This window comes from Micromonospora sp. NPDC050495, assembly GCF_040655175.1.
GTDB lineage: Bacteria > Actinomycetota > Actinomycetes > Mycobacteriales > Micromonosporaceae > Micromonospora.
Window position 1 is genome coordinate 1 of the sequence record NZ_JBFAJK010000001.1, and the last position, 200,474, is coordinate 200,474.

Genomic DNA, 200,474 nt, shown 5'->3' on the forward strand with positions numbered 1-200,474 from the left:
AGGGATTTTCGCAGTTTCCACCAGACTGCAACGCCTTGACCTGCACCTTCACACCGCGACGCCGACTATATCGACGCTGAGCTGCGGAACACAGGGGACCAGCACCCGCCCGGCGCGTCGTCACGAGGCAAACGTTCCCTGATGCGGCACTAGTTGTACAGCCAGAAGGTGGCACAGCCGAAGCACAAAGCCAGTAGAACGGCCGAGGCGAGCAGCAGCACGAGCAGCGTGAGCAGCTCGTTGCGCGCCGTCCGCGCCGATTCCAGCGCCGGACCGCCGTCGGCGGGCTCAGGGTCGAGCACGTCGTGATCATGCCAGGCCCAACCTGTACAGCCAAGCCGGCAGACCGAGCCGGTCATACATCGGCGCGAGCCGAGGGATGAGCAGCTCAGCCGCTTTAGCCGACGTCGCCCGACAGGCGTCTTGGTCTTTGCATAGCAGGGGTTAGGGGTTCGAGTCCTCTGGGCTCCACCAGCACTTTCCTCGGGCCTGCAGGTGTCGGCCGTCATCCGGATCGTGGCGCGCCCGAGCAGCTTCACTACCGTGCGCAGTTCCTCGCCCTGGTCGAGCAGGAACGGGGCGAACGCATGCCGCAGGTCGTGCAGGTGCAGCCAGTCCAAGCCGGGATCGGCCGGCCCGGCCGGCCGCACTCGCCGACTGCAAGACCTTGAAGACCTCGGGGCTCCGCCCCGAACCCCGGCCCTCCTTAGAGATCAGCCAGGGGGCGGATCACCCCGTCGGGCAGCACGAGGCTGGACGGTCTGACGACTGCCCGACGAGGAGATCCGCACTACGCCTGACAGGTGTCAGCCGCGTGATACTTCAGCCCCGTGCTGATGAGCTCTGCCACTGCGAGCGAAGCTCAGCCAGCCAGGGGCCTGTGGCGTACTGTGCGGTGACGGTGATCGTGACGTTGTCACCGTCCGTCACGGACCGTAGCTCGGGCACGCAGGATCCCTGATCGTTCCGCTTGACTTGGCAGCTGGCGTTCGGACCATTACCGGAGTAGTCATAGACCTCCCCGGCGAGCACGCTCACACCGTTGACGGAGATGCGGTAGATGCCAGGCGTCTGCGGGACCACGGTGAAGTCGTAACCGCGATGCCAGACGATCGTCGTGCTGACCGCCCTGTTGGGATCTGCCGGATCGCTGTGGAGGACCTTGGTGCCGGGCTCGCTGGCCATGCCGTCCGGCTTTGGCGGCTTCGGGTTGGCCGGTGGGGCTGGCAGGGGATACCGAGTGAACGGCACCTTTTCGGCCACGGCGAAGTGCAGGGTGCCCTGGGTGGGGATCGTCGAACTCCGGCGCCCAGCGCTCTGGGCACCGGTGACCGTGTAGGTCACCGATACCGTGTCGCCGACGCTTGCTCCCACCTCACGGGACTCCGATCCCGTCGGGTCCTGGTGCAGCTCCGAATCGCAGTTCATCGAGAGGGCGGTGGGTTCGCCATCGACCGCAATCTCGGCGTCAAGTGTGCGCTTGTCCGGTAGGCCCGGGCAGTAGCTGAAGAACTGGACGTCCGTCGAGTTGACCGTCCAGCTGAGCTGCACCTTCTTTGAACTCACTGGCGCCGAGCCGACGGCAACTACCCGGTAACCGCGGGCGTACTCGGCGAAGGGCCCGATCTTGCGGCCCGCCACTGGTTTCGGAAGAGCCGATGCGCTGGCCGGCCCCGCTGACGGGGCCGTCGATCCAGCGGTGAAAGCCGGTGGTTGAGCCGGCTCCCCGCCGAGCACGACAGTGGAAGATCCCACCGCCGCCACCGCTGCCGCTGCTGCCACCGCTCCGGCCACGACGCGCCTACGCCGCCGTACGCTGATCTTGCGCTGCACCTCGATCAACCGTCCGGGCGACGGCATACCGTGAGCGGAGCGCTCATCCATGAGGTCCTTGAGGTCGGTCACTGGTGCAACGCCTCCAACGTCAGCGACTTGTCCAGTCGCAGCTTCCCCAGTGCCTTGTTGGCCTGGCTTTTGACGGTGCCCACCGAGATGCTCATCGCGTCCGCGATCTGCGCCTCGGTCATGTCTTCGAAGTAGCGCAGCACCAACACCGCCCGCTGTCGGCGGGGCAACCTCCCGAGCGCCTGCCACACCTCGTCCCGCTTGTCCACCCGCGAGAAAGGGTCGGCCGCCGCCTGCTCGGGCAGCTGCGACGTCGGCTGCTCGACCTGGCGCCATCTTCGCCGCCACCACGAGGCGTAGACGTTCACGAGAATTTTCCGCACATACGGCTCTGGGTCTCCGTCGATCCGCCCCCACGCGCTCCACGCGCGCACCAGGGCCGTTTGCAGCAGATCCTCTGCCTGCGCCCAGTCATGGGTGAGTAGATACGCGGTGCGTTGAAGACGGGGTGATCGTGCCGTCACGAACTCAGCGAACGTGTCGCTCAACGCCACAGGCTCTCCTTCGAATGGGGGTCACCGGCGACTACCCGACCGGCGCTTCTGAAGGTTGCTTCCACGTTCAAACTTTTCGGCGGACGCATCGCCCAGCTGGACCGCCAGGGATGTTGGTCGAGGTCGGGACGGGGCCAAGGCCGTACGCGGGGAAGGGAGCGGTCCAGCCTGGCGGGGAAGGGACATGCCCGCCTGGGACGATGGGCGGGCGCAGATCACCCGACTCATCACCGCGGCGGATGCGCCGGCCCCTGGCCGAGTTGCTCCGCGTCGACCGTGAGTTTCTCGGTGGGATGGCGAGCAAGGTGACCGGGGTGACGATCTCAGTAGGATGCGGAGATGTCTCGTCCAGTGATCTTCGACCTCTTCCACACCCTGGTCCAGGGGGCCGACGAGGAGCGTGATCGGGTGGTCGGCGAGATGGCGCTCATGGTCGGTGTGGCTCCGGCCGAGCTGGTCGCCGCGTACCACGCCACCTGGCGGGACCGGCTGGTCCGGTGGGACGTTGAGGAGACCATTCGCCTCCTCGCCGGACGTCTCGGCGGCACACCGACCGACGAACAGGTGACCCGGGCCGGTGAGCATCGGCGAGTCCTCGCGCGCCGGGTGCTCGGCAGCGTCTCGGCCGCCACCCTGGACGTGCTCGACGCGCTACGCGCCGACGGGCATCCGCTGGCCCTCATCAGCAACGCCACCTCCGACACCGCCGAGGCATGGCCGCGCGGTCCGCTCGCCGAACGGTTCGACGTCGCGGTCCTCTCCTGCGATGTCGGGCTGGCCAAGCCCGACCCGGCGATCTATCACCTTGCCGCGGAGCGTCTGGGTGTCCGGCCGGCGGAGTGCGTCTTCGTGGGCGACGGCGCAGACGGTGAGCTGGCCGGGGCGGCCGCGGTCGGTATGACCGTCTTCCGGACCACGGAGCACAACGACACCGACCCGGGCTGGGGCGGGCCGGCGTTCGCCACCCTGGGCGATCTGCCCGCCGTACTTCGGCAGCCGGTCAAGGTCATGGAGCCGGCCGAGTAGCGCGGTCGACACCTCCATTCGTACCGCCGATCCCGCCGACGGACATTCGCCGGGTCGACGGTGGGTGACCCGGCGAGCAGGTCAGCGACAGTGACCGGCGCTGGGCGACAGCAGTCCTGATCTTTCCAGGGCAGCGATGTCCGCCACTGCACAGCACGGGTGCTTGGCGCCTGCCGGACTACCCTCGTTGGCGTGTCCTCTGCGGATCTTCCGCTGCCTCCCGCGTGCGAAGCGGTCACGGCCCGGGCGGGCGCTGGGCGGGTGGTGCGTGCCAGCGAGCTGGACGTGGCGACGTGGCGGCTTCCCGAGCCGCAGAGGGCCGCACTGGTCTCCGCTGGCGTACCACTGGTCGATGATCTGGTGAGTGCGGTGGCTTTCCACGCCGAGCCGACGAGGTACCGGTTGGCGAGCTCCGACGACCTGGACTGGGTGTACGGCGCCGCGCCGGGGACCGGTGAGGTGCGGGCATGGTCGTCGGACGGCAGCTCCGGTGCTCGACCGGTGGCTCCACTGACCGCTGCCCGCGGCACCGCGCCGATCCACGGGGCAGCAGGGCTCGTCGTGGTGCCGTGACAGGCGAGCCGGGTAGCGGGACGAGCCGCTCGAACGGGATGGGCCCGGCGATCTCGCCGGGCCCATCCGTCTGTTCGCCGGTCAACCGGTCAGTCGAGGTACGTCCCGTTGACGACCGTCGAGCTGCCCATCGGGCCGCTGATCCAGCGGCCCAGCTCGTCCGCCTGCGGGTCGCTGACCACCGCCGCGGAGCCGAAGACGGCGGCGGTGTCGACCGAGCCGCTGAGCAGGTCGGCGTACCACTTCGCCTTCGGGTGCAGGGTGTCCCGGGTGCCGACGGTCAGCATGAGCGGGCCGTTCAGCGTCGCCATCAGGGCACCGCCGGCCAGCGCGTCCGGCCAGTTCATCCCGGTGGCCAGGCCGACCGTGCCGCCCCGGCCGAAGAAGTGGACGTTGACCGCGTTGGCGGTCTCGAACCGGTCGTCGCCCACCAGGTTGATGGTCAGGTACGGGTCGATGGCGGCGGCCGCCTGCTTGCCGACCGCGATGAGTTCGCTGCCGCCCCGCTGGCGGGCGTCGAGGTAGCTCTTGATCGAGGCGGGCAGCTTGCCGTCGTTGGTCAGCACCACCACGGCCGAGACGTCGGTGCCGGGCCGGTTGCGGGAGCCGGCCGCGGCGCCGGCGGCCAGCGCGTCGGGGAAGTTCATCCCGGTGGCGACGAGCACCTGGTTCGGCGCCGGGTTGATCGCGTTGGCGATGGCGATGGAGGTGCCGAAGCGGTCGGCGCCGGCCAGCCGGACGACCGCGAAGCCGAGCTTCTCGACCTCGCCGCGCACGGTGGCCGAGAGAGCGCCCTCGCTGCCGAGCAGGTAGACGGTCCCACCCGGGGCGAGCACCCGGCGGATCTCGTCGGCGGTCTGCGGTTGCAGCCTGGCCGGCGGGGTCAGCAGCAGCGGGCCCTTCTTCGCCGCGGCGAGCGCGGAGCCGCCGAGCGCGTCGGCGTACGTGTCGGAGCGGGACAGCACGACGGCGCCGGCACGCGGCCGGACGTCGGCGGGGTCGGCGTACGTGCCCCAGTGCGCCTGGGAGGCGGCCACGGCGGTGCCGAACCGGTCCTGCCCGGTGACCCGTACCGTCCGTTCCTGAAGTTGTGGCTGGTAGGCCGGCACACCGCGGAGGCCGTCCAGCACCGTGAAGCGGTCGGGCCAGCTGCCGCTGGCGTCGATCCGGACCACCTCGGTGGTGTCCGATCCGGCGGCGGTCCGGTTCGCCACGAGCGAGAACCCGTCCGGTGAGTACTCGGGGTTGTCGTGGACGCCGCCATTGTCGGTGAGCCGGGTCAGCGCGCCACTGTAGAGGTAGACCTTCCAGAGGTCGCCGGCCCGGACGAACGCCACCCAGCGCCCGTCCGGAGAGATGGTCGGGTTCTGGGCGTCGGTGACGATCTCCTCGAAGTGGTGGTAGTCGTCGAGCAGGCCGATCGACGGCACCCCACCCGGGTTGCCGGCGCCGTCGCTGGGCTGGCGCTGGACGACGATGCGTCCGGCGTTGTCGCTGTCCGGAGCGAGGTAGTTGGCGTCGTCCCAGGGGCTCAGGGCGTCGGTCTCCACGCCGTTGAGGTTGCGGGTGGACTCGATCCGCCAGGGTCGGCCCAGCGGCTTGGCCGCCCACATGACCTGGTCGGTGCGGCCGATCCACTTCGGATCGCGGCGTTCGGTGTCGGTCTCCGGCCAGACCACCTTGTGCAGGTCGTCCGCGTCGTCGTGGCGCAGGGTGACGATCGCGCCGTCCTGGTCGACGAAGGCGGCCCGGCTGCCGTCGGGTGCCCAGGAGGCGTAGCGGAGCTTCGCGCCGGTCGAGTTGGTGAGGGTCCGGCCGTCGGCGAAGCGGATCGTGTCGCTGCCGTTGCTGGCCGTCACCCCGAAGGGGTTGGCCGGCACGCCGGTGGTGGCCAGGGCCGGCGCCGGGGCGATGGCGTACGCCACGGCGCCGGCGGCCAGGACCGACGCCAGGGTGGCGGCGAGCGGTCGTCGGGGGTGCTGTCTCGGCAAGGAGGATCTCCTCGGGGAGCGGTGGGTCAGTAGGTGGCCGGGGGTCGGGCGAGGGATCGCGTTCGCGGCGCGCGCCGGCAGCAGCACGATACGGGTACTTGATCAGTTGCCGGAAGGCCTGTCCGGCCGGATCGTCCCGCCGGTCTCCGCGATGCTTGCCGGGTGGTCGGTTCGGGGCCGCTAGCCGAGCCGGTCGAGGAGGTCCCGCGAGCGGCGCACCACCAGCGCTGCGGCGTCGGCGTCGTACGACGGCAGCGAACTGTCGGTGAACAGGTGCCAGTCGCCCGGGTAGACGAAGAGCTCGGCCCGGTCCGGCCCGACGATGGTGACGAGTTCGCGGGCGGCGTCGACGTCGCCCTCCAGGCCGAAGAACGGGTCCTGCTCCATGCCGTGGATCTGCACGGGCACCCCGTCCGGCCACGGCCCGAAGGCCCACTCGCCGGTGACCGGGATGCAGGCCTCGTAGAGCAGGGCGCCGCGCGCGCCGGGCCGGGTCTGGGCGAGCCGCTGCGCGATGGCGGCGCCCCAGGAGAAGCCGGCGTAGACCAGGGCCTCGGGCAGGTCGGCGACGAACGCGTCGGCCCGCCGGTCGAGTTCCTCGCCGCCGATCCGCTTGGTCAGCGCGGCCCCGTCCTCCAGGGTTGCCGGCCGCTCGCCGTCGAAGAGGTCGGGGGTGTGCACGGTGTGCCCGCCGGCGGCCAGTTGCTCGCCGAAGGCGCGTACGCCGTCGGTGAGTCCCTGGAGGTGGTGGAAGAGGACGACCTCGGACATCTCTAGACTCCTGTCATCGGACGAGAACGATCGAATGATCGAGAATACTAGAACGGTCGAGAAATGTCGGTCAATGAGCAGATGCCGATCCCGGACTACGACCTCGACGAACTGCTGGTGGTGACCGCACCCGAGCAGCTCCGGGCCCTCGCCGACCCGCTGCGCGGCACCCTGCTGGAGCTGCTCCTCGAACGGGCGGCCACGGTCAACGAGCTGGCGCGGGCCGTGGACCGGCCCAAGAGCAGCGTCGCGTACCACGTGAACCTGCTGGTCAACGCCGGTTTGCTCCAGGTGGTGCGGACCCGCCGGGTGCGGGCGATCGAGGAGCGGTACTACGGCCGGGTGGCCCGGACCTTCTACGTCGGCGTGCTCAACCGCCCCGAGGACAAGCAGGTGGTGGCCGCCATCAACGGGCTGGCCGAGGCGGCCGCCGAGTCCGCCGCGGCCCACGCCGCCGACGAGCTGCGCTGCACCCTGGTGCACGCGCGCATCCCCCTCGAGGAGGTGCGGACCTTCTGGGCGGAGGTCCAGGCGCTCGCCCGCCGCTTCGCCCAGATCCCCCGCGCCGGCGACCAGGTGTACGGCTTCGTCGCCGGCCTCTACCCCACCGACGCGCCCACCCTCCCCGATATCGAGCCGGCCGGCCCCGACGAGCGGCGCCGGTAGCCGGGGCCACCCCGCGACCCCGCCGAGGGCCCGCCGGTCAGCCGGCGGCGTCGGCGAGGACCTCGCGCAGCGCGTGCGAGGTCTGCCGGACGATGCCCGGGTTGGTGTCCCAGTAGTACGGCAGGGCGAGCACCGCCTGGAGCAGCGCCCAGCCCCGACCACGCAGCCAGGCGGCGTCGTCGACGGCCAGTTCGGCGCGGAACCGGGCCCGGCTGGCGCCGGTGAACACGTTCCACGCCGGTTGCAGGTCGCAGGCCGGGTCACCGACGTTGAGCCCGCCGAAGTCGATGACCGCCGCGAGCCGGCCGTCGACCACCAGCAGGTTGCCGGGCAGCAGGTCACCGTGCACCCAGACCCCCGGCCCGTCGTACGCCGGCGCGTCCAGCGACTCCTGCCAGGCGCGCAGCACCGCGCCGCCGTCCACCCGGTCGCCGAGGCGGCGCACCGCGTCGCGTACCCCCTCGTCCAGCTCGACGAGATCGGCGCCCCGGCTGCCCCGGCCCCGCGGGTACGCGCCCGCCTGGTCCACCCGGCGCAGCGCCGCGACGAACCCGGCCAGGTCCACCGCCGCCCGGTCCAGGTCGTGCAGCGTGCCGTTGGCGTTCTCCCCGGGCAGCCACTCGTACACCGACCAGTCGAAGGGGTAACCCTCGGCCGGCCGACCCATCGCCAGCGGTACCGGCACGGCGAGCGGCAGGTGCGGGGCCAGCCGGGGCAGCCACTCGGCCTCCCGCGCGGCCTGATTCGTGGCCCAGCCGATCCGGGGCAACCGCACCGCCAGGTCCGCGCCGAGCCGGTAGATGTCGTGGTCGGTGCCGTACGAGGGAACCAGCCGCAGCGGCCGGCTGGCCCAGTGCGGGAACTGGCCGGCGAGCAGCCGGCGGACGAGCTCGACGTCGGTCTGCACCTCGTCGGCGTGCATCTTGATCCGGGTCACGCCGGGCATCCTCCGACGTTGGCGCGCCGGCGGGCAACCGGGTTCAGCCCGTGCTACGGCGGCGCCAGGTCAACGTCATGACCAGGATCACCAGGCCGGCCGGCAGGGCCGCCACCAGCAGCCCTCGCGACCGCGCCAGCCGGAGCCGGAGGAGCAACCGCCGGTCCGGCTCCCGGGTCACCGCGTACTGCTGGCCGGGCAGACCGGGGTCGAGCCGGCAGGTGAGCCGGTAGCTGCCGGGAGCCGCGGCGGTGAAGGTCGACGCCCAGGCCCAGAGGGTGTCGTCGGTGGCCCGCTCGACCCAGTCGACCCGGTGGCCCGGCTCGCGCACCGGCACCGGCCGCCCGTCCGGGCCGGTCACCCGGCACCGGTCGCGGTCCGGCCCCCGGGTCGGCCGGGTGGCCCAGATGGCGTACCGGCCGGGGGCCAGCTCGACGTTGATCTGGTCGTACCAGGGGCCGGGGACCCGCAGCGGCAGGGGCACCGGCTCGGCCCGCGGCGACACGGCCCGCTGGACGGCGGGCACGCTCGCCAGCAGGCCGAGGCAGCCGACCAGCGCCAGCACCCCGGCCAGCACCAGCGCCACCCCCCTGCCCATGCCGGCAGGGTAGTGCCGGGCCGGTGCCGGCGGGGACCCGCGGCAGGCTAGCGTCGGGGCGTGAGCACCGGATCCCCACGCGTCCTGCCGGCCGACCTCGGCATCGCCGAGGCGGCCTCCGTCCTGCGTGCCGGCGGGCTGGTCGCCTTCCCCACCGAGACGGTCTACGGGCTGGGGGCGAACGCGCTCGACGCGGAGGCGGCGGCCCGGATCTTCGCGGCCAAGGCCCGCCCCAGCTTCGACCCGCTGATCAGCCACCTGGCCGACGCCGCCGACCTGCCCGGCCTCGTCGGCCCGGTGCCACCGGCGGTCGCCGCCCTGGCCGAACGCTTCTGGCCGGGCCCGCTCACCCTGATCGTGGACCGGCCGGCGGTGATCCCGCCGATCGTCACCTCCGGACTGGACACCATGGCGGTACGCGTGCCGGACGAACCCTCCGCCCGGGCGTTGATCGCCGCCGCCGGGGTGCCGGTGGCCGCGCCCAGCGCCAACCGGTTCGGGCAGCTCAGCCCGACCCGCGCCGAGCACGTGGTGGCCGGGCTGGGCGACGCGGTGGACGTGGTGCTCGACGGCGGGCCCACCCGGTGCGGGATCGAGTCGACCATCGTGGACGCCCGGGGCGCTCAGCCCGTCGTGCTCCGGCTCGGCGCGCTGCCGGTGGAGGCGCTGATCGAGGCGGTCGGGCCGGTCGAGGTGCGGTCGGGCAGTTCCGGGCAGCCGGTGGCGCCCGGGACGCTGGCCGCGCACTACGCCCCGCGTACCCCGTTGCGGTTGGGGGCGGCCGACGGCGACGGCGGCCGGCGCGGCCTGCTGGCCTTCCGGGCCCGGCCGGCGACGGGTGACTGGGCCGCCGTGGAGGTGCTCTCGCCCGAGGGCGACCCGACCGTGGCGGCCGCGCGGCTCTTCGACGCCCTGCACCGGCTGGACGCGGCCGGGGTGACCGAGATCGTGGCCGAGCCGGTGCCCGAGGTCGGGCTGGGCCGGGCGATCAACGACCGGCTGCGGCGGGCCGCCGCCACCTGGCGCTGACCGTCGCGGCCACCAGCACCGGCCGCCGCCACCTGGCGCTGACCGTCGCGGCCACCAGCACCGGCCGCCGTTTCCGCACCCTCCCGGACGCGGTGACGGCACGGCGGCACCTGGGCCGCCGTGCCGTCACCGAGCGCCGCGTCACATCTGCTGTTGCGTCACGTCCAGGTTGACGTACCGGGGTTCGCCGGTGGCGAGTTCACGGATGCGCTCGGCGTACGCGCCGGTCTGCGGGCGGCCGCTGTGCGCCATGGCCTGCTCGTAGCTGTCGAACTCGGCGACGATGACGAAGTGGCCGGGCTGCTCCCGGTCCTCCGCGAAGGTCACCCGGGCAGGCCCGGGCGACGGGTGGTCGCGGGTCCACTCCTCGCCGAGCCGGCGCACCTCGTCGGGGCGGTCCGTCTGGTACTCCACCATCTGCACGAACGCCATCTCGATCACCTCCAACCGGGGTGTTCCCGCCGGCCGGCCATCCATGTCGTCGGCATGGCCGCGGGCGCCGGGGGTAGGAGAAAGGACAACAACCCCCGAAAGTGAGGTGTCACACCAATGCCGACCGCACGCGACATCATGACCAGCGACGTGAGCTGCGTCCGCGAGCAGGACGACCTGCGTACCGCCGCCCGGCGGATGGCCGACCTGGGGGTGGGTTCGCTGCCGATCTGCGGCGACGACAACCGCCTCAAGGGCATGCTGACCGACCGGGACATCGTGGTGAAGGTGCTCGCCGAAGGGCGCGACCCGGGCAGCGTGACCGCCGGGGAACTGGCCCAGGGCGAGGCGGTGACCGTCGGCGCCGACGACGACGCAGCCGAGATCCTGCGGACCATGGGCAAGCACCAGGTACGCCGGCTGCCGGTGATCGACGGGCACGACCTCGTCGGCATCGTGGCCGTCGCCGACGTGGCCCGGTCGCTGCCCGAGCGGCCGGTGGGCGACCTCATCGAGGCCATCTCCGAGCGCGGCTGACCCCGGCCGACCGATCGTCGTCCCCGCCGGCCGCGCGCCGGGGCGGGACGGCGATCCCGGTCAGGCCGGCGGGGACAACGGGACCGCGTCGTGGCCGTACCGGCGAAGGTCACCTCAGGCGTCATGGGCTTCGCCGTACCCGTCATCCGGTTCGTCACGCGGGCGGACGCCGCGTTGCGGGAGGCGGTCGACCAGGCGGGTCAGCGCGCCGTTGGCGAAGGTGGCGCCGAGCGCCGAGCCGGTGGCGATACCCCAGCCCACCGGGCCGAGCGGGGTGCAGCCGAAGAACTGGCTGACCCCCGGGGTCTGCACCACCGCGACCAGGACGCCCACCGACGCGGCCGTGGAGGCCAGCACCATCGGGCTGGTCCCGCCGGCCAGCACGGTCTGGCCGAGCTGGGTGCCGACCAGCGAGGCGAGCGCGACCGTGCCCGCCCGCCGCCGCCGACCGCTGTACCGGGCCAACGTCCAACCGGCGGTCGCGCCCAGCGTGGTGGCCCCGGCCCGGAGCGCGATCTCCCGGGTCATCGTGCCACCCAGGGAGGTGTCCGGGCCCTCCAGCAGCAGGTGGTCGGCCCGGTCGGAGGCGGGCGGGCGGACCGCGATGGCCAGCGCCGGCACCAGGTCGGTGAGCAGGTTGACCAGGAGCAGTTGCCGGCCGGTCAGCGCGGAACGACCGGTCGCCGCGGCGGTCAGCACGCTGAACGCGATCTCGCCGAGGTTGCCGCCGACCAGGATGCTCAGCGCGTGGCGGACCGACGACCACATGGCCCGCCCCTCCACCAGGGTGGCGATGATCGTCTCCAGCCGGTCGTCGGTGACCACCAGATCGGCGGCGGCCCGGGCCGCCGGGGTGCCCCGCTGACCGAGCGCGATGCCCACGTCGGCCAGCCGGATCGCCGGGGCGTCGTTGGCCCCGTCACCGGTCATCGCCACGGTCCGGCCGCGCCGCTGGAGCGCCTGGATGATCCGGACCTTGTGCGCCGGGGTGCACCGGGCCACCACGTCGGTGGCCATCAGCCGCTCCGCGAGCGCCTCGTCGTCGAGCCGGTCCAGGTCGGTGGCGGTCACCACCCGCTGTTCACCGTCGTCCGGGCTGATCGTGGCGGCGATCGCCTCGGCTGTCGCCGGATGATCACCGGTGATCATGATGGTGTGCACGCCGGCCTGCCGGATCCGGTGCACCGCGGGCGCGGCGCTGTCCCGGATCCCGTCGGCGAGGGCCAGGAAGCCGACGAAGACCAGCCCGTCGACCTGCTCGTCGGTGACCGTCTCCGCGCCGGTGCGGCACTCGGCGACGGCCAGGATCCGGTGCCCGGCCCGGGCCCGTTCGGCCAGCCGCCCGTGCAGCGCGTCCCGGCCGGCCGCGTCCAGCGGTACGTCACCCCCGGTGGTCCGCCGCGCGGCGCAGCGCGGCAGCACCGACTCCGGCGCGCCCTTGACGCTGAGCAGCAGGCCGTCGGCGTCCCGCCCGACTGTGGCGTGGTAGCCGCGGGACGGCTCGAACGGCAACCCGCCGACCGCGTGCCAGCCCGCCGCCCCGGTCTGCTCCACCACGCCGGCCATGCCGGCGCCCCGGCGTACCGCCCGGTCGGTCTGCTGCGGCAACTCGTCCGGGTCGGCCGCGGCCGGGGTGGCCCGCAGCGCGGCGGCCAGGGTCGGCCGCAGCGCCTCGTCCAGCCGCTCCGGCGGGGCGTACCGGTCCTCGCCGGTGCCCACCCCGGCCAGCAGCAGCTTGCCCTCGGTCAGCGTGCCGGTCTTGTCGAAGCAGAGCACGTCGACCCGGCCCAGCGCCTCGATGGTCCGCGGGTTGCGGACCAGCGCGCCGTGCTCGGCGAGCCGCCGCGCCGCCGCCAACTGGGCGGCGCTGACCAGAAAGGGCAGCCCTTCCGGCACCGACGCGACGGCCAGGTTCGCGGCGGTCGCCGCCGTCTCCGCCAGGGGTACGCCCCGGAGCAGCCCCGCCCCGGCCACCGCGATCGCCGAACCGGCCGCCAGCGGCACGGCGGTGCTGGTCAACTTGCCGAGCCGCACCTCCACGCCGCTGGCCGGCGGGGCCTCGCGGGCCAGGGCGAGGCTGCGTCCCGCCTCGGTCTCCTCGCCGGTCGCCACCACGATCGCGGTGCCGTGACCGGCCGCGACGGTGGTGCCCTCGTAGAGCATGGAGTACCGGTCGGCGACGGCCGCCGCCACCACCGGCTCGGGAGACTTCGCCACCGGCAGCGACTCGCCGGTCAGCGACGACTCGTCCGTCTCCAGCCCGTCCGAGCGGAGCACCCGGCAGTCGGCGGGGATCGCGTCGCCCGGACCGACCGCCACCACGTCCCCGGCCACCAGGTCCTCGGCCGGCACCACCTGCTCGACCCCGTCACGCAGCACCCGGGCGGTCACCGCCGAGCGGGACAGCAGCTCCGCGAGGGCCCGCTCGGTGTTGTGCTGGTGCACCGCGCCGACCACCGCCGAACCGCCCACCACGCTGCCGACCAGCGCCGCGTCGACCAGCGAACCGAACGCGGCGGAGAGCACCGCCCCGGCGGCCAGCACCGGGGTGAGCGGGTTGGACAGTTCCGCCACGAAGGCCCGCAGCAGACCGGTCGGTCCGCCGCCGTCCCCGGTCACCGCCTGTCGGCGGTGGGCCGCCTCGGCGGCGGTCAACCCGTCCTCGCCGGTGTCGAGCTGGTCGAGGACCGTCCGCACCGGCATCAGGTGCCAGGCGGTCGCCGCCGGGACCGGGGTACGGGAGCGGTCCGGCAGCCGGTGTGCCCGCCACATGCCGTGCGCGAAGGCGAGCGCGGCGGCTCCGTTGACCGCCGCGAGGGCCCGGCCGGGAAGCAACTCGCGGGCGGCCGTGAACGCGGCCAGCGCGCCCAGCCCGCTGCCGGCCATCGCCAGCCGGATGTTCTGCCCGGTCATCCGGCGGGCTACCCCCGCGGCGTCGATCAGCAGGGCGGGGATCCGCAGGTCGTCGCCGACCAGCAGGTGCGCGCCCCAGGGCGGCAGGTCGTCGGGGCCGGAGACCCCCACTCCGCAGTCCGCGGCGGCCAACCCGGCCCGGTCGCCGGAGACCAGCAGGACCACCGCGCCGTCGCGTTGCAGGGCGCGGACCGAACCGGCCAGGTCGGCGCCGCCGGGCACCAGCGCGTCGGCGAAGCCGTACCGGGCGTCGTCCTCACCGGCCACCACCAGCCGCAGGCCGGCCTGGCGGGCGGCGGTGGGCAGGGCGTCCACGCCCGGCGCCGGTTCCGGATCCACCCGGAGCACGGCGGCGAGGGTGTGCCCGCCGGCCAGGCCGAGCAGCTGACCACCCGACTCGTGGAGCCGCCGGCTGTCCGGCGTGTCACCGGGGTTGTCCGCGTCGATCCGATCCAGTGGGGCGAGCCGCCAGCCGTCGGCTTCGCGTACCCCGTCCGGCTCCGCCGGGTCGAAGAGGGCGAACGCCCGGGCGGAGACCGCCGCGGTGTCCGCGCCGGGCAGCGGCGCGAGGTCGGCCAGCACCCCCCGGCCGGAGCCGAGCACCCGGCTGTCCAGCACCACCGTGTCGATCCGGTCCAGTTCGCGCAGCACGGTGCGGTCCATCGCGATGGCCCCGCGCCGGGCCAGGATCGAGCCGAGCTGGGTGGCGTACCCCTCGCGACCGCTGCCGGGAGCCTTGGGCAGCGCGGCGAGTGCCAGCGCGGCGGCCCGCTTCACCCCGGCCACCGGCACCGCCACGGCGCCGGCCGCCGCCCCCGCGGCGAGTGCCCGTTCGACGTACCGCTCGGCGGGGCCGTCGGGGACCGGGCCGGGGCGCTCCCCGTCCGGAACCCGGGCCACCGCCCGTTCCGGGCTGCCGGTCAGCCGCGGCTCGGCCCGGGACCAGGCGGCGAGATGGGCGCGGGCCTCGCCCCACTGCACGATTCGCTGCGCGCCGTCCAGCACGATGCCGGTCCAACCACCGGCGAGGCCCAGCACGACCGCCTCGGCCATCGGAAAGATCACGTCGGCGCGGGGGTCGGCGCGCAGTCCCCGGTCGGCCAGCGCGTGCAGCCGGGGGTGCAGGTCGACGGCGGTGAGGAAGCCGGCCACCTCACCGGGGACGGGAGTGAACGGCACGATCCGGGTCGCGGCCGCGATGGTGAGGCCGAGCGCGTCGGACACCAGCGCGCCCAGCGTGCGGGGGGTACGCGGGCCCTCCTCGGGCGGGTGCGGCGGCGGGACCTCCGGGTCGGGCTCGTGCGGGCACACCTTCTCGGTGCGGGCCACCGTGGCGATCAGGTCCCGCAGCTTCGGCTTCGGCTCCGCGACAGCGACGACCACCCGCCCGGACGGCGCGTTCACCCGGGCCCAGGCCACCCCGGGTAGCTGTTCGAGGGCGGTCTCGACCTGCCGGGCCAGCCGGTCCCCGCCGTCCTGGCAGACGCCGTGCACCTCGATGTGGTATCGGCCGTCCCGGGACCAGACCCGGCGGCGGGACAGCCCGGCCATCCGGGCGACCTTGGTGGCCGCCGCGCCGACGCTCTCCGCCGCCTCGCCGACCGAGCCCGGGGTGGCGTCGGCCGCCGCGCCGGCGACGCCACGGGCCGCGTCGGGCACGGCGGTGGCGACGGTACGGGCGATCCGGGCCACGGCGTCGGACAGGGTGGCCGGGGACAGCAGGAAGCCGGCGTACCGGCCCAGCGACGTCATCGAGTCGTACGGCCGAGTCGTCGGCCGCGCACCACGGTGCTCCTCTCGCCACGCGACGGCTCCACCTCGCGGCGCCGCGTGCGACGCGTCGAGCCGAAGTCGTCGTAGCCGTCCGCCATTTCGCCTCCCGCGCCTCGTTCCGGCGGGTCGGACTTCCCGGCCCGGCGTCCGTTATGCCCTTCCAGCAGGGCAAGTTTCCCCGCTGCCCGGGGCATGGACCGGCCGGGCATCTCCTCGCCGACCAGCACCTCTCGGGCCTGGCGAGGGGCGGCCCTTCAGTCGGCCTGACGAGACCGGCGTCACGGTTGACCTCAACCCGGGTTGAGGGCGGAGGCTCACCCGTATGCCGACCGTCACCGCCGAACCGGCGGCCCCGCCCGCCCGCCTGTACTCGCCGCGGCTGCGCGCGATGACCGTGGGCAGCGTCGCCCTGGTGTCGCTGCTGGCGTTCGAGGCGCTGGCGGTGGGCACCGCGATGCCGACCGTGGCACGCAGCCTCGACGGGCTGGGCCTGTACGCGCTCGCCTTCGGCGGCCCGTTCGCCTCCGGCGTGATCGCCATGGTGGTTTCCGGTATCTGGTGCGACGCGCGGGGACCGCGGGCGCCGATGTGGCACGGCGTGGCGTGGTTCGTGGCCGGGCTGGCCGTCGCCGGGGCCGCGCCGACGATGGGAGTGCTGGTCGCCGGCCGGGTGGTGCAGGGCTTCGGGTCGGGTCTGCTCTCGGTGGCGCTCTACGTGATCGTCGGGCAGGCGTACCCGGAGGAGTTGCGTCGCCGGGTGTTCGCCGCGTTCGCGGCGGCCTGGGTGGTGCCGTCGCTGGTCGGGCCGGTGCTGGCCGGGCTGATCGTCGAGCACCTGGGCTGGCGGTGGGTCTTCCTGGCGGTGCCGGCGGTCGCCGTGCCGGCGGTGCTGCTGATCCAGCCGGGGCTGCGCGCGCTGGGCGGGGCGCCCCGGGGCCGGGCGCCGGACGGGGCGCTGGCCCGGATCGGCTGGGCCTGCGGGGCGGGGGCGAGCGCCGCACTGCTGCACCACGGGGGGCAGCAGCGCGGCGTGCTCGCCGCCGGCCTGATGGGCGCGGCGCTGGTCGGGCTGCTGCTGTGCGTCCCGCGGCTGCTGCCGGACGGCTTCCTCCGGGCCGCGCGCGGCCTGCCCACGGTGATCGGGCTGCGGGGCTTCGCCTCGGCGGCGTTCGCCGGGGCCGAGGTGGTGATCCCGCTGATGCTGTCCCGGGAGCGCCAGTTCTCGCCGACCGCGGCCGGCCTGGTGCTGACCGTGGGCGCGCTCTCCTGGTCGGTGGGCTCGTGGTTGCAGGGCCGGCTCCGCCCGCCGCGCTCGGCCGCCACGCTGCCCCGGGCCGGGCTGGCCTGCGTCGCCCTCGGCACGGCCGGTGTCGCGCTGGCCCTGCTGCCCGGCGTGCCGGTGGCTTCGGCGGTGCTGGCCTGGGCCGTCGCGGGCCTCGGCATGGGCCTGCTGTACCCGTCCCTGTCGGTGCTCACCCTGGCGCTCTCCGCCCCCGAGGAGCAGGGCCGCAACAGCTCCGCCCTGCAACTGGGCGACTCGCTGGCGGCGGCCACCGTGCTGGCGCTGACCGGCGCGGTGCTGGCCACCGGGGCCGCCCCGGGCCCGGCGCACTACGCGGTCACCCTCGCCGTGGCGGCCGGCTGCGCGCTGGTCGGCGCGCTGCTCGCCGGCCGGGTGGTGGTACGCCCGGCGGTGGCGGGCTGACCGCGACTGAGTCGGATACGACATCAGCTCGACAGCCTGTCGGAGGCCTCCGGGTCGCTCGGCGCGTCGACCGCCACCGGCGCCCGACCAACCTCCGGTACCGGGCCGACCACCTGGCGAACACGTAAGGGGGACGGGACCGGAGATGAAACCTTCTGCGGATCCGGGCCGCCCTACCGTGGCCGCATGCTGGTTTTCGTCACCACCGTGATCCTGTACGTGTTCGGTTTCGTCTTCCTCTACGGGGTGATCCGGCTGGGTGTCCGGCACGGCATCGAGGACGTGGAGACGCAACGGGCCCAGCTGCGCCGGGCCGAGGAACTCGCCGCCCACCAGGACCGCACGTTCGCCCGCGAGAACGCCTTCCTCACCGGCAGCTGACCCCGCCGGACCCGCCTCGGGCGAGCGGGAGCGGACCCCGCCGGCGGCCGCGGCGTCGGCACGTTCGATGGGCTCACCGGCGGGCGGCGGGATCTCGCGACGCGCGGGGGGCCGGTTCGGTGGTACCGGTGGGCGGAGCGGGCCGGCGGATGCGAGGATCGCAGCCGTGATGGGGACGCTGAAGACCGAGCCCGCCCGTACCCGACCGGATCTGTTGGCGCCGCCGGTGGCCGCCGCCATCGAGCGATGGCCGGCGGACGCGCCGGTCGCCGTCGACGACGTGCTGGTCGCCCCGATCGACGCCGACCTGGCCGACACGGCGGCGTTCTGCGCGGCGTACGAGGTGGGGCTCGAGGAGTCGGCCAACTGCGTGGTGGTCGCCGGCAAGCGGGGCGGGGAGATCCGGTACGCGGCCTGCATGGTGCTCGCCACCACCCGGGCCGACGTCAACGGGATGGTCCGCCGGCTGCTGGACGTGCGGAAGGCGAGCTTCGCGCCGATGGCCGAGGCGGTCGAGCTGACCGGGATGGAGTACGGCGGGATCACCCCGATCGGCCTGCCGGCGGAGTGGCCGATCCTGGTCGACTCGCGGGTGGTCGCCACGCCGCACGTGATCATCGGCTCCGGCGTACGGCACAGCAAGATCGCGTTGCCCGGGCCGGCGCTCGGCGCGCTGCCCGGGGCAACGGTGGTGGAGGATCTGGCGCGACCGGTCTAGCCCCGCCATCTCCATCGATCTTGTTCCACGTGAAACATCGCGGGGGTCGATGTCAGGCTGCGGCCTCCCGCTCCGCGACCTCGCGGAGGGCGGCGAGCAGGGTCTCCGGCTCCTGAGCGCCGGTGACCGCGTACTTCCCGGCGAACACGAAGGTCGGCACGCTGGAGACGCCGAGCTGATGGGCGGCGGTCAGGTCGGCGGCCACCTCCCGCCGGCCCAGGTTCGACTCCAGGTGCTCCCGGGCCTCGGCCTCGTCCAGGCCGACCTCGGCGGCGAGCGTGACCAGCGCGTCCGTCGAGCCGATGTCGATCCCGTCGGCGAAGTGCGCCCGGTAGAGCCGTTCCACCAGCTCGGCGGAGCGGCCCCGCTCGGCGGCGAACCGGATCAGCCGGTGCGCCTCGAAGGTGTTCGCGGCGATCGCCCGGTCGAAGTGCATGTCGATTCCCGCGCCCCGGGCGACCTGGGTGACGTGGGTGGCCATGCCCTCGGCCTTGTCCCGACCGCCGAACTTCGCGCCCAGCGCCTCGATCAGCGGCTTCGGCTCGGTCACCGGCGTCGGGTCGAGCTGGAACGGCCGGAAGGTGACGGTCACCTCGCCGTCGTACGACGCCAGGGCCTGTTCGAGCCGGCGCTTGCCGATCCAGCACCAGGGGCAGACGACGTCGGCGTAGATCTCGATCTCCATGACCAGCGACAACCCGTCGATCAGGAAATCTGTTCCCGGACCTGGCGCTTGAGGCGGGCCAGGATCGCGGTGCCGCCACGGACCCGCAGCGGGCTGATCGCCTGGGCGAGCCCCATCCGCTGGTAGAGGTCGTCCGGCACGGCGAGCACCTGCTCGGCGCTCGCCCCGGCCAGGCCCTCGGCGAGGATGCCGGCGAAGGCCCGGGTGGTGGGTGCCTCCGGCGGACAGTCGAAGACGGTGGTCACCGTCCTGTCCGGGTTGACCTCGGCCCGCAGGAAGAACGCGGTCTGGCACTCCGGGACCTGCTCCAGCTCGGCCCGGTCGATTCCCTCGGGCAGGGGCGGGATCACGTCGGAGAACTCCAGCAGCATCTCCAGCACCACGTCGCGGGGCGCGGCGGCGAACTCGTCGACGATCTCGGCCAGCTTGCTCGGCATCTCGGACATTCCTTGAGGCTATCCGGCCGGCTCCGGACCGAGTCTGGCCGCCGCCATCCGCCCGCCGCCCCCGCCGCGCCGCTGACCGTGCCCCCGGCCGGGCCGCCGACCGCGCCCCGCGCCGGGCCCTCCGGCACCCGCACCGGGCCGCCGACCGCGTCTCGCCGCCGCCAGCCGGCCGGCGTGCCGCCCGCACCTCACCCGCGCCGCCGGGCCGGGGACGGATGGCACGGCGGGGCCGTCCACCACCGGATGTGGGGCGGAGGACCCCGCCGGTCACATGTTCGGCGCGGCCTCGCTGATGTCGCTGAGCGCCGATTCGGGATCGAGCTGCATGGCCAGGTCGCCCAGCGACACGATGCCGACCAGCTTCCGCTCGTTGTCGCAGACCAGCACCCGCCGGATGTTGCGCTCGCGCATCAGCGCGGCCGCCTCGTTCGCGGTGCAGTGCTGCTCGATCATCACCACCTCGCGGGTGACGATCGAACCGATCGTGGTGGTGGCCGGGTCGGCCCGTTCGGCCACCGCCCGTACCACGATGTCGCGGTCGGTCAGCATGCCGGCGAGGGTCGCCCCGTCGGTGACCACCACGTCGCCGATGTCCGAGTCCTTCATCACCCTGGCCGCCTCGTCCAGCGGGGTCTCCGCGGGCAGGTAGACCACCTGCTTGGTCATCACGTCACTGACCCGGTACATGAGAGCCTCCGAAACACCTCGATCGATCCGTTTGCGGTACCCCGTGGCGCGTCCGCTACACCCGGCCCGGGCGCGCCCCGGTCACCTCGTCGAGCAGGCGCTCGACCAGTCCGTCCACCGGCAGTTCCACCCGCTCGCCGGAGGCCCGGTCGCGCAGCTCGACGTACCCGTCGGCGAGCCGGCGGCCGACCACGACGGCGCGCGGGATGCCGATCAGCTCGGCGTCGGTGAACTTCACCCCGGCCGAGACGTGGCTGCGGTCGTCGACCAGCACCCGCAGGCCGGCCGCGGCGAGGCGTCCGCCGAGGTCGACCGCCGCGTCGAGCTGCGGCCCCTTCCCGGCGGCGATCAGGTGTACGTCGCACGGCGCGACCGCCGCCGGCCACACCAGACCCCGGTCGTCGTGGTGCTGCTCGGCGATGGACGCGACGAGCCGGGACACCCCGATGCCGTAGCAGCCCATGGTGGGGCGCACCGGTTTGCCCGCCGGGCCGAGCACGTCGACCGCGAACGCGTCGGTGTACCGGCGGCCGAGCTGGAAGATGTGCCCCACCTCGATGCCCCGCCGGATGGTCAGCTCGCCGTCGCCGCAGGCCGGGCAGGGGTCGCCGGCACGCACCTCGGCCGCCTCGATCGTCCCGTCCGGGGTGAAGTCCCGCCCGCACACCACGTCGGTGGCGTGCCGGCCGGGCTCGTTCGCCCCGGTGAGCCAGCTGGTGCCGGGCATCACCCGGGGGTCGACCAGGTAGCGGACCGCGTGCTTGGCGAGGATCTGCGGCCCCAGGTAACCGCGCACCAGTTCCGGGTGGGCCGGCCAGTCGTCGAAGACCGCCACGGTGGCCGGGGCGAGCGCCGCCTCGACCCGCTTGAGGTCCACCTCGCGGTCGCCGGGCAGGCCGATTACCAGCAGCTCCGCCTGGTCGGCACCGGGCCGGCGCACGGTGAGCACCACGTTCTTCAGGGTGTCCGCGGCGGTCCAGTCGGTGCGGCCGCCGAGCGTCCGCTCGTTCGCCAGCGCCACCAGGGCGGTGATCGTCGGCGTCTCCGGGGTGTCGTGCACCGCCGGCGCCGGGTGGGCGTGCGGGTCACCGGCGGCCGGCGCGCGGGTCACCACCGCCTCGGTGTTGGCCGCGTAGTCGCAGGCCGTGCAGCCGACGTAGGTGTCCTCGCCGACTGCGGCGGCGGCCAGGAACTCCTCCGACGCCGAGCCGCCCATCGCCCCGGACATCGCCCGGACGACGGTGACGTCCAGGCCGAGCCGGGCGAAGACGGCCTGGTAGGCGGCCCGGTGCCGGTCGTAGGCCCGCTGGAGCCCGGCCTCGTCCAGGTCGAAGGAGTACGCGTCCTTCATCAGGAACTCGCGCCCGCGCAGCAGGCCGGCCCGGGGCCGGGCCTCGTCGCGGAACTTCGTCTGCACCTGGAACAGCGTCACCGGGAAGTCCCGGTACGAGGTGAAGAGGTCCTTCACCAGCAGCGCGGCCATCTCCTCGTGGGTCGGGGCGAGTAGGTGCTCGGCGCCCCTGCGGTCGGCGAGGGTGAAGATGTCGTCGCCGTACTCGGTCCACCGGCCGCTGGTCCGGTAGGGCTCGGCCGGCAGCAGCGCCGGGAAGTGCACCTCCTGGTCGCCGATCGCCACCATCTCCGCGCGGACGATCTCTGTGACCCGGTCCAGCACCAGCTTGCCCAGCGGCAGCCAGGTGTAGCCGCCCGGGGCGGCCCGGCGGACGTACCCGGCGCGGAGCAGGAGCCGGTGGCTCGGCACCTCCGCGTCCGCCGGGTCCTCGCGCAGGGTCCGGAGCAGCAGGGTCGACGTACGCAGCAGCATTGCCGCAGCGTACGGCGCGGCCGTCGAGCGGGCGATCCGATTCGGACGGCCGAGTATTTGACGACACCTAATAGCGCCGGTAGTGTGCGTCGCATGATAGTGGCAGACGCGGACGCGTCGAGCGGCGGCGATCGGCGGACCCAGCTGCTGCGCGGCGCGCTGGACATGTGCCTGCTCGCCCTGCTCGACAAGGAGCCCGCGCACGGCTACGAGCTGGTCCGTCGACTGGAGGCCACCGGCTTCGACGGGGTCGGCTACGGCACCATCTACCCGCTGCTGACCCGGATGCGTCGGCTCGGCCTGGTCGCCGACGAGCTGCAGGCCAGCCCGTCCGGGCCGCCCCGCAAGGTCTACGCGCCCACCGCCGCCGGCCGGGAGCGCCTGCACGCGTGGCGGGAGCAGTGGACGCGGTTCGTCGACACCGTGAACAGCGCGCTCACCGACCCCGATCCCGACAGTCCGAGGAGCTGACCGTGAACGCCATCGACGAGGCACTGTCGACCATGGAGCGGGAATGGCGCGCGTACGGTGTGCGCCGCGAGGACCGGGCGGCGCTCGCCGCCGATCTCACGGTCGAGTTGCGGTCGGCCGCGGCCGACGGCGTCACCCCGGACCAGCTCCTCGGCGCGGACCTGCGCGGCTTCGCCCGGCGGTTGGCCGACGAGGCCGGCGTGTCGCGCGTCCCGCCGGAGTACGGCCGGGTGGTCCGCACCGCCCTGGCCGGCACGGTGCTCGGCGCCTGCGTCGGCCTGGTCGGCTACCTCCTGGTCTACCCGCTCGTGGTCGCCGCGTTCGACCTGCCCCGCAGTTTCCGGGTGCCGATCCTGCTGGCCGTCCTGGTCTACTACGGCACTGTCGCCGCGCTGGCGGCCGGGGGCGCATCCGTCGCGGTACGGACCCGCCTGGGCGACCTGCCCCGGATCCGGCGGACGGCGAACGCGATGCTCGTGCTGCTGCCGCTCGCCGGCGCCGCGGTCACCCCGCTCACCATGGGTTTCGCCCGGGCGTTCGGCTACTCGACCCACCCGCTCATGGTGGCCGCCGAGGTCGGCCTCGTCGTGGCTGCCGTCGTCGGCGCCATCCTGCTGGCCCGCTGGCGGTCCCTGCGCGACAGCGGTGGGATGGGCTTCCGTCGGCAGCCGCGCCGACTCGTCACGGACGCCTGACCTACTCGTAACAGTCCTGGTGGGCGAGTTGCAGGGTGACGGACCGTACCGTGCCGTCCTGGACGTCGATCCGGTAGACCGCGTCCGGGTTCCCGGACACCGGCACGCGGCCGTGACCGGTGTCGTTCGGGGGCGTCCCGTCGGTTCCCCGCCAGGTCGGGTACGCCCGGCCGACGCTGTCCCGGGTGGAGCCCACGCCGATACCCTCGGCCGTCCTGATGCCCTCGGCCGTCTCGATCGCGGCGACACCCAGGCGGGTCGACCACCAGACGAGGCCCTTGCCGCCCTTCAGCTTTGCCCGGGCCGGGCAGTCGGACGCCGTGCCGGGGTCGGGGTTCGCGAACGCGGTGATCAGGCCGGTGGCCTCCGCCGCCTTCTTCGACATGCCCAGCTTGAGGGCACCGAGACCGTCGGGGCCGAGCACCGTCGAGGGTGCTGCGGCGTCGGACGGCGCCGGCGCCGGAGCGCCGCTCGTGGTCGCGGCGGCCGCGGGAGTCGCCGGCTCGCTGGGCACCGGCGTACCGCCGTCGCAGCCGACCAGGCCGGTCACCGCCAGCGCGGCCAGCGGCAGGGCGAGCGCCTGCCCGAGGGCACGGCGGCGGGCGGTACGGCTGACGGAGCGAGCGGCGAGAGCAAGCATGGGTTCCGGCCTTTCAGGTCGGTTGATGATGCGTTGATGCCCTCCAAGAGGTGCGTTCCGCGGTAGAGGGTTGCCGCCCCGGCACAGAATTCTTCCGCCGGCCCGAACGGTGCCGGGCCACCCCGGCCCGCCGGACCGGCACCGGAGCGGATCACCGCAAGTGGTGATAGGAAATCGGCATGGGAGACACGCCTCGGCTGAAGCTGACCGCCACCGTGCTGGACGCGCCCGACGCCCGGGAGCTCGCGGGGTTCTACGAACGACTGCTCGGCTGGGCCCGGGAGGACGACGAGCCGGAATGGGTCACCCTGGTCCCGCCGGCGGGCGGCGCCGGCCTCGCGTTCCAGAACGAGCCGAACTACGTACGTCCGATCTGGCCGGCCGGGCCCGGCGACCCGGCGATGATGGTGCACCTCGACATCAAGGTCGACGACCTCAACGCCGCGTCCGCGCACGCGGTCGCGGCCGGCGCCACGGTGGCCGAGTTCCAACCCCAGGACGACGTACTGGTCCACCTGGACCCGGTCGGCCACCCGTTCTGCCTGTACCTCTGATGCTCCGGCGGTCAGCGGCATCAGGTGCTGGCCGCCGGATCATCTCCACCGCCCGGGTGGCGGTCAGCGGTGCTTGATCTCGTCGACGAAGGCGCGCCACGTCGTGGCGGTGAAGGTGAGGGCCGGACCGTCCGGGTCCTTGCTGTCCCGTACGCCGACCACACCGGGCAGGTTGTCCGCCACCTCGACGCATTCGCCCTGGGTGCCGCTGCGACGGGACTTCCGCCAGACTGCGCCGATCAGCTCCATGACGACATCACTTCCTTCATAAGCTCGACCGACTGGCGGTGCGGGAGCGCCTCACTACGGACGCTCTCCCACCTCGACAGCAGGATAGCCAGATCCTCATCTCTGTCGACCACCACGCCGCCGAGCTGGGTCTCCAGATGGCCGACCCAGCCGCCGTCATCGCCACGAGCGAGGACGAAGGGTCCGACCAGCCCCACGTGGACGCTGATGTGGACGGGGATCACGTGCACGCTGATGTGCGGCTGTTCCGCGCATTCAATGAGGTGGTCGATCTGCTGGACCATCAATCCTCGAAAGGCCTCGTCCGCTCGGCGGAGAACCGATTCCTCGATCACCGCCACGAACTTGGGCGGGTTCGGCTGCTGGAAGATGCTTTTCCGGTCCATTCGGACGGCCAGTCGCCGATCCACTTCATCGTTGCTGACTGCGTCGTCGCAGCGGATCAACGCTCGGGCGTAGTTCTCGGTCTGGAGCAGGCCGGGCACCAGGTTCGGCTGGTAGCAGCGCAACTGCTGTGCCTGCCGCTCGGCTTCCAGCCAGGGCCGGAACCAGCTCGGTTGGCCGTCCCGCTCGGCCAACTTGAGTAGCGACATCAGCAGCCCACCCGTGGCCAGCACCTCGTCGGCGCGGCTGAGGAAGAACCGGTCGAGCGGCCGCTGACCCAGCTCGACGGCGGACACCTGCGAGCCGGAGAAGTGGACCAGCTTTCCGAACTCCTCCTGGCTCAGTTCGGCCTTCAGCCGCAGCCGCCGGAGTTGGGCCCGGATCAACGCCGCGGTCGGCTCATGTTCCATGGTTCCTCCACGATTCCCCGCACGTCTCCACGGCGTCGCCGCCCGTCCCTAACGGCTGACCGGGCGTTGCCCGGACCGGCCTCGACGACTTCCGAGGGTAGTTCCGTCCTCAGCAGACTGTCACGCAGCGGGTCGCTTTCCGTCACGGCCCGCGGCGGGGTCGCCCCGGGTTCCCCCCCGGTGCCGGGGCGGCTCCACCTCCGCCAGAGCCGCCGAGAGGAAGCCGACATGAACTGGTTCCGGTGCCGCAGCACGCGAGCAGCCGGGGAGCGCTGGTGAGCGGGAGCCGAGAGCGGGCGATGCTTCCCGTACCCCGGCTCGGGCCGCACCCCGATCGGCCCCGCGCCTACCCGTCGGACCATCCGCCGCACCTGCCGCTGCGCCCGCTCTGGCTGTGCCGGGCCTGCGGGTCGCCGTGGCCGTGCGCCCCGGCACGGCTGCTGCTCAAGGTCGAGTACGCGGACCAGCCCGTCGACCTGGCCATCTACCTGTCGGGGCTGTACCACGAGGCGACCCACGACCTGTTCCGGCTGAACCCGCACGACGGACCGACGCCGCGCGCGTTGTTCGAGCGGTTCGTGGGCTGGGGGCCGTACCGGCGGAGCATCGCGGAAAATCGGTGACCCGGGCGGCAACCCTGGCATGCACGGCCGGCGTCTGGGGAGGCGTCACGATGAGTGCATCACCTCACCCCAAGGATCGGCTCGTGTGGACGCTCCCCTGAACGAGTTCGACTCGTTCGTCCGAACCCGTACCCCCGCCTTACTGCGGTCGGCCTATCTGCTGACCGGTGACCAGCACCTGGCCGAGGATCTCGTCCAGTCCGCCCTGGCCCGCACCCACCGCTCGTGGAACCGGCTGCACCACAGCGGCAACGCCGAGGCGTACACCCGCAAGACCATGTACCACCTGCAAGTCTCCTGGTGGCGGCGGCGCCGGGTGGCCGAGTCGATGCCGGGCGAGATGCCCGAGCCACGCGGAGGCGACTCGGCCGCCGACCACGCCCACCAGACCACGCTGCGGCTCACCCTGCGGGCCGCGCTCGCGAAGCTCTCCCCGAAGCAGCGGGCCGTGCTGGTGCTGCGGTTCTTCGAGGACCGCAGCGAGGTCGAGGCCGCCGACCTGCTCGGCGTCACCGTCGGCACCGTCAAGAGCCAGACCTCGAAGGCGCTGGCCAAGTTGCGCACCGTCGCCCCTGAGCTCGCCGAGCTGTACGTCATGGAAGGAAGCGCCCGATGAACGAGGACCGCCTCCGGCTCGACCTGGCCGGGCTGGCCGACGAGGTCACCCCGGTGGACCTGCGGGACCGCGCCCTGCGTACCTCCCGCCGGCTCGGCATCCAGCGCGCCGTCGCCACCTCGGCCGCCGCGCTGGTGATGATCGGCGCCGCCACCGGCACCGCCCTGGCCATCCGCCCCGACGGGCAGGCACCCGTGCCGCCACAGCCCGCCGGCCCGTCGACCACCGTCACGCCAACTCCCGACCCCTCGACCCCGGACCCCTCCACCAGCGCCGAACCGACCGGCTCCGCGGTGCAGCCCGGCTCGGCTCTTCCCGGCACCCGGTACTACCTGGAGAGCACCTCCACCAAGTCCCGGATTCACGCCGTCCACGGCGGTATCGACCGGGTGGTCCACCAGGTCGGCTACGCCGCCGACGCCGAGTGCGAGAGGAACACCATCACCATCTCACCGGACGGCAAGCAGGTGGCCTGGGTGCAGGGCACCGGCGACGGTTGGCAGTCGGGTGAGCTCCTCGCCTCGGTGATCGGCGAGCCGGGAGCGATGAGGCTGCTGGAGGACGTCAACTGCCTCGGCCCCCGGGCGCTGGTCTGGCAGGGCAGTGACCTGCTGATGGTGAAGAAGAAGAGCGGGCAGTCGGTGCTGTACGACCTGAAGGCCAACAAGCGGGTCCAAGGGGACCCGGGCCAGGAAACCGACCGGTGCTGGTCCGCTGACGGCAGATGGCTGGCCGCCATGGACGAAGAGCAGAAGCCGTACGTGACGGACGGAACACGGTCGCGGCAGTACCGCTACACGCCGCCGGCAGCGGAGGCCACGCACTGGGATGGCTGGCAGGCGCGGAGCGTGTCGTCGGACGGCCGGTACGTGTCGGTCGGTTGGGTGGGCACCGATCCGTCCCGCCGGGACGACAGCTTCGCGGTGGTCGACACCACCACCAGCAGGGTGGTCGACCTGCCGGTCCGGGGTGAGATCCGCAGCATCATGTTCACCGTCGACGACAAGGTGGTCGTGACGCGGAGGAGCGGCAGCATCACTGTCCTGGACGCCACCTTCACGTCGCTGGGCACGGTCACCGAAAGCGCCTCCGTCCGCACCATGTGGCTGCTCGCATACGTGCCCTGAGCCGACGGCCGGCACCTGACCTGGCCCTCGGCATCCGGTGCGGAGGGCCGGTCGTCAGGCCTGGACACCCCTGAGCAATCGCCGGAAATCTCTTCGCCGGGACGGCAACCCTTTTTGATCAACTCGACGTCTGGGAATGCGTCGACCCGTCGCGCCACCGAATCCGAGGACTCCGAACCGTGAACGTTTCCGCTTCCTCCCCCACCGTCGGCACCGCCCGTCTCCGGAGCCTCCGGCGCGTCGTCGCGTCTGCGGTCGCCGCCGTCGCCGGGGTCGGCCTGAGCGCCTGCGCCGAGGGACACCCCGAACCGACCGGCTCCGACGCGCCGGCCGCTGTCACCACCGCGGCTCCGGTCGGCACACCGGACGCCCCCGCCCCCGCCACCGTGCTGACCGGCACCCGCTACTACCTGGACACGACCGGCACGGCTGCGGAGATCCACGCGGTCCGGGGTGACGTCGATCGGGTGACCGCGCGGGTTCCCCTCGGCGCGGGATCGTGCATCCGCAACACGATCACCATCTCCCCGTACGGGGAGCGGCTCGCCTGGGTGGAGGGCGGCGTCGGCCAGGATGCCGGCACCCTGGTCACCTCGATGATCGACGGATCTCGGAAGCGGGTCGTCGAGCGACAAGCGCCCTTCGGCGGGAAGGCCCTCTGCCTCGGTAGCAACCCGCTGGTCTGGAACACCAACGACCTGCTGATGGTGGAGCAGGCCAGAATGGTGCCCACGCTCATCGACGTGGCGGAGAACAAGCCGGCCGACGGCGACGCGGGCAACGAGACGCTCAAGTGGTGGTCGGCCGACGGGCGAAGCTGGGCCGCGGTCTCCGAGGGCAAGCCGTACGCCACGGGTGGGCGCGGCGCGCACTTCTACCACTACACCCCGCCGAAGGCCGAGGCCGCGCGGTACGACGGGTGGCGGGTCCGCAGCGTGTCGATGGACGGCCGGTACGTCGCGGTCGGCTGGATGAACACCGACCCGTCCCGCGAGGACGGCAGCTTCGCGGTGGTCGACACCACCACCAGCAAGGTGGTCGAGTTGCCGGGCACGGGCCAGGTCCGGAGCATCCTGTTCGCCTCCGACGACAAGGTGATCGTCCGTCGGGCGACCGGCATCACGGTCCTCGACAAGAGCTTCCGGCCGCTCGGCGCGGTCGAGGAGCCGGCCGCCGTGCGCGACATGGCGCTGCTGGCGTACGTGCCCTGACCCGTTGACCGGAGCGGCAGGGGCGGACCACCGGTCGGTGGTCCGCCCCTGTTCCGCATTGTTGGTGGTCAGCGCAGCACGGTGATCGATCCCTTCACCGCCACGTTCTTCCAGGGCACGATCACCACGACCCCGTCCCGCTCCATGACCCGGGCCTCCTCGCCCTCGAAGCCGGCCGCGAGCGGCCCCTCCGCGATCACGCCGACCTTGCCGGTGGCCGGGTCGATCCGGACCAGGCGCGGCGGCTGCTTCGTCCGGTCACCGGACTCCCAGGCCAGCACGCCCTGCTCGTCCCGGCGGATCAGCTGCACCTTGCTGGCGCTGTGACCGGAGGACACCCAGCGCTTGCGGCCGGTGGCCAGGTCGATCGCGACGATCTGGTCGGCGGAACGCGCGGTCCCCTTCACCGGCTCGGGGAAGGTCGGCAGGTAGAGGTTCTCCTGGTCGACCAGGCACTCGTAGACGGCCGGACCGTCGATCATGTTGGACCGGTTCGGCGGGACGTCCCACAGCCGGATGCCGTCGAGCGGATCGGTGAAGGAGCCGACCTCCTTGCCGGTCCGCGGGTCCCGGATGGAGTACGCCTCGCGACCCAGGCCCGGCAGGCCGACCGGCGGTTGCGCGCTCAGCATGCCGTCGACGAGCTGCGACTCGGACAGCCGCTGCCGCCAGCGGACCTTGCCGGTGGCCGGGTCGAGGCCGTCCACCTCGCCGCCGAGCGAGCAGCCGTAGGTGACGACCACCAGGTCGTCGGCGGCCCGCATGTCCTTGAACCCGCAGCTCCGCCCGGGCAACAACTTCTTGCCGGTGGTGCGCCACAGCTGCCGGCCGTCGGTGAGGGAGAGCCCGATCAGAGTGTCCTCGGAGCGGACGATGACCTGCTGGCCGGCGACCGCCAGGTCCGGCGCGGTGAGCGGGTCGCGTCCCTCCCGCACCGGCGCCGGGAACTTCGCCCGCCAGGTGAGCTTGCCGCTGTTCAGATCGACCCCGGCGACGGTGTTGCAGGAGTTGTCCGAGCCGGCGGCGACCGCCGTCCGGCCCTCGGTGGCCGCCTGCGCCGCCACACAGAGCGAGGTGCCGTCCGGCGCGGGCACCCCCCACGCCTGGCCGCCGTCGGAGAGCCGGTAGGCGAGCACCCCGTCGGCCTGCGCCCGGACCACGTTCTCGCCGACCAGCCAGGTGCCGAACATGTCGTGCTGGTCGAAGGTGGTGAGGCCGCTCTCCTGCCGCTCCGGGAAGGGCAGCTGCCAGGCGATCTTCAGGTCACCCCCGCCGGAGCCGCCGCCGACCAGGCGGGACACCCCGTAGGCGGTGCCGGCGCCGACGGCCAGCACGGCCACCAGGCCCCCGGCCAGCAGCAGCGCCACGCGTCCGCGCCGCCGGGGCGCCGCCGGCGGGGCCACCGCCGGCCCGGGCCAGCCGTGCGGCGGGTACGCGCCGGGCGAGTACCCGCCCGGCCGGGCCGGTGGGTATGCGCCCGCCCCGGCCGGTGGGTATGCGCCCGCCCCGGCCGGTGGGTATGCGCCCGGCCCGGCCGGTGGGTAGCCGGCCGCCCCGGCCGGTGGGTAGCCGGCCGGCGGCGCGACGGGTGCTCCGGGCTGCACTGACGGTGGGGCCGGGAGCGGCGTCCCGGACTGCGGCATCGGCTGCGCGCCGGACGGTGGCGCCGGCGTGCCCGGCGCCGCGGGCTGCACCGGCATGCCCGGCTGCGCCGGAGGGGCGGGCTGCACCGGCATGCCCGGCTGCGCGGGAGGGGCGGGCTGCGCCGGGGCGGCGGGCCAGCCGTTGGGCGCCGAGGGCTGCCCCGGCTGGGGGGACTGCGGATTCGTCATCGTCGTTCTCCGTTCCGGCTCAGCGCGCCTGCGCCCGGACGTACGCGGACCAGCCGCTCTGGAATCGGTCGAGCGGCACGCCGAGCACCCGCTGGCACGCCTGCGCCGCGGTGGCGCCCTGGTAACGGGCCACCACGAACGCGAAGAGCTTCCGCTCGCCGTACGTGTCGGCCAGGTAGGTCATCGCCGCGTGGCCCAGCCAGTAGTGGAAGCTGACGTGGTTCTCCGGGATGTCCCAGTCGAGGTTGCCGGGGAGCTTGCCGTCCCAGTCGCCGGACCGGACGATGGCCCGCGCCTGCGGGAAGCGGCCGCTGGCCCGCAACGACTCGCCGCGATGCGCCAGGTACTCGGCGAAGCCCTCGACGATCCAGTTCTCGATGCCGGTGAAGAAGTCCTGCTTGTCGGCGTCCTCCAGGCTGGCCACCAGCGAGTGGCCCACCTCGTGCCGGAAGATGTCCTGCGGACCGCGCCGGTTGCCGGAGCCGAAGAACGACCGGTCGGACACGTCGATCACGATCCGGGTGCCGCCGATGTCGACGCCGCCGCGGCTGGCCGCGATCATGCCGATCGAGACGCCGGACTCGGTGGTCTTCTCCTTGTTGATCCGGTAGAGCGAGCCGAGGTCGTTCTTCCCCTTGACCAGGGCGATGACGAAGCCCTTCGGGATGTCGCCGGCCGCCCCGCCGGCCCGCCAGGCGGCCAGGTCGTCCCGGACGGCGGCCTCCGCGACCGGGGCGTACCGGGTGGCCGCCGAGGCCATCGCGGCGTCGGTGATCATCAGCGTGTGCGCGGTCCGCTCGACGTGGATGTCGCGCCACTTGTCCCACGGGCCCGGGTAGTAGACGGTCTTCGAGCTGCCGTTCGCGGCCGGCGCGCCGGTGACCGCGGTGACCTTCAGCGGGGCGTCCCGGTTCTCCTTGACGACGGTCCAGCGGTACCACTCGGCGACCGGGGTGAGGTCGTACCCGTCGAACTGGTGCACGAAGGAGACGTCGAGCTGGAAGGTGACCCCCCGGCCGAAGCTGTCACTGGTCCGGCCCTGCTGGGCGACCGTGCCGTACCGGGCGACCGACAGCGGCAGCTTGCCCAGGTTCTTGAAGAGCGCGGTCTGGCCGGCGACGAGATCCTTGCGGGCCGGGTCGAACGGGGCCAGGTAGCCCTTCAGGTCCTTGTCGGCGAGCGCCTTGCTGTGCCGGTTGAGCAGCTCGTTCAGCTCCTGCTGGGTGACGGTGACGCCGTTCGCCCCGGCGGCGGCCTTCGTCGGCTCCTCGTCGCCCCGGGTGAGCCCGACGCCCACCCCGACCGCGGTGCCGGCGCAGAGGGTCAGCGCCAGCACCCCGACGCCGACCCCGATCCACAGCCCGCGCCGGGACTTCGGCGCCGTCGGTGGCTGCGGCGGGTACGGCGGCGGGAAGCCCGGCTGCCCCGGCGCGCCCGGGTAGGGGGCGGGCTGACCGGCGCCGGGCATGCCGGGGTACGGACCGGCCGGCAGCGGCGGGCCGGGGTGCCCCGCCGGCGGCCCATAGCCGGGGACGGGCGGCTGGCCGGGGGGCGGGGCTGGGGCGGGGTGTCCCTGGGTCATGGTTCCTCGTCTGCGCCGACTCGATGACCAGCCCGCCGCGGCGGGCGTCCCCGCCGCCGGACCGGATGACCGGCAACATCATTCACGGTCGGTCGGCACGATTCAGCCCCGTACCGATCGGTCGGGCCTTTTGTCCCAAAGACCGGGTGTCGTCTCCGTCACCGTTTCCCCCGATGACCTCCGCCACGTCGGGTGCAGGGGGTGCAGCGCGGTCACCGGGCGCGGTGACAAACTGAACGACGCAGCTCTGCCGGGTCGGTCTGAGGGAGGCGCAGTGCGCTGGCGCAGCTTCGTGGCGGTGGGGGACAGCTTCACCGAGGGGATGGACGACGCCTATCCGGACGGCACCTACCGGGGCTGGGCCGACCTGGTGGCCACCCGGCTCGCCGCCGAGGCGGGCCCCGACTTCGGGTACGCCAACCTGGCCATCCGGGGCCGGCTCTTCCCCAACATCGTGGCCGAGCAGGTGCCGGCCGCCGTGGCCATGAAGCCCGACCTGATCAGCTTCGCGGCCGGCGGCAACGACGTGCTCCGGCGCACCTTCGACGCGGACTCGTTCGTGCCCCGCTTCGACTCGGTGATCGCCCAGTTGCGGTCCGGCGGGGCCGACGTGGTCCTCTTCCGGTTCGCCGACGTGATGGCCCGGCTGCCCGGGCAGCGGCTGGTCGCCCCCCGGGTGGGCCTGCTCAACCGGGTGGTCGGTGAGGTCGCCGAGCGGCACGGCGCGATCCTGGTCGACCTGTACGCCGACGACACCTACCTCAACCCGATGCTGTGGAGCACCGACCGGCTGCACCTGTCGGCGGCCGGGCACCGGCGGGTCGCCGGGCAGGTGCTCGCCGCGCTCGGGGTGGGCTGCGACGAGGAGTGGTTGATGGTGCCCCCGCACCCGGCGCCGACCCCGTGGCTGGCCGCCCGGAGGGCCGACCTGCGCTGGGCCGGGCAGCACCTGGCTCCCTGGATCAAGCGTCGGCTCACCGGCCGCTCCTCCGGCGACCTCGTCACCGCCAAGCGGCCGGTGCTCGGGCCGGTCAGTTCCGACTGACCGGTGCGTACCCTCCACGTCGCGGACCTGCTGCGGCGCACGCCCGCCGACGAGCCGCGCCCCGGCCTCGCGGTGCTGGTGACCGGCGACCGGATCGAGGCCGTGGCGTCGCCGGACGCGCTGACGGCGGCGTACCCCGGGGTGCGGGTGCGGCGGTGGGCCGGCACGCTCGGGCCGGCGCTGGTGCACGACGGGCCGCTGCCGCCCGCACCGAGCCCGCGCGAGCGGGTGCACGCGCTGTTCCGGCTCGGGGTCGCCGCGGTGCCCGGCACCCACCTGGCCGACCCCGCGCTGCGGGCCGCCGCCGCGCGCACCGGGCTGGCGGTGCTCGACCCGGCGGCGCCGCCGGAGCTGGCCGCCGGCCGGCGGGCCGACCTGGCCGTCTTCGCCGCGGACGGGACCTGCCTGGCCACCGTGGTCGCCGGCCGGCTGGTGCACCGCCGGGCCTGACCGTCGCGGTGTCGGCACCGGACGACCCGGAGGCCTCGGCGTCGCCGTACCCGCCGACCGGTCCGTTGCCGTACGGTCATGAGGTTCCTCTGTGGTCGGCGGGTTCCGGGACTGTCACGTGCGGCGCGCCACATTCGCTGCACCCGATTTCGAGCAGTCCGGTTCGCCGGCCACGATCGGGCGTACCTTGGGGATCATGCCTGTCCCGAGCGATCCCAATCCCCGCTTCCAGTCGTACGCCGATCCGCAGCGCCTGGTCACCACGGAGTGGCTGGCCGAGCACCTGGGCGACGAGGGCCTCGTGGTGGTCGAGTCCGACGAGGACGTGCTCCTCTACGACACCGGCCACCTCCCGGGCGCCGTCAAGGTCGACTGGCACACCGAGCTGAACGACCAGGTCACTCGGGACTACCTGGACGCCCGGAGCTTTGCCGAACTCTGCGCCGCGAAGGGCATCGGCCGCGACGACACGGTGGTCTTCTACGGCGACAACTTCAACTGGTGGGCCGCGTACGCCCTCTGGGTCTTCACCCTCTTCGGCCACGCCGACGTGCGGCTGCTCGACGGCGGCCGGCAGAAGTGGATCGCCGAGGGGCGCGAGCTGACCAAGGAGAAGCCGGACCGGCCGCGCGCCGACTACCCGGTGCCGGAGCGGGACGACGCGCCGATCCGGGCGTACCGCGAGCAGGTGATGGCGCACGTGGCGGCCGGGCGGCCGCTGGTGGACGTCCGCTCGCCGGGTGAGTACACCGGCGAGATGCTGCACATGCCGGCGTACCCGCAGGAGGGCGCGCTGCGCGGCGGGCACATCCCCGGCGCGGTGAACAAGCCGTGGAAGGCGGCCGCGAACGACGACGGCACCTTCAAGTCCGCCGAGGAGCTGCGGGCCATCTACACCGACCAGCTCGGGCTGAGCCCGTCGGACGACGTGGTGGCCTACTGCCGGATCGGCGAGCGGTCCAGCCACACCTGGTTCGTGCTGCACCACCTGCTGGGCTACCCGCAGGTGCGCAACTACGACGGTTCGTGGACCGAGTGGGGCAACCTGGTCCGGGCTCCCGTCGCCAAGGGTGAGCAGCCGGGCGGCCTGACCGGCTGATCCGGCGGCGGCTGGGCGCGGTTCGCGGCAGGTCGCGGTGTTCCTGAGCTGGGACACCGCGACCTGCCGCGTTTCGGGCCCGCCCGCGGACCCGGCCGGCCTGGCCCCTGAGCGGTGGCCGCCGGTCAGGCCGGGACGGGCCCGGTGAGATAGCGCTGGAGGGTCGGCGCGACCCAGCCCACCAGCTCGTCGGCGGCCATCTCGACCACCGGCGGCAGACCGACGATGTAGCGGGCGAAGGCGAGGCCGAGGATCTGGCTGGCCACCAGCCCGGCCCGGCGGGCGGTGGTCGTCGGGTCGGTGCCGAACCGGGCCACCTCGGCGGCGAGCTGCTCGGCGAAGACCGCGCGCATGCGTTCGGCCGCGCCCGGGTTGGTGCTGGCGGCGCGGAGCAGGGCGGCGAGCGTCTCGTCGCCCTCCCAGCGGCGGAGGAAGTGCCGGGCGAGCGTCTCGCCGAGCCGGTCGGGCGGCACCGCGCCCAGGTCGGGCAGGCGCAGGTCGAACTCGGCGGCCGCCGCGAAGAGGCCCTCCTTGCTGCCGTAGTAGCGCATCACCATGGACGGGTCGATCCGGGCGTCGGCGGCGATGGCGCGGATGGTGGCCCGGTCGTAGCCGTCGGCGGCGAAGCGTTCCCGGGCGGCGCGCAGGATGGCGGCCCGGGTGGCGTCGGAGCGGCGGGCGCGAGGAGCCGTGTCGGTCATGCCCACAACTGTAGGCCAACAAGCGTTGACATCGAAGTCGACACGTGGCTACCGTTGTCAACGAGTGTTGGCAAACAGTCGTTGGCAAATCGGAGGTGGGCCATGTTGCCCGAGCGCACCGACGTCCTCGTGGTGGGAGCCGGCCCGACCGGCCTGGCCGTGGCCGTGGCCCTGGCCGAGCGCGGGGTGAGCGCCACCGTGGTCGACCGGCTCACCGCCCCGCCGGTCACCTCCCGGGCCGCCGTCGTCCACGCCGGCACCCTGGAGGTGCTCGACCGGATCGGGGCCGCCGCCCCGCTCGTCAGCCGCGGCCTGCCGGCCACCCGGTTCACCGTCCGGGACCGCGACCGGGTGCTGCTCAACATCCCCTTCGACCGGCTGCCGTCCCGCTACCCGTACGCGCTGATGGTGTCCCAGGCCGAGACCGAGGCGGTGCTCGCGGACCGGCTGGCCGCGCTCGGCGGCCGGGTGCTCCGGCCGTACACGCTGACCGGGCTGGCCCTCGACGGCGCCGGCGCCACCGCCCGCTTCGCCGACGGTGCGCAGGTCCGGGCCCGCTGGGTGGTCGGCGCGGACGGCATGCACAGCAGCGTCCGCGAGCTGGCCGGCATCGATTTCGGCGGGGCCGCCGACCCGGGCGAGTCGTTCCTGCTCGCCGACGCCCGAGTGGAGAGCGCGCTGCCCCGCGACCAGACCGCCCTCTTCCTGGCGCGGCAGGGGCCGCTGGTCTGGGCGCCACTGCCGGACGGGGTGGTCCGGCTGGTCGCCGCGGTGCCCGACGCGCCGCGCGAACCGGACCGCGCCCGGTTCCAGGCGCTGCTCGACGAGCGGGGCCCGGCCCGCCGGCCGGACCGGATCACCGAGCTGCTCTGGGCCTCCCGGTTCCGGGTGCACCACCGGATCGCCGGGGCGTACCGGTCCGGGCCGGTGCTGCTCGCCGGCGACGCCGCCCACGTGCACAGCCCGGCCGGCGGGCAGGGCATGAACCTCGGCCTCCGCGACGCGGTGACCCTCGGCGACACGCTCGCCGCGGTGCTCGCCGGGCAGCCGGCGACCCTGCTCGACGGGTACGCCACCGCCCGCCGGCCGCTCGCCGAGGAGGTGCTCGGCTTCGCCGACGGGCTCACCCGGCTCGCCACCGTGCCGGCCGCCGCACGCCCGCTGCGCAACCTGCTGCTCCGGGCTACCTCGCTGCTGCCGCCGGCCCGGCAGCGGCTCGCCGTCCGGCTGGCCGGTTTCGAGCCGGACCGGCCGGCGGCCGCCCCGACCCGCCCAGCGTCCGCCACGTCCCGGCGGTGACCAGGAGGAAGACGCCGGCCGCCGCCCAACCCACCGGGGCCACCCCGTACGCCTGGCCGGCGAGCCCGGCGAGCGCCGCGCCCACCGGCGCGCTGGCCACGCCGACCACCCGCTGGGCCGCACCCACCCGGCCGAGCAGTTCCGGCGGCACGTGCCGCTGCCCGTAGGCGGCCCAGAGGCTGTTCCACACCGTGGTGCCGGCGGCGAAGCAGGCCAGCGCGGCGCCCCCGGCCAGCGGGTGCCGGGCCGCCGCGAACCCGGTCAGCGCCACGGTCTGCGCCAGCAGCACCCCGCGCAGCGCCGGCCGGGTGCCGAACCGGGCCGCCAGCCGGCCGGCGACCAGCGCACCGACCAGCCCGCCGAGCACCACGCCGGCCATAAACAGCCCGTACCCGGCCGGCGGCACCCGCAGCACCTCGAGCGCGTAGAGCACCAGCACCGCCATCAGCCCACTGATCGCCAGATTCGACCCCGCGGTCGCCACCGTCACCGTCCACAACACCCGGTCCCCCCGCACCCACCGCACCCCCTCCCACGCCTCCCCCCACACCGACCCCCGCCCCCGCGCGCCGCCGCCCCTGCCTGCGTCGATCTTGGGGTTGTGGTTGGCCGTACACCCCTTTTCGCCGCTTTCGTCACCGCCACAACTGCAAGATCGACGGACCGGGGTGGGGGGAGGGGGTGGGGGTGGGGTGGGGGTGAGGGCGAGGGTGAGGAGGGCGGCCAGGGCGAAGGTTAGGGCGTCGACCGTGAAGGGGAGGGCCGCCGCCAGGGCGAAGAGCAGGCCGGCGAGGGGGGCGCCCAGGAAACCGCCGGCCACCGCCGTACCGGCCTGGAGGCGGCCGTTGGCGGTGGGCAGGGCGGCGGGCGGCACCAGCGACGGCAACATCGCGAACGAGGCGGCGTCGAAGAGCGTGCCGAGCGTGGCCAGCAGGAAGGCGACCGCCGCCAGCACGGCGATCCCGGCCCGCCCGGTGCCGACCAGCACCGCCAGGGCGGCCACCAGCACCGCCCGGGCACCGTCCACCACCGCCATCGTCCGGCGGCGGTCCCAGCGGTCCGCGTACGCGCCACCGAGCAGCCCGAACAGCAGCGGCGGGAGCTGACCGGCCACCGTCACCGCGGCGATCGCCCGGGGATCGCGGGTCAGCGCCACGGCCAGCAGGGCCAGGGCCGGCGTACGCAGGGCGTCGCCGAACCGGGAGGCGACGGCGGCGGACCAGAGCAGCCGATAGTTCCGGCCGAGCACGGAGGTGGTCATGCCGACCGACCCTGGAGCCTGCACCAGGTCGAGGGTCAACCTGGCCTCGACGGGGACGGACGCCGTCGGCCGTGGCCGGTACGGTGAGAGCTCCCCGCCGACGGCTCCGCTGACGCCCGCACTCCGCCCACCGGTTCGCGCAGCCCCGGCACCGCACGACTCCGAGGCACACCCAGGTAACCCGAGCGGGAGCACGATTGGACCGGACCTTCCAGGTCGACCTCCGGGGTGTGGTCGACCTGCTCAGTCACCACCTCTACGGCAGCCCCCGGGTGTACGTCCGGGAACTGCTGCAGAACGCCGTCGACGCAATCACCGCGCGCCGCACCACCGAGCCGGACGCCCCGGCCCGGGTCCGGATCGAGCCACCCGAGCTGACCGGCGACGGCACGCTGCGGGTGCACGACACCGGCGTCGGCCTCACCGAGGCCCAGGTGCACGAGCTGCTGGCCACCATCGGCCGCAGCTCCAAACGCGACGAGCTGGGCTTCTCCCGCCACGAGTTCCTCGGCCAGTTCGGCATCGGGCTGCTCTCCTGCTTCCTGGTGGCCGACGAGATCCGGGTGCTCACCCGGCACGCCGACCAGCCCACCGTGCGCTGGACCGGCTGGTCCGACGGGCGGTACGCGGTCGAGGTCGCCAGTCCCGACCAGGCCCGCGACGAGCCCGGCACCACGGTGACCCTGGTGCCCCGGCGCGACGCCGACCAGTGGTTCGGGACGCCCACGGTGACCGAGCTGGCCCGCCTCTACGGCAGCCTGCTGCCGGTCGACGTCCGGGTCGGCGACACCCCCACCACCACCGGCCCACCGCCCTGGCCGGCCGCCCCCGGCCGGCCCGTCGACCGGCCCGCCCTGCTCCGGTACGCGCGGGACGTCCTCGGTTTCGTCCCGTTCGACGTGGTGCCGCTGGCGGTGCCCGAGGCGGGGCTGACCGGGGTGGCGTTCATCCTGCCCACCGCGGTGAACCCGGCCGCCCGGGCCGGGCACCGGGTCTACCTCAAGCGGATGCTGCTCACCGAGCACGCCGACGCGCTCCTGCCCGACTGGGCGTTCTTCGCCCACTGCGTGGTCGACGCCAGCGAGCTGCGCCCCACCGCCAGCCGCGAGGCGCTCTACGAGGACAGCCTGCTCATCGCCACCCGGGACGCCCTCGGCGACCAGATCCGCGGCTGGCTGGTCCGGCTGGCCACGCACGACCCGCGCCGGCTCGCCGAGTTCCTCCAGGTGCACCACCTGGGCGTCAAGGCGCTCGCCCTGCACGACGACGAGATGCTCCGCCTGGTCGACCAGTGGTGGCCGATGGAGACCAACGTCGGCACCCTCACGCTGGCCGAGTTCCGCCAGCGGCACGGTCTGCTCCGCTACGCCGCCAGCCTCGACGAGTTCCGCCAGCTCGCCGCCGTGGCGGCGGCGCAGGACCTGGCCGTGGTCAACGGTGGCTACACGTACGACACCGAGCTGATCGAGCGGCTGCCCACGGTGGACCGGTCGGTGCTCATCGAACGGCTGGAGCCGAGCGACCTCACCACCCGCTTCGACACCCTCGACCCGGCCACCGAGCTGGCCCTGCGGCCGTTCCTCGCCGGGGCGCAGCGGGCCCTGGAGCGGCTCGGCTGCGAGGTGGTGGTCCGGGCGTACGACCCGGTCTCGCTGCCCGCGCTCTACCTGGTCTCCCGCTCGGCCGCCTTCCACGACCAGCTCGCCGCCAGCCGCGACAAGGCCGACGAGCTGTGGGGCGGGGTGCTCGACGCGCTGGCCGCCACCACCCCGCCGGACCGGCCCCAACTGGTGCTCAACCACCGCAATCCGCTGGTCCGCCGGGTCACCACGCTGACCGACCCGGAGCTGGTCGGGCTCGCCGTCGAGGCGCTCTACGGGCAGGCCCTGCTGCTCGGCCACCACCCGATCCGCGCGGCCGACGCCGCCCTGCTGAACAGTTCCTTCCTCGGCCTGCTCGGCCGGGCCGTACCGGGACAGGAGTGACCGTGACCGACGACGACCTCTGGCGGGTGCTCTACGACATCGACAAGATGCCGTACGGGCCGGGGCAGATCGCCGCGCTGGAGCAACTGCTCCGCCGGGCCGACGCCGGCGACGACCGGCATCTGGCCTTCGCCGCCCGGATCATCGGCACCACCGCGTACGTCTACGGCGGCGAGCCGGCCAAATCCTTCGTCACCTTCTCCTGGTGCCTGGGCGAGTACGACCGCGACCCGCAGCCCTACCACGAGCGCTACACCCACCAGCTCTTCTGGTTCTTCAAGTACATGGTCACCGCCATGCTGAAGTTCCCCGAACTGCCACTCGACCGCACCTACGCGGTGCTCGACGACATGGAGCGGCGCTACCGGGAGTCCGGGCACAGCCTCCAGGCCGTACACAAGCACCGCTACCTGGTCGCCGCGCACCTCGGCGCCGAGGAGGAGGCGGCCGAGTGGTACCGGCGCTGGCTGACCACGCCCCGGGACGCGCTCTCCGACTGCGCCGGCTGCGACCCCACCACCCAGGTGGCGCACCTGGCCCGGGTGGGCCGGCACGAGGAGGCGGTGGCGCTGGCCGAGCCGGTGCTCGCCGGCCGGCTGAGCTGCACCGAACAGCCGCAGGCGATCCTCACCGCGCTGCTCACGCCCTACCGGGAGACCGGCCGGCTCGACGCCGCGCGGGACGCCCACCGGGAGGCGTACCGGCGGCTGCGCGGACGCCTCTCCGACCTGTGGGACATCGCCGACCACGTCGAGTTCTGCACCGTCACCGGCAACGAGACGCGCGCCCTGGAGCTGGTCGAACGGCACCTCGACTGGCTGGACCGGGCACCCACCCCGGCCGCCGGCATGCACTTCGCGGCCGCCGCCGCGGCGGCGCTGCGCCAGGTGCCCGGCGAGCTGACCGTGCACCGCCGGGCCGCCGGGGAACGGCCCGCCGCGGACGTACCGGTGGCCACGCTCGCCGGGGAACTGGCCGGCGTCGCCACCACGCTGGCCGAGCGCTTCGACGCCCGCAACGGCACCCGGCACCAGTCGGAGCTGATCGCCCGGCGGCTCGCCGCCGCGCCGGCCGGCCCGCACGTGCCGCTCTCGGCCAGCCTGCGCCGGCCGGTCCCCGCGCCGCGTACCGGCGGGTCGGCCCCGGCCACGCCAACCCCGGTCAGCGTGCCGGCGCAGGCCGGCCCGGACGAACTGCTGGCCCTGGCCGACGACTACTGGCGGCGGCACCGGCGCGACGGGCTGGTCGCCGCGCTGCGCGCCTACGACGAGCGGTACGCCGACGCCGACCTGCCCCCGGCCACCCGGGCCTGGCGGCTGGAGCTGCGCGCCGGCGAGCTGAACGAGGGCGGCGATGACGAGATCACCGCGGCCATCGAGGCGAACCGGGCCGCCCTGGCCGCCTGGCGGGCGGTCCCGGACCCGGTTCGGGCGCAGGTGGTGGCGGGCCGGCTGGGCGCCCTGCTCTGCACCACCGACGAGGGCGCGGCCGAAGGGCTGGCCCTGACGCGGGAGTCGGCCGAGCAGCTCGCCGTGCATGGTGACCAGCGGGAACGCGCCGCCGCCCAGGACCGGTTGGCGCTGGCGTACGTGCACCGGGGTCAGTGGGCGGAGGCGCTCGACGCGCTCGACCGGGCCGCCACCGAGGCCGACGTCGACCCGTGGCTGGCCGGCCGGGTCGCGCTGCACCGCACCCACGTGCTGGAGCAGCTGGCCCGGGCCGACGAGTTCCGGGCCGCCGCGGCGCAGGCCCGGGAACTCGTCCGCAAGCTGGGCGACGGCGAACTGCTGGCCGCCGCCTGCCTGGCGTACGCCCGATCGGTGGACGACCCGGCCGAGGCCGTCACGGCCTGCGACGAGGCGCTGGCGTCCGCCCCGCCCGGCGTACGGCTGCCGGTCCGGGTGACCCGGGGCCGGGCACTGCTCGCCGCCGACCGCGCCGGCGAGGCGGTCGACGACCTCGCCGAGGCGGTCACCCTCTGCGTCGAGCAGGGACTGCCGGGGGACGCGCTGCTGCGCTGGGAGCTGGCGGACGCCTACCGCGCGGCCGGGCGGCTGGGCGAGGCCGCCGAGGTGGCCGAGGAGGCGGTGCTCGGGCTGGACCGGGATGGCGCGCAGGCCGAGGCCGACCGGTGCCGGCACCTGCTGGCCGGCATCTACCAGGCGCTCGGCGAGATCGACGCCGCGCTCGCCCTGCTCGCCCAGCTCGCGGAGAACCTGGACGGACCGGACAACCTCCCGCACCGTGCCCAGGTGCTGGAGGAGGCCGGCGGGATCCTCTACGACGCCGACCGGGACGCCGTGGCCGCGCAGCGGTTCGCGGCGGCGGCGTCCGCGTACCGGCTGGCCGGGCACCCCGTGGACGAACTGCGGGCCCGGCGGCGGGAACTCCTGGCCCTGCACTGGTCCGGTGACCTGCCGGCGGCAGCCGCCGCGATCGAGGTCGTCGACGCGGCCGCGGCGGCGCTCGACGCCCGGCCCGACGGTGGTGGCCAGGCCGACCGCGACGGCCACGGCGCCGCCGGGTCCGACGAGCCGCCCGTGGTGACGTACGAGCGGGCGATGGCCGCTGACGCGGTGGCCCGGGTGCTGGCCGCCGAGGACCGGTTGACCGCCGCGCTCGATCGGGTCGCCGGCTTGCCGGACCGGCTCCGCTCGATCGAGGCGTTCGGCGAGGCGGCGCAGGTGGAGGTCTTCACCGGTGAGTTGCTGCTCCGGGACGAGCGGCCCGCCGACGCGGAGCGGCTGCTGCGCCAGGTGCTGGGCGGGCTGCCCGCCGGCTCCCGCCCGGCCACCCAGGCCGCGTGGCTGCTGGCCCGGGCCCTGGACGACCTCGGCCGCCCCGCCGACGCGGCGAAGATCCGCGCCGAACACGGCATCGAGGAAAACTAACCAGCGCCTCAACCACCCCCACCCGCCCCCAACCCACCCGCCCCCAACCCACCCACCCCCAACCCACCCGCCCTAACCCACCCGCCCTAACCCACCCGCCCTAACCCACCCAGCCCTAACCCACCCGCCCTCCGGTCCAACCCACCTCCACCCCACTCCGCCCCCTGCCCGCCGCAATCCCCGTCCCCGCCGCGGACCACCACATCCCGCAATCCGGGCTAGCGGGTCGCGGCGGTGGCCACGGGATGCCGCAATTCGGCCCCTCCTGTCGGTCGGTGGCCACGGGATGCCGCAATTCGGCCCCTCGTGCTGAGCGGTGGGGGATGCCGCGCTTCGGCCCATCGTGTCGGTCGGTGGCCACGGGATGCCGCGCTTCGGCCCCTCCTGTCGGGCGGAAGCCACGGGATGCCGCGATCCGGCCCTTCGTGTCGGTTGGTGGCCACGGGATGCTGCAATTTGGGCGCTCTCGTGCGGGGCGGTGGCCACGAGATGCCGCACCTTGGCCGCTCGTGTCGGTCGCCGGCCACGAGATGCGGCACTTCGGGCGCTCTCGTGCGGGGGGCGGTGGCCACGAGATGCGGCACTCCGGGCGCTCTCGTGCGGGGCGGTGGCCACGAGATGCCGTACTTCGGCCCTTCGCGTTGGTCGGTGGCCACGGGATGCCGCAATTTGGGGCTCTCGTGCGGGGCGGTGGCCACGGGATGCCGCGCTTCGGCCCTTCGCGTCGGGCGGTGGCCACGGGATGCCGCAGTTCGGGGTCGCGGGCTGGGCGGGATGCCGCGGTCTGGGCTCGCAAGCCCCGAAGTGGCCACGGGATGCCGCAAACCGGGCTACGGGCCAGGGGCGGTGAACGGCGGTGGGGGGCGGAAGGTGCGTCCGGGTCGGCGTGGCGGGTGGTGATGTGAGGCGACCGACGGGTAACCAAGGCTCCACCATGCCGTGGGTGAGGTCTAGGCTGGCCCGGTGGCGGTGGAACAGCAGGCGCGAGGCGCGGCGAACGGCGCGACAGGTGCGAGCCGGCGCCGGTCCCGGCGCGACGAGATCCTGGAGATCGCGGTCGGGCTCTTCGCGGCCCGCGGCTACCACGGCGTGTCGATGGACGACATCGGCGCGGCCGCCGGGGTGACCGGGCCGGCGCTCTACCACCACTTTGCCGGCAAGGAGGCGATGCTGGTCGCCGCGCTGATCCCGGTCAGCGAAGGGCTGCTCGCCGGCGGCAAGGAACGGGCCGCGAATCAACCGGACGACCCGCGCGGCACGCTGGAGTCGCTGATCGACTTCCATGTCGACTTCGCGCTGGCCAATCCCGCCGTGATCGCCCTGCACCTGCACGAGCTGGACCGCCTCCCGGACGAGCCGCGCCGCCGGATCCGCCGGCTCCAGCGGATGTACGTCGAGGAGTGGGTGACCGTGCTGACCGCGCTGCACCCGGGGCTGCCGGACGGCGAGGCGCGGGTGCTCGCGCACGCGGCGTTCGGCCTGATGAACTCCACCCCGTTCCTCGGTGGCGAGGTGGATCGCCGACGCCGGGCCGAGCTGCTGCGGGGGGCGGCCCTGGCCGCGCTGCTCGCGCCGACCGACCCCGCCTGACCGAGACGCCTTAACGCCCGTTAAGCACGCGCGCCGTCCGCGTGCTAAGAAGAGGCCCCTGCTATGCAAGAAGCGTGAGAGGGGACCCTTCCTTGTTCGAGTCGCTGTTGGTGGCCAACCGGGGCGAGATCGCGCGCCGGATCATCCGTACCGCGAAGAGGCTCGGGATCCGGGCGATCGCGGTGCATTCGGAGGCCGACGCCGGCCTGCCCTTCGTGACCGAGGCCGACCAGGCGGTCTGCGTCGGCCCGGCCAACCCGGCGCTCAGCTACCGCAACGTCGAGGCGATCCTCGCCGCCGCGACGTCGACGGGTGCCCAGGCGATCCACCCCGGCTACGGCTTCCTGTCGGAGAACGCGGAGTTCGCCCGTACCGTCGAGGCCAGTGGGTTGATCTGGGTCGGGCCCGGCGCGGACGCGATCAGCGCGATGGGCGACAAGATCAACGCGCGGAACCTGATGGCCGCGGCCGGGGTGCCGGTCGCGCCCGGCAGCACCGAGCCGGCGGCGGACCTGGCCGCGGCGGTCGCCGCCGCCGCGGAGATCGGCTACCCGGTGATGGTCAAGGCCGCCGCCGGCGGTGGCGGCATGGGCATGGGCGTGGCGACCGACGAGGCCGGGCTGCGCACCGAGTACGACAAGGTCCGCTCGTTCGCCGAGCGGATGTTCGGCGACGGCTCGGTGCTGATCGAGCGCTACTTCCCCCGAGTACGCCACGTCGAGGTGCAGATCCTCGGCCTGGCCGACGGCCGGGTGGTGGCCCTCGGCGAGCGCGAGTGCTCGGTGCAGCGCCGCAACCAGAAGCTGGTCGAGGAGTCCCCGTCCCCGGCGGTCTCCCCGGAGCTGCGCGAGCGTTTCCTCGCCGCGGCGGTCCGGGCCGGCGAGGCGGTCGGCTACCGCAACGCCGGCACGGTGGAGTGCCTGCTCGACCCCACCCCCGGTGATGGTCCCGGCGCCGAGGAGTTCTTCTTCCTGGAGATGAACACCCGGCTCCAGGTCGAGCACCCGGTCACCGAGTACGTCTACGGCGTCGACCTGGTCGAGGAGCAGTTCCGGGTGGCCGCCGGCCTGGCGCCCAGCTTCGACCCGGACGCGCTCGCCCCGCACGGGCACGCCATCGAGCTGCGGATCAACGCGGAGGACCCGAAGCGGTTCCTGCCCGGTCCGGGCGCGATCACCACCTGGCACGAGCCGTCCGGTACGGGCGTCCGGGTCGACTCCGGCTACGTCGCGGGCAACACCGTCACCCCGTTCTACGACAGCCTGATGGCCAAGCTGATCGTGAGCGGGGCCACCCGCGAGGAGGCGGTGGAGCGGGCCAGGGGCGCGGTGGCGCAGTTCGAGATCGCCGGCCCGAAGAACAACCTCCCCTTCTTCGCCGAACTGCTGGAGAACCCGGAGTTCCTCTCCGGCGACTACGACACCGGCATCGTCGGTCGGATGCGCTGACCGGGACGCCGCCCCCGAAACCGCCGGGTGGTCCCAGCCCGGTTGCCCGCCGGGCTGGGACCTGACCGTCGGTCACAGCCCGGCGAGCGCGGTGGTCGGCGCCAGCCGGCTCGCCCGGATCGCCGGGTAGAGCCCGGCGACCGCGCCGATCAGCAGGGTCGCCGCCACGCCGCCGGCCATCCCCCAGGCGGGCACCACCGTGGGCCAGCCCTGGCTGTACGCGTACAGCGCGGTGATGCCGATGCCGAGCAGCGTGCCACCGGTCCCGCCGAGCGCGGAGAGCAGCAACGACTCGGCGAGGAACTGGATCCGGATCTGCCGCCGGGTCGCGCCGAGCGCCCGACGCAGCCCGACCTCGGCGCGACGCTGCAACACCGAGATCACCATGGTGTTGGCGACGCCGACCCCACCGACCAGGAGCGCGACGGCGCCCAGCCCCAGCAGCAACCCGTTGAGTGCGGTGCTGGTGGCCTGCCGGGCGGCCAGCGCGTCGGAGGGGCGGGACACCGCCACCTCGTTCGGTGCCGGTGGGTTGGCGGTGCGACCCAGCACCGAGCGCACCGCCGCGACCTGGCTCTGCACCGCCCGGACGTAGATCCGGGTCGGACGGCCGTCGAAGTCCAGGTACCGCTGGGCCGCCGGCCAGCCCACCAACGCCGCCGAGTCCAACTCCTCGGCCAGCGGTACGGGCGCCAGGATGCCGACCACGACGAACCACTCACCGCCGAGCCACACCCGGTATCCCACCCCCGGCACGTCCAGCCGGCGGGCTGCGGTGGTGCCCAGCACGACCGTGGGGAAGGCCGCGGTCGCGGCCGTGAACCAGGAACCGGCGTGTACCGTCCCGCCGACGGTGTCGAGCAGGTCCGACCGGGCGGCGAACACCGCGATGCTGCCCGTCTGGCCGGCCGGCACGTGATCGTTGCGGTAGACGGACCGGTCGATCGCGGCGATCGCGCTGACCGACTCCGCCGGCCGGATCCGGGCGACCATCGCCACCGACTCCGCGGGCAGGACGGCCTGCTGCCCGGTCCGGGTCTCGCCGGGAGCCGCGGTGAGCAGGTTGGTGCCGAGCCGGTCCAGCGTCCGGTCCAGTTCGGCGCGACTGGAGGTGGAGATGCCCACCACCGACAGCATCGCCGCGATGCCGATGGCGATGCCCAACGCGGAGAGGAACACCCGCAGCGGATGGGTCCGCAGGCCGGTCGCGCCGAGCCGGGCCACGTCCGTGGGGCTCAACCGGCCGGGTCTGAGCCTCCCCGTCACGACCGCACCGCCGGCAGCGGGCCGGAATCGTGCACCACCCGGCCGTCGCGCAGCATGACCTGCCGGGGCAGGTCGGCCGCGAGCTGCCGATCGTGGGTGATGACCAGGACAGTGGTGCCGAGGGCGTGCAGGTCGCGCAGCAGCGCCAGCACCGACGCCCCGGAGGCGGAGTCGAGGTTGCCGGTGGGCTCGTCGGCGAGCAGGAGCGCGGGTTCGCCGACGACCGCCCGGGCGATCGCGACCCGCTGCCGTTCGCCTCCGGACAGCTCGTGCGGCCGGTGCCCGAGCCGGTGGCCGAGACCGACCCGGACCAGCGCGGACTCGGCGCGCCGCCGCCGCTGCCGGCGGGGTACGCCGGCGTAGAGCAGCCCGTCGGCCACGTTGTCCAGCACCGGTACGCCGGCGGCCAGGTGGAACTGCTGGAACACGAAGCCGATCCGGCGGCTGCGCAGGGCGGACAGCTCCCGGTCGGTGAGCGACGAGACGTCGTGCCCGTCGATCCGGACCGTGCCCGACGACGGGCGGTCGAGCGTGCCGATCAGGTGCAGCATCGTGGACTTGCCGGACCCGGAGGGGCCGACGACGGCGACGAGTTCGCCGTGGTCGATGCGCAGGTCGACGGTACGCAGGGCGGTCACCCCGCCCGGGTAGCTGCGCGACACACCGGACAGTTCGACGACCGGTCCGCTCATCCGGGCACTCCCACCGACAGTCCCTCGGTCAGGCCGGTGCCCTGCACCTCGACCCGCCCGTCGGCGAAGAGCCCCACCTGCACCGCCACGATCCGGGTGCCGCCCGGGTCGGTCACCTCCACGCCGTAGCCGCCCTCGGCGAGGGCCAGCAGCGAGGTGACGGGAACGGTGAGCACCTTCCTGCGCTCCTGCGCCACGTACCGGACGTCGACCCCGGCACCGGCCAGCCCACCCAGCGCCTTCTGGTCGGTGACGGCGATGGTGACCTGGACGGCCGCCCCGCCGGTGCCGGGATGCTCCGGGTCGGGTGCCGCCCGGCCCCCCGGCGCGGCCGGTGCGGGCGGTCCGACCGCGCTGACCTGCCCGGCCACCGCGGTGCCGGTGGGCAGGGTCACCGTGACCCGGGTGCCCTTCGTCGCCCACCCGGCCTCCGCGGCCTGCGCGGACACCGTCACCATCCGGGTGTTGCCGGTGTACGACAGCACGTCGCCGGTCGCGCTCGCGCCCACCCGGGTGAGCCGCTGCGCGATGCGGACGGGACCCGGGGTGTAGAGCACCCGGCTCCGCTCGACCGTGCCGGTCTCCGGAAGCTCAAGATCCTTCTGCCAGCGCTTCACGGCGCCGGCGGTGCTGGCGGAGAACTCCTCGTCCACCGTGAAGCCGCGATAGCCGAGGGCGGCCAGGTTCCGTTCGAACTGCCGCACGTCCGAGCCCCGCACGCCCGTGCTCAGCGGCCGGTACATGGGCAGGAAGCCGTAGAGCAGCACCACCGGCAGCTCGTCGGCGCGCAGCAGGGCCTCGCCACGCCGGACGGTGGTGCCGACCTCGGGCAACCAGGTCACCGTGCCGGCGGCGGCCGAGGTGAGCGGTGCGGCTGGCCCGTACCCCAGCTCGCCGGCCAGCGTCACGGTCTTGACCAGCGTCTGCCGGGTCACCGTGGCGGTCGCGGCCGGTCCGGTGCGGCGCGGGACCGGCTGGTCCGCGCCGCGCCCGCCGAGGCCGAGGGTCGCGGCACCGGTTACCGCCAGGGTCGCGAGCACCAGCCCGGCCCCCGCCACGACCCGCAGTCGCCGCCGTGCCGGGCCGCCGCGGGACGGTTCGGTCGAGTCCATCGGTCCGCTCATCCCTTGGCGGTGGCGTTCGGATCGGGGGTGGTCGAGGGTTTGCCGTCGAGGACCGGATTGCAGATCTGGCCGGCCCGGAAGTTGGCCGCCGCCTGCTGGTCACTGATCGGTCCGCTGCCGGTCTCCCGCGGCCAGTTGCCGTCGGGGCCCGGGTCGGGGAAGTCCGGCACGCCGTTGTCCCGCATGCACCCGGCGTAGGCGCGGCGGTGCCGGATCTCCTCGGCCGTCCAGGCCACCTTCTCCTCCAGGTCCGCCGGAACCTCCATGGCGTACTTCGCGCACGTCAGCTGGGCGGCGGTCCATTTCGGGTCGGCCTTCTTCGGCGCTCCGGCACGCAGGTCGACGAAGCCCTTGGCGTCCGGGTCCGGCAGGTCGAAGCCCTGTTCCCGCAGACATCCGACCCACTGGCGTTGCGCCTCGACGTACCGGGCGACGGCCCCGCCGCCCGGGCTGGCCGACTGCGCGGGCCGGGCGCCGGGGGCGCCGGCGGTGGCCACCTGCGGCGCCTCGCCGTCTCCGCCGCACCCGGCGAGTGCCAGGATCAGCGCGGCGGTGCCGAGACCGCCGGCGAACGGCCGGTGCCGGCGGAGCCGATCGTGATAGATCATTTGTTTCCCTCTCATATCGGGTGCGAGGAGGACGCGCGTCATGGCGGCGCGTCGACGTTCGGGGTGGAAGGTCGTCAGCGCCCGGTGATCGGCGACCAGTGCCAGCCGTCGGTGGACCCGTACAACACGTTGGCGGGGCCGTCGATCGCGTAGAACCGGCCGTCCGGAGTACGCCGGATCGGGCCGGCCGTGGCCGGCAGGCCGGCCAGCTCGACCGTCCGGTACGCGCCGTCGCCGCGAGCCGCCCAGTAGCGATAGCCGAAGGTGTGCCGGTCGTCCGGCTGGAAGAGCACGTGGCTGCCGTCGTCGGCGACGAACGACCCGTACCCGTTCGTCCCGGGCGGGATCTCATCGGTGTTGGTGAGCCGCTGCCAGCCGTCGCCGGTGGTACCGCCGGTGAGGCGATAGACCGCCAGGGCACGCTCGCCGGCGGCCACGGCATACACCCGCTTTCCGCCGCCGTCCAGGGCGAGCGACAGCGGCTGGCAGCCGGCGTCCGGGCAGGCCGGCGCGTCCCGGAAGACGTGGCTGGCCCAGGTGCGGCCGGCATCCGTGCTCACCGCGACCGCGGGTCGGCCGGTCGCCGGCTCGCGTCCCGGTATCCAGAGCCGGTCGGCCCGCCCGTCGATCCGCAGACCGTCCGGCTGCAACAGCAGGGCTGGTTGCTGGGACAGGGGTGCGACCCGGTACGACGCCGGTTCCACCACCTGCACCGTGCAGGACGCTCCGGCCGTCTCCGGCCAGCAGATGGCCGTACCACCGTCCGGCACCGCGCCCACCGGGGGCGACTCCTGCGCCCTGCGCCAGTGCCGACCGCCGTCCGTGCTGATCATCAGGCTGGTGCCGGTCGCTCCCGGCTGATCGGGCTGTGCGGCCGTGACCAGGACGTCGGGGCCGAGCACCGCCATCGGGCCGAGCCCGGTCGGCGTGCCCCGGTCGGTCCAGCTGCGGCCGCCGTCATCGGACCCGCTCAGGTGGGCGAGGGACTTGTCGCAGGTGCCCGGCGTGGTGCAGGTCGACAGCAGGTAGAGGTGCCGCGCGTCGGCGGTGTCGACCCACTGCAACCGCTGCCCGGGGCGCTCGCCGGCGCTCGCCGGCGCGCCGGCCCCGCCCGCCACCGGCGGTTCGTCGCCGGCGGGCCGGGGCGTGGCCAGCAGCGACGCGGCCAGTACGACGGTCGCCGCGGCCGCCGGGAGAGCGGCCACCGCCAGTCGCCGGCGGCGCCACCGGCGGCGACCCGCGGTGTACACCTCGTCCGCCAGCAGCCGGCTCGGCGGTGCCGAGCCGGCCGCCTCCTCGAACAACTCACGCAGTCCGGTCATGGCGTTCCCTCCGTAGCGCCGGCGAGGGCGGGCACGGCGTCGCCCAGGATCTGGCGCAGCGCGGCGAGACCGCGTGCCGTCTGGCTCTTGACCGTGCCCTCCGAGCAGCCCAGCGCCGCGGCTGTCTCGGCCACGTCCAGGCCCTGGTAGAACCGACAGATCAGGGTCACCCGTTGGCGGGGTGGCACGTGGCGCAGCGCCTGGGCGAAGACCATCCGGCGGGTGGCCGCCTCCGCGTCGTCGTCGGGGCCGGCCAGGTCCGGCGTCTCCGCGACGCTGCGCTCGCGGCGTCGCCACACCCGCCGGGTCTCGGACAGGTAGGTCCGCACCAGGCAGGTCCGGACGAACGCGTCGAGGGCCGCCGGGTCGCGGATCCGGTGCCAGCTCGCGGCGACCCGGATGAAGGCGGCCTGGGCGAGGTCGTCCGCCCAGTGCCAGTCCCCGCACATCAGGTAGGCGGTACGCCGGACCACCTCGCGCCGGGCAGCGAAGTAATCGCTGAACTGGCGCCGGCCCTCGTCGTCGTCGCTTCGCATCCCGCTCCCTTCACGGATAGGTGCACACGCGAAGCCCGATCGGTTGCACGGGTGGACGGGATTGTTGTGCCGAATGTCGCCCGTACCGCCGACGAGGAGATTGGCATCCACCGCCGCTGCTCTGCTTACCTGTAGAGCACAGGGCGGAGCATGCCGGACCGACGTCACAGTGAGGTGACCCGATGAGCCAGCTACCGGAGTTCGTGTCGATCCGCGAGGTCGGCCCGCGTGACGGGTTGCAGAACGAGGACCCGGTCCCGACCGACGCGAAGGTGCGGCTGCTCGACGCGCTGTCCCGTACCGGCGTCGGGCGGATCGAGGCGGTCTCGTTCGTGCACCCGAAGGCGATCCCGCAGATGGCCGACGCCGACGAGGTGTGGCAGCGGGCCACGAAGGTCGACGGGGTGCGCTACTCGGCCCTGGTCCCGAACACCCGGGGCGCGCAGCGGGCCCTGGCGGCCGGGTTCACCGAGATCGAGGTGGTGGTCTCGGCCAGCGACACGCACAACCGGCGCAACGTCAACCGCTCGACGGAGGAGTCGCTGGACGACATCGCCGAACTGATCGACCTGCTGCACGGTGCCGGAGCGCGGGCCGAGGTGATCGTGGCGACCAGCTTCGGCTGCCCGTACGAGGGGGACATCGACCCGCGGCGGGTGGCGGGCATCGTCGACCGGGTCGCCCGCGACGGCGCGGACCGCGTCGCCTTCGGCGACACCACGGGCATGGGTACGCCCCGGCGCGTCCGCGAACTGGTCACCGCGGTCCGGGACCGGAACGCCCAGTTGCCGGTGCTGCTGCACTTCCACAACACCCGGGGCACCGCCCTGGCGAACATGCTCACCGCGATGGAGCTGGGCATCACCGAGTTCGACGCCAGCGTCGGTGGCCTCGGCGGCTGCCCGTACGCCCCGGGCGCCAGCGGCAACCTGGCCACCGAGGAGGCGGTGCACATGCTGCACGACATGGGCATCGACACCGGCATCGACCTGGACGCCCTGATCGAGGCCGCCGAGCTGGCCGAGAACCTGGTCGGCAAGAAGCTCCCCTCCGGCGTCCTCCGCGCCGGCCCCCGCACCCGCCTGACCCCCCTCCCTGCCTAGCGTTGCGTTGATCAAGGGGTTTGCGTCTGATCCGGGCTCGGCGAGACGCAAACCCCTTGGTCGACAACGCCGATGCTGGTCAGCGGGTCAGGGCGCCGGTCTCGGTGGGCAGGTCGGCGGCGACCCAGTCCTCGATGCCGGCGGCGTACTTGCGCACGTCGGTGTAGCCGAGGGCGCTGAGCTGGTCGGCGACCCGGCCGCTGTTCGGGCAGGCCGGGTTCGAGCAGTACGTGACGATGGCGGCGTCCCGGTCCGGCAGCAGCTCGCCGGCCCGCTCGGCCACCTCGGCCTCGACCAGCGGGAGCGCGCCGGGCAGGTGCTGACGGGCGTAGTACTCGCCGCCGAGCGTGTCGATGACGGTCACCGTGCCGGCGTCGATCGCGGCGCGCAACTCGTCCCGGGTGATGAGAGCGGTCATGGCGTCCTCCCAGAGAAGTGGACTACAGTCCGGTTATGCCTCAGCACGATAGCGGACCGCAGTCCGCTTTTGCCACCCCGACGCCGGAACTACTGAAGTTGCGGAGCCAACCCCCCAGGGAGCGGGCCGACGCGGCGCGCAATCGGGCGGCCGTGCTGGACGCGGCGGCGGTCCTGTTCCGCGAGCGGGGAGTGGAGGCGGTGTCGATGGACGCCGTGGCCGCCGCGGCCGGGGTCGGGAAGGGGACGCTGTTCCGCCGCTTCGGGGACAAGGCCGGTCTCGCCGTGGCGCTCCTCGACGAGCAGGAGCGGGGACTCCAGGAAGCGGTCCTCTTCGGCCCGCCCCCGCTCGGGCCCGGCCCGGCCGGTGCGCCGCCGCCCGTGCGTGACCGGCTCCGGGCTTTCGTCTCCGCCTACCTCGACTATCTGTTCGCCCACCTCGACCTGGTGCGGCTGTCGGAGACCGCCGCGCCGGGCGCCCGGTACCGGATCGGCGCCTACCGGTTCTGGCACCGGCACGTTGCGCTGCTGCTGGCCGGACGGGCGGACCCGGCGGCCGACGCCCACACCCTGCTCGCCGCCCTCGCCGCCGAGCACGTCTGCGGGGTGCGCGAGGAGTTGGGCGACGAGCGGCTGCGGGCTGCCGTGCTGGCCCTCGCCGACGTCCTCACCGGCTGACCCTCCCGGGCCGACCGCCTCCCGCCCGCGCCGTCGTCGCCGTGCCGGGCGGCTTCCGCTCCGCTCGCCGTGCCGGGCGGCTTCCGCTCCGCTCGCCGTGCCGGGCGGCTTCCGCTCCGCTCGCCGTGCCGGGCGGCTTCCGCTTCGCTCGCCGTGCCGGGCGGCTTCCGCTTCGCTCGCCGTGCCGGGCGGCTTCCGCTTCGCTCGCCGCGCCGGGTCGCCGGAGGAGGCGCCGATGCGTTAGCCTAACGATCGTTCAGGTCGGTTGGTGCGCTCACGAGGCGGCCGGTGGCGAGGGAGACGGCGTGACGCTTGACGGTGAGGCTCTGGAGCAGCTGCGCAAGCGCGCCAAGGCCGGCGGCGCGGACAAGTACCACGCGGCCAACGCCGCGAAGGGCAAGCTGTTCGCCCGCGAGCGGGTGGCGTACCTGGTCGACGAGGGCTCCTTCGTCGAGGACGGCCTCTACGCCAACGCGCTGGCCGACGGGCTGCCCGCCGACGGCGTGGTCACCGGCACGGCGACCATCGACGGCCGCCCGGTCTGCCTGATGGCCAACGACTCCACGGTCAAGGCCGGCAGCTGGGGCGCGCGGACCGTCGAGAAGATCATCCGGATCATCGAGCGGGCCTACTCCACCGGCGTGCCGATGGTCTACCTGGTCGACTCGGCCGGCGCCCGGATCACCGACCAGGTCGACCTGTTCCCCGGGCGGCGCGGCGCCGGGAAGATCTTCTGGAACCAGGTCCGCGCCTCCGGCTCGATCCCGCAGGTCTGCGCCCTGTTCGGGCCGAGCGCGGCGGGCGGGGCGTACATCCCGGCGTTCTGCGACGTGGTGGCCATGGTGGACGGCAACGCCAGCATGTACCTCGGCTCGGACCGGATGGTCGAGATGGTCACCGGCGAGAAGACCACGCTGGAGGCGATGGGCGGCGCGAAGGTGCACTGCGCCGAGTCCGGCGTCGGGCACTTCCTCTGCAAGACCGAGCACGACGCGCTCGACGTGGTGCGGACCTACCTGTCCTACCTGCCGTCGAACTGGCAACAGGAGCCGCCGGCCGCCGAGGCCGTGGCCGCGCCGGAGAAGGCCGACCTGGCCGCGCTGGTCCCGGCCAGCGAGCGGCAGGCCTTCGACATGCGCCGGTATGTCAAGGGTCTGCTCGACGAGGGCAGCTTCTTCGAGATCCAGGCGCTCTGGGCCAAGGAGCTGACCATCGGCTTCGGCCGCCTGGGCGGCGAGGTCGTCGGCGTGGTCGGCAACAACTCGATGTTCAAGGGCGGGGTGCTCTTCGTCGACTCGGCCGACAAGGCGACCCGGTTCGTCCAGCTCTGCGACGCGTTCAACGTGCCGCTGCTCTTCCTGTCCGACGTGCCCGGCTTCATGGTCGGCAGCGCGGTGGAGAAGCAGGGCATCATCCGGCACGGCGCCAAGATGATCACGGCGATCTCCGAGGCGACCGTACCCAAGATCTGTGTGGTGGTCCGCAAGGCGTACGGCGCCGGCCTCTACGCGATGGCCGGCCCCGGCTTCGAGCCGGACGCCACGATCGCGCTGCCCACCGCGAAGATCGCGGTGATGGGCGCGGAGGCGGCCGTCAACGCCGTCTACGCCAACAAGATCGCCGCGATCGAGGACGAGGCCGAGCGGGCCGCGTTCGTGGCCGCGAAGCGCGAGGAGTACGAGCGGGACATCGACATCGTCCGGCTCGCCAGCGAGCTGGTGGTCGACGCGATCGTCGAGCCGCACGAGCTGCGCGCAGAACTGGTCCGCCGGTTCGCCGCGGCCCGCGGCAAGGAGCGGCACTTCTCCCGGCGCCGGCACGGCGTCACCCCGGTCTGACCGACCCCGCAGCACGATCCGGCCGGGCGTCACGAGCGCCGGGCGGACCAGTCACCCAGGAGGATCAGATGGACTTCCGGCTCAGCGAGGAACAAGAGGCGCTGCGGGAGACCGTGCGGGAATTCGCCCGCGAGGTGGTCGCACCGGCCATCGCCGAGCACTACGAGCAGCACACCTTCCCGTACGAGATCATCCGCCAGATGGGAAAGATGGGCCTGTTCGGGCTCCCCTTCCCGGAGCAGCACGGCGGCATGGGCGGCGACTACTTCGCGCTCTGCCTGGCCCTGGAGGAGCTGGCCCGGGTCGACTCCAGCGTGGCGATCACCCTGGAGGCGGCGGTCTCCCTCGGCGCGATGCCGATCTACCGGTTCGGCACGGACGAGCAGCAGGCCCAGTGGCTGCCGAAGCTGCTCAGCGGCGAGGCGCTCGCGAGCTTCGGGCTGACCGAGCCGGGCACCGGCTCGGACGCCGGTGGCACCCAGACCCGGGCGGTGCTGGACGAGGCGACGGACGAGTGGGTGATCAACGGTTCGAAGGCATTCATCACCAACTCCGGCACCGACATCACGGCGCTGGTCACCGTCACCGCCGTCACCGGGACGAAGCCGGACGGCAGCAAGGAGCTGTCCACCATCATCGTCCCGTCCGGCACGCCGGGCTTCACGGTGGCGCCCGGCTACTCCAAGGTCGGCTGGACCGCCTCGGACACCCACGAGCTGACCTTCGACGACTGCCGGGTGCCGGCGCGGAACCTGCTCGGCCAGCGCGGCCGGGGCTTCGCCCAGTTCCTGCGCATCCTCGACGAGGGGCGGATCGCCATCGCCGCGCTCGCCGTGGGCCTCGCCCAGGGCTGCGTCGACGAGTCGATCAAGTACGCCAAGGAGCGCGAGGCGTTCGGCCAGCCGATCGGCAACTACCAGGCGATCCAGTTCAAGATCGCCGACATGGAGCTGAAGGCGCACACCGCCCGGCTGGCGTACTACGACGCGGCCGCCCGGATGCTGGCCGGCGAGCCGTTCAAGCGGCAGGCGGCGATCGCCAAGCTGCACGCCAGCACCATCGCGGTGGACAACGCCCGCGAGGCCACCCAGATCCACGGCGGCTACGGCTTCATGAACGAGTACCCGGTGGCCCGCTTCTGGCGGGACTCGAAGATCCTGGAGATCGGCGAGGGCACCAGCGAGGTGCAGCGCATGATCATCGCCCGCGACCTGGGCATCTGAGGAGGCCGGCCAGGCCCGGGACGGGTCCGGCCGTGCCGTCCGCCTGTCGGATATCGGCGGCCGAACGTCGGCTGGCCGACGATGGGCTGTGGGCGGTCGCACCCGATCCGTACTCTTCGTGACCATGACGCCCGGTCATGATCGTTCGCGCCCGGATGGTCGCCTGCGGCTGTCCGAACTGCTGCGTGGGCACCGGCTGGCCGCCGGCCTCACCCAGGCGGAGCTGGCCGCCCGGGCGGGCATCGGGGTGCGTACCGTCCGCGATCTGGAGCGCGGCCGCTCGGCCCGGCCCCAGCGCACCACCATCGATCTGCTCGCCGACGCGCTCGGCCTGACCGGCGACGCCCGGCGGGCCGTCCTGGCCGCGGCCCGGCCGGCGCGGCCCGGCGGGCCCGACCCGGCCGGCGCCCCCGATGCCCCCGCCGCGTCACTCCCGGCCGCCCGGCAGCTCGCCGTCACCGGCGCCACGACCACCGGCACCGGTACGCCGATCGCGCTGCCCCAGCCGGTCACCCTGATCGGCCGGGACCGGGACGTCGCCGAGGTGGCCGCCCTGCTCGCCGCGGACCGTGCCGTGGTGAGCCTGGTGGGGCTGGCCGGGGTCGGCAAGAGCGCGCTCGCGCTCACCGTCGCGTACGCGGTGGCCGCCGACCATCCGGGCGGCGTCGCCGGGGTGCTGGTCGGCGAGGGATCCGAGGCGGGCGACGTGCTCGCCGCCGCGCTCGCGGTGCTCGGCGTCAACCGGCCGGCCGACCTCGCCTGCCGGCTCGCCGATCGACCGGCGTTGCTGCTGGTGGACGCGGTGGAACGGGCACCCGAGGCGGTCGCCGAGGCGCTGCGCGTGCTGCTCGCCGCCGCGCCGACGCTGCGGGTGCTGATCACCGGTCGGCGTCCGGCCGGCCTCCCCGGCGAGCTGGTCCGCCCCGTCGCGCCGCTGGACGTACCCCCGGCCGGGGTGACCCCCGCCGACCCGGCCGAGCTGGCCCGGTGGCCGGCCACGGCGCTTTTCGCCGCCCGGCTGGCCCAGGCTCGGCCCGAGCCGCCGACCCCGGCCGAGCTGCCGGCGCTCGCCGCGCTGGTCCGCCGGCTCGGTGGCCTGCCGCTGGCCATCGAGCTGATGGCCGCCCGGGGCCGGATCCTCGACGTCACCGAGCTGCTCGACCGGTACGGCGACCGCGTCCTCGACCTGGCCACCGGCGGCCGCCCCGGCTGGGAGCCCGCCGCCCGGGCGGCCGCACCGGTCACCCTGCGCGAGGCGGTGGCGACCAGCTACCGGCTGCTCGCGCCGGCGGAGCGCGCGGCGCTGCGCCGGCTCGCCGCGTTCCGCAACCGGTGGTCGGTGGAACTGGGCGAGGAGCTGCTGGCCGACGGCGGCCCGCGGCAGGACGCCCTGCCGCTCCTCGAGCGGCTGCGCGAACTCGGCCTGCTCAGCATCCGGGGCACCGGGCCGCTCCGGTTCCGCCTGCTCGACGCGGTCCGTGACTTCGCCACCGAGCAGGCGGCCGGCGAGGGCGAGCTGGCCGCGATCCGGCACCGGCACGCGCTGGTGATCACCGGGCTGGCGCTGCGGACCGCGCCGGAGCTGGTCGGCGCGGACCTCACCGGCACGGTCCGCCGGCTCGACGAGGTGACCAGCGACATCATCGCCGCGCTCGGGCACGCCGCCGAGCACGATCCGCTGACCGCGCTGCGGCTGGCGGCGGCGTTGCCGCGCTGGTGGCGACTGCGCGGGCGGGACATCTCCGGCCGCCGCTGGCTGCGCCGGCTGCTGGCCGACCCGCGGACCGCCGACGCCCGCCCGCTGCTGCGCGCCTGGGCGATGACCGGGGCGGCGCGGCTGGCCGCCGAGCACGCCGCCGAGCTGGAGGAGCTGCCCGCGGCGCGCGCGGCGCTGGCCATCTTCCAGGCGGAGGGCGAGGTGACCGGCGAGCTGTCCGCCCGTTCGGTGCTCTGCACGCTGCTGCCCGCCGCCGGGGCGCACGACGAGGCCCGGGCACAGGGTGAGGCCGTGCTCGACCTGGCCGCCCGGCACGGCCGGGTACGTGAGATGGCGGTCGCCCACCACCACCTGACCTGGCACGACCTCCGGGTGGGGGACCTGGCCGGGGCGCGGCGCCGGCTGGCCGCGGTGGACCGGCTGGCCGCCGAGTGCGGTGAGCAGCGGCTCCGGGTGCTGGTCCGGGCCGACCTCGCCGAGGTGACCCGGCTGGAGGGCCGGTACGTCGACGCCGTGGCGCAGGGGCGCCGGGCGGCGGCGGCGCTGGCGGAGCTGGGCGATCCGGGGCACCGGCGGCGGGTGCTCGGCACGGTGGGGCTGGCCCTGGCCGAGGCGGGACGCGCCGACGAGGCGCTGGCGGTGGTGGCCGAACTGCGCCCGTTCCGGGTGGCACCGGGGCAGCGCGGACCGGTCGGCGACCTGGCCGCTGCCGGGGCGGGCCGCTCCCGGCGCCCGGAGGACGCGGTCTGTGCGTTGATCGAGGGGCACCTGGCGCTGCGCCGGGGTGATCGGGAAGCGGCCGCCGAGTGGTTCGCCGCGGCCGCGCACGCGGCTGCCGGGGCGCGGGACCGGCGCGACGCGATCGAGGCGCTGGTGGGTCTTGCGGCGACCACGGCCGACGTGGCGGTGCTGGAGCGGCTGGACCGGGCCCGCCGGTCGACCGGGGTCAGTCTGGTCACCCGCGAGGAGGAGCTGCTCTACGCCCTGGTGGCCGCCCGGCCACGCGCCTGACGTCGGCTGGGCCATCGGGCGGCCCGGGACGGGTTGCGGTGCAGGACGGTGGGCGGGAGCTGCCCGGGCGGGAGGGCCATCACGCGAGAGAGCGGGGGTGGCGCGAGCGAAGTAGCCCCCTGATGTTGCCCCTCGCTCATCGCTCGCGCCAGCACCCCCCGGTGCGCCCCCGCTCGTGGGAAGCGTAGCCAGAACGTCGACGTCTTTTGGGGGGTTTTCGCGGCCTTTGCGGCGGAGCTGTGTCGGTTCTGCCGGTGGTTCTGCCGGTGACCGGCGGGTACGCCGCTCGCCCTCGGAGCGCCGCCCGGGCCCGAACTGACCGGGCTGCCGGTCGGCCGCCGGCGGCGCCGGTACAGGTGATGCCGGCGCCACCGGGGTGGCGCATCTGGGTGGAGGTGCGGCGTCAGCAGTCTCCGGCGCCGGCCGGGAGAGGGTCGGTGCTGCCCGCGGTGGCGCCGGGGTGCACCGCGTCGCGGACCCGCCGCAGCCCGTCGAGCAGGGCGTCCAGGGCGGCCGGGTCGAGCTGGCCGGTGAACCACTGCTCGATGATCTGCACGTGCCCCGGCAGGGTCTGGTCCAGCCGGGCCAGGCCTGCGGCGGTGACCACCGCGTACGAGCTGCGCCGGTCGGACGGGCAGGCCCGGCGGCGGAGCAGCCCGTCGCGCTCCATCCGGTCCACCACCCGCGTCACCCCGCTGGTGGAGAGGGAGGTCTGTGCCGCCAGGTCGGTCATCCGGAGCTGGTGACCCGGTGAGCGGGTGAGCCGCATCAGCACCTCGAACTCGACCGCCGAGAGGCCGTGCTCCTCGAACTGGGCGCTGAACCGGGCCGACAGCCCGGCGGTCGCCTCGAAGAGCAGGCCGATGGCGGTGATCCGCGGGTCGTCGAAGACGTTCTGGTCCACGAAGCCATCCTAGCAGTACTTGACACATGGAATATTGCTATGCTTATAGTTGCTGAGTCAGTCGTTGGCCTACTAAACCATCTCCCCTGGAGGACCGCACCATGACCAGCAGCACCGAAGCCGTTACCCGCGACTGGGAGGGCCTCACCATCCCCGCCGCCGGCACCTACCTGCTGGACGTCGCCCACAAGCGCGTCGGGTTCGTCGCGCGGCACATGATGGTCAGCAAGGTACGCGGTGAGTTCGCCGACGCCACCGCCACCATCACCGTCGCCGAGGACCCCATGCAGTCCTCGGTGACCGCCACCATCCAGGCCGCCAGCATCAACACCGCCCAGGCGGACCGGGACGCGCACCTGCGCAGCCCCGAGTTCCTCGACGTCGAGCAGTTCCCGACCCTGGAGTTCCGCAGCACCGGCGTGAAGTCCCGGGACGGCAACGAGTTCGTCCTCGCCGGTGAGCTGACCATCCGTGGCGTCACCCGCCCGGTCGACCTCGAGGTCGAGTTCGAGGGCGTCGGCCGCAGCCCCTTCGGGCAGGACATCTTCGGCTTCTCCGCGTCCACCGAGATCGACCGCGAGGAGTTCGGCCTCACCTGGAACGTCGCGCTGGAGACCGGCGGCGTCCTGGTCGGCAAGAAGATCAAGATCGAGATCGAGGGCGAGGCCGTCCGCCAGGCCTGACCTTCCGTACGCCCGAACGGGCCCGTGCCGTCACCCGACGGCGCGGGCCCGTTCGTCTTCAGGTGCGAATTGTCACGTGTTGTTCGTCGGTTGCCAGGTGGTGCGGCGGGTGGCGGCTGGGTAGGAGTCCAGACCTGCGCCCACCGGTGTTCGACCGTCCGGGCGCACTTACGGACTCAACGTGAATGGTTCACAATGCGTTGCGGAACGGTACGGTTCCGTCGCACCGGCGCCGGGAGGACATATGGGCAGAGACGTCGAGCAGGGCGCCTTCTCCCGGGAGGACCGGGTCCGCTACCGGCAGAAGGTCCGGCGGTGCCTGGACGTCTTCGCGCTGATGCTGGACGACTTCGGCTTCGACGCCGACCGCCCGATGACCGGGCTGGAGATCGAGCTGAACCTGGTCGACTCCGCGGCCGAACCGGCCATGCGTAACGACCAGATCCTCGCCGACATCGCCGACCCGCTCTTCCAGACCGAGCTGGGCCAGTTCAACCTCGAGCTGAACGCCTCACCCCGACTGATCGAGGCCAGCGGCTTCGCCGACTACGAGCAGGACCTGCGCAGCAGCCTCAGCCGCGCCGACGAACGGGCCGCCAAGTCCGATGCCAAGATCGTGATGGTCGGCATCCTGCCCACCCTCACCGAGCGCCACCTGGTCGCCGACAACCTCTCCACGAACGAGCGCTACCGGGTGCTCAACGACCAGATCGTCGGCGCCCGGGGCGAGGACATCGAGCTGGACATCCGGGGCGTGGAACGGCTCCGGACGCACACCGACTCGATCGCCCCCGAGGCCGCCTGCACCAGCCTCCAGTTCCACCTCCAGGTCGCGCCGGACAGCTTCGCCGACTACTGGAACGCCTCCCAGGCCATCGCCGGGGTGCAGGTGGCGGTCGGCGCGAACTCGCCCTTCCTCTACGGCCGCCAGCTCTGGGCGGAGACCAGGATCGCCCTCTTCGAGCAGGCCACCGACACCCGCCCGGACGAGCTCAAGGCCCAGGGCGTACGGCCCCGGGTGTGGTTCGGCGAGCGGTGGATCACCTCGATCTTCGACCTCTTCGAGGAGAACGTCCGCTACTTCCCGCCGCTGCTGCCGATCGTCGAGGACGAAGACCCGGTGGAGGTGCTGCATGCCGGAGGCGTACCGGAGCTGGCCGAGTTGCGGCTGCACAACGGCACCGTCTACCGCTGGAACCGCCCGGTCTACGACATCATGAACGGCCGGCCGCACCTGCGGGTGGAGAACCGGGTGCTGCCCGCCGGGCCGACCGTGGTGGACATGCTGGCCAACGCGGCCTTCTACTTCGGGCTGGCCCGTGGTCTCGCCGAGGCGGACCGGCCCATCTGGAGCCAGCTCACCTTCTCCTCGGCCGAGGAGAACTTCCACGCCGCCGCGCGGCGCGGCATGGACGCCGTGCTGCACTGGCCGCGCCTCGGCGAGGTGCCGGTGACCAAGCTGGTGCTCGACGTGCTGCTGCCCACGGCCGCGGCCGGCCTGGACCGGTTCGGCGTCGCGCCGGCCGAGCGGGACCGCCTGCTCGACGTCATCGAGCAGCGCTGCCGTACCGGCCGCAACGGGGCGGTCTGGCAGACCGAGGCGGTCTGGGCGGCCGAGCGGCACCGGGGCATGGACCGGGACGCCGCGCTGCACCACATGCTGACCCGGTACGCCGAACTCCAGCGCAGCAACGAGCCGGTGCACACCTGGCCGGTGGACTGACCGCCCGGCCGGGCCCGCGCGCCGGTCATCGAGCTTGATCGAGCGGATCTGGTCAAGGGCGGTGCGGTCGGCACGCCGCCGGTCGGGGCGAGCACGGGACGTTCGGCCGGGGATGTGGTGCCCGGCCAGGAAGAGCCTGGCCGCGCGGGTCGGGGCGTCGGCGCAGCCCTTTTACGTGAGTGCTCAGCGACTGCGGCGGCGGGCCTTGCCGCCGGTCGCCGGGCCGGTGCCGTCCTGCTCCGACCCGCTGGCGGTGCCGGTCCCGTCCGCCGGTCCGTCCGGGTCCGGTGTGCCGCCGTCCCCGCCGTCGAGCGCTGCGTCCATCGGCCGCCGCTGAGGCGGGATGGCCCGGCCCCGGTCACCGACGGGCCGCGCCGTCGTGGCGCTCCCCGCCGTCGTGGCGCTCTCCGCTGGCGCGGCGCTCCCCGTCGCCTTCGCGGCGTCCGGGCCGGCGGTGGCCGGTCGGGCGCTGGACGCACCCGCACCCGCCCGGGCGCTGGACGCACCCGCACCCGCCCGGGCGCTGGACGCACCCGCACCCGCCCGGGCCGACCCCTTGGAGCTGCCCGATCGCGGGCCCGACGCGGCCCGGCTCGGGCCGGACGCACTCCGGCCGGACGTACCGGAGCCGGACGCACCAGAGCCGGCCTCCGGCGTGGCCGTTCCGCCGGGTGCCCCGGCGGGCGGCTCGGCGGCGTCGGCGGGGGCGGGGGCGGGGGCGTCGGCCGGCGTGCCGGTCCCGGCGGACCGGCGTCCGAAGAGGCGCCGGCGCGGCGGTGACGGCTCCACCGGTGCCGCGTCGGCGCGGACCTCGGCGGCCGTCCCGCCGGACCCGTGCCCGGTGTGGTCGTCACGCACCTCGGCGGCCGTCCCGTCGGACCCGTGCCCGGTGTACTCGTCCGGCTCGCCGGTGCGCTGCCGGGGCAGCGTCACACCGGCCCGCGTCGCGGCCCGCAGTTCGGCCCGCTGGGCCAGGGCGGCGACCAGCACCGAGCCGGCGATCCCGGCGATCACCGCGTACGGGGCGATCAGGTGGGCCGACACCTGCTCGGGGGAGATCCCCGCGAGCCTCGGCACGGCCAGCAGGTAGGCCAGCGCGACGAGAATCGGTCCGGCCGCACCGGAGGCCGCCGCGCCGACCCGCCGCTCCGCCAGCCGGGCCGTACGCCGGGCGGCGAGCGCGCCGATCACCACCGCCGAGCCCATCGCGAGCAGGGCCCCCGGCCAGTAGAAGTAGTCCCGGATCCAGTACCGGTCGCTGTCCGCGCTGATCTGCCAGATGCCGAGTTGGGCGGTGCCCAGGCCGCGCCCGGAGAGCACCCCGTCGACGACGGAGACCACGGCGAGCAGCCAGAGCCAGCCGGTGGTGGCGACCAGGTTGGTCGCGGCGGCCCGGGAGTGCAGCGCCCAGACCGCGAGCAGCAGCCCGATGAGCAGGCCGAGCGCGGCGTACCCGGCGGCGACGGTCTGCGGGGCGAAGGTGTCCGGCACCTGGGCGGCGCGGGCCGGTACGGCGACCAGCAGCACGGTGACCAGGGCGCCGATCCCGGCGGCGACGGCCAGGGTGAGCCGCCGCAGCGTACGGCCGGATTCCGGGTCATCTCCCGGCAACCGGTCGGCGCAGACCGCGCCGGCCACCACCGAGGTGGCGGAGATCCAGGTGGCCCAGGCCAGGCTCGCCACCCAGGCCGCCTCGACCGGCGCATCCCCCGGCGCCCAGTTGAGGATGCCGAGGCCGTAGCCGAAGCCCAGCTGTGCCGCACCGGCGCCGGCGGCGACGCCGAGCGCGGTGGCGATCGATGCTCCCCAGCCCCGTCTGGCCATGCGGGGGAGCGTAGCGTCCCAGCGTCGGCGCGGCGAGTGGAGGCGCTAGTCTCCTCCGCGCCGTGACGGCTTGGTGGCGGCCGGTACGGTCGCCGGTGACTGAGGCGGTGGACGCGATGACGGACGACGGGCACCCGGACGGGACGCACGACCCGGGGTCGGACCGGATGAGGCTGGTCCTCGGCGGCGGCCTCGTGGTGGTCCTGCTCGCGATGGTCGGCGCGAGCGGCGGCTGGCTGCTCGCCGGCAAGCCGGACCGGGTCGCCGCACCGGTCACCACCGGCGGACCGTCGAGCGGGCCGAGCAGCGTCGCCCCGACCGGAGCGCCGCAGACCTCCCCGGCGGAGCGCCCCACCACCCCGCGGACCACCGCTCCGGTCGGGCTCACCGTGCCCGAGGTGGTGGGCACCGACTTCGAGGCGGCCCGACGGCAGTTGCGGGACCGGAAGCTCGGCTGGCAGCTCGTCTTCGGCACCGGCGCCGGCCGGTCCGTGCAGCGCGCCTCGCCCGCGCCGGGTACGCCGGTGCGCCGTGGCGTCACCGTCACCCTCTGGGTCAGCGGGCCGGCCCCGGCGGTCGCGGTGCGCGACGTGGTCGGTGAGGACTGCGACGACGCCGCGGACGACCTGGTCGAGGCGGGCCTCTACCCGCGCTACCGGACCGGCCGCCGCGGCCCGGTCACCGCCCAGGAACCGGCCGGCGGCGCGGCGGCGCACTGGAACGACCCGGTGGGCCTGAGCTGTGGTGGCGCGCCGGCCGACACCCCGGCGACCACCCTGTCCCCGACACCGTGACGGCCGGCTCGCCGCGCTGATCCCGGCCGGTGGTTGCCCGGCCCGATACCGTGCACGGGTAGGGCCAGCGGGCCCGGCGGGGAAAGGACGTGCCATGAGCGACGACCGTCAGGAGCCCCCCGCCGGGGACGCCGACGCCACCCGGGCGATGCCGCCGGCCGCAGACCCGGACGCGACCCGCCCCGCGACCCCCGTCGACCCCGACGCGACGCAGCTGATGGCCGCTGGCGACGCCGAGCCGAGTCGGCCCGTGCCCGCCGGTGACCCGGACGCGACCCGGCCCGTGCCCGCCGGTGGTGACCCGGACGCGACGCAGATGATGGCCGCTGGCGATGCCGAGCCGAGTCGGCCCGCGCCCGCCGGTGACCCGGACGCGACGCGGCCCGTGTCCGGTGGTGGCAGCGATGCCGAGGCGACCCGGGCCATGCCGAGGGCCGGAGCGGCGGGCGGGCCAGGGCCGGACGCGACCCGGCCGCTGCCCCGCGCGGGCTCCACCGCGCAGCAGCCACCGGTGGGTGGGGCCGCACCGGTCCCGCCGGCCTGGTCCGGGCGGGCCGGGGTGCCGACGCGTCCGGCCGGCTATCAGGAGGCCGGCGCCGAGTGGTACGCCGAGGAGCAGGCCGGCCGTCGCTGGTGGATGCCGATCCTGCTGGGCATCCTCGCCCTGGTGCTGATCGCACTGATCGGGTTGGGGGTCTGGTGGGCCCTGCGGGCGGCCGAGCGGGACCCGGCTCCCGGGCCGCTGCCGTCGGCCGCGCCGACCACCGCCCCCCGGACGAGCGCCGCGCCGACCACGGCGGCGCCGAGCACCGCCGCGCCCACCACGGCCAGCCCCACGAGCGCGGAGGTGCCGATGCCGCCGCTGGTCGGGTTGCCGGAGGCGGCCGCCCGGGCGGCCCTGGACCGGCTGGACGTGGACTACCGGGTGCGGACGCGGGAGTCGGACCAGCCGGCCGGCACGGTGATCGAGACCGATCCGGTGGCGGGCGAGCCGCTCTCCCCGGGCGACCGGGTCACCATCGTGGTGGCCGAGCCGGCCGCCGCGCCGACGACGGCTGCCGGCACGCCGACCTCCGGTCCGACGGCGACCGCTACTCCCTGAGCGTCACCACTGCCGGCGTCTGGTGCCCACCAGACCCAGCCCGGCCAGCGAGATGGCGAGGCCGAGCAGCCCGGAGTAGAAGAGCGAGCGGCTGACGTCCGCGGTGCTCGGCAGGCCCGCCGGTTCGGCCAGCGCGCCCGCGCCGGCCCCGCCGCCCGACACGTTCGGGCTGGGCGCCACCCCGAACGCCTCGGCGTCGGCCCAGCCGGCCTCGTCCTCCGGGTCGGTGGCCGGCGCGCTGCCCTCGCCGGCCACGGTGATCTCCGGAGCCGGTACGGGTTCGTTCAACTGCTCGGTGGCAGAGAAGGCGGGGTGGCGGACCACGAGTGCGAGTACGGTCGCGGCTCCGAGGACCGCCAGGAGCCCGAAGGCGTAGCTGATACGGGACCGGTGGTGCCGCCGCGCGGCGGGCAGATTGACCATGACCATCCCAGGTTCAGGGTCCGGGACGCGCGGGGTGGATACGTTCGCCGGGGTGGCGTACCGATTCTATGGCGGCGGTACGCCCCCCGACCGGGCAATCGTCGGGTCAGACCCGGACCGGGGTCCGGATCACCGGGCGTCGGGTCCGTACGGTGTGCTGGCGCGGCACCGGCGCGGCGTGCAGCTGCTCCAGCCCCGACTGCTGTACGAAGATCGACCGTCGGTTGATCGCGTCCCCCGCCGCGTTCAACTCGTAGCCGTCGAGCCAGAGCCAACCGTCGTAGGTCGGCCAGTCGAGCACCCGGATCACCCGGAAGGTGATCGGTCGAAAGAACTGGACACTCGCCGCGCGAGTCACGTGCAGTACGTCACCGGAGCGGGGAAGCACATGGGCTCCTGGGGAGTTCGGCCGGCCGGCGGGCCGGCGGAGGGCTGATCGGGGGTCATCTGCGCCCGGCGCCGGGGTCGTGCCCTGGGGGACCGGCTGTTCAGGTACGTCGGTGCTGGTCGGGGTGCCCGCGGTGGCGGGCCACCCCCCGACCATCACCCGGCTGCTCCCGGTTACCGCTCCCGCCGCCGCAGCCACGCTGGCGTGCAGCGGCGGGGCATCACCCCGGGGCAGGTCGCACGGCGCGGGACGGCTCCCCTCCTGCCGTCCCACGGTCCATGGGATCACCACGCCGGGAGATCATGCGGAGACGGTGAGTAACCCGTGCCATACCGACAGAGTGCACCAGCGACGTGCTTCATGCAAGTTGCACGTCGGCTTTTGCCGATACGCGAGCACGACACGTGAACGGGACGCTTGATGCCTCAGGTGCCGGGACGGCACACTGGACGCCGGTTTCGCCCGACGCGGCCGGTCGACGACCGGCACCATCCCTGCCGCGAACGATCCCGCCGTCACGTCGGCCGCGCCCCCGGCGGGTGTCGCACCGGGCGCGACGACCGGAGGTGTCCGGGTGAGCGCGAGGAGTCAACGTTCCCGTCCAGCGGGCCGGAGGGCCGCGTCGTGACCGAGCGGCGCAGCCCCACCATCCGGCGTCGCCGCCTGGGGGCGGAACTCCGCCGGCAACGGGAGGCCGCCGGCATCACCATCGAGGTGGTCGCCGAGCAGCTGGAGTGCTCCGCTTCCAAGATCTCCCGGATCGAGACCGGCCACACCTCGGCCACCCCGCGCGACGTGCGGGACATGCTCCGGATCTACGGGGTGGTCGGCGCGGAGAGCGACGAGCTGGTGCAGATCGCCCGCGAGGCCCGGCAGAAGGGCTGGTGGCACCCGTACAGCACGGTCCTGGTCGGGGCGTACGTGGGGCTGGAGGCGGCGGCCAGCTCGATCCGGGCGTACGAGCAGCAGGTCGTGCCGGGCCTGCTGGAGACCGAGGAGTATGCGGGCGCGATGATCCGGGCCGCCCGGCCCGACTTCACCGTCGAGCAGGTTCAACAGCGGGTGCGTGTCCGTCTGGGCCGCCAGTCGTTGTTGACGCAGGACGATCCGGTCGATCTGTGGGTGGTGCTCGATGAGGCGGTGCTGAGCCGGCCGGTTGGCGGCGACGAGGTGATGCGTGGCCAGCTCAGCCGGTTGGTGGAGGTAGCCCAACTGCCGAACGTGACGTTGCAGGTCCTGCCCTTCGAGGTGGGAGCGCACGCCGGCATGGACGGCACCTTCACGATCCTCAGCTTCCCCGAACCGAGTGATCCCGATGTCGTGTACGCGGAGAACGCCACGGGTGGGCTCTTCCTCGAGAAGAGCGACGAACTGCAGAAGTACAGCTTCATCTTCGATCACATTCGAGCAGCGGCCATACGCCCGGAGGAATCCATCGCACACATTGCAAAACTGGCAGAGGAGCCGCTGTGGAAATGGCGACCAAGGAGTTCCCCGTGGACCTGACGCAGGCGACGTGGTTCAAGAGTTCGAAGAGCGGGCCGAACTGTGACAACTGCGTGGAGGTCGCATACGTGCCCGGGGCGGTCGGCGTCCGGGACTCGAAGGACAAGACCGGGCCGGCCCTGGTCTTCGCCCCGGGTGACTGGCACGCCTTCGTCGCCGGCGCGCGGAGCGGCGGGTTGGTCCGGGGCTGATCGACCCCGGCCCTGATCCGGCCCCGCGCCGCCCGGCGGCGCGCCGGACCGGATGACGGCCCCCGGACCAGAAGCGTGGTCCCGCCCGGCAGCGTGGCCGGGCGGGACCATTTCGTCCGCCTCGACCGGTGGCGCTCCCGGCCACCCGTCGCCAGTTCCGTCCCGCCTCGTTGAACCGCACGGATCGGCAACCGAACGAGGCAGGCGAGACGGATGACGACGATCGGCTCAGAGAACCTCACCAACGGTCCGGGAAAGCCGGAGCGGTTCGGCGGCAAGTACCGCGGGGCGCGCCGGGACACCGTGCTCACCGAGGTCTCCTCCACCGACAGCGAGATCGGCGGCCGGGACACCGCCGGGCCCGAGCAGGCCACCCCGCCGCTCACCCTGCCCTCGCTGGACCCGAACCCGCTCACCGAGCCGTCCTTCCCGCCCAGCGGCTGGCCGGTCGAGCAGCCCGAGTCGCTGGTCGACCACCCGTTGCTGCGCGGCCTGCTGATGGAGCTGCCCCCCAAGGGCAGCGTCCCGCCGCCGGGCTGGCTGGACCGCTGGTTCGAGGCGACCCGGGCGATCCTGGAGCTGCTATACGTGCAGGGCACCGGCCGCTCGCGGTGACCCGGCGGTCGCCGGCGGTGGCGCCGCCCGCTCGGCGAACCGGTTGTGTCGCAGCGCGTGGCGTACCCCGATCGTCGTGACGGCCAGCCAACCCACGGTGATCGCCGGGCCGGTCACGGCGGGCGCGGCGAGCAGGTCCAGGCCGGCGGCCGAGACCACCGCGGGCAGCACCGCGATCGCGGTGACCTGGATCGGGAGCCCGACCAGCGGGTGGGCCGCGGCCGCACGCAGGCCGTGCGGGGCCGGGGTGTCCGGCGCGGCGGCGAAGGCGCCCGCGCCGGCCCGCAGCCGGCGGATCCGCCGGATCGAGCAGGCCGCCACGACCAGCGCGGGCGCGGCGGCGAGCAGGAGCCCGCGGCCGGCCCGGTCGATCGGCGTGGCGCCCGCGCTCAGCAGACCCGCGACCAGGACGGCCGCGGTCAGCGCCAGGCCGGTCAGGGTGAGGGCGGACAACCAGCGGGTACGCCGGCGCAGCGCGCGGGCCCGGTCCAGGTTCGGCAGGCCGTCCGCGACGAGGGCGGCGGCCACCCAGACGGCGGCGGCGGGCAGCAGCACGGTGAGCTGGTCGTCCATGGGTCCAGCCTGGTCCAGGCCGGCGGCCGGGGGATCCGGGAGCGCACCCCGGTTCGTCCCGTACCTCGTCCCGTAGGGGGTCATCCCATCGGTGTTATTGGCGCTTCGGCATGTACCCGACGGCGGGACGGCACCCTAGGCTCGGGCTGACACCGCACCGAGCGGAACCGAGACCAACCTTCCCACCGGCGTCCGGCGGTCACCCACCCGGGTGGCCGCCGCGCGTCGTCGTCGGGCGCGGCGGCTCAGACGTCGAAGGTGGCCGGTCGGTCGCTGGCCGGGGGCGGCGGGGTGGCCTTCCACAGGCCGGTCTTCTGCGCCGCCAGGCGGGCCAGGTAGGCCGGGTTGAGGATGACGTAGCGGCGCCAGAGCCGCTTCGGCTCCAGGCCGAGCCGCCAGAACCACTCCAGCCCGGCACGCTGCATCCACGGTGGCGGGTTGCGCAGCAGTCCGGCGTGGTAGTCGAAGGCCGCGCCGACCGCCATCAACGGCATGTCCAGCAGCGGCCGCATGGCGTACGTGAAGACCTCCTGGCGGGGGCAGCCCAGCCCGACCAGGACGAGCCGCGCCCCGCTGGCCTTGATCCGGTCGGCGATCTCGACGTCCTCGCCCGGCTGCACCGAGCGGAACTTGGACGCCTCGACGCCGGCGATCTTCAGCGCGGGGAACTTCCGCTCCAGGGCCGGGACCAGGCGGGACAGCGTCTCCTCGGTGGAGCCGTAGAGGTAGACCGGCAGCCCTTCCGCGGCGAAGCGGGACAGCACCCGCAGGGTGAGCTCGGGGCCGTAGACCCGGTCGGTGAGGCCGGCGCCGTGCAGCAGGTTCAGCGCCCAGCGGACCGGCTGACCGTCCGGGGTGACCACGTCGAAGGAGTTCAGCAGGGCGTTGTGCGCCGGGTCGAGCACCCCGGTCATCACGCCGTGCACGGCCAGCGCGGTGAGGGCCAGCGGGCGGCGGTCGTGCGCCGCCGCGACGACCGCCTCGGTCGCCCGGGCGTAGTCGGTGGCGTCGACGAGCACGCCGAGCACGTTCCGCTTGGTCCCGGTGGTCATGCCTTCGGCACCCACTTGTCGACGTTGGCCTCGTAGATCTCCCGGAGGATCATCGGCACGTCGTAGGTGATCTTCCAGCTCGGGTAGTGCTCCTCGAACCGGGCCATGCTGCTGACGTACCACTGGTGGTCGCCGGTGCGCGCCTGCTCGACGTAATTGATCTGCGCCTCGCGGCCGGCGATCTGCTCGGCGATCCGGAACGCCTCGATGTGCGAGGTGTTGGAGTGCCGGCCGCCGCCCAGGTTGTAGACCTGCGCCGAGCGCGGCTCGCGGAAGAACGCCTCGAAGGCGGTGAGCACGTCCCGGGAGTGGATCGCGTCCCGGACCATCTTCCCCTTGTAGCCGAAGAGGTTGTACGTCCGGCCCTCCATGACGCAGCGCATCAGGTACGCCAGGAAGCCGTGCAGCTCGGCGGCGGAGTGCGCCGGCCCGGTCAGCGTGCCGCCCCGGAAGCAGGCCGTCCGCATGTCGAAGTAGCGGCCGTACTCCTGGACCATCACGTCGGCGGCCACCTTCGACGCGCCGAAGACCGAGTGCAGCGACTCGTCGATCGACATGTCCTCCGGGATGCCCGCGAAGTACGGGTGGTCCTCGGGCAGCTCGTACCGGGTCTCCAGCTCGACCAGCGGCAGGCTGTTCGGGCGGTCGCCGTACACCTTGTTGGTCGAGCAGTGGATGAAGGGCGCCTCGATCGCGTGCCGGCGGGTGTTCTCCAGCACGTTGAGGGTGCCGCCCGCGTTCACGTCGAAGTCGGTGTACGGCTCCTTGGCGGCCCAGTCGTGGCTCGGCTGCGCGGCGCTGTGGATCACCACCGAGATGTCCGAGCTGTACTTCTTGAAGACCCGCTCCAGGCCGTCCCGGTCCCGGATGTCGACGGCCTCGTGGGTGTAGGAGGTCCCCAGGTCGGCGGCGAGCCGGTCCAGGCTCCAGGCCGTCGAGCCGTCCTCGCCGAAGAAGTACCGGCGCATGTCGTTGTCGATGCCGACCACGTGGAGCCCGAGGCCGGCGAAGTGCCGGGCCGCCTCGGATCCGATGAGACCGCCCGAGCCGGTCACCAACGCGACACTCACACGCCACTCCTGCTCGTAGGGGGCTGGAAAACGAACCGGAGCATAGCGTGACATCCGGCACGCCCCGAAACGGCGCGAGGGCCCCGCTGTCCGCGGAGCCCTCGTCGTGGTGGGGAAGGGGGGAGTTGAACCCCCACGCCCTTTCGGGCACACGGACCTGAACCGTGCGCGTCTGCCATTCCGCCACTTCCCCGTGGCCAGACCCGGAACACCATATCCCATCCCGCGCCCGCCTTCTGCGGCGGGTGCCCGGACATATTACGCTGTTCCCGGTCATCGCCACGAGCGATCACCGTTCGTGGCGGACGAAACTTTAGCACGACCCCGGGCCTGGTCACGAACGGGCCGCCGGCAGCCCGCCGAGCGGCATGTGAGCTGCGGAGGCGGTGTCCGGATACCATCATGGCCTCGGGACCCGAGGAGGAGCCGGTGAGCGTGCTGCAACGCTTCGAGAAGCGTCTGGAAGGCCTGGTCGAGGGGGCCTTCGCCAAGGTCTTCAAAGGGGTGGTCCACCCCGTGGAGATCCTCAACGCCATGCAGCGGGAGGCCGAGGCGCACAAGGCGATCCTGGCCGGCGGGCGCACGTTGGTGCCCAACCGCTACGTGATCGATCTCTCGCCGTACGACCACAGTCGGCTGGCGCCGTACGCCGCCGCGCTGGCCCAGGAGCTGGCCCAGTCGCAGGCGGAGTTCATCGGCGAGCAGGCGTGGACGGTCTACGGCGACGTGATCGTCGAGATCGAGCGCGGCGAGGGGCTGGACACCGGCATGTTCCGGGTCACCGCCGAGGTCTACACCGGTGGCGACGTCGCCCCGGTCTCCGCGCCGGGCGGCTACGACGCCGCCCCGGCCTACCCCGCGTACGACCAGGGCGGTGGCTACGGCCCGCCGCCCGGGCACGGCGGTGGCCGCAACGTGCGGCTGGTCTCCGGCGACGGGCGCACCTACCCGCTCCAGATGGGCTCGACCGTGATCGGTCGGGGCGACCAGGCCAACCTGCGCCTGCCCGACGTCGGGATCTCCCGGCGCCACGCCCGGCTGGACTTCGACGGCGGCCAGGTGGTGCTGACCGACCTCGGCTCCACCAACGGCACGATGGTCAACGGCCAGCGCGTCTCCGCTGTCGCGCTCAACCCCGGCGACATGATCCAGCTCGGCACGACCACCCTGACCTTCCGCGTGGACGGCTGACCCGCGTTGCCGGAACTCGTCATCACGGTCGCCCGGTTCGGGTTCCTCATCCTGCTGTGGATCTTCGTGTTCACGGTGGTCGGGGTGATCCGCCGGGACCTCTTCGCGGGGGCCCGGTCGGGCCGGCTGGTGGCCGCGCCGCGGGCGGTCGGGGCCAGCACGGGGCCGCCGGCGAAGCCGGCGAAGGTGAAGCGGGGCAGGGCCGCGCACCAGCTGGTGGTGACCGCCGGCCAACTGGCCGGTACCCGGATCACCCTGGGCGAGGCGCAGATCACCATCGGTCGCGCCGAGGACTCCACGTTGGTGATCACCGACGACTACGCCTCGGCGCGACACGCCCGGCTCGTACCGCGTGACGGGCAGTGGTTCGTGGAGGACCTCGGTTCGACTAACGGCACCTACCTGGATCGCGCTAAGGTCACCGGACCAACCCCCGTCCCCCTCGGCGTGCCGATCCGGATCGGCCGCACTTCCCTCGAATTACGGCCATGACTCTGACCCTGCGCTACGCGGCCCACAGCGACCGCGGTCTGATCCGAGACGGTAACCAGGATTCCGTCTACGCCGGGCCGCGGCTGCTCGCCGTCGCCGACGGCATGGGCGGTATGGCCGCCGGTGACGTCGCGAGCAACATCGTCATCGGTGCCATGGCGCCCCTCGACGAGGACGTCCCTGGGGACGCCCTCGTGGACGCGCTGCGTTCGGCCGTCGGCACCGCCAACCAGCAGCTCCGCGACACCGTGGACGCCAACCCGCAGCTGGAGGGGATGGGCACCACGCTCACCGCGACCCTCTTCTCCGGCAGCAAGCTCGGGATGGTCCACATCGGTGACTCGCGGGCCTACCTCCTGCGCAACGGTGAGTTCGCGCAGATCACCAAGGACGACACGTACGTCCAGATGCTCGTCGACGAGGGCCGGATCAGCGCCGAGGAGGCGAGCAGCCACCCCCAGCGCTCGCTGCTCACCCGCGCGCTGGACGGCCGCGACATCGACCCCGAGTACAGCGTCCGCCAGGTGCTGCCCGGTGACCGCTACCTGATCTGCTCGGACGGCCTCTCCGGCGTGGTCAGCGCGGACACCATCGCGGAGACCATGCGCGACTACCCCGACCCGCAGCAGTGCGTCGAGCGGCTGGTGCAGCTCGCCCTGCGCGGCGGCGGGCCGGACAACATCACCGTGATCGTCGCCGACGCCACCGACCAGGACATCGTCGAGGCGTCCCCGATCGTCGGCGGCGCCGCCGCTCGGGACCGCGGCATGGCCACCTCGGCCGACGTCTCCACCCCGGCCGCCCGGGCCTCGGCGCTCTCCGCCCCACGGCCCCCCGCGCCCGAGGAACCGGCGGACCCGCGCGACGAGGAAGCGGAGCGGCGCCGGCACCACCCGCTGCGGACGGCGGCCATGCTGCTGGCCCTGGTGGTCATCCTCGGCGGCGGCCTCTTCGCCGGGTGGAGCTACACCCAGCGGCAGTACTACGTCGGCGCCACCGAGGAGGGCCAGCTCGCCGTCTTCCGCGGCGTGCCGGGCCAGATCGCCGGCCTGGACCTCTCCAACGTGCACGCGACCAGCGAGGCCCGGCTGGACGACCTCACCCTGGCCGCCCAGGAGCAGGTCAAGCAGGGCATCCAGGCCAAGAGCGAGCCGGACGCCGAGCGCCGGCTGGCCGAGCTGACCAGCGAAGACCCGGCCAACCCCAACCTGAAGCCGCTCTGCCCGCCCAGCCCGACGGCCCCGACGACCAGTCCCAACCCGGTCGTCACCGCCTCGCCGACCGCCCCGGCCGTCGGCGCCAGCGGCAGCGCCCTGCCCACGCCGTCGCCGACCGCCACGCCCGACGCCGTCCCCTCCGACACGGTGCCGCCGGTCGACCCGGCTGGTTGCCGGTCGCCGGAGTGAGCGCCGGCTCGACCCCGAGGACGTCTTCGTGACCGCAGCCGCCGTACCGGCAGCCTCGCCCGCCACGACGGGTGCGGCTGCCGGCGCGCGCCTGGCCCGGTCCCGGCGCAACGCCGAGCTGTCCCTGCTCCTGCTTGCCATGGTGCTGGTGGCGGCGTACGGGGCGACGGTCGAGGCGAACGTGCTGGACACCGTCACCCCGGATTTCTGGATCCCGGCGGCCGTGCTGGGGCTGGTCTTCCTCGGCCTGCACCTGGTGATCCGCTGGCTGGCGCCGTTCGCCGACCCGGCGCTGCTGCCGGCGGTGGCCCTGCTCAACGGGCTCGGCGTCGGCTTCCTGCGCCGCTACGACCTGGCCAAGGCCGCCCCGACCGATCGGGAGAGCCTGGCCGTCTTCGCCGGCAGCGGCGGGCGGCAGCTGGCCTGGACGCTCGGCGCGGTGGTGCTCGCCGCCGGGCTGCTGGCGATCATGCGCGACCACCGGTCGCTGTCCCGCTACGCGTACACCCTGGGCCTGGCCGGCATCGTGCTGGTGATGATCCCGGCGGTGCTGCCGGGCCGGTTCTCCGAGGTCAACGGGGCGAAGCTCTGGATCCGGTTCGGCGGCTTCCAGATCCAGCCCGGTGAGTTCGCCAAGCTCGCCCTGCTCACCTTCTTCGCGTACTACCTGGTGCGTAAACGGGAGGTGCTGTCGCTGGCCAGCCGGCGGGTGCTCGGCATCGACTTCCCGCGCGGCCGCGACCTCGGCCCGGTCCTCGTGGTCTGGCTGATCAGCATCCTGGTCCTGGTCTTCGAGAAGGACCTGGGCACCTCGCTGCTCTACTTCGGCATGTTCGTGGTGACCCTGTACATCGCCACCGAACGGGTCAGCTGGCTGCTCATCGGCCTGATCCTCTTCTTCGGCGGCGCCTACCTGGCCTACGTACTGGGCAGCACCGTCGGCGGGCCGTTCGCGAACTTCTACGACCGGGCGCAAATCTGGCTCGACCCGTTCGCCGAGCCCTACGACCGGGGCTACCAACTGGTCCAGGGTCTGCTCACGCTCGGCAGCGGCGGCCTCTTCGGGGCCGGCCCGGGTGGCGGTCAGCCGACCCTGCTGCCGGAGGTGCGGACCGACTTCATCTTCGCCGGCATCGGTGAGGAGATCGGCCTGTTCGGTCTCTCCGCGCTGCTCGTGGTCTACCTGCTGATCGTGGAGCGCGGGCTGCGCGCCGCGCTGGCGGTGCGGGACTCGTTCGGCAAGCTGCTCGCCGGTGGCCTCGCCTTCACCCTGGGCCTGCAGGTGTTCGTCATCGTCGGCGGGATCAGCAAGCTCATCCCGCTGACCGGTCAGACCACCCCGTTCCTCTCCGCCGGCGGCTCCTCGTTGATGGCCAACTGGCTGCTCATCGCGGCGCTGCTCCGGGTCTCCGACGGCGCCCGCCGCCCGGTGACCGGGGGCGGCCCGGCTGCCCGGCCCGCAGGGACCCCGCCGGAACAGCTGCACGGCGCCCCGACGGAGGTGATCCGGCCGTGAACGCACCGCTGCGCCGCGTCGGCGTGGTCGTGATGATCCTCTTCGGGCTGCTCTTCGCCAACCTGAACTGGATCCAGGCCTACAAGGCGGACGAGTACCGCAACAGCGACTACAACGGCCGGGTCCAGGTCGCCGAGTACGAGCGCAAGCGCGGCAACATCGAGGTCGGTGGCACCGCGTACGCGATCAGCAAGGAGACCGGCGGCAAGCTGCGGTTCCTGCGCACCTATCCCAAGGGCGAGGTGTACGCGCACGTGCTCGGCTACAAGCCGGTCAACCTCGGGGAGACCGGCATCGAGCGGACCGAGAACGAGTTCCTCGCCGGCACCAGCGACCAGCTCATCGCCAACCGGGTGAAGGACATGTTCACCGGCGAGGAGACCGGCGGCGGCAACGTGCTGCTGACCCTCTCCAAGCGGGCCCAGGAGACGGCGTACAGCCAGCTCACCAACAACCAGGTGGGCGCGACCAGGGGCGCGGCGATCGCGATCGACCCGCGTACCGGCGCCGTGCAGGCGCTGGTCTCCATGCCGAGCTTCGACCCGAACCCGCTGGCCAGCCACGACACCACGGCGGCCGCGGCGGCGTACAACAGGCTGGACAAGGACCCCAACCGGCCGCTGGCCAACCGGGCCCTGGCCGAGACGCTGCCGCCGGGATCGACCTTCAAGATCGTGGTCGCCGCGGCCGCCCTGGAGAACGGCGTCGGGCAGCAGACGTCCATCCCGGCCGGGTCGAGCTACACCGCGCCCGGCGCCGGCAAGCCGATCAAGAACGCCGCGCCGTCGATCTGCCCGGAGTCGCAGGTGACCCTGCGGGAGGCCGTGACCGAGTCCTGCAACACCGGCTTCGCGCAGCTCGGCGTGCGGCTCGGCGCGGACACGATCAAGGAGAAGGCCCGGCAGTTCGGCTTCGAGCAGGAGGACCTCACCGTAGGCCAGCTCGGCGAGGGCGGCCTGCCGGTGGCGGCCAGCCGCACCGGCGACATGCAGAACCCGAACGGCAGCACCGACCAGGCGGCGCTCGCCCAGTCGTCGATCGGCCAGAACAACGTCCGGATGACCCCGTTGCAGGGCGCGCTGATCGCGGCCTCGGTCGCCAACGGGGGCAGCCAGATGCGGCCCTACCTGGTCCGCCAGCTGCTCGCGCCGGACCGCACCACCAGCTACTACACCGCCAAGCCGCGCGAGCTGCGCCGCCCGGTCAGCGGCCAGGTCGCCGGCGACCTGCGGGACATGATGCTGAACGTGGTCAAGGAGGGCACCGGCCGGAAGGCCGCCATCGACGGCTACACCGTCGGCGGCAAGACCGGCACCGCCCAGTCCGGCCCGGACACCCCCGACCACGGCTGGTTCATCGGCTTCGCGCTGGACCGCAACGGCACGCCGGTCTCGGCGGTCTGCGTCGAGCTGGAGCGGGCCGGCTCCGGCGGCAGCGCCGAGGCGGCCCGGATCGGCGGCCGGATCATGGCGGCGGCCATCGCCGACGCCGGGGGCCGCTGACATGCTCAGCCCGGGGGTGCAGCTCGGCAACCGCTACCGTCTCGACGAGCGGATCGCCAGCGGCGGCATGGGCGACGTGTGGCGCGGCACCGACCAGGTGCTGGGCCGGACGGTCGCGGTGAAGAGCCTGCTCCCCGCGCTGCTCGACGAGCCGGGCTTCGCCGAGCGGTTCCGCGGCGAGGCGCGCACCATGGCCACCATCAACCACCCGGGCGTGGTCGACGTCTACGACTTCGGCAGCGACCAGCAGATCGCCTTCCTGGTCATGGAGTACGTGGAGGGGGACGCGCTCTCCGCGACGCTCAGCCGGGTCGGCCGGCTCACCCCGGCCCGCACGATGGCCCTGCTGGCGCAGGCCGCCGACGCGCTGCACGCCGCCCACGAGAAGGGGATCGTGCACCGCGACGTGAAGCCGGGCAACCTGCTGGTCCGGCCGAACGGCACGCTGGTGCTCACCGACTTCGGCATCGCCCGCTCCGACCTGGTGGGCCAGCTCACCGCCGCCGGCTCGGTGCTCGGCACCGCCTCGTACATCTCGCCTGAGCAGGCCACCGGCGCGGTGGCCACGCCGGCCTCCGACGTGTACGCGCTCGGCGTGGTCGCCTACCAGTGCCTCGCCGGCCGGCGCCCGTTCGAGGGGGACAACCCGCTCGAGATCGCCATGAAGCACGTACGGGAGGCGCCCCGGCCGTTGCCCGCCGACATCCCGCCCCAGGTCCGGGTGATCGTCGAGCGGGCCCTGGCGAAGGATCCGGCGGCCCGCTGGCCGAGCGCCGCCGCGCTGGCCAGCGTCGCCCGGCAGACCAAGATGGCGCTGTCCCAGCAGACGCGGGGCGGGCGGCCGATCTCCGGCGTACCCGCGTCGCCGGCCGCGCCCACGGCCCGCGCCCAGGTGCCGGCCGCGCCCCGGCCGCAGCAGCAGCCCCGCCCGCCGGTGGCCGCCCGGCCGCCGGTCGCGGCGCGACCGACCGTGGTGTCGCCGGCCGGGCCGCCCCGGCCGCCGGTGGCGCCGCGCGGCGCGGCGGCCGTGCCGCAGCCGCGGCAGCAGCCCAACCCGCTGGCGTACGCGCGACCGCCGGCCCCGCCCCCGGCGGCCCGCCGGTCGTACGCGAGGCGGTGGGTGGTCGCCATTGTGGTGGCCGTACTGGTCCTGCTCTGCTCCGGCGTGATCTCGTACAACTACCGGAAGCACGCGCTCGCCGGCGATCCGACCGCGCTGGCTCCGGTGAGCGTGGCCTCCGGCGCGGTACGGTCCCACGGAGCCGACGATCTGGTCGGGACGTCGTACCGTCGTGAGGTACGGCTCCAGCCGGCTGGCGGCGAGACGACGACGAGCGAAGGACGAGAGACGCGATGACAGCGCAGGCCCGCCTGCTCGGTGGCAGGTACCAGGTCGGCGAGCTGCTCGGCTACGGCGGCATGGCGGAGGTGCACCGTGGTCGCGATCTCCGGCTCGGTCGGGATGTCGCGATCAAGATGCTCCGGGCGGATCTGGCCCGGGACGCCACCTTCCAGATGCGGTTCCGCCGCGAGGCGCAGAACGCCGCTTCGCTGAACCACCCGGCCATCGTCGCGGTGTACGACACCGGCGAGGAGACCGCCCCGACCGGCGAGACACTGCCGTTCATCGTGATGGAGTTCGTCAACGGACGGACCCTCAAGGAGGTGCTGGGCGTCGAGGGCCGGCTCCAGCCGCGCCGGGCGCTGGAGATCTGCGCCGACATGTGCGCGGCACTGGAGTTCAGCCACCGGCACGGCATCATCCACCGGGACATCAAGCCGGGCAACGTGATGCTCACCCAGACCGGCCAGGTCAAGGTGATGGACTTCGGCATCGCCCGGGCCCTGGCCAGCGGCGCCACCACCATGACGCAGACCAGCGCCGTCATCGGCACCGCGCAGTACCTCTCCCCGGAGCAGGCGCGCGGCGAGGCGGTCGACGCCCGGTCGGACGTGTACGCGGCCGGCTGCGTGCTCTTCGAGCTGCTCTGCGGGCACCCGCCGTTCGTCGGCGACAGCCCGGTCAGCGTCGCCTACCAGCACGTGCGGGAGCAGCCGCCGACGCCGAGCACCATCAACCCGGACGTCAACCCGGCGGTGGACGCCATCGTCCTCAAGGCGCTCTCCAAGAACCCGCTCAACCGCTACCAGAGCGCCGGGGAGATGCGCGCGGACCTGCTGCGCGCCGCCGCGGGCCGGCCGGTGCTGGCCACTCCGGTGATGCCGGCCGAGGAGACCATGCCGATGGCGCCGGCCGGGGCCGGCGGTTACCAGCAGACCCAGGTGCTCGGCCCGCAGACCCGCCAGCAGATGCCGGCCCGGGTCGGTGACCCGCGCAAGCGGAAGAGCTCCTCCTGGGTGATCGCCACGTTCGCCGCCCTCGGTGTGCTCGCGGTGATCGCCCTGGCTACCGCGCTCTGGCTGAACCAGAAGGGCGCGAGCGAGGTCCGGGTGCCCACGATCGAGGGCAAGTCCCGCGCTGTGGCCGAGCAGGAGGTGCGGGCCGCCGGGCTGATTCCGGTGATCGGTGACCCGGTGCTGAACAAGACCTGCCAGAAGGACACCGTGGCGGGGCAGGACCCGCCGGCCAACACCACCCTGGAAAAGGGCCGCAACGTCACCCTCAACATCTGCAACGGCCCGAAGATGGTCCAGGTCCCGAACGTGGTGGGCAACCCGTTCGAGAACGCCAAGGCCCAGCTGGAGAGCGACGGCTTCAACGTCGACAAGGTGGACGTCGACGATGCGCGGGAAAGGGGCACGGTGGTGGCGACCGACCCCAAGGCGGGCGCCAACGTCGAGGACGGTGCCACGGTGAAGGTGTCGGTCTCCCGCGGGAACATCAAGGAGGTACCGGAGGTCGTGGGCCTCCCGGAGGCACAGGCTCGCCAGGAGCTGGTGAAGGCCGGGTACCGGGTGAAGACGCGGAAGGGCGACGAGGCGGCCACGCCGGACGGTGTCGGCAAGGTCAGCTCGCAGGACCCCGAGCCCGGCGCCAAGCTGGAGAAGGGCAAGACGGTCACCATCGACGTCGACTTCGCCCCGCCGGAGCCGAGCATCACGCCGAGCGGGCCCACCCCGGACCCGAGCACCACGCCCACCACCCCGGGTGGCGGCGGCGGGTTCCCCTTCCCCACCCAGCCACCGACCCGGCTCGAAGGCGAGTGACACAGCGAGGCCCCGACCACCGGTCGGGGCCTCGGCCGTTCCGGCCGCGGCCGCCCGCCGCCGCTCAGGCGGTGGCGAAGGCGGCCCGGCGCCGGGCGTCCACCTCGGCGGCCAGCTCGGGGGCGCGTTCCCGCGCCGCCGGGTAGCCGCAGACCGCCAGCCAGTTCGCCAGCATCAGGTGCCCGCCCTCGGTCAGCACCGACTCGGGATGGAACTGCACGCCCTCGACCGGCAGGGTGCGGTGCCGCATCGCCATCACCACGCCGGAGCCGGTCCAGCCGGTCACCTCCAGCTCGTCCGGCAGCGTCTCGGGTAGGACCGCCAGCGAGTGGTACCGGGTGGCGGTGAAGGGGTCGGGCAGCCCGGCGAGCACCCCGGTGCCGTGATGGCTCACCTCGGAGGTCTTGCCGTGCAGCAGCTCCGGCGCCCGGGTGACGGTCGCCCCGAACGCCTCGCCGATGGCCTGGTGGCCGAGGCAGACGCCGAAGAGCGGCAGCTTGCCGGCGTACTCCCGGATGACGTCGAGGCAGATCCCGGCGCGGTCCGGGCTGCCCGGCCCGGGCGAGAGCAGTACGCCGGCCGCGCCGACCCGGCCGACCTCGGCCACGTCGATCTCGTCGTTGCGCCGGACCTCGCACTCCACCCCGAGCTGGCCGAGGTACTGCACGAGGTTGAAGACGAACGAGTCGTAGTTGTCGATCACCAGGACGCGCATCGGGTCACCTGTCCGGAGTGGGTGGGGCGTTGTTCGTTTCGGTGCTGTACGGCAGCTCCTCCGCGGTCGGGCTCCCGCTGGGGTCGGTGAGTCCGCCGCCGGAGTCGTCGTCCGGCACGCCCGAGTCCTGGGTCACCTGGACGTCGTCGAAGGGAAGCAGCGGCTCGGCCCACGGGAAGACCACGAACCAGAGCAGGGCGACCGTCGCCGCGGCGATCAGCACCGAGCCGACCAGCTTCCCGGCCAGCCCGAACGGCAGCTTGCGCCAGATCCACCCGTACATCGTCAGCCTTCCAGCTCCGGCGGCCGGCCCACCGACTTGGCCTGCACATGGTCCAGCCGGGCGTGGATGATCAACCGCTGGTAGTTGTCGAACTTGGGGTTGCAGGTGGTCAGGGTGAGCAGCTTCTCGGTCGGTTTGGCGGTCGGCTCGCCGGGCACCGGCGCCACCACCTCGACCTGGTCCGGCTTCACGATCCGCTGCTGGTAGACCTTGTAGATGAACCACTCGCCCTGCGACTCGACCACGATGTCGTCGCCGGGGTCCAGCTCGTCCAGCCGCCAGAAGGTGGCCCGGATCCGGTGCCCCGCCACGGCGAAGTTGCCCACCTCGCCCGGCATCGCGCTCTTCGGGTAGTGGCCCGGGGCGTACCGGATGTCGTTCGGGCTGACCCCCTGGACCACCACCCAGTGCTTGTCGAGCTTGGGGATGTAGAGCCCGGCGACCGGCTTGCCCTCGGCCGGGGGCTTGGCCTTCGGCGTCGGGCCGGTCGGCGCGACCGTCGGATCGCCGCTGCCGCCCCACTCCTGGGCGAGCTGGGTGTTCAGGTCGTTCTGGTGGGCGTCGACGATCACCGTCTTGCCCCAGATCTCGTACCCGGCGAAGAGCAGCACCACCAGGCCCAGGGTGATCAGCGCCTCGCCGGTGACCCGGACCCCGGTGCGGATCCGGGAGCCGAGGGTGGGCCGGGTCAGCTCGGAGTAGACGCTCTTGTAGCCCTCACCGGTCTGCTCGGGACGCAGCCGCACCACCCGTTCGCCCCGCCGGGGGGCGGGTGGCTCGGCCGGGCTGTCGACCGGGTCGTCGCCGGTGCCGCCCTCGGGCAGCGGCGGGACGGCGCCCATCAGGGCGGTCGAGTCGAGGGCGGGGGGCCGCGGCGGGCGCCCGCCGACCGCCGGCAGCAGGGCGGTCGCCGCCGGGTCCGCGGCCGGAGCAGCCGCGCCGGGTCGCCCGGCGCCACCGCTCCCCGGCCGCGCCGATCCGCTCGCCTCCGCCGTCCCGGACCCTCCCGCCCGGGGTACGCGGGCGGCCGGCTCCCCGGCGAGGGGCACTCCGGCGGGCCGCTGCCCGGCGGGCTGATCGGCCACGCGGGCCGCCGCCTCGCCGGCACCGACCGGGTCGTCGGGGCGGCCGGTCAGCCGGGGCAGGAACGCCGTGGGCGCGTCCCCGGGGGCGGCGGGCCGTACCGGGGGCGCCGGAGCGGCCGGTGCCGGCGGTTCGGCGCGTCCCGGGTCCGGCTGACCGGGGGTGCCGGCCAACTGCCGGGCGGGCACGCTTCCGCCGGGTCCGACCACCGGTCCGGGGCCGGCCGGTCCGGCCGTGGACATGGTCCGGCCGGGTCCGGCCAGTGGCCCGGGTCCGGCCGGTCCTGCTGTGGGCGTGGTGCCGCCGGCTCCGGCGACCGGTCCGGTGCCGGCCGGCGCGGTCGTGGGCATGGTGCCGCCGGCTCGGGCCACCGGTCCGGGGCCGGCCGGCCCGGTCGCGCCGGGGCCGCTGCCGGCCAGTGCCGCGCCGAGCCCGGCCGTCCGGGACGCCAGGTCCTCCGGCCCGGGAATGCTCGGCCCCACGGGCACCGGGCCGCTGGTGCCGGCGCTGGTCGCGCCCGGGCCGCTGGTGCTGGCCCCGGGCTGGCCGCCGGTGCCGACCCGGCCGGCCGCCGGGCCGCTCGGGGCGGTGCCGGCCAGGCCCGGGCCGCCGGGGACCGGATCCGGTACCGGACGGGCGCCGACGCCGGGTCCGGCCGCTGTGGGGCCGCTGACGCGGGTTCCGGCATCAGTGGGGCCGCTGCTCGCTGCTGCGGGCCGGCGGGGGGCGGCGGCGGGTCCCGGCCCGGCGGCGGCGCCAGCCCCCGGTACGGCGGTGTGGGGTGCGGTTACGGCGGCGTCAGCCCTCGGCGCCGAGATGCCGGGTCCGGTTACGGCGGGGCCGGGTCCAGCGGGGCTGGGACCGGCGGGGCCAGGTCCGGCGGGACCGGCACCGGCAGCGGTGCCGGACCCCGGGACGGCAGCTCCGGGACCGGCGGGCGCGGGACCGGGACCGGCAGTGGTGCCGGACCCCGGGACGGCGGCTCTGGGATCGGCGGGTGCGGGTGCGGGTGCGGCGGTGCCGGTGCCCGGCCAGCGTGGCGGTGGCTCCGCCGGGAGGCGGCGTGGTTGTTCGGCGGGACGTCCGCCCGGCCATTCCTGGCCCGGTGCCCGGCCGTCCCCCGCGGGCCGGTGCCGGTCGGGTTCGGCCGGCGGCGGGATCCGGTGTGGCGGCTCGGCGGCGACCGGTGCCACCGCCGGCGAGCGTCCGGGCGGACCGGCCGGCTGGCGTACCTGCTGGTCGCTGGGGGGTGGGTGCGCTCCGGCGGATGCCGGGGGGTGCGGCTCGGCGCCGGTGGGTCGGTGCGGTGCCCCGGGCGCCGGCGGGCGCGGGCCGGGGGTGGCGGGGGCGGCCGGGTACCGGCCGTCGCGCGGTCCGGCCGGCTCCGGCCAGGGCAGGTTGAGCGCGGGCCGGGGCGGGGTCGCCAGCTGCGGGCGGTCGACCCGGGGCGGGCCCGCCGGCTCGGGGCGCTCGCTTCGGGGCGGGCCCGCCGGCTCGGGGCGCTCGCTTCGGGGCGGAGTCGCCGGGTCCGGGCGCTCGCTTCGGGGCGGGCCTGCCGGCTCGGGGCGCCCGCTTCGGGGCGGAGTCGCCGGCTGCGGGCGGTCGACCCGGGGGATGAACGCGGTCGGGTCGTCGCTGCGGTCGCGGTGGCGGCCGTCGCGTTCCCGGGCGTCCTCCGAGGTCACCGGGGGACCGTCGCCGAACGGAGGGCGGTGGAGTCCTCAAACGCCGGCACGGTGACCGTGGAGGCGGACTCGGAGTAACCCAGCTGGTAGTGGTCGACCACGTCCATGAACCACTGCACTCCCTCAGAGGCGGCGAGCGCCCGCCGGAGGGCAGCGGGATCGCCGATTGCCACGATCTTGAACGGAGGGGAGTACACCCGACCATGCAGCAGCAGGGTGTTACCGACGCAGCGTACCGCGCTGGTGCTGAGCACGCGGACGTTCATGATTGACATTGCCTCGGCGCCGCCGGACCAGAGCGCGTTGACGATCGCCTGCACGTCGCCCTGGTGAATCACCAGGTCGTCGTTGCTGGCCCCCTTGGGCAGCACCTGGGGATGCGGTGCGTCGTTCAGCTCGATGGTCAGGCCCGGCCCGGTCAGCGCGGTGAACCCGGCGGCCTGCCGGCTGGCGGCGGCCCGGTCCCGTTGGGCCTTGATCGGGCCGTCGGTGTCGGCCAGCGTGGCGGTCTGGTCCTCGACCTCGGCGCGCAGCCGGGCGGCCTTCTCCTCGCTCTCGGCCACCTGCTCGCGCCGGTCCTCGATCAACTGGGTGAGCTGCGGCCGGCGATCCTCCCGCAGCGAGGTGCCGCCCGCGGTGGTCGCGGTGGTGGTGAAGAGCAGGCCCGCCGCGGCGGCGATCACGGGAACGCCGATCGACCACCCCGGGCGGCGCTGCCGCGGCCGCCGGGGCAGCAGGCCGGCGACCGCCCGCCGGAGGACCTTCTGCCAGGAGGCTGCGCCGGACGTGTACTCCACCGGGCGTTCCCTTTCCCGTCGTTTCTTCCGACCCGCGACGACGCGGACCGGCCTGTTCGACCCGAAAAGTCCCCCTCTTTTCGGTCACTCCGTGCACCGGCCTGACCCCATTCGTGGCCTGGAGAGCCCGTCCGGACTACGCTAGCTGTCGAACATTATTGGCCATGGACCGTCGCCCCCGCGCCCGGTTGTCAGGCCGGACGAGGTCGTACCCCCCTCTGGAGAGCGTCGTGCCCAAGTCTCAGGTCCGCAAGAAGAAGGTGTACACCCCGCCGACGGACGTGCGTCCGACGGCGACGGCGGCGACGCGCAAGCCTAGCCCGATCTGGCTGCCGATCACCGCCGTCGCGCTGATCGTCGCGGGCATCGGCTGGCTGGTCGTGTACTACCTCTCCGAGCAGGCGTACCCCGTCGCGACCTGGGGTTACTGGAACCTCGCGGTCGGCTTCGGCGCCATGGTCGCCTCGCTGGTGCTGCTCTCCCGCTGGCGCTGACCCGGCCGATCCGGCCCGGCTCCCCGGCTCGGCGGTCACCGCCCGGCGTGCGCTGACGGCGCGCGACGGCCGGAGGCCGCACCGGGGGTCGGCCGCTGCCCTTCGCCGCGCCGGCCGCTCCCCGTGGACCGGTTCGGCGGCGTCCGGGGGCCCGGCGTACGTCACGCCGGGCCGCCCCTGACCGGCGCGGCCCGCCCGCTGCCCCTAAGGTGTCGACAGGGCGGCGTGGCCGGTGCGAGATGACTCACGTTACTGCTGGGTAACCTTGCGCGTAGGCTGCACTGCATGACCGAGCGGAGCGAGGTCATCGGCCGGTCGGGCCAGGGCGGTAGCGGCGGGACGCCGGACGCGCCGTGAACCGTCCCGGTCGCCGAGCCGCTCGACCAGGCAGCAGACCGGGAGGCCAACTCGATGGGCAGCGTCCAGATCGTCACCACGATCCTCGCGGCCGCCATCACCGCCGTGGCGGTGTGGCTCGCGGTGCGCGCGGTCATGAAGATGACCGCCGTCATCCGGCTCGGGCAGCCCGCGCCGGAACGCTTCGGCGACAAGGGCGCGCGTACGAAGAAGATGCTGGTGGAGACCGCCGGCCACACCCGCATGCTGAAGTGGAGCGTGGTCGGGGCCGCCCACTGGTTCGTGATGGTCGGCTTCATCGTGCTGTCGCTGCTGGTGCTCGAGGCGTACTTCGAGGTGGTCACCCCGGGCGGCGGTCTGCCGATCATCGGCCACTGGACGATCTTCGGGCTGGCCACCGAGTGGATCGGCATCCTGGGCCTGGCCGGCATCCTGGTGCTGATGGCGATCCGGCTGCGCAACCGGCCGACCCGCCCCGGCGGCCGCTCCCGGTTCACCGGCTCGACCATGTGGCAGGGCTACTTCGTCGAGTGGGTCGTCCTGCTGGTGCTGATCTTCGGCTTCATCATCCGCGGCTTCAAGGTCGCCACCGACCACTTCGAGTACCCGGTCTGGGCCACCCCGCTCAGCCACGCGGTCGGCGCGGCGCTCCCGGCCTGGACGGCCGGGGTCAGCGTGGCCGCCGTCATCAAGATCGCCATCTCGATGACCTGGCTCATCGTGATCTCGCTGAACGTCACCATGGGTGTCGCCTGGCACCGCTTCCTGGCGTTCCCCAACATCTTCTTCAAGCGCGACCCGGAGAAGCCGGCCGGCTCCGGCCTGGGCCCGCTGCGCCCGATGACGAGCGGGGGCAAGCCGCTCGACTTCGAGGAGGCCGACCCGGAGAAGGACCAGTTCGGCGTCGCCCAGGTCGAGCAGTTCAGCTGGAAGGGCCTGCTGGACTTCAGCACCTGCACCGAGTGCGGCCGCTGCCAGTCGCAGTGCCCGGCCTGGAACACCGGCAAGCCGCTGTCGCCGAAGCTGCTCGTGCTGAGCCTGCGCGACCACGCGTACGCCAAGGCGCCCTACCTGCTGGCCGGCGGAGGCAAGGACCTGACCGGCGAGGAGAAGGCGACGCAGGAGCAACTCGCCGGGGTCGACGTGCTGGCCATGGCCGAGGCCGACCGGCCGCTGATCGGCACCGCCGAGGAGGGCGGCGTCATCGACCCGGACGTGCTCTGGTCCTGCACCACCTGCGGCGCCTGCGTCGAGCAGTGCCCGGTGGACATCGAGCACGTCGACCACATCGTCGACATGCGCCGCTACCAGGTGCTGATCGAGTCGAGCTTCCCGTCCGAGGCCGGCGTCATGCTCCGCAACCTGGAGAACAAGGGCAACCCGTGGGGCGCCCCGCAGAACACCCGCGAGGACTGGACCAAGGGCCTCGGCTTCGAGGTGCCGCGGGTCGGCGAGGTCGACGACTTCGAGTACCTGTTCTGGGTCGGCTGCGCCGGCGCGTTCGAGGACCGGGCCAAGAAGACCACCCGCGCGGTGGCCACGCTGCTCAACGAGGCCGGCGTCTCCTTCGCCATCCTCGGCGAGGGCGAGACCTGCTCCGGTGACCCGGCGCGCCGGATCGGCAACGAGTTCGTCTTCCAGATGCTGGCCCAGCAGAACGTCGAGACGCTGAACGAGGCGTTCGACGGCCGGGAGAAGAGCAAGCGCAAGATCGTCGCTACCTGCCCGCACTGCTTCAACACCCTGGGCAACGAGTACGGCCAGCTCGGCGGCGAGTTCGAGGTGGTGCACCACACCCAGCTGCTGGCCCACCTGGTCAGCGCCGGCAAGCTCACCCCGGTGCAGCCGGTGGCCGGCGGCGTGACCTACCACGACCCGTGCTACCTGGGCCGGCACAACCGGATCTTCGCCGCCCCGCGTGAGGTGCTCGGCGACTCCATCCAGGGCGAGCTGACCGAGATGCCGCGCAACAGCGAGCGCTCCTTCTGCTGCGGCGCCGGCGGTGCCCGGATGTGGATGGAGGAGAAGATCGGCAAGCGGATCAACGTGGACCGGGTCGAGGAGGCCATGTCCACCGGGGCGAAGACGATCGCGGTCGGCTGCCCGTTCTGCTCGACGATGCTGAACGACGGCGTGAACGGCAAGGGCGCGGGCGAGCAGGTCGAGGTGATCGACGTGGCGAGCGTGCTGCTGCGCTCGGTCAAGCCGGAGGCCCCGGCCGGTGAGCCGGAGGTCGCGCCGGCCGCGAGCTGAGGCGTACCCCGGCAGGAGCCGGACCACGACGGCGGCGGCACCCGTGCGGTGCCGCCGCCGTCGCGTTCAGCTGACCGCGGTGGTGATGATGGCGGCGGTCCCGGCCGTGGTGGCCACCACCAGCGCGGCCTGCGTCTCCTCGATGGCCTTCTTGGCGGCGGCCGACGCCCAGTCGCCCGCCGCGATCTCGTCGATCCGCGCCTTGACCCGTTCCTTCGGCAGCTCGCGGAAGATCTTGCGGTCCAGGCCGACCGCGCGGGTCAGCGTCAGCAGCGCGGCGGTCCGGGCGTCGACCGGGCCGTCGCCGGTGAGCGCCGCCGCCATCCGCTCCCGGGCCGCCGTCTCCACCGCCGGCTCCGCGCCGGTCGGCGAGGGATAGCGGGTACGCGGGAAGACCAGCAGCACCCGGTCGGACTGCCGGCGCAGCACCCCGGCGTCCACCAGCCCGTCGAGCACCCGGTCCAGCAGGCCCTTGGCGAGCCTGCCGATCCAGTCCTGCGGCTTACGGGCCCGCCCGGACCCGACCGCCGCCAGCGCCTCGTCCAGCAGCGGTACGCCGGTCGGGGCGGGATCGGTCACCACGACCCGCTTGTCCGCCACCTCCACGCGGCCGGCGAGCGCCAGCTCCAGCAGCACCGCACCGGCGAGGCCGTAGTCGAGGTGCGGACGGCCGAGCCGGTTGACGCCGTTGTCGTCGTACGCGAGCAGGACCAGTTCATCGGTGAGCAGCAGACCGTCCATGAACACCACGCTACGGGGGACGCACCATCGGCGCTCCCGTGCCACAATCACGCCCATCAACGGCCCGCTGGTAACCACGCTGCTGCCGCTGGTCGGCTTCGTCCTGCTGACCGCCGGCAACGCGTTCTTCGTGGCAGCCGAATTCGCCCTGGTCACCGTCGACCGGGCGGAGATCGACCGGCGGGTCGGCGAGGGCGACGCCCGGGCCGCCACGGTCCGCCAAGCGCTGCGCGAGCTCTCCTTCCAGCTCTCCGGCGCGCAGCTCGGCATCACCATCACGGCGCTGCTCACCGGCTACCTGGCCGAGCCGGCGCTGGCCCGGCTCTTCGCCCCGCTGCTGGGCACCTCCGGCGGGGCGGAGCGGTTCCGCGGGCTGCTGGCCCTGGCGCTGGCCACCCTGATCTCGATGCTCTTCGGCGAGCTGGTGCCGAAGAACCTGGCGCTGGCCCGGCCGATGCCCACGGCGCTCTCCACGGCCGGCCCGATGCGTACCTTCTCCCGCGCCTGCGGCTGGCTGATCCGGCTGCTGAACAACTCGGCGAACCGGCTGGTCCGCCGGCTCGGCGTGGAGCCGCAGGAGGAGCTGGCCAGCGCCCGGTCCCCGGAGGAGCTGGGGCTGTTGGCCGCCATTTCGGCGCGGGCCGGTGCGCTGCCGCCGGACACCGCCATGCTGCTGCGGCGCACCATCCGCTTCGGCGACAAGCGGGCCGCCGAGGCGATGACCCCCCGGGTGGACGTGATCGCGCTGCGGGCCACCGCCACCGTGGCCGAGCTGCTGGAGGAGTCCCGGCAGACCGGCCGGACCCGGTTCCCGGTCTACGAGGAGACGCTGGACCTGGTCACCGGGGTCGCCGGGGTGCCGGACGCGCTCGGTGTGCCGCTGGATCGGCGGGCCGCCACCTCGGTCGCCGCGGTGGCCCGGGAGCCGGTGTACGTGCCGGAGAGCCTGGACCTGGACGGGGTGCTGGCCGCGCTCAAGGACGCCGGCGCGGACCTGGCCATCGTGGTGGACGAGTACGGCGGCACGGACGGCGTGGTGACGGTGGAGGACCTGGTCGAGGAGCTGGTCGGCGAGATCGCCGACGAGTTCGACCCGGACGCGGTGGACGACCTGGGGCCGGGCGAGCTGACCGTGCCCGGCGGCGAGCGGACCGTGCTGGTGGACGGGGTGCTCCGCTCGGACGAGCTGGTCGAGCAGACCGGCTTCCGGCTGCCCGAGGGGCCGTACGCGACGCTCGCCGGGTTCCTGCTGGCCCGGCTGGGACACATTCCGGTGCCGGGCGAGACGGTCGAGGAGAGCGGCTACGAGTTCACCGTGGTCGAGGTCGACCGGCACCGGATCGAGCAGGTCCGGGTGGTCCGCCCCGAGGAGCCCGACGACGGTGCGTGACCTGCTGATCGCCGTCCTGCTGCTGCTCGGCAACGCCTTCTTCGTCGGCAGCGAGTTCGCCCTGATCGCGTCCCGCCGTACGGTGATCGAACCGCTCGCGGCGGGGTCGAAGCGGGCGCGCTGGGCGCTCGCCGCGATGAACCAGATCCCGCTGATGATCGCCGGCGCGCAGCTCGGCATCACGGTCTGCTCGCTCGGTCTCGGCGCGATCGCCGAGCCGGCCCTGGCCCACCTGGTGGAGACGCCGTTCGAGGCGCTCGGCCTGCCCGCCTCGGCGGTGCACCCGGTGGCGTTCGTGCTCGCCCTCGGCCTGGTGGTCTTCCTGCACACCGTGGTCGGCGAGATGGTGCCGAAGAACATCACCCTGGCCGGCCCGGAGCCGTCGGCGCTCTGGCTCGGGCCGGCCATGCTCGCTTTCTGCCTGGCCACCAAGCCGCTGCTGCTGGCGATGAAGTGGTCGGCCCGGCAGGTGCTGTGGCTGTGGCGGGTCGAGGCGACCGACGCGGTGAAGACCGTGTTCACCGCGGAGGAGCTGGCCGGCCTGGTGTCCCAGGCGCGGACCGAGGGGCTGCTGGACGCCGAGGAGCACGCCCGGATCACCGGGGCACTGGCCCTGCACAGCCGGACCGCGGCCGACGCGCTGCAACCCTGGTCGACGGTGACCACGGTGGCCGAGGACGTCTCACCGGCCTCGCTGGAGGTGCTGGCGACGCGTACCGGCCGGTCCCGGTTCCCGGTGGTGCAGCGGGCGACCCGCCGGGTGCTCGGCTTCGTGCACGTCAAGGACGTGCTCGGGTACGCGGGGGCGAGCCGCCGGGCGCCCGTGCCGGCCGAGGTCTACCGGCCGCTGGCGGTGGTGCCGCCGGACCGTACGCTCGCGGATCTGCTGCTCTCCATGCGCCGGGAGCGCCGGCACATGGTGCTGGTGAGCGACGGCCGCCGGCCCCTGGGGGTCGTGACGCTCGACGATGTATTGACGGCGATCGTTGGCAAGTGAACGAATACCCTTGGTGTGCAAGCGGTTGCGCAGACGTGATTGAACGAAGCTCCGCCTTGATTCCACCCCGGCACGTTCCCTATCGTGGGGCACCGACCGCTGTGGGTCGTCTGCCCCCGACCTTCCCTCTCACGGGGCGCCCGGCGGTCGGTTGCAAAGGAGTCCGTGCCGGTGGCAACCATGCCCCCTTATCGTCACGCCCCGAGCCAGCCAACCGGCCGACCGGTCGGCACCCGCCGGGTCGTACGCCGTCTCCTCACCCTGGTCGCCGCGGTCGCGGTCGGCGCCGGGCTGCTGGCGGCTCCGGCGCACGCGGCGCCCTCGGTGGACGAGATCGACGCGCAGATCGACAAGCAGTGGGAGAAGCTCGAACCCACCATCGAGCAGTTCAACAAGGTCCGGTCCCAGCTCAAGGCCAACCAGAAGAAGTCGGCCGACCTGCAGAAGAAGATGGTGCCGCTGGAGCTGGAGTCGGCGCTGGCGATGAACAAGGTCGGCGACATCGCCTCGCGCTACTACATGCAGGGCCCGTCGCAGGAGATGGGCGCGCTGCTGGTGAGCACCAAGCCCGGTACCCTCGCCGAGCAACTGGTCATCCTCGACCGGCTCGCCCAGGAGCAGCACCGCCAGATCGCCGGCGTGCTCGCCGTGCGCGACAAGTACAACGCGCAGAAGCAGAAGCTGGATCAGCTGATCGCCACCGAGAAGAAGCAGCAGGCCGACCTGTCCGCGAAGCGGAAGCAGATCGACGCCGAGATCAAGCGGCTGACGAAGATGCTGCCGGTGACCTCGATCCGGCCGGCGGGCTGCCCGAAGATCGACGGGGTGGTCAGCAGCGCCGCGCGTACCGCGATCAAGACCGCCTGCGCCCAGGTCGGTGACCCGTACGTCTGGGGTGCCACCGGCCCGAACTCGTTCGACTGCTCCGGTCTCACCCAGTACGCGTACAAGGCGGCGGGCATCTCGCTCACCCACTTCACCGGCGCGCAGTGGAACGAGGGCCGCCACGTGTCCCGCTCCGACGCCAGGCCCGGTGACCTCGTCTTCTTCGGCAGCGACCTGCACCACGTCGGGCTCTATCTCGGCAACGGGGTGATGGTGCACGCCCCACGGACGGGCAAACCGGTCCAGGTGTCGAGCATCAGCACGATGCCGATCGCCGGCTTCGTCCGGGTGTACTGACCCGAGTTCTTCCGGCCACGCGAAGGCCCCCGGTCCAGGCGGACCGGGGGCCTTCGTTCGTATCGGCGGGAGTTACATCGGCGCGCCGACCGCGCCCGGCAGGATCAGCACGTCGTCGAGGTTGACGAACATGATCCGGTGGCCGAACTGGACCTGCACGTACTTGTTCTCGCCCCGGACGACCGTCCAGTCACCCGGCGCGGAGCCGTCGAAGGTGACGGCCCGGTAGTACTCGCCCGGCAGCACGCCACCGACCGCGTACCGCTGGCCCGCCGCGAAGGTGTACTGCAGCGGCGCGATGGTCTGGTACGGCACGCCGGCCGGGTACGCCGCCTGCTCCGGGTAGGCCCGCCCGTAGACCGGGATGGTGGCCTTGCCCGGCTTCGGGGCCACCACGAAGCCGTTCGCCCACTTGGCGGTCGGTGCGGAGGCCGGGTTCCAGAACCAGGCCTTCTGGCCGAGGTACCAGATCGCCGTCCAGTCGCCCTGGATGCCGGCGAGGGCGTACGTCTGACCGGCGGACGCGCGGGCGCCGTGGTCGGAGATGTACATGGTGTCCGGGGTGCCGTTCGGGCGCAGCCCGAGGTCGTTCACCAGCGGCGCGTCCGGGCTGGGCGCGGTGCGCAGGATGACCGAGGACGAGCCGCGCAGCGGGCAGGGCACGGCCGGCGGGGTCGGCTTCGGCACCCCGGGCGGCTGCTGGTTGCAACCGGTGAACGCCGGCTGGTTGGTGGCGTAGTCCGGGTCGATGGTGACCAGGCCGGTGTGCGGCGTGCCGGTGCCCCGGAACGGCGCCTTCATCAGGTCGAAGTAGTGCGACCAGTCCCAGTACGGACCCGGGTCCCAGTGCATCCCGGCGACGTTGCCGGGCAGGATGCCGGGCACGTTGTCGTGCCCGATGATGTGCTGCCGGTCCAGCGGGATCTGGAAGCGCAGGGCCAGGTGGCGGACCAGCTTGGCCGAGGCCCGGTACATCGCCTCGGTGTACCAGGTGCCGTGACCGGCGAAGCCCTCGTGCTCGATGCCGATGGACTTGGCGTTGACGTACCAGTTGCCGGCGTGCCAGCCGACGTTCTTGGCCTTGATGTGCTGGGCCACGTAGCCGTCCACCGAGCGCAGCGTGTAGTGCCAGCCGAGGTAGGTCGGGTCCTGCACCAGCTTCACGCTCGGGCCGAAGTAGCCCTCGGTGTCGTGGATGACGATGTATTCGATCTTCTGCTGGGCCGGCCGGTTGGCGAGGTCGTAGTTGCCGTAGTCGCCGGCGCCCGGGCCGTACTGCTCGTAGGGGGCTGGGATCCACTCGCAGGCGAGCCGGACCGGGCACTCCAGCCCGTCCGGCCGCTCGGCGCGGCGCAGCCCCAGCTTGTGCAGGCTGGACTCGTCGGGTGTCAGCGCGGTGGCGGCGAGGGTCACCCGCTGGCCGTCGTCGGTGGTCCGGCTGGCGCCCTGGCCGAGTTGGTCGTAGACCTCGTCGGCGAAGGCCGCCGCGGCGTCCTCGGTGTCCGCGCCGGAGTAGCGGGCCACCGCGCCGTACCAGGCCGCCGGGTCGCTGCCGGCGCCGACCGGCCCACCAAGTGCCTTCTGGTACGAGGCCAGCAGCGCCGCCCCGCCCCGGATGTTGGCGGCGGCGTCGGTGCGCAGCGTCTCCTCGGCGAGGCCGGTGAGCGCCGCGGCGGTGTCGAGCGTCTGCAGGGATGCCCGGGGCAGCACGTCGCCGGTGGGCGCGGCGGCGGTGGCCGGGTCGAGGGTGAGCGGGCGGGAGTCGTCGCCGCGCGGGTCCTCGTTCTCGTCCACGTGCGCGCTGGACGGGGTGGAGGCGACCTGCTCGGCGTCGGTCAGGTGCATCGGCCCGTAGCCGCCGCTGGTGCTGGGCTGGCCCGGGTGGGTGTCCCAGCGGGACTCCAGATATGAGACGCCGAGCAGGACGCTCTGCGGCACGCCGTACGTGTCGGCCGCGGCGGCGTACTGCTGCTGCCGGTCGCTGGTGTCGGTGTCGGCCGGCGCGGCGGAGACCGGGCCGGTGGTGGCGAGGGCGGTGGCTGCCGCGACGGCCGCGGCCAGCAGTATCCGTCTGCCCGACGGTGGGGGTGAGAGGTGCATCGAACCTCCAGACAGGGATGGGGGTCACTGCGTCCTCACCCTCACTCCGGACCCGGTCCGTGGTCAATACCTTTCCCTCAGGTAATCCACACTGAAAAAATTCTTCGGGTGACCGGCCAATTACGTACGGAGTGTCACGGCGTCTCGGGTTGCGGATTGATAACGGCGATCTCTACTCTGGTCAATCGTCGGCCGCGAGTCTCATCGCCCAACCCGGACGGTGACGGTCGGACACCGCCGAGTCGCCTCCGGGCGAGCCGGGGAACCAGGTAACCGGGGTGAATCCGCAGCCACGCTGCGGTAGGGCGGCTCCCTTCCCGCCCGAACCCGTCAGCTAACCCGGTAGGCGGTCGGACAGAAGGAGTACGGAGCCCGGTGGCACACCATGCCCCGCGGCCACCGTCGATCCGGTCGGACGACCGGTCGACGGCTGCGCCGCGTTCACGCTGGTCCCGCTGCACCACCGCCCTCGCCGCCCTGGCCGGCACCGCCGTCATCCTGACCGGCGGCGCCACGGCGGCCCATGCCGACCCCTCGGTCGCCGAGATCGAAGCCCAGATCGACCGGGACTGGAACAAGCTCGAACCGATCATCGAACAGGTCAACGCCACCCGCGAGGACCTCGCCGCCAAGCGCGCGCAGGCCGCCGCGCTGGCCAAGCAGATCGCCCCGTTGCAGGCCCAGGTCGACCGTGCCCTCGGGCAGGTCGGTGGGCTGGCCGCCAACGCGTACAAGGGCGACACCATCTCCACCGTGAACGCGCTGCTGGGCAGCCGCTCGCCGGGTGAGGTGGTCGACAGCCTGGAAATGCTCGACCGCTTCGCGCACCGCCAGCAGCAGCAGGTGCAGGCCGTCGCCGACCTGCGCGACCAGTTGGCCGCCAAGAAGCGGCCGCTGGACGAGATGATCACCAAGCTGGCCCGCACCGAGGCCCAGCTTGCCGCGAAGAAGAAGCAGATCGACGCCGAGATCGTCCGGCTGCAGAAGCTGCGGCTGAAGGTCTACGGCAACGGCGGCGGCGGTCCGCTGCGCCCGGCGCCCTGCCCCGCCGGCTACCCGGGTGGCCCCGCCGGGGTGGCGGTCAAGTTCGCCTGCGCCCAGATCGGCAAGATCTACGTCTGGGGTACCGCCGGCCCGGACCACTACGACTGCTCCGGCCTCACCATGGCGGCCTGGGCCAAGGCCGGCGTCTCGCTGCCGCACAACGCCCGCCAGCAGCACGACGTCACCGCCCGGGTGAGCCGCAGCCAGCTGCGCGCCGGCGACCTGGTCTTCTACTACAGCGACCTGCACCACGTCGGGATGTACGTGGGCAACGGCTGGGTGGTGCACGCCTCCCAGTCCGGCAAGCCCATCACCATGAAACGCGTCGACGACGGCCAGATCAACAGCTACGGCCGCCCCGGCTGAGGGGTGCGGCGGGGCCCCTTCCTGACGCCTTCGGCGCGGGTGGGGGCCCGGCCGGCGCCGGCGGTGCGGTCAGCGGGTCGGCCAGACCCGCCAGTTCTGCCAGGATCGGCTCGGGGTCGGCCCGCGCTGCCCCTGGTAGCGCGATCCGTACACCGCCGAGCCGTACGGGTGCTCGGCCGGCGAGGAGAGCCGGAAGATGCAGAGCTGGCCGATCTTCATGCCGGGCCAGAGGGTGATCGGCAGGTTCGCCACGTTGGAGAGCTCCAGCGTGACGTGTCCGGAGAAGCCCGGGTCGATGAAGCCCGCCGTCGAGTGGGTGAGCAGCCCGAGCCGGCCCAGGCTGGACTTCCCCTCCAGTCGGCCGGCGAGCTGGTCGCCGAGCGAGATGACCTCGAGCGTCGAGGCGAGCACGAACTCGCCCGGATGCAGCACGAACGGCTCACCCTCGGGCACCTCCACCATCGACGTCAGGTCGTCCTGCTGGATCGACGGGTCGATGTGCGTGTAGAGGTGGTTGTTGAACACCCGGAAGAGCCGGTCCAGGCGTACGTCGATGCTGGACGGTTGCACCAGCGTGGGCTCGAACGGCTCCAACGCCAGCGTGCCTGCCTTGATCTCGGAGACCAGATCCCGGTCGGAGAGCAGCATCGGAACACCTTAGCGACCCGTACGGGTGACCTGCGTGTCGGACTACATCTTCGTACACCTGTTCGATAGAATGTCCGCATGGCTTCCTGGTCCGAATTCGCCGCCGACGAGCCCCGCCTCGCCGACGAGATCCGCCTTCTCCTGCAGCAGTACGGGCCGGGTTTCGGCTACCTCGCCACCGTCCGCGCCGACGGTGGGCCGCGGGTCCACCCGGTCTCCCCGGTGATCACCGACGACGGGCTCTACTGCTTCGTCATCGACTCGCCCAAGCGCCGCGACCTCGAACGCGACGGTCGCTACGCGCTGCACTCCTTCCCGCCGGAGGAGAGCGACGACGAGGCGTACGTGGCCGGCCGGGCCCGCGTGGTGGACGACCCGGCGACCGTGGCCCGGCTGGCCGCCCTCGGCCGGGCCGCCCCGCAGGTCGACTGGCGGCTCTTCGAGTTCAGCGTCGACGTGGCGATGCTGACCCGGCGCGACCAGGCGAGCCCGCCGAGCGCCGGCCGGCCGCAGGTGCGGGTCTGGCTCGACCCGACGGCCGCGCGCCCGGCCCGCCGTACCGTCGTCGCGGCCGAGGGTCGGCGCGGCCGGCACGGCTTCGACACCCGCCGCTCGGCCGCCTGACCCCCGACACGCCGGTGCCGGCCCCGTCCGAGGACGGAGCCGGCATCGGCGTGTGGTGTGGGAGTGGTCAGGCCGCGCGGTAGGCGTTCCACGCGGTCAGCATCCGGCTCGCCTGGCCAGCGGTGAACTGGTACATGCACGAGTCGTAGGTGTAGTCCATAAAGTTGGTGATCGGGTCCTTGCCGGTGGCGGTGCAGGTGTCCCGGCCGGTCGGGCACTCGAAGGCCGGCGAGGCCTCGACCGGGGTGTCGGAGACGCTGTCACCCGAGCCCGAGCAGCCGCCCTGGAAGGTGTGGTAGAGGTTCAGCCAGTGGCCCACCTCGTGGGTGCCGGTGTCGCCCTGGTTGTAGTTGGTGGCGGTGCCGCCCGGCAGCGACTCGCTCAGCGCGACCACGCCGTCCATGCTGTTCAGCTTCCGCTGCGGGAAGGTGGCCCAGCCGAGCAGGTCGTCGCTCAGCTCGCCCAGGTAGAGGTTGAGCGTGTTCTTGCCGCCCTCGCGCAGCGAGGTCTTCATCTGCCGCTCCGCCGAGGAGCCCTCGACGATCGGGTACCACGCGGCGTTGGTGACGTGGTGCACCTTGGTGAGCTGGAAGCTGAAGGCGGTCGCGGCGCCGCCGGTGCCCCCGCTGTACGCCGTGTTCAGCACGGAGATCTGCTGGGTCACCATCGAGTCCGGGATGTTGCCTCCGGCCCGGGTGCTGTCCCGCTGGATGACGTGCACGACGACCGGGATGGTCACGGTGGCCAGCGGGGTGGCCGCGGCGCCGGTCCGGAAGTTGGCCCGCTCGCGCAGCGCGGCGGCGAGGTCGGCCTCGCGGTCACGGACCTGCTTGGCGGTCAGCTCGTTCGGGTCCAGTTTGGCGTGCCCACCCTTGGCGACGCGGGCGTTCGAGTGCGAGTCGGCCGGCTCGGCGCAGGAGCCGGACGGGGCGGCCGAGAAGGCCGAAGCTGCGGGGACGACGCCGACCGCGGCGGTGCTGAGCAGCAGCGCGAGGGTCGTCGACGCGACGCCGGCGGTACGCCGGGTCAGCAGGTTGGGACGAAGGCCCATGAGCCCACCTCTTTCTGGCGGCATGACAGGGGGTATGTCACGCCGTGTCGGAGAACGTGGAGGAGACGTTACAACCGATCGACGGATTTGAGAATGACCATATGTTGCCGTGGGGCAACTTCTTGCTGCGCCGCACCTGGCCGGGCGTTGCGGGACGATGTCGGGACGGTTGCCGGACCGGCGTGCCGCCGCCACCGGGGTACCTGGGTGCACGGGGGAGGTGACCTCAGGTACAGTGGTGCCGCCTGCGGGTGTAGTTCAATGGCAGAACATCAGCTTCCCAAGCTGACAGTGCGGGTTCGATTCCCGTCACCCGCTCCACGCGAAAGGCCCTGGTCAGGACGTCGGTCCTGGCCAGGGCCTTCGACGTTGCTGGGGCCGGCAGCGCCCGGCGCTCACCGCCTGGGCGACGGCCCGATCCGCCGCGCCGGAGACTGGATCGACTTTGGCCACGACGATGCGGGCGATCCCAAATGGTCGGATCAAGCTACGGCCTTCTACGTCGCGATTGCGCCGTTCGTTCGCTCGGGAGTCGTCCATATCGAGGGCGAAGACGGTGCCCGCTGGTCCTATTCCTATGCTGAGGGGCAGGTCGCTCAACAGGGTTGGAACGGTTGGGATGGATCCATCGAGCCGTTTGGCGAGTATGTGGAGCACCTGTTGCCCGACCAACTGTAGGCGTCAGCGGCGGCCCCTTCGGGGTCGAGAGTCATGAGCTGGTTGCGACGATCCCGCAGTGCCTACGCGGTCGACGGTGTCGAGCCGTGGCGCAGCAGCGGCGGCTGGGACATCTTCGACGGCGACGCTCTGGCCTGGCTGCCCACGGTTGCCGAGGCCGCCGCGCGCCTGCCACAGGACCCCGCACTGAAGGACCTGCCCGACTACCTGGCGGTCGGCACGAAGAACGGCCGGGAGTGGACCCTCAGCTTCGAGGACGGCATGCTCATCGCCTTCGACCTCTCACATCCCGGCACTGACGTCTTCGAGCGGATGCTGTCGGCCGCGTCGTTTACCGGGTCGGTCGAACGCGTCGACCGCGAGGTTTTCCTGTTCACCACGACCGAGGTGCTCACTGCCGACGTTGTGCTGGCGCACTGCGTCGACGTCTGCGGTGAGGTCTTCCGCAGGCTCGGCGCTCCACCGCCGGCTTAGGGCGTGAATCACCGTATTGCTGGCGCCGATCTTCTGGTCCGTACGCACCGCGTCGGGCGATGGCACGGTGACCCACAGGACCCGGTTACGTCGAGGCCGGGTTTAGGAGATTGCACTCGGGCCGGTCGTGCCCGTCACCCGCCACCCGGTACCGGGTCCGTTCTGCACCACGTAGGTCAGCCAGGTGGCGCCGAGGCAGGCGACAAAGCCGCTGAGCGGGACCTGCGCCTTCTGGCCGTCGCCGGTCACCGTGCCCAGCGTGATCAGGATGCCGCCGTCCTTGACCTGTGAGCAGCCGTCCTTCGTCTCGGTCACTGCGTTCCTGTCGTCGATGAAAGTCACCTGTGCCACCGCCGCCAGGGAGGCCGTTACCTGCTGCTGGATGCTCGGGGCGATGAGAGTGCCCCGCTCGTGCTTCCCGCGAGGATCTCCCGCGTCCGGATGGGCCTGATCGAGCACGTAGACGGTCTTGAAGGTCTGCGCGGGGAAGGAGTTCTCCGCAGGCGTGCCGAGATACCTGCGCAACACCTCTGCGTAGACCTCGGCCTCCTTGGCACCGGCCGGCCGGTCGCCAACCGGAGCCACGCTGACCGGCGAGCTGGTCACCGCCGTACCGGCGGACGTGTCGCGGGCGCAGCCCGCAGCGCTGCCCGCGATACCGGTGAGCATTCCGGCGACAACCACGACGACCACCTTGCGATGCATCCAGCGCCCTCCCGACCGTGAAACCGTCGGCTCTCTGACGGGGATCGTCACGTCGCGGTTCCCGCTGTGCCGCCAACCGCACTGATCTTTCGCGCTGCCGTTACGGGGAGCGGTCCGCGTCCAGTCCGCGAGAGGCCCACGGACGGTGCGGGCGGCGGTGGGGCGCTTCGCCGGCCGGTGCGGAGGCCGCGTAGGAGGCGAGCAGGGCGAGCTTGTCGGCGCTGTCCGTGCCCGGGTCGGGGTGGAAGACGGCAAGGGCGAGGGTCTGCGCGGTGTCGCCGACGATGAGCTTCGTGCGGTTGAGGGTGAGCGGCCCGACGAGGGGATGATCGATGGCAACCGGCCAGTTCTGCTGGGCCTGGACGTCGTGCCGTGCCCACAGGGTCCGGAACCGTTCGCTGGCCCGGGAGAGCTCCCCGACGAGTTCGACGAACCTGGGGTCGTTGGTGTCGGTCCCGACGGAGCGGCGGAAGCCGGCGACGAGCCGGGCGGTCGTGTCGTCCCAGTCCGGGTAGAGAGCCTGCTCGGCCGGATCGAGGAAGACCGCGCGAAGACGGTTCTCCCCTGGGGCGAGCCGGGGCGAGAGCGCGGTGGCGAGCGGGTTGGCGTCCAGGACGTCGAGGTAGCGGCCCTCGACGAAAGCGGGCAGGTGCAGGGATACCAGGAGCTTCCGGATGCCTTCCGGAACGGTTTCGCGCGGCTGCCGGCGGGCCCGCGCCGGGGACTGTTCGGTGAGGGAGAGCAGGTACGCGGTTCCGGTCGGGTCGAGCCCGAAGACGCGAGCGAGGGCTTCCAGCACCTGCGGCGAGGGATGCCGGTCGCGGCCCTGCTCGAGCCGGAGGTAGTAGTCGGGGCTGATCCCCGCGAGGAGGGCCACTTCCGCCCGGCGCAGGCCCGGCACCCGGCGGTTACCCGTGTCGGGCAGGCCGACCTGATCGGGACGTACCCGGGCGCGGTGGGCGCGCAGGTAGTCGCCGAGCAGGTTCCTGCCGGAGGCCATGTCCTGAGCGTAGATCGCCGGAGCGGGGCTGGTCGTAGCCCTGCGGGGACCACTATGTCGGGGGCATACCCACGGTGACAGCGGTGGGACCACCATTGGTGACAGGCATGCGCTACCGGCTTCCCCACCAGGGGTGCGGGCGCTCTCCACGCCGCGGTGCGGCGGTGAAGGAAGGGAACAACTGTGACTGGGCTGGCAGTGGTGACTGGTGCGTCCTCCGGGATCGGCCGCGAGTACGCGCGCCGGCTGGCGGCGCAGGGTGTGTCACTGATCGCGGTCGGACGCCGGCGGGAGCGACTCGACGAACTGGCGGCCGAGTTCCCCGACGTCACCGTGCAGGCGGTGGTCGCGGACCTGGCGACGCCGGACGGCATCGAGCAGGTGATCGCCGCGGTCGCCGACCAGCCGGTGACGATGCTGGTCAACAACGCCGGTGTGGCGCACTACAAGGCGTTCGTCGAGCTCCCGCCGGAGCAGGCCGCGGAACTGGTCGGGGTGAAGGTGCTCGCGCCGACCCTGCTGACCCGGGCGATCGCCCCCGGCATGGTCGCCCGGGGCACCGGGCGGATCGTCAACGTGTCCGGGATGATCGCGTTCAGCGGCCCGGCGAACCTGGCGCAGGTCCCGCTGCGCCGTGCGGTGTACGCGGCCAGCCTCGCGCACAGCGTCGCCCTGTCGCAGACGCTGCATGCCGAGCTGTCGCCGCACGGGATCCACGTCCAGGCGCTCTGTCCGGGCGTCGTCGCGACCGAGTTCCACGAACGGCAGGGCATGGACCTCAGCGCGGCACCGCGGATGAGCGCGGCCGACGTCGTCACCGCGAGTCTTCGCGGTTTCGAGCTCGGCGAGACCGTCACCGCGCCGGGCGTCGAGCAGAACGACCTCCTGCAGCGGGTGTTCGACGCCGACCTCGCCGCGTTCGGCGGCCAGTCCCCGCAACTGGCAACCCGCTACCGCTCCTGAACGATCGAGCGGCACGGCCCGGCGGACCATCCACGAGGCACCGGGGTGGTGCCGGGCTAGGAAGCGTCAGCCTCGCGGGAGCTGCGCAATGCGCCGACGGCCACCAGTCCCGCGCCGGCGAGCGCGATTGCCCGCTCCACGGCCCACGACACCTGAAGGGAGCCTTCCGGTGACGTGCTGACCGCCACCCCCACCTCCAGGAAGGCCCCACCGGGGGGATGGGCCAGGGACCACCAGCCCGACCACGCCCCGGCGAGGTCCGAGTACGTGCGAGTTGCGTCAAGTGCCAGCAGGAACAACCCCACCGGGAGCAGCCAGCGCCGGTCGGCCCGCCGCCCGGACAGCGCGAGTGCCCCCATGCTCAGGAGGGCAGCGAGCAGCGCCGGCCACACCGTTCCGAGCAGCTCCGGCAGTGGATGACGGCCCAGGTCCCGGGCGGCGCCCAGCCCGAACCAGGCGAAGAGCAGCAGGGTGAGGACTGTCGTTGCCGCCCCCCGCCGTCCGCCCCGCGACGGCAGCGCCAGCACACCGGCCGCGAGACCGAGAACGCCGAGCGCCAGACCCAGCGCGGCCAGCCTTTCCCGGTCGAGCTGCTCCCGCCAGCGCGCCACCATGGACGTCTTCGCCAGCCCTTGGCCGTAGCTCAGCCAGCCTGCGGCATCAACCTGTTCCTGGTACCAGAACAGCCGAAGCGCCGCCACCACGGCAAACAGCCCGACACCGGCGGCGACGGTCCACCTCACCCGGCGCGCGGCTCGGCTCACCAGCACGTAGCCGAGCAGCGCGGCCAGCATGACCAGGCCGAACTGCAGCGAAGCGGCGGTCATGGCGAGCAGCGCCGCCGCAGCCGAGAGCAGACCGGCCACGCCGGACGCGACGAGCAGACCGGACGAAAGACGCATGGCGAGGATCCTGACACTGATCCGGCCCTTCGGGTGGCCCGCCGTCGGCCAGGCTCACGTGGTCAGGCGCGCGGCTCGGCGAGAACCTGGCGGAACATGGCGAGGTAGCGGTGCTGAGCCAGGGACAGTTCGCCAAGCGCATCCTCCGGTCACGAGGCGCGCGGCAGCGTGAGCCACTCCTGCCAGCTGATGTCGCGGCCCAGGTAACGGGGCTGCTGGAAGGGCCAGTCGGCGGTGATCCACCGCGGCACGAACGCGTCGAGGGCGCGCTCCACCTCGCTGCCCGCCAGGTCGTCCACCACCCACCAGGAGATCTCTCCGTCGGCGCCGGTGCGCTCGGGCGGGTCGACGTAGACGCAGCCGAGGATGGCTGTCTCCGCCTCGTCCAGCAGCGCGTAGTTGAACGACTGGTGTGCGGCTATCTCCTGCTCGTGCCGCAGCAGGTCGACGCGGTCCTGCTCATAGGTCATCGTCTCCTCGGGCCAACCCCAGGCTGGGCCGAAGATCTCCCACAGCCGCGCTCGGGAGCCCATCACGGCGGGGTAGTCGATCGCCGTGTCCGCCTCCCGGATCGGCCGCAGGTGCAGCGCGGTGTCGGGCACGGGCACGTGGATGGGGTGGACGAAGTCATCAGGCAGCCAGCTCATCGGGCCGAGGCTACCGGTGGCGGGCGACTAGCTCGGCCAGCCGATCCCGTCGAGGAACTCTTCCACGGCGACCACGACCCGGCCCAGCACGGCGATCGACTCGGTCAGCGGGCCGGGCACGTACATGCCGTGGTCGGCGCCCGCCACCTCCAGCACGTGGGGCGACAGCCGCCGGGCGAGGTCACCGTCCCAGACCTCGTCGGCGGTGCCGCCCACGAGGAGGAACGGCGCGGTCGCCCGACCCGGCGCGTCGGCCACCCGGGGCAGGGTCAGCAGGGGCGTGAGCCACACGGCGGGCAGGGAATCTGTCGGCGGCCATCGCCGCCGCGTTCGTGCCGAGCGGCTTGCCGATCAGCAGGGGGCGCGCCGGGAATGACGACAGCGTCAGCCACGCGGGCGATCCTATCGAGACGTCGACGAGGACAGATCGCGCGCGACCGCGGCGGCCGGGTCGCCGGCGGACGCGAGCCGACGGGACCGACCGGCGTCGCGTCGTACGCCGGCTCGACGGGGTGCGGATAGGGTCCTGCCATGACGACCGTCCCCACCCAGGTCCAGATCAACATGTTCTGCCGCGACGTGGACGCCTGTCTCACCTTCTACACCCGCCTCGGGCTGGTCGAAGCGTTCCGGGCACCGCGTACCGGCCCCGTCGAACACGTCGAGGTCGAGGCTGCCGGGGTGCGGATCGGGCTGACCTCGGCGCGGGTCGCCAACGCTCTCGTGGGTCTCGGGGTGGAGCCGGGCGGCAGCCCGTCGACCGAACTCGTGCTCTGGTGCGAGGACACCGACGCGTACTACGACCGGGCCATGGCGGCGGGTGCCACGAGCGTCGTACCCCCGATGGACTCGCCGGACGGACGGCTGCACTACGCGTGGGTCCGCGACCCCGACGGCCACCAGGTCAAGTTCGTGCAGAAGCGCTGACCGCCCGTAGGGCGCCGGCACCCGCCGGCGGCGAACGCGGCGGCGGGTCGGCCGGCCCCCGCCGCGTACTCCGGCCTGGCCGGCGGGGCGCGGCCGCGCCCCCGCGTGGCAGGATCTGCCGGGTGCGGATCAGGATGCTCGGACCTTTCGAGGTCCGCTCGGACGGCGACGTCCTGGTCGACGTACCGGGGGCCCGGCTGCGCGGTCTGTTGATCGCCCTCGCGCTCGATCCCGGCCGGGTGGTCCCGAAGGCGACGCTCGTCGACTGGATCTGGGGCGAGCACCCGCCGGCCGACGCGACCAACGCCCTGCAACGGCTGGTTTCCCGGCTGCGGAAGGCGCTGCCGGCAGGATCGGTGGAGGGGCAGGCGGACGGCTACCGGTTGGCGGTGGAGCCCGACGCCGTCGACGCCGTGCGGTTCGAACGCCTGATCGGCCGCGCCCGCGCCGACCGGGAGCCGCAACGGGTGCGGCTGCTGCGCGAGGCCGTCGCGTTGTGGCGCGGCACGGCGATGCAGGACGTCGGCCTGCCGGACAGCGCGGCGTTCGACGCGGCGGTCGCCCGGCTCGAAGGGCTGCGCCTGTCGGCCCTGGAGGACCGGTACGACGCGGAGGTCGGCCTCGGTCACGGTGCCGGACTGGTCGCCGAGCTGACCGATCTGGTGGCCGCGCACCCGGTGCGGGAACGGCTGGTCGGGGCGCTGATGCGGGCCCTCGCGGCGGCCGGCCGCGACACCGAGGCGCTGCTGGTGTACCAGCGCGCCCGGGAGGCGCTGGCCGACGCGCTGGGCGTCGACCCCTCCGCGGAGCTGTCGGCCCTGCACGTGGCGCTGCTGCGGGGCGGGTCGGCGCGGGGCCGGGAGGAGGACCGGAAGACGAACCTGCGGGCCGAGCTGACCAGCTTCGTCGGCCGGGATGCCGATCTCGCCGCGGTCCGCGAACTCGTCGCCGAACACCGGCTCACCACCCTGATCGGCCCGGGCGGGTCGGGGAAGACCCGGCTCGCCACGGAGACCGCGCGTACCCTGCTGGACGACCTGCCGGACGGGGTCTGGCTGGTGGAACTGGCGGCGATCGGCGCGGACGGTGACGTGGCGCAGGCGACGCTCGCCGCGCTCGGCCTGCGGGACGCGCTGCTGGGCGACGCGCCGGGGGCGGAGCCGACCGACCGGTTGATCGCCGCGGTCAACGAGCGGGCGATGGTGCTCATCCTCGACAACTGCGAGCACGTGATCGAGTCGGCGGCGGCGTTCGCCCACCGGGTGCTCGGGGAGTGCCGGCGGCTGCGGATCCTGGCGACGAGCCGGGAACCGCTCGGCATCACCGGTGAGGCGCTGTGGCTGGTCGAGCCGCTGGCCCTGCCGGCGGGGGACGCCGGCCCCGGCGAGGTCGAGGTATCTCCCGCGGTCCGGCTGCTGCGGGACCGGGCCGGCGCGGTGCGCAAGGACCTCGCGGTCGACCCGCGGACCCTGCCGACGATGGCCCGCGTCTGCCGGGTGCTGGACGGGATGCCGCTGGCGATCGAACTGGCCGCCGCCCGGCTGCGCACCATGTCCCTCGATCAGCTCGCCCACCGGCTCGACGACCGGTTCCGGCTGCTGACCGGCGGCAGCCGTACCGCGTTGCCCCGGCACCGGACGCTGCGCGCCGTGGTCGACTGGAGCTGGGAGCTGCTGACCGACGCTGAACGGGTGGTCCTGCGCCGGCTCTCGGTGTTCTCCGGCGGGGCCAGCCTGGACGCGGCCGAGCGGGTCTGCGCCGGCGACGGGGTCGAGCCGGAGCAGGTGCTCGAACTGCTCACCGCGCTCGCCGAGAAGTCGCTGCTGGTCGCCGAGCGCGCCAGCGCACCACGCTTCCGGATGCTCGGCACCATCAAGGAGTACGCCGGGCAGCGGCTCGCGGCGGCGGGCGAATCGGACCTGGCCCGCCGGGCGCACCTCGCCTACTTCACCGAACTCGCCGAGACCGCCGAGCCGCATCTCCGCCGCGCCGAGCAGCTCGCCTGGCTCGCCACGCTCGGCGCCGAGCACGACAACATCAGTGCCGCGATGCGCGGTGCGCTCGCCGCCGGCGAGGCGCAGGCGGCGATGCGGCTCGGGGCCGGCGCCGGCTGGTACTGGTGGCTCAGCGGGCACAAGGCCGAAGGCATCGAGCTGATCATCGCGGCCACCGAGACGCCCGGTGCGGTGACCGACGAGGTCCGGGCCATCGTGTACGCGCTCATGGTGCTCTTCGCGAGCGCCGGGCGGGGGGACGAACACCACGCGGCGGAGTGGATCCACCAGGCGTACCGGTACAGCCGGCGCAGCGGGTCCGGCAACCCGCTGCTGGGGCTGGTCGTCCCGCTGGAACGCATGTTGCAGGAGCCGGACGCGTTCCTGCCCGCGTGGGAGCCCCTGCTCGACGACGAGGACCCCTGGGTACGCGCGCTGGCCCGGTTCCACCTCGGCAAGATGCGGATCATGCTGGGCCAGGGCGGCCGGGAGGTCGACGGGTATCTCGAGACGGCACTCGCCGAGTTCCGCGCGCTCGGCGAACGGTACGGGATCTCGATCGCCCTCTCCGAGTTGGCCGAGCGGGTCGCCGTACGCGGCGAGTTCGCCGCCGCCGGCGAACACTACGAGCAGGCGATCGCGGTGGTCACCGAGGTCGGCGCCATCGAGGATGTCATCCGGATGCGGTCGCGGCAGGCTCAGCTGCACTGGCTGCGGGGCGACCGGGACGCCAGCGCGGCCGCGCTGGCCGAGGCGCAGCGGTGCGCGGAGCGGGTCACCTGGCCCGACGCGCTGGCTGAGCTGGCCCTGTCGAAGGCGGAACTGGCCCGCTGGGGCGGCGACGCCGGGGAGGCGTACCGGCAACTCGACGTCGCCGTTCGGCTGCTCGGCGACGATGCCGAGCAGCCGAACGTCCGCGCGTTCACCCACCACCTGCGCGGGCACCTCGCCGACGACCTCGGCGCGGCCCGCGACCACCTGGCGGCGGCCTTCCAGGCGGCCACCGAGGCGGGACACGCCCCGCTGATCGCGCAGGTGATCGTCGGGGTCGCGGACCTGGCCCTGCGCCGCGAGGAGTACGCGCAGGCCGCGCGCCTGCTCGCGGCGAGCGCCGAGGTGCGCGGCCTGCCGGACCGGAGCCAACCGGATGTGGCCCGGATCGAGCAGGCCGCCCGGAGCCGCCTCGGCGCGGCGGGGTTCGCCGAGGCGGTCCGGGACGGCACCCGCACGAAGTGGTCCGACCTGATCGCGGTCACGCTCGCCGGCTGAGCGGACCGCCGGCGCGCACCGGGGCGCGCGCCGGACGGGTCCGCCGAGGCCGGTCAGGCCCGCTTCTCGAAGGTCGACCGGGCCCACAGGTAGCCGACGAGCGCGATGCCGACGCACCAGGCGATGGCGGTGATCGCGTCGCCGGCGGACGGTGCGCCGTTGAGCAGTCCGCGCAGCGTTTCGATGATCGGGGTGAAGGGCTGGTACTCGGCGAACTGCCGCAGGCCCGGCCCCATCTTCTCGGCGGGGACGATCGCGCTGCTGAAGAAGGGCAGCATGATCAGCGGCACGGCGGCCAGGCCCGCCGTCTCCGGGGACTTCGCTGCCAGCCCCAGGGCGACGGTGAGCCAGCCGGCCGCCAGCGCGAGCAGCACCACGATGCCGGCCACGCCCAGCCAGTCGAGGGCACTCGCCGCCGGGTCGAAGCCGAGCAGGAAGGCCACCCCGACGAGCGCCCCGATGGCGATCAGGTTGGTCAGCAGACCGGCGATGACGTGACCGCTCAGCACCGCGCCACGGGGAACGTCCATCACTTTGAACCGGTTGATGACGCCCTTCGTCATGTCGGAGTTCACCGAGGTGGCGGTGGCCCCCAGCCCGTAGCAGACGGCCAGCAGCATCAGCCCCGGCGTGGCGTAGTCGATGTAGTCGACACCGACGTCGAACGCGTCGCCGAACATGTAGACGAACATCAGCATGATCACGATCGGCATGAGGACCGCGTTGAACACCGAGGTCGGGTTCCGCACGGTGTGCGTGACGTTGCGACGCAGCATGACGATCGAATGGGGCTGGGCGCTCACTTCGCCACCTCCGTGGTGCGGCCCGTCAGGGCGAGGAAAACGTCATCGAGGTCGGGGGTGTGGACGGAGAACTCGTCGGCGCTGATCGCGTGCTCGTCGAGCCGGTCGAGGAGGGCCCGTAGCGACTTCGTACCGCCGTCGCCGGGGACCCGCAGGGCCAGCGCGTCGTCGTCGCGGGCGGCCTCGGTGAGGACCCGGGCCGCCGCGTCGAGTTGGGCGGCGTCGGCGAACCGGAGCCGGACGTGGCTGCCGGGGACCTGTCGTTTGAGGTCGTCGGGGGTGCCCTGGGCGACCAGGCGGCCCTGGTCGAGCACCGCCACCCGGTCGGCGAGCTGATCGGCTTCCTCGAGGTACTGGGTGGTAAGGAAGATGGTCACCCCGTCGGCCACCAACTCCCGCACGAGCTGCCACATCGTGCGGCGGCTGCGCGGGTCCAGTCCCGTCGTCGGCTCGTCCAGGAAGATGATCCGGGGCTTGCCGACCAGCGTCATCGCCAGATCCAGCTTCCGGCGCATCCCGCCGGAATAGCTCGACACCGGCTTCTGCGCCGACCCGACCAGGTCGAACCGCTCCAGCAACTCGCCGATCACGCGCCGGCCGGCACCGGCGTCCAGCCGCTTCAGATCCGCCATCAGCCGCAGGTTCTCCTGCCCGGTCAGCAGCTCGTCCACGGCGGCGAACTGGCCGGTCACCCCGATCGCCGCCCGTATCGCCCGGGTCTCGGTCGCCACGTCGTGCCCGGCCACCCGCACCGTCCCGCCGTCCGGCTTGAGCAACGTGGTCAGCACGTTCACCGTGGTCGTCTTGCCGGCCCCGTTCGGGCCGAGCAGGGAGAAGACCGTCCCCTGGTGGACCTCCAGATCGATGCCGTCGAGCACGACCCTGTCCCCGTATGCCTTGCGCAGCCCTGAGACCGCGATCGCTGAACTTGTCATGCGCCCACTGTCGGCGGCCGGCCTGTCACGGCCCTGACACCGCCCTGACACGACCACTGACACGGTGCGCCGCCGCGCGAGCGCGGCCTGTCACCGGGTCAGCGACGGTGGACGGCGGCCCCTAGTCTCGCGCCCATGGGAGCTGTCAAACCGTGGCATCTGGCGATCCTGGCGATCTGCTGCCTGTTGTCGGTCGCCGCGGCGACCGTCGGGGGCGTCTGGGCCGTCCGGTCGCGGAACCGCCGCTGACCGGGGAGGCGGGCCGGCTCAGCCCGTGAGGTCCAGGACGTGCCGCAGGGCGGGCTGGCCGCCGAGCAGGATCTCCTCGACGGGGACGAACCCGGTCCGCCGCAGCACCGCCAGCGACGCCGGGTTGGCCAGCGCCGCGGACGCGACCAGCCGGCGCAGCCCGTACTGGTCGCGGGCCAGCTCACCGAGGCGGCGTACGCCCTGCTGGGCCAGGCCGCGCCCGGCGGCCCGCTCGGCCACCCGGTAGCCCAGTTCGGCGCTGCCGTCGGCCACGTCGACCAGGTTGAACCGGCCCAGCACCGTGCCGTCGTCGTCGACCAGCAGGTGGAAGTGGCCCGCACCGGTGGCCTGCTCGGCCAACAGGGCCGCGTGCCGGGCGTCGAACTCGGCGAAGTAGTCGTCCCCCCGGTCGGGCACGGACCGGGCGAACCAGGCCCGGTTCTCCCGCTCGAAGCGGAGCAGCGCGGGGGCGTGCCGGGCGGCGAGCCGCTGGAGTTCGGGCATCGGAGAACGCTAGCAACAGCCGTCCCGGGGTCGGAACGCAGCGGGGCCCGGCCGCACCGGCCGGGCCCCGCTGCCGTGCGATCCGTGGCTAGCCGGTGATCCGCAGGCCGCTGGGGTCCGCGGCGGCCGGCGTCCCGGTTGCGGCGGCCGGTGCGACGCCGTCGGTGACGGTGCCGTTGGTGGTCACGTCGTAGCGGAGCGGTCCGCTCAGCGCACCGCCGAGCTGGGCCGCCTCCGCGTCACCGACGACGGCCGAGGAGCCGAAGACCAGGGCGGTGTGCACCGACCCGCCGTAGTAGCTGCCGTACAGCCAGGCGTCCGGGTGGAGGCTGCCGTTGGCGCCGGCGGTGAGCAGCAGCGGACCCTTGAGCTGCGCCATGAGCGCACCGCCGGCCAGCGCGTCCGGCCAGTTCATCGCGGTCACCAGGCCGACGTGGTGGCCCCGGCCGAAGAAGGTCCAGTTGACCTTGGCCGCCGTGCCGAACCGGTCGTCGCCCCACAGGTCGGTCGCCTGGTACGGCGCGGTGGCGGCCACCGCCTGCCGGCCGATGCTGTACAGCGTGCCGGAGCCGGCGTGTGCGTCCAGGTAGGCCTTGGTGGCCGGCGGCAGCCTGTCGTCGTTGGTGAGGACGACCACGGCCGACGTGCCGCCGCCGTAGCGGGAGCCGGCGGCCGCCCCGGCGGTGAGCGCGTCCGGGAAGTCCATGCCGGTCGCGGCGAGGATCAGGTCGGGGGTCGGATCGATCAGGTTGGCGATGGCGGTCGCGGTGGCGAACCGGTCCGCTCCGGCGAGCCGGATGGGCCGGTAGCCGAGGGCGGCGATCTGGTCCTGGACGCTCTGCGCGAGCGCGCCGGTGCTGCCGAGGAGAAAGACCGTGCCGCCGGCCGGCAGCACCCGCCTGATCTCCGCGGCCGCCGCCGCGTTGAGCCGGTCCGGCGGCGTCATCAGCAGCGGGCCGCGCTTCGCCGCGGCCAGCGCCGATCCGCCCAGCGCGTCGGCGAAGGTGTCCGACCGGGTCAGGACGGCCGAGCCGGCGGGCGGCCGCTTGTCGGCCGCGTCACCGGCGGTGCCCCAGTACGACCGGGAGGCCGCCACCGCCGTGCCGAAGCGGTCCGTACCGGCGAGCCGCACCACGTGGTCCCGCCGCCGGGGCTGGTACGCGGGAACGCCGTTGAGCCCCGCCACGACGTGCGGCGCGGCGGCCTGGCTGCCGTCGGCCGGCGCGGTCGCGACGGTCGAGGTCCCGGTGCCCTGGTTGAACGCGATGGTGGTGTCGTCCGGCGACCAGTCCGGGTTGTCGTGGGCGACGGCGTTCGACGTCACCTGGACCAGCTTGCCGCCGGAGGTGTCGGCGGCCCAGATCTGGCCGCCGCGGACGAACGCCACCCGGTTGCCGTCCGGGGAAAGCGCCGGGTTGGCGGCGTCGCCGGCGATGAGGGTGAAGCTGTTCCCGCTGACGAAGCCGATCTCGGGGGTGCCGGTCGGGTTGCCGGCGCCGTCGTCGGCCTGCCGTTGGGCCACCACCTGCTGGCTGTCGGCGGTGTCCGGGTTCAGGTAGTGCCGGCCGTCGGGGGGTGAGACCTGGATGGGGTCGTTGTCGCAGCACTCGGGGGTGTTCAGCTCCAGCCGCCAGCGGTCGCCGAACGGCTTCGCCGACCAGACGATGCTGGTGCTGTCGCCGATCCAGTGCGGGTCGCGGCGTTCGGTCTGGTAGCCGGGCGAGGCGATGGAGAAACCGACGTCGGCGTCGTCGTGACGGAGGGTGCGGATGTCGCCGAACTGGGTGACGAAGGCGGCCAGGCTGCCGTCGGGGGACCACGAGGCGTACCCGATCTTCACGAACGACGTGCTGCGCACGGCGGTGCCGTCGGCGAAGGTGATGGCGGAGCCGCCGTCGCTCGCGGAGAGCACCGCCCCGGTGCCGCTGTGTCCGGCGGTGGCCGGGGCCGCGCCCGCGGTGACCGCCGCGGTGCCGGCGACGAGGAGCGAGACGGCGGCCAGGGCCACCGGCCGGCGGGTCAGGTGTGGAGGCAAGACGGAGTCCTCTCGCACGGGAGGAGTCGGAAAGTGGGCGCCCGAACGGCGCGCGCCTCGGACTTTAGGGGACGTGGATGCGCTTCGCTGGCCCTGCTCGGGCACGAAATGGGGGCGGCACGGGCGGAACAGGTTCTCTACAGTGGTGACCCGTACGCGTCGTCCCCACCGCCGCGACAGCGGGCGATACCGCGGGGCCGCGACCGTTTCTTCCACGGGGAGTTCTTCTTTGTCTCGAAACCAACTGCGGCGGCGCGGCGGGTTCGCCGCGGCCCTCGCGATCGCGTCGGGCGCCCTGGTCGCCGCGGCGCCACCCGCCTCCGCCAGCCTGCCCGGCGGCGGCAACGTGCTGACCATCGGCAACAGCAGCAGCACGGTGCGGATCGTCGGTGACCCGTCCCGGTCCACCCTGACCAGCCCGGTCGGCGAGGCGATGCGGGACGTGTCGTGGTCGCCGGACGGCAGCCGCATGATCTACCTGAGCCCGGACCAGCGCATCCGGTCGGTGCGCTGGACGGGAGCGGCGAGCGTGGCGGACGTCGCCATCGCGCCGATCCCGGGCAACCAGCGGGCGGGCACCTCCTGGGTGGGCGACGGCAGCAGCATCGTCTGGGCCGAGAAGTGGGACTTCGATCAGCGGTGGACCATCCGGATCGGCCCGAGCACCTGGAGCGTCGCCTCGGAGCAGATCTCGCCGTACGGCACCGGCAAGCACTACCGGAACCCGGACGGCGGCCCGAACGGGCTGGTGGTGTTCCAGCGCGAGGACGACGACGGCGCCGGGAACCCGACGGGCCGCCCGGCGGTCATGCTCTACGACCCACGCAAGCCCGACGGCAACCGGGTGACGGTGGTCAGCTCCAACGGTGCGAACCCGGCGCTGTCGCCCGACGGCACCCGGGTCGCCTTCGTCCGGGACGGCCAGATCGTGGTGTCCGACCTGACCGGAGGCAGCGAGTGGGTGGTGGCCGGTAGCCCGCCGTTCCGCGACAACCCGACCTGGTCCCCGGACGGCTGGACGATCGCGTACAGCCAGGAGGGCAAGGTCGGCACCGTCGGCATCGTGGCCGGCGACCAGCCGAAGATCGTCTCGGACACCGCCGGGGTGCCCGCCTACCAGCCGCGCAACGTGGACCGGGTGGCCCGGCTCTCCGGCAGCAACCGGTTCACCACCGGCACGGCGATCTCGCGGTCGCACTGGGCGAGCGCCGCCGACCAGGCCGACCCGCGCGAGCGGGCCCGGACCGTGGTGCTGTCCCGCTCGGACACCTTCGCCGACGCGCTCGGCGGCTCCGCGCTGGCCGCGGCCAAGCACGGGCCGCTGCTGCTGACGCCGCCGACCGCGCTCCAGGCGGACACCGCCGCCGAGCTGACCCGGGTACTGGCCCCGGGCGGCACCGTCTACCTGCTGGGCAGCCCGGGTGCGCTCTCCACCCAGGTGGCGGACCAGGTCACCGCGCTGGGCTACCAGGTGCGCCGGCTGGCCGGGCCGGACCGGTTCGCCACCGCCGTGGCCATCGCCCGGGAGATGCGGCCCGAGCCCGACAACCTCGCGATGATCTTCGTGGCCACCGGGATGGACTTCCCGGACGCCCTGGCCGCCGGCGCGGCGGCCCGGAACTACGACTTCGCCGACATCCCGCGCGCCGTGGTGGTGCTGACCAACGACGGCGTGATGCCGCAGGCCAGCCGCGACTACCTCGACTCGCTCGGCCCCGACCTGACCATCTTCGGCATCGGCCGGTCCGGGGCGCAGGCGGCGAAGTCGTACGACACCGACGCCCTCGAGGTGCTCGGTGACAATCGGTTCGACACGGCCTCGCAGGTCGCGAAGATCTTCTTCGAGGGCCAGCGGTACGCCGGCGTCGCCACCGGCCTGGACTGGCCGGACGCCCTCGCCGGTGGGGCGTTGATGGGCACGCTCGACGGCCCGCTGCTGCTCACCCCCGGCACGGCCACCGATCTCGGCGTGGCGTGCCGAGCCACCCTGGACGAGACCAGCGGCGCGGTGCGTACCGGCGTGGTCTTCGGTTCGGCGGGCGCGGTCACCGACCGTCAGCTCGGGCAGGTCGGGACCTGGCTCGGCGGCCCGGCGGGCGCCCGCGCGGTGGTCAACCCGACGGATCTGACCGGATTCCGCACCGCGCCGGCCCTGACCGCTCGCGCGGACCGGACCGGGAGCGTGGCGGACGAGAAGGCCGAGGCGGCGCGCCGGGCGCGGCTGGCCGGCTGAGCCGTATCGCGGCACGAGGGGCGCGGCCGGGTGCGGCCGGGCCCCTCGTCATTCCGGGTACCAGCGCAGCTCGACGGTGTTGCCGTCCGGGTCGCGTACGTAGATCGAGGTGGCGGTGCCCCGGGCGCCGAACCGGGACACCGGCCCGGTCAGCACCGTGAACATCCCCGAGTCGATCACCGACTGCCAGTCGAGCGGCTCGACGACCAGGCAGAAGTGGTCGACGTTCGACCCGCTCGGCTCGCCCTCCACCAGGTCGATGATGGTGTCGGCGTTCACCCGTACCGAGGGGAAGGGCGCCTCCCCGGCCCGCCAGCGGTCGACCCGGACCGGCTCCAGGCCGAGGGTGCCGCAGTAGAAGGCCAGGGCCGGCTCGATGGCGGCGACGGTGAGCACCAGATGGTCGAAGCCGGTGACCTTCACGCCGCTCATCGCTCGGCCAGCCCGTACGCCTGGCGCAGCCAACTGGTGAACAGCTCCGGGTCGATGTCGTCGACGGCGCGGAGCTTGACCGACGCCATCCGCCGCGCGCCGGGCGCCAGCCGGCTGGTGTCGTCCACCACGTCCTGCCCGTGCCACAGCCCGAAGGTGAGATAGCTCGCGTACGCCTTCACCAGGCAGATCGGTGTCTGACCCGGCCGGTCGCCGAGCCCCCACACCGGGTGGCCGTGCCACATCGCGGCGGTGGCCGCCGGCAACGCGACGTCGATGACGGTCCGCAGCTTCTCGCCGGCCTCCCGCAGTGGCGTTTCCAGGCCGGCCAGGTAGGTGGTGACGGGGTCCATGGGGTTCCTCTCCTCGAAGCGGTCACCCTCCACCCTGGTCCGGACGTCGGGGCCGACCAAGACACGATCGGGCTACGATCGTTGACCAGGATTCAACGGTGAGGACGGAATGCTGGAGCGGTACGAGATCGAGACGTTCCTGACCCTGGCCGAGGAGCTGCACTTCGGTCGGACCGCCGAGCGGCTGCGGGTGACCACCGGGCGGATCAGTCACGTGGTGCGCAAGCTGGAACGCCGGATCGGGGCGCCGCTCTTCGAGCGCACCAGCCGGGTCGTCCGGCTCACCCCGATCGGCACCCAGCTCGCCGCGGACCTGCGCCCGCTGGTAGCCGGGATGGCCGCCGCCGTGGAGCGGGCCGTGGCGGCCGGCCGGGGGATCACCGGCGAGCTGCGGGTGGCGTACGTCGGTGAGTCGGCCGCGCCGGTGCTGCTCCGGGCGGTCAGCCTCTTCGCCAGGCGGCACCCGGACTGCGTGGTGCACGTCCAGGAGGCGTCGCTGGCCACCACCCGGTCGAGCCTGCGGGACGGCACGCTCGACGTGCTCATCGCCTCGTACCCCTTCGGCGGGATGGCCAACGGCCCCGCGCTGCTCCGCGAGGAGCGGGTCCTCGCGGTGGCCGCGGACCACCCGCTGGCCGGCGCCGAGTCGGTGTCGCTGGAGGTGCTCGGTGACTATCCGGTCGTGCAGTACCCGGCGGTGACCTCGGTCGAGTTCAAGCGCGACCGCACCCCGGACCGGACGCCCGCGGGCCGGCCGGTGCCCAAGGGGCCGGTCGGCAACACCTTCTCGGAGCTGCTGGCCCTGGTCGCGATGGGGCGGGGCGTGCTGCCGGTCGGCGAGCAGGCGCGGCAGTACTACGCCCGGCCGGACGTCGTGTACGTGCCGATCCGGGACGCGCCACCGATCCTGCGCGGCCCCGTCTGGCTGGCCAGCAACACCACCGCCAGGGTACGCGAGTTCGTCCGGGCGGCGGTCGACGCCAACCCGCTCGCACCGGTCTCGCCTCCCCCGAACGGTCCAGTGATCAATATGACGGCGAGTGGGGCAGCGAAATCCTCCGCCACCTCCTATGGTGACTGAAACAACGCGCCGCCCCGCGCCGGATCGGCCGGCGGACGGGTGAATTGCTACGGCGCGCTTCTAGCAGGGAGTTCCCTTGCGTTCACGTTCTCTTCGTAGGGCCACCGCGCTTGCGTCCGCCCTCGCGGTGGGTTCGACCGCATTCGCGGCCACCGGCCCGGCCCAGGCCAGCCTGCCCGGCACGGGCAGCGTCCTGACCACGTCCAACGGCAGCAATGTCCTGAAGTTCTACGGCGCCTCCCCATCTTTGTTGACCAACCCGGTCGACTCGCAGATGATCGGCGCTTCCTGGTCACCGGACGGCAGCCGAGCCGCCTACATCGACCAGGACGGCGGGATCTCCTCGATCCGTTTCAACGGCGCGGGCGACATCCTCTACATCCTTCCTCCGGAGGACAGCGTCGTCCGGAGCAGCGTGTCCTGGCGCGGCAACGGCAGCAGCGTCGTCTGGGCCGAGCGGGACTGGTCCGCCGACGGCACCAACCGCTGGGCCATCCGGGTGGCCCCCAGTTCCTCCCTCTTCTCGGGTGGACAGCTCACCCCTGACGACGGCCAGGACTACCTGAACCCGGACGGCGGCGTCGAGGGTCTGGTGGTGTTCCAGCGCCAGGCCGACAACGGCTCCGGCACGCCGACCGGCCAGGCGGCGGTCATGCTCTACAACCCGAACTCCGGTGTCGAGGTCGTCGACGACAACGGGTCCAACCCGGCCATCTCGCCGGACGGCAAGCGGGTGGCGTTCGTCCGCGCCGGCCAGATCGTCACCTCCGACCTGGCCGGCGAGGACGAGATCGTGGTGGCGACCGGCACGAACGACAACCCCACCTGGTCGCCGGACGGCAAGACGCTGGCCTTCACCCGGGGCAGCGGGGTGTCCACCGCCCTGGCGGACGGTTCGCAGTCCGGCGCGCCGGTCACGGTGAGCGGCGCCAGCGGCGTGCCCGCCTACCAGCCGCGTAACAAGGACCGGGCGATCCGGCTCGCCGGCTCGAACCGGTTCACCACCGCGACCGCCTCGTCGCAGTCGCACTGGGCCACCTACGGCGCCTCGGCCGACGAGCGCGAGCAGGCGCAGGTCGCGGTGCTGTCCCGGTCGGACACCTTCGCCGACGCGTTGGCCGGCTCGGCGCTGGCCGCTGCCAAGGGCGGCCCGCTGCTGATGACCCCGACCGCCTCGCTCAACGTGGACACCGCGAACGAGCTGAAGCGGACGCTGGCCCCGGGCGCCACGGTCTACGTGCTCGGCAGCGAGGGCGCGCTCTCCGCGACGGTCTTCAACGCGGTGACGAGCCTCGGCTTCCACCCGGTCCGGCTCGCCGGCAGCAACCGGTTCAGCACCTCGGTGGCGATCGCCAAGGAGATCAACCCGAACCCGGAGCTGGTGCTGCTCGCCACGGGGATGAACTTCCCCGACGCGCTCGCGGCGGGCGCCGCGGCCGGCTCCTACCGCGGTGACGCCGTGGTGGTGCTGACCCAGGACGCCAAGATGCCGACGGACACCAAGGCATTCCTCGACACGCTGCCGGCCGACTCGCGTTACCTGTTCGGCATCGGCAAGTCCGCCTACCAGGCGGGCGCCGCGTACGACGGGGACACCTACCCGGTGGCCGGCGACAACCGGTTCGAGACGGCGTACCTGACCGCGTTCACCTTCTTCGCCGGGGAGAACCACGTCGGTCTCGCCACCGGCATGGACTGGCCGGACGCGCTCTCCGGTGGCGCGCTGATGGGTCGCCTCAACGGCCCGCTGCTGCTCTCGCTGGGCACGTCCAGCAGCCTGAGCGTGGAGGCCGCCTGGCGGCTGGACGAGTCGAGCGGCTCGATCAACACCGGCCTGGTCTTCGGCTCCGCCGCGGTGGTCAGCGCCGGCCAGCACAGCCAGCTCGGCACCTGGATCGGCGGCCCGCTCGGGTCGTCGCAGCTGAACAACGCCACCGACGTTGGTGTGTTGATGGCTCCGGTGAAGAACGGGGTCAGCGCCCTGCGCTCGGCCGACGTCACCGCCGCCGAGGCCGACACCGCCAGCATGCGTTCGCCGGAGGAGGCGGCCGCCGTGGCTCGCGAGGTCCGCAAGCACTGACCGCACGATGCGACGAGGGGCCCGGTCGAACTGACCGGGCCCCTCGCCCGTTTCCGGGCCCGGTTCGCCGGCGGCCCGACCGGCCGGCGGACAGCCCGCGAGCGGGGTCGCCCGTTACCGTCAATCCCCCCACCCGGCACAGCTGGCCGGTGGATCCGTCGGTCGTGCCCCCCGGAACGGACTGATTGCTCAGTCAGGCACTGGCGCGGGGCGACGAACTCCCGTATATCGGCGTAGGTTGCGCGGCAATCGGACGCCGAAACGGGGGAAAGTCATGGGGGACAGGGCGAACGCGGGTGGCGTGCCACGCCGACGGGTGCTGCGCGACGGGGCGGTCATCGCCGCCGCCGTACCCGCCGTCACGCTGGCCCTGCCGGAGGGTGCGTCGGCCGCGGTGCCCGCCTTCGACCCGCAGCAGCGGTTCACCCGCCTGATCGGTGGCGGCAACGGCGTCATCTACGCCATCCAGCCGGACGGCGTGCTGCTCTGGTACCGGCACACCGGCTGGCAGACCGGCGCGGCCACCTGGGCGAGCGGATCCGGCCGGCGGATCGGCACCGGGTGGAACCAGTTCCGGACCGTGCTCGGCAGCGTCGACGGCTCGCTGTACGGCGTCCGCGGCGACGGCACGGTCCAGTACTACCGCTACCACCTGGCCGACGCGACGACCGGCGCCGGCACCTGGACCAGCGGCGGCCAGATCGGCGAGGGCTTCGACCGGTACCCCCGGCTGGCCGGCTTCGACGGCGCGTTCTACGGCCAGAACCGCGACGGCGAGTTGTTCCTGCACCAGTACGACCCGCAGCTCGAGGGCTGGCCGGTCGAGGCGCGCCGGATCGGCAACACCTTCGCCGACTGCCTGGTGCAGGCGGACACCGACGGGGTGATCTACGCGTACCGCTACGGCACCATCCTCTGGTACCGCTACACCGCCGACGGCGGCTGGGCGTCCGGGGCGCGGTTCCAGCTCAAGACCGGGTTCCGCGACTGCGGCCTGAACGAGGGCGTGTGGCTCACCGGCCAGGGGTCGCTCTACACCATCTCGCCCGACCCGGCCGCGAACAAGCAGACCGGCATCCTGATGCACTACCGGCTGTCGAACTACAAGACGGCGGGCACCGACGCCAAGGCGACCTGGATCAACAGCGGCGCCGCGCGCAAGGTCGGCAGCGGGTGGACGATCCAGACCCAGGCGGCCATGCAGGGGTACGCCAACACGCCGAGCGTGACCCAGGGCGGCACCGCCCGAGTGGCGGTCTCGACCGGCTTCCCGTCGATCACCGCGTCGCTGGTCCGGCTGGCGCCCAATCCGGGCGCGCCGGAGGTGGTGTCCGCACCGGTCAAGGTGACCGGCGGGGTGCAGGCGCTGCCGACCGGCTTCCTGGTCTCCGGCTGCCGGTGGGCCGACCGGGTGCAGTTCCCGATCCCGGCCGACTGCCAGCCCGGGCTCTACGCGGCCCGGCTGGAGGGTCCGCACCAGCTCAACCGGTACGTCCCGTTCGTGGTGAAGCCGACCTCTCCCAGCAACCGGGTCGCGGTGCTGTTGCCCACCTTCACCTACAACGCCTACAACGGGTGGGGCGGGCACAACCAGTACTGCACCGACTCGACCGGGCTCCGCCCGCTCACCCTGCGCCGGCCCTCCACCGAACTCAACGTGGACGACCCGGGGTTCCCCGACCACACCCTCCACTCCGACCTGCTGCTGATGCGCTGGATGTCCCGGCAGGGGTTCCTCTTCGACTGCTACGACGACGCCGACCTGCACGCCTCCGGCAGTTGGCTCACCTCGTACCGGGTGCTGGTGCTCGGCAGCCACCCCGAGTACTGGTCCGAGGCGATGCGCCAGCACCTGATCAACTACCAGGCGGGCGGCGGTCACATCGTCTACGCCGGCGGCAACGGGCTCTACGAGCGGGTCCGGGTGGACAGCTCCCGGACCCAGGTCACCTACCGCCGGTCGGACGGGCGGCGCGACGTCTACACCGAGTTGGGGCTGCCCGCCTCGCAGGTGCTGGGCACCAACTACTACAACTCCGGGAACTACGCGCCGTACCGGGTCGTCAACGACCATCCGTTGCTCGCCGGCACCGGCCTCATCGTGGGCAGCCGGTTCGGCGCCACCGGCTACAACGGTGCGGCCAGCGGCTGGGAGGTGGACGGCATGCGCGGACTGGCCGGTGAGGCCGCCGAGCACCAGGTCATCGCCCGGGGCGAGAACGAGAAGGGCGGTGCCGCGATGGTCTTCATCGAGAAGCCGAACGGCGCCATGGTGTTCAGCGCCTCCTCGATCTCCTTCGCCGGCGGGCTCGACCGTGATCCGGCGATGTCGACGCTGTTCCAGAACGCGTTCCGCCGGATGCTGAAGTCGACCCGCCCGGTCAGGTCGGTCTGGACGCCGATGGAGCGGACCACCCCGGCACCGGCGATCAAGGAGCCGTCGCCCAGCGAGTGACGCTCATGGACGAGACTGGGCGGGTGCGAGTGCAGTCCGAGATCCGCCGCCTGGTCCAGTCCATGAACCCGCTCGACGACGTCGAGGCACGCCATCGTGCGGCGTGCCTCGACTGGTTGCGCGGCACCGACGACATCTTCCGTCGGGAGAAGCCGCGAACCCCCTCGCCGCACCTGGTCGCGTACTTCCTGTTGCGGGACTCCACGGACGGCGCGGTGCTGCTGGTGGACCACCGCAAGGCGGGGATGTGGCTGCCGACCGGCGGTCACGTCGAGCCGGGCGAGCACCCGGCGGAGACCGTACGCCGGGAGGTGCTGGAGGAGTTGGGCGTACGGGCCGTCTTCTCCCCGCCGTTCGGCGAGCGTCCGGTCTTCCTCACCGTCACGGAGACCGTCGGCACCCCGGCGGACCGGCACACCGATGTGAGTCTCTGGTACGTGCTCAGCGGCCGCCGCGACCAGCGGCTCGCCCCGGATCCCGACGAGTTCCGCAGCGTGCGCTGGTGGAGCCCCGCCGAGGTGGCCGCGGCCGAGCCGGGAACGGTGGAGCCGCACCTCGACCGGATGCTGACCAGACTGAGCGGGGCCGGGGGTGGACGAGCGGGGGCCGTCGGTATCGGCGGGTGAGGGGAGCGCCGGTCGGCGGCATGCGCGTCCTTCAGGCGGCGGCGGGTCGGGGCAGCGGCTCGGGCTGCGGGCCGGGCCGGGCGGCCCGGGTCAGTGCCGCCGACGCGGCGATCAGGCCGAGCAGGAAGAGGGGCGAGGCGGTGGGCAGGCCGAGCCACTCCCAGAGCGGGTGCCACTGCGGGTGCGGCAGGCGCACCTGGTGCAGGAGGAGGACCGGCGCGGCGGCCAGCGCCGGCCCCGCCCAGAGCCACATGGTGATCCAGTAGAGGAGGGTCACCTCCCGGCGGGACTGGCCGCGCCGGCTCGCCCAGCCGAAGACGAACCAGCCGGTCAGGGCGCCCGCGAGGCCGGCGACCACGGCGGCCGGCAGGACCGCCGGCGGGGTCGTCCGGCGCAGCTCGAGGGTGAGGAACGAGCCGGCGGCGCCGGTCGGCAGCACCAGCCGGAGGGCGGTGTCGCCCCGGGTGGCGGTCAGCTCGACGTCGGGTCCGCCGCGGGCGCCGATGCCGCCCGTACGGTGGGCCGTCGGTGAGACCTGCCAGCCGGCGTCGACCAGCCGCTGCCGGGCCGTGTCGAGAACCTGCGCCGGGGTGGTCAGCGGCCGGTTGGTGGCGGACACCACCGTGCTGCCCTCCTGGTAGGCGCGTCCGCGCACCAGCAGCCAGGGCAGGCCCCGCACGCCGACGGGTTCGCCGCCGACCTCGAAGAGGGCGGTAGCGCTGTCGATCCGGGTGGCCCGGTGGCCGGGTAGCGTGGTGGCGAGCGCCGCGGCGGCCTCCGCCCGGTCGGGCTGGGGCCGGGAGGTCTCCCAGGCGGCGCGGGCGGCCAGTGCGGCGGTGAACAGCCCGCAGATCAGCGCGGTGAGGGCGGCCCAGGCGACCACGGTACGGCTGGCGGGCCGGCCGAGGCGGCAGCGGAGGCCGTTGCGGAGCAGGTTGAGCGCGGCGGCGACGGTGGGTCGGGTCCGTCCCGGTGGGTTGGTGTCCAGCAGCAGGCCGAGCAGTTCCTCGCCGCGTTCCCGCCGGTAGGGCCGGGGGTAGGCGAGCAGGAGCCGGCGGTAGTGGTGGGCGAGCGACACGGGTCTCCCCTTCGTCACGGGCGGGGGCGGGCGGTGACCGGATCAGGTGGTGCGGGGGCGCAGGGCGCGCAGCCGGGTCTCGGCGGCGGTGGCGAGCTGGCGCAGCCGGGCGGTCTCGGCCCGGAGGGCGTCGAGGCCCGGTGGGGTGAGCCGGTAGTAGCGGCGGAGCCGGCCGTCCACCACCTCTTCCCGGTCGGGCTCCACGAGGCCCTGGGCGGTGAGCCGGTCGAGCGCGGTGTAGAGCGTGCCGGGCAGCAGGGTGACGCGCTGCGCGGAGAGCGCGGTCACCTCCTGGATGATCCCGTAGCCGTGCCGGGGACCGGCGGCGAGCGCGGTGAGGATCAGGAACGTCGGCTCACGCATCTGGGTCACTCAGGCAATATATATAAGTGATCGATACATCGTCAATCCCTTGACCCTGCCCCTGCGGCAAGCCCCAGCGTGGGTCGTGCCGGTCACCGGACCGGCACGAGGAGGATGGGGCGGTGCGGTTGCTGACCATCGGTGCGTTCGCGCGGGCGGCCCGGCTGACGGCCAAGGCGCTGCGGCTCTACGACGAGTTGGGGCTGCTGCCCCCGGCCGCGGTCGACCCGCACTCGGGCTACCGCTACTACGCGCCGGCGCAACTCGACCGGGCCCGGCTGATCGCCGCCCTGCGGCGGGCCGGCATGCCACTGGCCGAGATCCGGACCGTCTGCGGCTTGGACCCCGAGGCCGCGGCCGAGGCGGTCGACGGCTGGTGGCGCCGGGTCAGCGCCGACACGGCCGCCCGCGGCCGCGCCGTCGCGCTCCTCGTCGACCAGCTCACCGAGAGGAGCACCACCATGTCCGAGACCACCTTCCGGTACGCCGTCCGCTGCGAGACCGGCTCGGTCCGCGACTCCAACGAGGACACCGCGTACGCCAGCGACACCCTGCTCGCCGTGGCGGACGGGATGCGCGGCCCGGGCGGCGCCGCGGCCAGCACCGCCGCCGTGGACGCGCTCCGGCCGCTGGAACTGGCCGACGCGCCGGCCGCCGAGCTGCTCGGCACGCTGGCCGACGCGGTGGCCGCCGCCGAGCGGACCGTACGCGCACACGCCGCCGGCGAGCACCGCCCGGTCACCACCCTCACCGCAGTCCTGCGGCGCGGCACCCAGCTGGCGCTGGTGCACGTCGGGGACACCCGGGCGTACCTGCTGCGCGGGGGCGAGCTGTCCCGGCTGACCCAGGACCACACCTACGTGCAGTCGCAGGTCGACCAGGGACACCTGACCCCGGCCGAGGCCGCGGCCCACCCGCAGCGGGCGCTGCTGTCCCGGGCGCTCGGGGCCGGCGCACCGGTCGAGGCCGACCTGGCGCTGCGGACCGCGCTGGCCGGGGACCGCTATCTGCTCTGCTCCGACGGGCTCTCCGCGGTGGTGGCCCCGGAGGCGCTGCGCGCCACGCTGGCCGACGCCGAGGATCCGGAGACCGCCGCCGGGCGCCTGGTCGAGCTGGCGTACGCCGGAGGCGCCCCGGACAACATCGCCTGCGTGGTGGCCGACGTGGTCGCCGGATAGTGTCCGGCCCGGGACGTACCCTGGCGATCATGCGGATTGGCATCGTGATCCTGCCGGACCAGCGCTGGGCGGACTCGCAGCGGCGCTGGCGGCAGGCCGACGAGTGGGGCTTCGACCACGCCTGGACCTACGACCACCTGGGCTGGCGGGACCTGGTCGACGGTCCCTGGTTCGACTCGATGACCACGTTGACCGCCGCCGCCACGGTCACCTCCCGGGTCCGGCTCGGCACCCTGGTCGCGTCGCCCAACTTCCGGCACCCGGCGGCCTTCGCCCGCCAGGTGACCGCGCTGGACGACGTCTCGGGCGGCCGGCTGCTGCTGGGGCTCGGCGCGGGCGGCATCGGCTTCGACGCCACCGTGCTCGGCGGGGAGACCCTGCCGCCCCGGCAGCGGGTCGACCGGTTCGCCGAGTTCACCGAGCTGCTGGACCTGGTCCTCCGGGAGGACGGCACCACCTGGCGGGGCGAGTGGTTCGCCGCGGTCGACGCCCGGAGCAACCCCGGCTGCGTCCAGCGGCCCCGGGTGCCGTTCGTGGTCGCCGCGAACGGGCCCCGCTCGATGCGCCTGGTCGCCCGGTACGGCCAGGGCTGGGTGACCACCGGCCTCGACGGCGACGACCTGGAGGGCTGGTGGTCCACGGTGGCCGACCTGGCCGGCCGGATGGACGAGACGCTGGCGAAGGCGGGGCGGGACCCGGCCACCCTGGACCGTTACCTCTCGCTCGACTCGGCGCCGGTCTTCTCGCTCAGCAACGTGGACTTCTTCGCCGAGCAGGTCGCCCGCGCGGCCCGGCTGGGCTTCACCGACGTGGTGACGCACTGGCCCCGGGCCAGCAGCTGGTACGCGGGCGACGAGGCGGTGCTGGTGGCGGCGGCGGACCTGCTGCCCGAGCTGCGCCGGCTCTGACCGTCGGTCGGGGTCAGCCGGAGCGGCGCCGGCGCTGCTGGTCGGTCGGGGTCAGCCGCAGCGCCGCCGGCGCTGCGGGTCAGTCGGGGTCAGTCGGGGCTGCGCCGACGCTGACCGCCGGGGTCAGGTGCCCAGGTCGCCGGTGGCGATGCCGCCGTCACCGGCGGAGACCAGCCGGAACCGGATGCACACCACCTGGCTGTCGTCGTCGACCGGGCAGCCCACCCCGGTCCAGTAGCGGCGGTGGCCCTCCCGCCACTCCTCGATCGACCGGTCACCCTCGCCCTCGGCGCGGGCGAACTCCCAGGGCACGTCGGCGAAGCGGACCACCTCGACCCCGGTGACCTCGACGACGCCGATCAGCGCGTCGTGGTCGTCGACCAAGGCCAGCCGCTCGCCGACGTGCTCCAGTTCCTCGTTCTCCGTCGCGTACTCGTCCGTCAGCAGGCCGGCGGTGGCGGTCTTCACGCCGGCCAGCACGAGGGTGTTCAGGTTGGCGCGCATCTCGCCGGGGTTGCCGAGGGCGAGGGTGCGCAGTCCACCGATCCGGGGCCACATCCTGCCGAGGCTAGTGGTCGCCCACCCGCCCGTCGCGCGATTTCCGGCCACCCCCGGGTCGTCGCGAGGCGGGGTGAGCGGTCAGCGGGGCGGGTGAGCGGTCAGCGGGGCAGCGACTCCCCGGTGAGCAGCGCGCGCAGCCCGAGCCGGGCGGCGACCTCCGGCGGGCAGGTCGCCACGAGGGCGGCGGCGCCGACCACCCGCGCCCCGGCGGCCGCGACCAGCCGGCCCAGCGCCTCGATCTGGGCGCCGCTGTCCACCCAGTCGTCGACCAGCAGCACCCGGTCGCCGGGGTCCAGCCGGTCGCCGTCGACGCCGAGGCGCAGCCGCCGGCCCCGGTGGTCCGGTGGCGTCTCGGCCCAGCGCGTCGCGCCCAGCCGCCGCCGCTCGCCCCCGTCCTTGTACGCGGGCAGGAAGCCGGCCCCGGTGGCCACCGCGACCAGCGGTCCGAGCAGCAGCCCGGTCACCTCGGGGGCGATCACCACGGTCGGGCGGGCGGCCGGGAAGAGACCGGCCAGGGCGGGCCCGACGGCGGCCAGCACGTTCGGATCCCGCCACCAGGCGGAGATGTCGCTGACCAGGTGGCTGCTGTCCGGGCCGGGGTCGACCCAGCGGAACAGCTCGATCAGGCGTCGGCGTAGCACGTCATCCATCCTCGGGCACCGCCGCCAGGCGAGGTGACGCGGCTCGGACCAGCGCTCCTTGGGCCGAACGGCTGAGTGGTACCGGCTCGATCGGCTACACGTATCCGGGGAAATATGGGCATACCACCATGATCACGTTGACGTCGGAAGTGCTTCTCTCGTTACGGTCCCACCCGGTTTGTTCCGCTGACGAAAGGACCGGGCGGTGGCTGCTAGGCACCTTCGTACCCGCAAGTTCTCCTCGCCCGCCGGCATCGCCGCGACCGCGGCCGTCGGCGTGGTGCTCGCCGTCGGCGGCACCGTCGGCGCGGTGCGGCTCACTGCGGCCGAGCCGGCCGCCGAGCCGGCCGTCGTCGAGGCCCTGCCCAGCACCCTCGCGCCCAGCCCCACCTCGCTCTCGCCGAGCCCGTCGGCAACGCCGAGCCTCAGCCCTTCTCCGACGGCCACCCCGAGCCCGACGGCGACCCGGACCCAGGCGGCGTCCCGGAGCAAGGCGCGGACCGCCAGCCCGAAGCCCACGGTGAAGAAGACCACCCCCGCCCCGAAGGTCGTCGACAGCGGCAGCTGCGGCGCGTCCTTCTACGACGAGGGGCAGATGACCGCGAACGGCGAGACGTTCAACCCGGACGCGCTGACCGCCGCGCACAAGACGCTGCCGTTCGACACCCGGGTGCGGGTGACCAACCCGGCCAACGGCAAGTCGGTCGTGGTGCGGATCAACGACCGGGGCCCGTACATCGACGGCCGCTGCCTCGACCTGTCCCGCGCCGCCTTCGCGGCCATCGCCGCCACCAGTCTGGGCGAGGTGACGGTCCGCTACGAGGTCCTCGGCTGACCGGCTGGCCGGCGGCGATCGGGCCGGCGTGGTGGACCGGCCGGGCAGAACCTTCTCGGACGACGGGCCAGCTTCATTCACGCGTTCACGTCCATCAGGCATGCTGTCCGGTGTACGCACGCATCCCTTCCAGTCGGGCCGCGGCCCACTGAGCCCCGGATCCCGCGCCGGCCTCGGCGCGGCCCTCGCGCTGCTCGCGGCCGTCTCCGCCGTCGAGCTGGCGGACGGCCGGGCGGCGCACTACCTGGCGCTGATGGTGGCCGCGCCGCTGCTCGCCGCCGCGCTGGCGTCCTGGCGGGTGGTGCTGGCGCTCGGTGTCCTGGCCACCGGCATCGCCGCGGCCTTCGCGCTCGTCGAGCGGACCGCCTCCCTGGTCACCGCCGTCAACGTCGCGGCCGTCGCCCTCGCCGCCGCGATCGCGGCCGCCGTGGCGGCGGTACGCCAGCGGCAGGCCGAGCAGATCGGCGAGCTGTCCCGGCTCGCCGCGGTCGCCCAGCAGGCGGTGCTCCGGCCGCTCGGCCCGCAGGTGGGCACCGTGGCGGTGGCCGCCCGGTACATCTCCTCCACCGCGACCGCCGAGATCGGCGGCGACCTGTACGAGGCGATGGACACCCCGTACGGCGTCCGCATGATCATCGGGGATGTCCGCGGCAAGGGACTGGACGCGGTCCGGCTGGCCAGCATCGTCCTCGGCTCCTACCGGCACGTGGCGTACGAGCGGGCGGACCTGCGCGCGGTGGTGACCGACCTGGACCGGGCGGTGGCCCGCAACGTGGGCGACGAGGACTTCGTCACCGCCGCGCTGGTCGAGGAGCGGGGCGGCACCCTCACCATCGTCAACTGCGGGCACCCGGCGCCGCTGCTGCTGCGCCAGGGCGAGGTGATCCCGCTCGAACCGCCGGCCCCGGCGCCGCCGCTGGGCTTCATGCCGGTGGTCCGGCCCCGGGTGGAGCGGCTGGAGCCCGGCGACCGGCTGCTGCTCTTCACCGACGGCCTCGGCGAGGCCCGGCGGGACGGGGAGTTCTTCCCCACCGCCGACCGGGCCTGGCGGTTGCTCGGCCACGGCACGGTCGCCGACGGGCTGGCCTCGCTGGAGACCGCGCTGGTCGAGTGGGTGCACGGCCGGCTGGACGACGACATCGCGCTGGTGCTGATGGAGTACGCCGGCCCGCGCAGCGGCGTGACGGCGGCCGTGCCGAGCTGGGAAGTGGGCGCGGCGGAGAGCTGATCCGGGCCGTACCGTCGGGTGAACCGGAACTGTGTAATCGCTGTCACTTCCGAGATCGGCTTGTCGTTGGCTACCGACGAGTAATAGAGTCGCGGTTACTGATCGGTAACACCTGTCCGGAAGCGGGGCCAGCGAGCATGACCCACTACAAGAGCAACCTTCGGGACCTCGAGTTCAACCTGTTCGAGGTCTTCGGGGCGGACCGGACGTTCGGCCAGGAGCCGTACACGGACCTGGACGTCGACACCGCCCGTAGTTTCCTCTCCGAGGTGGAGCGCCTGGCCCGCGAGGATCTGGCCGCCAGCTACGCGGACAGCGACCGCAACCCGCCGGTCTTCGACCCGGTGACGCACACCGCGCCGCTGCCGGAGTCGTTCAAGAAGTCGTTCCAGGCGTTCATGGACTCCGAGTTCTGGCGGCTGGACCTCCCCGAGGTGCTGGGCGGCACCAACGCCCCGCGTGCCCTCTGGTGGTCCCTGGCCGAGCTGGTGCTCGGCGCCAACGCCCCGATCTGGATGTACGCCTCCGGCCCGTCCTTCGCGCACGTGCTGCACGTCGAGGGCACCGAGGAGCAGAAGAAGTGGGCCCGGCTGTTCATCGAGAAGCAGTGGGGCTCGACCATGGTGCTGACCGAGCCGGACGCCGGCTCGGACGTGGGCGCCGGCCGCACCCGGGCGATCCAGCAGCCCGACGGCTCGTGGCACATCGAGGGCGTGAAGCGCTTCATCACCTCCGGTGAGCACGACCTGAGCGACAACATCGTCCACTACGTGCTGGCCCGCCCGGTCGGCGTGGAGGGCGTCGGTGGCCCGGGCACCAAGGGCCTGTCGCTGTTCGTCGTGCCGAAGTACCACTTCGACGCCGAGACCGGCGAGCTGGGCGAGCGCAACGGCGTCTTCGCCACCAACGTCGAGCACAAGATGGGCCTGAAGGTCTCCAACACCTGCGAGCTGACCTTCGGCGAGCACGGCGTACCGGCCAAGGGCTGGCTGCTGGGCGACAAGCACGACGGCATCCGCCAGATGTTCATGATCATCGAGTACGCCCGGATGCTGGTCGGCACCAAGGCCATCGCCACCCTCTCCACCGGCTACCTGAACGCCCTGGAGTACGCCAAGAACCGGGTGCAGGGCGCCGACCTGATCCAGCAGGCCGACAAGACCGCGCCGCGGGTGACCATCACCCACCACCCGGACGTGCGCCGCTCGCTGCTCATGCAGAAGTCGTACGCCGAGGGCCTGCGCGCGCTGGTCTGCTACACCGCCAGCTGGCAGGACAAGGTCGCCATCGCCGAGGCGGCCGGCGACGAGAAGGGCACCAAGCTGGCCAAGCGGGTCAATGACCTGCTCCTGCCGCTGGTCAAGGGCGTCGGCTCGGAGCGGGCGTACGAGCTGCTCGGTCACGAGGCGCTGCAGACCTTCGGCGGCTCCGGCTTCCTCCAGGACTACCCGCTGGAGCAGTACGTCCGGGATGCCAAGATCGACACCCTCTACGAGGGCACCACGGCCATCCAGAGCCTCGACCTGATCTTCCGGAAGATCGTCCGGGACAACGGCAAGGCCCTGATGGCGGTCGCCGCCGAGATCCAGGAGCACATCACCTCCGAGGCCGGCAACGGTCAGCTCAAGGAGGAGCGGCAGGCGCTCGGCAAGGCGCTCGCCGAGATCCAGAACATCCTCGGCGTGATGACCGGCTGGCTGGGCGAGGCGCAGGCCGGCGACACCCGCGCGCTCTACAAGGTCGGCCTGAGTAGCCGCCGGTTCCTGCTGGCGATCGGCGACCTGGTGGTCGGCTGGCTGTTGCAGAAGCAGGCGGACGTGGCGCTGAAGGCGCTCGGTGGAGAGGTCTCCGCGACCGACAAGGCGTTCTACACCGGCAAGGTGGCCGCCGCCCGGTTCTTCGCCCGCGAGGTGCTGCCCCGCATCGGCGCCGACCGGCGGATCATCGAGGGCACCGACCTGGAGATCATGGACCTCCCGGAGGAGGCATTCTGATCCCCTCCGGGGTGGTCTGACCGGTTCGGCCTCAGGACGGCGGCCGGTTCTGATCCCCTCCGGGGTGATCTGACCGGTTTGGCCTCACGACGGCGGCCGGCGAGCGTGGTGCTCGCCGGCCGCCGTCGTCTGTCCACCGGCGAACCGGCTCAGGCCGGCGCTCCGGGCGGCCTCGACCGGCTGCCACCCGGCACCGCCGTACCCGGCGCGACACCCCCACCTGCCCCAGGCCCCGCACCGGCGGCCGGAACGGGCCGGGTGCGCGGCTGGCCACCCGGGCCCGCCGATTCGGTGCGGTGGGCCGGGTAGCCCGGCCGCCGGACGGGTAACCGTGCGCGGACCACGACAGGACCCGCCCAAGAGCCACCGCACGGGGGAGTGCAGCGCACATGGGCATTGGCAGCGCCATCTTTCTCATCGCGCTCGGCGCGATCATGACCTTCGCCATCCGGGCCAACGTCTGGTGGATCGACCTGCGCGCGGTCGGCTGGGTGTTCATCCTGGCCGGGCTGGGCGTCCTGCTCACCACGCTCTGGTTCTGGCAGGACCGGCGCAAGCGGGCGCGCACGCTCATCGTGGAGGAGAACCGGCTTTCCCACCCGACCGCGATGATGCCGCCGCCGCCCGACCCGCCGCCACCCACCGCGCCGCCGTCCTGACCGCCCCGACTCTCGATCGCCTCCCGGGTGAACCCGGCGACCCGGTGGAACCCAGCCGGTTTGCGGCAGGCGGTGGCTTCCCGACAGCCCGTAGCCCCGACCTGCCGCAAACCGGGGCGATCACGCGCCCGGAAGGGCCGCCCGTAGCCCCGACCGGCGTCCGGCGGCTCAGCCGCGGGCGGTGTGGCGGGCGGTGATCGGGGCGACGCCGCCGGTCAGCCCCGCCCACGGGGTGGTCGGGCGGTGCACCGCCAGATCGGTGGTCCGTAGCCCGTCGGGATCCGCACGGGCCGGGTCGAGCAGGGTCGAGAGCAGTGAGATCCCCGGATTGTGGGCGATCAGCAGCACCGTGCCGAGGTCCGCCGGCACCGACCGCACCAGCTCGAGCAGCGCTTCCGGCCGCGCGTCGTACGCGGCCGGCTCGTAGCGCACCGTGGGCAGCGGGCCGGCCGGTCCCCCCTCGTCCGGGGATCCCGTCATGCCCAGCTCCACCCCGTGCCAGGTCTGTCGGGTGCGCAGCGCCGGGGAGCAGAGCACCAGGTCGGGAAGGAGCGCGTGCCGGGCCAGCCAGGCGCCGGCCGCGGCCGCGTCGGCGTGGCCGCGCACGGTCAGCGGGCGCTCCGTGTCCGGCATGTCCTGATTCTGCTCCGCCTTGGCGTGCCGGAGGAGCAGCAGTGTGTGCGCCTCGATCCTGCCGTCCGTCATGTGCCCAGCTTGCCTGATTGGTGATCTGGCTGCCTGGGTAAGTCGATGGATGCCGCTACCTCATCCATGGCCGCGGCGGGTAGGAAACGCCAGCAGGACGCCAAGGAGGCGACGTCATGGGCATCGGTGCCAGCATCTTCCTGATCGCGGTCGGCGCGATCTTCGCGTTCGCCATCAACGCCAACCTCGGGTGGCTCGACCTGAACGTCGTGGGTTGGGTGCTCATGCTCGTCGGTCTGGTGGGCCTGATCCTCACCATGTACTTCTGGAGCAGCCGCCGCCGCACGGTGGTCGCGCCGGTCCGCGAGCGCGTCGTGGCCGAACCGACCGTGCCGGTCCAGGACGACCGGGTGGTGCGCGAGGAGTACCGCGAGGTGCGCCGCCCGGGTTACCCGGCCTGACCAGTTCCCCGCAGACGTCGAGGGCCCCGCAACGGCGCGGGGCCCTCGCTCTGCGTCGGTACCCGTCCGCCATCGCGGCCCGCGGCAACCGCTACCCGGACGCCGGCGGGGTCAGGCGAAGAGCGCGAAGTAGATCGCCACGTGGTGGCAGATCGCCGCGAGCAGGGTGCAGGCGTGGAAGAACTCGTGGTGGCCGAACACGGTCGGCCACGGGTTCGGCCGGCGCAGCGCGTAGAAGATCGCGCCCACGCTGTAGATCGCGCCGCCGACGCTCAGCAGCACCAGCGCGGTGACCCCGCCGGCGTGCAGGATCTGCGGCAGCATCGCCACCGCGACCCAGCCGAGGGCCAGGTAGAGCGGCGCCGACACCCAGCGGGGGGCGTGTGGCCAGACCTGCTTGAGCCCCACCCCGGCCACCGCGCCGCCCCACACCAGGCCGAGCATGATCGCGGCAGGCCGGGGCGCCAGCAGCAGGGCGCAGAACGGGGTGTACGTGCCGGCGATGAACACGAAGATCATCGAATGGTCCAGCCGGCGCATCACCTGGTAGCCGCGTTCGGACCAGACCCGACGGTGGTAGAGCGCGCTGGTGCCGAAGAGGCCGCACACGGTGAGGCTGTAGATGAGGCAGCTGACCAGGGGCGCCCAGCCGGGGCGGGTGGCCGCGACCGCGCAGAGCACGATGCCGCAGACGAGGGCGGCGAAGAACGCGTACGTGTGGAGCCAGCCCCGCATGCGGGGCTTACCGATGTCGACCGGCTTGAGTCGAAGCGGTGCGGAGGTGGTCACGTCATAAGGTTACGGCAGCGTAGGTTACTTGTAAGTAGTGGCGTGCGCCACCCGTCTCCCGGAGGATGGCGGGATGCGGATCCGTCCCGTCGGCGCGCACGCCCTGCTGCTGGATTGCGCCGACCCGGCCCAGGTCGAGGCGTGGCGCGCCGAGCTGTGGCGCCGCCGCGCCGCCGGTGACCTGGCCGCCGTCGAGATCGTCCCGGCGGCGGCGACCGTGCTGCTCGACGGCGTACCCGATCCCGGGGCGACCGCCGCGCGGATCGCCGGCTGGACCCCGGGCGCCGGCGCCGCCGCCGGCTCCGTCGAGGTCGAGGTCGAGGTGCCCACCGTGTACGACGGGACCGACCTGCCGGTCGTCGCCACCCACTGGGGTGTCGAGGTGCCGGCCGTGGTCGACCGGCTGCGGCGGACCGAGTTCCGGGTGGCCTTCTGCGGCTTCGCACCCGGGTTCGCCTACCTGACCGGGCTGCCGGCGGAGCTGGCCGTGCCCCGGCTGGCCACCCCGCGTAGCCGGGTGCCGGCCGGCTCGGTCGCGCTCGCCGGCCCGTACGCCGGCATCTACCCGGCCGCCTCGCCCGGCGGCTGGCTGCTGGTCGGGCGGACCGACCTGGTCCTCTTCGACCCGCACGCCGATCCCCCGGCGCGGCTCACCCCGGGCACCCGGGTCCGGTTGGTGGCGGCCCGGTGAGCGCCGCGCTCGAGGTGCTGCGGGCCGGTGCCCTCACCACCGTGCAGGACCTCGGCCGGCCCGGATACGCCCACCTCGGCGTGCCCCGCTCGGGAGCGCTCGACCCGGCCGCGCTGCGGCTGGCCAACCGGCTCGTCGGCAACCCGGAGACCGCCGCCGGCCTGGAGATCACCCTGACCGGCTGCGCGCTGCGGTTCACCCGGGCCGTCACCGTGGCCCTCACCGGCGCCCCGGCCGACGTACTGGTCGAGCGTCGGCCCGGGGACATCGGGCGGCCGCTGTCGCTGCCCGCCGGGGCGGTCCTGCGGGTCGGGCCCGCCCGGGCCGGGTTGCGCACCTGGCTGGCCGTCTCCGGCGGGATCGCGGTCGAGCCGGTGCTGGGCAGCCGGGCCACCGACACCCTCTCCGGCCTCGGCCCGCCGCCGCTGCGCGACGGCGACCGCCTCCCCCTCGGTCCCGCCGCCGGCCGGCCCGCCCCGGTGGACGCCACGGCCACCCCGCCCGTCCCCGCGCGGCTGCGGCTGGAGCTGCGGCTCGGTCCCCGGCACGACTGGTTCACCGCGGCCGCGCTCGACCTGCTGCTGAGCACCGCGTACGCGGTCAGCCCGCTGAGCAACCGGGTCGGCGCGCGACTGGCCGGCGCGGCCCTGCCCCGCGCGGTGGCCGGCGAGCTGCCCAGCGAAGGGCTGGTCCTCGGCGCCGTCCAGGTGCCGCCGGACGGCCAACCGCTGATCTTCCTCGCCGACCATCCGACCACCGGCGGATACCCGGTCCTCGGGGTGGTGGCCGACGTGACCCCCCTCGCGCAGGCCCGGCCAGGCACTACGGTGAGGTTCCATGGACCTCAACGCTGACCTCGGCGAGGGATTCGGGATCTGGCGGCTCGGCGACGACGAGGCGCTGCTCGACCTCATCACCTCGGCCAACATCGCCTGCGGCTTCCACGGCGGCGACGCGTCCACCATGCACCGGGTCTGCGCCGCGGCCGCCGAGCGCGGGGTCAGCGTCGGCGCCCAGGTCGGCTACCGGGACCTCGCCGGCTTCGGCCGGCGGCACATCGCCTACGGCTTCTCCGAGCTGCGGGACGAGACGATCTACCAGCTCGGGGCGCTCGACGCGTTCTGCCGGCTGTTCCGCACCCGGGTCCGCTACCTCAAGCCGCACGGCGCGCTCTACCACGCGGCGGCCTGCGACGAGGCCCAGGCCGCCGCGCTGGTCGCCGCCGTCAACGGGTACGACCACGAACTGCCGGTGCTCTGCCCGCCCGGCTCGGTGCTCGCCCAGCTGGCGGTCGGCGCCGGGCTGCGGGTCGTGCCCGAGGGCTTCGCCGACCGCAACTACCTGCCCAACGGCCAGCTGGTGCCGCGCAGCGCCCCGGACGCGCTGATCACCGACCCGGACCAGGTGGCCAGCCGGGCGGTCCGGATGGCCACCGAGCGCACCGTGGTGGCGGTCGACGGCAGCGTGGTGCCCTGCCACGTCGAGTCGATCTGCCTGCACGGCGACACCCCCGGCGCGGTGCGCTGCGCCGAGCTGGTCCGGGCCGCCCTCATCGACGCCGGCGTCACGCTCAGCCCGTTCGCCTGACCGGCCCGGCTCGACGTCCGCGGTGGAGCCGGGCGCCCGCGGCCGGGCTCAGCCCTCGTCCAGGCCCCGCAGGACGAGCGGCAGCCGGGTCGCGCCGCCGGCCATCACCCGCACCGGTACGCCCCAGTCCTGCCGGGTCAGGTGGCAGGCCGCGTGCTCGACGTCGGCGTCGCAGGTGGCCGCCTGGGCGGTGACCTGGAGCACGCCCTGCGCCACCGACCCGTCCAGCACCAGCCGGCGGGACAGGTCCGTGGTGGTCCCGGCCCCCTCCACCAGCAGCTCCGGCGGGGAGGCGGAGACCACCAGCCGGGTCGACGGCCCGTACGTCTCGTCCAGCTTCTGCCCCGGTGCGGGCGTGAAGATCACGTCGAGGGTCAGCTCGCCGGCCGCCACGTCCGTGGGCTTGCGTTCCAGCTTGTGCCGCGGGCCGTCCACGGTGTTCGCGCCGGCCGCGCTGAGCGCCCCCGGGGCCAGCGCGGTCAACCGGTGCGCGGCGGACTCGACCACCAGCACGCCGCCCTCGGCGGTGAGCACCACGTCGCTCGGCTCGGCCAGCCCGTCCGCCACCGTGCCGACCTGGTCGGTCTCCGGGTCGAAGCGGCGCACCGCGCCGTTGTACGTGTCGGCGATCAGCACCGAGCCGTCGGGCAGCGCGCACACCCCGAGCGGGTGCTGGAGCAGCGCCCGGTCGGCCGCCCCGTCGACGTGGCCGAAGTCGAACAGCCCCTGGCCGACCGCGGTGTGCATCGCCCCGTCCTCGACGTAGCGCAGAGCGCTGGTCTCGCTGTCGGCGATCCAGAGCCGGCGGCCGTCGGCCGAGACCGACAGCCCGGAGGGCTGCGCCATCCAGACGTCCGGCAGCGGCCCGTCCCGCAGCGCCTCGACCGTGGTGCCCGCGTACATGCCGGCGGTCCGCTTCACCGGGTCGAACCACCAGAGCTGGTGGATGCCGGCCATCGCGATGACCACCTTGTCGTCGTACCAGGCGACGTCCCACGGGGAGGAGAGGTCGACCGCGAGCGCGTCGTGCGCGTGGTCGTCGACCGTCGAGCGCCACTGCCGGCCGGTGCCGGCGACGGTGACCACCTCGCCGGTCTCCAGCCGGACGCCGCGCAGCAGGTGGTTCACCGTGTCCGCGACGACCAGGTCGTACCCGGCCACCTCGGCGACGTGCGGGGGAAGCAGGCAGAGGCCCTGCGGCTCGGAGAAGCTGGCCGCGTCGGCCGGGCCGTCGGCGTGGCCGCGGGTGCCGGTGCCGATCCGGCGCAGCGGCCGCTCGCCGTCCGGGGCCAGCTCGACCAGGGAGTGCCGGGCCGAGTCGGAGACCAGCAGGTTGCCGCCGTCGAGCACCACGGCCTTGCCGGGGAAGCGCAGCGTGGTCTCCGGCTCGGCGGGCGGCACGTACGGGCCCTCGCCCCGGTGCAGGGTGCCCTTGGCCTCGTGGGTGGCGATCAGCTCGTCGATCAGCTTGGCCAGCCCTTCGGCGTGACCCTCGCCGGCCATGGTGGCGACCACGTAGCCCTCCGGGTCGATCACCGAGAGGGTCGGCCAGGCCTTCGCCGCGTACTGCTGCCACATGTCCATCTCGGGGTCGTCGAGCACCGGGTGGTGCACGCCGTACCGCTCGACGGCGGCGGCGAGGGCCGCGGCGTCCTTCTCGTGCTCGAACTTGGGCGAGTGCACGCCGATCACGACCAGCACGTCGCCGTAGCGCTCCTCCAGCGGGCGCAGCTCGTCGAGGACGTGCAGGCAGTTGATGCAGCAGAAGGTCCAGAAGTCGAGGAGAACGATCCTGCCCCGCAGGTCGGCCAGGGTGATCGTCTTCCCGCCGGTGTTCAGCCAGGCCCGGCCCCGCAACTCAGGGGCGCGTACGCGTGCGCTCATGGCCCCATCGTGCCGCACGGCCGGCGGCGGGCCGGCCGGAAGGGGGGTGATCGAGGCGCAGCCGACACCACCGGCCGGCGCGGCGGCGGCCGGAAGAAAGTCGGCGGGCTGGCCGGGAGAAGCGGGCGGGCGGGGTCACGGTCGGCCGTGACCCCGCCCGCCCGGAACTGCTACTTGGCGGCCGGCTTCAGGCAGAGCACCCGGTTCGTCCCGTCCCCGGGGAGCACCACGTGCGGCTGCGCCGGGTCGGCGCACTTCTCCTTGCTGTCCACCTTGGCGACCACCGAGAACGCGCCCGGCTCGGCGCACTGCGCGGCCGTCGCGCCGTTGCCCGACTGCTTGACGCAGGAGCCGACGGCCGGGTCGAACGGGGCCGGCTTGTCGTCTCCGCCGATCTTGCCGAGCAGGGTGAGCAGGCCGAGCGGGATGGCCAGGATGAGCACCGCCGCGATCAGCACGAGGGCGAGCACCCGACCGTTGCGCACCTTCGGCACGGGCGCCTCGGTCTTCGGCTCCGCCTCCGGCTTGAACGAGTCGAACCGGCCCTGCTCGGGGTCGCCGGTCGGGCCCGGCTGCCAGGCCGGCGGGGCCTGCTGGGGCGGCGGCGGGAACGCGGGCGGGAAGCCACCCTGACCCGGCGCGCCGGGCCCCTGACCGGGTACGGCCACGGAGGCGCGCCCGCCGGCCGGGCTGCCGTACTGCTCCGGCTGCCCGCCGGGCCCGCCGTACTGGCCCTGGTGGGCGAACGGGTCCTGCCCGGCCGGGCTGCCGTACGGCTCCCGCTGGCCGGCCGGCCCGCCGAACGGGTCGTTGGCGCGGTCACCCTCCTGCGGGTGCACCCCGTTGACCGGCCGGTTGTTGGCGGCCGGGTCCATGAAGGACGGCACGCCCGGCGGGAACGGCGGCGGACCGGCGGGCGACGACGGTGCCGGGGGCGCCTCGGCGTAGCCGCTCGGCATCGCCGGGCGCTCCGGCTCCTCGGCGCGCGGCGCCGGCTCGTCGAAGCGGGCGGCCTCGCCCGGGTAGCCGCTCGGGGCGTCCTGCCCGGGCACCTCCTCCGGCTCCGGCGGGACCGGGCGGCCGTAGACCCGGGGCTGCGGGGCCGGCGTGGCGGCCGGGCGCAGGCTCTGGTCGGTGGGGGGCATCACCCGGCTGGCCAGCGGGACCGACGCGCTGGCGGAGACGTGGCCCGGTGTGCCGGACTCCGGGGAGGTCCGCGGCGCGGGCACCACCGGCCCGGCCGGCGACTGCGGCTTCTCGTGGGACGCCTCGCCCCAACTGCCGGCGCGCTCCGGCTCGTAGCCCTGCGGCTCCCGTTCGGCGGCCTCGGCGGCCGGGGAGTACTGCGCCGGCGGCAGGTAGTCGGCGGGCGGCGAGGCGGCCAGGGCGGCGCCCGGCACCCGCTGCTCCTGCGGCGGCAGCGGCACGGCGTTCGCCGGGGAGATGCCGGGGCCGGGGGCGGGCTGGTAGGCCGGTGCCTCGGCGCCCCGGTTGGGCTGCCAGTCGTTGGCCGGCGACTCGGCCGGCTCGGCCTCGGCCGCGCGGCCCCACGCCTCGCTGGCCGCCCACGGCTCGGCGGCCGGGATGGCCGGCGGCTGGGGCGGGTTCCACTGTGCCGGCTCGTCCTGGTTGCCGGCCCAGGAGGGCGGCGAGTCGGGGGACGGTACCGACGCGCTGGCGCGGGCCGGTGCCTCCGGCGGGCTCCAGGGCGCGGCCTCCGGGCGTTCGGCGGGCGGCCAGCCGGGCTGTGCCGGCGCGTCCTGGTCCCGCTGCTGGGGGGCGGCCGCGGCGCCGGTCCAGGACGGGCGCTGCTCGTCCGAGGCGTCCCAGCCGGGCTGCGGCGGGTCGGGCTGCCCGGCGGCGCGGCCGGCGGCCCAGCCGCCGGAGCCGTCCGGATCGTCCTGGTGACCGCCGGGCGGGCCGGCCTGCCAGCCGCCGGACTGGCTCGGGTCGCCCGGCGGCGTGGGCCGGGCGTTCTCGGTCGGGGCACCGGGGACGGGCACCTTGGCGGATGCCCGGGCGGGCGGCTCGGTCGGCGCCCACGCGGGCGCGGCCTGGTCCTGCTGTCCCCAGGCGGGCTGCTCGTGCTGCTGCTGGGCGGCGGTCCCCACGGGCCAGCCGCCGGAGCGGTCCGGCTGCGGCTCGGACGCCCCCGGCCAACCGCCGGCGCGGGCGGACTCGTCGTCCTGCTGGGGGGCGGGCCAGCCGCCGGAGCGGGACGCGTCGTCGTGCTGCTGGCCGGCGGGAACGTTCCAGGTCTCCTCGGGCGCCGTGGCCGGGGCGGGCACGTGCGCGGCGGCCAGGTTCGGGTCGGCGGACTGCGCCCAGGCCGGCTGCTCACCCTGGCCGGGCGCCGACGCGGCGCCCCAGGCGGGGGCGGCCGGTTCGGCCGGGGTGGCCCAGGCGGACGGGCCCGGCTCGGCCGGGTTCGACGGTCCGGCGGTCCAGGCCGGCGGGTTCTGCTCGGGCGCGCCCCAGCCCGGCTGCCCGGCTCGGTCCCACCCGCCGGGCTCGGCGGGCGGCGGCACCTGGGCGGCCCCACGGTTGGGCGGCGTCCAGCCGGTGGCCGGCTCGTCCTGGGCGGCCCACGCGGGTGCGGACCCGCCGCCGGCCGGCGGGGGCGGGGCCCAGCCGAGGTCGGGAGCGCCGGGGTACCCGTTGTCCTGCTGGGCCGGGCGGTCGCCGTACGGCGTCGGTCCGCCGGCTCCCGGCGACACCTCGCCCGGCTCCTGGCCAGGGCGGTGCGGGGCCTCGGACGTCATGGGTGCGCCTCCTCCGTCACATGTCACCGGCGATGCCGATCGGGACCGTCGGCAGGGTCGCCGGCGTCGCCGGCGGGTACCGGCGGTCGGGCTCCCCGCACCGTATCCGGTGGCCGCCCGGAGGCGTCCGGGGGAGCACCAGCCGTCACTCACCGTGGCCGGACGCTGCCGATCGGTCTTCGGGTGTCGCATGTGGTCCGGTAGCGGGCGGGTGGCGACCGAGCCCCACCGTACCGGGCGGTGCGGCGAGGTGGAATCCCGGTGCCGATCGGGGGCGGAACGCCGAAGACCCGCCCGGTCGCCCGGGCGGGTCTTCGAACTGGAGGAGGTGAGGAAAGTAAGAGGCGTCAGCTCATGTGACGCTGGGCGATGGCGAGAAGCTCTTCGCGGACCGCGGGCGAGTTGGCGGAACGCAGGGCGTGCTCGATGGCACGGGCCCGGCGGTTGGCGTCGCGGCGGGTGCGGATTCGCTCGATCATGCTCATCTTGGGTCTCTCCTCCTGGCTATTCGGTTGTCGGCCCCTTGATGTCTCTATTGAACCGCAGAACGGCGCGAACTTCCATCGATTATTAGGTGAGCTGAGCCACGTGCCTAAGGATCGTAGGCCAGGAGGGGTGAGGAGCCGACGTTTCTTCCCCCAACGGCCACGGCCGGTGTGCCGGGCGTTCACCCGTGCACACCGGCCGTGGCCTGATGCGAAGCGCCGTCAGGTCCAGGCGAGCAGCGCCGCCTCCGGATCGGCCAGGAAGTCCCCGATGTCGCGGAGGAACTTCGAGCCGAGCTCACCGTCGATGATCCGGTGATCGAAGGAGAGACCCAGCGTGGTGACCAGGCGCGGCTTCACCTTGCCCTTGTGCACCCAGGGCTGCTCCCGCACCGCGCCGAAGGCCAGGATCGCGGACTCGCCCGGCGGCAGGATCGGCGTACCGGTGTCCACGCCGAAGACGCCGACGTTGGTGATGGTCAGCGTGCCGCCCGACATGTCGGCCGGGGAGGTCTTCCCGGACTTCGCGGTCTGCACCAGATCGGTCATCGCGTCCGCCAGTTCGCGCAGCGAGAGCCGGCCGGCGTCCTTGATGTTCGGCACGATCAGGCCGCGCTCGGTGGCCGCCGCGATGCCCAGGTTGACGTACTCCTTGACCACGATCTCGTCGCCGGCCCAGGTCGAGTTGACCATCGGGTGGCGCTTGACCGCGAGCAGCACCGCCTTGGCGACCAGCAGCAGCGGCGAGACCCGCACGTCGCGCCACTCGCGCCGGCCGCGGAGCCGGTCCAGGGCCTTCATGGCCCGGGTCACGTCGACGGTCAGGAACTCCGTGACGTGCGGGGCGGTGAACGCCGAGCGGGCCATGTTCTCCGCGGTGAGCTTGCGTACCCCCTTGACCGGGATCCGCTGCTCGCGGTCCGCGCCGAAGCTCGCGGCCGCCGTCGCCGGGGCGGTGGCGGCCAGTGGCTCGGCCGCCGCCGGGGTCCCGCTCGCCGCCCGCTGTACGTCCTCCCGGGTGATCGAGCCGAGCGGACCCGAGCCGGTCAGCGTGGCCAGGTCGATGCCGAGATCCTTGGCCAGCTTGCGGACCGGCGGCTTGGCCAGCACCGGACCGGCGGCCCGGGCGGTGCCGTTCACCGCCGGCGCGGGGGCCGCCGGAGCGGCCGGCACCGGCGGGGTCGGCTGGGCCGGCGCCGCGGGCTGGCTCGGCAGCTCACCCTTGCGCGGCCGGCGCTTGGCCGGCGCGTTGCGCGGGCCGTAGCCGACCAGCACGGCGGTACGCCCGCCCGGCGCCACGCCACCGATCAGGCCCGGCTCGACCATGCCCTCGGCGGGCGCGACCTGGACCGCGGCCAGCGACGCGGCCGACGGGGTGGGCAGGTCCGACGCCGGGGCGGCGGTCGTCGACTCCTCCACCGGCCCGGCGCCCGGGTCGGTGTCGATCGCGATGATCGGGGTGCCCACCTCGACGGTGGACCCCTCCGGGTGGAAGATCGACTGCACCCGGCCGGCCCACTTCGCCGGGATCTCGACCGCCGCCTTCGCGGTCTCCACCTCGACGATCGGCTGGTTCAGCTCGATGTCGTCGCCCACCTTGACCAGCCAGGCGAGGATCTCGCCCTCGGTCAGGCCCTCACCCAGGTCGGGGAGGTTGAATTCCTTGATCCGCGACATGCCGCTCACCAGCCGAAGGTGCGGTCGACGGCGTCGAGCACCCGGTCGAGGTCGGGCAGGTACTCCTCCTCCACCCGGGCGGCCGGGTAGGGGATGTCGAAGCCGGTCACCCGCAGCACCGGGGACTCCAGGGAGTAGAAGCACTCCTCGGTGATCCGGGCCGCGATCTCCGAGCCCAGGCCCAGGTTGCCCGGGGCCTCGTGGACGACCACGCAGCGGCCGGTGCGCCGCACCGACTCGTACGCGGCGGTCAGGTCCAGCGGGGAGAGCGTGCGCAGGTCGATGACCTCCAGCTCCCGGCCGTCCTCGGCGGCGGCGGTGGCCGCGTCCAGGGCGGTACGGACCATCGGCCCGTACGCCAGCACGGTCGCGTCGGCGCCCGGCCGGACGACCCGGGCGGCGTGCAGCGGGTACGCCTCGGCCACCGGGGCCTCCAGCTCGACCGGACCCTTCTCCCAGTAGCGCCGCTTCGGCTCCAGGAAGACGATCGGGTCGTCGGAGGCGATGGCCTGCTGGATCATCAGGTACGCGTCCTGCGGGTTGGCGCAGCTCACGACCTTGAGGCCGGCGGTGTGCGCGAAGTACGCCTCGGGCGACTCGGAGTGGTGCTCGACCGCGCCGATGCCGCCGCCGTACGGGATCCGGATGACCATGGGGATCCGGACCTTGCCCTGCGAGCGGTAGTGCATCTTCGCCACCTGCGACACGATCTGGTCGTACGCCGGGTAGACGAAGCCGTCGAACTGGATCTCGCAGACCGGCCGGAAGCCGCGGATGGCCAGGCCGACCGCGGTGCCGATGATGCCGGACTCGGCGAGCGGGGTGTCGATCACCCGCTGGTCACCGAAGTCCTTCTGCAGGCCGTCGGTGATCCGGAAGACGCCGCCGAGCTTGCCGACGTCCTCGCCCATGATGACGACCTTCGGGTCGTTCTCCAGGGCCTTGCGCAGGCCGGCGTTGAGGGCCTTGCCGAGGGTGAGCGTCTCCGTGGCCATCAGTGCGCGCTCCCCTCGAACGACTCCAGGTACTTGGTGAACTGGGCCCGCTGCTCGTCGAGCTCCGGCGACCCGTGGGGGTAGACGTGGTCGAACATGGTCACCGGCTCCGGGTTGGGCATGTCGAGCACCCGCTCGCGCAGGTGCACCGACTCGGTCCGGGCCTGCTCGTCGACCTCGGTGAAGAACGACTCGTCGGCGATCTGCTGCTTGGTCAGGAACGCCTTCATCCGGGCGATCGGGTCCTTGGCCTGCCAGGCCTCGACCTCGCTGGCGATCCGGTACCGGGTCGGGTCGTCGGAGGTGGTGTGCGCGCCCATCCGGTAGGTGTACGCCTCGATCAGGCTCGGGCCCTGGCCGTGCCGCGCGTTGTCCAGCGCGTGCCGGGTCACCGCGTACGACGCGAGCACGTCGTTGCCGTCCACCCGCACGCCCGGGAAGCCGAAGCCGCCGGCCCGCCGGTAGAGCGGGACGCGGGTCTGCCGCTCCAGGGGCTCGGAGATGGCGTACTGGTTGTTCTGGCAGAAGAAGACCAGGGGGGCGTTGAAGACGCTGGCCCAGACGAACGCCTCGTTGACGTCGCCCTGGCTGGTGGCGCCGTCGCCGAAGTAGGCGATCACGGCCTCGCCGTCGTCGCCACCGGTCTTGCCGTCCATGGCGACGCCCATGGCGTACCCGGTCGCGTGCAGGGTCTGCGCCCCGATCACGATCGTGTACATGTTGAACTTGAACTCGTTGGGGTCCCAACCGCCCTGGTCGACGCCGCGGAACAGGCCGAGCGGCATGATCGGGTCGATGCCCCGGCAGTAGAGGACGCCGTGCTCGCGGTAGGTCGGGAAGGCCATGTCCTGCGGGCGCAGCGCCCGGCCGGAGCCGACCTGGGCCGCCTCCTGACCCAGCAGGCTGGCCCAGAGGCCCAGTTCGCCCTGGCGCTGCAGCGCGGTGGCCTCGGCGTCGAGCTTGCGGACCAGCACGAGGTCGCGGTACAGCCCGCGGTACTCCTCGTCGGTGAAGTCCACCCGGTACTCGGTCCCGTCCGGGCCGAGCGCGCTCTCGATCCGCTCGCCCTCCGGCGTCAGCAGCTGTACGAGTTCCGGCTCGCCCGCCACGGTGGCGCGCTTGGAACGGGGTGCGGCCCGCTTGCTGCGGGTGGCGGCCCCGGGGTCGCCCTTTGCCATCCGTCTCTCCCTGTCTGGTCTGCGCCGGCGCCGGGGGGTGACCCGTGCCGCGCACATCGTGCGCCCGATCCGGCGGGTGCCGGGTCGGTCCCTGGCGGCCGCGCCTAGCCCCGGTGAGGGTTGCCGCGCGGCGTGAGCCGGGGTCCCGTTTCAGAACCCGGCCCGGGAGCGCCGGCGCCGTACCGCACCAGCCGCGGGGTGCGCGGAGGTGGCGGCTGCGTTGCCGTCGTGTCTGAATGATTGCAGAGGAGGTGAGCGGGCCCACAGTATGGCCTCCCCCGCCTGTGAGGTTCGGTCTGGTTCACGACGGATAGGTACTTTGTCGGTTTGGACCGTCCAGTACCGACGGACAATTTGTGTGTCGACACGCGGTGGCGGCTGGTGAACTGAGCGTCACTGGTCCAAGCTGACTGGTGTCCCGCTGGGCGTTAAACGGCGTTTGTCCGCTTCGCTGTGCCGTGCGTACGGCCGGGATCCCGCCGACGACGTACGAGGAGTGAGCCGGTGTCCGAACCAGCAGAGGGTCCGGGTATCCCACTTCTCGGCCGCCACCGCGCCGGCTCCTGGGCCGGCTACCGGCGGGTCGTCGGCAGCCACCGCGCGCCCGCCACCGGCGGCCCGACCCGCGGTTACCTCTTCACGGTCGCGCTGCTCGCCGGCACCGCGTCGATGCCGATCCTGGCCGCCTTCAGCACCGGCTCGGCCACCGTGGGCAACAGCGCCCTGCCCGACAGCGGCAGCCGGTTCATCCCGACCCCCTCGGTCGGCCCGGTGGTGATCCCGCTGCCCGACGGCACCCAGCCGCCCCTGCCGTCGACGCCCGCCACCGGCGGGGCGACCAGCCTGCCGGGTCGGCCGCCGCTGCTCCCGGCCGCCCCCGCCCTGCCCGTCGACAACGACCTCGGCTCGCAGCGCCGGTCGCTGCCCGGCGCGCCCGCCCGCCGGGCCGACCGGCCGACGCCGAGCAGTTCGCCGCGCCCGACCCCGGCCCCCACGCCGACCCCGTCGGCCACCGACCCGGCGACGCCGGAACCCACCCCGAGCCCGACCGCCGAGCCCACCGCCACCTTCTCCGAGCCGGTGCCGGACCCGTCGACCAGCAGCCCGTCCCCGGACCCCGCCGACACCGCCTCGCCGGGCGGCTCTCCCGCGCCGGACGACTCCCCGGCGCCCAGCAGCCCGCCGCCGCCCTCTCCCGGGCCGACGGCGAGTCCCACCGGCGACCCGGCACCGAGCCCTACGGCGTCGCCCCGCCCGCCCGCCGGCGCCGGGCCCGACCGTCGGCCCCGGCCCGCCGCGCCCCGGCCGGGCCCGCGCAGGTCCGGTCCCCTGACGGCCGCCCGTCCCACGCCCACGCCGGTGCCGCGGCTGCGCCCGGCGGTCCCGCCGGCGGCCCGGCCGGCCCCGGCGCCGCTACCCGCGGCGGTACCCGACCGCCCGGCCGCCCCGATCGCGACCCTCGGCTGAGGCGCGGGCCGGGGGCCGTGCGAGAGACGGCGTCCGGTCAGGCCGGGTCGTCGGTGAGCCGGTGCCGGTTGGCCTCGATCCAGGCGTTCAGCGCGGCCGGGTCGTCCGGGTCCACGCCGTCCGCCATCAGCTGGGCGACCGCCGCGGTGGCCGGGCTGCGCCGCTCACCGGTGCTGTAGAGCCGGGCGAACTCGGGGATCATCTCCTCGATCGCCTCGTCCGTCCGGTGGGCCGCCGCCGCCGGCAGCCCGCGCTGGCGAGAGGCGTACGCCGCCCAGCCGCGCAGCACCCGGGGCAGCATGGCCGCGTCGTCCATGTCCAGCACGGCCCGCCGGTGCACCCAGTCGAGCAGGAACAGCTCGGCGACCATCGGGCTCCACCGGGTGGGGTCGGCGTCCGGGAAGCTCGCCGCGTGGTCCAGCAGCAGCCCCAGGCAGAAGTGCAGGGACGGCAGCTCCGTGTCGGCGACCGAGTCCAGGCCGAACCGGGCGGCCTCCGGCGAGCCGAGGAAGCCCCGGATCAGCCGGCTGCGCTCCTCGTCGGTGGGAGGCGGCTGGGTACCCGCGTCCGTCGCGACGGCCCGGCCCGGCAGCACGGCCAGCCGGGCGCCGACCAGCGCCCGGTCGGTGGCGAGCGAGCCCTGGGCGGGCAGCTCGCCGAGGCTGTCGGTGACCGTCAGGTAGCGGCCCACCTCGGCGCGCATCCGGGCCGGGTCCTCGGTGCGGAACCAGGTGAGCTCGTCCTCGGTGCAGATCTCCCGGGCCTGCTCGACGATCCGCCCGGCCGGACCGCCGACGAAAACGTCCTTGGTGATGCCGATGTTGTGGTCGACCAGGGCCACCAGGGCGTGCTCCGGCCCGCCCTCGGCATCGTCGTAGGCGAAGGTGGCCAGGTAGGAGGTCTGGTCGCCGTACACGTCCCCGTACGCCCAGGCGCCGGTGAGGTGCACCCGCCCGAGCTGCGCGGCCCAGGCCGGGGCGTACGCGCCGGGGCGGACCCGGGCGGTGCCCTCGGCCTCCGGCACCAGGGCGGCGAAGACGCTGCGGATGGTGGTCGCGGCGGCGCTGCGCCGCCGGGCGGTGACCGCGAGGAACCCGGTCACGAACTCGCGGACGGCGGCCTCCCGGTCGGTTTCCGCGACGGCGTAGACGCTGCCCAGCAGCGCGGCGCCGAGCATCTCGGCGTCGAGGGCGGAGTCGAGCCTCGTCACGTCGCGTGCGGCGTGCAGCACCGCCTCGTAGGGGGTCTGTGGCGTGGCCATGCACCGACCCTACGCCGCCCGGCCGGCCCGGGCCCCGCGCAGCACGCCGGGTTCAGCGGCGCGCCGCGTCGTGCAGCGCCTCCCGGGCCTGCCCGTAGCGGGCCAGCACCGCCCAGACCGGGTTGAGCACGTACTTCTCGCCGACGCTGCCCACCGAGGTCAGCAGCCGCCGCTCGGCCCGCTGCCGGGCCCGCCGGGCCGCCAGCCGGATCACCGGCCGGCTGAACGCCGCCACCAGCAGCCCGGCGAGCAGGCCACCGAGGAGCAGCACCGTCGGCCAGGGCACCGTGCCGAGCCTGGGGTACTCCAGCGCGGGCAGGCCGAGCGCCTGCAGCGCGTAGCCGAGGACCAGCCAGCCCAGCCCGGCCACCGCGGCCAGGGTGACCAGCCACTGCAGGCCGCCGACCACCCGCCACCAGAGCGGCCGCCCGGTCAGGCCCAGATCGGTGGCGGCCACCGCGTGGTCCAGCGCGTCCGGCAGGTCGGCCAGCCGGGACCGGGCCGCCCCGATCACCGTGGCCGGCCAGGGCGCCGGCAGGTCGGCGGCGGAGCGGTCGGCCATCGCCCGGATGGCCAGGTTGAGCGCCGAGCGCTGGGCGGCGGTCGGATCGGGTACGGAGGTCGCGGCGACCAGGCTCTCCGCCGGCGCGTCGGGTGCCCCGCCGGGCAGGTGCAGCCGGCGCAGCGGGTCCGGCCGGAGCCGGCGCCAGCCGCGCACCAGCGGCCAGCCGGTGCTGCCCGCCGCGCGGTGCCGGTACGCCGCCTCGACCGCCCCGGCCACCGTCGGCACCCCGGCCGCGCCGGCCAGCGCCGCGGTGAGTTCCTGCGCCGAGGCGTCGCCCGGCCGGGTGCTCGGTGGCTCCGGCCCGACCAGCGGTGTCAGCCCTTCCACCACGGTGTCCACGTCGCCGGCCAGCCGGCGCAGGGCGGCCTGCCGCTCCGCGACCGTACGCTCCAGCTCGGCCCGGAGCCCGTCCAGGCCGGCCGGGTCCACCGCCACGGTGGGCAGCAGCGGCACGCCCTCCAGCCCGTCGGCGTCGAGCAGCCGGCGCAGGTCGCCGAGGACCCGGGGCAGCTCCGCCGGCGGCAGCCGGTCGACCTGGTTGAGCACCACCACGGTCACGTCCCGGTGCCGGTGGAACTCGCGCAGGTAGCTGGTGTGGATCACCCGGTCGGCGTACTTCTGCGGATCGACCACCCAGACCACCAGGTCGACCAGGCCGAGCAGCCGGTCCACCTCCAGCCGGTGGGCCTGCTGCACCGAGTCGAAGTCGGGCAGGTCCAGCAGGACCAGGCCGTGCAGGCCGGATTCGTCGTCGCCGTCCAGCGGGCTCTCCCGGACGAACCGGTGCCGGGGCAGCACGCCGATCCAGTCGAGCAGCCGGGACGCGCCCTCCAGTGGCCCCCAGACGCAGGCGTGCGCCACCCCGGTGGTGGGCCGGCGCACCCCGACCGGGGACAGATCCAGCCGGGCGAGCGCGTTGAACAAGCTCGACTTGCCGCTGCCGGTCGCCCCGGCCAGGGCGACCACGGTGTGGTGCCCGGAGAGGGCGAGCCGGGTACCGGCCCGCTCGACCACGGTGTGCGCGGCGACCAGTTGAGTGTCGGGCACCAGCCCGTCCGCCGCGGTGAGGAAGCGCTGGACCGCCTGGAGGCGCGCGATCAGGACGTCCGGGTCGATCCGCTGCTCGCCCCGGAACGCCTCCCGCATCCGGCCCACGATGTTGCTCACCGTCGCCCACCCTCCGCGCTCCGGTGGCCCGCGCTCACCGGTCGCCGCCCGGCTCGGGCGTGGGCAGGGCCGGGCCGTCGGTGCGGGCCAGGCCGCTGCGGTGGCGGGCCCGCTCCACCTCGACCGCGGCCCGGCGCAGCGCGGCACCGGAGTCGGCGGCCGGGCGGGCGGCGCCGGTGCGGTCGAGGAACCGGTCGGCCTCCTCGCCGAGCAGCGTGGCGACCCGGTCGAGCAGGTCGCTCCGGGCCGTGTTGGCCAGGTTGCGGACCGCCTGGTCGCCGAAGATCGCCTGGAGGACGGCCTGCCCGGCGACCGCCGTGCCGGCGCCGGTGGCCAGCTCCAGCCCGGTCGGGATGAACGCGGTGGAGGCGAAGACCCCGATCATGACGGCCAGGCCGGTGGCGTTGACCGCGTACGCGGCGGTGCGGGCCACGAACCGGCGGTCACCGCCCTCCTCCCGGACCAGCTCCAGCACCCCGCGCTGCCAGTCGCGGACCAGCCGCTCGGCGCGTTCGGCGAAGTCGTCCGACGCGTGCGCGAGGCCGGGGTCGAGCAGCGCCGCCCCGGCCGGGTGCGCCTTCCACCCGGTGTACGCGTTCTCCGCCGCCTCGGCGGCCACCCCGCGCAGCAGCGTGACGAGCTGCGACTCGATGGCGGTCCGCAGCTCGGCGGCGGGGGCGGGGCGCCCGGTGACGGCGGCCACCACCCGGTCCCGCAGCCGGCCGATCCGGGCCTCCAGGGTGCGGAAGAACTCGCCGGTGCCGACGAACTCCTGCCAGCGGGCCAGCACCTCGCCGCGGAGCAGCCGCCCGTCCCGCAGGCCCTGGTCGACCGTCCGGTGGGCCGCCCGGTACGCCGCCCGCACCCGCTCGTCCAGCGCGTCCGCGGCGGCCACCTGCTCGTCGGCGGCGTCGGCCAGCGCCTCCACGGTGGGGTGCAGCGCGGCCAGCGCGCCGTCCAGGGTCTGCCGGACCACGGCCGCGCGGGCGTCGGCGTCGGCGGCGAGCCGGGCGAACCAGGCGCTCAGCGGGGCGGTGACCCGGTCCGGCAGCAGCCCCTGCCCGTCCACCCAGGTCTCCGGCAGGACGAAGAGTGGCGCGGCGCCCAGCTCCTGCTCGGCGAGCATCTCCGAGAGGTGGGCGGCGATCTCGTCGACGGCCTCCGGGGGCACCCGGTCGAGGACCATGGCGATCGCCGTGCCCCGCGCCCGGGCGCTGCGCAGCAGCTCCCAGGGGACGGCGTCGGCGTACCGGGCGGCGGTGGTGACGAAGAGCCAGAGGTCGGCGGCGGCGAGCAGTTGGCCGGCGAGCGCCCGGTTGGCGTCGACCACCGAGTCGATGTCGGGCGCGTCGAGGAAGGCCAGGCCGGCGGGGAGCGCGGGGGCGGTGACCAGGTGCAGGGTGCCGGGCTGGTCGCTCGGGTCGTTGGTGCGGGTCAGGCCCGGCAGCAGCTCGCCCTGCCGGAACCAGGCCGAGTCGGCCGGGTTGCAGACCAGCACCGGGGAGCGGGTGGTGGGGCGGAGCACCCCGGCGGCGCTGACCCGCGCCTGGACGAGGCTGTTGACCAGCGTCGACTTGCCGGCGCCGGTGGAGCCGCCGACCACCACGAGGAGCGGGGCGTCGAGCCGGGCGAGCCGGGGCAGCAGGTAGTCGTCGAGCTGGTCGGTGAGGGCCGCGGTGGTCCGGCGAGCCGGCTCGGCCGAGGGCAGGGCCAGCGGGAACCGGGCGGCCACGATCGCGGCCCGTAGGCCGGTGAGCGTGGCAGGGAGACCGTCCGCGCTGCTGGCGGGCGGATCCTCCCCGGCCTCGGGGCCGGTCCGGGCTGCGACGGCGGGCGCGCCGGAACGGGTGGCGGAATCGCCATGCGTCGTCACCGCTAAAGCGTGCCCGACCGACGCAAGGTAAGACAACCGGACGGTAATAACGGTCAGGTTGCGTCGGGTCGACTCAACCTCGACTTGCGGTTTGCCGAGGGCGTGGCACTATTGAGTCAAGTTCACTCAACTTGTGGTGCGGTCGCTGCGGGCGACCCGCCGGGCAGGCCCGTTGACCTGCCCACCTTCTCGAAGCGAGGAAGCGAACATGGCACGTGCGGTCGGCATCGACCTCGGCACGACGAACTCCTGCGTCAGCGTTCTCGAGGGCGGTGAGCCCACCGTCATCGCCAACGCTGAGGGCTCGCGTACGACTCCCTCGATCGTCGCGTTCGCCCGCAACGGCGAGGTGCTCGTCGGTGAGGTCGCCAAGCGCCAGGCGGTGACCAACCCGGACCGGACCATCCGCTCGGTCAAGCGGGAGATCGGCACCAACTGGACCGTCGACATCGACGGCAAGAAGTACACCCCGCAGGAGATCTCGGCCCGCACGCTGATGAAGCTCAAGCGGGACGCCGAGGCGTACCTGGGTGAGCAGATCACCGACGCGGTGATCACCGTGCCGGCGTACTTCAACGACGGGCAGCGCCAGGCCACCAAGGAGGCCGGTGAGATCGCCGGCTTCAACGTGCTGCGGATCGTCAACGAGCCGACCGCGGCCGCCCTGGCGTACGGGCTCGACAAGGGCTCCAAGGAGCAGACCGTCCTGGTCTTCGACCTCGGTGGCGGCACCTTCGACGTGTCGCTGCTCGAGCTGGCCGAGGGCGTCATCGAGGTCAAGTCCACCAGCGGTGACAACCACCTCGGCGGCGACGACTGGGACCAGCGGATCATCGACCACCTGGTGAAGACCTTCCGCGGCGAGCACGGCATCGACCTGTCCCAGGACAAGATGGCCATGCAGCGGCTCAAGGAGGCGGCCGAGAAGGCCAAGATCGAGCTGTCCGCCGCCACCACCAGCAACATCAACCTGCCGTACATCACCGCCGGCTCGGCCGGCCCGCTGCACCTCGACGTGACGCTGAGCCGCGCCGAGTTCCAGCGCATGACGCAGGACCTGCTGGACCGCTGCAAGGGCCCGTTCGAGCAGGCCGTGAAGGACGCCGGGATCAAGATCTCCGACGTCGACCACGTCATCCTGGTCGGCGGCTCCACCCGGATGCCGGCCGTGACCGACCTGGTCAAGCAGCTCACGGGCCGCGACCCGAACAAGGGCGTCAACCCGGACGAGGTCGTCGCCGTCGGCGCCGCCCTGCAGGCCGGTGTGCTCAAGGGTGAGGTCAAGGACGTCCTGCTGCTCGACGTGACCCCGCTGAGCCTGGGCATCGAGACCAAGGGCGGCATCTTCACCAAGCTCATCGAGCGCAACACCACCATCCCGACCAAGCGTTCCGAGGTCTTCACCACGGCGGACGACAACCAGCCGTCGGTGCTGATCCAGGTGTTCCAGGGCGAGCGGGAGATCGCGGCCTACAACAAGAAGCTCGGCACCTTCGAGCTGACCGGCCTCCCGCCGGCGCCGCGCGGCGTGCCGCAGATCGAGGTCACCTTCGACATCGACGCCAACGGCATCGTCAACGTGCACGCCAAGGACCTGGGCACCGGCAAGGAGCAGAAGATGACGATCACCGGCGGCTCCTCGCTGCCGAAGGACGACATCGAGCGGATGCGCCGGGACGCCGAGGAGCACGCCGACGAGGACAAGCGGCGCCGCGACGAGGCCGAGACCCGCAACGTGGCCGAGGCGCTCCAGTGGCAGACCGAGAAGTTCCTCGCCGAGAGCGGCGACAAGCTGCCCAGCGAAAACCGCGACCAGCTCAACGAGGCCCTCGGCGAGCTGCGCAGCGCGCTCGGCGGCCAGGACATCGACAAGATCAAGGCCGCGCACGAGAAGCTGGCCCAGGTCTCCCAGCAGGCCGGCTCGCTGCTCTACTCCGCCCAGCAGGGCGAGCAGGGTGAGCAGGCCGGTCCGGGGGCGGCCGGTCCGGGCGCGGGTGCGCCCGGTGGCCCGCAGGCCGGCGGCGGCGACGACGTGGTCGACGCGGAGATCGTGGACGAGGACAAGAAGTGACCTTCGGTCCCGGACATGTTCTCCCGGCAGAGGATGAGGTAACCGCATGACGGAGAAGCCACGAGCCGCCGACCCGGGCTCGACCGGGTCGACGCCGGGTGGCTCCGCGAGCGCCGGGCAGGATGCCGGCGAGCAGCCGCGGGTGGTCATCCGTGACAAGCGCAAGATCGGCAAGACCACCGAGCAGCCGGCCTCGGACGCCGCGGCGGCGGACGCCGCGGCGGACGCGCCGGCCGAAGGGCTGGTCGAGGAGGCCGAGGTCGTGGTCGACGAGATCGAGGCCGAGGCCCCGGTCTCCGGGCCGCCGGTGGTCGACGCCCCGGCCCAGCCGAACGAGGAGGAGGCCGCCGCGGCGGCCGGCACCGCCGACGCCGAGCTGGAGTCGGTCCGCGCCGAGCTGACCGAGCGGACCCGGGACCTGCAGCGGGTGTCGGCGGAGTACGCCAACTACCGCAAGCGGGTCGACCGGGACCGCAACCTGGTGCAGGAGCAGGCGACCGGCAGCGTGCTCACCGCGCTGCTGCCGATCCTCGACGACCTGGACCGGGCCCGGGAACACGGCGACCTGGTCGGACCGTTCGGCTCGGTGGCGGAGCAGCTCACCGCCGCGCTGGGCAAGTTCGGCCTGACCGCGTTCGGCGAGCAGGGTGACCCGTTCGACCCGACCCGGCACGAGGCGGTGGCCCACCAGACCTCCGCCGACGTGACCGAACCGACCTGCGTGCAGGTCATGCGCCGGGGTTACCAGCTCGGCGAACGGCTGCTGCGGCCCGCCATGGTCGCGGTCGCCGACCCGGAGTAGTGCCGACCCGTGACGTCCCGCCCGCCCACTCCGGGCGGGCGGGACGACCGGGATACGTCCCGTGGAAGGGGGTGGACCGGTGAGTTCCAAGGACTGGATCGAGAAGGACTACTACGCCGCGCTGGGCGTGGAGAAATCCGCCTCCCCGGACGAGATCAAGAAGTCGTACCGGAAGCTGGCCCGGGAGTCGCACCCGGACCACAACCCCGGTGACCCGAAGGCCGAGGAGCGGTTCAAGGCCGTCTCCGAGGCGTACGCGGTGCTCGGCGACGAGAAGAAGCGCCGCGAGTACGACGAGATGCGCTCGCTCTTCGGCTCGGGCGCGTTCCGTCGCAACGCCCGCGGCGGCGGCCAGCCCGGCGGCATGCCGTTCGACGTCTCCGACCTGTTCGGCGGGGGCGCGGGCGGCGGCGAGGCGCGGTTCGGCGGCGGCGGCCTCGGCGACCTGTTCAGCTCGATCTTCACCGGCGGCGGCGCCGGTGGTGCGGCCCGCCCGCGCGGCCCGGCCCGGGGTCGGGACGTGGAGACCGAGGTGGCGCTGGACTTCTCCGACGCCGTACGCGGCGTCACCCTCCCGCTCACCCTGCGCGCGCCCGGCGTCTGCGAGACCTGCCACGGCAACGGGGCGAAGCCCGGCACCCAGCCGGTCACCTGTCCGGTCTGCCACGGCGCCGGGGTGACCACCCGCAACCAGGGGTCGTTCAGCTTCTCCGAGCCGTGCCGCAACTGCCAGGGCGTGGGCACCATCGTCGAGGAGAAGTGCCCGGAGTGCCACGGCACGGGCGGGGTGACCAAGACCCGCACCCTGAACGTCCGCTTCCCGGCCGGGGTCTCCGACGGCCAGCGCATCCGGCTGGCCGGCCGGGGCGAGCCCGGCGAGCGCGGCGGACCGGCCGGCGACCTGTTCGTCCAGGTGAAGGTGCGCCCGGATGAGCTGTTCGGGCGCACCGGAGACGACCTGACCCTGACCGTGCCGATCACGTTCGCGGAGGCGGTGCTCGGCACCGACCTGCGGGTGCCGACCCTGGACGGCACGGTGACCCTGCGGGTGCCGCCGGGTACGCCCAGCGGCCGGGTGCTGCGTGCCCGGGGCAAGGGAGTCGTACGCAAGGACGGCCGCGCCGGTGACCTGCTGGTCACGCTCGACGTGGTGGTCCCGGCGAAGGTGTCGGACGAGGCGCGAGCGGCGCTGGAGGCGTTCGCCGAACAGACCCCGCCCGCCGCCCGGGAACATCTCGACGCGCGGGTGCGTCGAGTCAGTTGACGCGGTGAGTCAGGCAGCGGAGGTGAGCGGGGATGTCGGAGGAGTTCGTCGGCTCGGGTGACCCTGCCTACGAGGCCAAGGTTCTGATGATCTCGGTCGCGGCGCGGATGGCGGGCATGCACCCGCAGACCCTGCGCCAGTACGACCGGCTGGGCCTGGTGCAGCCCGGCCGGGCGGCCGGCGGTGGTCGCCGGTACAGCGTCCGGGACGTGGTGCTGCTGCGGGAGGTGCAGCGGCTCAGCCAGGACGACGGGATCAACCTGGCCGGGGTCAAGCGGATCATCGGGCTGGAGCGGCTGCTTGAGCAGGCCCAGCAGCGGGTGGCCCGGCTGGAGGCGGAGCTGGATGCCGCGTACCGCCGGATCGCCGAGCTGGAGTCGCTGGGCGGCTTCGCGCGCGGCGACCTGGTCCCCACCAACCGCACCTCCACCGCGCTCGTGGTCTGGCGCCCCCGCCGCAACCCCGACCGCTGACCCACTCGGACGCCAAGGCCGGCGCGCCCCACCCGGGCCGCGCCGGCCTTCCCGTTCCCACCCGCGCCCCCCGTTCCCCGGCGCGTCACCTGTCCCCCCGACGCCGGGGCCTCCGGCGCGGTGCTCGCTTCCCGTTCCGTGCCCGGCGTCCGCCGCGGCGCCTGCGCCTGCCGGCGGCCGGGCTTCCCGCGTGGTGCCCGCTCCCCGGCTTCTCGCGTGGTGCTTCCACCCGTCCACGCCCGCTTCCCGCGCATCGTCCGGGGCATGGGTGGAACGCCATGGAGGTATCCGGCGGGGTTTGACCTCCATGACGTTCCACCCGTGCGGCGGGGGGAGGGTTCGGGGAGAAAGCGGGGTCCGAGGTGGTGGGGTTCGGTAGCCTGTGAATGCGGCCAACCAGCTCAATTCGGACTCCGAACTGGCAGGGGGAGCCATGGCGGAATCGGCGAAGAAGGTGGCGGAGCAGGCGGAGGAGCGGCTGGAGCAGGTGGCCGAGACGGTCCGGGAGCGATTCGACCGGATCTCGGCGGGCGGCTTCACCGAAAAGATCAGAGAGGGCCGCTTCGCGGACCAGGTGGACCACGGCGTCGACCGGGCCAGAGCGGACGAGCGGCGCAAAAAGCAGGGCGGGTCGGCAAGCTGACGATCCGTCGACGTGCGGGCCGGGACCCACGGGGGGTCCCGGCCCGTTCGTCGTCCCAGGGCAGAACGCTTGAGATCACCACAACGGAGCCGGCCTCACCACAACGGAGCCGGCGCGGGCACGTCGCGGACCTGGGGTGTGGGGCTGCCCTGACCGGCGGAGGGATCAAGCCTGACCGCGGAGCCGGGCACGGCGGGGCCGCACCCCACCGAGGAACGGACAGCCTCAGAGCCGGCGGTTCTCCCGGACCAGACCGCCCTCGCACCAGTCCCGGTAGACGAAGAGATCCGGTCGGGCGAGCAGCACCCGGCTGTTGTGCGCCCAGTTGCGCATCAGCTCGTCACCGACCCGCTCGGCCTGCTCGACCAGCTTGCGGAAGCGGCGCTTCGGGTGGGCCCGGAAATTGGTCCGGATGCCGTCGGCCGCGTAGATGTAGAGGCAGTGCAGGGCGAACCGGCGGGCCGGGCAGGCCGGGTCCATGGCCAGTTCGAAGAGCGTCCCGACCAGGTGGTCACCGGCGACCAGCAGGTCCCAGTCCTGCGGCATGGACGTCAGCGGCACCGAGTCGGGCTGGTACGCCCACGACCGCAACTCGGCCGGCGACGGGTCGACGGGGTTGGCGAAGCCGCGGAACGTCTCTTCCTGCACGTTCACCGGCCGACCTTCCGCTTGCGCTGGCGGGGGCACCGGCCACCCGCGGACTGGCTGCTGGGGCGACACGTTAACCCGGTTGCCCGGGACAGCGGTAGACCTTCCCGGAACCAATTCGGCAACCGTTGGCCGGACCGGGTCCACCGTATGGTCGACCCGGCCCGGTCGGGGTCATTTGACCGCTTCCACCGGCAGGCGGGTCCGGGGGGCGCTGCGCCGGCGCAGCCAGCGTTTGAACCACGGCATGTCGGGCAGTCGGGCCAGCACCGGGCCGGTCACCACGGTGATCAGCACGTACGCGGTGGCGAGGGCGGCCAGCTTCGGCTCGACCGGGTAGGTGGCGGAGACCGCGAGCCCGGCGATGACGATCGAGAACTCGCCGCGCGGGGTCAACGCGAAGCCGGCCCGCCAGCGACCGGGCTCGGCGATTCCGGCCCGTCGGGCGGCCAGCCAGCCGGTGGCCAGCTTGGTCGCCATGGTCACCACGGCCAGCAGCAGTGCCGGGAGCAGCACCGGCGGCATGTCCCGCGGGTCGGTGACCAGCCCGAAGAACACGAAGAAGACCGCCGCGAAGAGGTCCCGCAGCGGGGAGAGCAGCTCGGTGGCGTGGTGCGCCACCGGCCCGGAGAGGGCGATGCCGACCAGGAACGCGCCGACCGCGGCGGAGACCTGGAGCTTGGCCGCGACGCCGGCGACCAGCAGGGTCAGGCCGAGCACCCCGAGCAGCAGCGCCTCGGGGTCCTTCGCGGAGAGGGCCGCGGAGATCAGGTGGCCGTACCGGATGGCGACGGCCAGCACGGCCACCACGGTGAGCACCGCGACGGCGAGGGCGAAGCCGCCCTTGATCAGGCCGATGCCGGCGAGCAGCGCGGTGACCAGCGGCAGGTAGAGGGCCATCGCCAGGTCCTCGATCACGAGGACGGAGAGGATCACCGGGGTCTCCCGGTTACCGACCCGGCCGAGGTCGCCGAGCACCTTGGCGATCACCCCGGACGAGGAGACCCAGGTGACGCCGGCGAGCACCACCGCGGCCACCCAGCCCCAGCCGAGCAGCAGCGCGAACGCGAAGCCGGGCAGTGCGTTGAGCACCGCGTCGATCACACCGGCCGGGGCGGCCGAGCGGAGGTTGCCCACCAGTTCGTTCGCGCTGTATTCCAGGCCGAGCATGACGAGCAGCAGGATGACGCCGATCTCCGCGCCGACGGCGAAGAACTCTTCGCTGGCGTTGAGCGGCAGCAGGCCGCCGTGGCCGAAGGCCAGGCCGGCGAGCAGGTACAGGGGGATGGGCGAGACGCCGAACCGGCGGCTCAGCCGGCCGAGCAGACCGAGCAGGAGCAGCAGTGCGCCGACCTCGACGAGCAGAGTTGTGGTTTCGTGCATCCGCGCCTCAGCCGTCCGGATCTGCTTCGGCGAGGATCGCCGTCACGCCGTCGAGCCCTTGGCGGGTGCCGACCACGACCACCACGTCCCCGGCCGCGAAGCGGAAGGTGGGGTCGGGGGAGACGATCACCTCGCCCTGCCGCAGCACGGCCACGATGGACGCGCTGGTGCGGGTCCGGGCCCGGGTGTCGCCGAGCGGACGGCCCACGTAGCGGCTGCCGGCCGGGATGACGACCTGCTCGGTGAGCAGCCCGGCGGCCTGCTCGCGCAGCCCGGCGAGCTGGCCGAGCATCAGCGACGCGCCGAGGATGTCGGCCAGCGCCTCGGCCTCGTCATCGGTGAGCGGTATGTCCGCCTGGCAGGCGTCCGGATCGTCGGGGTCGTAGAGGACCAGGTCCCGCCGGCCGTTGCGGTGGGAAACCACGCCAAGGCGGCGGCCGGACTCCGTCACCAGATCGTGACGTACGCCGATCCCCGGTAGGGCAGTCTGTTCGACACGTACTCGCACCCGGGTGAGGCTACCTGTGCTGGAGGCGTAATGGACCGACGACCGGGTCACGTGCTGATCATCCTGCTGTTCCTGCCCGCCCTGGCGGCGTGCTCGATCGGGGACGTGCGCCGGCCGCCGCCGGACCGGGCGTCCGCGTCGTCCCGGCCGGTCGCCAGCGCGCCGCCGGTGGCGGACGTCGACGAGGTACGCCACGTCGGGGTCGCCGTCGCCGCGAGGTACGACCCGCCGCGCGTCGAGTTCGTCGACGCCGAGCGGGCGTACGCCCTCTTCGCCACCTGCGACGGCCGGCCACCCGGGCGGGACTGCCCGGCGCTGCTCTTCGCCACCGGGGACGGCGGCCGGTCCTGGCGGGCGCTGCCGCACCCCCGCCCGATGGCCGAGAACCAGCAGCTCTACGCCCCGAACGGGCTCCTGGTCCTGGGCGCCGAGCCGTTCGGCTGGTACGCCTCGACCGACGGTGGCGCCACCTTCACCCACTACCCGGGGGTGTCGCCGCCGCCCGGCCTGACCGGGCCGGAGGGCCGCTTCCAGGTGACCGACGAGGGCGGCGGGCGGGTGGCCCGGTGGGACGGCCGGCGCCTGCGCCCGCTGGCCACCCAGCCCGGCCTGCCCCGGGTGCAGGACGTGACCGAGGCCGGTGACCTGCTGGTGGCGGCCGGTGCCGACGAGGGCGGCCGGCCGTACGCGGCGATCTCGACCGACCAGGGCCGGAGCTGGCAGCGGACGGCGGTGCCCGCGTCGGAGGACCCGGTCGGTGTGCTCCGCCCGGTGCGCGCGCCCGACGGCGAGCCCTGGCTGGTCGGCGAGCGGCCGGACCGGATCAGCTTCCCGGCGCTCTGGCAGTGGCGGGGAGTGTGGCAGCCGGTACCGGCCGAGGGGCACCCACGCCGGATCCTGTCGGTGGCGCCGGTCGGTGCCGGGCGGGTGGGGGTGACCGGCCCGGACGGCGTGGGCCTCGTGGTCGACGGCCGGTACAAGCGGGTCGACTGGCCGGTCCGGCCCGAGCAGAGCCTGAGCCTGCTGCGGGACGGGACGTTGCTGGCCCGCGGGCGGGACGAGATCGTGCTGAACGTCGGCCCGGTCGGCAACCGGCGCTGGATCAGGCTGCTGCTGGCCGCGGCCTGAGGCGCCGCTGCCGGCCGTTGCGCCACGGTCGGGGCGCCGGCCCGTTCCGCCGGGGCCGGACTGTGCCGGCCCCGGCGGGTGTTCAGCGGAGTTTGGCGAAGAACTGCCGGAGGTCGCCGACCAGCACGTCGGTCGCCTCGTGCGCGGCGTAGTGCCCGGCGACGTCCCCGCGCCGCTCGGGGCCGGCGTCGAAGCTGTGCCAGCTGACGATGTTGGCGTGGTCCCGGTCGGCGAAGCGGCGGATCGACTGGAAGTCGCCGGGGAACATGGCCAGCCCGGTGGGTGCCGTGGTCGGGCCGGTCGGCTGCTCGGTGGCGTGCGCGTCCTCCCAGTAGAACCGCATCGACGAGCCGGCCGTGCCGGTGAACCAGTAGACGGCGATGTTGGCCAGGACGAAGTCCGGGTCGAGGCTGGTGTCGAAGAGTTGGCCGTTCCAGGCGAGCAGGCCGACGGGCGAGTCGGCCAGCGCGAACGCGAGGGTCTGCGGCTGCTGGCTCTGCACCTGGTTGAAGGAGAACTTGTTCTCGTAGAACCACTGGAGGTGCTGCAACGCGGCCTGGTCCGCCTCGGAAAGCCCCTGGAACTCGGCCGGGTCGCCGGACGGGAACGAGAAGAGTTGGGTGACGTGCACGCCGAGCACGTGCTCGGCGTCGACGCGGCCCAGTTCGGGGGAGATCATCGAGCCGGCGTCGTTGCCGACGGCGCCGTAGCGGTCGTACCCGAGGCGGGCCATCAGCGTCGCCCAGGCGCGGGCGGTGCGGTAGCGGTTCCAGCCGGCGCTGCGGGTCGGGCCGGAGAAGCCGAAGCCGGGCAGCGACGGGATCACCAGGTGGAAGGCGGGCGCGTCCGGGTCGGCCGGCGCGGTGAGCGGGGTGATCACGTCCAGGTACTCGACCACCGAGCCGGGCCAGCCGTGGGTGAGCACCAGCGGGGTGGCGTCCGGCCGGGACGACCGGACGTGCAGAAAGTGGATCTCCTCGCCGTCGATCTCGGTGACGAACTGCGGGTGGGCGTTCAGCCGCGCCTCGACGGCCCGCCAGTCGAAGGTCTCCAACCAGTACGTCGCCAGTTCGCGGACCCGGTCGGTCGGCGCGCCGTAGGCGGCGCCGACGCCGGGCAGCTCGCCGGGCCAGTTGGTCCGCCGCAGCCGGTCGGCGAGGTCGTCGAGGGCGGCCTGCGGGATCTCGACGCGGTACGGGCGGAGGGCGGTGTCCGTCATGCCTGGCTCCTTCAGAACGGAATCCTTCGTTCCGCTTGAGACTAGCAGAGCGGAACGATCCGTTCCAGTGATATTCTCGGGTCATGCCTAACCCGACCGATTCCCCGCCGCTCGCCGGCCGGCGCGCCCAGGCGGCCCGCAACGACACGGTGATCCTGGAGGCCGCCCGCGCCGTCTTCCTCGCCGACCCGAAGGCGCCGGTCGCCGCCGTCGCCGAGCGGGCCGGCGTCGGGATCAGCGCCCTCTACCGGCGGTACGCCAGCAAGGAGGACCTGCTGCGCAAGCTCTGCGACGACGGGCTGCGCCGGTTCATCGCGGCCGCCGAGGAGGTCGCCGACGAGCCGGACGGCTGGGTCGCGTTCACCGGCTTCCTCGAGCGCGTCGTCGACGCCGACGTGCACTCGCTCACCGTGCACCTGGCCGGCACCTTCACCCCGACCGAGGAGTTGGGGCGCGCCGCGATCCGGGCGAACGAGCTGGTCGACGGGCTGGTGCGGCGGGCGCGGGCGGCCGGGCGGCTGCGGTCGGACGTGGTGCCGCAGGACGTCGGGCTGCTGCTGGAGGGGTGCGCCGCGATCCGGGTACCCGATCCGGAGCGGACCCGGCAGCTGCGCCGCCGCCACCTGGCGCTGCTGCTCGCCGGTCTCGTGCAGCGCGAGCCGCCGCTGCCCGGGCCGCCGCCGGCGGAGGGGGAGTTCGACTGGCGCTGGCAACGCCGAGAGTGAGCCAGGTCACACTGATGGAGTTGAGCGGAATAGACTCAACTCTGGTTGTGTCTCTCCCAGTGGACACGCCGATCCGGGGGAGCCCATGAACACGGAACGCCTCACCACCAAGAGCCGCGAGACCATCACCGGTGCCGTCGCGCTGGCGAACCAGCACGGCCACGCCACCGTGGAACCCTGGCACCTGCTGCTGTCACTGCTGGACACCGACGGCTCGACCGCCGCCGGCCTGCTGCGCGCCGTCGGGGCCGACCCCGCCGAGCTGCGCCGGGTCGCCCAGCGCTCGATCGACGCGCTGCCCGCCGCCCGCGGCTCCAGCATCGCCGAGCCCACCCTGGCCCGCGAGTTCGTCAACGCCATCGGCGCCGCCGAGCAGATCGCCCGGCCGCTCGGTGACGAGTACACCTCCACCGAGCACCTGCTGGCCGGGCTGGCCCGGGTCGGTGGCGCGGTCTCCGTCGCGCTGAAGAACTCCGGCGCCACCGAGGAGAACCTGGTCGCCGCCTTCCCCACCGTCCGGGGCGGGGACCGACGGGTCACCACCGCCGATCCGGAGCAGACCTACCAGGCCCTGGCCAAGTACGGCGTGGACCTGACCGCCAGCGCCCGGGACGGGAAGATCGACCCGGTCATCGGCCGGGACTCGGAGATCCGCCGGGTGATCCAGGTGCTGTCCCGGCGTACGAAGAACAACCCGGTGCTGATCGGCGAGCCCGGCGTCGGCAAGACCGCCATCGTGGAGGGCCTGGCCCAGCGGATCGTCGCCGGTGACGTGCCCGAGTCGCTGCGGGACAAGAAGCTGGTCTCGCTCGACCTCGGTGCCATGGTGGCCGGCGCGCAGTACCGCGGCCAGTTCGAGGAGCGGCTGAAGTCGGTGCTCGAGGAGATCAAGAACTCCAACGGCCAGGTCATCACCTTCCTCGACGAGCTGCACACCGTGGTCGGCGCCGGCAAGGGCGAGGGCTCGATGGACGCCGGCAACATGCTCAAGCCGATGCTGGCCCGCGGCGAGCTGCGGATGGTCGGCGCGACCACCCTGGACGAATACCGCGAGCACATCGAGAAGGACCCGGCGCTGGAGCGCCGCTTCCAGCCGGTGCTGGTCGGCGAGCCCACCATCGAGGACACCATCGGCATCCTGCGCGGCCTCAAGGAGCGCTACGAGGTGCACCACGGCGTACGGATCACCGACGCCGCGCTGGTCGCCGCCGCCGCCCTCTCCGACCGCTACATCACCGACCGGTTCCTGCCGGACAAGGCGATCGACCTGGTCGACGAGTCCGCGTCCCGGCTGCGCATGGAGATCGACTCCCGCCCGGTCGAGGTGGACGAGATCGAGCGGGCGGTGCGCCGGCTCGAGATCGAGGAGATGGCGCTGGCCAAGGAGCCGGACGCCGCCTCCGCCGAGCGCCTGGAGCGGCTGCGCAAGGAGCTGGCCGACAAGCGCGAGCAGCTCACCGCGCTCTCCGAGCGCTGGCAGCTGGAGAAGAGCCACATCACCAAGCTCTCCACCGCCAAGGAGGAGCTGGAGCGGCTCGGCGGCGAGGCCGAGCGGGCCGAGCGCGACGGCGAGCTGGAGCGCGCCGCCGAGCTGCGCTACGGCCGGATCCCGGCCCTCAAGGCCGAGCTGACCACGGCCGAGGAGGAGCTGGCCCGGCTCCAGGCCGACGGCGCGATGCTCAAGGAGGAGGTCGGCGCCGACGACATCGCCGCGGTGGTCGCCTCCTGGACCGGCATCCCCGCCGGCCGGCTGCTGGAGGGCGAGACCGCCAAGCTGCTGCGGATGGAGGGGTCGCTCGGGGCCCGGGTGGTCGGCCAGGCCGAGGCGGTCGGCGCGGTCTCCGACGCGGTCCGCCGGGCGCGGGCCGGCGTCGCCGACCCGGACCGGCCCACCGGCAGCTTCCTCTTCCTCGGCCCGACCGGCGTCGGCAAGACCGAGCTGGCCAAGGCGCTCGCCGAGTTCCTCTTCGACGACGAGCGGGCCATGGTCCGCATCGACATGAGCGAGTACGGCGAGAAGCACTCCGTCGCCCGCCTGGTCGGCGCCCCGCCCGGCTACGTCGGCTACGAGGAGGGCGGCCAGCTCACCGAGGCGGTGCGCCGCCGGCCGTACTCGGTGATCCTGCTGGACGAGGTGGAGAAGGCCCACCCGGACGTGTTCGACGTGCTGCTCCAGGTGCTCGACGACGGCCGGCTCACCGACGGCCAGGGCCGCACGGTGGACTTCCGCAACGCGCTCCTGATCCTCACCTCGAACCTGGGCTCGTCGGTGATCAGCGATCTGACGCTGACCGAGGACGAGCGCCGGGAGGGCGTGCTCGCAGTGGTCCGGTCGCACTTCAAGCCGGAGTTCCTCAACCGCCTCGACGACATCGTGGTGTTCGCCGCCCTGCAGGGCGGCGACCTGCGGGCCATCGTCGACATCCAGCTGGACCGGCTGCGCCGCCGGCTCGCCGACCGCCGGCTGGGCCTGGAGATCACCGACGCGGCCCGCACCTGGCTCGCCGAGCACGGGTACGACCCGATCTACGGCGCCCGCCCGTTGCGTCGGCTGGTGCAGTCGGCGATCGGTGACCAGCTCGCCAAGGCGCTGCTGGCCGGCGACATCCGCGACGGTGACACGGTCCGCGTCGACCTGTCCGACACCAAGGAGGCCCTGACGGTCACCACCGCCTGACCCCCCGTGCCGGCCCGGCGCACCGCGCCGGTCCCCCGACCTTCGGCGTTGATCAAGGAGTTTGCGTCGGCGCCGGCGGCGTCGCGTGACGCAAACTCCTTGATCAACAGGGTCGTGTGGGGCCGGACGGGGCAGTAGGGAGGGCATGGTGGGGTTCGGGAAGCGGGACCGGGAGCTGGACGCGGCGGTCGAGGAGATCGGGAAGGCCGACACGTTGGCCTTCGGTGGGGTGGGGTTCGCCGGGCAGATCCTGCCGGCGACGGAGGCGTACCGGCGCCTGGCGCAGGGACTGCACGAGGATCCGGACCGGGCCCGGAAGAAGGTCGACTGGCTGCTCGCGCACGGCTCCCCGGCGGGCCGGGCGTACGCGGCCGCGCTGCTGGACGGCGTCGACCCGGCGGCCGGCCGGGCCGCCTGGGAGCGGCTGCGCCACGACGACGGCGAGTTCACCACGTTCAGCGGCTGCGTGATGGGCCGCGCCACACTGCGCGAGTACGCGACCGAGCGGCTCGCCGGGGACGCCCCGTAACTGACCTCCCACTCAGCGAACGGGGCTTCGGCGTACGTGCGTCGGGTTGTTACCGTCTCCGCCGGTGCATCTTGGGGGAGGCGTTCGTGAACGGTCTGCTGGCGTACCTGGTCGCCACGCTGGGGTGTCTCGTCGGAGTGGCCGGCGTCGTGATCGCCGTGCTGGCGGTGCGCCGGGCCCGGTCCGGGCCACGCCCGCCCGCCGCCAACGACCCGTTCCGGGACCGGGACGCCGACGCGCTGCGCGGTGACCCGCGCGCGCTCAAGCCCGGCGACATCGTGGAGATCCGCCAGGTGCCGTACACGGTGCGTGGCTCGGTGCACCTGGTCGAGGGGGGCTGGAGCTGGGCCGAGCACCTGCTCGACGACGCGGGCGGGGTGAAGCGCTGGCTCTCCGTCGAGGCCGAGCCCGACCTGGAGCTGGTCCTCTGGACCAGCGAGCCGTCGGCCACGGTCACCCCGGGCGCGCCGACCCTGGAGATCGCCGGCCGGCGCTACCAGTGGGACGAGTCCGGCCAGGCGCGGTACACCGCCACCGAGGGCACCGGCCTCGACCCGCGCGGCACCATGCGCTACCACGACTACCAGGCGCCCGGCGGCGCCCGGCTCTCCTTCGAGGCGTACGGCGAGGCCGGCTGGGAGGTCAACCTCGGTGAGCAACTGCGCCGCGCCGAGGTGATGATCTACCCGCAGGGTGGCCCGGAGCAGGCGGCCTGAACGTGCTGGTCGCCCTGGACGCCCCGTACGTCGACACCCGCGCCGCCGACCTGAGCCTGGCCCTCGGCGGCCCCGAGCACCCCGCCCTGCACGTCCGCGAGCTGACCCTACCGGGCGGGCTGCGGCTGCGGCTGCGCCTGCTCGGCGCCTCGCACCAGGTGATCTGCGACGACCTCGTCGAGACCGTCGCCTGCCTGCCCGGCCGGCCGCCGCACCTGCCCGAGAGCCTGCACGACGCCGACGCCGGCTACCGGTTCACCGCCACGGTGCTCCGGCCGGCGGGCGACGGGCTGCGCCGCCGGGTCGCGGCGCTCCGCGCCGAACTGGCCGTCGACCCGTACGCGCTGGTCGGGGTCTTCCCCGGCGACGAGGACGCGGTCACCGCGCTCGCGGTCCGCCCCGATCCGCCGGACGGCACGGTGGCCTGGCGCACCTGGCACGCGTATCCGCAGACCAACGAACTGGTCCTGACCGAGACGGTGGTGGCACTGTGACGTACCGACGGTGGCTCGTGGTGGGCGTGGCGCTCGCCGTGATCGGCGCGCTGGTCGCCGCGTTCGCCATCTTCTACGGCAACTTCTCCCCGCGCGGCTACGTGCAGGACCACTACACCCGGGCGACCAGCCGGGACATCGGGGCCGACGCGCGCGCCTACACCTCCGGCAAGGCGCCGAGCCAGGTGTCGAAGGAGCTCACCGACGCCTGGCGGCCGGCCGACCAGTACGTCGACGGCAGCGGCGTCTACCTGCGCTACGACGACGACTCGGTGGTGATCCTGCCGCTCGCCGCCGGCTCGGTGATCCTGCTGGAGCGGATGACCACCGCCTATCCCCGCTACCACTCCCGGGTGGGCACCCACTGGGGTTGGGGGCGGGGCAGCACACTCCGCGGCGGCGGACCCGGCTCCGGCAAGTGACCTGACCCCCCTCGACGAATCCTGGAGTGCCCTGTGCAGACCCTGATCACCGATCTGCTCGTCACGCTGGCCTACGGCGTGGTCGGCGTCGCCCTGATGGCCGTCGGCTACGTGCTGGTCGACGTCGCCACCCCCGGCAAGCTGCACGAGCTGATCTGGGTGGCGCGCAACCGCAACGCCGCGCTGCTGCTCGCCTCGAACCTGGCCGGCGTCGGCATCATCGTGGTCGCCGCGATCGCCGCCAGCGCGGACGACTTCACGCTCGGCCTGGTCGGCGCCGCCGCGTACGGCATCCTCGGGCTGGTCATCATGGCCGCGTCGTTCCTGCTGCTGGACATGGCCACGCCGGGCCGGCTCGGGGAGATCCTGGTCGACCCCGAGCCGCACCCCGCGGTCTGGGTCTCCGCCGTCGTGCACCTCGCCACCGGCGCGATCATCGCCGCCGCGATCAGCTGATGACCGCCAAGCGGGCGGCGAACCGGAAGGCCGCCTGGGTCGCCTGGTTGGCCGCCGGCCTGGTCCTCGCCGGCTGCGTGGTGGCGGGGGTGCTCAACGGCGACGGGGACCGCACGGTGCCGGCGCCGGCCGTCGACGAGCGGACCGACAGCGTGGCGATCCTCCAGCGCACCAGCGCCGAACAGGGCCTCTGCTACGGCTGGGCGCTGGTGGACTACTACGACTACGGCACCGCCCCGCGCAACGTCGGCTCCAACCTCGGCGACGGCATCGCGGTCGAGGAGAACCCGGCCTGCCCGCGCTGGCTGCAGGTGACCGCCAACGTCGGCTACGTCTCGGAGAGCAGCGAGAGCAACGACTTCGCCCGGATCGAGGTGACCGGCTCGCCGGAGATCGACCCCGCCGACCTCGGGCAGGTCGAGCGGGGGCTGGCGCGGCTCGGGCTCACCGAGGACGCCTTCGTCGACGACCCGGGCTGGGCGGTCACCCGCGCCGCCGTGATGCTGCCGCTGCTCGCCGTCGAGGCCGGCCTGGCCGAGCCGGCCGACGCCCCGCTCCCGGCGGCGGGCAGCCCGTCCCCGCTGCCCGACGCCGGCAGCGACTACCTGCGGGACCGGTGGGGCTGGCTGCTCGCCACGGTCGGGCTGTTCCTGCTCGCCGCGCTCTTCATCACCGTGGGCGTGGTGCAGCGCCGCCGGGCGACGGGTCGCGGCGCGGCGTCGGACGCGTCGCCCCGGAACGGCCACCAGCGCCGGGGAGCCGGGCCCGCGCAGCGCCCCGGGGCGGCCGCGGTGGCCGCGCGTACCCAGGAGCGGGCGTGACCACCGACGCGCCGGCGCGGCCCTCCTGGCGGCCGGCCCGCGCGGCGGTCCTGCTCGCGGTATTCGTCTGCGCGGCCTGCGGCCTGGTGTACGAGCTGGCGCTGGTCGCCCTCGGCAGCTACCTGATCGGGGACGCGGTCGGCCAGGCGTCGATCGTGCTCGGCGTGATGGTCTTCGCGATGGGGGTCGGCGCGCTGGTCGCGAAGCCGTTGCAGTCCCGGGCGGCGGCGGCCTTCGCCGCGATCGAGCTGACCCTCGCCCTGCTCGGCGGCCTCTCCGTGCTCGGCCTCTACGCCGCCTTCGCCTGGCTGGACCTGTACGGGCCGGCGCTGGTCGGCACCGCGTTCGTGCTCGGCCTGCTGATCGGCGCGGAGATCCCGCTGCTCATGGTGATGCTGCAACGCATCCGGGAGCAGTCCGCCGGGAGCGCGGTGGCCGACCTGTTCGCCGCCGACTATGTCGGCGCGCTGCTCGGCGGGCTGGCCTTCCCGTTCCTGCTGATGCCGGTCTTCGGTCAGCTCAAGGGCGCCCTGGTGGTCGGCGCGGTGAACGCGGTGGCCGGCGTCGCCCTGGTGTGCACGGTGTTCCGGGCCGACCTGAGCGGCCGGGCCCGGCTCGCGCTCGGCGCCGGCAGCGTCGTGGTCGCCCTCTGCCTCGGGTACGCGTGGGTCACCGCGCACGACTTCGAGGTGACCGCGCGGCAGCAGCTCTACCGCGACCCGGTGGTGCACGCCGAGCGGAGCCGCTACCAGGAGATCGTGCTGACCCGGTCGGTGCGGGAGATCGGCCACGCCGACACCGACCTGCGGCTCTTCCTCAACGGCGATCTCCAGTTCAGCTCGATCGACGAGTACCGCTACCACGAGTCGCTGGTCCACCCGGCGATGCGCGGCCCGCACGGCGACGTGCTGGTCCTCGGCGCCGGGGACGGGCTGGCGCTGCGGGAGATCTTGAAGTATCCGGACGTGCGGCGGGTGACCCTGGTCGACCTGGACCCGGCCGTGGTGCGGCTGGCGAAGACCGAGACGCAGCTGCGCGAACTCAATCGGAACTCGCTGGCCGATCCCCGGGTCCGGGTGCTCAACCTCGACGCGTTCGGCTGGCTGCGGACCGCCACCGAACGGTTCGACGTGGTCATCGCCGACCTGCCCGACCCGGACGAGACGGCCACCGCGAAGCTCTACACCGTCGAGTTCTACGCGTTGATCCGCTCGGTGGTCGCCCCCGGCGGGCGGCTGGTCGTGCAGGCCGGCTCACCGTACTTCGCGCCCCGGTCGTACTGGTCGATCGAGCGGTCGGTCCGCGAGGCCGGCTTCGCCACCGTGCCGTACCACGTGGACGTGCCGAGCTTCGGCGACTGGGGGTACGTGCTGGCCGCACCCGGATCGGAACCGCCGGCGCTGGCGCTGCCCGCCGACGCGCCGCCGCTGCGCTACCTCACCCCGGCGGTGCTCGCCGCGGCGGCCGCCTTCCCCGCCGACCGGGCCCGGCTGGACGTGCCCGCCTCCACGCTGCTGCGGCCCAGGGTGCTCGACTACGCCCGCGTGGAGTGGCGGGGCTACTAGTTTCGGGGCATGTGGCCCGGACCGTCCCGCCGCCCGTTGCCCGGCCCGGGACTCGGCTGGTTGCGCCGGCGGATCCCCACCCGGGCCGTCGACGCCGCCGCGTACCTCCAGGCGTTCGTGCTCTCCGGCGTGGTCACCGTGCTCGGCCTCCGGGCGTACCTCCAGGCCACCGGGTTCCCGCAGCTCGGCGGGGGCGGGCTGCACATCGCGCACGTGCTCTGGGGCGGGTTGCTGATGGGGCTCGGGCTCGGCGTCGGGATGGTCTTCCTCGGCGGCGGGCCGCGGACCGCCGCGGCGATCATCGGCGGGATCGGTTTCGGGCTCTTCATCGACGAGGTGGGCAAGTTCGTCACCACCGGCACCGACTACTTCTACGCCCCCGCCGCCGGCATCATCTACGGCGCGTTCGCCCTGCTGGTGGTGCTCACCCAGGCGGTACGTGGGCGGACCGGTCGGACCCGGCTCACCCCGCCGGAGCGGCTCGCCAACGCCCTCGACATGGTGCTCACCGGGGTGCCCGGCGGGCTCACCGACCGGCGGCGGATCGCCGTGCTGCGGATGGTGCAGGGGACCGGACCGGCCACCGAGGCGGCCATGGTGCGGTTGCTCGACGCGGTGCCCCGGCGCGAGCCGCCGCCGGTGCGGTTCTGGCAACGCGGCGCGGACCGGGCCCGCCGCCTCGCCGCCTGGGTGGCCGCCCAGCGGTGGCTGGTCTGGCCGGTGGTCATCTACCTGGTGGCGGAGCCGGTGCTGACCGTCGTGGCGGTGGCGCTCGACGGCGTGACCGGGGAACTGGACCAGGAACGGGAGTGGGGTGCCGTGCTCGGCACCTCGATCGCCGCGCTGATCACCGCGGTGCTCAGCGTACGGGCGGCCTGGTTGCTGCGCCGGGACCGGGCGGACGCGTTCCGGTTGTTCAAGCTGGCGCTCCTGGTGGACCTGCTGTTCGGGCAGATCTTCAATTTCACGGTCAACCAGTTCGGCGCGGTCTCCGCGCTCGCCCTCGACCTCGCCCTGCTCGGCGTGGTCACCGCGGAGCACCGCCGGCTCCGCCGCGAGGCCGAGGCGTCCGGCCGCTGACCGGCGAGGATCCGGCCCGCCAGACCGTGCCGTCAGGGCGCGGGCTCGCTACGGTGGTCCTCTGATCTAGGGAGGGAGAATCATGGTCGATGCTCCGGGCACCCCGCCCCGCGCGCGTCCCGCCGTGGTCACGGCGTCCAGTTGGCTGCTCATCGGGGTCGCGGCGATCCAGCTGATCAGCCTGATCCTGACGCTGGCCACCATCGGCACGGTTCGGGAGGTCATGCGGGACGCCTATGCCGGCACGTCGGTCGAGGGCGCGGCCGACTTCATCTGGGTGTTCGGCCTCGTCGCGGCCGTGCTGACCCTGCTGCTCGCGATCGGGCTCGTCGTGCTCGCGATGCTGAACAACCGGGGCCGTAACGGCTCCCGGATCACCACCTGGGTGCTCGGCGGCATCCTCATCTGCTGCACCGGCGGCAACCTGCTGAACAGCGCGGCGGGCGGCCTCACCGGCGGCGGCAGCACCAGCGGCGACGTGCCGAGCAGCGAGGAGATCGCGCGCCGGCTCTCCGACGCCATGCCCTCCTGGTACGGCCCGGTCAACACCCTGCTCGGCGTGCTGACCCTGCTGGCTCTGCTGACCGCGCTGATCCTGCTGGCGCTGCCGGCGGCCAACGAGTTCTTCCGCAAGCGGCCGCAGGCCTGGGAGCCGCCGGTGCCGGTGCCCGGCGCCGCCTACCCCGGCTACCCGTCGACGCCCGGTTACCCGTCGACGCCCGGTTACCCGCCCGCACCCGGCTACCCCGGGTCTCCGGATCAGCCCGGGCCGGCGTCGTCACCGGATCAGCCCGGGCCGGCGTCGTCACCGGATCAGCCCGGGCCGGCGTCCTCGCCGGGTCAGCCGGGCCCGGCGTCCTCGCCCGATCAGCCGGGCCCGGCGTCGTCACCGGATCGGCCCGGGCCGGCGTCGTCGCCGGACCAGCCGCGGCCGGCGGCGGAGCCCGGCGAGCGCCGGAACCCCGAGCCGCCCGCGGGAAGTTGACGCCGCGATAAGAGCGACTCCGACGATCCCTCCGAGTAGGTTGCAAGCCGACGCCTACCGGAGGGATTCGTCGTGTCGTACCCCGATCAGGCCGCGCCCCGCCGCCCCGGGGTGGTCGTCGCGGCGGCGGCGCTGCTGCTGCTGATGGCCGCCGGATCGGTGGCGTACGCGGTCGCCGCCCTGGTCGTGGCGACCGGCACGGCCGACCGGTTTCGGGCGTCGGCGCAGGCCACCGGGGCCGGCCGCACCGAGATCGACGAGGTGGTGTCGCTGCTGCGCGGCACCACCGCGCTGGCGGCGGTGATCGGCGTGCTGATGGCGCTGGTCCTCGCCGGGCTCGCCCTCGGGCTGCGCTCCGGTCGCCCCGGCGCCCGGGTGGGCACCTGGGTCGTCGCCGGGCTGGGCCTCTGCTGCGGTTGTTGCGGGCTGGCCGCCCTGGTCGGCCAGCGGGCCGCCCCGCTGCGGGTGACCGGCGACAACCGGGACACCATGGAGTTGCTCGGCCGGCTCGGGGACGCGTATCCGGGCTGGTGGATCCCGCTGAACGCGACGCTGTCGGTGGCGCAGGTCCTCGGCTACCTCCTGGTGGCGGCGCTGCTGACCCTGCCCGCGGCGGGCGCGTTCCTGCACCGCCGCCCCGCGCCGCCCACCGGCCCGCTGCCCCCGCCCGGCCCGGCCTACGCCCCGCCGTCCGCGCCGCCCGGCCCGGCCTACGGCCCGCCGTCCGCGCCGCCCGGCCCGACCTACCCGGCCTCCGCGCCGCCCGGCCCGGCCTACGGCCCGCCGTCCGGTCCGGCTTCCGGGCCGCCGGGTTACGGTCCGCCCGCCGGGCCGCCGCCGCACCCGCCGGCCTACGGGCCCGGGTCGCCCTGGGCCCCACCCACCCCGCCCCCCGCGTCGGCACCGCCCGGGCCGACCCCGCCCCCCGAGGAACGACCGTGACCGACGATCCCCACCCCGCCCCGCGCCGTGCCCTGATCACCGGGGCCAGCCTGGGTATCGGCGAGGCCTTCGCCCGCCGGCTCGCCGCCGACGGCTGGGACCTGGTGCTGGTGGCCCGGGACGCCGGCCGGCTGGACGCGACGGCGGCCGAGTTGACCGGCCGGCACGGCCGCCGGGTGGAGACCATCTCCGCCGATCTGTCCACCGACGACGGCTGTGCGACCGTGGAGCGCCGGCTCGCCGCCGATCCGCCGATCGAGCTGCTGGTGAACAATGCCGGGATCAGCCTGAACACCCCGTTCGTCCGGTCGGCGGTGCAGGACGAGGCTCGGCTGCTGCGGTTGAACGTGCTGGCGGTGCTCCGGCTGACCCACGCGGCCCTGGGACCGATGATCGAGCGGGCCAGTGGGACAGTGATAAATGTCTCTTCGGTTGCCGGTTTCGGCGTTCCGATGCCCGGCTCGACCTACTCGGCCAGCAAGGCCTGGGTGACGAATTTCAGTGAATCGATTGCTCTTTCCGTGGCCCCGCTGGGCGTCCGGGTAATGGCGCTCTGCCCGGGCTACACCCGCACCGGTTACCACGAGCGGGCCGGCATCGACATGTCTCGCACCCCCCGCTGGATGTGGTTGCGGGCCGACGAGGTGGTCGACGAAGGGCTGCGTGACCTGCGAAAAGGCAAGCTCGTCAGCGTGCCCAGCTGGAAATACAAGCTGGCCGTGGCGGGCCTGCGGCACGCGCCGCGGCGGTTGTTGCGGGGCGTTTCCCGGGACAACCGGGGCCGCGTCGGCGCCTGACCGGCGGACCGGCCACCCCGCTCCGCCTGGACGCCGACGGGCGCCGGGTGGCCCAGGTGGACGGTCGCGGAACGTAGTCGAACATCGCCATCCGTCGTCGCCCGCAGGGTTGACCTGGGGTGGACCCGACAGACGCCTCCCAGACTTGCGCAGTACCCTCTATCGCCATGGGGGACCAGGACGACCTGCGTAAATTCATCACCGACCTGGCTGTGGTCCACGGCCGTGTGGTGCTCTCGTCGGGCCGCGAGGCGGACTGGTACGTCGATCTGCGTCGCGTCACGCTGCATCACGAGGCCGCACCGCTGGTGGGCCGGGTGATGCGGGACCTCACCGCCGACTGGGCGTACGACTCGGTCGGTGGACTGACGCTCGGGGCCGATCCGGTCGCCGCCGCGATGCTGCACGCGTCGGCCGGGACCGACCGGCCGCTGGACGCCTTCGTGGTGCGCAAGGCGGGTAAGGCGCACGGGCTCCAGCGGCGTATCGAAGGGCCGGACGTCGCCGGGCGGCGCGTCCTGGCGGTCGAGGACACCTCGACGACGGGCGACAGCGTGTTGACCGCCGTTGAGGCGCTGCGCGAGGCCGGGGCCGAGGTGATCGGTGTGGCGGTTATTGTTGATCGAGGCGCCGGCGACGCGGTGCGAGCCGCCGGATTGCCGTATCGAGCGGCCTATACGTTGGCTGACCTCGGCCTTGTGGCGTAAAAGTTTGCCGATTCGGATCTGCTGATATGCAGGCGGATCGATGCTGCTGGTGGAAGGATGGAATACGTGGGAACTGCGTTGGCTGAAATGACCATGCCTCAGATCTCGCCGCTTGCCGGCGAGCCGATCGAACGTGCCGATGCCGAGCGTCTCGCCGGGGTCCTCAAGGCCCTCGCCGACCCTGCCCGGCTCCGGCTGCTCAGCCTGATCCAGTCGGCGCCCGAGGGGGAGGCGTGCGTGTGTGACCTCACCGCACCGCTCGGCCTCTCGCAGCCGACGGTCAGCCACCACCTGCGCATCCTCACCGAGGCCGGCTTGCTGGAGCGGGAGAAGCGTGGGGTCTGGGCGTACTACCGGCTGGTGCCGACCGCGATCGCCACGATCGCGGATCTGCTCACCCCGCCGCGTAAGCGGGCCACCAAGAAGGCCCGCTGACAACTGGACGTGCCGAGGTCGGGGTTGACCCTCCGACGGGCGGTGACGGGTGGCGTGCCAGGGGTGGCGCCACCCATCGGATGGCTGTCCGGGGCCGTGATGCGGCATCGGACGCGCCGGGCCACAGGTGACGGTCGCCCGTCATCCGTGCCACCCGCAGCTCGACAACGTTGATGGCCGGCCCCCCAGGGGGCCGGCCATCGGTCTGTCCGGAGGTCAGCGGCGGTGACGCGGCTCGTGCCCGCGGTGGTCGTCACCGTCGATCGCGTCCCGCACCGCCTCGATCGCGCCGGCGGCGCTCGCCGCGGCCACCACCGCGGCCGCCTCGCCGCGCTTGCGGGCCCGCCGGTCGCGGAGGAACTCGAAGAAGATCGGCAGCACCGAGATCAGCACGATCAGGGCGACCACCGGCAGGATGTACCGGTCGATCTTGTCGCCGATCGCATCGTAGATCTGGTGGGCCAGCAGGTAGCCGGCCAGCAGGATGCCGTCCACCCAGAGGATCGCGCCGACGATGTTCCAGAGCAGGAACTGCCGGGCCGGCATGCCGAGCACCCCGGCGACCGGGTTGAGGAAGGTCCGCACGATCGGGATGAACCGGGCCAGCACCACGGCCTTCGCCGGGCCGAACTTCTGGAAGTAGTACTCGGCCTTCTCCACGTACTCCCGCTTGAAGAGGCGGGAGTTGGGGCGGTCGAACATCCGCTGGCCGTACCGGGCGCCGAGCCAGTGCCCGAGCTGCGCGCCCGCGATGGCGCAGAGCGGGCCGCCGATCAGCAGGCTGGCCAGGGAGAGCCGGGTGCCGTCCCCGAAGATCGCGTCGGCCACCGGCGAGGCCGCCACCCCGGCCAGGAAGAGCAGCGAGTCGCCCGGGAAGAAGAAGCCGACCAGCAGGCCCGTCTCGGCGAAGAGGATCGCCCAGACCCCGACCATCCCGAAAGTGTGGATCAGGTCCTTCGGGTCGAGCGGGTTCAGCGCGACGCTTTCCGAGAGCATTCGGGTCTTTTCTGCTGTGTCCACGGCCACAAAGGGTACCCGGGCCCGGTCCAGCGTTGCGCCGGACCGGGCGTACCTGGTCAGAGGCGTGGGTCGACCGGTTCCGACTCGCACGCGAGGATCGCGAAGATCAGCTCGTGCCGCCGCCAGAGCGGGGCGTCCTCGCCGAGCGCGTCCAGCGCGGCCAGGCCGAGGCCGTGCTCGCGCAGCGCCAGCCCCCGCTTGCGGCCCAGCGAGCGGGTCCGCAGCGCGGCGAGCTGACCCGGCTCGGTGTACCCGGGACCGTAGATGATCCGCAGGTACTCCCGGCCCCGGCACTTGATCCCCGGCTGGAGCAGCGACCCCTTCGGCGAGCGGGCGGCCAGGCCGGCGTACGGCTTGACCACCATGCCCTCGCCGCCGGCCGCGGTCAGCGCCAGCCACCAGTCGGTCGCCGCCGCCACCGCCGCGTCGTCGGTCAGGTCGACCACCTGGCGCCGGGTCGGCGTGAAGAACTCCGGGTCCGCCGCGCAGAGCCGGTCCGCCAAGGCCAGGTGCCAGCCGTGGTCCCGGTCGGCGAAGCTCGCGCCGGCCCCGGCCAGCACGGCGAACGGCGCCAGGGTCACCCCGCGCAGCCCGTCGGTCGGCCCGACATAGCCCCGGTACGCCGCCGAGTACGCCGTGACCTCGGCCGCCCGGTCGGCCATCCGGCCGCGTAGCTCTTCCACCGGCAGCCCTCGGGTCGCCGCCGCGTCCAGCGCCGCCAGCACCGCCGGCAGGGCGGCCCGGCCGGCCGCGCCGACCCCGGCGTACTGCTCGCGGATCAGCCCGCCCGCCTTCGCCGACCAGGGCAGCAGCTCGCAGTCCAGGAGCAGCCAGTCGGTCTCCAGCTCGTCCCAGAGGCCGGCGCTGGTGACCGCCGCGCGCACCCGGGCCAGCAGCTCGTCGTCGAGCGGCGAGCCGAAGAACGGCCGGCCGGTACGGGTGTGCACCGCGCCGCCGGCGAACCGCCCCGGCTCCCGCTCCACCAGCACCACCGCCCGCGAGCCCATGTGCTTCTCCTCGCAGACCACCCGCTCGACGCCGGCCGACCGGTAGTCGGCGAACGCCTGCGCCGGGTGTTCCAGGAAGCCGTCCACCGTGGACGTCGAGCAGGGCGCCATGGTCGGCGGCAGCCAGACCAGCCGGCCCGGGTCGAGCGCGTACCGGCTCATCACCTCGAGCGCGGCGGCGGCGTTCTCGGCCGGCACGGTCAGCGTCCCGTACGCGTGGCTCAGGTGCCGCCGCCCGGCCACGTCGGCCAGGTCCAGCACGGTGTCCGGCCGGGCCGGCGCCACCGGGACCAGCGGGCGGGCCGGGGCGTACCACTCGCGCACCGCCGGGACGGCGACCAGCTCCTTCTCCGGGTAACGCAGCGCGGTGAGCTGCCCGCCGAAGACGCAGCCGGTGTCGACGCAGATGGTGTTGTTCACCCACTCGGGCGCCGGCGTCGGGGTGTGCCCGTACACGACCATCGCCGAGCCCCGGTAGTCGCGCGCCCACGGGTAGCGCACCGGCAGGCCGTACTCGTCGGTCTCGCCGGTGGTCTCGCCGTACAGGGCGAACGAGCGCACCCGGCCCGAGGCCCGGCCGTGGTAGGCCTCCTTGAGCCCGGCGTGCGCCACCACCAGCCGCCCGCCGTCCAGCACGTAGTGGCTGACCAGGCCGTCGATGAAGGCCGCCGTCTCCGCCACGAAGCCCTCCGGCTCGGCCGCCAGCTGGGTCATCGTCTCGGCCAGGCCGTGGGTGAGCCGCACGTCCCGGCCGCGCAGCTTGCGCAGCAGCTTCTGCTCGTGGTTGCCCGGCACGCAGATCGCGTGCCCGGCCGCCACCATGCCCATCACCAGGCGCAGCACGCCGGGCGAGTCCGGGCCGCGGTCCACCAGGTCACCGACGAAGACCGCGGTACGCCCGGCCGGGTGCGCCGCGTCCACCGGGCGGCCCGCGTCGTCGCGGCGCAGCGCGTAACCGAGCCGGAGCAGCAGCGCCTCCAGCTCCTCGCGGCAGCCGTGCACGTCACCGACGATGTCGAACGGCCCGGTCAGCTCGCGCCGGTCGTTGAAGAGCTTCTCGTAGCGGATCTCGGCCGCCTCGATCTCGTCGACCCCGCGCAGCACGTGCACCTTGCGGAAGCCCTCCCGGGCCAGCCGCCCGTACGACTGCCGCAGGTCCCGCTGCATCCGGGCCAGCACCGGCCGGCCGTGCGTCCGGTCGGCCCGCCCCTGGGTACGCTCCCAGGCCAGCGCCTCCGGCACGTCCAGCACGATCGCCACCGGCAGCACGTCGTGCTCGCGGGCCACCGTCACCAGGGCGGCCCGGGCGTGCGGCTGGAGGTTGGTGGCGTCGACCACGGTCAGGTGCCCCCGCCGCAGCCGGATGCCGGCGACGTGGTGCAGCGCGTCGAACGCGTCGCCGGAGGCGGACTGGTCGTTCTCGTCGTCGGCCACCATGCCCCGGAAGGCGTCGGAGGAGAGCACCTGGCTGGGCCGGAAGTGCCGCCGGGCGAAGGTCGACTTGCCGGAGCCGGAGACGCCGACCAGCGCCACCAGGGCCAGCTCGGGAATGTCCAGGGTGCTCACGCCTCCTCCTTCCGGGTCAGTACGGCGAGCTGGGTCGGCGCGCCCAGCTCGGGGTCCTCGTCACCGACGCCGCCGACCATGGCGGTGTAGCCGTGCGCCGCCGCCACCCGCCGCACCCAGGCGGCGAACTCGGCGCGGGTCCACTCGAACCGGTGGTCGGCATGCCGGAACCGGCCCGCGCCCAGCCCCTCGTAGCGGACGTTGTACTCGACGTTCGGGGTGGTCACCACGACCGTCGCCGGCCGGGCGTGCCCGAACACCGCGTCCTCCAGCGCGGGCAGTCGGGGCGGGTCGACATGCTCGACCACCTCCATGAGCACCGCGGCGTCGTAGCCGCGCAGCCGGTCGTCCCGGTAGGTGAGCGCCGACTGCCAGAGCCGGATCCGGTCGCGCTGCCGCTCCGGCAGCCGGTCCAGCCGCAGCCGCCGGGCGGCCAGGGTGAGCGCCTGGCTGGACACGTCCGTCCCGACGATCTCGGTGAACCGCCGGTCCGCGACCAGCGCGGTGAGCAGCGCGCCGCCGCCGCAACCCAGGTCCAGCACCCGGGCGGCGCCGCTGTCCCGCAGCGCGGCCAGCACCGCCTCCCGCCGGCGCACCGCGAGGGAGGCCCGCGGGGCCGGGTCAGGCTGCTCGCTGTCCACGCTGTCGTCGGCGGGCGGCTCGTCGGCCAGCCGCAGCTCGGCCAGCCGGGCCAGCGCCTCGCCCGCGAGCGCCCGGCGGTGGGCCAGGTAGCGGCGGGTGATCAGGGCCCGCTCCGGGTGGTCGGCGAGCCAGCCGGCGCCGGCCCGGAGCAGCTTGTCCACCTCGTCCGGCGCCACCCAGTAGTGCTTGGCGTCGTCCAGCACCGGCAGCAGCACGTACAGGTGGTTGAGCGCGTCGGCGACCCGCAGCGTCCCGGTCAGGGTCAGGTCCACGTAGCGGCTGTCGCCCCACTCCGGGTACGCCTCGTCGAGCGGGATCGGGGTGGCGGTCACCGCCCAGCCGAGCGGGCCGAAGACCCGGCCGGCCAGTTCGGCGCCGCCCCGGCAGCGCAGCACCGGCACCCGGACCACCAGCGGGATCGCGGTGGCGGCCAGCTCCGGGCGGTCCCGGGACTCGCCGCGCAGCGCTGACCGGAAGACCTTGGCCAGCGCCGAGGAGAGCAGGCTGGACGCCGCGTACGCGCGGTCGTTGACGTACCGGCCGAGGGTGAAGGCGTCCGGCGTGGTCGCCTGCCGGCGGCCCCGCCCGCCGCCCAGCTTCAGCGGATCCACCTCGACCAGCAGCGCCGCCGTGCACCGCGCCTCGTCCGCCTCGGGATAGAGCACGTGCGCGGTGCCGGCGGGCAGGTCGAAGCTCTGCACGCGGTCCGGGTGCTTGACGAGGAGGTGGCCGAGGTCGGTGGCGGGACGGTGGGTGGTGGTCAGGGTGAGCAGCACGGTCTGATGGTCTCAGCGTTGTCGATCGTGTTTCGGCCCGCTTGTGGGCCCGGTCAGGCGACGAAGCGGGTGTGGCGGCGGCGGGCCAGCAGGTAGCCGGCGGCGCCGGCGACCAGCAGCAGGGCGCCGAGTCCGGCGGTCAACGCGGTCCGGTCACCGGTGATCGGCAGCGTGCCGCCGCCGCCCGCGCCGCCCGACGCCGGCGGGGCGACCCGGATGATCGCGCTGTCGTTCGCCGGGTTCAGGTCCGGGCGGCGTTCGTCCCCGCGGTAGTGGCGCAGCTCGATCCGGCCGGTGCTGGCGGCGCGGGTGATGCGCAGCTCGAACCGCAGCCGTAGCTGCCCGCCCGGCGGGACGTTCTCCGTGGCGTGGCACTCGTACTCCCGGGCACCCGGGACCCCCCAGCCGTACTCCGGGATCTCGGGCCCGGGGTCGTCGTCGCGGATCTGCCGGACGTCCTGGCAGGACCGGGGCGCGCTCACCGCGACCGCGCCCTCGGGCACCCGCACCCGCGCCAGGGTCCAGAGCTGCTGGGAGCCGTCGACGGTGGTGGCCGCCGGCCCGTTGTTGGTCCAGCCCACGGTGAGCGGGACGGTCGCACCCACCACGCCGGTCACGGTGGCGCCGTCGGCCGCCAGGTCGGCCCGCTGGTCGCCGGTGACGTGCAGGAAGAGCGCGGTGCCGTTGTCGTACGGGTCGACGTCGGTCTGCGGCGGGGCGCTGGCCAGGCCGGCGGTGGTCGTCAGCCGGAGCGTCCCCTGGGTGCCCCACGGGCCGAGCCGGTCACCGAGCCGCGCGATGGACAGGAACTCCCGCCAGTCGGCCGGGGTGAACCAGAACGCGTTGCCCCGCAGGTCGTCGGGGGCCCAGGCGTCCCGCCGGAAGCGCAGGGCGAAGCTGTCGTCCGGCCGCGCGGTCGCGCCCGGCTCCAGCACGGCGTCCGGGAAGAAGCAGGCGAAGACGGTGGCGCCCAGATCCGGGACCGGCCGCTCCGCGTACTGGCAGTTCTGGTAGCGCCGGTCGGGAAGGAGCGGGTACGGGCCCTGGACCAGCAGCACCGCCCCGCGGGCGGGCGTCGCGCCCCGGTTCGTCACGGCGAGCGGCGCCGGGAGCCGGGCGCCGGGCCGGCCGGAGAGCGGCAGTTCCGCGGCGGCCACCAGGGCGACGCCCTCGCCGACCGTGATGGTGGGCCGGGCGGTGGCGGTGCCCGCGTCGGGCGTGCTCAGGGTGAGCGTGAGCCGGCCCTCCTGGCCCGCCGTCGCGCCGTCCCGGGCACTGACCGACAGGTGCAGCAGGGCCGAGTCGGCACCACCCTGGACCGTGCACCGGATGACGGCCCCCGACTCGGTGCAGGACCTGGTGCCCGGGGGCGGCTCGACCAGGGCGAAGGCGTCGACCTCGCCGCGGTCGACGGTCAGCGTCGAACTGGGCAGCGGTCGGTCGGTGAGCGGATAAACCGAGATGGTGCGTAGGGTGCCACCCGGGGTGAGCACGGCGTTGTTCGCGTAGAGCGCCAGGTCGTCGCCGGCGGCGGCCGCACCGGCCGGGGCGGTGCCGGCGGCCGTGACCAGGGCCGCGATGCCGAGGGCGGCGAGCCACCGCCGGACGGTCCGGGTGAGTGCCATGATTCCCCTCCGCGTGGCCCGCCTCGTGCGGCCTGTTCGCAGCGTAGGGGACCGGCCACCGGGCCGGCTGCCCCGAAATGCCGGCGGCCGGGGAAAAGAACCGGTCGGACGATGCAATGTCCCGGCCACCCGTACCCGTCAACTGAGCGGGACACCCGGGAGGTGCAGTGACGTACGAGGAGTTCGCCGACGCGCGGCTGAGCGTCCTGCTGCGGTACGCGGTCATGCTGACCGGCGATCCGCACCAGGCGCAGGACCTGGTCCAGGACACCATGGTGCGGGTCCAGTTGAACTGGCGGCGGGTGGTGCGCAGCGAGGCCCCGGAGCGGTACGTCCGGCGGATGCTGACCAACCAGTACATCGACTGGCGGCGCGGCTCGTGGGCGCGGCGGGTGCTGTTGCGCGGCGAACCGGACGAGGCGGTGCCGGCGCCGACCGACCACGCCCAGTCCGCGGTGGACCGGGACCAGATCTGGTCCTGGCTGTCCCGGCTGCCCCGCCGGCAGCGCGCCACGCTGGTGCTGCGCTACTACGAGGACCTGCCCGACGCGGAGATCGCCGAGATCCTCGGCTGCGCGGTCGGCACCGTCCGCTCCAGCATCTCGCGTGCCCTGGCCACCCTTCGAGCCGAGACCGTGGAGGTGCACTGATGATCGAGGACGACCTGCGGGCTGCCTTCGCGCGGCACGAGACCCTCGCCCCGCCCACCGGGCCGCTCCGCGCCGCCATCGACCGGGTGGCGAACCGCCGCCGGCGTCGCCGGCTGCGGCTGCGTCTCGGTGGCACGGCGTTGGCGCTGGTCGCCGCCGCCCTGGTCGGCTTCACGGCGCTGGCGCCCCGGCCGCCGGCCCCGTCGGGTCAGCTCGCCGCACCGGCGTCACCGGTACCCACCGGGGCGCTGAACGTGCTGCTGCTCGGCGTGGACGCGGCCGACGGGGGCCGGCGGGCCGACTCCGTCGTGCTCGTGCACGTGCCGGCCGACCGGAGCCGGCTCTACCTCGTCTCGATCTCGCGCGACCTGCCGGTGCCGGTCCCCGGCGGGGGGCGGGACAAGCTCAACGCGTCGTTCGCCGCCGGCGCCGGGAAGACCGTGGACCTGGCGGCGGGCTACCGGAACACCCGCCAGGTGGTCGCCCAACTCGTCGGCGTACCGATCGACGCCGGCGCGGTGCTCACCTACCCGGCGACCCGGGAACTCACCGACGCGGTCGGCGGGGTACCGGTCTGCCTGCCGGCGGCGGTGCGCTCGGTGCACACCGGCCGGCGCTTCCCGGCCGGCTGCCAGCAGTTGGGTGGTGCGGCCGCGGTGGACCTGCTGCGGCAGCGGTACGGCCTGCGCAACGGCGGCCTGGACCGGGACCGCAACGCCGGCCGGTATGCGGCCGGGCTGCTGCGCCGGATCCAGGAGCAGGGTGTGCTGACCGACCCGGCCCGGCTCAACCGGTTGATGGTGCAGGTCGGACCCGATCTGGTCACCGACACCGGGGACACCTCGCTGCTGGCGCTGCTCTCGGTCGTCGGGAAAGTGACGGGCGCCGAGCCGGTCGCGGTCAGCCTGCCGGTGCGCTTCGAGGAGCAGGGCTCCTACCAGGTGGGGATGAACCCGGCACTGGCCCCCGGCTTCCTCGCCGCGCTGCGCGAGGACCGGCTGGCGGAGTGGACCGCGGCCCACCCCGACCAGGTGACCAGCCTGCGCTGACCCGGGCGGGGCCGGTTCCCGGCCCCGCCCGCCGGCTCAGCGGTAGTCGTCCTCGTCCGCGGTGACCACCCGGGCCTGCTCCATGGCATCCCAGTCACCGACCTCGAGGCCGCGGTGCGGCTCGGCGTCGCTGTCGTCCGGCGTGACCACCGCCGCCTGCTCGACCGCGTCGGCCGGCTCCGCCTCCAGGTCGCGCTCCTCCGGAGCGAGGTGATCGCTCGGGGCGAAGTCCTCGTCGGGCTGACCCATCGTCCCTCCCTGGATCTCGCTGCGGACCATTCCCACCACACCGTACGGGCTGGGGCCGGCCCCCGCTCGGCGCCGGGCCGAACCGCCGGGTGGCGGCCGGCGTGCCCCCGCCCGGCGTGCCCCCCGGCCGGCGTGCCCCCCGGCCGGCGTGGCCCGCAGCCGGCGGGCCCGGGGGGCCGGCCTTGGCCGGCGCGCCCGGGCGGAGTCGCCGGATCGTCCCTCCGGTCGCGAGGCCCGTGCCAGGATGGTGGGGTGGGTTTCCTGATCCGACTAGCGATCACCGCGGTGGCCCTGTGGATCACCACGCTGATCGTCCCGGGAGTGGAGGTGACCGGCCGCAGCGGCGCGAACAACGCGCTGACCCTGATCGTGGTCGCGCTCATCTTCGGTGTGGTCAACGCGGTGCTCAAGCCGGTCATCAAGGTGATCGGCTGCGTGTTCTACCTGCTCACGCTGGGCCTCTTCGCCCTCGTGGTGAACGCCCTACTGTTCCTGCTCACCGACTGGATCGCCCGCGGGCTCGACCTGCCCTTCCACGTCAACGGCTTCTGGGCCGCGTTCTGGGGGGCCATCGTGATGGCCGTGGTGACCTGGCTGATCAGCGTGGTGGTGCCGGACCGGCTGGCAGAGCGGTGAGCGGTTCCCGGGTCGGTTGTGCCCGCCGCGACCTCCTACGGGATACTTCCCGCGGTGGACAGCGCGGTCCGGCGCACCCGTGGACGTCAGCGACCGGAACGGTCGGCGCCATGGAAGACAGCGGCCTGCACGGCCGAGAGCGGTAAGTAAGGAGCGTTAGATATGCCCATCGCTTCCCCCGAGGCTTACGCGGAGATGCTGGACCGGGCCAAGGCCGGCCGGTACGCGTACCCCGCGATCAACGTGACCTCGTCCCAGACGCTGAACGCGGCGCTCAAGGGCTTCGCCGACGCGGAGAGCGACGGCATCATCCAGGTGTCGACCGGCGGCGCGGAATACCTGTCCGGTCCGTCCGTCAAGGACATGGTGACCGGCGCCGTGGCCTTCGCCGCCTACGCGCACGAGGTGGCCAAGAAGTACCCGGTGAACATCGCGCTGCACACCGACCACTGCCCCAAGGACAAGCTGGACAAGTTCGTCCGGCCGCTGATGGCCATCTCGCAGGAGCGCGTGAAGAACGGCCAGGAGCCGCTGTTCCAGTCGCACATGTGGGACGGCTCGGCCGTGCCGGTGGCGGAGAACCTCCAGATCGCCGAGGAGCTGCTCAGCCAGGCCGCCAAGGGCAAGATCGTCCTGGAGATCGAGGTCGGCGTCGTCGGCGGCGAGGAGGACGGCGTCGAGAACGCCATCAACGAGAAGCTCTACACCACCGTCGATGACGGCCTGGCCATGGTCGAGGCGCTCGGCCTCGGCGAGAAGGGTCGCTACATGGCGGCGCTGACCTTCGGCAACGTGCACGGCGTCTACAAGCCGGGCAACGTGAAGCTCCGCCCCGAGGTGCTCAAGCACATCCAGGAGGCGGTCGGCGCCAAGTACGGCAAGGAGAAGCCGCTCAGCCTGGTCTTCCACGGCGGCTCCGGCTCGCTGCTGTCGGAGATCCGCGAGGCGCTGGACTACGGCGTGGTGAAGATGAACATCGACACCGACACCCAGTACACCTTCTCCCGCCCGGTCGCGGACCACATGTTCCGCAACTACGACGGCGTGCTCAAGGTGGACGGCGAGGTCGGCAACAAGAAGATGTACGACCCGCGGGTCTGGGGCAAGGCCGCCGAGTCCGGGATGGCCGCCCGCGTGGTGGAGGCCTGCGAGCACCTGCGCTCCACCGGCACCACCATGAAGTGACGCCGCGCGCGTGAGCGGAAGGCCGGCACCCCGGGCGGGGGCCGGCCTTCCGCGTCTCACCGGGCGGTCAGCACCTGGACCGCTTCGCGGACGTCGTCGGTGAGGTGCACCGTGGCCGACAGGTCACCGAACGGGGAGGCCGCGAAGAGCGGGCGCAGCAGCGACTCGACCGGCAGTTCGGTCGTCCAGTACGTCCGGTCCAGGAAGACGTACGCCCCGCTGGCCCCGTCGGTGCCGTAGTAGGTCTTGGTGGCCGCCTGGAACACCTCCTGCACGGTGCCGGCCCGGCCGGGCGCGAAGACGATCCCGCCCCGGGCCAGCCGCAGGATGGTGTCCTCCCGGATGGCGTTGGAGAAGTACTTGGCGATCCGGCCGGCGAACAGGTTCGCCGGCTCGTGCCCGTAGAGCCAGGTGGGGATGGCCAGCCCGCCCGAGCGGGCCCACTCGGTGCCGGTGGCCGCCGGGCGCGGGGCGGGCAGCGCCGGGCCGGCGTACTTCTCCCGGACCCGCAGCGCCGCCTCGGTGTAGCGGTCGTGGTCGGTGAAGTCGGGCGCGGTGGCCAGCGCGTCGATCGCCGCGGTCAGCTCGTCGGCCGGCCAGCCGGCGAGGAACGCGCCCAGGTTGGCCGCCTCCATCACGCCGGGACCGCCGCCGGTCACCACCAGCCGGTCGGCCCGGGCCAGCTCCCAGCCCAGCACCGCCGCCATCCGGTACGCGGCGCTGCCGCGCGGCACCGCGTGCCCGCCCATCACCCCCACCACCGACTGTGGCCCGTGCACCGCCAGCCAGGCCCGGGTGGCGTCCGCCAGGGCGTTGTCCACCCCGTGGTCGTGCAGCCGCTGGCCGAGCGCCTCGCGGACGTCGGGCAGCGCCCCGCCGTGCGCCCGGAAGTGCGCGTACACCCGGGTGTCGTACATCCCGGCGAACCCCGCCTCGGCGAAGCCCGCGGCCAGGTCGTCGGCGGTGTAGAGGTGGGCCTGCTGGGTCGGGTAGGGCAGCTTCGAGAACGGCGGCACCACGTTCGCTCCGCGCCGGACCAGGTCGGCGCCGACCTCACGGCCGGCGAACCGGCAGCCCACGAAGAGCGTGTCGGCCACGTCGACGCGGGTCAGGTCGGGGACGGGGTCGAGGTCGAGGCGGAGGCCCTGCACGGTGAGCCCGGCCAGGCTGCCGGTGGCGAGGTGTCGCTCGAACTCGGCCCGGGTCTCGATCTCGTCGTGGCTGGTGTCGTGCGGCTCGATGACGTCCGCGGGAGGTGGGGTCGGCACCCCGCCATCCTGCCCGCGCGGGGCAAGCCGGCAAACCCGGTACGGACCGCAGGAGCCCGACGGTCAGACCGCCGGGCTCCTGCTCAACCGGGTCCTGGGGAGGCTCCGGAGCATTAGTTGTAGTAGAAAACACCGCGGCGCGGGATGGGCCGCGGGTACTGGACCGAGGGCCGCAGGCGTGACGAAACCCTCAGCCGTTCAGCCGACCGGCTCGCCCGACCCTCTCGCGGACCTCAGGGCGAAGCGGGTTGAATGGGGCGATGCAGAACCTGTTGCCTGAGCCACCGGCCACGCTCCTGCCCGCGCACGAGGAGGCCGACGCCGCGCTGGCGGCCGCCGCCGAGCAGGACACCGACGAGGCGTACGCCGAGGTGGCCGCCCGCTTCCCCACCCACAGCGCGGCGTGGGGGGCGCTCGCCGCCCGGGCGTTCGCCGCGGGCCAGGTCGTCACGGCGTACGCGTACGCGCGCACCGGCTACCACCGGGGCCTGGACCAGCTGCGCCGCAGCGGCTGGAAGGGCCACGGCCCGGTGCCCTGGTCGCACCGGCCCAACCGGGGCTTCCTGCGCTGCCTCTACGTGCTGTCCCGGGCCGCGGGCGAGATCGGCGAGGCGGACGAGGCGGCCCGCTGCGCCCAGTTCCTCCGCGACTGCGACCCGGCCGCGGCGGACGCGCTCGCCAGCCGCTGACCGCGCCCCGCGACCGCCGGCCCCGGACCGGGCCGCCCGCCGACCGCGTCACGTGACGGCCGGCCCCGGTCCGGCCGGCCGGCCGCTGACCGTGCCAGGTGACGGCCGGCCCCGCCGGGGGCCGGCCGTCGCGCCGCTCACAGACCCTCCGCCACCGCCGCCGCGATCTTCAACCAGGCGTCGCGGGTGGCCGAGGAGAGCTGGCCGTACCGGATCGGCTCGCCGGTGTCGATGAGCCGCTCGTACGGCGCGAGCAGCACCGCCCGGGTCCGGGCGGCGAAGTGCTCCTGGATCGCCGGCAGGTCGATCTCCTTGCGCGACGGCGGCATCGACACCACCGTGACCGCTTGCCGCACCAGCCGCTGCCGGCCGCTCTGCTCCAGATGGTCGAGCATCCGGGCGGCCGTCTCCGCCGAGTCGTTGCGGGCCGACATGGTGACCACCAACTGGTCGGTGGCGTCCATCGCGGCCTGCCAGTTCTGCGCCCGGACGTTGTTCCCGGTGTCCACGAAGATCAGCTTGTAGAAGCGGCTGACCACCTCGCGGATCTCGGCGAACGCGGCGGCGGTGAGCATCTCGCCGCCGGTGGCGGACTCGTCCGAGGCGAGCACGTCGAACATCCCCTCGCCCTGCGAGCGGACGTACTGCGACAGGTCGCCGACCCGGCCGTGCGGCCCTTGGAACTGGGCCAGGTCGCGCAGCATGTCCCGGACCGTACGGGAGTGGAAGTCCTGCTGCGCCCGCATGCCCAGGGTGCCCTGGGTCTCGTTGTTGTCCCAGGCCAGCACGTACCCGCCGCGTTTCTGCCCGAAGGTCATGGCGAGCAGCAGGATGGCGACGGTCTTGCCGGCGCCGCCCTTCGGGTTGACCACGGTCACCTGGCGCAGCCCGCCGAAGTTGCGGCGGACCATCTCGATGTCCCGCTTCATCTCCTGCTCGTGCCGCCCGGGCGGGAGCCGGACCAGGCCGATCCGGTTCACCACGGCCCGTACGCCCATGGTGGCCACCGGGTCGACCGGCCGGGCCTGCCGGCGGCGGGCGAAGTCCTCGGCGGTCGGGGCGACCCCGGGCTCCGGTGCCCAGCCCTGCTCCGGGTACCCGGTCGGCGCCTGCTCCGGGTATCCGGTCGGTGCCGGACCGGGCTGCTGCGGCGGGGCGGGCTGTGGCGCACCCGTCGCGGCCGGCTGCGGCCAGGGCGGGTACGGCCCGGGCGCGGGGCCGACCCCCGACGGCGGATACCCGGGCTGCCCGTACCCGACCGGGCCGGGCGGGTACGCCGACCCGTTGCCGTAGGGCGGCTGGTGCAGCGGTACGCCCGGCGACGGCGGGAACGGCCCGAGCCGCGGTGGCCCGGCGTCCCCGGTGGCGTCCGCCGCGTCCGTCGTACCGCCGTCGGGGAGCGGTTGGGCGGCGCCGGCCAGGCCGGGCGTCGGGGCCGGCTCGGTGGCGCGCTGGTCGGGCGGCGCTGGTTGCGGGTTGGTCATGCTGGGCGCCGTCGACTCGGTGCCGGGTTGCGTGGGGGCCGGCTCGGTGGCGGTGGCGCGCTGCGGTGGTTGGGCCCAGGGTGATTCGCCCCGGCCGCCGGGGCCGCCGGCGGACTCGTCGCCGCCGCCGGCCGGATCGGGCTCGCCGTGGTCGCGGCCGGGCGGCGGGGTCGTGGCCTCCGGCGTCGGGACCGGCAACCCGCCGGCGAGGGCGGGCGTTTGCGGGTCATCGGCGGGTGGGCTCCCGGGCCGCCCGGCCGCGTCCGCCGCGCCGGCCAGGTCGGAGGGCGGGACCGACCCGGTCGCTGGCCCGGGCGGCTGGTCGAGGGTGAACGGAAGGTCCAGGTCCACCGGGGCCGGCCGTACCGCCTGCGGGGCCGATCCCTCGGCCCGAGGCCGGCCGGCGGCGCTCACCTCGGCCTGGGCCGGGCCGGGAGCGGTCGCCTGGGCCGGGCCGGGAGCGGTCGCCTCGGCCGGGGCCGGGCCGGGCGGGGTGCTCGCCGGGTCGACGGGTGGCTGTGGCAAGGGGGTGGGCGGGGGTGTGGCCGGCGCGGTCGACGGCGGCCAGTTGGGTGTGTTCGCCCCGGGCGGCATGGGTGGCCAGCTCGCCGCGCCGGGCTGGGCCGGGGCGGCCCAGGGCGGGACGGTGGCGGCCGGGTCGTTCTGCTCCGGCGGCCAGAGCGGTTCGATGTCCCGCTCCGGCACCGGCGGTTGGCCCGGTACGTGGGCCCGGTCGGCGTTCTCGTGCACCACGGTTCCTCCCCATTCCTCCCGCCGAGGATAGGCCGTCCGGCTGCCCGGCCGCCCGGTCGGAAGATCGACGGAGGTCAGCCGGTCCAGACCGCCCAGGCGCCCGGCTCGATCCACCAGGAGCGCTTCCGGTTCAGTTCCGCCTCGACGCCGTCGTCCAGGAAGGGCACCTTGTCGTCGCGCGGCACCACGGCCACGGCCCGGCCGCGGGCGCGCCGCACCTCCAGGCGTACCCGCTTGCGGCCCCAGGTGGAGCGGGCGACCACGGGCACGGCCACCGCCACCTCCACCCGGCCGTCGGTCGGGTCCGGGTCGGCGAGCAGCGTCACGTCGGCCAGGCGCGCGTACCCGCCGGCGTTGCCGATCGCGCAGGCCATGATCGGCTCGTCCCCGTCGCTCAGCGTCGTCCCGTCGACCTCCACCCGGGCCCGCCAGTGCAGCGGCCGGCCCGCGTCGTCGGCCGCGCCGAGCAGGGCGCCGTCGAGGGTCACCGAGCCGCCGTCGTTGCGCAGCAGGTCGAGCCGGCGGGCCGTGCCGTCCAGCACCGCGGCGGCCACCGCCGCCGGGTCCCGGGGCAGCCCGAGTTGCCCGGCCAGGTCCCGCGCCGGACCGCTCCGGGCCGGATCGAGCGGGAGTACGCCGACCGGGGGCAGGTCCGGCACGGTCCGGTCGCCGGGCAGGTCGTCCGGGCGGCGGCTGGGCGGCGGGGCGTACCGGCGGACCAGCCGACGCAGCACGGCGCGCAACTGTCCGTCACTCGCGGTAGCGATCACGAGACGGGTCTTGGAGTCCGGGTCGGGCCAGGTGAGGCCGTCGGCGCGCGGCGGAGCGTCCAGCCGGGCCAGCACCTCGTCGATCTCCGCGTCCGACCGGGCGGTGACCGTCACCACCCGCGCACCCCGGGCGGTCAGCGCGTCCGCGCAGGCCAACACCGGTACGCGCGGCGTCTCGCAGCGCTCCGGGGACTCCTCGCCGGCTCCCTCGGCGGCGCCGCCGCAGCAGGCGTCACCGCCGCCGCAACCCCCACCGGCGGCGTCCCGCCCCGAGCCGAGGGTGAGCAGCACCACGTCGTACACGAAGGAGCCTCCTGCTTCTCGACGAACCCCTGCCGGTCCCATCGTCACTACTTGTTAGCCTGACACCCCGGGCTCGCTGACCGGTCGCCACCTGGCACCCGAGCCTTCTGGAGGCGGAGAAGATGCCAGCGATCGTGCTCCTCGGCGCCCAGTGGGGCGACGAGGGCAAGGGCAAGGTTACCGACCTGCTGGGTGAGCGGGTCGACTACGTCGTGCGCTACTCCGGCGGCAACAACGCCGGCCACACGGTGATCACCCCGGACGGCCAGAAGTACGCGCTGCACCTGATGCCGTCCGGCGCGCTGTCGCCGAGCGCGATGATCGTCATCGGCAACGGCGTGGTGGTCGACCCGAAGGTGCTGCTGGAGGAGATCGACGGCCTCGCCGAGCGCGGGGTGGACGTGTCCCGGCTGCGCATCTCCGGCGACGCGCACCTGATCATGCCGCACCACCGGGCGCTGGACCGGGTGGTCGAGCGCTACCTGGGCAGCTCCCGGATCGGCACCACCGGCCGGGGCATCGGCCCCGCGTACGGCGACAAGGTCGCCCGGATGGGCATCCGGCTCCAGGACCTGCTGGACCCCGGCATCCTGCGGAAGAAGCTGGAGCTGGCGCTCCGCGAGAAGAACCAGCTCCTGTTCAAGGTCTACAACCGCAAGGCGATCGACCTGGACGCGACGATCGAGGAGTACCTCGGCTACGCCGAGCGGCTCCGGCCGTACATCGCCGAGACCCGGGTGATGCTCTGGGACGCCCTGGACCGCGGCGAGACGGTGCTGCTGGAGGGTGCCCAGGCCACCATGCTCGACATGGACCACGGCACCTATCCGTTCGTCACGTCGTCGAACCCGACGGCCGGCGGCGCGTGCGTGGGCGCGGGCATCCCGCCGACCGCGATCACCAAGGTCATCGCGGTGAGCAAGGCGTACACGACCCGGGTGGGCAGCGGCCCGTTCCCCACCGAGCTGTTCGACGACAACGGCCAGCACCTGCGCAAGATCGGCCACGAGTACGGCACCACCACCGGCCGGGAGCGCCGCTGCGGCTGGTTCGACGCGGTGGTCGCCCGGTACGCCTGCCGTCTCAACGGCGTCACCGACCTGGTGGTCACCAAGCTGGACGTGCTCACCGGCATGGCCAAGGTGCCGATCTGCGTCGGGTACGAGATCAACGGTGAGCGCTACGACGACATGCCGATGACGCAGACCGAGATCCACCACGCGACGCCGATCTACGAAGAGCTCGACGGCTGGTGGGAGGACATCACCAAGGCCCGCACCGAGGACGAGTTGCCGGAGAACGCCCGCCGCTACATCGCCCGCATCGAGGAACTCACCGGCACCCGCGTGAGCGTCGTCGGCGTGGGCCCCGGCCGCGAAGAGAACGTCCTCCGCCACCCCCTCCTCCCCTGACCCCCTGCCCCCGCCTCCCCACCCTCGTCGCGGTGACCAGGGAGTTCGCGTCCTGAACCAATCAGGATGAGACGCGAACTCCTTGATCAACTGCGCCGGGTCGGGCGGCCAGTAGGATGCGGGGTCGTGCGGGTTCTTCTTGTGGGTAGTGGTGGGCGGGAGCACGCGCTCGCCCTCGGGCTGGCCGGCGATCCGGCGGTGCAGGCACTGGTCGCGGCACCGGGCAATCCGGGGGTCGCGGCGGTGGCGGAACTGCGGGAGGTGGACGCGACCGACCCGGCCTCGGTGGCGGCGCTCGCCGTGGAGACCGGCGCCGACCTGGTGGTGATCGGGCCCGAGGCGCCGCTGGTGGCGGGGGTCGCCGACGCGGTACGCGCCAAGGGCATCGCGGTGTTCGGCCCGTCCGCGCAGGCCGCCCGGCTGGAGGGCTCGAAGGCGTTCGCCAAGGACGTGATGACGGCCGCCGGCGTGCCCACCGCCCGGGCGTACACCTGCGACGACGCGGAGAGCGTCCGGCGCGCGCTGGCCGAGTTCGGCGCACCCTACGTGGTGAAGAACGACGGGCTGGCCGCCGGCAAGGGCGTGGTGGTCACCGACGACCCGGCGGTCGCCGAGGCGCACGCGGCGGAGTGCGGCCGGGTCGTCATCGAGGAGTACCTGGCCGGACCCGAGGTGTCCCTCTTCGTGGTCACCGACGGCGAGGCGGCGCTGCCGCTGCTGCCCGCGCAGGACTTCAAGCGGGCCGGCGACGGCGACACCGGCCCGAACACCGGCGGCATGGGGGCGTACGCGCCGCTGCCGTGGGCGCCGCCCGGGCTGGTCGACGAGGTGATGCGCGACGTCGTGCACCCGACGCTGGCCGAGATGCGCCGGCGCGGCACCCCGTTCTCGGGTCTGCTCTACGTCGGCCTGGCGATCACCGCCGCCGGCCCCCGCGTGATCGAGTTCAACGCCCGCTTCGGCGACCCGGAGACCCAGGTGGTCCTCGCGCTGCTGAACACCCCGCTGGCCGGGCTGCTGCACGCCGCCGCCACCGGCACGCTGGCGGCGCACCCGCCGCTGCGCTGGCGCGACGGTTCGGCGGTCACGGTCGTGGTGGCGGCCGAGGGCTATCCGGCGGCCCCGCGCACCGGTGACGTGATCACCGGGGCCGAGCAGCCCGGCGTGATCCACGCCGGCACCCGCCGGGACGGCGACGGCACGCTGCGGTCGGCCGGCGGCCGGGTGCTCTGCGCCACGGCCACCGGCCCGGACCTGGCGGCGGCACGGCAGGCCGCGTACGCCCTGGTGTCGGGGATCGAGCTGGCCGGCTCCCAGCACCGGACCGACATCGCCGCCGCGGCCGCCGACGGACGGATCAGCCTGCCGGCCTGACCGCCGCCGACGGACGGATCAGCCGGCCTGACCGGGCCGCCGACGGACGGAACCGTCCGCTCCGGGGCGAGGGCGCTAGACCGTCCCGACGGCCGGGGTGGCCGGCGAGGTGGCCGGCGTGGCCGGGGTGGTCGGCTGGGCCGGCGGGACGGTGCGCTCGACGATCCGGTCCAGCAGGTTGCGGGTGGCCCGTTCGATGCGCTCGTTGCGCCAGGTGGGGCTGTTCAGCGCCGTCGTCCAGCGCAGCGTGCCGGCGGCGAAGACGATCGCCCCGTTGGCGGTCTCGTAGATGTGGCTGCTCTGGATCTGCGGCCGGCCCTGACTCGTCCGGTAGGGCGAGGCGCTGAGGATCGTGGCACGCACGTCGCGGAGCGGCTTGACGCCCCGGGAGCGGCCGTCGGCCTCGCCGCCGACGAGGCTGGGGATCCGGTCGCCCTCGGCCACCCCGGTGCCGGCCCAGAACCAGTGGTCGGCGGCGCGTACGACCAGTGACTTGCGGCCGTCCACGACGCCGTTGTACTGCACGCCCAGGAACGCCTGCTCGGGTTCGCCGCGGTCGCGCCAGCGGCTGGTGGTCTCGTCGGTGACCGCGCTCAGGTCGGTGGGCGCGATCTTGGTGCAGGTGATCGTCCGCTCCGGCCGGCCGTCGTCCGCGGCGTCGACGAGGATGCGCCAGTAGATGCTGTTCGCGCCGAAGTAGGCGACGCTGGTCCCGCCGGCCACCGCCCGCTCGGCGGCCCCGCGCATCTCGGTGGACCAGTACTCGTCGTGCCCGCAGAACACGATGCCCCGGTGCCGGGTGGGATCGAGCCGCCCCGAGTGCAGGTCGAAACTGGTGGCGTAGGAGATGTCGTAGCCGGACCGCTCCAGAAACTGGATGGCGTGCTGGTCCTCAAGGAAGCGGGAGGGGATGCCCTCGTTGGCGTACGGCCGGTCGAAGGAGACCCGGGCCGCCCGCAACTCCGGGTCGGTGCGGCCGTCGGCGGAGTAGCCGTTGTAGAGGCTCTTGCCCTGCCGGCGGTCCTTCGGCCACTGGTTGTACGCCTGCCAGGTGGTGACCGGCAGGACCACGCAGAGGTCGGAGCGGCGCTGGTCGTCCCGGACGATGAACGGGGTGCAGGCCCGCCAGCCGGCGACCGAGGTGAACACCGCCTGGTAGACCCCCGAGGGCCAGTCGGTGGGCACGTCCAGCCCCCAGGAGCGGGGCCAGCGACAGGCGATCATGCCGTCCGCGGCGTCGGCCGCCGGCACCTCCTGGGGGACCCCTTCGAGTTCCGGACTGGTGTACACGGTGCGGGCGCCGGCACCGCCGTACCAGCCCAGTCGGTGGATGGTGATCCGGTACCGGCCGGCCGGGTTCACCGCGACGTGGAAGTCGAGGGAGTCACCGGGCAGGATGCTGGTCTTGTTGACGTACCCCTGGATCTGCCGGTGGTCGTCGTCGGTGGTCGGCAGGCCCTCCTTCGGCCACCAGGGCTCGCCGGGCAGGAGGTTCTCCTCGGCGAGGGTGGGCGGCGGCTGCCGCACCGACACGTCGGAGGGCCTCGGCGCGGGCGTCCGGCCGGAGAAGTACTCCGCGTTGATGGCCGCGGCGGACGCCCCACCAGCCAGCAGAGCGAGCGCCCAGCGCCGACGCATTCGGACCATCTAGTGGCTCCTGGGGGCATGGAGAGGACCTGCCGGCCCGGGACGAAAGCGGAGAGAGGCTATCACGCTCCGTACGCCGAATCTGTCCCTCGCGCGGCTGCTTACGCGCACCGAACGGCCGGATGATTACTCGTAGTAACGGCGCAGCTCCCGCGCGACCACCTTGCCGGTGGCGTTGCGCGGCAGGTACTTCACGAAGACCACGTCCCGCGGTACGGAGAAGCGGGCCAGGTAGTGCCGCACGTACTCGCGGACCGCGGCCGGGTCGAGCTGCTCGTCCGGGTGCAGGGCCAGGAAGGCGGCCAGTCGCTGACCGTATTCGGGATCGGGTACGCCGATGACCGCGACCTCGCGCACCTGCGGCAGCCGGGCGATCAGATCCTCCACCTCGGACGGGAAGACGTTCTCCCCACCGGAGACGATCATGTCGTCGGCCCGGCCGTCGACGAAGAGCAGCCCGTCGGCGTTGACCCGGCCCAGGTCACCGGTGTCGAGCAGGCCGTCGTGGCTCTCCCGGCTGGCCCCGGAGGTGTACCCCTCGAAGAGCATCTCGTTGCCCACGAAGATCCGCCCGACCTGCCCGCCCGGCACCGGCCGGCCGGCGTCGTCGAGGACCTCCAGCCGGGTGCCGTGCGGCGGCCGGCCGGCCGTGGTGGGCGCCGCCCGCAGCTCGGCCGGGCCGGCGATGGAGGCCCAGGAGACCTCCGTGGAGCCGTAGAGGTTGTAGAGGACGTCGCCGAAGCGGTCCATGAAGGCGGTGGCCAGCCCGCCGGGGAGGGCCGAGCCGCTGACCGCGACCACCTTCAGCGGTGATCGGGCCGCCGGCGGCGGCGCCTCCATCAACCGCTGCAGCATCACCGGTACGGCGAAGAGCGCGTCGCAGGACTGGGCGGTCAGCGCGGCCAGCGTGGCGGCCGGGTCGAAGCGGCGGTGCAGCACGACGGTGGCGCGCAGCGCGAACGCCACCTGGAGGGCGGCGTACCCCCAGGTGTGGAAGATCGGCGCGGCGATCAGCACCGTCTCCCGGGTGTGCAGCGGGATCCGGTCGATGATGGAGACCAGCGGGCCGAAACCGTGTGGGGTCGGGCGCCGGGCGCCCTTCGGCGCGCCGGTGGTGCCCGAGGTGAGCACGATGGTCCGACCGTCCCGCTCCGGCGGCTGGAGCTGGTCCCCGGGCAGGGCGGCGGCGATCAGCTCCTCCTGGCCCCGCTCGTCGACCCGGTGCACCTCGGCGGGGAGGGCGAGGAGCCGCTCCGCGAACTCCGCGTCGTGCACCAGCACCCGCAACTTCTGCTCCTCGGCCACGGTGCTGAGCTGGCCGGCGGAGAGCCCGGTGTTGACCAGTACGGCGTCCGCACCGAGCAGCATGGCTCCGACGATCGCCTCGATCAGCCCGTGGTGGTTGCGGCACAGCACGCCGATCCGGTCGCCGCTGCGTACGCCGAGCACGGCGCGCATCGACCGGGCCAGCCGTTCCGAGCGGTCCAGCAGTTCCTGGTAGGTCAGGCTGCCGCCGTTCTCGTCGACGACCGCGGTCCGCCCGGGATCGCGGGCGGCGGCCTGGCGCAGCTCACCGGCGAGGCTCCAGCCCCAGCGGCGCAGCGCGTTGAGCTGGGAGGCGACCCGGATCGGGTGCCCCGGGGTGAGCAGTCCGCGTCGGGTCAGCGTGGCGACGATGAACGGCAGGTCCATGCCGAGCCTCCTTCGCGTTCGAGTCTCCCGATCATGCACCGTCCGGGCCCGGCGGCCCGGCTGAGGTGATCATCTGTCCAGCCGGCGGACACGCGGAACGGCGTACGCCGGCCAGGGCGGACCGGCGGCCCGACCCGCGACGGGTACCACTCGGCACAGCGGATGTCGTCGCGGGTCGGGTCGGGGTCCGCCGGCGATCAGCGGATCTGCATCCCGGAGATGGCCCGGGAGATGACCAACCGCTGGATCTCGGAGGTTCCTTCGAAGATGGTGTAGATCTTGGCGTCCCGGTACCAGCGCTCCACCGGGTGGTCGCGCAGGAAGCCGGCGCCGCCGAGGAGCTGAACCGCCTTCTCGGTGACCGAGACGGCGACCTCGCCGGCCTTGAGCTTGGACATCGAGCCCTCGCCCGCGGTGAACGGCCGGTTGTTGCGGCCCATCCAGGAGGCCCGCCAGACCAGCAGCCGGGCGGCGTCGATCTCCATCTTCATGTCGGCGAGCGCGAACGCGACCGCCTGGTTCTCGATGATCGGCCGTCCGAACTGGACCCGGTCCTTCGCGTAGTCCAGGGCGTACTCGTACGCGGCGCGGGCCACGCCGAGCGCCTGGGCGCCGACGGTCGGTCGGGACAGCTCGAAGGTACGCATCGCCGCCTGGCCGGACGCGCGCTGCCCGGAGCGGGCCCGGGCCAGCCGCTCGTCCAGCGCCTCCTTGCCGCCGAGCAGGCAGCGCCCGGGCACCCGGACGTCGTCGAGGAAGACGTCGGCGGTGTGCGACGCGCGCAGCCCGAGCTTGCGCAGCTTGCGGGTGGCGTTGAGGCCGGCCGTGCCCGGCGGTACGACGAACGCCGCCTGCCCGCGTGAGCCCAGGTCGGGCTCGATCGAGGCGGTGACCACGTGCACCCCGGCGATGCCGCCGTTGGTGGCGTACGCCTTCTGCCCGTTGAGCACCCACTCGTCGGTGGCCTCGTCGTAGACCGCGCGGGTACGCATCGACCCGACGTCGGAGCCGGCCTCCGGCTCGGTGGTGCAGAACGCGGCGACCGCCGGCTGGTCGACGTCGCCGAAGCACTGGGGCACCCACTCGACGAGCTGGTCCGGGGTGCCGGCGCCGTAGATCGCGGCGACCGCGAGGGAGGTGCCGAAGATGCCGAGCCCGATACCGGCGTCACCCCAGAAGAGTTCCTCGCTGGCGATCGGGAGCGAGAGGCCGGTGGGATCGGCCCAGCAGGTGGCGAGGAACTCGAAGCCGTACAGGCCGACCTTCGCGGCTTCCTGGATGATCGGCCAGGGGGTCTCCTCCCGGGCGTCCCACTCGGCCGCGGCCGGGCGCACGACCTCGGCGGCGAAGCCGTGCACCCAGTCGCGGAGGTCCCGCTGTTCCTCGTTCAGGTCGAGCGAGAACTCGTTCATGTCAGGCCTTCGGGATGTCGAACAGGTTGGCGATGTTGGCCGCCAGACCCAGGTCGCCCTTGGCCTTCAGCTTGCCGGTCATGAACATCATGACCGGGTTCGCGCCGCCGGAGACGATCTTCAGGAACTCGACCGGGCCCATGGTGAGGCTGAGCTTGGGGTCGCGGGTCGGGGTCTCCGAGACGGTGCACGTGCCGTTGTCGATGACGATCTCGTAGGTGTCGGTGCCGCCGTCCGGCCGACCGGTGATGTTCCAGTGGATGACCGCGTTGGTCGAGCCGGCGCGGTCGGCGCGGAACAGCGACGGCATCCGGTTGAAGACCTCGCTCAGCACCTTGCCGCGCAGCTCGCCCGACATCACCTCGGCGATCTTGTCGTCCGGGGTGGACTTGACCAGCTGCGCGAACTCCTTCGGGCCGACGTTCGCGAAGTTGGCCGGGTCGAAGTCAGTCATGGGGGATGCACCTCTCGACTTGGTTACTCTGGCGTAACCTTACGCACGAGTAGGTATGCTCGCAAGGTGTCCAGCACGCCCACCTTCAAGCGCCTGCCCCGGGCGGTCCGCGAGCAGCAGATGCTCGACGCGGCGGTCAAGGTCTTCTCCCGCCGCGGCTTCCACGCGGCCAGCATGGACGAGATCGCCGACGACGCCGGCATCTCCAAGCCGATGGTCTACGCGTACCTCGGGACGAAGGACGAGCTCTTCGTCGCCTGCCTGCACCGCGAGGGCACCCGGATGATGGAGGCCATCGCCGGGGCGGCCGCCCCCGACCTGCCCGCCGACGAACGGCTCTGGCGCGGGCTGCGCGCCTTCTTCGGCTTCGTCGGCGCGCACCGGGACGGCTGGGCGGTGCTCTACCGGCAGGCCCGCGCCTCCCAACCGTTCGCCGCCGAACTGGCCACCATGCGCGGCCGGCTGGTCGACGTGGTCGCCGGCATGCTGGACCACGCGCTGCGCGCCAACGGCCGCGAGGTCCGCCCCACCGATCTCGAGGTCGTCGCGTACGCCCTGGTCGGCGCGACCGAGTCGCTGGCCGACTGGCTCGCCGACCACCCCGAGGCGGACCCGGAGAAGACCGCCACCCGGATGATGAACGTGGCCTGGCTCGGCGCCGACCAACTGCTCCGTGGCACCACCTGGCACCCGCCCGCCGACTGACCGCCCCCGCCTCCGACCCTCCCCATCCCACCCTGCCTCGCCTGCCCTTCCCGCCCCACCTCGCCTGCCCGCCCCGCCGCCCTGCCCGCCCGCGCCGGCCGGTTGGTCGGGGCTGGTCAGGGCTGGGCGGGCGCGCTGCACCGCCCGCGCCACGGATTGCGGCAAAGCGGGCCTTCAATCCGTGCGGAGACCACCGTTTGCCGCATTCCGTGGCCCCTCCGAGCGGCCGGGCCGGGTCGAGCGGAGGCCGGTCGAGGCGGCCGGGCGGCGCGGTTGGCGTCACGGATTGCGGCAAGGTGGGCTGTCAGTCGGTGCGGAGACCACGGCTTGCGGCATTCCGTGGCCGGCCGGGCCGGGCCGGACCGAGCGGTCGGGCCGGGCCGTCGGGCGGGGCTGAACGGTCGGGTCGGGCCGAGTCGAGCGGGGGCCGGTCGAGGTGGTCGGGCTGCGCGGGCGGCGTCACGGATTGCGGCAAAGTGGGCCTTCAGGCCGTGCGGAGAGCACCGTTTGCCGCATTCCGTGGCCGGACCGAGCGGTCGGGCCGGGCCGTCGGGCGGGGCTGAACGGTCGGGTCGGGCCGAGTCGAGCGGGGGCCGGTCGAGGTGGTCGGGCTGCG

General features: G+C 73.8%; 181 protein-coding genes, 2 tRNA genes, 2 pseudogenes and 1 riboswitch. Of the genes and pseudogenes, 100 read left to right on the forward strand and 85 right to left on the reverse strand.

The features are described 5' to 3' along the window. Positions 1 to 149 precede the first annotated feature (149 nt). The 3 genes from AB0I11_RS00005 to AB0I11_RS00015 form a co-directional block, all read right to left on the reverse strand. Positions 150 to 620 carry a hypothetical protein gene (locus AB0I11_RS00005; protein ID WP_357308072.1) on the reverse strand — a complete coding sequence of 157 codons (471 nt, stop codon included), beginning with the start codon at positions 618 to 620 and terminating at the stop codon, positions 150 to 152. Positions 621 to 822: 202 nt separating this feature from the next. Beyond that, positions 823 to 1,905, reverse strand: coding sequence for a hypothetical protein (locus tag AB0I11_RS00010; protein WP_357308075.1), 1,083 nt, complete (start codon positions 1,903 to 1,905; stop codon positions 823 to 825). Then, entirely contained in the window at positions 1,902 to 2,399 is a 498-nt protein-coding gene (locus AB0I11_RS00015) for a SigE family RNA polymerase sigma factor (protein WP_357308078.1), read from the reverse strand. The genes AB0I11_RS00010 and AB0I11_RS00015 overlap by 4 nt, the downstream gene beginning before the upstream one ends. 339 nt (positions 2,400 to 2,738) lie before the next feature. Between AB0I11_RS00015 and AB0I11_RS00020 the strand changes: the two genes are divergently transcribed. Both AB0I11_RS00020 and AB0I11_RS00025 read left to right on the forward strand, forming a co-directional pair. Next, a complete protein-coding gene (locus AB0I11_RS00020) occupies positions 2,739 to 3,425 on the forward strand; it encodes an HAD-IA family hydrolase (protein WP_357308081.1) in 687 nt (228 codons plus the stop codon). Between the two features lie 192 nt (positions 3,426 to 3,617). Further along, positions 3,618 to 3,998 (forward strand): SUKH-4 family immunity protein, encoded by a 381-nt coding sequence (locus tag AB0I11_RS00025; protein ID WP_357308084.1) that lies wholly within the window; start codon positions 3,618 to 3,620, stop codon positions 3,996 to 3,998. Positions 3,999 to 4,087: 89 nt separating this feature from the next. Here AB0I11_RS00025 and AB0I11_RS00030 read toward each other — a convergent pair whose 3' ends face one another. Beyond that, positions 4,088 to 5,989: a cell wall-binding repeat-containing protein gene (locus AB0I11_RS00030; RefSeq protein ID WP_357308087.1), complete on the reverse strand. Its 1,902-nt coding sequence runs from the start codon at positions 5,987 to 5,989 to the stop codon at positions 4,088 to 4,090. Between the two features lie 180 nt (positions 5,990 to 6,169). Beyond that, the gene (locus tag AB0I11_RS00035; protein ID WP_357308089.1) at positions 6,170 to 6,760 is read right to left on the reverse strand and encodes a dienelactone hydrolase family protein; all 591 of its coding nucleotides are present in this window, start codon (positions 6,758 to 6,760) and stop codon (positions 6,170 to 6,172) included. A gap of 63 nt (positions 6,761 to 6,823) precedes the next feature. Between AB0I11_RS00035 and AB0I11_RS00040 the strand changes: the two genes are divergently transcribed. Then, on the forward strand, positions 6,824 to 7,426 hold the full coding sequence (locus AB0I11_RS00040; protein ID WP_357308092.1) for a helix-turn-helix domain-containing protein: 603 nt from the start codon (positions 6,824 to 6,826) through the stop codon (positions 7,424 to 7,426). Between the two features lie 37 nt (positions 7,427 to 7,463). Here the strand turns inward: AB0I11_RS00040 and AB0I11_RS00045 are convergent, their stop codons facing one another. Continuing rightward, positions 7,464 to 8,363, reverse strand: coding sequence for an aminoglycoside phosphotransferase family protein (locus tag AB0I11_RS00045; RefSeq protein ID WP_357308095.1), 900 nt, complete (start codon positions 8,361 to 8,363; stop codon positions 7,464 to 7,466). Positions 8,364 to 8,406: 43 nt separating this feature from the next. Continuing rightward, complete coding sequence (locus tag AB0I11_RS00050; RefSeq protein ID WP_357308098.1) at positions 8,407 to 8,961, reverse strand: hypothetical protein; 555 nt, start codon at positions 8,959 to 8,961, stop codon at positions 8,407 to 8,409. 84 nt (positions 8,962 to 9,045) lie between these two features. Between AB0I11_RS00050 and AB0I11_RS00055 the strand changes: the two genes are divergently transcribed. Continuing rightward, complete coding sequence (locus AB0I11_RS00055) at positions 9,046 to 9,990, forward strand: L-threonylcarbamoyladenylate synthase (RefSeq protein WP_357309954.1); 945 nt, start codon at positions 9,046 to 9,048, stop codon at positions 9,988 to 9,990. Between the two features lie 141 nt (positions 9,991 to 10,131). Here AB0I11_RS00055 and AB0I11_RS00060 read toward each other — a convergent pair whose 3' ends face one another. After that, entirely contained in the window at positions 10,132 to 10,422 is a 291-nt protein-coding gene (locus AB0I11_RS00060; protein ID WP_357308101.1) for a hypothetical protein, read from the reverse strand. A gap of 117 nt (positions 10,423 to 10,539) precedes the next feature. On the opposite strand from AB0I11_RS00060, the gene AB0I11_RS00065 reads away from it, so the two are divergent. After that, the gene (locus AB0I11_RS00065) at positions 10,540 to 10,959 is read left to right on the forward strand and encodes a CBS domain-containing protein (protein WP_357308105.1); all 420 of its coding nucleotides are present in this window, start codon (positions 10,540 to 10,542) and stop codon (positions 10,957 to 10,959) included. A gap of 114 nt (positions 10,960 to 11,073) precedes the next feature. Here AB0I11_RS00065 and AB0I11_RS00070 read toward each other — a convergent pair whose 3' ends face one another. Continuing rightward, entirely contained in the window at positions 11,074 to 15,624 is a 4,551-nt protein-coding gene (locus AB0I11_RS00070; protein ID WP_357308108.1) for an HAD-IC family P-type ATPase, read from the reverse strand. 343 nt (positions 15,625 to 15,967) lie between these two features. Here AB0I11_RS00070 and AB0I11_RS00075 point away from each other — a divergent pair, with 343 nt between their 5' ends. The 3 genes from AB0I11_RS00075 (at position 15,968) to AB0I11_RS00085 (ending at position 18,449) form a co-directional block, all read left to right on the forward strand. Then, positions 15,968 to 17,350, forward strand: a complete 1,383-nt coding sequence (locus AB0I11_RS00075; protein ID WP_357308111.1) for an MFS transporter — start codon at positions 15,968 to 15,970, stop codon at positions 17,348 to 17,350. Between the two features lie 186 nt (positions 17,351 to 17,536). Continuing rightward, positions 17,537 to 17,731: a hypothetical protein gene (locus AB0I11_RS00080; RefSeq protein ID WP_357308114.1), complete on the forward strand. Its 195-nt coding sequence runs from the start codon at positions 17,537 to 17,539 to the stop codon at positions 17,729 to 17,731. A gap of 169 nt (positions 17,732 to 17,900) precedes the next feature. Continuing rightward, entirely contained in the window at positions 17,901 to 18,449 is a 549-nt protein-coding gene (locus AB0I11_RS00085; RefSeq protein ID WP_357308117.1) for a YbaK/EbsC family protein, read from the forward strand. Positions 18,450 to 18,501: 52 nt separating this feature from the next. Here AB0I11_RS00085 and AB0I11_RS00090 read toward each other — a convergent pair whose 3' ends face one another. From AB0I11_RS00090 to AB0I11_RS00105, 4 genes are all read right to left on the reverse strand, one after another. Continuing rightward, the gene (locus tag AB0I11_RS00090; RefSeq protein WP_357308120.1) at positions 18,502 to 19,134 is read right to left on the reverse strand and encodes a DsbA family oxidoreductase; all 633 of its coding nucleotides are present in this window, start codon (positions 19,132 to 19,134) and stop codon (positions 18,502 to 18,504) included. Between the two features lie 20 nt (positions 19,135 to 19,154). After that, entirely contained in the window at positions 19,155 to 19,580 is a 426-nt protein-coding gene (locus AB0I11_RS00095; RefSeq protein ID WP_357308123.1) for a SufE family protein, read from the reverse strand. Between the two features lie 267 nt (positions 19,581 to 19,847). Further along, complete coding sequence (locus AB0I11_RS00100; RefSeq protein WP_357308126.1) at positions 19,848 to 20,267, reverse strand: CBS domain-containing protein; 420 nt, start codon at positions 20,265 to 20,267, stop codon at positions 19,848 to 19,850. Between the two features lie 55 nt (positions 20,268 to 20,322). Continuing rightward, on the reverse strand, positions 20,323 to 22,092 hold the full coding sequence (locus AB0I11_RS00105; protein ID WP_357308129.1) for a proline--tRNA ligase: 1,770 nt from the start codon (positions 22,090 to 22,092) through the stop codon (positions 20,323 to 20,325). A gap of 93 nt (positions 22,093 to 22,185) precedes the next feature. Between AB0I11_RS00105 and AB0I11_RS00110 the strand changes: the two genes are divergently transcribed. Beyond that, positions 22,186 to 22,563: a PadR family transcriptional regulator gene (locus AB0I11_RS00110; RefSeq protein WP_357308132.1), complete on the forward strand. Its 378-nt coding sequence runs from the start codon at positions 22,186 to 22,188 to the stop codon at positions 22,561 to 22,563. Positions 22,564 to 22,565: 2 nt separating this feature from the next. Continuing rightward, entirely contained in the window at positions 22,566 to 23,258 is a 693-nt protein-coding gene (locus AB0I11_RS00115) for a hypothetical protein (protein ID WP_357308135.1), read from the forward strand. 1 nt (position 23,259) lies between these two features. Here the strand turns inward: AB0I11_RS00115 and AB0I11_RS00120 are convergent, their stop codons facing one another. Then, positions 23,260 to 23,898 (reverse strand): hypothetical protein, encoded by a 639-nt coding sequence (locus AB0I11_RS00120; RefSeq protein ID WP_357308138.1) that lies wholly within the window; start codon positions 23,896 to 23,898, stop codon positions 23,260 to 23,262. Between the two features lie 179 nt (positions 23,899 to 24,077). Between AB0I11_RS00120 and AB0I11_RS00125 the strand changes: the two genes are divergently transcribed. Further along, the gene (locus AB0I11_RS00125; protein WP_357308141.1) at positions 24,078 to 24,452 is read left to right on the forward strand and encodes a VOC family protein; all 375 of its coding nucleotides are present in this window, start codon (positions 24,078 to 24,080) and stop codon (positions 24,450 to 24,452) included. A 63-nt stretch (positions 24,453 to 24,515) separates the two neighbouring features. Here the strand turns inward: AB0I11_RS00125 and AB0I11_RS00130 are convergent, their stop codons facing one another. Both AB0I11_RS00130 and AB0I11_RS00135 read right to left on the reverse strand, forming a co-directional pair. Further along, positions 24,516 to 24,701 (reverse strand): DUF397 domain-containing protein, encoded by a 186-nt coding sequence (locus tag AB0I11_RS00130; protein WP_357308144.1) that lies wholly within the window; start codon positions 24,699 to 24,701, stop codon positions 24,516 to 24,518. After that, positions 24,692 to 25,495, reverse strand: coding sequence for a helix-turn-helix transcriptional regulator (locus AB0I11_RS00135; protein WP_357308147.1), 804 nt, complete (start codon positions 25,493 to 25,495; stop codon positions 24,692 to 24,694). The genes AB0I11_RS00130 and AB0I11_RS00135 overlap by 10 nt, the downstream gene beginning before the upstream one ends. Before the next feature lie 299 nt (positions 25,496 to 25,794). Between AB0I11_RS00135 and AB0I11_RS00140 the strand changes: the two genes are divergently transcribed. The 4 genes from AB0I11_RS00140 to AB0I11_RS00155 all read left to right on the forward strand — a co-directional run bounded on the left by AB0I11_RS00140 (position 25,795) and on the right by AB0I11_RS00155 (position 29,072). Continuing rightward, the gene (locus AB0I11_RS00140) at positions 25,795 to 26,118 is read left to right on the forward strand and encodes a hypothetical protein (RefSeq protein ID WP_357309959.1); all 324 of its coding nucleotides are present in this window, start codon (positions 25,795 to 25,797) and stop codon (positions 26,116 to 26,118) included. An 85-nt stretch (positions 26,119 to 26,203) separates the two neighbouring features. After that, the gene (locus AB0I11_RS00145; protein WP_357308150.1) at positions 26,204 to 26,734 is read left to right on the forward strand and encodes a SigE family RNA polymerase sigma factor; all 531 of its coding nucleotides are present in this window, start codon (positions 26,204 to 26,206) and stop codon (positions 26,732 to 26,734) included. Then, positions 26,731 to 27,861, forward strand: a complete 1,131-nt coding sequence (locus AB0I11_RS00150) for a hypothetical protein (RefSeq protein WP_357308154.1) — start codon at positions 26,731 to 26,733, stop codon at positions 27,859 to 27,861. The genes AB0I11_RS00145 and AB0I11_RS00150 overlap by 4 nt, the downstream gene beginning before the upstream one ends. Positions 27,862 to 28,040: 179 nt before the next feature. After that, positions 28,041 to 29,072: a hypothetical protein gene (locus AB0I11_RS00155; RefSeq protein WP_357308157.1), complete on the forward strand. Its 1,032-nt coding sequence runs from the start codon at positions 28,041 to 28,043 to the stop codon at positions 29,070 to 29,072. A 68-nt stretch (positions 29,073 to 29,140) separates the two neighbouring features. Here AB0I11_RS00155 and AB0I11_RS00160 read toward each other — a convergent pair whose 3' ends face one another. Further along, positions 29,141 to 30,439 (reverse strand): PQQ-binding-like beta-propeller repeat protein, encoded by a 1,299-nt coding sequence (locus tag AB0I11_RS00160; protein ID WP_357308160.1) that lies wholly within the window; start codon positions 30,437 to 30,439, stop codon positions 29,141 to 29,143. A 484-nt stretch (positions 30,440 to 30,923) separates the two neighbouring features. After that, positions 30,924 to 32,486: a hypothetical protein gene (locus AB0I11_RS00165; RefSeq protein ID WP_357308163.1), complete on the reverse strand. Its 1,563-nt coding sequence runs from the start codon at positions 32,484 to 32,486 to the stop codon at positions 30,924 to 30,926. 274 nt (positions 32,487 to 32,760) lie between these two features. Here AB0I11_RS00165 and AB0I11_RS00170 point away from each other — a divergent pair, with 274 nt between their 5' ends. The 3 genes from AB0I11_RS00170 to AB0I11_RS00180 all read left to right on the forward strand — a co-directional run bounded on the left by AB0I11_RS00170 (position 32,761) and on the right by AB0I11_RS00180 (position 35,080). Continuing rightward, a complete protein-coding gene (locus tag AB0I11_RS00170) occupies positions 32,761 to 33,531 on the forward strand; it encodes an SGNH/GDSL hydrolase family protein (protein ID WP_357308166.1) in 771 nt (256 codons plus the stop codon). Between the two features lie 3 nt (positions 33,532 to 33,534). Further along, positions 33,535 to 33,981 (forward strand): hypothetical protein, encoded by a 447-nt coding sequence (locus tag AB0I11_RS00175; protein WP_357308169.1) that lies wholly within the window; start codon positions 33,535 to 33,537, stop codon positions 33,979 to 33,981. A 196-nt stretch (positions 33,982 to 34,177) separates the two neighbouring features. Then, a complete protein-coding gene (locus AB0I11_RS00180) occupies positions 34,178 to 35,080 on the forward strand; it encodes a sulfurtransferase (RefSeq protein WP_357308172.1) in 903 nt (300 codons plus the stop codon). A 125-nt stretch (positions 35,081 to 35,205) separates the two neighbouring features. Here AB0I11_RS00180 and AB0I11_RS00185 read toward each other — a convergent pair whose 3' ends face one another. Continuing rightward, entirely contained in the window at positions 35,206 to 35,781 is a 576-nt protein-coding gene (locus AB0I11_RS00185) for a TetR family transcriptional regulator (RefSeq protein WP_357308175.1), read from the reverse strand. Positions 35,782 to 35,883: 102 nt separating this feature from the next. Here AB0I11_RS00185 and AB0I11_RS00190 point away from each other — a divergent pair, with 102 nt between their 5' ends. Continuing rightward, the gene (locus tag AB0I11_RS00190; RefSeq protein ID WP_357308178.1) at positions 35,884 to 37,080 is read left to right on the forward strand and encodes an FAD-dependent monooxygenase; all 1,197 of its coding nucleotides are present in this window, start codon (positions 35,884 to 35,886) and stop codon (positions 37,078 to 37,080) included. On the opposite strand, the gene AB0I11_RS00195 is transcribed toward AB0I11_RS00190, so the two are convergent. Continuing rightward, the gene (locus AB0I11_RS00195; protein WP_357308181.1) at positions 36,965 to 38,341 is read right to left on the reverse strand and encodes an MFS transporter; all 1,377 of its coding nucleotides are present in this window, start codon (positions 38,339 to 38,341) and stop codon (positions 36,965 to 36,967) included. The genes AB0I11_RS00190 and AB0I11_RS00195 overlap by 116 nt on opposite strands. 197 nt (positions 38,342 to 38,538) lie before the next feature. Between AB0I11_RS00195 and AB0I11_RS00200 the strand changes: the two genes are divergently transcribed. The 4 genes from AB0I11_RS00200 to AB0I11_RS00215 all read left to right on the forward strand — a co-directional run bounded on the left by AB0I11_RS00200 (position 38,539) and on the right by AB0I11_RS00215 (position 46,255). Continuing rightward, on the forward strand, positions 38,539 to 40,326 hold the full coding sequence (locus AB0I11_RS00200; RefSeq protein WP_357308185.1) for an HSP90 family protein: 1,788 nt from the start codon (positions 38,539 to 38,541) through the stop codon (positions 40,324 to 40,326). 2 nt (positions 40,327 to 40,328) lie between these two features. Next, the gene (locus AB0I11_RS00205; RefSeq protein ID WP_357308188.1) at positions 40,329 to 43,217 is read left to right on the forward strand and encodes a hypothetical protein; all 2,889 of its coding nucleotides are present in this window, start codon (positions 40,329 to 40,331) and stop codon (positions 43,215 to 43,217) included. Positions 43,218 to 44,180: 963 nt separating this feature from the next. Next, on the forward strand, positions 44,181 to 44,807 hold the full coding sequence (locus AB0I11_RS00210; RefSeq protein ID WP_357308191.1) for a TetR/AcrR family transcriptional regulator: 627 nt from the start codon (positions 44,181 to 44,183) through the stop codon (positions 44,805 to 44,807). 92 nt (positions 44,808 to 44,899) lie between these two features. Next, positions 44,900 to 46,255 (forward strand): biotin carboxylase N-terminal domain-containing protein, encoded by a 1,356-nt coding sequence (locus AB0I11_RS00215; RefSeq protein ID WP_357308194.1) that lies wholly within the window; start codon positions 44,900 to 44,902, stop codon positions 46,253 to 46,255. A gap of 72 nt (positions 46,256 to 46,327) precedes the next feature. On the opposite strand, the gene AB0I11_RS00220 is transcribed toward AB0I11_RS00215, so the two are convergent. The 6 genes from AB0I11_RS00220 to AB0I11_RS00245 form a co-directional block, all read right to left on the reverse strand. After that, positions 46,328 to 47,494 (reverse strand): ABC transporter permease, encoded by a 1,167-nt coding sequence (locus tag AB0I11_RS00220; RefSeq protein WP_357308197.1) that lies wholly within the window; start codon positions 47,492 to 47,494, stop codon positions 46,328 to 46,330. A gap of 23 nt (positions 47,495 to 47,517) precedes the next feature. Continuing rightward, positions 47,518 to 48,213, reverse strand: coding sequence for an ABC transporter ATP-binding protein (locus AB0I11_RS00225; RefSeq protein ID WP_357308200.1), 696 nt, complete (start codon positions 48,211 to 48,213; stop codon positions 47,518 to 47,520). Then, positions 48,210 to 49,325, reverse strand: a complete 1,116-nt coding sequence (locus AB0I11_RS00230) for a peptidoglycan-binding domain-containing protein (RefSeq protein ID WP_357308203.1) — start codon at positions 49,323 to 49,325, stop codon at positions 48,210 to 48,212. Before AB0I11_RS00230 ends, AB0I11_RS00225 begins: the two co-directional genes overlap by 4 nt. Before the next feature lie 8 nt (positions 49,326 to 49,333). Continuing rightward, positions 49,334 to 49,945, reverse strand: a complete 612-nt coding sequence (locus AB0I11_RS00235) for a hypothetical protein (RefSeq protein WP_357308206.1) — start codon at positions 49,943 to 49,945, stop codon at positions 49,334 to 49,336. A 74-nt stretch (positions 49,946 to 50,019) separates the two neighbouring features. Beyond that, positions 50,020 to 51,267 (reverse strand): sialidase family protein, encoded by a 1,248-nt coding sequence (locus tag AB0I11_RS00240; protein ID WP_357308209.1) that lies wholly within the window; start codon positions 51,265 to 51,267, stop codon positions 50,020 to 50,022. After that, positions 51,264 to 51,803, reverse strand: coding sequence for a SigE family RNA polymerase sigma factor (locus AB0I11_RS00245; RefSeq protein WP_357308212.1), 540 nt, complete (start codon positions 51,801 to 51,803; stop codon positions 51,264 to 51,266). The genes AB0I11_RS00240 and AB0I11_RS00245 overlap by 4 nt, the downstream gene beginning before the upstream one ends. 182 nt (positions 51,804 to 51,985) lie before the next feature. Here AB0I11_RS00245 and AB0I11_RS00250 point away from each other — a divergent pair, with 182 nt between their 5' ends. Beyond that, positions 51,986 to 52,906: a hydroxymethylglutaryl-CoA lyase gene (locus AB0I11_RS00250; protein WP_357308215.1), complete on the forward strand. Its 921-nt coding sequence runs from the start codon at positions 51,986 to 51,988 to the stop codon at positions 52,904 to 52,906. Between the two features lie 79 nt (positions 52,907 to 52,985). Here AB0I11_RS00250 and AB0I11_RS00255 read toward each other — a convergent pair whose 3' ends face one another. Continuing rightward, on the reverse strand, positions 52,986 to 53,324 hold the full coding sequence (locus tag AB0I11_RS00255; RefSeq protein WP_357308218.1) for a rhodanese-like domain-containing protein: 339 nt from the start codon (positions 53,322 to 53,324) through the stop codon (positions 52,986 to 52,988). A gap of 35 nt (positions 53,325 to 53,359) precedes the next feature. Between AB0I11_RS00255 and AB0I11_RS00260 the strand changes: the two genes are divergently transcribed. The 4 genes from AB0I11_RS00260 (at position 53,360) to AB0I11_RS00275 (ending at position 59,790) form a co-directional block, all read left to right on the forward strand. After that, positions 53,360 to 54,001, forward strand: a complete 642-nt coding sequence (locus AB0I11_RS00260) for a TetR/AcrR family transcriptional regulator (protein WP_357308221.1) — start codon at positions 53,360 to 53,362, stop codon at positions 53,999 to 54,001. Between the two features lie 305 nt (positions 54,002 to 54,306). Then, positions 54,307 to 55,839 carry an acyl-CoA carboxylase subunit beta gene (locus AB0I11_RS00265; RefSeq protein WP_357308224.1) on the forward strand — a complete coding sequence of 511 codons (1,533 nt, stop codon included), beginning with the start codon at positions 54,307 to 54,309 and terminating at the stop codon, positions 55,837 to 55,839. Between the two features lie 68 nt (positions 55,840 to 55,907). After that, positions 55,908 to 57,062, forward strand: a complete 1,155-nt coding sequence (locus AB0I11_RS00270; protein WP_357308227.1) for an acyl-CoA dehydrogenase family protein — start codon at positions 55,908 to 55,910, stop codon at positions 57,060 to 57,062. A 124-nt stretch (positions 57,063 to 57,186) separates the two neighbouring features. Then, the gene (locus AB0I11_RS00275) at positions 57,187 to 59,790 is read left to right on the forward strand and encodes a helix-turn-helix domain-containing protein (RefSeq protein WP_357308230.1); all 2,604 of its coding nucleotides are present in this window, start codon (positions 57,187 to 57,189) and stop codon (positions 59,788 to 59,790) included. Between the two features lie 403 nt (positions 59,791 to 60,193). On the opposite strand, the gene AB0I11_RS00280 is transcribed toward AB0I11_RS00275, so the two are convergent. Next, on the reverse strand, positions 60,194 to 60,694 hold the full coding sequence (locus AB0I11_RS00280; RefSeq protein WP_357308233.1) for a MarR family transcriptional regulator: 501 nt from the start codon (positions 60,692 to 60,694) through the stop codon (positions 60,194 to 60,196). A gap of 101 nt (positions 60,695 to 60,795) precedes the next feature. Between AB0I11_RS00280 and AB0I11_RS00285 the strand changes: the two genes are divergently transcribed. Together AB0I11_RS00285 and AB0I11_RS00290 are read left to right on the forward strand one after the other, a co-directional pair. After that, positions 60,796 to 61,377, forward strand: coding sequence for a YceI family protein (locus AB0I11_RS00285; RefSeq protein WP_357308236.1), 582 nt, complete (start codon positions 60,796 to 60,798; stop codon positions 61,375 to 61,377). A gap of 244 nt (positions 61,378 to 61,621) precedes the next feature. Further along, complete coding sequence (locus AB0I11_RS00290; protein WP_357308239.1) at positions 61,622 to 63,100, forward strand: glutamate--cysteine ligase; 1,479 nt, start codon at positions 61,622 to 61,624, stop codon at positions 63,098 to 63,100. Between the two features lie 957 nt (positions 63,101 to 64,057). Here AB0I11_RS00290 and AB0I11_RS00295 read toward each other — a convergent pair. Then, positions 64,058 to 64,924: pseudogene (locus AB0I11_RS00295) on the reverse strand (hypothetical protein); the annotation flags it as partial. Between the two features lie 95 nt (positions 64,925 to 65,019). Here AB0I11_RS00295 and AB0I11_RS00300 point away from each other — a divergent pair. Then, positions 65,020 to 65,718, forward strand: a complete 699-nt coding sequence (locus AB0I11_RS00300; RefSeq protein WP_357308242.1) for a PASTA domain-containing protein — start codon at positions 65,020 to 65,022, stop codon at positions 65,716 to 65,718. Positions 65,719 to 65,812: 94 nt separating this feature from the next. Continuing rightward, positions 65,813 to 66,820: a PASTA domain-containing protein gene (locus AB0I11_RS00305; RefSeq protein ID WP_357308245.1), complete on the forward strand. Its 1,008-nt coding sequence runs from the start codon at positions 65,813 to 65,815 to the stop codon at positions 66,818 to 66,820. Positions 66,821 to 66,823: 3 nt separating this feature from the next. On the opposite strand, the gene AB0I11_RS00310 is transcribed toward AB0I11_RS00305, so the two are convergent. Together AB0I11_RS00310 and AB0I11_RS00315 are read right to left on the reverse strand one after the other, a co-directional pair. Further along, positions 66,824 to 67,249, reverse strand: coding sequence for an LPXTG cell wall anchor domain-containing protein (locus tag AB0I11_RS00310; RefSeq protein WP_357308248.1), 426 nt, complete (start codon positions 67,247 to 67,249; stop codon positions 66,824 to 66,826). A gap of 100 nt (positions 67,250 to 67,349) precedes the next feature. Continuing rightward, complete coding sequence (locus AB0I11_RS00315; protein ID WP_046563117.1) at positions 67,350 to 67,631, reverse strand: hypothetical protein; 282 nt, start codon at positions 67,629 to 67,631, stop codon at positions 67,350 to 67,352. Between the two features lie 624 nt (positions 67,632 to 68,255). Between AB0I11_RS00315 and AB0I11_RS00320 the strand changes: the two genes are divergently transcribed. From AB0I11_RS00320 to AB0I11_RS00330, 3 genes are all read left to right on the forward strand, one after another. Further along, a complete protein-coding gene (locus tag AB0I11_RS00320) occupies positions 68,256 to 69,137 on the forward strand; it encodes a helix-turn-helix transcriptional regulator (protein ID WP_357308252.1) in 882 nt (293 codons plus the stop codon). Beyond that, entirely contained in the window at positions 69,107 to 69,328 is a 222-nt protein-coding gene (locus tag AB0I11_RS00325; RefSeq protein ID WP_357308255.1) for a DUF397 domain-containing protein, read from the forward strand. The genes AB0I11_RS00320 and AB0I11_RS00325 overlap by 31 nt, the downstream gene beginning before the upstream one ends. A gap of 213 nt (positions 69,329 to 69,541) precedes the next feature. Continuing rightward, complete coding sequence (locus tag AB0I11_RS00330; protein WP_357308258.1) at positions 69,542 to 69,943, forward strand: hypothetical protein; 402 nt, start codon at positions 69,542 to 69,544, stop codon at positions 69,941 to 69,943. Here the strand turns inward: AB0I11_RS00330 and AB0I11_RS00335 are convergent. The 4 genes from AB0I11_RS00335 to AB0I11_RS00350 all read right to left on the reverse strand — a co-directional run bounded on the left by AB0I11_RS00335 (position 69,911) and on the right by AB0I11_RS00350 (position 72,831). Beyond that, complete coding sequence (locus tag AB0I11_RS00335; RefSeq protein ID WP_357308261.1) at positions 69,911 to 70,516, reverse strand: hypothetical protein; 606 nt, start codon at positions 70,514 to 70,516, stop codon at positions 69,911 to 69,913. The genes AB0I11_RS00330 and AB0I11_RS00335 overlap by 33 nt on opposite strands. A gap of 245 nt (positions 70,517 to 70,761) precedes the next feature. Next, on the reverse strand, positions 70,762 to 71,568 hold the full coding sequence (locus tag AB0I11_RS00340; RefSeq protein ID WP_357308264.1) for a WecB/TagA/CpsF family glycosyltransferase: 807 nt from the start codon (positions 71,566 to 71,568) through the stop codon (positions 70,762 to 70,764). Continuing rightward, a complete protein-coding gene (locus tag AB0I11_RS00345) occupies positions 71,565 to 72,638 on the reverse strand; it encodes an NAD-dependent epimerase/dehydratase family protein (protein ID WP_357308267.1) in 1,074 nt (357 codons plus the stop codon). Before AB0I11_RS00345 ends, AB0I11_RS00340 begins: the two co-directional genes overlap by 4 nt. A gap of 107 nt (positions 72,639 to 72,745) precedes the next feature. After that, positions 72,746 to 72,831, reverse strand: a tRNA-Leu gene (locus AB0I11_RS00350). A 209-nt stretch (positions 72,832 to 73,040) separates the two neighbouring features. Between AB0I11_RS00350 and AB0I11_RS00355 the strand changes: the two genes are divergently transcribed. The 7 genes from AB0I11_RS00355 to pknB all read left to right on the forward strand — a co-directional run bounded on the left by AB0I11_RS00355 (position 73,041) and on the right by pknB (position 81,913). Beyond that, positions 73,041 to 73,829, forward strand: a complete 789-nt coding sequence (locus AB0I11_RS00355) for a DUF3662 and FHA domain-containing protein (protein ID WP_046563124.1) — start codon at positions 73,041 to 73,043, stop codon at positions 73,827 to 73,829. A 6-nt stretch (positions 73,830 to 73,835) separates the two neighbouring features. Beyond that, positions 73,836 to 74,321, forward strand: coding sequence for an FHA domain-containing protein (locus tag AB0I11_RS00360; protein WP_046563125.1), 486 nt, complete (start codon positions 73,836 to 73,838; stop codon positions 74,319 to 74,321). Then, positions 74,318 to 75,727, forward strand: coding sequence for a protein phosphatase 2C domain-containing protein (locus tag AB0I11_RS00365; RefSeq protein WP_357308270.1), 1,410 nt, complete (start codon positions 74,318 to 74,320; stop codon positions 75,725 to 75,727). Before AB0I11_RS00360 ends, AB0I11_RS00365 begins: the two co-directional genes overlap by 4 nt. A 139-nt stretch (positions 75,728 to 75,866) precedes the next feature. Then, complete coding sequence (locus AB0I11_RS00370; RefSeq protein ID WP_357309969.1) at positions 75,867 to 77,243, forward strand: FtsW/RodA/SpoVE family cell cycle protein; 1,377 nt, start codon at positions 75,867 to 75,869, stop codon at positions 77,241 to 77,243. Further along, positions 77,240 to 78,745, forward strand: coding sequence for a penicillin-binding transpeptidase domain-containing protein (locus AB0I11_RS00375; RefSeq protein WP_357308274.1), 1,506 nt, complete (start codon positions 77,240 to 77,242; stop codon positions 78,743 to 78,745). The genes AB0I11_RS00370 and AB0I11_RS00375 overlap by 4 nt, the downstream gene beginning before the upstream one ends. A 1-nt stretch (position 78,746) precedes the next feature. After that, on the forward strand, positions 78,747 to 80,102 hold the full coding sequence (locus AB0I11_RS00380) for a serine/threonine-protein kinase (protein ID WP_357308277.1): 1,356 nt from the start codon (positions 78,747 to 78,749) through the stop codon (positions 80,100 to 80,102). After that, positions 80,099 to 81,913 carry a Stk1 family PASTA domain-containing Ser/Thr kinase gene (pknB, locus tag AB0I11_RS00385; RefSeq protein ID WP_357308280.1) on the forward strand — a complete coding sequence of 605 codons (1,815 nt, stop codon included), beginning with the start codon at positions 80,099 to 80,101 and terminating at the stop codon, positions 81,911 to 81,913. Before AB0I11_RS00380 ends, pknB begins: the two co-directional genes overlap by 4 nt. 64 nt (positions 81,914 to 81,977) lie before the next feature. On the opposite strand, the gene AB0I11_RS00390 is transcribed toward pknB, so the two are convergent. The 4 genes from AB0I11_RS00390 to AB0I11_RS00405 form a co-directional block, all read right to left on the reverse strand. Beyond that, positions 81,978 to 82,628, reverse strand: coding sequence for an aminodeoxychorismate/anthranilate synthase component II (locus AB0I11_RS00390; protein WP_357308283.1), 651 nt, complete (start codon positions 82,626 to 82,628; stop codon positions 81,978 to 81,980). A gap of 4 nt (positions 82,629 to 82,632) precedes the next feature. Continuing rightward, positions 82,633 to 82,911, reverse strand: a complete 279-nt coding sequence (locus tag AB0I11_RS00395) for a hypothetical protein (RefSeq protein ID WP_357308286.1) — start codon at positions 82,909 to 82,911, stop codon at positions 82,633 to 82,635. Between the two features lie 2 nt (positions 82,912 to 82,913). Next, positions 82,914 to 84,482, reverse strand: coding sequence for a class E sortase (locus AB0I11_RS00400; protein WP_357308289.1), 1,569 nt, complete (start codon positions 84,480 to 84,482; stop codon positions 82,914 to 82,916). Positions 84,483 to 85,675: 1,193 nt separating this feature from the next. Continuing rightward, positions 85,676 to 86,476, reverse strand: coding sequence for a DUF881 domain-containing protein (locus tag AB0I11_RS00405; protein ID WP_357308292.1), 801 nt, complete (start codon positions 86,474 to 86,476; stop codon positions 85,676 to 85,678). A gap of 230 nt (positions 86,477 to 86,706) precedes the next feature. On the opposite strand from AB0I11_RS00405, the gene AB0I11_RS00410 reads away from it, so the two are divergent. Together AB0I11_RS00410 and AB0I11_RS00415 are read left to right on the forward strand one after the other, a co-directional pair. Next, positions 86,707 to 86,970, forward strand: a complete 264-nt coding sequence (locus tag AB0I11_RS00410) for a cell division protein CrgA (protein ID WP_046565955.1) — start codon at positions 86,707 to 86,709, stop codon at positions 86,968 to 86,970. A gap of 411 nt (positions 86,971 to 87,381) precedes the next feature. Next, complete coding sequence (locus tag AB0I11_RS00415) at positions 87,382 to 89,580, forward strand: (Fe-S)-binding protein (protein ID WP_357308295.1); 2,199 nt, start codon at positions 87,382 to 87,384, stop codon at positions 89,578 to 89,580. Between the two features lie 66 nt (positions 89,581 to 89,646). Here the strand turns inward: AB0I11_RS00415 and AB0I11_RS00420 are convergent, their stop codons facing one another. Further along, the gene (locus AB0I11_RS00420; protein ID WP_357308298.1) at positions 89,647 to 90,321 is read right to left on the reverse strand and encodes a GPP34 family phosphoprotein; all 675 of its coding nucleotides are present in this window, start codon (positions 90,319 to 90,321) and stop codon (positions 89,647 to 89,649) included. An 82-nt stretch (positions 90,322 to 90,403) separates the two neighbouring features. On the opposite strand from AB0I11_RS00420, the gene AB0I11_RS00425 reads away from it, so the two are divergent. From AB0I11_RS00425 to AB0I11_RS00435, 3 genes are all read left to right on the forward strand, one after another. Next, positions 90,404 to 91,711: a hemolysin family protein gene (locus AB0I11_RS00425; protein ID WP_357309975.1), complete on the forward strand. Its 1,308-nt coding sequence runs from the start codon at positions 90,404 to 90,406 to the stop codon at positions 91,709 to 91,711. Continuing rightward, entirely contained in the window at positions 91,704 to 92,708 is a 1,005-nt protein-coding gene (locus AB0I11_RS00430) for a hemolysin family protein (protein ID WP_357308301.1), read from the forward strand. Before AB0I11_RS00425 ends, AB0I11_RS00430 begins: the two co-directional genes overlap by 8 nt. A gap of 180 nt (positions 92,709 to 92,888) precedes the next feature. Further along, entirely contained in the window at positions 92,889 to 93,890 is a 1,002-nt protein-coding gene (locus AB0I11_RS00435) for an NlpC/P60 family protein (RefSeq protein ID WP_357308304.1), read from the forward strand. 72 nt (positions 93,891 to 93,962) lie between these two features. Here the strand turns inward: AB0I11_RS00435 and AB0I11_RS00440 are convergent, their stop codons facing one another. Beyond that, positions 93,963 to 95,990, reverse strand: coding sequence for a peptidoglycan recognition family protein (locus AB0I11_RS00440; RefSeq protein WP_357308307.1), 2,028 nt, complete (start codon positions 95,988 to 95,990; stop codon positions 93,963 to 93,965). 225 nt (positions 95,991 to 96,215) lie between these two features. Further along, positions 96,216 to 96,353: riboswitch (cyclic di-AMP (ydaO/yuaA leader) on the forward strand. A 12-nt stretch (positions 96,354 to 96,365) separates the two neighbouring features. Between AB0I11_RS00440 and AB0I11_RS00445 the strand changes: the two genes are divergently transcribed. Further along, positions 96,366 to 97,400 carry a C40 family peptidase gene (locus tag AB0I11_RS00445; protein WP_357308310.1) on the forward strand — a complete coding sequence of 345 codons (1,035 nt, stop codon included), beginning with the start codon at positions 96,366 to 96,368 and terminating at the stop codon, positions 97,398 to 97,400. Between the two features lie 69 nt (positions 97,401 to 97,469). Here AB0I11_RS00445 and dcd read toward each other — a convergent pair whose 3' ends face one another. Continuing rightward, a complete protein-coding gene (gene dcd, locus AB0I11_RS00450; RefSeq protein ID WP_123242721.1) occupies positions 97,470 to 98,048 on the reverse strand; it encodes a dCTP deaminase in 579 nt (192 codons plus the stop codon). Between the two features lie 78 nt (positions 98,049 to 98,126). On the opposite strand from dcd, the gene AB0I11_RS00455 reads away from it, so the two are divergent. Then, positions 98,127 to 98,672, forward strand: a complete 546-nt coding sequence (locus AB0I11_RS00455) for a pyridoxamine 5'-phosphate oxidase family protein (RefSeq protein ID WP_357308315.1) — start codon at positions 98,127 to 98,129, stop codon at positions 98,670 to 98,672. Positions 98,673 to 98,739: 67 nt separating this feature from the next. Here AB0I11_RS00455 and AB0I11_RS00460 read toward each other — a convergent pair whose 3' ends face one another. Then, positions 98,740 to 99,723, reverse strand: coding sequence for a zinc metalloprotease (locus tag AB0I11_RS00460; RefSeq protein ID WP_357308319.1), 984 nt, complete (start codon positions 99,721 to 99,723; stop codon positions 98,740 to 98,742). Positions 99,724 to 99,970: 247 nt separating this feature from the next. Between AB0I11_RS00460 and AB0I11_RS00465 the strand changes: the two genes are divergently transcribed. The 3 genes from AB0I11_RS00465 (at position 99,971) to AB0I11_RS00475 (ending at position 100,875) form a co-directional block, all read left to right on the forward strand. Then, positions 99,971 to 100,044: transfer RNA gene (locus AB0I11_RS00465), tRNA-Gly, on the forward strand. 48 nt (positions 100,045 to 100,092) lie between these two features. Further along, positions 100,093 to 100,401, forward strand: a complete 309-nt coding sequence (locus AB0I11_RS00470; RefSeq protein ID WP_357308322.1) for a hypothetical protein — start codon at positions 100,093 to 100,095, stop codon at positions 100,399 to 100,401. Between the two features lie 33 nt (positions 100,402 to 100,434). Next, positions 100,435 to 100,875, forward strand: coding sequence for a hypothetical protein (locus tag AB0I11_RS00475; RefSeq protein ID WP_357308325.1), 441 nt, complete (start codon positions 100,435 to 100,437; stop codon positions 100,873 to 100,875). Between the two features lie 102 nt (positions 100,876 to 100,977). Here the strand turns inward: AB0I11_RS00475 and AB0I11_RS00480 are convergent, their stop codons facing one another. Together AB0I11_RS00480 and AB0I11_RS00485 are read right to left on the reverse strand one after the other, a co-directional pair. Further along, on the reverse strand, positions 100,978 to 101,580 hold the full coding sequence (locus tag AB0I11_RS00480) for a hypothetical protein (RefSeq protein ID WP_357308328.1): 603 nt from the start codon (positions 101,578 to 101,580) through the stop codon (positions 100,978 to 100,980). Between the two features lie 100 nt (positions 101,581 to 101,680). Continuing rightward, a complete protein-coding gene (locus AB0I11_RS00485) occupies positions 101,681 to 102,580 on the reverse strand; it encodes a helix-turn-helix transcriptional regulator (protein WP_357308331.1) in 900 nt (299 codons plus the stop codon). Between the two features lie 183 nt (positions 102,581 to 102,763). Here AB0I11_RS00485 and AB0I11_RS00490 point away from each other — a divergent pair, with 183 nt between their 5' ends. After that, complete coding sequence (locus AB0I11_RS00490; protein WP_357308334.1) at positions 102,764 to 103,543, forward strand: SDR family NAD(P)-dependent oxidoreductase; 780 nt, start codon at positions 102,764 to 102,766, stop codon at positions 103,541 to 103,543. Between the two features lie 56 nt (positions 103,544 to 103,599). Here the strand turns inward: AB0I11_RS00490 and AB0I11_RS00495 are convergent, their stop codons facing one another. The 3 genes from AB0I11_RS00495 to AB0I11_RS00505 form a co-directional block, all read right to left on the reverse strand. Continuing rightward, complete coding sequence (locus tag AB0I11_RS00495; protein WP_357308337.1) at positions 103,600 to 104,445, reverse strand: aminopeptidase; 846 nt, start codon at positions 104,443 to 104,445, stop codon at positions 103,600 to 103,602. 149 nt (positions 104,446 to 104,594) lie between these two features. Beyond that, positions 104,595 to 105,092: an N-acetyltransferase gene (locus AB0I11_RS00500; RefSeq protein WP_357308340.1), complete on the reverse strand. Its 498-nt coding sequence runs from the start codon at positions 105,090 to 105,092 to the stop codon at positions 104,595 to 104,597. Positions 105,093 to 105,119: 27 nt separating this feature from the next. Further along, complete coding sequence (locus AB0I11_RS00505) at positions 105,120 to 105,383, reverse strand: hypothetical protein (RefSeq protein ID WP_357308343.1); 264 nt, start codon at positions 105,381 to 105,383, stop codon at positions 105,120 to 105,122. Between the two features lie 240 nt (positions 105,384 to 105,623). Here AB0I11_RS00505 and AB0I11_RS00510 point away from each other — a divergent pair, with 240 nt between their 5' ends. Together AB0I11_RS00510 and AB0I11_RS00515 are read left to right on the forward strand one after the other, a co-directional pair. After that, positions 105,624 to 106,019 carry a VOC family protein gene (locus AB0I11_RS00510; RefSeq protein ID WP_357308346.1) on the forward strand — a complete coding sequence of 132 codons (396 nt, stop codon included), beginning with the start codon at positions 105,624 to 105,626 and terminating at the stop codon, positions 106,017 to 106,019. Positions 106,020 to 106,141: 122 nt separating this feature from the next. Then, the gene (locus tag AB0I11_RS00515) at positions 106,142 to 109,282 is read left to right on the forward strand and encodes a BTAD domain-containing putative transcriptional regulator (protein WP_357308349.1); all 3,141 of its coding nucleotides are present in this window, start codon (positions 106,142 to 106,144) and stop codon (positions 109,280 to 109,282) included. Positions 109,283 to 109,335: 53 nt separating this feature from the next. On the opposite strand, the gene AB0I11_RS00520 is transcribed toward AB0I11_RS00515, so the two are convergent. The 4 genes from AB0I11_RS00520 to AB0I11_RS00535 form a co-directional block, all read right to left on the reverse strand. Beyond that, positions 109,336 to 110,058 (reverse strand): ABC transporter permease, encoded by a 723-nt coding sequence (locus tag AB0I11_RS00520; RefSeq protein WP_357309987.1) that lies wholly within the window; start codon positions 110,056 to 110,058, stop codon positions 109,336 to 109,338. A 23-nt stretch (positions 110,059 to 110,081) separates the two neighbouring features. After that, positions 110,082 to 111,020, reverse strand: a complete 939-nt coding sequence (locus AB0I11_RS00525; protein ID WP_357308352.1) for an ATP-binding cassette domain-containing protein — start codon at positions 111,018 to 111,020, stop codon at positions 110,082 to 110,084. A gap of 267 nt (positions 111,021 to 111,287) precedes the next feature. Then, on the reverse strand, positions 111,288 to 111,773 hold the full coding sequence (locus AB0I11_RS00530; RefSeq protein ID WP_357308355.1) for a GNAT family N-acetyltransferase: 486 nt from the start codon (positions 111,771 to 111,773) through the stop codon (positions 111,288 to 111,290). A gap of 88 nt (positions 111,774 to 111,861) precedes the next feature. After that, positions 111,862 to 113,808, reverse strand: a complete 1,947-nt coding sequence (locus AB0I11_RS00535; protein WP_357308358.1) for a cell wall-binding repeat-containing protein — start codon at positions 113,806 to 113,808, stop codon at positions 111,862 to 111,864. A gap of 229 nt (positions 113,809 to 114,037) precedes the next feature. Here AB0I11_RS00535 and AB0I11_RS00540 point away from each other — a divergent pair, with 229 nt between their 5' ends. After that, on the forward strand, positions 114,038 to 116,041 hold the full coding sequence (locus tag AB0I11_RS00540; protein WP_357308361.1) for a cell wall-binding repeat-containing protein: 2,004 nt from the start codon (positions 114,038 to 114,040) through the stop codon (positions 116,039 to 116,041). 48 nt (positions 116,042 to 116,089) lie between these two features. Here AB0I11_RS00540 and AB0I11_RS00545 read toward each other — a convergent pair whose 3' ends face one another. Together AB0I11_RS00545 and AB0I11_RS00550 are read right to left on the reverse strand one after the other, a co-directional pair. After that, positions 116,090 to 116,473, reverse strand: coding sequence for a VOC family protein (locus AB0I11_RS00545; protein WP_357308364.1), 384 nt, complete (start codon positions 116,471 to 116,473; stop codon positions 116,090 to 116,092). Continuing rightward, complete coding sequence (locus AB0I11_RS00550) at positions 116,470 to 116,826, reverse strand: DUF1801 domain-containing protein (RefSeq protein WP_357308367.1); 357 nt, start codon at positions 116,824 to 116,826, stop codon at positions 116,470 to 116,472. The genes AB0I11_RS00545 and AB0I11_RS00550 overlap by 4 nt, the downstream gene beginning before the upstream one ends. A gap of 109 nt (positions 116,827 to 116,935) precedes the next feature. Between AB0I11_RS00550 and AB0I11_RS00555 the strand changes: the two genes are divergently transcribed. The 4 genes from AB0I11_RS00555 (at position 116,936) to AB0I11_RS00570 (ending at position 123,068) form a co-directional block, all read left to right on the forward strand. Beyond that, positions 116,936 to 117,907 (forward strand): LysR family transcriptional regulator, encoded by a 972-nt coding sequence (locus AB0I11_RS00555; RefSeq protein WP_357308370.1) that lies wholly within the window; start codon positions 116,936 to 116,938, stop codon positions 117,905 to 117,907. Positions 117,908 to 118,034: 127 nt separating this feature from the next. Continuing rightward, on the forward strand, positions 118,035 to 119,987 hold the full coding sequence (locus AB0I11_RS00560) for a cell wall-binding repeat-containing protein (RefSeq protein WP_357308373.1): 1,953 nt from the start codon (positions 118,035 to 118,037) through the stop codon (positions 119,985 to 119,987). A 301-nt stretch (positions 119,988 to 120,288) separates the two neighbouring features. Then, entirely contained in the window at positions 120,289 to 122,442 is a 2,154-nt protein-coding gene (locus AB0I11_RS00565; RefSeq protein WP_357308376.1) for a N,N-dimethylformamidase beta subunit family domain-containing protein, read from the forward strand. A gap of 23 nt (positions 122,443 to 122,465) precedes the next feature. Further along, complete coding sequence (locus AB0I11_RS00570) at positions 122,466 to 123,068, forward strand: NUDIX domain-containing protein (protein WP_357308379.1); 603 nt, start codon at positions 122,466 to 122,468, stop codon at positions 123,066 to 123,068. 31 nt (positions 123,069 to 123,099) lie between these two features. Here the strand turns inward: AB0I11_RS00570 and AB0I11_RS00575 are convergent, their stop codons facing one another. Next, positions 123,100 to 124,146 (reverse strand): hypothetical protein, encoded by a 1,047-nt coding sequence (locus AB0I11_RS00575; protein ID WP_357308382.1) that lies wholly within the window; start codon positions 124,144 to 124,146, stop codon positions 123,100 to 123,102. A gap of 42 nt (positions 124,147 to 124,188) precedes the next feature. Further along, positions 124,189 to 124,509 carry a helix-turn-helix transcriptional regulator gene (locus tag AB0I11_RS00580; protein WP_357309995.1) on the reverse strand — a complete coding sequence of 107 codons (321 nt, stop codon included), beginning with the start codon at positions 124,507 to 124,509 and terminating at the stop codon, positions 124,189 to 124,191. Positions 124,510 to 124,631: 122 nt separating this feature from the next. On the opposite strand from AB0I11_RS00580, the gene AB0I11_RS00585 reads away from it, so the two are divergent. After that, positions 124,632 to 125,687 carry a MerR family transcriptional regulator gene (locus tag AB0I11_RS00585; protein WP_357308385.1) on the forward strand — a complete coding sequence of 352 codons (1,056 nt, stop codon included), beginning with the start codon at positions 124,632 to 124,634 and terminating at the stop codon, positions 125,685 to 125,687. A 29-nt stretch (positions 125,688 to 125,716) separates the two neighbouring features. Next, positions 125,717 to 126,595, forward strand: coding sequence for an LLM class flavin-dependent oxidoreductase (locus AB0I11_RS00590; protein WP_357308388.1), 879 nt, complete (start codon positions 125,717 to 125,719; stop codon positions 126,593 to 126,595). 123 nt (positions 126,596 to 126,718) lie between these two features. Here AB0I11_RS00590 and AB0I11_RS00595 read toward each other — a convergent pair whose 3' ends face one another. After that, positions 126,719 to 127,153: an ASCH domain-containing protein gene (locus AB0I11_RS00595; RefSeq protein ID WP_357308391.1), complete on the reverse strand. Its 435-nt coding sequence runs from the start codon at positions 127,151 to 127,153 to the stop codon at positions 126,719 to 126,721. Positions 127,154 to 127,254: 101 nt separating this feature from the next. After that, on the reverse strand, positions 127,255 to 127,806 hold the full coding sequence (locus AB0I11_RS00600) for a phosphoribosyltransferase (RefSeq protein ID WP_357308394.1): 552 nt from the start codon (positions 127,804 to 127,806) through the stop codon (positions 127,255 to 127,257). A gap of 196 nt (positions 127,807 to 128,002) precedes the next feature. Here AB0I11_RS00600 and AB0I11_RS00605 point away from each other — a divergent pair, with 196 nt between their 5' ends. The 4 genes from AB0I11_RS00605 (at position 128,003) to AB0I11_RS00620 (ending at position 132,513) form a co-directional block, all read left to right on the forward strand. Beyond that, on the forward strand, positions 128,003 to 128,632 hold the full coding sequence (locus AB0I11_RS00605) for a septal ring lytic transglycosylase RlpA family protein (RefSeq protein WP_357308397.1): 630 nt from the start codon (positions 128,003 to 128,005) through the stop codon (positions 128,630 to 128,632). A gap of 100 nt (positions 128,633 to 128,732) precedes the next feature. Beyond that, entirely contained in the window at positions 128,733 to 129,860 is a 1,128-nt protein-coding gene (locus AB0I11_RS00610) for a PP2C family protein-serine/threonine phosphatase (protein WP_357308400.1), read from the forward strand. A 137-nt stretch (positions 129,861 to 129,997) separates the two neighbouring features. Next, positions 129,998 to 131,854, forward strand: coding sequence for an acyl-CoA dehydrogenase (locus AB0I11_RS00615; RefSeq protein WP_357308403.1), 1,857 nt, complete (start codon positions 129,998 to 130,000; stop codon positions 131,852 to 131,854). 389 nt (positions 131,855 to 132,243) lie between these two features. Continuing rightward, complete coding sequence (locus AB0I11_RS00620; protein ID WP_013283345.1) at positions 132,244 to 132,513, forward strand: DUF6458 family protein; 270 nt, start codon at positions 132,244 to 132,246, stop codon at positions 132,511 to 132,513. Between the two features lie 168 nt (positions 132,514 to 132,681). Here the strand turns inward: AB0I11_RS00620 and AB0I11_RS00625 are convergent, their stop codons facing one another. Further along, positions 132,682 to 133,218 carry a histidine phosphatase family protein gene (locus tag AB0I11_RS00625; protein ID WP_357308406.1) on the reverse strand — a complete coding sequence of 179 codons (537 nt, stop codon included), beginning with the start codon at positions 133,216 to 133,218 and terminating at the stop codon, positions 132,682 to 132,684. 116 nt (positions 133,219 to 133,334) lie between these two features. On the opposite strand from AB0I11_RS00625, the gene AB0I11_RS00630 reads away from it, so the two are divergent. Then, a complete protein-coding gene (locus AB0I11_RS00630; RefSeq protein WP_357308409.1) occupies positions 133,335 to 133,619 on the forward strand; it encodes a DUF6458 family protein in 285 nt (94 codons plus the stop codon). A gap of 111 nt (positions 133,620 to 133,730) precedes the next feature. On the opposite strand, the gene AB0I11_RS00635 is transcribed toward AB0I11_RS00630, so the two are convergent. Beyond that, positions 133,731 to 134,408: a hemolysin III family protein gene (locus tag AB0I11_RS00635; protein WP_046570924.1), complete on the reverse strand. Its 678-nt coding sequence runs from the start codon at positions 134,406 to 134,408 to the stop codon at positions 133,731 to 133,733. 73 nt (positions 134,409 to 134,481) lie between these two features. Between AB0I11_RS00635 and AB0I11_RS00640 the strand changes: the two genes are divergently transcribed. From AB0I11_RS00640 to AB0I11_RS00650, 3 genes are read left to right on the forward strand one after another with little or no spacing between them, the layout of a single operon-like run. Then, positions 134,482 to 135,099, forward strand: a complete 618-nt coding sequence (locus AB0I11_RS00640; protein ID WP_357308412.1) for an allophanate hydrolase subunit 1 — start codon at positions 134,482 to 134,484, stop codon at positions 135,097 to 135,099. After that, positions 135,096 to 135,953, forward strand: a complete 858-nt coding sequence (locus tag AB0I11_RS00645; RefSeq protein ID WP_357308415.1) for a biotin-dependent carboxyltransferase family protein — start codon at positions 135,096 to 135,098, stop codon at positions 135,951 to 135,953. The genes AB0I11_RS00640 and AB0I11_RS00645 overlap by 4 nt, the downstream gene beginning before the upstream one ends. Next, the gene (locus AB0I11_RS00650) at positions 135,937 to 136,686 is read left to right on the forward strand and encodes a 5-oxoprolinase subunit PxpA (protein ID WP_357308418.1); all 750 of its coding nucleotides are present in this window, start codon (positions 135,937 to 135,939) and stop codon (positions 136,684 to 136,686) included. Before AB0I11_RS00645 ends, AB0I11_RS00650 begins: the two co-directional genes overlap by 17 nt. A 48-nt stretch (positions 136,687 to 136,734) precedes the next feature. On the opposite strand, the gene AB0I11_RS00655 is transcribed toward AB0I11_RS00650, so the two are convergent. The 6 genes from AB0I11_RS00655 to pdhA all read right to left on the reverse strand — a co-directional run bounded on the left by AB0I11_RS00655 (position 136,735) and on the right by pdhA (position 145,667). Further along, complete coding sequence (locus AB0I11_RS00655; protein WP_357308421.1) at positions 136,735 to 138,570, reverse strand: NHL domain-containing thioredoxin family protein; 1,836 nt, start codon at positions 138,568 to 138,570, stop codon at positions 136,735 to 136,737. 170 nt (positions 138,571 to 138,740) lie between these two features. Further along, positions 138,741 to 141,332, reverse strand: coding sequence for a hypothetical protein (locus AB0I11_RS00660; RefSeq protein ID WP_357308424.1), 2,592 nt, complete (start codon positions 141,330 to 141,332; stop codon positions 138,741 to 138,743). Positions 141,333 to 141,679: 347 nt separating this feature from the next. Next, positions 141,680 to 141,817 carry a hypothetical protein gene (locus tag AB0I11_RS00665; RefSeq protein ID WP_013283356.1) on the reverse strand — a complete coding sequence of 46 codons (138 nt, stop codon included), beginning with the start codon at positions 141,815 to 141,817 and terminating at the stop codon, positions 141,680 to 141,682. A gap of 222 nt (positions 141,818 to 142,039) precedes the next feature. Continuing rightward, entirely contained in the window at positions 142,040 to 143,494 is a 1,455-nt protein-coding gene (locus tag AB0I11_RS00670; protein WP_357310001.1) for a dihydrolipoamide acetyltransferase family protein, read from the reverse strand. Positions 143,495 to 143,499: 5 nt separating this feature from the next. Beyond that, complete coding sequence (locus AB0I11_RS00675) at positions 143,500 to 144,489, reverse strand: alpha-ketoacid dehydrogenase subunit beta (RefSeq protein ID WP_357308427.1); 990 nt, start codon at positions 144,487 to 144,489, stop codon at positions 143,500 to 143,502. Continuing rightward, positions 144,489 to 145,667, reverse strand: a complete 1,179-nt coding sequence (gene pdhA, locus AB0I11_RS00680) for a pyruvate dehydrogenase (acetyl-transferring) E1 component subunit alpha (protein ID WP_357308430.1) — start codon at positions 145,665 to 145,667, stop codon at positions 144,489 to 144,491. Before pdhA ends, AB0I11_RS00675 begins: the two co-directional genes overlap by 1 nt. Before the next feature lie 504 nt (positions 145,668 to 146,171). On the opposite strand from pdhA, the gene AB0I11_RS00685 reads away from it, so the two are divergent. Then, positions 146,172 to 147,134, forward strand: a complete 963-nt coding sequence (locus AB0I11_RS00685; RefSeq protein ID WP_357308433.1) for a hypothetical protein — start codon at positions 146,172 to 146,174, stop codon at positions 147,132 to 147,134. Between the two features lie 37 nt (positions 147,135 to 147,171). Here the strand turns inward: AB0I11_RS00685 and AB0I11_RS00690 are convergent, their stop codons facing one another. The 3 genes from AB0I11_RS00690 to AB0I11_RS00700 are packed head-to-tail and all read right to left on the reverse strand — an operon-like array spanning position 147,172 to position 152,000. Continuing rightward, positions 147,172 to 148,395 (reverse strand): hypothetical protein, encoded by a 1,224-nt coding sequence (locus AB0I11_RS00690; RefSeq protein WP_357308436.1) that lies wholly within the window; start codon positions 148,393 to 148,395, stop codon positions 147,172 to 147,174. A gap of 52 nt (positions 148,396 to 148,447) precedes the next feature. Beyond that, positions 148,448 to 150,106 (reverse strand): GTPase, encoded by a 1,659-nt coding sequence (locus AB0I11_RS00695; RefSeq protein ID WP_357310019.1) that lies wholly within the window; start codon positions 150,104 to 150,106, stop codon positions 148,448 to 148,450. 55 nt (positions 150,107 to 150,161) lie between these two features. Continuing rightward, positions 150,162 to 152,000, reverse strand: a complete 1,839-nt coding sequence (locus AB0I11_RS00700; RefSeq protein ID WP_357308439.1) for an ABC transporter — start codon at positions 151,998 to 152,000, stop codon at positions 150,162 to 150,164. A 208-nt stretch (positions 152,001 to 152,208) separates the two neighbouring features. Between AB0I11_RS00700 and dnaK the strand changes: the two genes are divergently transcribed. The 5 genes from dnaK (at position 152,209) to AB0I11_RS00725 (ending at position 157,253) form a co-directional block, all read left to right on the forward strand. Then, positions 152,209 to 154,071, forward strand: coding sequence for a molecular chaperone DnaK (dnaK, locus tag AB0I11_RS00705; protein WP_357308442.1), 1,863 nt, complete (start codon positions 152,209 to 152,211; stop codon positions 154,069 to 154,071). Between the two features lie 46 nt (positions 154,072 to 154,117). Continuing rightward, on the forward strand, positions 154,118 to 154,873 hold the full coding sequence (grpE, locus tag AB0I11_RS00710; RefSeq protein ID WP_357308445.1) for a nucleotide exchange factor GrpE: 756 nt from the start codon (positions 154,118 to 154,120) through the stop codon (positions 154,871 to 154,873). Positions 154,874 to 154,952: 79 nt separating this feature from the next. Beyond that, on the forward strand, positions 154,953 to 156,137 hold the full coding sequence (dnaJ, locus tag AB0I11_RS00715; protein ID WP_357308448.1) for a molecular chaperone DnaJ: 1,185 nt from the start codon (positions 154,953 to 154,955) through the stop codon (positions 156,135 to 156,137). A gap of 32 nt (positions 156,138 to 156,169) precedes the next feature. Further along, on the forward strand, positions 156,170 to 156,610 hold the full coding sequence (locus AB0I11_RS00720; protein ID WP_357308451.1) for a helix-turn-helix transcriptional regulator: 441 nt from the start codon (positions 156,170 to 156,172) through the stop codon (positions 156,608 to 156,610). Positions 156,611 to 157,043: 433 nt separating this feature from the next. Beyond that, the gene (locus AB0I11_RS00725) at positions 157,044 to 157,253 is read left to right on the forward strand and encodes a hypothetical protein (protein WP_357310024.1); all 210 of its coding nucleotides are present in this window, start codon (positions 157,044 to 157,046) and stop codon (positions 157,251 to 157,253) included. 225 nt (positions 157,254 to 157,478) lie between these two features. On the opposite strand, the gene AB0I11_RS00730 is transcribed toward AB0I11_RS00725, so the two are convergent. From AB0I11_RS00730 to AB0I11_RS00740, 3 genes are all read right to left on the reverse strand, one after another. Then, positions 157,479 to 157,907: a hypothetical protein gene (locus AB0I11_RS00730; RefSeq protein ID WP_357308454.1), complete on the reverse strand. Its 429-nt coding sequence runs from the start codon at positions 157,905 to 157,907 to the stop codon at positions 157,479 to 157,481. Between the two features lie 168 nt (positions 157,908 to 158,075). Further along, positions 158,076 to 159,284: a cation:proton antiporter gene (locus tag AB0I11_RS00735; RefSeq protein ID WP_357308457.1), complete on the reverse strand. Its 1,209-nt coding sequence runs from the start codon at positions 159,282 to 159,284 to the stop codon at positions 158,076 to 158,078. A 7-nt stretch (positions 159,285 to 159,291) separates the two neighbouring features. After that, the gene (locus AB0I11_RS00740; RefSeq protein WP_357308460.1) at positions 159,292 to 159,792 is read right to left on the reverse strand and encodes a cation:proton antiporter regulatory subunit; all 501 of its coding nucleotides are present in this window, start codon (positions 159,790 to 159,792) and stop codon (positions 159,292 to 159,294) included. Between the two features lie 30 nt (positions 159,793 to 159,822). Between AB0I11_RS00740 and AB0I11_RS00745 the strand changes: the two genes are divergently transcribed. Continuing rightward, entirely contained in the window at positions 159,823 to 160,920 is a 1,098-nt protein-coding gene (locus AB0I11_RS00745) for a hypothetical protein (RefSeq protein ID WP_357308463.1), read from the forward strand. Positions 160,921 to 161,002: 82 nt separating this feature from the next. Here the strand turns inward: AB0I11_RS00745 and AB0I11_RS00750 are convergent, their stop codons facing one another. Beyond that, positions 161,003 to 162,139, reverse strand: coding sequence for an epoxide hydrolase (locus AB0I11_RS00750; RefSeq protein WP_357308466.1), 1,137 nt, complete (start codon positions 162,137 to 162,139; stop codon positions 161,003 to 161,005). Positions 162,140 to 162,222: 83 nt separating this feature from the next. Between AB0I11_RS00750 and AB0I11_RS00755 the strand changes: the two genes are divergently transcribed. The 15 genes and pseudogenes from AB0I11_RS00755 to AB0I11_RS00825 all read left to right on the forward strand — a co-directional run bounded on the left by AB0I11_RS00755 (position 162,223) and on the right by AB0I11_RS00825 (position 175,490). Then, on the forward strand, positions 162,223 to 162,864 hold the full coding sequence (locus AB0I11_RS00755) for a helix-turn-helix domain-containing protein (protein WP_357308469.1): 642 nt from the start codon (positions 162,223 to 162,225) through the stop codon (positions 162,862 to 162,864). An 85-nt stretch (positions 162,865 to 162,949) separates the two neighbouring features. After that, positions 162,950 to 165,541, forward strand: a complete 2,592-nt coding sequence (gene clpB, locus AB0I11_RS00760; protein WP_357308472.1) for an ATP-dependent chaperone ClpB — start codon at positions 162,950 to 162,952, stop codon at positions 165,539 to 165,541. A gap of 145 nt (positions 165,542 to 165,686) precedes the next feature. Next, on the forward strand, positions 165,687 to 166,070 hold the full coding sequence (locus AB0I11_RS00765; protein WP_357308475.1) for a hypothetical protein: 384 nt from the start codon (positions 165,687 to 165,689) through the stop codon (positions 166,068 to 166,070). A gap of 86 nt (positions 166,071 to 166,156) precedes the next feature. Continuing rightward, the gene (locus tag AB0I11_RS00770) at positions 166,157 to 166,786 is read left to right on the forward strand and encodes a DUF4178 domain-containing protein (RefSeq protein WP_357308478.1); all 630 of its coding nucleotides are present in this window, start codon (positions 166,157 to 166,159) and stop codon (positions 166,784 to 166,786) included. Positions 166,787 to 166,788: 2 nt separating this feature from the next. Continuing rightward, entirely contained in the window at positions 166,789 to 167,280 is a 492-nt protein-coding gene (locus AB0I11_RS00775; RefSeq protein ID WP_357308481.1) for a DUF2617 family protein, read from the forward strand. Next, positions 167,277 to 167,702, forward strand: coding sequence for a DUF4247 domain-containing protein (locus tag AB0I11_RS00780; protein WP_357308484.1), 426 nt, complete (start codon positions 167,277 to 167,279; stop codon positions 167,700 to 167,702). Before AB0I11_RS00775 ends, AB0I11_RS00780 begins: the two co-directional genes overlap by 4 nt. 33 nt (positions 167,703 to 167,735) lie before the next feature. Beyond that, positions 167,736 to 168,158 carry a DUF350 domain-containing protein gene (locus AB0I11_RS00785; RefSeq protein ID WP_357308487.1) on the forward strand — a complete coding sequence of 141 codons (423 nt, stop codon included), beginning with the start codon at positions 167,736 to 167,738 and terminating at the stop codon, positions 168,156 to 168,158. Then, complete coding sequence (locus tag AB0I11_RS00790; protein ID WP_357308489.1) at positions 168,158 to 168,979, forward strand: hypothetical protein; 822 nt, start codon at positions 168,158 to 168,160, stop codon at positions 168,977 to 168,979. The genes AB0I11_RS00785 and AB0I11_RS00790 overlap by 1 nt, the downstream gene beginning before the upstream one ends. After that, positions 168,976 to 170,544: a polyamine aminopropyltransferase gene (locus tag AB0I11_RS00795; protein WP_357308492.1), complete on the forward strand. Its 1,569-nt coding sequence runs from the start codon at positions 168,976 to 168,978 to the stop codon at positions 170,542 to 170,544. Before AB0I11_RS00790 ends, AB0I11_RS00795 begins: the two co-directional genes overlap by 4 nt. Before the next feature lie 72 nt (positions 170,545 to 170,616). Further along, the gene (locus tag AB0I11_RS00800) at positions 170,617 to 171,624 is read left to right on the forward strand and encodes a hypothetical protein (protein ID WP_357310031.1); all 1,008 of its coding nucleotides are present in this window, start codon (positions 170,617 to 170,619) and stop codon (positions 171,622 to 171,624) included. Between the two features lie 82 nt (positions 171,625 to 171,706). Beyond that, a complete protein-coding gene (locus tag AB0I11_RS00805) occupies positions 171,707 to 172,609 on the forward strand; it encodes a hypothetical protein (RefSeq protein WP_357308495.1) in 903 nt (300 codons plus the stop codon). 72 nt (positions 172,610 to 172,681) lie between these two features. Continuing rightward, positions 172,682 to 173,296, forward strand: a pseudogene (locus AB0I11_RS00810) (hypothetical protein); the annotation flags it as partial. 251 nt (positions 173,297 to 173,547) lie between these two features. After that, positions 173,548 to 174,348, forward strand: coding sequence for an SDR family oxidoreductase (locus AB0I11_RS00815; protein WP_357308498.1), 801 nt, complete (start codon positions 173,548 to 173,550; stop codon positions 174,346 to 174,348). Positions 174,349 to 174,515: 167 nt separating this feature from the next. Continuing rightward, entirely contained in the window at positions 174,516 to 175,055 is a 540-nt protein-coding gene (pyrE, locus tag AB0I11_RS00820) for an orotate phosphoribosyltransferase (protein WP_357308501.1), read from the forward strand. A gap of 57 nt (positions 175,056 to 175,112) precedes the next feature. Then, a complete protein-coding gene (locus AB0I11_RS00825; protein ID WP_007073957.1) occupies positions 175,113 to 175,490 on the forward strand; it encodes a metalloregulator ArsR/SmtB family transcription factor in 378 nt (125 codons plus the stop codon). A 216-nt stretch (positions 175,491 to 175,706) separates the two neighbouring features. On the opposite strand, the gene AB0I11_RS00830 is transcribed toward AB0I11_RS00825, so the two are convergent. From AB0I11_RS00830 to AB0I11_RS00845, 4 genes are all read right to left on the reverse strand, one after another. Then, positions 175,707 to 176,486 carry a DedA family protein gene (locus tag AB0I11_RS00830; protein WP_357310039.1) on the reverse strand — a complete coding sequence of 260 codons (780 nt, stop codon included), beginning with the start codon at positions 176,484 to 176,486 and terminating at the stop codon, positions 175,707 to 175,709. Between the two features lie 80 nt (positions 176,487 to 176,566). Next, entirely contained in the window at positions 176,567 to 179,083 is a 2,517-nt protein-coding gene (locus tag AB0I11_RS00835; RefSeq protein WP_357308504.1) for a polynucleotide kinase-phosphatase, read from the reverse strand. Next, positions 179,080 to 180,501, reverse strand: coding sequence for a 3' terminal RNA ribose 2'-O-methyltransferase Hen1 (locus AB0I11_RS00840; RefSeq protein ID WP_357308507.1), 1,422 nt, complete (start codon positions 180,499 to 180,501; stop codon positions 179,080 to 179,082). Before AB0I11_RS00840 ends, AB0I11_RS00835 begins: the two co-directional genes overlap by 4 nt. A gap of 53 nt (positions 180,502 to 180,554) precedes the next feature. After that, entirely contained in the window at positions 180,555 to 182,126 is a 1,572-nt protein-coding gene (locus AB0I11_RS00845) for an LPXTG cell wall anchor domain-containing protein (protein WP_357308510.1), read from the reverse strand. Between the two features lie 167 nt (positions 182,127 to 182,293). Here AB0I11_RS00845 and AB0I11_RS00850 point away from each other — a divergent pair, with 167 nt between their 5' ends. Further along, positions 182,294 to 182,776, forward strand: a complete 483-nt coding sequence (locus AB0I11_RS00850; protein ID WP_357308513.1) for a SigE family RNA polymerase sigma factor — start codon at positions 182,294 to 182,296, stop codon at positions 182,774 to 182,776. After that, positions 182,776 to 183,825: an LCP family protein gene (locus AB0I11_RS00855; protein WP_357308516.1), complete on the forward strand. Its 1,050-nt coding sequence runs from the start codon at positions 182,776 to 182,778 to the stop codon at positions 183,823 to 183,825. The genes AB0I11_RS00850 and AB0I11_RS00855 overlap by 1 nt, the downstream gene beginning before the upstream one ends. 36 nt (positions 183,826 to 183,861) lie before the next feature. Here AB0I11_RS00855 and AB0I11_RS00860 read toward each other — a convergent pair whose 3' ends face one another. Next, the gene (locus tag AB0I11_RS00860) at positions 183,862 to 184,074 is read right to left on the reverse strand and encodes a hypothetical protein (protein ID WP_357308519.1); all 213 of its coding nucleotides are present in this window, start codon (positions 184,072 to 184,074) and stop codon (positions 183,862 to 183,864) included. A 252-nt stretch (positions 184,075 to 184,326) separates the two neighbouring features. On the opposite strand from AB0I11_RS00860, the gene AB0I11_RS00865 reads away from it, so the two are divergent. Together AB0I11_RS00865 and fbaA are read left to right on the forward strand one after the other, a co-directional pair. Then, positions 184,327 to 184,710, forward strand: a complete 384-nt coding sequence (locus AB0I11_RS00865) for a phage holin family protein (RefSeq protein WP_357308522.1) — start codon at positions 184,327 to 184,329, stop codon at positions 184,708 to 184,710. Positions 184,711 to 184,872: 162 nt separating this feature from the next. Then, a complete protein-coding gene (fbaA, locus tag AB0I11_RS00870; RefSeq protein ID WP_357308525.1) occupies positions 184,873 to 185,895 on the forward strand; it encodes a class II fructose-bisphosphate aldolase in 1,023 nt (340 codons plus the stop codon). A 56-nt stretch (positions 185,896 to 185,951) separates the two neighbouring features. Here the strand turns inward: fbaA and AB0I11_RS00875 are convergent, their stop codons facing one another. Then, entirely contained in the window at positions 185,952 to 187,163 is a 1,212-nt protein-coding gene (locus tag AB0I11_RS00875; RefSeq protein WP_357308528.1) for a hypothetical protein, read from the reverse strand. 260 nt (positions 187,164 to 187,423) lie between these two features. On the opposite strand from AB0I11_RS00875, the gene AB0I11_RS00880 reads away from it, so the two are divergent. Continuing rightward, complete coding sequence (locus AB0I11_RS00880) at positions 187,424 to 187,852, forward strand: DUF3151 domain-containing protein (protein WP_357308531.1); 429 nt, start codon at positions 187,424 to 187,426, stop codon at positions 187,850 to 187,852. Between the two features lie 137 nt (positions 187,853 to 187,989). Here AB0I11_RS00880 and AB0I11_RS00885 read toward each other — a convergent pair whose 3' ends face one another. Together AB0I11_RS00885 and AB0I11_RS00890 are read right to left on the reverse strand one after the other, a co-directional pair. Then, a complete protein-coding gene (locus tag AB0I11_RS00885; protein ID WP_357308534.1) occupies positions 187,990 to 190,089 on the reverse strand; it encodes a chromosome partitioning protein in 2,100 nt (699 codons plus the stop codon). 74 nt (positions 190,090 to 190,163) lie between these two features. Next, positions 190,164 to 191,162: a hypothetical protein gene (locus AB0I11_RS00890; protein WP_357308537.1), complete on the reverse strand. Its 999-nt coding sequence runs from the start codon at positions 191,160 to 191,162 to the stop codon at positions 190,164 to 190,166. Positions 191,163 to 191,284: 122 nt separating this feature from the next. On the opposite strand from AB0I11_RS00890, the gene AB0I11_RS00895 reads away from it, so the two are divergent. Together AB0I11_RS00895 and purD are read left to right on the forward strand one after the other, a co-directional pair. Next, positions 191,285 to 192,574 carry an adenylosuccinate synthase gene (locus AB0I11_RS00895; RefSeq protein WP_357308540.1) on the forward strand — a complete coding sequence of 430 codons (1,290 nt, stop codon included), beginning with the start codon at positions 191,285 to 191,287 and terminating at the stop codon, positions 192,572 to 192,574. 126 nt (positions 192,575 to 192,700) lie between these two features. Beyond that, positions 192,701 to 193,948, forward strand: coding sequence for a phosphoribosylamine--glycine ligase (purD, locus tag AB0I11_RS00900; protein ID WP_357308543.1), 1,248 nt, complete (start codon positions 192,701 to 192,703; stop codon positions 193,946 to 193,948). A gap of 75 nt (positions 193,949 to 194,023) precedes the next feature. Here purD and AB0I11_RS00905 read toward each other — a convergent pair whose 3' ends face one another. The 4 genes from AB0I11_RS00905 to AB0I11_RS00920 all read right to left on the reverse strand — a co-directional run bounded on the left by AB0I11_RS00905 (position 194,024) and on the right by AB0I11_RS00920 (position 199,153). After that, positions 194,024 to 195,595, reverse strand: a complete 1,572-nt coding sequence (locus tag AB0I11_RS00905) for a N,N-dimethylformamidase beta subunit family domain-containing protein (RefSeq protein WP_357308546.1) — start codon at positions 195,593 to 195,595, stop codon at positions 194,024 to 194,026. A gap of 126 nt (positions 195,596 to 195,721) precedes the next feature. Beyond that, positions 195,722 to 197,287, reverse strand: a complete 1,566-nt coding sequence (locus AB0I11_RS00910) for an AMP-binding protein (RefSeq protein ID WP_357308549.1) — start codon at positions 197,285 to 197,287, stop codon at positions 195,722 to 195,724. Between the two features lie 197 nt (positions 197,288 to 197,484). Beyond that, positions 197,485 to 198,699, reverse strand: coding sequence for an acyl-CoA dehydrogenase family protein (locus tag AB0I11_RS00915; RefSeq protein ID WP_357308552.1), 1,215 nt, complete (start codon positions 198,697 to 198,699; stop codon positions 197,485 to 197,487). 1 nt (position 198,700) lies between these two features. Further along, entirely contained in the window at positions 198,701 to 199,153 is a 453-nt protein-coding gene (locus AB0I11_RS00920; RefSeq protein ID WP_357308555.1) for an SCP2 sterol-binding domain-containing protein, read from the reverse strand. 66 nt (positions 199,154 to 199,219) lie between these two features. Here AB0I11_RS00920 and AB0I11_RS00925 point away from each other — a divergent pair, with 66 nt between their 5' ends. Beyond that, complete coding sequence (locus tag AB0I11_RS00925; protein WP_357308558.1) at positions 199,220 to 199,858, forward strand: TetR/AcrR family transcriptional regulator; 639 nt, start codon at positions 199,220 to 199,222, stop codon at positions 199,856 to 199,858. The last annotated feature ends 616 nt before the right edge of the window (positions 199,859 to 200,474 follow it).

Bases quoted from the DNA above. Each gene is read 5' to 3' on its own strand.
- AB0I11_RS00080 (WP_357308114.1), top strand. From the start codon at position 17,537: ATGCTGGTTTTCGTCACCACCGTGATCCTGTACGTGTTCGGTTTCGTC.
- AB0I11_RS00285 (WP_357308236.1), top strand. From the start codon at position 60,796: ATGACCAGCAGCACCGAAGCCGTTACCCGCGACTGGGAGGGCCTCACC.
- AB0I11_RS00550 (WP_357308367.1), bottom strand. From the start codon at position 116,826: ATGGACCCCGTCACCACCTACCTGGCCGGCCTGGAAACGCCACTGCGG.
- AB0I11_RS00305 (WP_357308245.1), top strand. From the start codon at position 65,813: ATGAGCGACGACCGTCAGGAGCCCCCCGCCGGGGACGCCGACGCCACC.
- AB0I11_RS00260 (WP_357308221.1), top strand. From the start codon at position 53,360: ATGCCTCAGCACGATAGCGGACCGCAGTCCGCTTTTGCCACCCCGACG.
- AB0I11_RS00595 (WP_357308391.1), bottom strand. From the start codon at position 127,153: ATGTGGCCCCGGATCGGTGGACTGCGCACCCTCGCCCTCGGCAACCCC.
- AB0I11_RS00245 (WP_357308212.1), bottom strand. From the start codon at position 51,803: ATGCGAAGCGACGACGACGAGGGCCGGCGCCAGTTCAGCGATTACTTC.
- AB0I11_RS00225 (WP_357308200.1), bottom strand. From the start codon at position 48,213: ATGAGCGGACCGGTCGTCGAACTGTCCGGTGTGTCGCGCAGCTACCCG.
- AB0I11_RS00060 (WP_357308101.1), bottom strand. From the start codon at position 10,422: ATGGCGTTCGTGCAGATGGTGGAGTACCAGACGGACCGCCCCGACGAG.
- AB0I11_RS00050 (WP_357308098.1), bottom strand. From the start codon at position 8,961: ATGGGCAGGGGGGTGGCGCTGGTGCTGGCCGGGGTGCTGGCGCTGGTC.
- pyrE (WP_357308501.1), top strand. From the start codon at position 174,516: ATGGGGGACCAGGACGACCTGCGTAAATTCATCACCGACCTGGCTGTG.
- AB0I11_RS00555 (WP_357308370.1), top strand. From the start codon at position 116,936: ATGCTGGAGCGGTACGAGATCGAGACGTTCCTGACCCTGGCCGAGGAG.
- AB0I11_RS00520 (WP_357309987.1), bottom strand. From the start codon at position 110,058: ATGCTGCGTCGCAACGTCACGCACACCGTGCGGAACCCGACCTCGGTG.
- AB0I11_RS00365 (WP_357308270.1), top strand. From the start codon at position 74,318: ATGACTCTGACCCTGCGCTACGCGGCCCACAGCGACCGCGGTCTGATC.
- AB0I11_RS00340 (WP_357308264.1), bottom strand. From the start codon at position 71,568: ATGACCACCGGGACCAAGCGGAACGTGCTCGGCGTGCTCGTCGACGCC.
- AB0I11_RS00790 (WP_357308489.1), top strand. From the start codon at position 168,158: ATGACCGCCAAGCGGGCGGCGAACCGGAAGGCCGCCTGGGTCGCCTGG.
- AB0I11_RS00235 (WP_357308206.1), bottom strand. From the start codon at position 49,945: ATGATCTATCACGATCGGCTCCGCCGGCACCGGCCGTTCGCCGGCGGT.
- AB0I11_RS00750 (WP_357308466.1), bottom strand. From the start codon at position 162,139: ATGACGGACACCGCCCTCCGCCCGTACCGCGTCGAGATCCCGCAGGCC.
- AB0I11_RS00065 (WP_357308105.1), top strand. From the start codon at position 10,540: ATGCCGACCGCACGCGACATCATGACCAGCGACGTGAGCTGCGTCCGC.
- AB0I11_RS00135 (WP_357308147.1), bottom strand. From the start codon at position 25,495: ATGGAACATGAGCCGACCGCGGCGTTGATCCGGGCCCAACTCCGGCGG.
- AB0I11_RS00825 (WP_007073957.1), top strand. From the start codon at position 175,113: ATGGAATACGTGGGAACTGCGTTGGCTGAAATGACCATGCCTCAGATC.
- AB0I11_RS00830 (WP_357310039.1), bottom strand. From the start codon at position 176,486: ATGCTCTCGGAAAGCGTCGCGCTGAACCCGCTCGACCCGAAGGACCTG.
- AB0I11_RS00660 (WP_357308424.1), bottom strand. From the start codon at position 141,332: ATGACGTCCGAGGCCCCGCACCGCCCTGGCCAGGAGCCGGGCGAGGTG.
- AB0I11_RS00270 (WP_357308227.1), top strand. From the start codon at position 55,908: ATGGACTTCCGGCTCAGCGAGGAACAAGAGGCGCTGCGGGAGACCGTG.
- AB0I11_RS00510 (WP_357308346.1), top strand. From the start codon at position 105,624: ATGACGACCGTCCCCACCCAGGTCCAGATCAACATGTTCTGCCGCGAC.
- AB0I11_RS00455 (WP_357308315.1), top strand. From the start codon at position 98,127: ATGGCTTCCTGGTCCGAATTCGCCGCCGACGAGCCCCGCCTCGCCGAC.
- AB0I11_RS00325 (WP_357308255.1), top strand. From the start codon at position 69,107: ATGGCGACCAAGGAGTTCCCCGTGGACCTGACGCAGGCGACGTGGTTC.
- AB0I11_RS00420 (WP_357308298.1), bottom strand. From the start codon at position 90,321: ATGGACGGTCTGCTGCTCACCGATGAACTGGTCCTGCTCGCGTACGAC.
- AB0I11_RS00040 (WP_357308092.1), top strand. From the start codon at position 6,824: ATGTCGGTCAATGAGCAGATGCCGATCCCGGACTACGACCTCGACGAA.
- AB0I11_RS00665 (WP_013283356.1), bottom strand. From the start codon at position 141,817: ATGAGCATGATCGAGCGAATCCGCACCCGCCGCGACGCCAACCGCCGG.
- AB0I11_RS00765 (WP_357308475.1), top strand. From the start codon at position 165,687: ATGGTGGGGTTCGGGAAGCGGGACCGGGAGCTGGACGCGGCGGTCGAG.
- AB0I11_RS00290 (WP_357308239.1), top strand. From the start codon at position 61,622: ATGGGCAGAGACGTCGAGCAGGGCGCCTTCTCCCGGGAGGACCGGGTC.
- AB0I11_RS00805 (WP_357308495.1), top strand. From the start codon at position 171,707: ATGGTCGATGCTCCGGGCACCCCGCCCCGCGCGCGTCCCGCCGTGGTC.
- AB0I11_RS00650 (WP_357308418.1), top strand. From the start codon at position 135,937: ATGGACCTCAACGCTGACCTCGGCGAGGGATTCGGGATCTGGCGGCTC.
- AB0I11_RS00545 (WP_357308364.1), bottom strand. From the start codon at position 116,473: ATGAGCGGCGTGAAGGTCACCGGCTTCGACCATCTGGTGCTCACCGTC.
- grpE (WP_357308445.1), top strand. From the start codon at position 154,118: ATGACGGAGAAGCCACGAGCCGCCGACCCGGGCTCGACCGGGTCGACG.
- AB0I11_RS00590 (WP_357308388.1), top strand. From the start codon at position 125,717: ATGCGGATTGGCATCGTGATCCTGCCGGACCAGCGCTGGGCGGACTCG.
- AB0I11_RS00525 (WP_357308352.1), bottom strand. From the start codon at position 111,020: ATGACAAGTTCAGCGATCGCGGTCTCAGGGCTGCGCAAGGCATACGGG.
- AB0I11_RS00275 (WP_357308230.1), top strand. From the start codon at position 57,187: ATGACGCCCGGTCATGATCGTTCGCGCCCGGATGGTCGCCTGCGGCTG.
- AB0I11_RS00485 (WP_357308331.1), bottom strand. From the start codon at position 102,580: ATGGCCTCCGGCAGGAACCTGCTCGGCGACTACCTGCGCGCCCACCGC.
- AB0I11_RS00335 (WP_357308261.1), bottom strand. From the start codon at position 70,516: ATGGACGACCAGCTCACCGTGCTGCTGCCCGCCGCCGCCGTCTGGGTG.
- AB0I11_RS00075 (WP_357308111.1), top strand. From the start codon at position 15,968: ATGCCGACCGTCACCGCCGAACCGGCGGCCCCGCCCGCCCGCCTGTAC.
- AB0I11_RS00330 (WP_357308258.1), top strand. From the start codon at position 69,542: ATGACGACGATCGGCTCAGAGAACCTCACCAACGGTCCGGGAAAGCCG.
- AB0I11_RS00640 (WP_357308412.1), top strand. From the start codon at position 134,482: ATGCGGATCCGTCCCGTCGGCGCGCACGCCCTGCTGCTGGATTGCGCC.
- AB0I11_RS00130 (WP_357308144.1), bottom strand. From the start codon at position 24,701: ATGGAGCTGATCGGCGCAGTCTGGCGGAAGTCCCGTCGCAGCGGCACC.
- AB0I11_RS00735 (WP_357308457.1), bottom strand. From the start codon at position 159,284: ATGCACGAAACCACAACTCTGCTCGTCGAGGTCGGCGCACTGCTGCTC.
- AB0I11_RS00720 (WP_357308451.1), top strand. From the start codon at position 156,170: ATGTCGGAGGAGTTCGTCGGCTCGGGTGACCCTGCCTACGAGGCCAAG.
- AB0I11_RS00670 (WP_357310001.1), bottom strand. From the start codon at position 143,494: ATGTCGCGGATCAAGGAATTCAACCTCCCCGACCTGGGTGAGGGCCTG.
- AB0I11_RS00480 (WP_357308328.1), bottom strand. From the start codon at position 101,580: ATGCATCGCAAGGTGGTCGTCGTGGTTGTCGCCGGAATGCTCACCGGT.
- AB0I11_RS00920 (WP_357308555.1), bottom strand. From the start codon at position 199,153: ATGACTGACTTCGACCCGGCCAACTTCGCGAACGTCGGCCCGAAGGAG.
- AB0I11_RS00475 (WP_357308325.1), top strand. From the start codon at position 100,435: ATGAGCTGGTTGCGACGATCCCGCAGTGCCTACGCGGTCGACGGTGTC.
- AB0I11_RS00180 (WP_357308172.1), top strand. From the start codon at position 34,178: ATGCCTGTCCCGAGCGATCCCAATCCCCGCTTCCAGTCGTACGCCGAT.
- AB0I11_RS00380 (WP_357308277.1), top strand. From the start codon at position 78,747: ATGCTCAGCCCGGGGGTGCAGCTCGGCAACCGCTACCGTCTCGACGAG.
- AB0I11_RS00690 (WP_357308436.1), bottom strand. From the start codon at position 148,395: ATGGCCACGCCACAGACCCCCTACGAGGCGGTGCTGCACGCCGCACGC.
- AB0I11_RS00110 (WP_357308132.1), top strand. From the start codon at position 22,186: ATGATAGTGGCAGACGCGGACGCGTCGAGCGGCGGCGATCGGCGGACC.
- AB0I11_RS00100 (WP_357308126.1), bottom strand. From the start codon at position 20,267: ATGTACCGGGTCAGTGACGTGATGACCAAGCAGGTGGTCTACCTGCCC.
- clpB (WP_357308472.1), top strand. From the start codon at position 162,950: ATGAACACGGAACGCCTCACCACCAAGAGCCGCGAGACCATCACCGGT.
- AB0I11_RS00120 (WP_357308138.1), bottom strand. From the start codon at position 23,898: ATGCTTGCTCTCGCCGCTCGCTCCGTCAGCCGTACCGCCCGCCGCCGT.
- AB0I11_RS00600 (WP_357308394.1), bottom strand. From the start codon at position 127,806: ATGGATGACGTGCTACGCCGACGCCTGATCGAGCTGTTCCGCTGGGTC.
- AB0I11_RS00500 (WP_357308340.1), bottom strand. From the start codon at position 105,092: ATGAGCTGGCTGCCTGATGACTTCGTCCACCCCATCCACGTGCCCGTG.
- AB0I11_RS00440 (WP_357308307.1), bottom strand. From the start codon at position 95,990: ATGCACCTCTCACCCCCACCGTCGGGCAGACGGATACTGCTGGCCGCG.
- pknB (WP_357308280.1), top strand. From the start codon at position 80,099: ATGACAGCGCAGGCCCGCCTGCTCGGTGGCAGGTACCAGGTCGGCGAG.
- AB0I11_RS00755 (WP_357308469.1), top strand. From the start codon at position 162,223: ATGCCTAACCCGACCGATTCCCCGCCGCTCGCCGGCCGGCGCGCCCAG.
- AB0I11_RS00530 (WP_357308355.1), bottom strand. From the start codon at position 111,773: ATGCCCGAACTCCAGCGGCTCGCCGCCCGGCACGCCCCCGCGCTGCTC.
- AB0I11_RS00085 (WP_357308117.1), top strand. From the start codon at position 17,901: ATGGGGACGCTGAAGACCGAGCCCGCCCGTACCCGACCGGATCTGTTG.
- pdhA (WP_357308430.1), bottom strand. From the start codon at position 145,667: ATGGCAAAGGGCGACCCCGGGGCCGCCACCCGCAGCAAGCGGGCCGCA.
- AB0I11_RS00125 (WP_357308141.1), top strand. From the start codon at position 24,078: ATGGGAGACACGCCTCGGCTGAAGCTGACCGCCACCGTGCTGGACGCG.
- AB0I11_RS00190 (WP_357308178.1), top strand. From the start codon at position 35,884: ATGTTGCCCGAGCGCACCGACGTCCTCGTGGTGGGAGCCGGCCCGACC.
- AB0I11_RS00150 (WP_357308154.1), top strand. From the start codon at position 26,731: ATGAACGAGGACCGCCTCCGGCTCGACCTGGCCGGGCTGGCCGACGAG.
- fbaA (WP_357308525.1), top strand. From the start codon at position 184,873: ATGCCCATCGCTTCCCCCGAGGCTTACGCGGAGATGCTGGACCGGGCC.
- AB0I11_RS00105 (WP_357308129.1), bottom strand. From the start codon at position 22,092: ATGCTGCTGCGTACGTCGACCCTGCTGCTCCGGACCCTGCGCGAGGAC.
- AB0I11_RS00620 (WP_013283345.1), top strand. From the start codon at position 132,244: ATGGGCATTGGCAGCGCCATCTTTCTCATCGCGCTCGGCGCGATCATG.
- AB0I11_RS00915 (WP_357308552.1), bottom strand. From the start codon at position 198,699: ATGAACGAGTTCTCGCTCGACCTGAACGAGGAACAGCGGGACCTCCGC.
- AB0I11_RS00390 (WP_357308283.1), bottom strand. From the start codon at position 82,628: ATGCGCGTCCTGGTGATCGACAACTACGACTCGTTCGTCTTCAACCTC.
- dcd (WP_123242721.1), bottom strand. From the start codon at position 98,048: ATGCTGCTCTCCGACCGGGATCTGGTCTCCGAGATCAAGGCAGGCACG.
- AB0I11_RS00580 (WP_357309995.1), bottom strand. From the start codon at position 124,509: ATGCGTGAGCCGACGTTCCTGATCCTCACCGCGCTCGCCGCCGGTCCC.
- AB0I11_RS00355 (WP_046563124.1), top strand. From the start codon at position 73,041: ATGGCCTCGGGACCCGAGGAGGAGCCGGTGAGCGTGCTGCAACGCTTC.
- AB0I11_RS00370 (WP_357309969.1), top strand. From the start codon at position 75,867: ATGGTGCTGGTGGCGGCGTACGGGGCGACGGTCGAGGCGAACGTGCTG.
- AB0I11_RS00415 (WP_357308295.1), top strand. From the start codon at position 87,382: ATGGGCAGCGTCCAGATCGTCACCACGATCCTCGCGGCCGCCATCACC.
- AB0I11_RS00140 (WP_357309959.1), top strand. From the start codon at position 25,795: ATGCTTCCCGTACCCCGGCTCGGGCCGCACCCCGATCGGCCCCGCGCC.
- AB0I11_RS00185 (WP_357308175.1), bottom strand. From the start codon at position 35,781: ATGACCGACACGGCTCCTCGCGCCCGCCGCTCCGACGCCACCCGGGCC.
- AB0I11_RS00880 (WP_357308531.1), top strand. From the start codon at position 187,424: ATGCAGAACCTGTTGCCTGAGCCACCGGCCACGCTCCTGCCCGCGCAC.
- AB0I11_RS00905 (WP_357308546.1), bottom strand. From the start codon at position 195,595: ATGGTCCGAATGCGTCGGCGCTGGGCGCTCGCTCTGCTGGCTGGTGGG.
- AB0I11_RS00745 (WP_357308463.1), top strand. From the start codon at position 159,823: ATGGACCGACGACCGGGTCACGTGCTGATCATCCTGCTGTTCCTGCCC.
- AB0I11_RS00655 (WP_357308421.1), bottom strand. From the start codon at position 138,570: ATGAGCGCACGCGTACGCGCCCCTGAGTTGCGGGGCCGGGCCTGGCTG.
- AB0I11_RS00020 (WP_357308081.1), top strand. From the start codon at position 2,739: ATGTCTCGTCCAGTGATCTTCGACCTCTTCCACACCCTGGTCCAGGGG.
- AB0I11_RS00845 (WP_357308510.1), bottom strand. From the start codon at position 182,126: ATGGCACTCACCCGGACCGTCCGGCGGTGGCTCGCCGCCCTCGGCATC.
- AB0I11_RS00090 (WP_357308120.1), bottom strand. From the start codon at position 19,134: ATGGAGATCGAGATCTACGCCGACGTCGTCTGCCCCTGGTGCTGGATC.
- AB0I11_RS00895 (WP_357308540.1), top strand. From the start codon at position 191,285: ATGCCAGCGATCGTGCTCCTCGGCGCCCAGTGGGGCGACGAGGGCAAG.
- AB0I11_RS00675 (WP_357308427.1), bottom strand. From the start codon at position 144,489: ATGGCCACGGAGACGCTCACCCTCGGCAAGGCCCTCAACGCCGGCCTG.
- AB0I11_RS00695 (WP_357310019.1), bottom strand. From the start codon at position 150,106: ATGCGGGAGGCGTTCCGGGGCGAGCAGCGGATCGACCCGGACGTCCTG.
- AB0I11_RS00855 (WP_357308516.1), top strand. From the start codon at position 182,776: ATGATCGAGGACGACCTGCGGGCTGCCTTCGCGCGGCACGAGACCCTC.
- AB0I11_RS00230 (WP_357308203.1), bottom strand. From the start codon at position 49,325: ATGGACTCGACCGAACCGTCCCGCGGCGGCCCGGCACGGCGGCGACTG.
- AB0I11_RS00395 (WP_357308286.1), bottom strand. From the start codon at position 82,911: ATGTACGGGTGGATCTGGCGCAAGCTGCCGTTCGGGCTGGCCGGGAAG.
- AB0I11_RS00250 (WP_357308215.1), top strand. From the start codon at position 51,986: ATGAGCCAGCTACCGGAGTTCGTGTCGATCCGCGAGGTCGGCCCGCGT.
- AB0I11_RS00495 (WP_357308337.1), bottom strand. From the start codon at position 104,445: ATGCGTCTTTCGTCCGGTCTGCTCGTCGCGTCCGGCGTGGCCGGTCTG.
- AB0I11_RS00035 (WP_357308089.1), bottom strand. From the start codon at position 6,760: ATGTCCGAGGTCGTCCTCTTCCACCACCTCCAGGGACTCACCGACGGC.
- AB0I11_RS00435 (WP_357308304.1), top strand. From the start codon at position 92,889: ATGCCCCCTTATCGTCACGCCCCGAGCCAGCCAACCGGCCGACCGGTC.
- AB0I11_RS00095 (WP_357308123.1), bottom strand. From the start codon at position 19,580: ATGTCCGAGATGCCGAGCAAGCTGGCCGAGATCGTCGACGAGTTCGCC.
- AB0I11_RS00255 (WP_357308218.1), bottom strand. From the start codon at position 53,324: ATGACCGCTCTCATCACCCGGGACGAGTTGCGCGCCGCGATCGACGCC.
- AB0I11_RS00460 (WP_357308319.1), bottom strand. From the start codon at position 99,723: ATGGGCCTTCGTCCCAACCTGCTGACCCGGCGTACCGCCGGCGTCGCG.
- dnaK (WP_357308442.1), top strand. From the start codon at position 152,209: ATGGCACGTGCGGTCGGCATCGACCTCGGCACGACGAACTCCTGCGTC.
- AB0I11_RS00195 (WP_357308181.1), bottom strand. From the start codon at position 38,341: ATGACCACCTCCGTGCTCGGCCGGAACTATCGGCTGCTCTGGTCCGCC.
- AB0I11_RS00615 (WP_357308403.1), top strand. From the start codon at position 129,998: ATGACCCACTACAAGAGCAACCTTCGGGACCTCGAGTTCAACCTGTTC.
- AB0I11_RS00630 (WP_357308409.1), top strand. From the start codon at position 133,335: ATGGGCATCGGTGCCAGCATCTTCCTGATCGCGGTCGGCGCGATCTTC.
- AB0I11_RS00070 (WP_357308108.1), bottom strand. From the start codon at position 15,624: ATGACGTCGCTGGGCCGGTACGCCGGCTTCCTGCTGTCCCCGGCCACC.
- AB0I11_RS00910 (WP_357308549.1), bottom strand. From the start codon at position 197,287: ATGGACCTGCCGTTCATCGTCGCCACGCTGACCCGACGCGGACTGCTC.
- AB0I11_RS00240 (WP_357308209.1), bottom strand. From the start codon at position 51,267: ATGACCGGACTGCGTGAGTTGTTCGAGGAGGCGGCCGGCTCGGCACCG.
- AB0I11_RS00310 (WP_357308248.1), bottom strand. From the start codon at position 67,249: ATGGTCATGGTCAATCTGCCCGCCGCGCGGCGGCACCACCGGTCCCGT.
- AB0I11_RS00860 (WP_357308519.1), bottom strand. From the start codon at position 184,074: ATGGGTCAGCCCGACGAGGACTTCGCCCCGAGCGATCACCTCGCTCCG.
- AB0I11_RS00625 (WP_357308406.1), bottom strand. From the start codon at position 133,218: ATGACGGACGGCAGGATCGAGGCGCACACACTGCTGCTCCTCCGGCAC.
- AB0I11_RS00725 (WP_357310024.1), top strand. From the start codon at position 157,044: ATGGCGGAATCGGCGAAGAAGGTGGCGGAGCAGGCGGAGGAGCGGCTG.
- AB0I11_RS00610 (WP_357308400.1), top strand. From the start codon at position 128,733: ATGCTGTCCGGTGTACGCACGCATCCCTTCCAGTCGGGCCGCGGCCCA.
- AB0I11_RS00165 (WP_357308163.1), bottom strand. From the start codon at position 32,486: ATGACCCAGGGACACCCCGCCCCAGCCCCGCCCCCCGGCCAGCCGCCC.